Below are 177,222 nucleotides of genomic sequence, written 5' to 3' on the forward strand. Positions count from 1 at the left end.
CGCCCTTCATTAAGGTGGAAGCCACGAAATTCACCGAAGTCGGCTATGTCGGCCGCGATGTCGAGCAGATCATCCGCGATCTCGTCGAAGTCGCCATCGGCCTCGTGCGCGAAAAGAAGCGCGAGGAGGTGAAGGCGCGGGCGCATCTCAACGCCGAAGAACGGGTGCTCGATGCACTGGTGGGTAAGACGGCGAGCCCGGCGACGCGCGATTCCTTCCGCAAAAAGCTGCGCGACGGGCTGCTGGACGACAAGGAAATCGAGGTGGAAGTTACTGACACCGGCGGCGGCATGCCCAGCTTCGAAATTCCGGGCATGCCGGGCGCGAATATCGGCGTGCTGAACTTAAGCGACATGCTGGGGAAGGCGATGGGCGGGCGCACCAAGATGCGCAAGACGACGGTGAAGGAATCCTATGACCTGCTCATCAATGACGAATCCGACAAGCTGCTCGACCAGGAGCAGATCGTGCAGGAGGCGCTGAGGGCGACGGAGGATGACGGCATCGTCTTTCTTGACGAGATCGACAAGATCGCCGCGCGGGATGGCGGCATCGGCGCGGGTGTCTCGCGCGAAGGCGTGCAGCGTGACCTTCTTCCGTTGGTCGAGGGAACGACAGTGGCGACCAAATATGGGCCGGTTAAGACCGATCACATCCTGTTCATCGCGTCCGGCGCTTTCCACGTGTCGAAGCCATCGGACCTTCTGCCGGAACTGCAGGGCCGCCTGCCAATCCGGGTTGAGCTCAATGCACTGACGCGAGAGGATTTCCGCCGCATCCTGACCGAAACCGAGGCGAGCCTAATCAAGCAATATATCGCGCTGATGGCGACGGAGGAGGTGACGCTCGACATCACCGACGACGCCATCGACGCGCTCGCCGATATTGCTGTTGATCTGAACTCCAGCGTCGAAAATATCGGCGCGCGGCGGCTGCAGACGGTGATGGAGCGGGTGCTCGACGAAATCTCCTTCTCCGCCCCCGATAAATCAGGCACGACTTTCACCGTCGATGCCAAATATGTGCGGGAGACGGTGGGCGACCTTGCCAAGAATTCCGATCTGTCGCGGTTTATCCTGTAGCCCGCGGATGCCTGTGTGGCATTCCAGCATCGCCGTTAACTAATCGTAAAACCCCCTCGACTTCATCGAGGGGGTTTTCTATTTTCCGGCCCGACTTTCGAGAACGGGATGCTTGAATCCCCCCGGGGCTGACCGCATAGACATGAAAAGCCTGTTAACCCTTATCGCCGGCATGGGCCTCTTTGCCGCCAGCCTTCTCAGTGCCGGAGATGCCGATGCCGCCACGCTGGTTCCTCCCGGAAACCGCAATGCGGACCAGCCCGGCATTCCCGGCGCATCGGCCAAGCGCACACGCGAACTCAGGACGACCTATGAGGCGAAATACCGCAAGATCTATGATCTGCTAAAACGCGACGCGGGGCTGCGCGCGAAGATCAGAAGCACCGCTTCCGCCTATGGCATCGATCCCATCCATATCGCCGGGGCCATTGTCGGCGAGCATACATACAATGTCGATGTCTACGACCGGCTGCAGACCTACTACGTCAAGGCGATGTCCTATGTCCGGCAGGGGGTCAGCTTCGATTATAATGGCGAGACGATCGGCAACTTCGTGAAAAGGCCGGAATTTTCCACCTGCGCCCGCTTTACCGACAGCTATTCGCTCTGGGATTGCCGCGAGGATGTCTGGAACAGGACCTTTCGCGGGCGAACGGTGGATGGGCGATCCTATCCCAACAACCGTTTCAGCGCTGTATTCTTCCAGCCCTTCTATGCCGGACAGACCTTCGGGCTCGGCCAGATCAACCCGCTGACGGCCTTGCAGATGTCCGACATGGTCAACCGCATTTCCGGCCTGCCGAAACTCGATGCCGGGGACGGGAATGCCGTCTACAAGACGATCATGGACCCCGACCTGACGCTGCCCTATGTCGCGGCAACGCTGAAGCATTCCATCGATGCCTACCGGAAATTTGCCGATTTCGATATTTCGAAAAATCCCGGCATTACCGCCACGCTTTACAATGTCGGCGGGGCCGACGAGCGCGCCCGTGCGCTTGGCCGGGAAAATGCAAGACGCATGGCAGCGGGCCAGGACCTGCTGCTTCCGCAGGAAAATTATTATGGCTGGCTGGTGAACAGCAAGCTGGATGAACTGCGGGAGCTTTTTTAGAGCCCACGTCCGTCATTCTCGGGCTTGTCCCGAATCTGCGGCGAAGAAACGAAAAGCAATTACCGTCCTGACAGGCTAAGCCACGGCAGATTCTCGGGACAAGCCCGAGAATGACGTCGGGAGAGAAGCCTATTTACGTCGTTTGCGCGCCGCCTCGATTTCCCCGCTCAGGTTCTGAATCGTCTCGGGATCAATCAATCGGATGTTTTTAGCCAGCAGATTGGCGAGCTCGGTGGCTTCCGGCGATAGGCCCGCCGTGTCGATCACCACGCGCGGATGCGAAATCTTCGCCAGTTGCTGCAATTCCTCCGCCTCGTCCCAGATGATGTTGAAATAGGTGATGATGCGCTGGAGAAGGTCCCAGGTCGGCTGGCCGCGGCGTCCGTGCTCCAGCGCGGAAAGATAGGCGGCGGATACGCCGATCTTCGCGGCCATCTCCTTTTGCGAGACATTGCGCTCCTCGCGCAGTTCCCGGATGCGCTTGCCGAAGGGTGTCATAGGCTTTCCTCGATCATGTCGCAGCGCGGCGCAAGCGCACATAGAGCGCGCCATGGCCGCCATGCTTTCGCGCCGCATCCTCGTAGGCGCTGACCAGAATGCGGAAAGCAGGCGTGGAAAACCAATGCGGCACCGCCTGGCGCAATATGCCCTCGCTGCCGGAAGACGAGCCCTTGCCAGTGATGACCAGCACATGGCGCAGACCCCGCGCCCGCGCATCGAGCAGGAAGCCATAGAGCAGCCCGTGCGCCTCGCTCTGCGTCAGGCCATGCAGATCGATCCGCGCCTCGATATCGAGCCGGCCCTTGGCGATCTTGCGGTGCGTCGTCCGGTCGAGCGGATGGAGCGGATAGGATTCGCGCGGCGGCTGTTTCGGCTTCGATACAGGCAGGAGGGCAGGAGGGGCCTGTTCCGTTTGCGGTGGCGGAACGGGCTCCCGCCCGCCGATTTCCGCCTCCCATAGGTCGAAATCATCGGGTAATTTGGGGAGGCGGGGGGCGCGCGGTTTCAGGGGGCGGGTGGTGCGGGCGACGGTTTCCCAGAGAATACGGTCTTCCAGCCGCAACGGGGTTGGCGGCTGGTCGTCAGCATCTTTCGGTTTCTTGTCGCGGGGTGCCATAAATCACCCCTTTAGCAGGCTCCTCGGCACCAGTGCATAAAAATCAGCGTCATTGCGGATGACGCCGGCAATCTCGCCGGCAGCCGGACCGGAACCGGTGAAGAGGTCGCCGCGTGCCGGGCCGACAATGGCCGTTCCGGTGTCCTGCGCGATCATCAGACGGCGGAAACCATCGGTTCCGAATGCCTGCAAATCCGGCGCATCGATAAAGAAGGGCGTGCCGAAGGTATGGAGCAGCCGGTCGACGGCAATGGAGCGGCCCGGCGTCAGCGGCACCTTGGCGGCGGCGATGGGACCGAGCGCCGGGTCTTCCACAGGCGCCTCGCGGAAGAAGATATAGGAGCGGTTTTGCCAGAGGATTTCATCGATGCGGTGCGGATTATCGCGCAGCCAGGCGCGGATCGACTGCATGGTGACCTCAGCCTCGGGGATTTCGCCAAGGCCGATCAGCACCCGGCCGATGCTGGTGAAGGGATGGCCGGATTTCGCCGCATAGGTAATCCGCCGCCATGTGCCATCGGGCATATGCAGCCTTGCAGCGCCCTGAACATGGGCGAAAAACACATCGACCCGGTCCGCGGCATAGGCGATTTCGAGGTTGCGCCCTTCCAGCGCGCCCGACTCAATGGCGCGGCGGTCGTGATACTCGACGAGCTCTTCTCCCACCTTGCGCGCGAAGACGAAGGAGGGGTCGATATGGGGCGGGCGGTTCCCGTCATCGAGCTCGATGAGATCGTCAGGCTTTCGGTAAAATGGGACGCGGTATAGGCCGGTTTTCGTCGCGGAAGCCTCAATTTCCGGCTCGTAAAAGCCGGTAATCCTGGCTTTTTCTTGGATTAAACATGGCAAAAAATGGGCTTCGAAGAAGGCGCGGGGTGACTCGATATCTGCCTCACGAGCCGCCGCGAAAATGGGCGCCAGCGATTCGAAGCTGATGCCGAGCGCGCCGCTGCGGTAGGGCTTTTCCAATACACGGAAGGCCGAGCGCCGGAACGCGGCAAAGGCACTGGCATGATCGTTCTCACCCCAGCCGGGAACATCCGTAAATGATACGGGCGTGAAAAGCCGCGACAGCATGATGCAATTTCCATTCAGCCGCTATGCGCGGCGCAGGATCAATCCTCGGCTTCCGTCGCCACCAGCTTCCAGTTGGGATCGCGGGAGCGAGTGTCGCGGGCGAAGGTCCAGACGTCCTTGATTTCGACCACCGCATCCGGGTCGCCATCGACGACATTGCCATCCTTGTCCATGGTGGCGGAAATCATCTGGCTGACGATACGGACAGTGACATTGGCCTCGCTGCCCTTCATCCCGGCGCCCGATATATCGGCCTTGTTGATCCCGACGAAGGAGGATTTGATCGTCTCGCCTTTCTTCTCCCGCTCATCGATGGCCGCGACGAAGCCATCATAGACATCCTTGGCAAGAAGCGTCTTCAACGCCTTGCGGTCTCCTGAAGCAAAGGAGGTCACGATCATCTCATAGGCCATCTTGGCGCCATCGATGAAGCGCTTCGGCTCGAAGGACGGATCGGCGGCGCGGATGGCGCGCAAGCCATCGTTGAGCGCCGTGCCGGCGGGCGCGATGGCATCGATGTCGGAGAAATCCTTTTCCGCCGGCTCCGCCGCCCGGCGGGGCAGGGCGACGACATTGTCGCTGTTGCCATTGGCGGGCGCATTCTTCGCGGGATCGCCGGTGCGCGGAGAGTAGGGATCATAGGGCGGCCGCTCGTGGCCGGTGCGGCGGCCAAGGACATTGCGCAGTTGCAGGAAGATGATCACTGCCGCCACGAAGAAGAAAATCGTCCCGAAATCGAAAAATTCCATACCGCCTGCCGATCCTGATGATGCCGAGCATGGGAATCAGCGTCTAACGCGATTCACCCATCGGAAATTGCAATGAACTCCCAAAAACATATAGTCTGACACGTTGAATCATTCAAATGCCGATCCCAGTTCTAGAGCATCGCATAAAGAGGTTTCTCCTCGGTATACCAACGAAAGGTCAGCGACGCCGTGCCATTTTCTTTCATCGCGCTTCTCTTCCTGGCGCTGCCCTTTGTGGAAATCGCTGGCTTCGTCATCGTCGGCAGCCATATCGGCGTGCTGCCGACCCTTGCGCTGGTGGTGCTCTCAGGCGTGCTCGGGCTTTTCCTGTTGCGCGTCCAGGGCTTCAGCCTGCTGCAGCGAATCCGGACGGAAATCGCCGCTGGCCGGGTGCCCGACCGTGAGGTGGTGCATGGCGCGATGCTGGTCGTGGCGGCGATCCTGCTCATCATTCCCGGCTTTTTCACCGACATTTTCGGGCTGTTGCTGTTCATTCCGCCAGTGCGCGATCTCGTTTGGCGCTATCTGATCCGCAGCCGGGTCATCGTCACCATGAGCACGTCAGGCTTCGGCCGACGGAACCAGACATCTGGAGAGCCGCGCGACAGGGTTATCGACCTCACCCCTGAGGATTATGAGCGCAAGCCCGACCGCAACTCGCCATGGCGCGGCGACCGGGAATAGCCACAGCTTGCAAGCCCGGCGCCATTGCCTCAAAAGGACGCACATGTTAGGGCGAATCCTGAGTTAACAAGGCCATCATGGCCTTCTCCTTAAGAAAAAGGTCTTCCGACGATGGCAAAGACACCGAGCGCTGCGAATTCCAGCGAAGCGAAAAATGGCAATGGTTCCGGCGCCGGCTCCGAGCCGTCGCTGAACATTCTGGCGCAATATGTGAAGGATCTTTCCTTCGAAAGCCCCGGCGCGCCGCTCTCGCTGCGCCCGCGCGATAAGGCGCCGTCGATCAATATCAATGTCAATGTGAACGCCAATCCGATCGGCGAGAATGAATTCGACGTGGTGCTGACGCTTTCGGCCCGTGCCGGCGAGGGCAAGGACGTGCTCTTCAACGTCGAGCTCGTCTATGGCGGCGCTTTCCACATCCAGGGCTTCCCGCAGGAGCACATGCTGCCGCTGCTTTTCATCGAGTGCCCGCGGCTGCTCTTCCCCTTCGCCCGCCAGATCATCGCCGAGGCGACCCGCAATGGCGGTTTCCCGCCGCTGATGATCGACCCGATCGATTTCGCCGGCATGTTCCAGCAGCGCATGGCCGAAGAGCAGGCCAAGGCGGCGGTGAAGAGCTGAGGGTTTCGATTTCCGTCCAATAGAAAAAGCCCGGTTCGCACGAGCCGGGCTTTTTCTATTGGACGTTTCCTTCCGCCGCGCAGCCGGATAGAGGGAATGCTGAAATGCTTCAGAAGCCCTTATTACTCCCCCACTTCCGCCGTGTACTTCGCCCAGATCGCCTTCGAACCCATCTTGGCCACAAGCGCGGCGTGGGCTTCTTCCTCCAGCGCCGACAGCCGAGGGGGCAGGGGCTCCGGCCGGGCTCCAATGACGATGACGGTTTCGCTCTCGACCGTCCCGGCGCCGCGGTCGGTCTTTTCGATGGTCAGGCCAAGCGCGGCCTGCTTGCCGCCGATCAGTTCGATATAGACTTCCGCCAGGATTTCCGAATCGAGAAGCGCGCCGTGCAGGGTGCGGCGGCTGTTGTCGATTCCGTAGCGCTTGCAAAGTGCGTCGAGTGAGTTGGGGCCCATCGGATGGCGGCGACGGGCGAGCGCCAGCGTGTCGACCACCCGCTCCGTGGGGATAGGCGGCTGGCCGATGCGCTCCAGCTCGGCATTGATGAAGCCGATATCGAACATCGCATTGTGGGCGACGAGCCGCGCGCCATCGAAGAACTCGAGAAAATCATTGGCGATTTCCGGAAAGGTCGGCTTGTCGGCCAGCTGCTCGTTGCTGATGCCATGGACCGCCAGTGCTTCCGGATGAACGGCGCGGCCTTGCGGATTGATATAGACATGAAAGGTGCGGCCCGTGGGAAAACGGTTGATAAGCTCGACACCGCCGATTTCGATGACACGGTCCTCCAGTCTTTCGAGGCCCGTCGTTTCGGTGTCGAATACAATCTCCCGCATGGATGATATTCCTTTCAGTCGCTTCGCTGAAACAGACTCTCTCGCCAAACCGGCCTTTGCAAGGCTGACAAGCTCTTATCCAGCATTCTCTTGCCGCAAACGGCCAATGATTTCTGCGACGGCTTTCCGGGCGGCGTCCAGTCCGTGACCGGTATCGATGACAAAATCCGCACGAGCGCGCTTTTCCGCATCCGGTATCTGGCGGGCGAGGATCGCTTCAAATTTTTCGGCTGTCATGCCGGGGCGCGAAAGAACGCGCTGCCGCTGGATTTCAGGCGCGGCGGAAATAACGAGGATCTTGTCCACGTCCTTTTCGGCTCCGATCTCGAAGAGCAGCGGAATATCGACCAGCGCAATATCCGCGCCCGACGCCCGTGCTTCACTCAGAAAATCTTCTCTTTCCTTCCCCACAAGCGGATGGACGATAGCCTCCAGCTTCGCAATTTCCTGCGGTTTCCCGAGGACCGCGGCGGAGAGTTTTTCCCTGTCCACGCCGTTTTTGCCAGTCGTACCGGGGAAAGCCGCTTCGATCAGCGGCGCGGCGCGGCCGGCATAGAGCCGGTGCACCGCTTCATCAGCGCTATAGACGGGAATGCCGGCATCGGCGAACATTTGCGCCGTGGTCGATTTTCCCATGCCGATGGAACCTGTCAGACCGAGAATGATCATCTGGATTTTTCCATATCGGCGAGGATGTAGGCGCGCAGGTCGGGCGTGACTTGCGGGCGCAGGCCGAACCAATGTTCGAAGCCCGGCACCGCCTGATGCAGCAGCATCCCCAAGCCATCGACCGTCTTGAGCCCTGCTTCCCGCGCTGTGGAAAGAAAGGGTGTTTCCAAGGGTACATAGACGATATCGGTGATAATGGCTGCCGGGTCGGCCTTGGTCAGGTTCAGGGCCATCTCATGCCCGCCATGGCCTTCCATCCCCACAGGCGTCGTATTGACGATGAGGCCAGACATAGAAACCAGATCCTGGGCCTTATCGATGGGATGGGCGAAAACACCGGGCCCAAAATGGTCCGCCAATTCCGCCGCGCGGGAAAGCGTGCGGTTGACGACATGGATTTGGCTAAAACCCCGGCTTTTCAGTGCATGGATGATGGCGCGGCTGGCGCCGCCGGCGCCCAGAACCAGCGCAACGTCCGTGTCGTCCCACCCCTTAGCATACTCATCGAGATTGGCGGCGAAGCCATAGGCATCCGTATTGCCGCCATGGAGCCGGTCATTCTCGAACCAGAGCGTGTTGACCGCGCCAATGGCTTCCGCCGCCGCATCGCGCTTTTCGCACAGCGCAAAGGCCGTTTCCTTATGCGGGATCGTGACATTGCCCCCGGCATAGCCCTTTTCTCGCAGCGAAGAGACGAAGTGCGCGAATATGTCAGGCGAGGTCTCCACCGCCTCATAGCTGCCTTCGAGCCCATGCGCCTCCAGCCAAAAGCCATGGATAAGGGGCGAGCGGGAATGCCCGATCGGAAAGCCGGTGACGAAGGCTTTTGGCTCAGCCATCGATGGCTCCCAGCTCACGCAATTGGCCAAGGAGTGGCAGCATCGGCAGGCCGACAATGGTGAAATAATCGCCGTCGATCTTTTCGAAAAGCTGCAATCCTTCGCCTTCAATCTGGTAGGCGCCGACGCTCTTCAATGCGATGTCACCGACCCGTGCCAGATAGCGCCCGATGAATTCAGGACCGAGCGGGCGCATGGTCATTCGCGCCACCTCGACATGCCGCCAGATAGTCTCTCCACCGCGTGCGATGACCACGCCGCTGTTCAGCTCATGGGTTTTTCCCGAAAGCTTCAGGAGCTGCCGGCGCGCCGCATCCATATCCACCGGTTTGTGGAAAATCTCGCCTTCCAGCGACAGGGTCTGGTCACTGCCGATGACGAGGGCCTCCGGATGGTTGCTGCTGACATCGAGCGCCTTCGCCTCGGCCAGAACAGCTGCGACATCCTCTGATGTCGCGCCGCTGCCCTCAAGCGTCGCTTCCACAGCACGTTCGTCGATATCGGCTGCAACGGCCTCAAAGGCGATGCCGGCATTCTTCATAAGGGCGGCGCGAAACGGGCTTTTCGATGCCAGGATGATCCGTTCGGTCATGACATTATCTCCAAAGCTTTTTCGCCGCATAATCTTATCCAAAAAGTCAGCAACTTTTCGGGATCATGCGTGTCTGGTTACCGGCTTCGCGGGCGAAGGGCAAGAATGGCGGCGGCGGTTTCCTCGATCGAGCGGCGGGTCACATCGATGACCGGCCAGCCATGGCGCGCGCAGATGCCGCGGGCATAGGCCAGCTCCTCCGCAATATTGGCGCGGTCGGTGTAAATGTCCACGTCATAGCCGGGTGACGCGCCCAGAACCCGGTTCTGGCGGATCTGCGAAATGCGCTCTGCCGTCGCGACCAGGCCGACGATCAACGGCTTTGTCGCCGACACCACTACCTCTGGAATGGGAATGCCGAGAACGATGGGGATATTGGCTGTCTTTATCCCTCGATTGGCGAGGTAAATGCTGGTCGGCGTCTTCGATGTCCGGGAAATACCGATCAGAATGACATCCGCCTCGTTGATATCGGGCGGCAATTGCCCATCATCATGCTCCATGGTGAAATTGAGCGCATCGATGCGACGGAAATAATCGGCGTTGAGCACATGCTGCGCGCTGGCACGGCGATGAGCGGGAGCGCCGAGATAAGACTGGAAGGTGGTTAGCACCGGCTCCAGCACCGAAACGGAGGGCACGCCCATCGCGGCGCAGCTTTCATCGATGATCCGGGCGAGTTTCTGGTCCACCACCGTATAAAGAACGATGCCCGGCTCCGCGTCGATATCGGCAAGCACTTTTCGCAGCTGCTTCTCCGTTCGGATCGACGAATAGATGTGCTCGATCGCGCGGCTATTCCCATATTGCGCTGCCGCCGCGCGCCCCGCCGCCAGGAGAGTCTCTCCGGTCGCATCCGAAATCAGATGAAGATGGAAGTAGGAAAGCGGTTTTGTCACCAGTTTTCTGCCGTCCCTGTTGAAGACTGTGGGTAGACGCGGGCCTCACGCACAGAGAGATGGCAGCCCTCTGGAAACTTGGCAAGTCATCCACAACGGGACGGCCTGTGAGGAAGTCTCGGGCCCATGTGTGAATCGATCAATGAATGGCTCGTTCGGTTTGTGTTATTCGCAAAGTTTCCACAGGAAGGCTGGAGAGAATGTGAAGACCAAGCTTCTGACTCTATTCGATGAATCCCGATATCATTGCTTTTTAGGCAGTCATCGGCGATTTAATCCCATGGCTTTCGGCCAAACGCGCTTCCTGTGGGGAAAATCAAGGATTCTGCTAATCCACGGAACGAACAGACTCTAAGAATCAGAAGAATCCAAAATTCGAAAATTCTTTTTTGAGAAGGGCTGGGGAAACCAGCTTTCCAAGGACGGGATGATGGCACGCAAGGTAGTAAAAGTGATCCGTGGGGAAGCGATGTTTCCGCCACCGATCTGGATGATGCGGCAGGCGGGCCGTTACCTGCCGGAGTATCGGGAAACGCGGAAGGCAGCGGGAAGTTTCCTCGATCTCTGCTATTCGCCCGATCTGGCCGTGGAAGTGACCCTGCAGCCCATCCGCCGGTTCGGTTTCGATGCGGCGATCCTGTTCTCGGATATTCTGGTGGTTCCCCATGCGCTCGGCCGCAATCTGCGCTTCGAGGAGGGCAGGGGACCGTTGATGAATCCGATTGGCGCGGAAGACATCGCGCGGATTGAAACTGAGGGTGTCGCGGAACGGCTGGAGCCGGTCTATGAGACGGTGCGGCGCCTGCGGGCGGAACTCCCCGAGGAGACGACGCTGCTCGGCTTTTGCGGGGCGCCCTGGACGGTGGCGACCTATATGATCGCCGGACATGGCACGCCGGACCAGGCGCCGGCGCGGCTTTTCGCTTATCGCTACCCGCAGGCCTTCCGGAAACTGCTCGACGACCTCGCCGACGTCTCGGCGGATTATCTGATCCGGCAGATCGATGCGGGCGCCGATGCGGTGCAGATTTTCGATTCCTGGTCCGGCGTGCTGGACGAGCGCTCCTTTAAGGAATTCTGCGTGAAGCCGGTGGCGCGGATCGTCGGAAAAGTGCGTGCCGTGCATCCCGATGCGCTGATCATCGGTTTCCCAAAAGGCGCGGGGACGCTTTATTGCGGCTATCGCGAAAAGACCGGCGTCAACGCGCTCGGCCTTGACTGGACTGTGCCCCTGTCGTTTGCTGCGCAACTGCAAGGGCAGGGGGCCGTGCAGGGTAATCTCGATCCCCTACGGCTCGTCGCCGGCGGCGTGGCGCTGGATGAAGGGGTCGATACCATATTGGAAGCGCTGGGCAATGGGCCGCTGGTCTTCAATCTCGGGCATGGGATCACGCCGGAAGCGCCCGTCGCCCATGTGGAACGCATGATCGAACGGGTGAGGGCAAGGACATGAGCACAGGATCGAGCGGAAATTCGGCAGCCTCAGGCGGACGGGCGGCGGTGCGCGCCATTGCCGCCATCGTCATCGTGGCATTGGGGCTTCTTCTCATGTTTCACGTGAATCCGGGCACGGCCTATCCCTGGGTCAAGGCGATTCACGTCATCGCCGTCATCTCATGGATGGCGGGGATGCTCTATCTGCCGCGCCTTTTCGTTTATCACTGCGCGGCCGAGCCGGGCTCGGTACAGTCAGAAACCTTCAAGGCGATGGAGCAGCGGCTCCTGCGCTTCATCATCAATCCCGCCATGATCGTCACCTGGATTATGGGGCTATGGATGGCCTGGAAGATTTTCGATTTCACCGGCGGCTGGCTCCACGCCAAGCTGCTGGCGGTGGTGATCCTGTCCGGCGTCCATGGCTATTTTTCCAAAGCGGTACGGCTCTTCGCCGCGGACAAGAATACGAAACCGGCCAGTTTCTGGCGGATGATGAACGAGGTGCCGACGGTGCTGATGATCATCATCGTGATTCTGGTCATCGTGAAGCCGTTCTGACGCTTATCCTTGGTGCGGTTCCCGTCTAACCTTTGCCGGGAACCGCCTATTCAAGTTTTGTTTATCCCATTCAATGCAACGAAAAGTCGTTATACTTCGTTGCGAAATGCAATAAGAGCCAAACTTGGCACTTGTCCCCTCCCGCACAAAAGGGTATGGATAGGCCCCTCCCTATGGAAATGCAGACTGTCGATGCCGGCCATGACCTCCATGGCCAATCCTTCCGAACAACTGCCCCTTTCTTTCTCCCACTTAAATGAGCCTCGCACCTATGCAGGAAATGAAACTACAAGAACTAAAGAATAAGACGCCGGTCGATCTCCTGGCTTTCGCCGAAACGCTCGAAGTCGAAAATGCCAGCGTGATGCGCAAGCAGGAGCTGATGTTCGCGATCCTTAAGAAGCTCGCTTCGCAGGACGTGGAGATCATCGGTGAAGGCGTGGTGGAAGTGCTGCAGGACGGGTTCGGCTTCCTGCGCTCCGCCAATGCCAATTATCTGCCCGGCCCTGACGATATTTATATTTCTCCGTCGCAGATCCGGCGGTTCTCGCTCAAGACCGGCGATACGGTCGAGGGGCCGATTCGCGGGCCCAAGGAAGGGGAACGCTATTTCGCTCTCCTCAAGGTCAACACGATCAATTTCGAAGACCCCGAGAAAATCCGCCACAAGATCCATTTCGACAATCTGACGCCGCTTTATCCGGATGAGCGGCTGAAGATGGAGCTGGAGAACCCGACCGGCAAGGACCTCTCTCCCCGCGTGATCGATCTCGTCGCGCCGCTCGGCAAAGGCCAGCGCGGGCTGATCGTCGCGCCGCCGCGTACGGGTAAGACTGTCCTCCTCCAGAACATCGCCCATTCGATCACTGCAAACCATCCGGAATGCTATCTGATCGTTCTCCTAATCGATGAGCGCCCCGAGGAAGTCACCGACATGCAGCGCTCGGTGAAGGGTGAGGTGGTGTCCTCGACCTTCGATGAGCCGGCCTCGCGCCACGTGCAGGTGGCGGAAATGGTTATCGAGAAGGCAAAGCGCCTGGTCGAGCATGGCCGCGATGTGGTGATCCTGCTCGATTCGATCACGCGTCTTGGCCGTGCCTACAACACAGTGGTTCCGTCGTCAGGTAAGGTGCTGACCGGTGGTGTCGACGCGAACGCGCTGCAGCGGCCGAAGCGCTTCTTCGGCGCGGCGCGCAATATCGAGGAAGGCGGCTCGCTCACGATCATCGCGACGGCGCTGATCGATACCGGCAGCCGCATGGACGAAGTGATCTTTGAAGAGTTCAAGGGCACTGGTAATTCAGAAATCGTGCTCGACCGCAAGGTGGCCGACAAGCGCATCTTCCCGGCGATGGACATTTTGAAATCTGGCACGCGCAAGGAAGACCTGCTCGTTCCGCGCCAGGACCTACAGAAGATTTTTGTACTGCGCCGCATTCTCGCGCCGATGGGAACGACCGATGCAATCGAATTCCTGATCGACAAGCTCAAGCAGACGAAGACCAATGGCGAGTTCTTCGACTCGATGAATACGTAATCCTTATCGGGTCTCGCAAGATGCCAGCCCGCAGCTTATATAGCTGCGGGCTTTCTCATATCCGAAGGGCTATTCGAGATAGGGCAAATATCGCCTTTTATTCGATTCGCCTGCGCAACGAATAATGGTGCTGGCATGGAGCCGATCTTTCACGACACGATCTTTGCACTTTCCAGCGGCCGACTGCCTTCCGGTGTCGCGGTGATCCGTTTGTCAGGTTCGGAAACTCGATTCGTGGTCGAAACAATTTCCGAAACGGCTCCGGAACCACGTAGAGCGTCGTATCGGCCGTTCTATTCGCAACAGCGCGAATTGCTGGATCGCGGACTATTACTCTATTTTCCCGGCCCCTACAGTTTCACCGGCGAGGATTGCGCTGAATTCCATCTCCATGGCGGCTCCGCTGTTGTTGACCGCTTCCTTATGGAACTGTCGAGCTTCAAAAACTGCCGCATTGCAGAACCTGGCGAGTTCACCCGCCGAGCATTTGCCAATGGCAAGATGGATTTGACCGTCGCCGAAGGATTGGCCGACCTCATAGCGGCCGAAACCGAGAGCCAGCGCCGGCTGGCATTACAGGCCGCCACAGGTGCGCAGCGTGATCTCTATATGGGTTGGCGTCAGGAACTGCTACAGGCACGGGCGCTGATCGAGGCCGAGCTCGACTTTGCCGATGAGTCGGATGTGCCGGATTCGGTTGCCGATCAGATATGGCAGACGCTCGATGTGCTGGCGGAAAAGATCGACCGTCACCTCACTGATGGGAAAAGAGGGTCCATATTCCGTGACGGATTACATGTGGCCATCGTCGGCGCTCCCAACGCGGGAAAATCGAGCCTCCTCAATCAGCTTGCCGGCCGAGACGTCGCCATTATATCCGAGGAAGCTGGGACGACGCGCGATCTTCTCGAAGTCAAGCTCGATCTCGGCGGCATCCCGGTTTTTGTAACGGACACTGCCGGACTTAGGGAGACAGAAGGAGCCGTTGAGAAGATCGGCATTGAGCGCGCTCGCCTACGAGCCGCTACCGCTGATTTGGTTCTCCTCTTGGAAGATATTAACCAGACCGAACCTGTCGATTTGCCAGAACTCAAGGGTGAGCTATGGCGGGTCGGCAATAAATCCGATTTGACCGACGCGCATGATATAGGCGAATGGGCGTATCGAATATCGGCCCGCTCCGGAGAAGGTCTCGATGAATTGATTGCTGCCATCAGTCATTTCGCGCAGGTAAAGGCGGGTGATATAAGCGTCGTCATTCCCTCGCGGCGAAGGCACATAGACCTCTTGGGTATTACGCGCACCGAAATCATGGAAGCAGTACACGGGAAACACCTTCCGCCGGAATTGCGTGCCGAGAATCTCCGCCGCGCCACCCAGGCACTCGGGCGCATTACTGGAGATGTGGATGTGGAAGATATTTTGGATGTTATCTTTTCGCAATTCTGCATCGGTAAGTGATTCACGTGAAACATGTGCTCATCCAGCTAATCGTGTCTTTAGATTCACGTGAAACAATGGATAAGGAGCAATCAGCCTCACACTGAAACAACTGTGCCCCCCTTTGTGCTCCTCAGACGTTCCGTGCTAGTGCCTCACCAGACCAATTTGTTTCAAATGGAAGTAGCGAAGCTTGATCTTCGTTGTTGGTGGGTTCCTCTACGTCTCTATGAACAGACGTCTCAAAACGGAATTTATGTTTCCATGAAAAGTAGTCGCTGGCCATGTTCTAAGGTGCGAGCCTTTGGCTACGCCAGTATGAATGAAGCTACTCAAAAACACCCCATTAAAATATTGAGTTCTAAATACGCAGGTATGACTGGGCCAAATCGCCCTAGCGGAAGACTCCGCATATATCGCCCCTTGTTTCACGTGAAACATCTGTGGAATCTATAAACCGCACTTGACTCCCCAAAATCGTACACTCGCCACTATCTCTTCTGGACCAATCCAACGGTCAATTCTATGTTGGGCTCCTAAAAATCGTTTCCGCTTCGTGAGCGAATGCGATAGAGACCTGGCATGACACAAAAATTCGATGTTATCGTTGTTGGCGGCGGGCATGCCGGCTGTGAGGCTGCGGCTGCATCCGCTCGCTATGGTGCGCGCACCGCGCTTGTTACCCATCGTTTCGATACGATTGGGGTGATGTCCTGCAATCCTGCTATTGGCGGGTTGGGGAAGGGACATCTGGTACGCGAAATCGACGCGCTCGACGGGTTGATGGGCAGGGTCGCGGATGCCGCCGGCATCCAGTTCCGCCTTCTCAATCGCAGGAAGGGGCCAGCCGTCCGAGGGCCACGGACGCAAGCTGATCGTAAGCTCTATCGGCTCGCCATGCAGGAAGCCATCCGTGCGCAGGAGAGTCTCACCGTTGTCGAAGGCGGTGTGAACGATCTGATCATTGAGAACGACACTGTCGCTGGTGTGAAGCTCACAAGCGGAGAGTTGCTTCAGGCGGGTGCTGTGGTCCTCACGTCAGGGACTTTTCTGCGCGGCCTGATCCATATCGGTGAGAAAAAGATTCCGGCCGGTCGTATGGGAGAGCAACCGGCCTTGGGTCTTTCCGATACATTGAACGCGATTGGATTTGCGCTCGGTCGGTTAAAGACTGGAACGCCGCCGCGGCTCGATGGGCGCACCATTGATTGGGTCGGCCTCGACATGCAGAAGCCGGATGAGGATCCGGTGCCGTTTTCGCTGATGACAGACAGGATCACCACGTCGCAGATCGATTGCGGGATTACGCGTACGACGCCCGCGACCCATGCCATCATCAGGGAGAATCTGCATCGTTCCGCTATGTACTCCGGATCGATCGAGGGGGTGGGACCGCGTTACTGTCCTTCAGTCGAAGACAAGATCGTCAAGTTTGGCGACCGGGACGGACATCAGATTTTCCTCGAGCCGGAGGGGCTGGATGACGACACGGTTTATCCAAATGGCATTTCGACGTCCCTGCCGCAAGAGGTACAGCTCGCGCTGTTGAAGACGATTCCGGGGCTTGAGCGAGCAACGATGCTGCAGCCAGGTTATGCCATCGAATATGACTTCATCGACCCGCGTGAGCTTGAACGCAGTTTGGAGACGAGAAGGGTTCGGGGGCTTTTCCTGGCCGGGCAGATCAACGGCACGACCGGTTATGAGGAAGCGGCGGCACAGGGCTTGCTCGCCGGGCTTAATGCGGCACGGCGCGCTGGTGGTGCTGAGCCGACGGTGCTCTTGCGTACGGAGGCCTATATCGGCGTGATGGTCGATGATCTCACCTCCAGAGGTGTGAGCGAGCCATACCGTATGTTTACGTCGCGTGCCGAGTTCCGGCTTTCCTTGCGCGCTGACAACGCCGACCAGCGTTTAACGCCGCTGGCGGATAGGCTTGGCATTCTGGGCGAGGCGCGTCGCGCACGTTTTGCTGAGCGGCAAACGAAACTCGACACCGCGCGTGCTTTGGCCAAAACGCTGTCGGTCACGCCAAACATGGCGGCCAAACATGGCCTGCAATTGAATCAAGACGGCGTTCGCCGTACGGCTTATGATCTTCTTGCCTATCCTGAGATCGACCTTGTCCGGCTCGGTGAGATCTGGCCGGAACTACGGTCCCTAGACGAGGCAACGAAAGAAGCTCTCGAAGTGGAGGCGCAATATGCCGTTTATCTCGAACGCCAACAGGCGGATATCGCTATCATGGAGCGGGAGGAACAGCTTCTCATTCCCACTGGTCTTTCGTTCGATGCGGTTCCTGGACTTTCCAATGAGCTAAAGCAGAAGCTCCGCCAGCGGAAACCGAAGTCTATTGCGGAAGCGCAGCGCATTGAGGGCATGACGCCCGCCGCGTTGGCTTTAATTATTACGCAGGTGCGCCGTCAGGGAAAGCAGCCTGAGCCGGTTGGTGAAGAACGAGGCGTGGCGTGAACGAAAAACGATTCTCAGGCTTGCGAGACATCGTTCCGGTTGTTTCACGTGAAACGGCGGAAACGCTGGAAGCATTCGAAACACTGTTTCGAAAATGGAATGCCGCTATCAATCTCGCCGCCCCCTCTACGCTGCCGGAATTGTGGGAGCGGCACATTCTCGACAGCGCCCAATTGTTTCCTCTGGCGCCGCAGGCGATGAAATGGCTCGATATCGGTTCGGGCGGCGGCTTTCCCGGAGTCGTGCTGGCGATTTTGCTGAAAGAGCGGGATGGGGCCTCTATCGATCTGGTGGAGAGCAATAGCAAGAAGGCTGCGTTTCTGCGCACAGCCATCGCCGCGGCGAAAGCGCCGGGCCGCGTTCACGCTGAGCGTATCGAAACTGCTGGGGGGAAGATTGGGATACCCGACATCGTGACGGCGCGCGCGCTCGCCTCGTTGAAGGATCTTCTTCTCTTGGCTGAGCCTTGGTTGACGGGTGGCGCTACCGCGCTCTTTCAAAAAGGCCGGGGATACGTCCGCGAAATTGAGGAAAGCCGTGACGCTTGGGATTATGATCTGATAGAACATCCAAGTGCCATCGAGAACGGATCGGTCATCCTTCAAATCAGCAATATACGGAGGATTGGCCATGAGGACAGCCGTACAGTTGGACTGACGGTTCCGAAAGCGTAAGGCAGAAGCCGGGGTGACAGCGATGACGAACGAAACCCGTATCATAACGATTGCCAATCAGAAGGGCGGCGTGGGCAAGACGACGACGGCCATTAATCTGGCGACTGCGCTTGCCGCTATCGGCGAAATGGTGCTGATCGTCGATCTCGATCCGCAAGGCAATGCCAGCACCGGCCTCGGCATTGATCGCCGCAATCGCGACTATTCTTCCTATGACGTGTTAACCCAGGCTTCGACGGTGAGGGAGGCGGCGATTGCGACTGACGTCCCCAATCTGCATATCGTTCCCTCGACGCTGGACCTGCTTGGAATCGAGATGGAAATTGCGCAGGCACCGGATCGTACCCGTCGCCTGCGCGACGCGCTGCGTTTCGATTCCCATGTGCGGGAGATGTACAGCTACATTCTGGTCGACTGCCCTCCGTCGCTCAATCTGCTGACGCTCAACGCGATGGCGGCGGCGGATTCCGTTCTGGTGCCGCTGCAATGCGAATTCTTCGCGCTGGAAGGGTTGAGCCAGCTCTTGGAGACGGTCAATCAGGTGCGCAATTCGCTCAATCCGGAGCTGTCAATCCAAGGGATTGTGCTCACCATGTTCGACAGCCGCAATAATCTCGCCGCACAGGTGGTGGATGATGTGCGCTCCTTCATGGGCGAGAAGGTTTACCGCACCGTCATTCCGCGCAATGTCCGCGTTTCCGAGGCCCCTTCGCATGGCAAGCCAGCGATCCTTTACGATCTCAAATGCGCCGGCAGCCAAGCTTATCTCCAGCTCGCATCGGAAGTGATTCAGCGGGAACGGCAATTAAGGGCAGCCTAACGTCAGGTAGGCGTAAAACAGATCGATTCGAATACGTAACAAAGTGAGTTGCTTCAGATGAACGAGGATCCTTCCAAAAAACGTCTTGGCCGGGGGCTGGCGGCATTGATCGGCGAAATGGATCGTCCGGTGGAGAGCAAGGTTGCCGCCGCTCCTCAATATGAACGGCACATCCCGATCGAATTCATCTTCCGCAATCCACGAAACCCGCGCCGTACCTTCACCGAGGCGGAACTGGAGGATCTGGCGCAATCGATTCGTGAGCATGGCGTGGTGCAGCCAGTCGTGGTGCGGCCATCGCCAACGCAGCCGGACCGGTACTATGAGCTGATTGCCGGCGAGCGGCGCTGGCGCGCGGCTCAGAAGGCCGGCCTCGCCAACCTGCCGGTGATCCTGCGCGATGTGGATGACCGCACGGCTCTGGAACTGGCCATCATCGAAAACGTGCAGCGCTCCGACCTCAACCCGGTCGAAGAGGCGGCAGGATACCAGCAGTTGATCGAGAACCACGGCTATACACAGGCCGATCTGGCGAATGTGATCGGCAAGAGCCGCAGCCATGTCGCGAACACGCTGCGGCTGTTGAAACTGCCCCAGAGCGTGCAGGATATGATTACCGATGGTTCGCTCTCGGCTGGCCATGCCCGTACTCTGATCACTGCGGAAAATCCGGCGGAATTGGCTGAGAAGATCGTTCGGGAAGGACTTTCGGTGCGTCAGGCCGAGGCGTTGGCACAGGCACAAGCCCAAGGCAAAACTCTTCAGAAGCCAGAGAAGACCCAAGCCGAAAAAGACGCGGACACCAAGGCGCTCGAAAAGCTTCTTTCCGATGTGATGGGTATGAAGATCGCCATCAATCACAAGGAAAAGGGCGGCGAAGTGCGCATTCGCTATACCTCTCTGGAGCAACTCGACGAAGTCTGCCGGAGATTGCAGAGTTAGGGGCGGCAATGAGAAGAGGCGGGAAAGGCCATAGCCCTCCCGCTATTCAAACCGATTCGTACCCGGAATGATATCTTTCGTCTTATTGACCACGCCCCGCGCGGGCTGCTTCCACGGCGAGAGCGAGCAGGGACTGACGGATAACGGGCACGGCGAGGGATGCATTCTGCCGGCTTTCCAAAACGGTTCTTTGCAGGCGCTCCATGGCTCGTGAAAGCCGGTCACCGGTCCAGCGGGCAAGCGCGGTTTCAATGAGTTTGCGCCGGTTGAAAAATACGGGCGGCTTGGCGGAGGCCACGGTGGCAGCCGCATTCTTTCCCTCGGCGTCCATGACATGCCGCAGGAGCTGAATCTGCTGGAATTGCCGCGTGGCGGTGTTGAGGATGAGGAAGGGCGGCGAGCCGGTTTTGACCACCCGGTCGAAAGCGGTGCTGAACCGGAGGATGTCACCGATCAGGATGGCATCGGCAATCTCGTCATTGGAGAGAGCGCTGACATCGCCCACCGCCTCGCGCACATCATCAATGGTTATCCGTTCCCGGCCATGGGCATAGAGGCAGAGCTTCTCCAGTTCGCCGCGCGTGGCTAGGCGGTCGCCGCCGAGGCTGTCGCGCAGCAGTTGGCGGGCCTCGAGCGTGATCTGCATTTTTTCGCGCGAAAGCATATCGTCGATTACAGCGTCTACGCCACGCGAATCATCGCTGTAGCAGGGAAGCGCCATGGCCGATGAAGCGCCTTCCACAATGGTGCGCAGACTCGCGCCTTTCTTGAGATCGCCGGCTTCGATGAGAATGCGGGTGTCCGTAGGAGGTTCGGCCGCGAGAATCTTGACGGCCTCGGCCAGTCCCTTCTGGCCGGCTGCATTGCGCACCCAGATCAGCCGTTCGCCGCCAAACATGGAGATGGTGCGGGCTTCATCCGCGAGTCTGGCCGGATCGGCGTCGATGTCGTCGGCCTCTAGCCGAATCACGGCGAATGGATCATCGAGGGACAAGCCGGTCGAACTGGCGAATACGGCAGCGCGCTCGCTGACCAGTCCTTTGTCGGGGCCGTAAAGAAGCAGCACGGCGAACGACATCCGGCTCGGGCTTTTCAGAAAGCTATCGACTTCATGGGATTTTTTCTGCGCCATGGTCGGATTCAGTGAATGGTGAATCGTGAATAGTCAATAGTTGGATGGAAGCTATTGATGGCATGGAGCAGACGGCTCTCTCACCATTCACCGTTCACGATCAACCAATCAGCAATTCATCGTCGTCCAGATTCTGCCCGCGCACCCGCCGGAACATTTCGATGAGATCCTCGACGCCCAAGGTCTTCCTGTTGTCGCCGGTGACATCAAGCACGATGTTGCCGCCGTGAAGCATGATGGTGCGCGTGCCGAAATCGAGCGCCTGGCGCATCGAATGGGTCACCATCAGCGTGGTCAGCTTGTTTTCATTGACCAGCGACTGGGTCAGTTCCATGACATATTCAGCCATGCCTGGATCGAGCGCCGCCGTATGCTCGTCGAGAAGCAGCACTTCGGAGCCGGAAAGCGTCGCCATGACCAGCGATAGGGCCTGGCGCTGACCGCCGGAGAGCAATTCCATGCGATCATGCATCCGGTTTTCGAGCCCGAGATTGAGTGAGGCCACCCGCTCGCGGAAGTGGTCGCGGCGGTGCTTGCCGAGCGCTGGTGAGAGGCCGCGCGTCTTGCCGCGGGCGGCGGCGAGCGCCAGGTTTTCCTCAATGGTGAGCGCGCCGCAGCTGCCTGCCAGCGGGTCCTGGAAGACGCGGGCGACAAGGGCGGCACGATCAGCCGTGGGCTTGCGTGTCACGTCCTTGCCGCTGATGACGACCTTGCCTTCCGTCGGCAGCACATCGCCGGCCAGCACGCCGAGCAGAGTGGATTTGCCGGCGCCGTTGGAGCCGATGACGGTGACGAATGCGCCTTCGTCGATGGTGAGGTTGATGCCTGATAGTGCCTGCTTCTGCAGCGGCGTACCGCGCCCGAAGGTGACGCCGAGCTTAGAGAGTTCGATCATTTTGCGGCTCCTCCACGGCGCAGGCGCGGCAAGACAAGCGCGATGGTGACGAGAACGGCGGTGACGAGATTGAGGTCGGATGCCTGAAGCCCGAGGGAATCGCTCGACAGCGCGAACTGGATGGCGATGCGATAGATAATCGAGCCGCCGACGCAGCCGAGGATCGCGATGAGCAGCAGGCGGCTGCGGAACAACGTCTCCCCGATAATGACGGCGGCAAGGCCGACGACGATGGTGCCGACACCAGCTGTAACGTCTGCGAAGCCGTTGGTCTGCGCAAAGAGCGAGCCGCCGAGCGCGACGAGCGCATTAGAAAGCGCCATGCCGAGATAAATCTGACGGTCCGTCCTTACGCCTTGCGCGCGGGCCATGCGCGGGTTGGCGCCGGTCGCGCGCATGGCAAGGCCGATGTCGCTTTCGAGGAAGCGCCAGACCAGCAGCACCATGACGGCAACGAGCACGGCGAGGAAGAGCGGGCGCACGTAATAATCGGGCAGGCCCAAGCCATAGAAGGGCGATATCATCGTATCCTGATTGATCAGCGCCACATTCGGCCGGCCCATCACGCGGATATTGACCGAGAAGAGCGCCGTCATGGTCAGGATCGACGCGAGCAGATTGAGAATATGGAAGCGAAGGTTCAGAGCGGCAGTGACGAGCCCGCCCGCAGCACCCGCCAGCATGGCGGCGCCCGCGGCTGCCCAGGGATTGACGCCTGCAATGATGAGGACAGCCGTGACCGCCGCGCCGAGCGGAAATGTGCCGTCAACGGTCAAATCGGGAAAATCGAGCACGCGAAAGGCGAGGTATACGCCCACCGCGACAAAGGAAAAGACGAGGCCCAGCTCGACCGCACCCCAGAAGGCGATCTGGCTCACTGTGAACGATCCTTCAAAACATGTTCCATCGGAGCGGTTCTTGCATAACAGGGAGCCGGGCCCGCGCCCAAACTACCCGTCATTTGTCAAGAACCGGCGGCGGAAGGTCCGCCGCCGGTTCATTGGTCAATTATCGCAGAAAAGTCCAGAAGTTCTTTAGCCCCATGATCTTACCCAAAAAGTCTGCAACTTTTTGGGATCGAGCTCTACTTAATGACCTTGGTCGCACGGTCGATCACGGCTTGCGGAACCTCAACGCCCATTTTCTTGGCGGCGACGAGGTTGATGACCAGATCGGTGCCCTTGGCGACGGTGACGGGAATATCGCCCGGCTTCTCGCCGTTCAGAACCTTGGCGACGATCGCGCCGGTCTGCTTGCCGACATCGTGATAGTTGAAGCCCAGCGCGGCGAACGAACCGCGATTGACTGAATCCGTGTCTGCGGTGAAGAGCGGAAGCTTGTTTTCCTCGGCCACCGCGACCGCGCTTTCCAGTGCCGAAACGATGGTGTTGTCGGTCGGCACATAGATGATGTCGGCGCGGCCGACGAGCGCGCGCGCCGCGCCCTGCACATCGGCGGACTTGGTGGCGGCAGATTCAACGACAGTGATGCCGGCCTTCTCCGCCGCGCCCTTCAGCGCGGCGAGCAGCGAGACGGAGTTAGTTTCGCCGGGATTGTAGAGAAAGCCGATGGTTTTGACGTTAGGCAGGATTTCCTTGATCAGCGTCACATGGTCGGCCACCGGCGACATGTCGGAAAGGCCGGTGACGTTGCCGCCCGGCTTTTCCATATTCTTGACAAGCTGCGCGCCAAGCGGATCGGACACGGCAGTGAAAACGACAGGAATATCGCGCGTCGCGGACACCACGGCCTGCGCGGAAGGCGTCGAGATCGGCACGATCACATCCGGATTGTCGCCAACAAACTGGCGGGCGATCTGCGCCGCGGTGCCGGCATTGCCCTGCGCGGACTGATAGACAAACTTAAGATTCTCGCCTTCCTTGAAGCCGGCCTCGGCCAGCGCTTCCTTCACGCCATCGCGCGTGGCGTCGAGCGCCGGATGCTCGACGATGGCCGTGACAGCCACAGTCACGTCCTTCGCCATGGCCGGGGTTGCAAGAGCAGTGGCGGCGAGAAGCGCCATGATGATCGAACGCATGAATATCTCCCTGTTTTAGCGTCCTCTAAAGCATTGTTCCGGCAGGCTGAATTCAACGCGTCCCTTGAAAGACGCAGCCATTCATTGTTCCCCGGTTCTTGGACAATATCCTTACGCGAGGAGATTTCGTCATGCAAATGATACGAAGGGGGGAAGGAAGAAATGGCGAGAATGAAAATGGAATCTACCAAATGGCGCTTAAAAAGGCAGGTGCGTTTTGCCAACCACGAGGCTAAGCGCAAGATATTGCTTCCTTACTGGATGCCAGATGTCGCTTTTAAAGCCTCGGTAGCAAGCGACGTTACATTAATTTTCTCAATATCATCAGGAATCGCCGCCGCAGTGAAAATTCCTGCCAAAAAACAATAGCTCAGGTAATGGTGATCCCGACAGGATTCGAACCTGTGACCCTCAGATTAGGAATCTGATGCTCTATCCTACTGAGCTACGGGACCACTCTTTGCTATTCTCCGCATCCATGCGTCGTGTAGACACGCAGCATAAACGCATGAGCGACACATACTGTTTTTCTAGCCCCAAGCCAAGCCCGTAAGGCTCGGAACATTCAGCGCGACGCTTCGGCGAGCGCCACCCAGTAGCTGATGCCGTAAGGGAGGGCATCGTCGTTGAAATCATAGGCGGGATGGTGGAGACCTGATGTCTCGCCATTGCCAATGAAGATGAACGCGCCGGGGCGGGTTTCCAGCATATAGGAGAAATCCTCCCCCGCCATCATCGGCGCCACCGAGGCATTGACTTGGAGTTTGCCCGCGACATTCCGGGCGATATCTGCCGCGATGTCGGTCTCGTCGTCATGATTGAAGGTGACGGGGTACTTGCGCTGATAATCGACCGTGATCTCTGCGCCCGTGGCCGATGAAACAGCGGCTGCATAAGCCTTAATGCGGGTTTCGGCGAAGTCGCGCGTTTCGGGCTTCAAGGTGCGCACCGTTCCGGCGAGTTCTGCCGTCTCCGGGATGACGTTATAGGCCTCGCCCGCGTGAAACTTCGTCACGGTCAATACCAGCGAATCGAGCGGGTCCGCACCGCGCGAGACGATGCTTTGCAGGAAGGTGACGAGCTGCGATCCCGCGACGATGGGGTCGATGGTGCGGTGCGGCTGGGCCGCGTGGCCGCCACGCCCCTTGATATGGATGGTGAACTCATCGGTCGCCGCCATGATCGGGCCTTTGCACATGGCGAAGGAGCCGACCGGCAAGCCCGGCAGATTGTGCATGCCATAGACCGATTCGATGCCGAAACGGTCCATCATGCCGTCCTTCACCATGGCGAGGCCGCCAGCGCCGCCTTCTTCCGCTGGCTGGAAGATCACCGCGACGGAGCCCTTGAAATTGCGCGTTTCGCAAAGATATTGCGCCGCGCCGAGAAGCATCGCCATATGCCCGTCATGGCCGCAGGAATGGGCGCGGCCCGGATTTTTCGACATCCAGGGCTTTGCGGAGGTCTCAGTAATCGGCAGGGCGTCCATGTCCGATCGCAGGCCGATGGTGGGGCCATCGCCCTGCCGTCCGTGGATGAGGCCGACGACGCCGGTGCGGCCTATGCCGGTGACCACTTCGTCGCAGCCGAAGGTTTTGAGCTTTTCGGCGACGAACCGGGCCGTTTCGTGCACGTCGTAAAGCAGTTCCGGGTTCTGGTGGAGATGGCGGCGCCAACCCGACACTTCCTCCTGCATTTCGACGGCGCGGTTCAACAATGGCATTTACTGGCACTCCGGCTTGAACAGATCATGAGGTTTCGGTGAAGAGGAAACAATGGTTCTTTGCCTTTTCTCCGCCACATGGAATAAATAGGCCCATTGTTTCCTGACGTGAAGCCCTGAATGCTGCATGACATCCCCCACCCGCAGGCGAGGAGCAGGCTTGAATGGTTCTGACTTTTAAAGGCGCGCGTGAAATATCGAGATTTCTGGCCGTCTCCATGATGGCCGTCACGCTTGCGGCGGGAACTTCGGGTGTCTCCGCGCAGCCCGCCACTCCGGCCAGCCCCGCGGCGCCCGTGATTGCCACACCGTCCATCCTCGTCGATATCACAACCGGCAAGGTGCTGGCACATCAAAACGCCTTTGCGCGCTGGTATCCGGCCTCGCTGACCAAGCTGATGACGGCCTATGTGACGTTTCGGGCGCTTGCCAGCGGCCAGGTTGCGCTCAAATCTCCTGTCCGCATGACGGTCAATGCCGCCAAGGAGCCACCGAGTAAGATGGGCTACAAGCCCGGTTCGATAATGACGCTCGATACGGCGCTCACTATCATGCTGGTCAAATCGGCCAATGACGTGGCTGTAGCCATCGGCGAGGCGATCGGGGGAACCGAGGCGGGCTTCGTTCAGCGGATGAATGCCGAAGCGCAGCGTCTCGGCATGTTCGGTACGCATTTCGCTAACCCGAACGGGCTGCACGACCCCAACAATTATTCGACGGCGCGCGATCTCGCGGTGCTCGTGACGCATATCCGGCACGAGTTTCCACAATACGCACATTATTTCGCCACGGAAGCGATCGAAACGAATCCGGGCAGGAAGATCACGCCCAATTACAACATCCTGCTGGGCCGATTCGACGGCGCTGATGGCATGAAGACGGGCTTCGTCTGCGCCTCCGGCTTCAACCTCGCTGCCACCGCCACCCGCAATGGCCGCACGCTGCTGGCCGTAGTGCTGGGCGCGTCGAGCCAGCAGGCGCGGGCAATCGAGGCGGCGCGGCTTCTGGGCGAGGGGTTCAAGACGGACGAGGCAGGGGCGGAAACGCTGGCAACGCTGCGTCCTTATGGCGCGGATGTGGCGCAGGCGACGGACATGCGCGCCGTGCTGTGCAACCAGCAGGCGCTCGCCGACCGCTGGGACGGTCGCGATGTCGAAGGCAAGCTGAAGCTCGATTCGCCCTATATCCATGCCATGGCCGGTGAGCCCAAGGCCGTTCCGGTCGGTCTCGTTGTCACCGCTCCGCAGCCCAAGCCGGGTGCTATCGATATTTCGCAAGTTCCCGTGCCGCAACCCCGTCCCAACCGCATTCCGCGCGCTGCCCCTGCTGCCGCGAACCAAGGGGGCTAATCGATGAACCTTCCCGCCTACGCCATTCCAGTCTCGGTGCTCACAGGCTTTCTCGGCTCGGGCAAAACGACGCTTTTGAATCGGCTCCTGAAAGACCCGGCGCTTTCCGATACGGCTGTCATCATCAATGAGTTCGGCGATGTCGGTATCGATCATCTGCTGGTCGGGCAGGCGAGCGAAGGCATTATCGAGCTTTCCGATGGCTGCCTCTGCTGTACCGTGCGCGGCGAGTTGGTCGATACGCTCGCAGGACTGATCGACAGGCTGCAAACCGGGCGGATCAAGCGGTTGAAGCGCGTCATCATAGAAACGACTGGGCTTGCCGATCCGGCCCCCGTGCTTCACGCGGTCATGGGGCATCCGGTGCTGATGCAGGCTTTCCGGGTGGATGGCGTCATCACCACGGTCGATGCAGCCAACGGGATGGCGACGCTCGACGCGCATGAAGAGGCGGTGAAGCAGGCGGCGGTGGCCGACCGGATCGTCGTCACCAAGACGGACCTTGCCGAAGCGCGGGCAGGGCTTGGCGATTTGCGGCTGCGGCTTTCATGCCTCAATCCGGCAGCGGATGTGATCGATGCGAGCGACCAGCGCGCCGGTTACGCGGCGCTGTTCGAATGCGGGCTCTATAATCCCGAGACGAAAAGCGCGGATGTGCAGCGCTGGCTGCGGGCGGAAGCCTTCGAGCATGAGCATCACGATCACCATGATGGGCACGATCATGACGAGTCCCATGGTCACGGGCATCACCACCACCATCATCATGATGTGAACCGGCATGACGCCTCGATCCGCTCCTTCTCGCTGAAGCATGACAAGCCGGTACCGTTCTCGGCCTTCGAGATGTTCCTCGACCTGTTGCGCTCCGCCCATGGCGAGAAGCTGCTGCGGGTCAAGGGCATCATCGAAATCGCCGAGGATCCGGAGCGCCCGCTCGTCATCCACGGCGTCCAGCAAATCTTCCATCCGCCGGCGCGGCTTGCCTCCTGGCCGGACGGAAAGCATGAAACGCGGCTGGTGATGATCACCAAAGACCTGCCAGAGGCTTATGTGCGGCAATTGTTCGATGCGTTCTTAAGCCGCCCGCAGGTCGATATGCCTGACCGTGCGGCGCTGACAGACAATCCGCTGGCAATACCGGGCTATTCGGCAAAGGGCTAATCGGCCCGCTTACGAATAAGAAAGCGGTGGCCGGATTCGAGGGAAACGGTCTCGATGAGTTCGTGGCCGTTCTCAGCGCAGAAATGCGGGATGTCGATGGCCGCCAAGGGGTCGCTGGTCTCGACCCGGAGCCTGGCTCCGGGCGGCATATCGCGCAATTTACGCTGCGTTTTCAGAACGGGCAGGGGGCAGTTCAGGCCCCTCAAATCGTAAATCGCAACGGAATCATCCTGCCCGGCCATCATGGAAATCAACGGCCGAATTTCCACCATGGTTTCTTTTCCGGCGCGGCTTCGGCGGATTGCACCGTTTGCGGGGCTGGTTCCGCCGTCCCCGCAGGCAAGCCCGCCGGAGAGACAACATTGACTGTCCGCTCCGCCGGAACGGGCTGTGGAACCGGGGGCGTCATGACGGGAGCGGCCTCGGCAGTGGCGGTCGCCGTGGTCGAAGGCGCGGCGGAGGGCTGCGGCGTCACTGTTGCCACGGCGGTCGCAGGCGTTGCCGCCGGAACCGGCGTGCGGGCGAGCATGACCGGCTGCGCGGCGATATCGGGCGCGCCCGGTTTTTCCCTGGAGGCAGGGGTCAGCGAAGGCGGTTCGCGCGAAACCTTTTCGCCCCGCGCCCGCGCGGCGCTCCAGGCGGAAACGAGCTTTGCTTCTTCCAGCCCGGCAATCGACGGGGCCGGGTTCTTCTTGCTGGAACTGCTTTGCGCCGCCGAGAAGGCTGTCTCGAAGGTCTTCTGATAGCTTATATATGACATGCGCGCCGCGTCGGGCTGCCCGACGGGCGGGCAGGATGCGTCAGGCGCGATGCCTTCGGGCCCGATGGCGGTGTTGTTGAAGACATAGCGCTTCTCGCAGACGTCGACCTTCGGCGGAACCTTGTTGATCTCGAACAGGTCATAGCCTTCTTTCAACATCTTCCAGAACGGATAGTTCACGTCGTTGCGGTAGCGCGCCATATTCGCGGCGGTCATGCGGAAGGGAAAAGCCTGGATCTGAAACGCCGGCTGGCCACCGCGGAAAGCGTCGCGCGCGAAGGCATAGATCTCCGCCACCTGCTCGTCCGTCATCGAGTAACAGCCCGACGAGGAGCACGCGCCATGCACCATCAGATGCTGGCCGGTGCGGCCATTGACCCGGTCATAGGCGTTGGGAAAGCCGATATTAAAGGCGAGATAATAGCTCGATTTCGGGTTCATCTGCGCCGGGCGCACGTAATAGAAGCCCTCGGGGGCCTGACGGTCGCCTTCGATGAATTTCGGCCCGAGCTTACCCGACCATTTGCAGATGTCATAGGAGGCGATGAGGTCGTAGCGCCCGTTGTCCTTGCGCTTCCAGACCTCGAGCTGGCTTTCCTCCTTGAAAATGCGCAGCATGATCGGCGAAGTGGTGGTCATCCCCTTCGCCTTCATCTTCATCACGATCTTCTGCGGCAGCGGCTTTTCCGCCTTGGGCGATATATCTTCAAGGGACTTGCCCTGACAGCCGGCAAGCATCACCGACGCCATGAGTGAAGCAAGAATCGTGTATTTGAGCTTCATGTCCCTCTTTTCGCCCCTCAAGCATTAGACCGCTCCCCGCTTCCCAGGGACTCTAGACAGCAAAACCTTTCGGTAGTGTTCACGAATCCTTTATGTGGAGGAGCAGTCTCCCCGATCACAGTGATGTCACCGGAGCGAAGATTTTGTCAACTTATCTTGAGGGCGGTTTTATGGCGAGGGCTATGCGCTAAATATTGCGGCCCATTGCGAGATATTTCGCGCGCCGCTCCTTCTTCAGCGTTTCGCCATCCACATCGGCCATGGACTTCAATGCCGCCGCGATGGTGTCGCCGGTGGCGTCGATGGCCGCTTCCTTGCCGCGATGGGCGCCGCCGACAGGCTCGGAGATGATGCCGTCAATGATTTTCAGCTCATAGAGGTCCTGGGCAGTAATGCGCATGGAGGTGGCGGCATCCTTGGCGCGCGTCGAATCGTGCCACAAGATCGAGGCCGCGCCTTCCGGCGAAATCACCGAATAGATGGAATGCTCGAGCATAAAGACCTTGTTCGCCGCGGCGATGGCGATGGCGCCGCCGGAGCCGCCTTCGCCGATGATGACGGAGACCATGGGAACGGTGAGGTTGAGGCAGGCAGCGGTGGAGCGGGCAATCGCCTCCGCCTGGCCGCGCTCCTCGGCGCTTACGCCGGGATAGGCGCCCGCCGTATCGACCAACGTCACAACGGGCAGGCCGAAGCGGTCGGCCAGTTCCATGATGCGGACGGCCTTGCGGTAGCCTTCTGGCCGGGCCGAGCCGAAATTATGCTTCAGGCGCGATTTGGTGTCCGCGCCTTTTTCCTGGCCAATGACTGCCACCGCCTGGCCCCGGAAGCGGGCAAAACCAGCCTGAATCGCCTCATCCTCGGCAAATTTGCGGTCACCCGCAAGCGGCGTGAATTCGGTGAAGAGCCTTTTGACATAGTCGAGGCAATGCGGACGGTCCGGATGGCGCGCGATCTGTGCCTTCTGCCAGGGCGTCAGCTTGCGATAGAGATCCCTCAGCGCGTCGGCGGAGCGCTTTTCCAGGCGGGCGATTTCGTCGCCCATCTCGACGCTGCCGCTTTCCTGCGAAAGCTTCTTCAGCTCGAGGATCTGACCTTCGAGGTCGGCGACGGGTTTTTCGAAATCGAGGTAATTGTGCATATGGCCTGACTATTTGTACGCGCAAACGTGCTGGGTCTATGAGGATATTTCCTCGACGGCTATCCCTATATGCGTGCAATCACGCCTCGAAAGGCGCTCCGAGCCCGCGAACCGCGTTTCTCATAGCGGCACGAGGCTCAATCGGCAAGCGGATGATGTGCACTCACTAGCTGATGCAGCCTTTCCTCCAGCACATGGGTGTAGATTTGCGTGGTGGAAATGTCGGAATGGCCGAGCAATTGCTGGACGGCGCGCAAGTCCGCTCCGTTCTGTAGAAGATGACTGGCAAAAGCATGGCGCAGGACATGGGGCGAAATTGCGGCGGCGGAAATGCCGGCGCGCGCGGCGAGCGATTTCAATTCCCGCGCAAAGACCTGCCGCGCCAGGTGACCGCTTTCGGAGAAAGCCGGAAATAGCCATGGGTTCTCATCGGTGCCGGGCATCGCATCGCGTAGAGCGAGGTAGCGGCTCATCGCCTCGCGCGCTTTCAGCGAGAGGGGCACCATGCGCTCCTTGGCGCCCTTGCCGCGCACCAGCAGAAAGCGATGATCGGAGCGGGCGACACTGACAGGCAGGCCGACGAGTTCGGAAACGCGCATTCCCGTCGCATAGAGCGTCTCGATCAGGGCGTGGAGCCTGATGGCACGCAGGACATCCCCGCCCGGTGCGGCTTGCGAATCGTCCGCCTCCAGCTTCGCCCGGTCAAGCAGACGGGTGACGGCGTCCTCGCTCATGATCTTCGGCAGCGGGCGCTCCTTCTTCGGGGCATCGAGCACGCCGGTCGGGTCGTCCTGACGAAGGCCTTCCGAATAGAGGAAGCGAAAGAACTGCTTCAGCGCTGAAAGCCGTCGCGCCTGCGATGACGCGGCAAAGCCCAGCGTCGCCATTTCATTCAGATAGGCCCCGATATCATCAGGCGTGGCGTTCGGCAGTTGCACGCCCCGCGCGGCCATGAATTCGGCGACGGCTTCCAGATCGCGGGCATAGGAAAGGAGCGTGTTTTCTGCCGCTCCGCGCTCCGCGCTCATCATTTCAAGGAAATTTTCGATTGCCGCGGCTGATTTCATGACGATCCAGCTGGTTTTTCCAGCCTTCCCGGTTTGGGTGCGAGTTTTTCTGGCGGGATGCGGATAGACATTTCGCCGGTGGTGGGTTCGACGAATGTGACGAGCGCCAGCATCCCGCCATAAATGAGCAGGGCGACGAGAGCCAGCGAGAGAAGTAGGCGCGTCAGGGTCGGCATGGCCAGTCTTTATGCTGCGCTAAGGATGTGAATGCAAGAAGCGTGGTTTTTAGCTGCGCATGGTCTTGTCCGAAAAGTCTGCAACTTTTCAGGACCATGCGGATATTGACACCATATGCTTTACAAACCGCGCATTTTCATGTGGAAACGCTGCTCATGAGCATGAATGACGATCACGAGCCGAACCAGGTCGAGGCCGCCGCTATCCGGGAGCGGCTGGGCACGCGCGCCGTCGTGCTCGTCGGGCTGATGGGGGCGGGTAAATCCACCGTCGGCAAGAAGCTGGCGAGTCTCTTAGGGCTTCCCTTCCATGATGCGGACAATGAAATCGAAGCCGTGTCGCGGATGACCATCCCCGAGCTGTTCGAAGCCTATGGCGAGCCGGAGTTCCGCAATCTGGAGCGACGGGTGATCCAGCGCCTGCTCGAAGCCGGCCCGATGGTGCTGGCGACGGGCGGTGGCGCTTATATGAATGCACAGACGCGCGAAGCCATCGCCGCCTATGGGATTTCGGTCTGGCTCAAGGCCGATCTCGATCTCCTGATGGAGCGGGTATCGCGTCGGCAGAACCGGCCATTGCTCAAGAACCCCAATCCGCGCGGCGTCATGGAAACGCTGATGGCCGAGCGTTATCCGGTCTATGCCTTGGCCGACCTCACCGTTATCTCCCGCGACGAGAAAAAGGAAGTGATCGCGCAGGAAGTGATCGACGCGCTGTCACGCCATCTCGGCCTCTCCGGACAGGCCGCAACCGAAAGCACCGCATCATGAGCGCCGAAATCACCACCGTACCGGTTTCCCTTGGCGACCGCTCCTATGACATACTCATCGGAGCCGGTCTCATTGCGCGGGCGGGCGAGAAGATTTCCCGGCGTATAAAGGGCGTGCGGGCGGCCATCGTCACCGACGAGAATGTCGCTCATCATTATCTCGGCGCGCTCACGCAGAGTCTCGAGGGTGCGGGCATTGCCGCAACGCCTGTTGTTGTCGCGCCGGGCGAAAAGTCGAAGGGCTTTGCCACGCTCGAGACGGTGACGAATGCGGTTCTGGCGGCGAGGCTGGAGCGCGGCGATGTGGTGATCGCGCTTGGCGGCGGGGTCGTCGGCGATCTCGCGGGATTTGTCGCGGGTATCGTGCGGCGCGGCATGGGCTTCATCCAGATGCCGACCTCTTTGCTGGCGCAGGTGGATTCCTCTGTCGGCGGCAAGACCGGCATCAACACCGCCCATGGCAAGAACCTCGTCGGCGTCTTCTACCAACCACAACTGGTACTCGCCGATACGGACACGCTCGACACGCTGAGCCCGCGCGAATTCCGTGCCGGCTATGCGGAAGTTGTGAAATATGGGCTGATCGACCGGCCGGATTTCTTCGCCTGGCTGGAGAAGAACCGGGAAAAAATATTCGCGGGCGGCCCGGAGCGCGCCGAGGCCATCGCCACTTCCTGCCGCGCCAAGGCGGATGTGGTGGCGCGCGACGAGCGCGAAACCGGCGACCGGGCGCTGCTCAACCTGGGCCACACTTTCGGCCACGCGCTCGAAACGGCCACAGCTTACGATTCCAGCCGCCTTGTCCATGGAGAGGCGGTTTCCATCGGCATGGTGCTGGCGCATCGCTTTTCAGCCCACATGAATCTGGCAAGCCCCGATGATGCGACACGGGTCGAAGCGCATCTGAAGGAGGCCGGCTTGCCAGTGGCGATTTCGCAGATCCCCGGTTCGCTGCCATCAGCCGAAAAGCTGATGGACTATATCGCGCAGGACAAGAAAGTCTCGCGCGGCGCGCTGACCTTCATCCTGACGCGGGGCATTGGGCAGTCGTTTATTGCGAAGGATGTGCCTGCTTCGGCGGTGCTGGAGTTTTTGAAGGAAAAAGTCTAACAATCGTTCGATTGGACTCACGGGGAAACCGTGGTTTGCCTCAAGTCCGCCGCAAGGTGGCGAACCGAGAGGAAGTCAAGTTCGAATGGTTGACAGCCCTGCCTTCCGAGGCGGGGCTTTGTTTTGTGGTCGTATTAATCTATCTATAAGTATAATGTCTTAAAACTATAATATCTTCCATAAAATATCCGGTTAACTATTATGGGAAAACGAACAAAAACCGTAAATCAAAATAACATAAATTTGCGCGGTGCACCGGACTATGGCGTCACCGATACGGGCAATGGCTTTTTCAACAATCGCGAAATCCATCTTTTGCTGATCCGCGTTTATATAGGCCTCGATTTCATCCATCATTTCGCCGAGAAATTCGGCCTGCTCGGTACGAAGGCCTATGAGGACGTGCTGCATTACTTCGGCACTGTGACCTCCGATGCCTACCCAATGCTGATTCTGGCGGGACTATGCGAGTTCGGTGCGTTCGTCGGCTTTACCTTTGGACTCTTCACCCGCGTCGCTGCGGTGGGCACGGCGCTCTATCTGGTGATCGCGCTGTTCATGGGCCATCACAATTTGATGGGCTTCACTTGGGCCAATCCCGGCGGCGGTTGGGAATATCCGGCTTTTTGGGCGTTTATTTGCCTAAGCTATATTTTGACAGGCGGTGGCCGCTATTCAATCGATCACTGGCTCCGTCCGCGTCTGCCCAACGGGCTGAAATGGCTTAGCGCGTAAATTACCGCCGCTTCTGTTCTCCCGGAGCCGCCGGCTCCAGCGCCAGCGCGTGGACGCCGCCTTCGAGTTCTTCCTTCAGCAGCGCATTGATGGCGCGGTGGCGGGCGACGCGGTCCATGCCGGCAAAAGCCTCCGCGACGATGCGGACGCGGAAATGGGTTTCGCCCGTGCCGTCGAACGCGCCGTGGTGGTCGCTGCCGTGATGATGGTGGCCGGCGTGGAGGTGGCTTTCATTGATCACTTCGAGGAACTCAGGGGCGAAGGCACTCCGCAGTTTTGCCTCAATGATCGTTTGTCTGGTTTCGTGAATGGACATTTCGTTCTCCTCGCCCCATATAGCGGGCTCACTCCCCCTTTTGCGAAGCCATGACATCAAAGTCAAATTCGCGCGGCGAACGCGATTATTTCGCGACTCAGGCGCTATGGTGAGCAAGGGCGGAATGTCAATTCTTGTTTAGCAAACCGATCTTCCCATAATCCTGATTCGATGAACACGAACTCAAAATATTTCGATCGCATTCGCATCCGCCCGGAAAAGGGAGCGGAGAAGAAGCCGAGCGCGCCGAAGTGCCAATGGGATGGCTGTGAGGCCGCGGGCACGCATCGCGCGCCGGTCGGGCGTATGCGGGAAGGCGAATATTTTCACTTTTGCATCGACCATGTTCGCCAATACAACAAGAGCTTCAACTATTTCTCAGGCCTATCGGATAGCGATATCGCCCGGTTCCAGAAGGATGCCATTACGGGGCACCGCCCGACATGGTCCGCGGGCGTGAACGCAGCGGCGCGCGCGACGCCGGAATTTGCGCAGATGCGTTCGGGCCGTGCGGCCTATCACAACCGGATGGGCGATCCCTTCAATCTCTTCGGCGGCGCTAAGGCGCGCGAGGAAGCCCCGAAGGTGCGCAAGCCCAAGGCGCTGGAGGCGAAGGCGCTGCAAACGCTAGGACTTGACGCAAATTCGACTGGCGATCAGATCAAGTCGCGCTATAAGGAACTTGTGAAACTCCATCATCCGGATGCGAATGGTGGGGACCGGGGTTCCGAAGACCGGTTCCGCGACGTGATCCAGGCTTATCAATTGCTTAGACAAGCCGGGTTCTGCTGAAGCGGCGATTTGGCCGACAGAAGGGCTCGCCTCGCGAGTGCCCCCGGATGGCAGCGTATGGGCATGATCCCGGAAGGCGGCTAACCTTCCGGACGAGATCATCCGGCTTGGATAAGCGTAATGCGGCGGATATTCCGCTCTGGAGGCATGATGAACAAGGTTGAACGGGATATCGCCAATCTGCCGGACAAAACGGTTTCGGTTCGCGAAGTCTTTGGAATCGACACCGAAATGACGGCTCCGGCCTATAGCGCCGGCGATGCCTATGTGCCGGAAATCGATCCGGACTATCTCTTCGACCGGCAGACGACGCTTGCCATCCTGGCGGGCTTCGCCTTCAACCGGCGGGTCATGGTGTCCGGTTATCACGGCACCGGCAAATCAACGCATATCGAGCAGGTCGCCGCGCGGCTCAACTGGCCCTGCGTGCGCGTCAATCTCGACAGCCATGTCAGCCGTATCGATCTCGTCGGCAAGGATGCCATCGTCGTCAAGGACGGAATGCAGGTCACCGAGTTCAAGGACGGCATCCTGCCCTGGGCTTATCAGCACAATGTGGCGCTGGTGTTCGACGAATATGACGCGGGGCGTCCCGATGTGATGTTCGTCATCCAGCGCGTGCTGGAATCCGCCGGCCGCCTGACGCTGCTCGACCAAAGTCGCGTCATCCGCCCGCACCCGGCCTTTCGCCTGTTCGCGACCGCCAACACGGTTGGCCTCGGCGACACGACCGGCCTCTATCACGGCACGCAGCAGATCAACCAGGCGCAGATGGACCGCTGGTCCATCGTTACGACGCTCAATTATCTGCCGCATGACAATGAAGTGGCCATTATCCTGGCCAAGGCCAAGCATTACCAGAATGCCGAAGGCCGCGACATCGTCGGCAAGATGGTGCGGATCGCCGATATGACGCGCGCTGCCTTCATCAATGGCGATCTTTCCACGGTCATGAGCCCGCGCACGGTCATCACCTGGGCCGAGAATGCTGATATCTTCAAAGATGTCGGCCTCGCCTTCCGGCTGACCTTCCTCAACAAATGCGATGAGCTGGAGCGCCCGACCGTGGCGGAGTTCTACCAGCGCGTATTCGGCAAGGAATTGCCGGAGTCGGCGGCGAACGTGGTCCTCAGCTGATAGCCTATTTTCCAGGGATAAGACGATGCAATATCATGGCAGCTGCCATTGCGGCGAAGTGCGCTACAAGGTCGAGATCGACCTGTCGCGCCCGATCGTTTGCAACTGTTCCTATTGCGCGCGCCGGGGCAGCATCCTCGCCTTCACGCCAGCCGGGAATTTCGAGTTGGAGAAGGGTGCGGAGAAGCTGACCGAATACCGCTTCAACACGAAGAGAATCGAGCATCTGTTCTGTACGGATTGCGGCGTGGAGTCGTTTTCGCGCGGGGCTATGCCTGACGGCACGAAGATGGTGGCGATCAATCTACGCTGCCTTGAAGGCGTCGATGTGGATGATCTGAAACCCACCCCGTTCGACGGGCGTTCGCATTAAAGGTTAAAGGCGCAATCATGGCGAGCCAGTCGAACCGCAAGCCCGGACAAATGCAGGAAGCCTCGCTCGATTCGTTCAAGCGGGCACTCACCGGCTGTGTGCGGGCGCTGGCGGGCACGAACGAGATGGAAGTCGCCTTCAGCAATGACCGTCCGGCATTGACGGGAAGTCGCGCGCGCCTGCCCGATCTGCCGAAGCGCGCGACGGCTCATGATGTGGCGGTGACGCGCGGTCTTGGCGATTCGATGGCGCTGCGGCGCGCCTGCCACAATGCGCGCATCCACGCGACGCTCGCGCCCGATGGCAAGCAGGCGAGGGCCATCTTCGACGCGGTGGAGCAGGCGCGCGTGGAGGCCATCGGCACGCGGACGATGGAAGGCGTGGGGCAAAACATCGCCTCGATGCTTGCCGACAAATATGCCCGCGCCAATTTTCCAGCGATAACCGACCGCTCCGAAGCACCGCTGGAGGAGGCGGTGGCGCTGATGGTGCGCGAGAAGCTCACCGGCCGCGCCGCTCCGGCGGAAGCGGGCAATGTGCTGGAGCTATGGCGCGACTGGATCGAGCAGAAGGCCGGCGCCAAGCTGGCAAATTTGGGCGACAAGCTGGAGGATCAGCAGGCCTTTGCCCGCGCGGTGCGCGACATGCTCGCCGCCATGGATATGGCGGAGGAACTGGGCAAGCCCGAGGACGGGTCCGACGATAACGAGGAAAACGAGGAGACGCCCAAGCCCGAGGATAATGAGGATGGCGGCTCGGAGGAGCAGGAGGGTTCCGACGCCGCAGACAGCGAAGACGCCGAGAGTTCGACCGAAGAGGGCGAGCAGGGCGAAGCCGAAGCGGCGGATAGTTTTGCGGATGAAATGGACGGCGACGACGATGTCGACGCCGAAACGCCCGGCGAGGCGCGCCGCCCGAACCAGCCTTTCGCCAATTTCGCCGCCGAGATCGACTATCAGGTCTTCACGCAGGAATTCGACGAGACAGTCGAGGCGACCGATCTCTGCGACGAGGCGGAACTGGACCGGCTGCGCGCTTTTCTCGACAAGCAGCTTTCCAATCTGCAGGGCGTCGTCGGGCGGCTCGCCAACCGCCTGCAGCGCCGGCTGATGGCGCAGCAGAACCGTTCCTGGGATTTCGATCTGGAAGAGGGCTATCTCGATCCGGGCCGGCTGGTGCGCGTCGTCATCGACCCGACACAGCCGCTTTCCTACAAGCAGGAGCGGGACACGGATTTCCGCGATACGGTGGTGACGCTGCTCATCGACAATTCCGGCTCGATGCGCGGACGGCCGATCACGGTTGCCGCCACCTGCGCCGATATCCTCGCCCGTACGCTCGAGCGCTGCGGCGTCAAGGTGGAGATTCTGGGCTTCACCACCCGCGCGTGGAAAGGCGGGCAGGCGCGCGAGGCCTGGCTTAGCCGCGGCAAGCCCGCCAATCCGGGGCGGCTCAACGATCTCAGGCATATCATCTATAAAGCCGCCGATGCGCCTTGGCGGCGCGCGCGCCGCAATCTCGGGCTGATGATGCGCGAGGGGCTGCTCAAGGAGAATATCGACGGCGAGGCGCTGATCTGGGCGCACCAGCGACTGATCGGCAGGCCCGAGCAGCGCAAGATCCTGATGATGATTTCGGACGGCGCGCCGGTCGATGATTCGACGCTCTCGGTCAATCCCGGCAATTATCTGGAGCGTCACTTACGCGCTGTGATCGAGGAAATCGAAACGCGCTCCCCCGTCGAACTCATCGCCATCGGCATCGGCCATGACGTGACGCGCTATTATCGCCGGGCGGTGACGATTGTCGATGCGGAGGAACTGGCCGGCGCGATGACCGAGCAGCTGGCTTCGCTGTTTGATGAGGCGGGGCGGCGGGTTACGCGGCGCTGACCAAACAGATGTTACGCCTTCCCCGCCCGGCCCGCCGAATAGAGCGCCGGGTGGAAAATGGCGAGGATCGTGCCGTAAGGCACCAGCATCACGGTGCCCATCACCAGCTTCACCACGAAATCGCCGCAGGCGAGCGAAAGCCACAGCGGCAGCTCGGTTCCGAAGAACGACACGGGATTGGCCAGCGATGAATCCGGCATGCCGGTTAGGCGATCGATCCAGGCGAAATGCGCGGCAAAAGCGATGGAAAAGAAAAGAAGCGTGTCGAACACGGAGCCGAAAATGGCACCGGCCCAGGGCGCTTTCCACCATTGCTGCTTGCGCAACCGGTTGAAGACCGTGATGTCCATCAATTGCGCGAACAGAAAGGCGCTCGCCGAGGCGATGGCGATGCGGGGCGTCGCCAGCCAGGCCGACACAACAAGCCCGATCACGAAACCGGCATAGACCACTCTCCGCGCGGCTTCAGGGCCGTAACGACGGTTGGTCAGGTCGTTGACCAGGAAAGCGATGGGGTAAATGAACGCGCCCCAGGTCAAAATCTCATGCAGCCTGAAATGATTGAACGGATATTGCACGAGAATATTCGATGCGACGACAACGGCGCACATCGACAAGACGGACGGAACAAGCAAGCGGAGGTTCGGCATTTTTTTATCCTGGGTGATGGAACCAGCAGACAAAATAAAGAGCCGGCAAAAGCCGGCCCTCAATGTTCAGAAATGCGAGAGATTAGGCCGCAGCGGCGGTTTCGGCCAGCTTCTTGGCGATCTGGCGCTTCAGCAGACGGGCGCGCTGCGACAGTTCCTTCTCGTCCGCCTTCGTCAGGAAAGCGTCGAGGCCACCGCGATGCTCGACCGAGCGCAGCGCATGGGCCGAAACGCGCAGGCGGTAGCTTTGGCCGAGGGCTTCGGACATCAGCGTGACATCGCAGAGGTTCGGCAGGAAGCGGCGACGCGTCTTGTTGTTGGCGTGGCTGACATTGTTGCCGTACTGGACCGCTTTACCGGTCAAATCGCAAGCGCGGGACATGGGTCTCACCTTCAAATTCTGTTTTCAGGCTCCCATGTCCGATAACGTCTCGCATGAACGCATAGCGATGCGGGGCTTGCGGGCGCGCATTTTCGGACAGGCGGCCTTCTGGGAAAGTCGCGTTTCTATAGTGTGAGGTGCCGCCCGCGTCAAGCTCAATCGGAAAGTAAGGATTGCAAGCCGCGCAGCGGTGCTTATCTTACTGAAACAACGATGCGAGTTGAGGAAAAATGGCGGCTTTTAACAGGATTTTGCGCCCTTTGGGCGCCGGGGTGGCGGTTTGCGGCCTTTGTTTCGGATTTGCCGCGGGTCCGGCCGTCGCGGCGGACACCTATCGGACGGATTACGAAATCTCGATTTTCGGCTTGAGCATCGCGCGTTCCGGCTTCGAAACCAAGGTCAATAATGGCGCCTATGATCTCTCGGGGACGCTTGCGAGTTCGGGGATCGCGCGCGTTTTCGATGAGGTCGACGGAACGATCCATGTCACCGGCAGCGCTTCGGCTGAGGGCATCGTGCCTTCCTCCTATGAGGTGAAATACCGGATGTCGAAGAAGAACAAGCGCACGGCCATCGCCTTTTCGGGCGGCTCGGTCACTTCGGTGGAGAACACGCCGCCCGTCAAGAAACGCCAGCCCTGGGTCGAAACCGGGCCGAATGATCTGAAAGCGGTTGACGATCCCCTGAGCGGGCTGATGATCGAGGCGGCGAGCCCGCAGCAGGTTTGCGGGCGCACATTGCATATTTTCGACGGGCAGACCCGCGCCGATCTGCAATTGACCTATAGCGGGACGAAGCCCTTTTCCACCAAGGGATTCAAAGGCGAGGCGGTGACCTGCTCGGTCCGGTTCATTCCGATCTCGGGCTATCAGAAGGGCAAGAAGGCCATCGACTATCTGAGAAATAAAAGCCGGATCAGCATCGCCTTTGCTTCGCTCGGCAATTCCGGTATCTATGCGCCGGTCGCGGCAAGCGTGGGGACGCTGATCGGGACGGTTTCGGTCTATGCGACGCGGTTTGAGAAAATAAACTAAGCCGCGGGCTTTCGTCGGGAGGGGACAAATGGTCAGGCTGGCAACGCTTATCGGCTTTTCGGCCGTCGTTATGTGGGCGCTGCTGGCGCTGCTTACCGCTGCCTCGGGCACGGTGCCGCCATTCCAGCTGACCGCCATGACCTTCGCCATCGGGGCGAGCCTCGGCCTTGTTTCCTGGATCTGGCGGCCCGGTGCGATGCGGCATCTGAGACAGCCGGTCGCGGTCTGGTCTCTCGGGATTATCGGCCTTTTCGGCTATCATTTCCTTTATTTCACGGCGCTGCGTCACGCTCCGGCGGTGGAAGCAAGCCTTATCGCCTATCTCTGGCCGCTGCTGATCGTGGTCGGCTCGGCGCTGATGCCGGGCGAAAAGCTGAGATGGTATCATGTGGCCGGGACGCTGCTCGGCCTTGCCGGAACGGCGCTGATCGTCACCAAGGGCGGCGGGGTCGGCTTCGAGGCGAAATATCTCTTCGGCTATGCCATGGCCGGGCTATGCGCACTCACCTGGTCCGCCTATTCGCTGCTGTCGCGCCGCTTCGCCGCCGTGCCGACCGATGCGGTGACGGGATTTTGCATCGTCACGGCCATCCTTTCGCTGCTTTGTCATCTGGCCCTGGAACAGACCGTCTGGCCGGAAACGGCAGGGCAATGGCTCGCCATTTTGGGCCTGGGGCTCTTGCCTGTCGGTGCGGCCTTCTATGCGTGGGATTTCGGCGTCAAGCGCGGCAATATCCAGGTGCTGGGTGCGGCGAGCTATGCGGCGCCGCTGCTTTCGACGTTGGTGCTCATCATTGTGGGGTCGGCGGAGCCGAGCTTGCGCATCTTCGCCGCCTGCCTTCTCATCACTTGCGGCGCGGCTTTGGCGGCCAAGGATATGATCCTGTCACGCCGCAAAGAGCCGGTTCCGGCGGAGTAAACCGCTCTGTTTAATGAGTCCGGTGCAGGCATTCCTCATGATGGCCCAGCACCTCGATCACCCGGCACTGGTCGATCCGGCCATGGGCGGTGCATTCCAGCATACGCAGCAGTTCCGTTTTGAGCGACTGGAGTTTACGGATGCGCATTTCCACATCCTCGAGGCGGGCGCGGGCGATGGCATCGGCAGCTTCGCAGGACTGATCCGGATTGTCCTGCAGATCGAGCAGGGTGCGGATGGCTTCGATCTCGAAGCCCAGATCCCGCGCGTGGCGGATGAATACCAGCCGCTCGATATCACGCTTGTCGTAAAGGCGGCGGTTGCCTTCGGTGCGCGGCGGGGCGGGCAGGAGGCCGATCTGCTCATAATAGCGGATGGTCGGCACCTTCACGCCGCTCGCTTTCGATGCCTCGCCTATGGGAACGTCAGCCAGCATTTTTCCTGTTGCTCCTCTAGTCGCTAGAGGATGTAGGCCTTGTTGGTGACAATGCCAAGAGGGCCAAAATGATGAACCAGATTCGCATTCAGCCGCATGACCACAGTGAACATGGCTCTTGCTGCGGAGCGGACGGCCATGACCATGCCAAGCCGCATCATAATCACGCGCGCGACAACGCCGGCGCTCCGAAAGACCATGATTCGTGCTGCGGGGGCTCCCATGACCATCACCACGACCATGATCATGGCGAGGAGAGGGAAATCGCAGCGACGGCGCACAGTTTCCGGTTCACGGTTGAGGGCATGGACTGCGCCTCGTGCGCGGCCAAAATCGATACGGCGGTACGGCGGATATCGGGTATCAAGGATGTCTCGGTTTCGGTCACCCATGGCCGGATGACGGTCAATCACGACGGCACGGCAAAAGCCGAGGAAATTGCCGGCAAGGTCACCGAGCTTGGCTATAGGACCTCCCTTCACACTCCTGGGACAGCGGAGAAGCCGGTGAAAAAGGGCGCGACACCTCCGTGGTGGCGTAGCCAAAAGGGGGTGATGCTGTTCGCTTCGGGTGCTTCGCTCCTTGCCGCTTACGGTCTCAGCCATTTCTATCCCGCCCTCGAACTCTGGCTCTTCACGGCGGCGATGATCGTCAGCCTCGTGCCGATTGCCCGTCGCGCCGTCATGGCTGCGATCAACGGCACGCCGTTTTCCATCGAGATGTTGATGACCATCGCGGCCATCGGCGCCCTGTTCATCGGCGCGACCGAGGAGGCGGCGATGGTGGTCTTCCTGTTCCTCCTGGGCGAATTGCTGGAAGGCGTGGCGGCGGGGAGGGCGCGCGCCAGCATCCAGTCGCTGACCGCGCTGGTGCCGAAGACGGCTTTTCTTGAGCGCAATGGATCGACGAGGGAGATCCCGGCGGAGGATTTGCAGGTCGGCGATATTATTGCCGTGCGGCCCGGCGACCGGGTGCCCGCCGATGGCGAAGTCCTCTCCGGGATGAGCGCCATCGACGAAGCGCCGGTGACTGGCGAGAGCACGCCTGTGGCCAAGGAGGCGGGCGACAAGGTTTTCGCCGGCACCATCAACGGCGATGGCGTGCTGCGCGTCCAGGTGACCGCCGCGGCAAGCGACAACACCATCGCGCGTGTGGTGCGGCTGGTGGAGGACGCGCAGGACGCCAAGGCGCCGACCGAGCGCTTCATCAACCGCTTTTCCCTCTATTATACGCCTCTTGTGGTCGTGGTGGCGGCGCTGGTCGCGAGCCTTCCACCGCTCGTCATGGGCGCGAGCTGGAACGAATGGATCTATAAGGGCTTGGCCATCCTGCTGATCGGCTGCCCCTGCGCGCTGGTCATTTCCACTCCCGCGGCGATTGCGGCGGCGCTTTCTTCAGGCGCGCGGCGCGGCCTCTTGATGAAAGGCGGCGCGGTGCTGGAAACCATCGGCAAGATCAATGCCGCCTGCTTCGACAAGACCGGCACGCTCAGTGAGGGCAAGCCTCGGGTGACGGATGTGCTGACCGCCGCCAATAGCGAGGCGGAGGTGCTGCGCTACGCCGCCTCGCTCGGTGCGGGCTCCAGCCATCCGCTCTCGGTGGCGATCGTCGCGGCGGCGGAGGCGCGCGGATTGGAGCGCATGTCCGTCACGGATAACAAGGCGCATGGCGGCAAGGGCGTGTCGGGCTGGGCTGGCGCGGTGGAGCTGTTTCTCGGCTCGCCGCAGGCGGTGGCTGAGATGGCGGCGCTCCCCAACGATCTCGCCCGCCGCATTGCGGCCTACAATGACGAGGGTAAGACCGTCTCGGTGCTCGTCGCCGATGGCCGTATTGCCGGAGCCATCGCAATGCGGGACGAGCCGCGCGCCGATGCTGCGGCGGCCCTGAAGCGGCTGAAAGAGGCTGATATCCGCACGGTGATGCTGACCGGCGATAACAGGCGCACGGCGGAGGCCATCGGGCGAGAACTCGATATCGAAGCGCGGGCTGAGCTGCTGCCCGAAGACAAGCAGCGGATCGTCGGCGAATTGCGCCGCGAGGGTCTTGTTGTCGCCAAGGTCGGCGACGGCATCAATGACGCGCCCGCGCTCGCCGCTGCTGACATCGGCATCGCCATGGGCGGCGGCACGGATGTGGCGTTGGAGACGGCGGATGCGGCTGTCTTGCACGGGCGGGTGAGCGATGTGGCCGAAATGGTCGATCTCTCCAAGCGCACCATGCGCAATATTCACCAGAATATCACCATTGCGCTGGGCCTGAAGGTGGTGTTCTTCGGCACGACGATCATCGGAATCACCGGGCTCTGGCCGGCGATCCTTGCCGATACCGGCGCGACGGTGCTGGTGACGATGAATGCGCTGCGGCTGCTGCGGAAGTGAGTGGTGAAATAATGAATGGTGAATAGGGGCGCTTCGTCCTCTATTCACCATTCACTATTCACCAATAAGCTGCTGTATCCGCGCCTTGTATTGCTTCGCAAAGGCGAGGTGTTGAGGGTTGACGTCGCGCAGTTCATCGATCAGTTGCGGCTCATTTTCCGCTTCGGCGGCGGCGAGGCTGTCCATCAGTGCGAAATAGCCGACGATGTAATCGCGCGCTTTAACCCCATGCTTCGAGAGCACCGCCATCACATCGGGCCTTTTCTCGACACCTGCGGTGAGCGAATCGAGCGTTATGGGTCCTGTGGGCGCTTCTTCGTCCTGCGCTGCCAGATTGAGCGTCTGCAGTTCCGCCTGCACGGCTTCCATCCGGGTCAGGAAATCATCGGTGAGATGAAAGGCGTTTACCTCCTTCTGCGTCGCCAGCGAGGCCTGCGCTGCGGCAGGCGCAGCCATCAGGGGAGCGAGGACGAAGCTCAGGAGCAGCAGGCGCAGCACGGTCATCGATTGGTTCCGATCTTTGCCAAGTCATATTCGGTGGTCTGGTAGACCTGGTTGATCCAATTGCCGAAGAGAAGATGCGCATGGGAGCGCCAGCGATTGAGCGGGGGATGCAGGGGGTTGTCGCCGGGAAAATACCCGTGCGGCAGTTCAACCGGCACGCCGGCGGCGACATCGCGATCATACTCCTCCTTAAGTGAGGTGGAGTCGTATTCGATATGATTGAACATATAGAGCCGGTTGCCGGTGGGTTCGGTTATCAGGCAGGGGCCGGTCTCGTCCGATTCTATCAGCACATCGAGGCCCGATCCGAGCGGAATGTCTCCGGCGCGCACTTCGGTCCAGCGGGAGACAGGGATGGAGAAATCATCGGAAAACCCGGCGAGATAGGGGGAGGCGGGCGCATTGTTACGGTGCCGGAACACGCCGAAGGCCTTCCTCTCCAGCGTGTATTTCGGCAGGCGATGGAAATGCCAGGCGGCAGCCATCGCGCCCCAGCAGATGAAGAAGGCGGAATGGGTATTGGTTGTCGTCCAGTCGAAAATGCGTGTGAGTTCATCCCAATAAGCGACGTCCTCGAAGGGGAGAAGCTCGATAGGTGCGCCGGTGACGATGAAGCCGTCGAATTTGCGGTCCGCGATCTCCTCCCAGGTCTGGTAGAAGGCGATGAGATGTTCTTCCGGCGTGTTCTTGGCTTTGTGATTGCCGATGCGCACCAGCGTCAACTCCACCTGCAGCGGTGAAGCGCCGATCAGCCGTGCAAACTGCGTTTCCGCACGGATCTTATTCGGCATGAGATTCAAGAGCCCGATCTGCAGGGGGCGGATGTCCTGGCGCAGCGCGGTGCGCTCGTCCATTACGGCAACACCCTCGCGCACCAGCACTTCGCGGGCGGGAAGCTCATTGGGTATCTTGATCGGCATCACATTACTCCAAACAAAAAGACCGGCGGGCATAAGCGCCGGCCGGTCCCCAATGGATTCATGTATCCATCGGCCACTTTAGCAAGTTGTTTAACGTGGCTGCAAGCCGGCCGGCCAAATCACCACAAATTCCGCTAGCGGCATGATTTTACCCGGACGCGTGCGACGTCCCGGAATCATGCTAAGAGCGCTTTTTACGCTCCCTGCCCCTTTGCGTCAATGGAAGCGATGGGCTAAAGCATGATCCGAAAAGTTGCAGGCTTTTCGAATAAGATTATGTGCCGAATAAAAATTGTGGCGCGCTATTTTTCAGGATCGTTCACATGACTTTGCTCGACCGTCCCACTCCGAAAGCCGGTGTCCTCGATATCGCGGCTTATGTTCCCGGCAAGGCAGGCACACCCGGCGCGGCGAAGGTCTATAAGCTCTCGGCCAATGAATCGCCGCTGGGACCGAGCCCTTATGCCATCGAGGCCTACCGGTCGGTCGAGCCCGGCCTCGGCATCTATCCGGACGGGCAATCGAAAGTCCTGAAGACGGCCATCGCCGAAGCGAACGGCCTCAACCCCGCCAACATCCTGTGCGGCAATGGATCGGGTGAGCTTTTGGGCTATCTCGCGGAAGCCTATCTCGCGCCCGGCGACGAAGCCATCATCACCGAGCATGGTTTCCTGCTTTATAAAGTGCAGACGCTCGCGGCGGGCGCAACGCCTGTCACGGTGAAAGAAAAGGACGCGAGAGTGGACGTCGACGCGGTTCTCGCCGCCGTCACGCCCCGGACCAAGGCCGTCTTCATCGCCAATCCCAACAATCCGACCGGCACCTATCTGCCTTTCGAAGAAGTGCGGCGCCTTCATGCCGGACTGCCGAAACATGTGCTGCTGGTGCTCGACGCGGCCTACTGCGAATATGTCCGCCGCAATGATTACGAGGCGGGGGTGGAGCTGGTATCGGCCAGCGAGAATGTCGTGATGATCCGTACCTTCTCAAAGGTCTATGGCTTGCCGGGCCTCCGCATCGGCTGGATGTACGCGCCTGTTCACATCATCGATGCGATCGACCGGCTGCGCGCGCCGTTCAATCTGAACAGCGCCGCCATCGCGGCGGGTGTCGCCGCTATCAAGGATAAGGCGCATATGGAAAAAGCGGTCGCTTATAATGAGCAATGGCTGACCTGGCTCCATGAAGAACTGACCGGGCTGGGCGTCAAGGTCACGCCCTCGGTCGCCAATTTCCTGCTCATCCATTTCCCTGACGAAAATCCCGAGAAATCGGCTGAGAAGGCGGACGCTTATCTGACCGAGCGGGGTTATATTCTGCGCCGGGTCACCTCCTATGGGTTTCCCAATGCGCTGCGTCTCACCGTCGGCCCGGAGGAGGCCAATCGCGGCGTTGTTGCCGCTCTTGCCGAATTTTTGAAGTGAAACCATGCCGGACATTCATTTTGACAAAATAGCGCTTGTCGGCATCGGCCTGATCGGCTCCTCGCTGGCGCGGGTGATCCGGCGCGAGGGGCTGGCGGCTCATATCGCCATTGCGACCCGTAGCGCGGAAACGCTTGGCCGCGCGGAGGAGCTGGGCCTCGGTGACAGCTACACGACAGACAATGCGGAAGCCGGGAAAGACGCCGATCTGGTGATCGTTTCGGTGCCGGTCGGATCGTCCGGGCTGGTGGCGAAGCAGATTGCCGGTAGCCTCAAGGAGGGCGCCATCGTCAGCGATGTCGGCTCCACCAAAGGCTCCGTCATCGCGCAGATGCAGCCGGAACTGCCTGAGAATGTCCACTTCATTCCCGGCCATCCGATTGCCGGCACGGAATATTCGGGGCCGGACGCGGGCTTCGCCGAGCTTTTCACCGGGCGCTGGTGCATCCTGACGCCGCTGCCTAATACCGACGAGAACGCCGTCGCCAGGCTCTCCGCCTTCTGGGAGGCGTGCGGCTCACGGGTGGACCGGATGGACCCGCAGCATCACGACCAGGTGCTCGCCATCGTTTCGCACCTGCCGCACCTCATCGCCTACAATATCGTCGGCACGGCCAGCGATGTCGAAAAGGTGACGAAGTCGGAAGTGATCAAATATTCCGCTTCCGGCTTTCGCGATTTCACCCGCCTTGCCTCGTCCGACCCAACGATGTGGCGCGATATCTGCCTTCATAACAAGGATGCGATCCTTGAGATGCTGGGCCGCTTCTCGGAAGACCTCGCCTCGTTGCAGCGCATGATCCGCTGGGGCGATGCGGACGGCCTGTTCGATCTTTTCACGCGCACCCGCGCCGTGCGCCGCGGCATTATCGAGGCGGGACAGGAAGTGGACGCGCCAGATTTCGGGCGTCAGGCGGCTGCGTCAAAGGGCCGGGATCGTACCTAGCGGGATGAAGCCTGCCGTCGCCTTGCCGTCCTTCACATTGACGGTGAGGGTCGGCGCGCCGTTTTCATCCTTGGGCATGGCCGAGAGCGCGAAAAGCAGCGTCGAGATGTTGCGCCGCTGATCGGGGAAAATCTCTTGCGCTGTCGTACCCAGCGCCTGCGGATTGATGAGGCTGAGACGGAACGTGCCGTTGAGCAGCCCTTCTTCGTCGACCGAGAACGGGCCGGAAATCGTGAGCGATCCGCCCGAGGGAAGCGAAATCACGGCTTTCCTGATTTCTCCCGACTGACCGCGCAGTCTGTCTTCGACCGGCCCCGGCCTCGGGGCGAGGATGGCTGCGGCATCGGCAAAGACCATATCGGCGGAGCCTGCAAGCGGCGGCAAGGCGGTGTCGCCGATGGCCGCTTCGGAGAGCGTCAGCCCATCGAAGGTCGCCTTCGCCTGTAACGGGCCGTCAAAGCCGTTGGCCTCGAAATGCAAATTGGCGATCTGCGCCAGCGGCGTGGTGCTCGTTGCCTCGTTGCGGATGCTGACGCTCAAATCCTTGGCATCGGTGGCGACGCGCGACGGGATCGGGCGGATGAGCTCGGCGCTAGAGGTGAGGCTGGTCCAGCGCAGCTCGAGCGGCATCAGACCTGGGAGGCTCACAAAAGCAGGGCCCGTGATTTCGCTTGTCAGGCTGCGCGGCGCGTAGATCGGCGAGCCGGATTGGATGCGTCCGGCGAGGAAGGAAATGCCCGCGGTGGGGCGCTGCCAGGAAATACTGTCACAGACGACATCGAGGCGGAATGGGTAGCCTGATATATGCAGATCCTCGCAATTGGCGGAAACGCCCCTGGCGGAAAGTCTGGCAAGGTCGGCCTTGGCGCGGGCCTCGATCTGTCCGGCGGCATAGAACCAGCCTGCCGTATAACCGGCGGCGCCGATGAACAGCGCGCCCGCCAGCAGCAGCCAGCCCTTGCCTTTTCTTGTTTGCGAAACGCTTGACGGCATAAAGAAAGCCTCATTATTCATTTAATGACTTCAGCATTCGCCGGACGCCGAGCATAAGAATGGATATGAGCGATTTTTGGGTGTTTGGCTATGGCTCCCTGATGTGGAAGCCGGGTTTTGCCCATGTTGAAACGGCGCGCGCCCATCTTCGCGGCTATCGAAGGGCGCTCTGCATCCGCTCCCACACCCATCGCGGCACGCCGGAGCGGCCGGGCCTCGTGCTCGGGCTCGACCGGGGCGGATCGTGCCTTGGCCTTGCCTTCCGCGTGCCGGGCGAACTGGCCGATGAGGTGCTCGCTTATTTGCGCGTCCGCGAGCTTATCAGCCATGTCTATTTCGAAAAGCGCCTGCCGGTGCGCCTGAACGACGGGCGCGTTGTGGAGGCGCTGACCTATGTGGCCGACCGGCGCCACCGCCAATATGCAGGCGCGCTTCTGGCGGGGGAAGCGGCCGAGATCATCGCCGGGGCCTCGGGCCAATCAGGGGCCAATGTCGATTATGTCGTGAGCACGGTCGATCATTTGCGCAAGATGGGCATCCGCGATCATGGCCTTGAGAGCGTGGCGGCGCTGCTTCCCAGCCCGGTTTCTTACTGATTTTTCGGCGGTTCGACGCCCAATTCCTTCAAGCGCTGGATGGCCGTGGGCGGCATCGGCGGCGGGTTCTTATCGTTCGCCGCTTCGACCAGGAGCTCGTCGCAGGCGGTTTCCGTCACTTCGATCAGGCGCTTCAGGAAGGTTTCCTTGTCGAGCCCCGGCTCGATCGGCGGCAAGACGCGGCAGCGGATCGTGCCGGGATAGCGCAGAAGCTTGCGGCGCGGCCAGTAAAGCCCGGCATTGTGCGCGATGGGCACTACAGGCAAGCCGAGATCGGCATAAAGATGGGTGATGCCGTGCTTGTATTGCGGCGGCGCGCCGGGCGCGCGGCGGGTGCCCTCAGGATAAATCAGGATCTGCCGCCTTTCGGCAACGGCCTTGCGCGTGCCAAGCGTGATCGAGCGCAGCGCGGCGGCGCGGCTGCCTCTGTCGATGGGAATCATCCGCATCTTGGCGACATACCAGCCGAAAAGCGGAATCCACATCAGCTCCCGCTTCAGGATCAGCGTGGGATCGTCGAGTTCGGGCAGGAAGGCGTAGGTGTCCCAGAAGGACTGGTGCTTGGGCGCGCAGATATAGGCCCCTTCGGGAATATTCTCCAACCCTTCGATGACATAATCGGTTCCAGCAATTGTCTTCTGCAGCCAGAGATTGACCCGCGCCCAGTTTTTCGGGACGATCCATGCCTTCTTGCGCGGCATGAGAAAATAGATGGGCGCCAGAACGATCATCTGGATGATCATGCTGAGATAGAGCGCCGCATTGAACAGCAATGAACGGATAATGGTGGTCACGCGCCGATTCCGACTGAGGGGAATGTAGGGCGCATCGATACCGCAGGAGACTCTCGAATTCCAGAGAGTTTAAGCGCCGTGTGGCTCCATGAAGAAACCGCGCGCCATGGAGCGGAGATATTTCACATATTCGATCAGGAGCAGGCGCAGCGCATCGCCCTGCTTGATCCAGCTATTCCCGTTGAGATCGTTCTTGATGACCGGATAAGGAATAAAATCGACATCGGGCATAGCGCGCGTCAGTTCGGCCAGGCTGCGCGGCATATGATAATTGCTGGTGACGATGATGACGTGGCGGTAATCATGGGCCTTGATCCATTTGGCGCTTTCGGTGGCGTTGCCAACCGTATCGAGCGCCGAACGGTCGAGATCGATGCAGCAGTTGAACAGGCTGTCATCGGCATGGGTGACGCGCTTCAGCGCATCCCTCTTCGTCGCCGGATGCACGCCGCTAATCAAAAGCCGCTTGCCCTTGCCGTTTTTCAGGAGATCAACCGCCGTTTCGATGCGCGCCTGCCCGCCGGTCAGGACGATGATGCCCTCGGCGGCCTCCAGCGTCTCCGGCTCGCGCATATCGGTGACCATCTCGCTGAAGGCGAAAAACCCGACCGCGAAGGCGAGCACGATCAGCGACAGCAGGATCGTCACGGGCTGGAAGAATTTGCGCAAGCGGGTGAACAGGCGGCTCATGAGACGGATCAACAGACGGCGCTCGCCATCGGAAGCCCGCGTTGTGGTGGCGCGGCCTTCAGCTTGATGCGCGCGGTGGGTTTCTTCCACCGGAGCGACCGAGGCGAATTGCGTTTCCATTGCGATAGCATACAAGGCAAATGAGTCCGGGAATAGCGGTGAATGGCCGGAGGCCGCAAATTTTCTCTCCTTCCCCTTGGAAAACGGGTGATTCAGGGCATCAAACAGCCTCGGAGCCGTGATTGTCCATTTCCTTGAGCTGGGTGATGACGGTCAGGCGCGTCGTGATCATGGTCAAGAAACTGACGAGCAGGATGATGATTCCGACACCCAGATAGCCGCCGGTGCCGATGGCGAAATTGCCGAACAGCGCTGCCGCCTGGTCCGCTTCCGGCGTTGCCAGATTGCGCGACGACCACCATGAAATGACGAGGAACACCAATATCGCCACGCCGCCGCCGCAGAGCGCGCCCTTGAGCGCGGTGCGGAAGAAATGGCGCTCGAACTCGCGGGCGACGAATTTTCCTTCCGCCCCGATGAAATGCAGCACTTCGATAATATGATCATTGCCGGCCATGGCGCCCCTGGTGGCGAAGATGACGGTCAGCACCGTCGCAGCGATGACGAGGGCGAGCACGCTCATTCCGATGAGGACGGTGGTGCGCGCCATGGCGACGAGACGGTCCACCCAGGTGCGGTGATCGTCGAAGCTCGCGCCCGGCACGCTGCGAACCAGCTCTGCGCGCAAGGTGCCGAAATCGGGCGGAGATTCTTCATCGATGGAGACAACGACCAGCCGCGGCACGGGCAGTTCATCGATGTTGAGACCGGTGCCGAGCCATGGCTCCAGCAGGCGGGCGGTGGCGGCGCGGTCGACGATGCGGGTCGACGTGACCCCGGCGAAGCCTTGTGCGATCTTGGCGGCCTGCGCCAGCAGCGCCTCCATGTCCTGGCCTTCGACCGGCTTGATCTGGATCGTCGCTTCCTTCGAAATCTGGCTCTGCCAGGCTGCTGCCGAATCACGCACAAGGCTGACGCCGCCAAGCGTCAGGCAGGCGAGAAAAGTCATGATGGCGATGACGATGATGAGCGCGGTGCCAGCGACATTGCCCTGCGGCACGATGGGTGTCTGAGCCGGCCCGGCGCCTATCCGGCTGACAAGGCGGAAAAAGGCTTCGCGAACGATGTCGAGGCGCTCGAGCACTTCATGCATAGATATCGAGCCTCCCTTGATCGAGGATCATGCGGCGGGCATTGACCTGATCCATCAATGTCAGATCGTGGGTGGCGATGATGACGGCGGTGCCGGAGCGGTTGAGCTCGGCGAAAAGCCGAAGCAGGCGGCGGGCGAGCGGCGGATCGACATTGCCGGTCGGCTCGTCGGCGAGCAGCACTTCCGGCTGGTCGATCAGCGCCCGGGCAATTGCCGCGCGCTGCTTCTCGCCGCCCGAGAGCACCGGCGGCAGCACATGCATGCGGTCGCCAAGCCCGACCCAATGCAGAAGTTCCTGAACCTCGGCGCGGTAGGTTGCCTCCTCCTTGCCGCGAACGCGCAAGGGGAGGGCGACATTCTCATAGGTCGTCATATGGTCGAGCAGGCGGAAATCCTGAAACACAACGCCGATGCGGCGGCGCAGGAGCGGCAATTCGCTGCGGTCGAGGGTGGCGATGTCCTTGCCGAAAATATTGATGAGGCCGCGCGTCGGTTTCAGCGCCATGAACAGCAGGCGCAAGAGCGAGGTCTTGCCCGCGCCGGAAGGACCGGTCAGGAACTGGAAAGAGCGCGCGGGGATATGAAAGCTGACGTCGCGCAGCACTTCGGGCCCCATGCCATAGCGCAGTCCGACATTCTCGAAGCGAATCACGTGTGCCTTGTCCCGGACTTCATTGAATTCCCCATCTGCTCATAAGCCGGAATGACCATTGAATGCGATGGTTAATCGACAGTTAAAATGCGGTAACGAAAGGCCCAGATTATAGCGATCATCTTGTTTTCCGTGCGGCAGTCCGCATAAAGACGGGACGAAAAACGTAAAAAGCGAGATCATCCGATGCCAGAAGTGGGCGGCAAATCGATAGAAGTCCTGTTCAGCGTGGAAGAGATCGCGGCGCGCAACCGCGAACTGGCGCGGCAGATCGCAGAGCGGAATTTTTCCGATCTGCTGGTGATCTCGATCCTGAAGGGCTCCTTCATCTTCGCGGCGGACCTGATCCGCGCCATGCATGACGAGGGCGTCGAGCCGCATGTGGAGTTCATCACCGTGTCGAGCTACGGCACGGGCACGACCGGCGGCGAGGTTCGGCTGCTGCGCGACATTGAGAGCGATGTGACCGGACGCGACGTGCTTCTCATCGATGACATTCTCGAATCCGGCCGGACGCTGGAATTCGTGCGCGACCTGATGCTGAAGCGCGGCGCGCGGCGCGTCTCGATTGCGGTGCTGCTGGACAAGTCGATGCGACGCAAGACGGCCATCGAGGCGGATTTCACGGGGTTCGATTGCCCGGACCATTTTGTGGTGGGGTACGGCATGGATGTCGCCCATGCGTTTCGCCAATTGCCGTATGTTGGGTGGGTGAAGGGGTAATCAGGGTTCGCGTCCTCCCTCCCCGTTGCGGGGAGGGTGGCCCGTGTGTGCCCCGTTTTCAGCAAAAAGCGCAAACGTCACCACCCCCATCCGCCCGCTCCGCGGGCACCTCCCCCGCAAGGGGAAGGAGGGCGCAAGCCGTATAATCTCAATCGAACTTCAGCAGCCGCTCCAGATATTCCTTTTCCATCTGCGGGCTTAACGAATCACCGAGGCGGCGGCGGATTTCTTCCAGAATCTGGCGCGCGCGCTGGATATCGCTCTCTTCGGGGATTTTGACATTGCTGTCGTCGATCGGGCCTGGGCCGGTCGGGCGGCCGAGCGGATCGCGGCTACCGGGCGATGGCTGGCCGCCGGGGCCGTTTTCGCCCATCGCTTGCTGCATCTGCTGCATCATGTCGCGCGCGCCGCGCCGCAGGGCGTCGAGCGCATTGGCCTGCTCGTCGGTGGCGGTTTCGCCTTCGGCGCGGCCAAGCGCGTCGCCGGCGCGGCCCATCGATTCGCCCGCCTCGCCCATTTCCTTGCCGGGCTCCAGGCCCATATCCTTCAGGCCCTTCATCATCTCGTTAAGCTCGGATTGCAGCTGCGCCTGACCCTGCTGCAATTTGCGCATGGCCTCCTCCAGCTCCTGAGATTTCCCGGCATCGGGAACTTCGGCGTTTTCCTGCTCCTGCATCTGCCTGTTCAGGCGGGAGGTCTCATCCATCATCTGCTGCTGGCGGCGCATCAGCTCGCCGAGCTTGTTCATCTGCTGGCGCATCGGGTTCTGCTGGGCCTGGCCGCGCTGCGGTTGCCTGCCCATCTGCAGATTGTTCATCATGTTTTCGAGCTGGGACAGAAGCTGCTGCGCCGAATCGCGCGAGCCCTGCTTCGCCAGATTCTCGATCTGGTTCATCATCCGGTCGAGGTCTTTCTGCGTCAGCACCCGCGCGTTCGGGTCCATCTCGCCGGAATAGGGACTCTGCTGCTGGCGCTCCGCATATTCCTTCAGGAAATGCTGCATGGCTTCGCGCAGTTCGGCCATCAGTTTTTCGATTTCCTCGGGGCTCGCGCCGTTCTCAATCGCCCGTTTCAGCGCTTCCTGGGCCTGCCGCAGACGCTTTTCCGCGTCGGATAGCTGTCCATCCTCGATGCCGCGCGCCACCTGCCACATATAGGCCACGACATCGCGCAGCTGGTCATCATTGCCGGCAAGGCGCAGCCGTGACTGGACGCTGCGCAGCGCCAGATAATGGGTCGTGTTCTTGATGGTGTCTTCCGGACGCAGCGTGATGGCGGCGAGCATGTCGAGCACGCGGTCGCGCTTGTTAGCGTCGAGGGCAAGGATGCGGCGCTGTTCGGCCACGGCGCGGGCGAGCGGGTTAGAGAAGGGGCGCTCCGGAAGCGTGAGGATTTTGGTTTCGCTGCGTCCAATCTGCCCGGCATCGTCTTCCGCCACCAGTGTCAGGCGGACCTGCGAGCCCGCCCAGGGATGCTCGGTGATATCGATGGAGGTCGTCGCCTCCTTGGCGCCACGGCGCGGCAGGACGAGCGGGGCATCGGGCGCGGGGAAAAGCGGGCGCGCATTGGCGGACGGCTTTTCCGCCTCGACGATCTCGGCATGGCCCTTGGTGGCGCCGTAATCGTCATCGACCGAGTAGGCAAGCTCCAGCGTGCCGTTGAGCGCATGGCCCGGCTCCTTGGTGAAGCGGATGAGCGGCGCGCGGTCCGGGATGATATTGAAGGTCCACTCGGCATTCGCACCGCCGGAAAGGCTGACTTCGGTCTTTCCCTGCAAGGGCAGCTGGAAATTCCTGCTGTTGTCGGGAGCCGAATCATCCTTGGCAGCGGGGGCGATCTCCTGCGTTTTCCCATCCGGTCCGGTGGCGGTCAGGCTCTCCTGCCCGTTGCCGCCATTCACGCGGATGGCGAGGATGCTGCCTTGCGGGACGGTAAAGCCCGCTTCGCCGCTGTTCTCCTGCGCGGTGAGGAAAATCGGCGCGCGGCCGGTATAGCGCGGCGGCGTCACCCAGGCGTCGATTCGCGCCGATGGGCCGCTCGCGCCGAAACGCACGCGGAACGCGTCGGAAAGCGCGCCGCCATCCGGGCCGCTGGCATAGGCGAAGGCGGTGACGAAGAGAAGCGCAACGGCGGCGCGGACGCCGAGCGGGTCCCATTCGGGAACGCGCGGACGCGGTGTGCCGCCCTGCAGGTTCTTGAGCTTCTCCGCCATGCGGCGGCGGTGTTCTTCCCAAAGCGCGCGAGCGAAGGGGTCGTCATCGCCCGTGGCGATCGTATCGGCCTGAACGGAAATCGGGCCATGTTCAAGCAGGCTGGCGGTTTCCAGCCGGCGGTCGATTTCCGCAGGCAGCGGCAATTTGAGCCGCGTCGGGAGATAAAGGGAAACGGCACCGGCGATGGCGAGTATGCCAAGGACGGCGATATGCAGCCAGCCGGGCATATATTGGAACAGGCCGAACCAGGCGATGGCGGCAAAAAGCGCAGCAAGCGTGATGAGCGGCAGGATGAGCGGCCACAGGCGCTCGAAGGTAAGCGTCAGAAAGGCGGCACGGCGCGCGACAGCAAGCCTTGCCGCCGTGGTTTTCTTCATCCCCGGGCTGTCATCGAGCCGATCCGCCATGCGCGCCTCTCTAAAGTAAGCCTCAAGAATAGATGCTTATCGTGGCAAAGACGAGGCCTTTCCTCTCATTGTCTCCGCGGCTTGTTCCGAGAATCTACCATAATGACGGCTTTCGCGCGTCAAAGCCAATCCGGCACCGAATCGAGGCCGATCAGGTCCTCATAGCTCGTGCGGGGGCGCACCACATGATAGCGGTCGCCGTCGACAAGCACTTCGGGCACCAGGAGGCGGGTGTTGTAAGTGCCTGATTGCACCGCGCCATAGGCCCCCGCCGTCATGATGGCCAAGAGGTCGCCGGGTTTTGGATAGGGCAGGTCGCGGTCGTGGCCCAGATAATCGCCGGTCTCGCAGACCGGGCCGACAATATCGGCGCGGATGCGGCGCTGACCGTCCGTGGGCGCCAAAACGGGGCGGATATCGTGGAAGGCGTCGTAGAGCGTCGGGCGGATCAGGTCGTTCATCGCGCTATCGACGATGATGAAGTTCCTTGCGTCGCCTTCCTTCACGAAGATGACTTCGGTGACGAGAATACCGGCGTTGCCGACGATCAGCCGCCCCGGCTCGAAGATCGTCTTCAGACCCAGCGGGCGGATATGCTTGGCGACAATGGCGGCATAGGCGTCGGGCAGGGGAGGCGGATTGTTGTCGGTGCGGTAGGGAATCCCCAGGCCGCCGCCCACGTCGACATGGTCGATGGCGTGGCCGTCCGCCTTCAACTCAGCGACCAGCTGAGCCAACAGCGCGAAGGCATCGTCGAACGGCTCAAGGTCGGTGATCTGGCTGCCGATATGCATGTCGATACCGGTGACGCGGATGCCGGGCAGATTTGCCGCTCGGGCATAGACGTCACGCGCCCGGGCATGAGAGATGCCGAACTTGTTCTCCGCCTTGCCGGTGGAAATCTTGGCGTGGGTGCGTGCGTCGACATCCGGGTTGATGCGCAGCGAAACCGGCGCGGTCCTGCCCGCCGCAACGGCGCGGGCGGATAGAATCTCCAGTTCCGGCTCAGACTCGACATTGAAGCAATGGATGCCGGCGGCGAGGGCAAAATCCATCTCGCTCGCCTTCTTGCCGACGCCGGAGAAGACGATCTTGTCCGCCGGGATGCCCGCGGCGAGCGCGCGGCGCAATTCGCCTTCCGAGACGACATCGGCGCCGGAGCCGAGCTTTGCCAGCGTTTTCAGCACCGCCTGGTTGGAATTGGCCTTCAGTGCATAGCAGACCAGCGCGTCCATATCGGCGAAGGCCTCTGCGAAAACGCGGAAATGGCGCGTCAGCGTGGCGGTGGAATAGCAATAGAACGGCGTGCCGACTGCGCGCGCGATGTCGGCAATGCTGACATTCTCGGCGTGGAGCACGCCGTCCCGGTACTCGAAATGGTTCAAGAGAGAAAAGCCTTATCTAGCCGCATTTAATGCGACGCCGAATGGTCCATCCGGCGGCAAAATGCTCAATTACTGAATGAGCTTGTCGAGGATGAACGGCTTGTCCTCTTTCGGTTTCGGCTTCGTATGGCCGTTCTCATCAGTAACGACAGCCGTGGGCGGCGGCTCGAGAGGGCCGCGCCGGCCGCAGGCGGACAGCACGCTTGCCACGCCTATGGCGATGATGAGGGTCGAAATGGAGAAACGGCTGATCATGCGGTTGGTCCTGAACCCGTTGATTTGCCTTTTTGTAGCCGAAAAGCGGGGTCGTTGCACCCCGCTTTTGCCTTACTTCACGCCTTGATAATGCGCTTTTTCCAATAACGGATCTGGCGGCGCACCTCTTCCGGCGCGGTGCCGCCATAGGAATTGCGGCTGCGCACGGATTTGTCCACGGTGAGGAAGCCGAAGACCGCCTCGGCGATGCCGGGATGGATGGATTGAAGGTCTTCGAGCGAGAGCTTGGCGAGATCGCATTTTTTGCTCTCCGCCAGCGCCACGGCACGGCCCGTAACGTGGTGCGCCTCGCGGAAGGGGATGCCCAGTTCGCGCACCAGCCAGTCGGCAAGGTCGGTGGCGGTGGAATAGCCGGAGCCGGCGGCTTTCTTCATCGCTGCGCTGTTTACCGAGAGGTCACGGACCATGCCGGTCATGGCGGCGAGCGCCAGTTCCAGCGTTTCGGCGGCGTCGAAGACGGCTTCCTTATCTTCCTGCATGTCCTTGGAATAGGAAAGCGGCAGGCCCTTCATGACGGTCAGGAGCCCGACAAGCGAGCCGGTGATGCGGCCTGTCTTGGCGCGGACGAGCTCCGCCGCATCCGGGTTCTTCTTCTGCGGCATGATCGAAGAACCGGTAGAGAAGGCATCGGAAAGGCGGATGAAATTGAATTGCGGCGTCGACCAGATCACGATCTCCTCGGCAAGGCGCGAGAGATGCGTGGCGCAGATGGCGGAGATGGAGAGGAACTCCAGCGCGTAATCGCGGTCGGACACGCTGTCGAGCGAGTTGCGCGTCGGCTCGCGGAAGCCGAGTTCCTTCGCGGTCATCTGGCGGTCGATGGGAAAGCCGGTGCCGGCGAGCGCTGCCGCCCCCAAGGGTGATTCGTCCATGCGCTCCATGGCATCGCGGACGCGGGAGAGGTCGCGCCCGAACATCTCGACATAGGCCATTGCGTGGTGGCCGAAGGTGACGGGCTGCGCCGTCTGGAGATGGGTAAAGCCGGGCATCACGGTCGCCGCATGTTCCTCGGCACGCTCCAGGAAGGCTTCGATCAGCTTTTTCAGCGCCGTGGCGGTTTTGTTGAACTCGTCCTTGACCCAGAGGCGGAAATCCAGCGCCACCTGGTCGTTGCGCGAGCGGGCGGTGTGGAGCCGTCCGGCGGCGGGGCCGATGAGTTCAGCCAGCCGCGCCTCGACATTCATGTGGATGTCTTCGAGCTTGCGCGAGAAGACGAACTTCCCGCTCTCGATTTCGGCCAGGATGGTCTTGAGGCCCTCGGTGATTTTGTCGCAGTCCTCAGCCGTAATAATGCCGGTCTTGGCAAGCATGGCGGCATGGGCGAGCGAGCCGCGAATATCTTGTGCGTAGAGCTTGCGGTCAAAGCCGATGGAGGCATTGATCTCTTCCATGATCGCGTCGGGACCGGATGCGAAGCGTCCGCCCCACATTTCATTGCTGGACTTTTGTTCGGTCATGGTTGAATGCCTCGAATGGAAACACGAGAAGGGTTGCAAGGAACATGGCAACGGGCAACGAGAATGCCGGAAAACCGAGGAAGGGAAGGGTTCTTCTGCTCTCAGGCTTAGCGGGACTTATCGCCGGTGCCGTGGGGGTATACGTGATGGAACGGCCCTCTGGCAATGTGGCAGCGGCGGTCGATGGCAGGCAATGCGCGCTGAAGGCGGAGGCGGCAAAGGCGCTGGACAGCGCGGCGACCGGCTCGGTGGCGGCGATGCGGCCTGCCGAAGCGCCCCAGCCCGTTGGAAACCTAGGCTTCACCGGGCCGGATGGGGCCAAGATGACGCTTGCCGATTTCAAGGGCAAGACGCTGCTCGTCAATCTCTGGGCCACCTGGTGCGCGCCCTGCCGCGAGGAGATGCCGGCGCTCGACAAATTGCAGGCGGAGAAAGGCGGCGATGATTTTGAGGTCGTCGCCATCAACATCGATACGGGCGACGATGCCAAGCCGAAGAAATTTCTGACGGAAACCGGCGTGCATTCATTGAAGCTCTATCGCGACCCGACCATGGGCGTCTTCAACGAGCTGAAAAGGAAGAACCTCGCCTTCGGTCTGCCGGTGACGATGCTGGTGGACAAGGATGGCTGCCAGATCGCAGCCATGAACGGCCCGGCGGACTGGGCGGGCGAGGATGCGAAGAAGCTGATCGATGCGGCGCGGGAAAGATTCCGGTGAGGGCGGGCTGCAAATGGCGTCTTTCTGCGCTTCCGGTGCTCACGTACTAAAGTACGCTGCGCTCCGGTTCTCGAAAGCCACCATTTTCGCCTCGCCCTGACCGGAATCTCGGCTCCCTAGCTGGTAAACCCAGCGCGCTTCAGCCGGACGATGGCGAGGTCGAGCGCGGAAAGAAAGGCCGAGCGGTCGCGGGCGGCGAAGGGCGGTGGGCCGCCGGTGATCTGTCCGGCGGAACGCAAGCCCTCCATCAGATTGCGGGTAGCAAGCACATTGCCGATGGAGTCTGGCGTAAAGGCGCGGCCATTGGGCGCGATTGCCGCCGCGCCCGCATTGATCGCCCGGCTCGCCAGCGGAATGTCTGATGTGACGACGATGGCACCCGGCCCGGCGCGCTCGGCAATCCAGTCATCGGCGACGTCGAGACCAGCAGCCACGATCACGCGCTCGATCAGCGGATCGCGCGGAACCGCGATGAAGGAATTGGCGACGACATAGACCTTGACGCCATGGCGCTCCGCGACGCGGTAAACCTCCGTCTTCACGGGGCAGGCATCGGCGTCGACATAGATGGTGATTGGGCGCTGATCGTTCATGCTGTCATTCGATGGCATGAGGCGATGGGGGATTGCAAGGCGGGGTATATATTCTCCGGCTGAATGCTGCGATCAAAATAATGAACTGGCCCGCGCCGCCAGCGAGGATTAAGGCGGGGGCGAATCGTTTTCAGCCGCATTTATTGCGAGGCCAGACGGAGCGTTTGGCTGCAAAATGCTTGAGGTCGCCACCCATGCCCGTCAAATATTTCCCCGCGCTTTTCGTTATCCTCTGGGCCACCGGCTTCATCGGCGCGGGCTATGCCATGCCCTATTCCGAGCCGTTCGGCTTCATGACGGTGCGGTTCTTTCTCGCGGCCGCGATCCTGGGCGTATGGGCGCTCGCAAGCGGAAGTCCGTGGCCGAACCGGCGCGGCGCGCTCCATGCGGCAATTGCAGGATGCCTCATCCACGGCACCTATCTCTCCGGCGTGTTCTGGGCGGTGCATCAGGGCTTGCCCGCCGGCATGTCGGCGCTGGTGGTCGGCCTGCAGCCGCTCATCACCACGCTCATCGCAGGGGTGACGCTGAAGGAGAAGATCGAGGCGCGGCATTGGGCCGGGCTCGCCATCGGCTTCGTCGGCGTCGTCATGGTGCTCAGCCCGAAATTCTCGTTCCATTCCGGCGGGATCAATGCTGTGACCATCGGGGTGATGTTCCTCGCCGTGCTCGCCATCAGCATCGGCACCGTGTGGCAGAAGCGCTTCGTCGGGCAGGTGGATGTGAAAACCGGCACGACAGTGCAATATCTCGCCGCCGCCATTCTCACCGGCATTTGCTCGCTCGCCTTCGAGAGCCATCAGGTGATCTGGTCGCCCTGGCTCCTCTTCGCCATGGCGTGGCTGGTGATCGTGCTTTCCATCGGCGCGGTGCTGCTGTTGATGGTGCTGATCCGCGAGGGCGCGGTGTCGAAGGTCGCTTCGCTCTTCTACCTCGTGCCCGGAACCACGGCGCTGATGGCCTATTTCCTCTTCGGCGAGACGCTGAATCTCATCCAGCTTGTCGGCATGGCTATCACGACTTTCGGCGTGGCGCTGGCAACGGTCCGCGGCCTTAGCCGTCAGTCACCCCGTCTCGCGCCGCGATAGTGGAGGATGGCGGCGTTGATTTCAGCGCCGAGAATGAAGATTGCCGCGACGATGTAGAGAAAGACGATCGCCACCATGATCGAGGCGAGGCCCGCATAGGTCGAGACGTAATTGGCGAAGGTCTCCAGATATTTGGCGAAGACGATCGAGCCGACCAGCCAGGCGAGCAGCGTCACGCCGATGCCCGGAAGAATATCCAAAAATCCGCGCCGTCCGGCCGGCAGCCAGAGATGGACGACGAGAAGGCCCAGTATCAGAACGGCGATGGCGATGGCGTAGCGCCAGATGGTGAGGCTTCCCGTATAGGGCGCGATGGCCGGAAACCAATGTTCCGCGATGCGGACGCCGAGCGGGGCAAGAACGAGGAGGATGCTGATCGCCGTCAGAACCAATGTGGCGACGATGACGAAGCCGAGGCTCTGCAGGCGGCAGAAGATGACGGAGCGGGTATCGGTGACGCGATAGGCGCGGTTCAAGGCGATCCGCAGCGCCTCGATGCCATTGGAGGCGAAATAGGCAGCGGCGAGCACGCTGACCGTCAGAAGGCCGCCGCGCCGCACGCTCAGCACGTTTCGCACCTCATCCGCGATGGGCCGGGCGATGGTCGAAGGCCATGTATCGAAAATCACATGAACCGCCGTGTCGGCAAACGCGTTAGCCCCCAGGAAGCTTGCGAGCGAGGTGGCGAAGATCAGAAAGGGGAACAGCGCCATCAACCCCGAAAGGGTGATGTGGCTGGCGAAAGCCCAACCGTCATCGGAATAGAAATGGCCGAACGCATCGCGTAAAACCTGCCAAAGGAACGTTCGGGTCAAATGCATCGGCAGGCGTTACCTCGAGTCTTGAATAGCCGTTGAGAACATCCAGTTTGCAACGTGCGCCGTGATATGGGAAGCCTGAACAAAATTCCAGCGCATGATCTTATCCGGGAAGTCTGCAATTTTTCGGGATAAAAAGGACCCAGGGATATGGACGTTTTCTTCAAGATAGCCGCGATGGTGATGATTCTTGCCGTCGCCTGTGTGCTCTTCATCGGCTTGCGCAACATGGTGCGCGGCGGCGATGGTAATTTCTCCAACAAGATGATGCAATTGCGTGTGCTGTTGCAATTCATTGCGGTGGCGCTGATCGTGGCTGCCATTTACTTTGCCCGCCACGCTTCATGATTTGGAGGATTGCATGGTCCGGCTCAACAAGATCTACACGCGCACCGGCGATGACGGCACGACCGGGCTCGGCAATGGCGAGCGGCGGCTGAAAAGCGATCTGCGCGTCGAGGCCTATGGCACGGTGGACGAGGCGAATGCCTGTATCGGGCTGGCGCGGCTGCATACGGGCGAAAGCCTACCCCCTCTCGACGCGATGCTCGCCCGCATCCAGAACGATCTTTTCGACCTTGGCGCCGATCTTTCGACGCCGGACACCGGCGAGCCGCTCAAATATGAGCCATTGCGCATCGTCGAGGCGCAGGTCCTGCGGGTCGAGGCGGAGATCGACGAACTCAATGCGGCGCTCAATCCCTTGCGCTCCTTCGTTCTGCCGGGGGGAACGCCCGCATCCGCTGCGCTGCATCTGGCGCGAACGGTGGCGCGGCGGGCCGAGCGGATCATGGTCGCGCTTTCCCAAACGCCGGGCGAGCGGGTGACCGAAGCGGCGCTACAATATATAAACCGCGTCTCGGATTTCCTGTTCGTCGCTGCCCGTGCCGCCAATGATAATGGCGCGCTGGATGTGCTGTGGGTGCCGGGCAAGAACCGATGAGGAAAATGCATGAAGTGCCACGATTGACGTAAACGTCAATCGCAATTACGGTCTCGCCCCGGTTCCTTCATTTTTGTCGGCTTCATGCCGGTTTCCGGCAAGTGGGTATTGGTTCTCAGGCGGTATATCCGCGGTATAAGTTCATTCGAAAGGGTCAGCGCATGAAAGTGCTCGTCGCTGTTAAGCGTGTCGTCGATTACAACGTCAAGATCAGGGTGAAGGGCGACGGTTCGGGTGTCGAGCTCGCCAATGTGAAGATGTCGATGAACCCGTTCGACGAGATTGCCGTGGAAGAGGCGATCCGCCTGAAGGAAGCCGGCAAGGTCGAGGAGATCGTCGCGGTGTCCATCGGGCCGGCCCAGTCGCAGGAGACGCTGCGCACGGCGCTTGCCATGGGCGCGGACCGCGCCATCCTCGTCAAGGTCGATGATTTGGTCGAGCCGCTCGCCGTGGCGAAGATTTTGAAGGGCGTGGTCGAGGCGGAGCAGCCGCAGCTCGTTTTCCTCGGCAAGCAGGCGATCGACGACGACTCCAACCAGACGGGCCAGATGCTTTCTGCGCTGCTTGGCTGGAGCCAGGGTACTTTCGCGTCGAAGGTCGAGCTTGCCGATGGCGCGGCCAAGGTGACGCGTGAAGTCGATGGCGGCCTGCAGACGGTTGAGATCAAGCTGCCGGCCATCGTCACCACCGATCTGCGCCTCAACCAGCCGCGCTATGCCTCGCTGCCCAACATCATGAAGGCGAAGAAGAAGCCGCTCGATGAAAAGACGGCGGCCGATTATGGCGTCGATACTGCGCCGCGCCTGAAAGTGCTCAAGACCGAGGAGCCGGGCGGCCGCAAGGCTGGCGTGAAAGTGGCTTCCGTCGCCGAACTGGTCGAGAAGCTCAAGAACGAAGCCGGCGTGCTCTGATTTAAGGAAGGGGATTTTCACATGGCTATTCTTCTTGTTGCCGAACACGACAACGCAACCCTTTCCGACCAGACCGCAAAGGCGCTGACGGCGGCCTCCCAGATCGGCGGGGATATCGACATTCTCATCGCGGGCAAGGGGGCGAAGCCTGCCGCCGACGCGGCTGCGGCGCTCAAGGGCGTGCGCAAGGTGCTGCTCGCCGACAGCGCGGAACTGGAAAACCAGCTGGCGGAGCCGACCGCGGCGCTCGTCGTCTCGCTCGCGGGCGATTACGACACGATCATCGCCCCGGCGACCACTTCGGGCAAGAACATTCTGCCGCGCGTCGCGGCCCTCCTCGACGTGATGCAGGTTTCCGACATCATCGAAGTGGTTTCGCCTGACACATTCAAGCGCCCGATCTATGCCGGGAACGCCATCCAGACGGTGCAGACGAGCGATGCCAAGAAGGTCATCACCGTGCGCACCGCTTCGTTCCAGGCGGCGGGCGCGGGCGGCTCGGCCCCGGTCGAGACGGTCAATGCCGCCGGCGATCCGGGCCTGTCGAAATTCGTGGAGGCGAAGCTCTCCGGCGGCGACCGTCCGGAACTGACCTCGGCCAAGATCATCATTTCGGGCGGCCGCGCGCTCGGCTCTTCTGAGAAGTTCAGGGAAGTCATCCTGCCCGTCGCCGACAAGCTCGGCGCGGCGGTCGGCGCTTCGCGCGCGGCGGTCGATGCGGGCTATGCACCCAATGACTGGCAGGTGGGCCAGACGGGCAAGGTGGTCGCGCCCGATCTCTACATCGCCTGCGGCATTTCCGGCGCGATCCAGCATCTGGCGGGCATGAAGGACTCAAAGGTCATCGTCGCCATCAACAAGGATGAGGAAGCGCCGATCTTCCAAGTCGCCGATTACGGGCTTGTCGGCGATCTCTTCGAGATCCTGCCGCAGCTCGAAAAGGCGCTTTAGGAGGCTGGGCCAGCCCGACGGAAAATTTTGTTCCTTTTCGGGCCCGGCATTGAGCCTTTTATAATCGACCGATTGAATTATGATGGCCGGGGTGGACGAACTCTACTCCGGCCATTTACTTTGCAATTTATCGCACAAGAAAACACTAGGGTGGACTATGGGCGCGACAATCAGGAAGATCGGGGTTATCGGGGCGGGACAGATGGGCAGCGGCATAGCTCATGTCTGCGCCATCGCCGGCTACGATGTGGCGCTGCACGACGCGTCCCTGGAGCGGATGGAGAACGGCATCGCCACGATCAACGGCAATATGTCGCGGCAGGTGGCCTCCGGCAAGCTCGATGAGACGGCCCATCGCGAGGCGATGGCGCGCATCGGCATGGCGGACCGGATGGAGGGCCTCGCCGACGCGGATCTGGTGATCGAAGCGGCAACAGAAGACGAGACCGTCAAGCGCAAGATCTACCAGCAGCTTTGCCCGATTCTCAATCCGCAGGCGCTGCTTGCCACCAACACCTCCTCCATTTCCATCACCCGCCTTGCCTCCACGACCGACCGGCCGGAGCGCTTCATCGGTATCCATTTTATGAACCCGGTGCCGGTCATGAAGCTGGTGGAACTGGTGCGCGGCATCGCCACCGAGGATGCGACCTTCAACGCCGCCCGCGCCTTCGTGGAAAGCCTCGACAAGACCGTAACGGTGGCGGAGGATTTTCCGGCCTTTATCGTCAATCGCATCCTGCTCCCGATGATTAACGAGGCGATCTATACGCTCTATGAGGGCGTCGGCACGGTCGATGCCATCGATACGGCCATGCGCATGGGCGCGAACCACCCGATGGGGCCCTTGCAGCTTGCCGATTTCATCGGGCTCGATACCTGCCTGTCGATCATGCAGGTGCTTTATGAAGGGCTGGCGGATTCCAAGTACCGGCCATGCCCGCTGCTGGTCAAATATGTCGAGGCCGGCTGGCTGGGGCGCAAGTCGGGACGCGGCTTCTATGACTATCGCGGGGAGCATCCGGTGCCGACGCGGTAGGCGGTGTTTACGTCTCGTTAACCCTCATCGTTCACTCCGAATTCACCTTTAACCGTTAAATTTGTCTTTAATGGCAATCGCGGAGCGCGCTCCTGCGGAGAATGCCAATTCAAACCAACAGGTTACAGGACAGGGCGATGAGCATCCTCATTCAATTGCGTCATAGCGCAACCGTTATTCGTGAATTCCTGGCGCCGTCCTACCGGCCCGAGCGCCACTATATGCGCGGACCTGGACCGGCCTGCGCCGCGCGCACGCGGCACTAAGAAGGCTTGGCACCCTCCTTCCCCCCTGCGGGGATTGAGGAGCGTTCGGCCGAAGGCCGAGGAAAAGCCAACGATTTGGCTTTTCCAGCGACGAACCCCGCGTTAGCGGGCGGATGGGGGTGGTGATGATAGAGGTGATCTGGAAACGTTAAGCACCTGACGCGCACTTGGATGTGCGATCAAATAATGCGTCTTTGATAACAATCGTAGCGCGCTGCCTTTACCACCCCCACCCGGCCCTACGGGCCACCCTCCCCGCAAGGGGGAGGGAGACAACCTCAACTCTCAGCTCTCCAGCCCCTCGAACAGCACCGTCGAGAGATAGCGCTCGGCAAAGGAGGGGATGATGATGACGATGTTCTTGCCCTTGTTTTCCGGCCGCTTGCCGATTTCCACCGCCGCCGTCAGCGCGGCGCCGGAGGAAATGCCGACGGGAATTCCCTCCAGGCGGGCGATGAGGCGGGCATTGGCGAAGGCGTCTTCGTTGGAGACCTGCACGACTTCATCGTAAATCGTCGTATCGAGAATCTTCGGCGCGAAGCCCGCGCCGATGCCCTGAATCTTGTGCGGGCCGGGATTGCCGCCGGAGAGGACGGGTGAATCCTTCGGCTCCACCGCAACCACGCGGAAGGAAGGCTTACGCGCCTTGATCATCTGGCCGACGCCGGTGATCGTGCCGCCGGTGCCGATGCCGGAAATCAGGATATCCGCCTCGCCATTGGTGTCATTCCAAATCTCCTCCGCCGTGGTGCGGCGGTGGATTTCCGGGTTGGCCGGGTTCTCGAACTGTTGCGGGATGATGGCATCAGGGTTTTCCGCAACCAGCTCCTCCGCCTTGGCGATGGCGCCCTTCATGCCCTTGGCGCCCTCGGTCAGCACCAGCTCGGCACCCAGCAGTTTCAGGAGCTTGCGGCGCTCGACCGACATGGTCTCCGGCATGGTCAGGATCAGGCGATAGCCCTTGGCGGCGGCGGCGAAGGCGAGCGCGATGCCGGTATTGCCCGAGGTCGGCTCGATAAACACCGTCTTGCCGGGAACCGCCTTGCCCGCTTCTTCCAGTGCCTCGATCATCGCAAGGCCGATGCGGTCCTTGACGCTCGCCAGCGGATTGAAGAACTCGAGCTTGGCGAGGAGATTGGCCTCGACGCCGTTTTCCTTGGCAAACTTGTCGATGCGGACGAGCGGCGTGTTGCCGATCGTCTCGATGATGGAGCTATATACGCGACCGCGGCCCGGCGCGTTCGCTTCCCCTGATGTGACGGGCTTGTTCATGAGATCATCTCCCTGAGGTGCATTTTCCCGATAGTATGGCGAATAATAGGAAAAACCTAGTTCCTGCTGTTCGCAAGAGTATGGCGATTTGGAATAAAAATCCAAAAGATGGCGATTTTTGAAAAAGAAACAACGAGACCGGCTGCCAAGGAACGGCCATCCAGGTGAACGATCCTGAAACGGATTTTGAGGGATATGCCAGGGAGCGGTTGGTGGAGCTGAGGGGGATCGAACCCCTGACCTCGTCATTGCGAACGACGCGCTCTCCCAGCTGAGCTACAGCCCCGTCCACCAGCGCTTGGAAAATGCCGGAGACATCCCGGCAAAATCATGCGGCTAAAAGATTTAGCGAGCGGCATTTAGGGGAGCGTAGGGGGAGATGTCAAGGGAAAGTGAGCGGCGAAAACATGTCCGGGAAGGAAATCGGAGGAGCGGCGGACATCATTCGGTAAGCCTGCCATCCGATTGATCTTGTTCTCGCAATCGGCAACCGTTACAAGTCGGGGACTTGAAGGAGATATCCATGCTTGCGCTGCTTCGCACCATCGACCTCGCGCTCGACATCTATACCTGGATCATCATCGCCTCGGCGGTGTTTTCCTGGCTCTATGCCTTCAATGTCATCAATTCCAGCAACCGTTTCGTGGCCTCGGTCGGCGATTTCCTCTACCGAGTGACCGAGCCGGCGCTGCGACCGATCCGCCGTATCCTGCCCGATCTCGGCGGGATCGACATTTCCCCCATCATTCTGCTTTTGATCATCTTCTTTATCCGCCAGCTGCTGTGGACCACCATCGCGCCCATGCTGCTGTGACCGACGGCTTCTTTCGCCCCGAGAAGGACGGTGTCACGCTTTTCGTGCGGCTGACGCCTAAAGCCTCCAAGGATGCGGTCGAAGGCATTGGCGAGCAATCGGACGGGCGTCGCTATCTCAACGCTCGTGTGCGCGCCGTGCCGGAAGACGGCAAGGCCAACAAGGCACTCGAAAAGCTCCTGGCAAAGACGCTTGATGTCCCCGGCGCCCACGTGGCTGTCGTCGCGGGTGCGACATCCCGGCTGAAGCAGGTGAAGATCGAGGGCGATCCCGCCCTGTTGGTTGAAAAGCTGCAGGCCTTGGCGATCGATAAAGCCTGAAAAGCAAAAAGCCCGTCGCGGGGGACGGGCTTTGTCAATTTCGGCTAAGTCTTTGTTTAGCCGCATGATCTTATCTGAAAAGTCTGCAACCTTTCGGGATCATGCTTTAATCAGGCCGCCTTCATCTTCTTGGCACGCTCGATCGCCTCGGTGATGAACTGGCGGGCATAATCCTCATCGCCCCAGTCGCCGATCTTCACCCATTTGCCGGGCTCCAGATCCTTGTAGTGCTCGAAGAAATGGGCGATCTGCTGGAGGGTGATTTCCGGCAGGTCGGTGTAATTGTGCACCTTTTCATAGCGGCGCGTCAGGTGCGGCGAGGGGACGGCGATGATCTTCTCGTCCTTGCCGGAATTGTCTTCCATGATCAGCACGCCGATGGGGCGCACATTGATGACGCAGCCCGGCACCAGCTGGCGCGTGTTGCAGACAAGAACGTCGATGGGGTCGCCATCCTCGGAAAGCGTGTGCGGCACGAAGCCGTAATTTCCGGGATAGGTCATCGGCGTATAAAGGAAACGGTCGACAATGAGCGCGCCCGCTTCCTTATCCATCTCGTACTTGATCGGCTGGCCGCCGACCGGCACTTCGACTATGACGTTGATATCTTCGGGGGGATTGGAGCCGATTGAGATAGCATCGATATTCATGGAGGCACCCTTTCGTTTCGCGCCCTGATAACGGGTTTCATAACGCGGCGCAACAAAAACGAAACGGGCGGGAATGAGAGAAGGGAGTAGGGGAATAAGGGAGCAGGGGAGTATGTTGCGAGCAAAAACATGCTCCCTTATTCGCCTATTCCCTTATCCCCCTAATTCCAGACGAAGGCGACCTTTTTCAGCGTCTTTCCTTCGAAGCACTCTATGCCTTCGGCGATGTCGTGGCCGCCGGCGCTGCGATAGAAGGAGAGGGCGAGCGTGTTGTCCTCGAGGGCCCAGACGACGGTGCCGTTAAGTCCGAGATCGGCAAGGCAGCGGCGGGCGGTGCGCAGCAGGCGTCCGCCAAGGCCGATGCCCTGATATTCCGGCTTGATGTAGAGCTCGTAGATCTCGCCTTTCTGCGCCAGCTGGTGTGCCCGGTTGGGGCCGAGCGTGGCATAGCCGACGATGTTTCCGCCTGCTTCGGCCACCAGAATCTGTGTGGAAAGCCGGATGGCGCGCGCCCACCATTCCGCGCGGCGGCGCTCCAGCATGGCGTTGAGCGACTTGTGCGGGATGATCCCGGCATAAGCGCCCTGCCAGGCTTCATGGTGCACATCCGCGATCGCAGTCGCATCATCGAGGACGGCACGTCTTATATCGATGGTCAGCGTCGTCATGAGGCCAAGCATGCCGCAGGAGGCGATTGGCGGCAAGTGGAGAGACGAGGGCAATCCCCAGATGTGATGAAATGCCGATTAAGATGAAAGGATGAATTGCCGGAATGAAAACGGCGCCCGCGGGCGCCGTTTGGAATTGTCTAGGTATCACGCCGCGCCGGGATTGCGGCTCTTCTCAAAACGCTTCCGCTCGTTCGGGTCGAGATACATCTTGCGCAGGCGGATTGATTTCGGCGTCACTTCCATCAGCTCGTCGTCCTGAATCCAGGAAAGCGCGCGGTCGAGCGTCATGCGGATCGGCGGGGTCAGCTTCACCGCCTCATCCTTGCCGGCGGCGCGGATATTGGTGAGCTGCTTGCCCTTGAGCACATTGACCTCGAGGTCGTTGTCGCGCGAGTGGATGCCGATGATCATGCCCTGATAGACCTTGTCGCCCGGCTCGATAATCATCGGGCCGCGATCTTCCAGATTGAACATGGCATAGGCCACCGCTTCACCAGCGCCGTTGGAGAGCAGCACGCCGTTGATGCGCCCGCCAATCGGACCCTTATAGGGCTGGTAGTCGTGGAACAGGCGGTTCATGATTGCCGTGCCGCGCGTATCGGTCAGAAGCTCCGACTGATAGCCGATGAGACCGCGGGTCGGGGCATAAAAGCGCAGGCGGACGCGGTTGCCGCCGGAGGGGCGCAGTTCCACCATCTCGCCCTTGCGTTCGGACATCTTCTGCACAACGACGCCGGAATGCTCCTCGTCGACGTCGATCACGACCTCTTCGATGGGTTCCATCAGCGTGCCGTTCTCGTCCTTATGCATGACGACGCGCGGACGCGAGACGGCAAGCTCGAAACCTTCGCGGCGCATGGTCTCGATCAAGACGGCGAGCTGCAATTCGCCGCGTCCGGAGACGTAGAAGGAATCCTTGCCCTCGGCTTCCTCGATCTTGAGCGCGACATTGCCCTCGGCCTCCTTGAACAGGCGGTCGCGGATGACGCGGCTCGTCACCTTGTCGCCTTCCGTGCCCGCCAGCGGCGAGTCATTGACCAGGAAGGACATGGTGACCGTCGGCGGATCGATGGGCTGCGCGTGCAGCGCTTCGGTGACGGAGGGGTCGCAGAACGTATCGGCGACAGTGCCCTTGGAAAGGCCGGCAATGGCTACGATATCGCCCGCATGGGCTTCCTCGATTGGCGTGCGCTCGATGCCGCGGAAGGCGAGAATCTTGGAAATACGGCCCTGCTCGATGAGCTTGCCGTCCTGACCAAGCACCTTGACAGGCTGGTTTGGCTTGATCGAACCGGAATGGATGCGGCCGGTGATGATGCGGCCGAGGAAGGGGTTGGCTTCCAGGATCGTGCCGATCATGCGGAAGGCGCCGTCTTCCTCGCCGACGCTGGGCTCCGGAACATGTTTCAGCACGAGGTCCAGCAGCGGCGCGAGACCCTGATCCTTCGGTCCCTCGGGATTGAAATTCATCCAGCCATCGCGACCCGAGCCGTAGAGGATCGGGAAGTCGAGCTGCTCGTCGGTGGCGTCGAGATTGGCAAAGAGGTCGAACACCTCGTTGATAACTTCCTCGTGCCGGCCATCCGGGCGGTCGATCTTGTTGATGGCGACGATGGGCTTGAGGCCGACCTTCAACGCCTTGCCGACCACGAATTTGGTCTGCGGCATCGGGCCTTCGGAGGCGTCCACCAGCACGATCGCGCCATCCACCATCGAGAGGATGCGCTCGACCTCGCCGCCGAAATCGGCGTGGCCCGGCGTATCGACGATGTTGATGCGAACGCCCTTCCACTCGACCGAGGTGGCCTTGGCGAGAATGGTGATGCCGCGTTCCTTTTCCAGATCGTTGGAATCCATGACGCGCTCGGCGACGCGCTGGTTCTCACGGAACGAGCCGGACTGTTTCAGAAGCTCGTCGACGAGGGTGGTCTTCCCATGGTCGACGTGAGCGATGATCGCGATATTGCGCAACTGCATGTGGGGTCACTTCTTAATGATTGAAAGTTGAGACGCCCGCTTCAAGCGATCGCCGTTTGCGGCGCTGCATACAGGTTTTTCCGCGCTTGCGAAAGGGGGGGCGCATTATTGCGCCCCTCCCGATTTAAAGCAAGGTGCCGGAGAGGATAACCATCGCAACCGAAAAATAGATGACAAGCCCTGTGACATCCACCAGCGTGGCGACAAAGGGCGCTGATGCGCTCGCCGGGTCGAAGCCGAGCTTCTGGAGAATGAAGGGCAGCATAGAACCGGCAAGGGAGCCGAAGGTGACGATGGCGACCAGGGCGGTGGCGACGGCGGCGGCGATCAGCATCCAGTGCGGCCCATAATCGTAGAAGCCAAGCTCTTGCCAGGCGGCGATGCGGATGAGGCAGATGACGCCCAGGAGCGCGCCGAGCGCGACGCCCGTGGGCAGCTCCCGCAGCGCCACCTTCCACCAGTCGCGCAATTTCACGTCCTGCAGCGCCAGGGCGCGGATCAGGAGCGACGTCGCCTGCGAGCCGGAATTACCGCCCGAGCTCATCACCAGCGGGATGAACAGCGACAGCACCACGGCCTTCGCGATCTCGCCCTCGAAATGCTGCATGGCGCTCGCCGTCAGCATCTCGCTCAGGAATAGGACCGAGAGCCAGCCGCCGCGCTTCTTGATCATCTCGCGGAAGCCGATTTCCATATAGGGCTTGTCGATGGCTTCCAGGCCGCCGAACTTATAGGCATCCTCGGTCGCCTCATGGGTCATGGCGTCGAGCACGTCATCGACGGTCACGATGCCGATGACGCGGTTGCCCTCGTCCACAACAGGCACGGCGAGCAGATCGTGCTTGCGAAATAGCCGCGCCAGGTCCTCGCGGTCGGTGAGCGGCGATATGGCGACCGGATTGCCGTCGCGGCTGATGGAGGCGATGGAGGCGTCCGGTTCGCTGGTGATGAGGCGGCGCAGGGTGACGACATGCTCCAGCACTTTCGTGCGGGGATCGACGACATAGATGGCATAAATGGTTTCCCGCGAACGCTCCACTTCGCGGATATATTGCAGCGTCCGCGAAACGGTCCAGCTGGCGGGAACGGCGATGAACTCCGTCGTCATCAGGCTGCCGGCGGTATCAGGCGGGAAGCCTAGCAGCGTTTTCAGCGCGGCCCGGGTTTCCGGGGCCAGCACGGTGAAAAGCCGGGTGCGGAGGGGCTCGTCCAGTTCCTGGAAGATATCCGTGGCACGGTCCGCCGACATGGCGTCGAGCAGGCTGCCCGCCTTGTTGAGCGGCAAATTCTCGAATATCTCATCGGTCCGGCGCAGTTCGGGCCGGTCGAGCAGATCCACGGCTTGCTCTGGCCGCATATGCTCGATGGCGGCGATGGCGTCGTCAATGTCGAGGTCATTAAGGACTTCGATCGCGTCGCCCGGGTTCATCCTGGCCAGATGCTGGGCGATCGCCACCGCCGAAAGAGCGGCAATGTCGGGGATTTCCGGGGTGTTGACGTCCGGGGAGAAGCTCTTGGGGGTCATCGGTTTGCCTTTCCGTCGATCCGCCGTCATGGGCAGGATCGTGACAAACCGGTTTGCAAGCGGTCAGATCACGGCTGCCGATGACGGCTGGGACAATCGACTGTAACTGTCGCTTGGCATTGTGAGTTGAACTCCGTTACGAAACCGCCACTGCGGGAGAATGCAGCAACGCTGGCCATGATTTGCTGCCGCAGCCCGCAGAAGTCAAGGGCCGCTTCCCTTGTGGCGCTGCATTCAGCGGCTTAGATAAAAGCACCCGCCTTACTCTACCCATTGGAGTCCCAGCCCATGTCCAGCACGAAAGCCGCCGTCAATCCTGCCCTCGCCGAGTGGAGGGGGCCGCTCGGGCTTCCAGACTTCACCGCCTTTTCCGACGAGGATTTCGCCCCGGCCTTCGAGGCGGCATTGGCGCAGGACATGGCGGAGATTGAGGCGATCGCTTCAAACGGTGAGACGCCCGATATCGAAAATACGCTGAAGGCGCTGCAACTGGCCGGCAAGGCATTGCAGCACGTCTCCGCCATTTTCTGGCTGCGGGCAGGCGCGCATACCAATGAGACGATCCAGAAGCTGGAGCGGGAGATCGCGCCGAAACTATCGCGGCACTATTCGAAAATCATGATGGACGCTCGGCTGTTCGCTCGCATCGATGCGCTTTACGAGGCGCGCGATACGCTGGGTCTCGACGCCGAAACGCTACGGGTCCTTGAAAAAAGCTGGAAGCGCTTCGTGCGCAGCGGCGCGAAACTCGACGAGGCGGGCAAGGCGCGGCTTGCCGATATCAACGAGAAGCTAGCGGCGCTGGGCGCTCAGTTCGGCCAGAACGTGCTGAAGGACGAAGCCGATTGGGCGCTTGTCATCACCGATGAGGCGGATCTGGCGGGCCTGCCGGATTTCGTGCGCCAGACCATGCGCGGCGCGGCGGAGGAGCGCGGTCATCCGGATGCCTGGGCGGTGACGCTGGCGCGGGCGGTGATCGAACCGTTCCTGTCGTTCTCGCAAAATCGCGCCCTGCGTGAAAAGGCGTTCCTCGCCTGGGGCCGGCGGGGCGAGAATGGCGGCGCATCTGATAACCGCGCCATCGTGGCCGAAACGGTCGCCCTGCGCGCCGAAAAGGCGAAGCTGCTCGGATATGACAGCTTCGCCGCCTATAAGCTCGACGACTCCATGGCCAAGACGCCGGAAGCGGTGATGGGCCTGCTCGAGCCCGTCTGGGACAAGGCGCGGGCGCGCGCAGCGGAGGAAGAAGCCGAGCTTGAAAGGCTGATTGCCGCGGAAGGGGGCAATTACAAGGTCGCGCCATGGGACTGGCGTTATTACGCAGAGAAGCGCCGGGCGGAGCTTTTTGCTTTCGACGAGGCGGAACTGAAGCCCTATCTGCAACTGGAGAAGATCATTGAGGCGTCTTTTGCCGTCGCGACGCGGCTGTTCGGCCTGCAATTCGAGGAGAAGAAGGGCATTCCCACCTGGCATCCGGATGTGCGGGTATGGGAAGTGAAGAACCCGGATGGCAGCCGCCGCGGCTTGTTCCTGGGTGATTATTTCGCCCGGCAATCGAAGCGGTCGGGCGCGTGGATGAGTGCCTTGCAATCGCAGCACAGGCTCGACGGAGGGGCGGAGCCGATCATCTACAATGTGATGAATTTCGCCAAGCCGCCCAAAGGGGAACCGGCACTGCTCTCGCTCGAGGGCGCGCGTACGCTGTTCCATGAATTCGGCCATGCGCTGCATGGGCTGCTTTCCAATGTGACATGGCCGGCTGTCTCCGGCACCGCCGTGTCGCGCGATTTCGTGGAGCTACCCTCGCAGCTTTACGAGCACTGGCTGACCGTGCCGGAGGTGCTCGAGAAATATGCGCTGCACTACGCAACCAACGAGCCAATGCCGAAGGCGCTGCTCGATAAGATGCTGGCGGCGAAGACGTTCAATTCCGGTTTCGACACGGTGGAGTTTACGGCTTCCGCGCTGGTGGACATGGCGTTCCATGCGAGCGGCGACCCGGTTGCTGACCCGCTCGCCTTCGAGGCGGAGACGCTGAAGAAACTCAATATGCCCGATGCCATCATCATGCGCCACCGCACGCCGCATTTCACCCATGTGTTCTCCGGCGACGGCTATTCGGCGGGGTATTATTCCTACATGTGGTCGGAAGTGCTCGACGCCGACGCCTTCAGCGCCTTCGAAGAGACGGGCGATGCGTTCAATCCAGAACTCGCAGCGCGGCTGAAGCAATATATCTATTCGGCGGGCGGCTCCCGCGATCCGGAAGAACTCTACAAAGCCTTCCGCGGGAAGATGCCGACGCCAGACGCGATGATTGCCAAGAGAGGGTTGGGGTGAGCAACTGCCCTCACCCTTATGCTCCCGTGAAGAACTGGCAGAGGATAAGTGTGAGGGGCAACTGCTTATAAAATCAATAATCCCCCAGCTTGATGTCGGGCGTATAGTCCACGCCCTCCACTTCCTTCACCACCGGCTGGCCGCATTGCATGACGCCCGTGGCGGCATTGAAGGCGTAGGTGGGGGAACCGTAGAGCTGCCATCCCGTGTTCAAGGCGGCGGTGACGCGGTGGCAGAATTGGGCGTCGTCGGGCCCGGTGATGAAGCGGTAGAGTTTCATGTGTCACATCCCTTGGGTCGGGCGCGGGCGTTCTTTCCTGCTTTCACTCCGCGCCAAGCTGGTGTAAAGCGTTGCGGTTGGGAAGGAAAGGTGGAACCCTATGGATAAGTTTACCAAGCTCACCGGCGTTGCCGCTCCGCTGCCGATCATCAATGTCGACACGGATATGATCATTCCGAAGGATTATCTGAAGACGATCAAGCGCACCGGACTTGGCAAGGGGCTTTTCGCCGAGATGCGCTATCTCGAGGACGGGTCGGAAAATCCCGATTTCGTGCTCAATAAGGCCGCTTACCGCAATGCGCAGATTCTGATCGCGGGCGACAATTTCGGCTGCGGCTCCTCGCGCGAGCACGCGCCCTGGGCGCTGCTCGATTTCGGCATCCGCTGCGTGATCTCCACCTCGTTCGCCGACATTTTCTACAACAATTGCTTCAAGAACGGCATTCTGCCGATCACGGTTTCGTCCGAAGATTTGGAGAAGCTGATGGACGACGCCTCGCGCGGCGCCAATGCGACGCTGACGGTCGATCTGGAGACACAAGAAATCCACGGACCGGATGGCGGCTCGATCAAGTTCGACCTCGACGACTTCAAGCGGCATTGCCTGCTCAACGGGCTGGACGATATCGGCCTCACCATGGAGAAGGCCCCTGATATCGCCCGGTTCGAGGCGAAAAACGCCGAAGCGCGGCCGTGGGCTTGAGCTTACCCGGCGCGCTCGCATCCGGAATAGGGAAAGACATGGCCCGCACCGATCATTCCGGCGATTGGGCGCAGCGGTTCTCCCCCTCGCTTGACGAAATGGAATCGCTGGCCATCGAGGCCTTCGCCCATCTGCCCGCAGCGTTCCGCGATCTCTGCGGCGATATCATCATCCAGGTTTCGGATTTCCCCGACGACCAGATCGTCGACGATATGGGGCTGGAGACGCCGTTCGATCTGCTTGGCCTGTTCGAAGGGCGCGGCATCGGCGAGCGTTTTTCGGTCGCGACCGGCGAGGGGCCGAACCGGATCACCCTCTACCGCCGCGCCATTCTGGATTATTGGGCCGAAAACGAGGAAGCACTGGGCGATATCGTCACCCATGTGCTGATCCACGAAATCGGCCACCATTTCGGCCTCTCCGATGACGATATGGAGCGAATCGAGGCGAGCGCGGAGTAGATAATTCTCCTCCGCGTCATCCTCGGGCTTGTCCCGAGGATCTACTGTCCCTGCAATTTCAAAGCCATAGCCGCATCGGATGCGACTTTGCAGCGGCAACTCCGGCAGATCCTCGGGACAAGCCCGAGGATGACGGAGGCGTGTTTCAAGCCGCCAGTGCCTTCGGCTTCACCAATCCACGCGTGACCAGCAGTTCCGCGATCTGAATGGCGTTAAGCGCCGCGCCCTTGCGCAGATTGTCCGAGACCACCCACATGGAAAGGCCGTTCTCCACCGTGATATCCTCGCGGATGCGGGAGATATAGGTGGCATCTTCGCCGGCGGCCTCGTAGGGTGTGATGTAGCCGCCGTTTTCCAGCTTGTCGATGACTTGGCAGCCCGGCGCATCGCGCAGGATGTCACGGGCCTCTTCGGCCGAGAGCGGCTTTTCGAACTCGATATTGACGGCTTCCGAATGGCCGATGAAGACGGGCACGCGCACGGCGGTGGCCGTCAGCTTGATCTTCGGATCGAGGATCTTCTTGGTTTCGGCCACCATCTTCCATTCTTCCTTGGTGTAGCCGTCTTCCATGAAGACATCGATATGCGGGATGACGTTGAAGGCGATGCGCTTGGTGAACTTCTTCGCCGTGATCGGATCGGCGACGAAGACGGCGCGCGATTGCTCGAACAGCTCGTCCATGCCTTCCTTGCCCGCCCCCGACACCGACTGATAGGTGGCGACGACGACGCGCTTGACGGTCGCCGCATCATGCAGCGGCTTCAGCGCCACGACGAGCTGCGCCGTCGAGCAATTGGGATTGGCGATGATGTTGCGCTTGCGGAAACCGTCTATGGCATCGGGGTTCACTTCCGGCACGATCAGCGGCACGTCGGCATCGTAGCGCCAGGCGGAGGAGTTGTCGATGACGACGCAGCCTTGAGCGCCGATCTTCGGCGACCATTCCTTGGAAACCGTGCCGCCCGCCGACATCAGGCAGATATCCGTGTCGGAGAAATCGTAAGTGTCGAGCGCCTGTACCTTCAGCGTCCGGTCGCCATAGGACACTTCCGTGCCCTGGCTGCGGCGCGAGGCGAGCGCCACCACCTCATCGGCGGGAAAGCCGCGTTCCTCGAGGATATTGAGCATCTCGCGGCCCACATTCCCCGTGGCGCCGGCAACCGCAATCTTGAAACCCATTTGTCTTCTCCTGTCCCTCTCCGCTTTTCAGATAAAAACCCGGTGGCCATGCGGGTTTTTCTTCCCCGGGCCGGACCCGGGGAGGGGCGAGCAGGCCAAGGGAATCAGACCGTTTTCGTGGTCGTTTTCGTCAGTGTTTTGGCCGTGGATGTGGTGGAGAAAAAGCGCCCGCATCCGGCGATGAAGCCGGAACGGTAAGACAGTGCTGGCGCTGCTGGCACGCGATTCACGCGAGGTTCTCCTTGTCCGGCACTGTTTCTATCCCGTTTCTCTTAAGAGTCAATTGCGAACAGGTGCCCTTGCAACCGCTTTCTTAGACTAAAGAATACTGCCGCAATTGCGCGTTTAGAGGCATGATGCAGCGTTTATCGGCGAGACGTCCGGCTGGAGGAGCTTTGGGACGGCTTGCCTTAGCCAAGTCCGGGAAAAGCGTGAAGCGGTTTTCGTCGGGACTTGCAACCACTGAATGTCTGGGAGGACACATATCATGGCAATGACCGCAAGTGCCGATGCCGGCACGCAGAAAATGACGCGGGAGGAGAAGAAAGTCATCTTCGCCTCCTCGCTCGGCACCGTTTTCGAATGGTACGATTTCTATCTCTACGGCACGCTCGCCAGTTTCATCGGCGCGGCCTTTTTCAGCCAATATCCGGAGACGACGCGAAACATCTTCGTGCTGCTCGCCTTCGCGGCGGGCTTTCTGGTGCGCCCCTTCGGCGCGCTGGTGTTCGGTCGGCTCGGTGATCTCGTCGGGCGCAAATACACCTTCCTCGTCACTATCGTCATCATGGGCGCATCGACCTTCCTGGTCGGCCTTCTGCCCGGCTCGGCGACGCTGGGCATCCTTGCGCCGACCATCCTGATCGTGCTGCGCATGCTGCAGGGCCTGGCGCTCGGCGGTGAATATGGCGGCGCAGCGACCTATGTGGCGGAACACGCGCCCGACAACCGGCGCGGCTTCTTCACCTCGTGGATCCAGACCACCGCGACGCTCGGGCTTTTCCTGTCGCTGGTCGTCATCCTGTTGATCCAGAATATGATGAGCAAGGAAGATTTCGCCGCCTGGGGCTGGCGCATTCCATTCCTCGTCTCGGTGCTGCTGCTCGGCATCTCCGTCTGGATTCGCCTGCAGATGAATGAATCGCCCGCCTTCAAGCGCATGAAGGAAGAGGGCAAAGGCTCCAAGGCACCGCTGTCTGAAGCCTTCGGCCAGTGGAAGAACGCCAAGATCGCTCTCATCGCCCTGTTCGGCCTTACCGCCGGTCAGGCCGTGGTCTGGTATTGCGGCCAGTTCTACGCGCTGTTCTTCCTGCAGAATGTGCTGAAGGTGGAAAACGAGTCGGCCAATATCATGGTGGCCTTGTCCCTTCTTCTCGGCACCGGCTTCTTCGTCTTCTTCGGCTGGCTTTCCGACAAGATCGGCCGCAAGCCGATCATCATGGCGGGCCTGCTGCTGGCGGTGCTCACTTATTTCCCGCTGTTCAAGGCGCTGACCTATGCCGCGAACCCGGCATTGGCACAGGCCGAGCAGACGATCAAGGCGACGGTGACGGCGGCTCCCGGCGATTGCACCTTCCAGTTCAATCCGACCGGCACGTCCAAATTCACCAATTCCTGCGATATCGCCACGGCCTTCCTGTCGCGATCCTCGGTGCCTTACGAGATCGTTCCGGGCCCGGCGGGGTCGCCCGCCACGGTTAAGATCGGCGATATGACGGTTTCGTCCTATGACGCGGCCGCGGCCGGCACAGGCGCGGCGGCTGCGGCTTCCAAGTTCGGCCACGACATGAATGTCGCGCTGCAGAAGGCCGGTTTCCCGCTGGTGCGCGATCCCGCCAAGGTACCGGATTCCAAGCTCGACGCTTTCGCCGCCGCCAATCCGGAACTGAACCTCGACGTCAATGCCGTCAGGGCCGGCGAGAAAACCACCATGCCGGCGGCGGACCTCGTCAAGAACAAGCTCCTGACCCAGGCCGAGGCGGATGCGTCGGGCGGTGCGGAACAAGCCGTCTACACCATCCCGAATGGCGGCGCGTTCAAGATGGTCGCCGACCCCAGCGCCATCAACTGGCCGCTGACCATCGCCATCCTGACGCTGCTGGTGATCTATGTCACCATGGTCTATGGACCCATCGCCGCGATCCTCGTGGAGATGTTCCCCACCCGCATCCGCTATACCGGCATGTCGCTGCCTTATCACATCGGCAATGGCTGGTTCGGCGGCCTGCTTCCGGCGACCGTCTTCGCCCTCAGCGCCGCCAAGGGTGATATCTATTACGGCCTCTGGTACCCGATCATCATCGCCGCGATGAGCTTCATCGTCGGGATGCTGTTCGTGCGCGATCGGAAGAACGTGGATTTGAACTCGGTGGATTGATTGCTCCGCTCAAAACCCTCCCCCTTGCGGGGAGGGTGGCCCGTAGGGCCGGGTGGGGGTGGTGACGTTCGTGCAATGTTCGTCAGCAAAAGCGCTTTCGTCACCACCCCCCTCCGCCCGCTAACGCGGGCACCTTCCCCGCATGGGGGGAAGGAGGGCGGCAGCGTCACCCCCGATACTGCGCCTCGATCTCAATCAGCTTCTGTTTTCGCCACAACCCACCGCCATAGCCCGTGAGCGAGCCATCCGCGCCAATAACGCGGTGGCAGGGGATGATGATGGCGATCTGGTTGGCGCCGTTGGCTCGGGCCACTGCGCGCACGGCAAGCGGCTTTTCGATGGCTTGCGCAATTTCGCTGTAGCTGCGCGTTTCACCCGCGCCGATCTTTTGCAATTCGCGCCATACACCTTGCGTGAATGCACTGCCATGCAGCACGAGCGGCAGGTCGAATATCGCGGACCGGCCGGCGAAGAATTCGCTCATTTGGCCCTCGACCAGATCATGCGTTGCAAAGCGGCCGATGCCGATATCGCCATGGCAGACCGCATGGAGCTTCTTCAACTCCGTCGCCAGCGCCTTGCGGTCGGCGAATTCCAGCAAATGCAGGTGTTTCTCGTCGCAAACCGCGATCATGGTGCCGAGCGGCGTTCTGATCCAATCCGCCCGCAGCAAACCATCCTTGCGTAGCGTCGCGGGCGGGAGCCCCAGAATACGGGCAAAGGCGCTACGGAAGGCTTCGGGCGATTCAAAGCCCGCATCAATCTGAGCGTCGATGACACGCCCGCCGTCGGCGAGCGCCTGAAAGCCGTGGCGCAAGCGTTCCTGCCGCGCCATTTCCAGAAAGGTCATGCCGAAATGGCGGCGGAAGCTGCGGCGGACGGTCGAGGGATCGAGGCCCATCCGCGCCACATCCTCCTCGCTCCAGCGCCGTGCCGGATTGGCCTCCAGCGCGCCCAGAAGCTTTTTGACGGCAGGGTCCGCCTCCGCGGCGGGCTGAAGCGGATGGCATCGCTTGCAGGGCCGGAAGCCATCGGCCAGGCATTCGGCCACGGATGCGAAGAAGCGGCAATTCTCCCGCTTCGGCTTGCGTGCCGGACAAGTCAGGCGGCAGAAAATGCCGGTGGAGGTGACGCCGACATAGGCCCGCCCCTCGTAGGAGGCATCGCGGGCAAGAAGCGCGTCGTAGAGTTTGTCTTGGTCGGGAAGTGTGAACAGCATGCGGCTATATTTAGCCACATGGCAGGAAATTGCAGCCGGAAATCGGGCGGTTATTCTTTATATACAGAAAGCCCGCCAGCATACGCATGATGGGCTTTCCCTGGGCCCCTTCACCCTCGTGGTTCGAGGCTCATTCCGCTTCGCTTCATTCACACCTCACCATGAGGGTGAAGGGCGTCGCGCTCCGATAGCCCTCATCCTGAGGTGCGGAGTGGAGCGAAGCGGAACGAAGCCTCGAAGGACGAGGGCGCTTGGCAATGCCGTCGACGCAGTGGCTAAATCAAACCGAAAGCGCCTTGAACTTCGCCAGAATCGCGTCGCCCATTTCCGTGGTGCCGATCTTCTTTGTCCCTTCGGTCCAGATATCGGCGGTGCGCAGGCCGTCATCAAGAACGCCCGAAATGGCAGCTTCAAGCCGGTCAGCCTCGGCAATCAGGTTGAAGGAATAGCGCAGGCACATGGCCAGCGAAGCGATCATGGCGATGGGATTGGCGACACCCTTGCCGGCGATATCGGGGGCGGAGCCATGCACCGGCTCGTAGAGCGCCTTGCGGCTGCCGGTCTTGACATCGGGTGCGCCCAGCGAGGCCGAGGGCAGCATGCCGAGCGAGCCGGTGAGCATGGCCGCCACATCCGACAGCATGTCGCCGAAAAGATTGTCCGTGACGATGACATCGAACTGCTTCGGCCAGCGCACGAGCTGCATGCCGCCGGCGTCGGCCAGCATATGCTCGAGCTGCACGTCGGAATATTTCGCCTTGTGCGTCGCCGTCACCACCTCATTCCAGAGCACGCCCGACTTCATGACGTTGCGCTTTTCCATCGAGGTGACTTTGTTGCGGCGCGTGCGGGCCAGCTCGAAGGCGACGCCGACGATGCGCTCTATCTCGAATGTGTCATAGACCTGCGTGTCGATGCCGCGCTTCTGGCCATTGCCGAGATCGATGATCTCCTTCGGCTCGCCGAAATAGACGCCGCCGGTGAGCTCTCGAACGATGAGAATATCGAGGCCTTCGACGACTTCGGGCTTCAGCGAGGACGAGCTCGCCAGTGCGGGGTAGCAGATCGCGGGGCGCAAGTTTGCGAACAGCTCCATGTCCTTGCGTAAGCGCAGAAGACCTGCTTCCGGGCGGACATCATAGGGCACGCCATCCCATTTCGGCCCGCCGACCGCGCCGAACAGCACGGCATCGGCGGCGAGTGCCTTCTGCATGTCCTCTTCCGAGATTGCCTTGCCACAGGCGTCATAGGCCGCGCCGCCGACCAGCCCCTCGTCGAGCTCGAAGCCCAAGCTAAAATCCTCATTGAGAGAGGCAATGATCTTGCGGACTTCGGCCATCGCTTCCGGGCCGATCCCGTCGCCGGGGAGGAGGAGGAGTTTTCTGGATGCCATGATGCCACGCCTTCGCTGGAAATGATGGCCTGTGTCATAGACCAGTCGAAGGCGGCATTTCAACCGCAAGAGAGGGAATAGTGAGGGATGAGATGATGAGCAAAGAAATCGGTCTTGTCACCTTTTCCAGTCTCGTTCGCTCCCGAGACATTACTCATTCAACACCCGGCTGAACGTCAGCACATCCACCGCCGCCGCGTCGGCCCGCAGCAGCGCTCGCGTTGCCGCTTTCACGGTCGCGCCGGTCGTGTAGACGTCGTCGATCAGCAGGATTTTCCGGCCCCGGACCTTGATCTCGTATTCCTGCGGGACGCGGAACGCGCCGCTCACATTGCGCTGGCGCTCAGCGGCGGGGAGGCCGACCTGCTGACGGGCGCGCTTGACGCGGCGGAGTGCTTCCGGCTCGAATGGCTTCTGGCTGAGATGGGCCAGCGCGCGGGCGAGTTCAGCCGCCTGGTTGAAGCGCCGCGACCAGAAGCGGAAGCGATGGAGCGGGACCGGTATGATGACATCGCAATCCGCGACGAGCTCGCTCCCGGTCCGCAACATCCAGCGCGCCATCCAAGGCGCGAGATTTGTCTGATCGTGATATTTGAGGCCGACGACCATTCGCTGCGGCACGCCGTCATGCATCACCGCCGCCCGCGCTCTTCGAAACGGCGGCGGATCGGCAATGGCCTCTGCTGAAAGGAAATTATCGCCGAGGTCGTGCGAAAAAGGCGTTCCCATTACCGCGCAATAGGGCCGCTCGATGAAGCGCAAGCGCGGCCAGCACCGCCCGCACAGGGTGGCGGGATTGGCCACCGCGCGCCCGCAACCGGCGCATTGCGCGGGAAAGAGCACGCTCGCTGTCGCCTGACCCAGCCATTTTGTGATCGCGCGCATCCCGGCAGCAGGCCTTTGCCCCTCTTCGTCCATTGCAATTGCCCCCGTTCGGACGCATTTAGGCTTCGCAAAGCATCATGCCGGAACAGGCAAGGAAGGAAAAGGCGATCCATGCAGGAAAACGGCCTGTTCGACCGCAAGCTCATCCAGAAGCACCGCAGGCGCGCCATGGCGAAATTCGTGCCGGGCAGTGATTTTCTGCTGGCGCGGGCGGCGGATGACCTGGAAGACCGTCTGGCCACCGTGGAGCGTAGATTTCCTGTGGCTGTCGATCTCGGGGGGCATACCGGCCTCGGCGCACAAGCCATTGAGCGCTCGGGCAAGGCCGATATGGTGCTCCGCATCGAGCAGGACAGAAGCTTTCTGCGCACGCCCTATCCCGGCATCGTCGCCGACGACGAAGCCCTGCCGCTCGGCTACGCCAGCGCCGACCTGATCGTCTCGCTCTTGTCGCTGCAATTGACCAACGACACGCCCGGCGCGCTGTTCCAGATTCGCCATGCGCTGAAGCCGGACGGGCTATTCCTCGGCGCGATGGCGGGCGGCGGTACGCTCGGCGAATTGCGCGAAAGCCTGCTGGCGGCGGAAGCGGAACTGACCGGCGGCGCATCGCCCCGCGTCGCGCCTTTCGCTGATGTGCGCGATGTGGGCGCGCTTCTGCAGCGGGCGGGATTCGCGCTGCCCGTCACCGACGTCGAAAGCTTCACGGTGCGCTACGATCATATGTTCGCGCTGATAAGGGATTTGCGCGCCATGGGGATGCAGAACAGCCTCGCCGGGCGCTCGCGCAAGCCGCTCACCCGCCGCTTTTTCGCCCGCGCGGCTGAGATTTATGCCGAGCGCTTCAGCGACCCCGACGGCCGTATCCGCGCCACCTTCTCATTGATCTGGATGTCCGGCTGGGCCCCGCACGCCTCGCAGCAGCAGCCTTTGAAACCCGGCTCCGCCAAGGCCTCGCTAGCTGAAGCGCTAAAAGCGGCGGAGAAAAAGTCCTAGAGTGTGATGCCCGTGGGCATCACACTCTAACTCTTTATTTTTCCGCATGATCTTCTCCGAAAAGTCTGCAACTTTTCGGGATCGTGCTTTAGCAAGCCCCCTTCTTTGTTCCATCCTGATGAATAATACACACTGCATCCGGCGCCGGCTGGAGCACGCTTCTGCGCACCGTGTAGCCCTGCGAATTCCGGATCGAACCGGTCGCCATCGTATCGACCCCGGTGGGGAACAGCGATTGGGTCACAACATCATTGTTGGGGCGGTTGTTGAGGACCGGCACCAGAATCAGCGCCAGCGCGATCACCGCCGAGCCGAATAGCAGCGCAACGCGCAATGCACCTGAGCGTGCTTCCGCCATAGGCTTGGAATAATAGCCGCTATAATTCTTTTTGAAGGAACGATCGTCAAAACTCATCTGAAAACTCCGGTCCCGCCCGGTTTCAGAATTGCCAGACCGAGGTGAAGGATCGCTTAAATCGTTGGGTTAACGCATCATAAAAGGTCGATAAGGAAGGGGATAAGCGGCTCGTCTGCCGGCGGCATTGGATAATCGCGCAGGTTCCGTGGGCGCACCCATTTAAGCTGCTGGCCTTCGAGCGGACGCGGAATGCCTTCATAACGCCGGCAGACATAAAGCGGCATCAACAGATGGAAATTCTCATAGGCGTGGCTTGCGAAGGTGAGGGGCGCGAGGCAGGCGGGCTTGGTCACGATGCCGATCTCTTCGGCAAGCTCCCGGATCAGCGTTTCCTCCGGCGTCTCGCTCGGTTCGACCTTGCCGCCGGGAAACTCCCACAGCCCGGCGAGCGGCTTGCCCTCCGGGCGCTGCGTCAGAAGCACCCGGCCATCGGGATCGATGAGCGCGCAGGCGGCGACGAGAAGAATGGGGCGCGTCGGGTTCTCGTCTTTCATATATCCGGGCTTTCGCGATAGACATAGCGGTAGATTTCCCTGAAGCCGAAGCCCTCATAGAGCGCCCGCCCGGGGGGATTGTCCGCCTCGACCTGCAGCCAGGCTGTCCTGGCGCCATTCTTGCGCGCCCATTTGAAGGCGGAGGCGACGATGGCGCGGGCATGGCCGCGGCGGCGACTTGTCTCGGCGGTGGCGACATCGAAGATACCCGCCATCGTCCCGTCCTGCACGCAAAGCGCTGTCGCAAGCGGGCGGCCCTCCTCCTCGATCACGAACATGCCTCGGTTCGGCTTGATCTCGCCGAGAACCTGCAAAAATCCCGGCTGCAGATTGCCCTCGCGGCCATGGACTCTCAGCGAGGCGTCGGCATAGCGCCCGATATCGCGCAAGGGCAGTTGGTCGATGGCTCCTTCGAGATGCATCGCCGCGAGATCCGCAATCATCACCGATATCTCGTTGCTGGACCCCCAGCCTTCTGCGTCGAGGTAGCTGATAAGCTCCGGCGGTGTCAGCGGCGTTTGCCGAAAGACCGGACGCCGGCCATGGGTGCTCAGATGCCGCGAAGCGCGTTCGACGCGGGCGGGAATGTCGCTGATATCGGCGGGATCGAGCGGGTTGACCGAGTTGAGCCGCTTCGAGGGGAAGCCGGGTGTCACGCGGATCGCCCAGGTGCCATCATAGTGCACATTGGCTGCCGGCCAGGCGCGAAAGCCCACGGCCTCGATCTGCCGCACAAGCGCCAGCCCCGGCATCAGGCGACCCCTTTAACGCAGGTCTTATTCCCAAAACCGGTCCCCACTTTTGGGAGACGTGCTTTAGCTTCGGTAATCGCCATTGATCGCCACATATTCCTTGGTGAGGTCGCAGGTCCACACTGTCGCCTCGCCGTCGCCCAGGCCCAGATCGGCGCGGATGACGATGTCTTCCTGCTTCATATAGGCGGATGTCTCGGCTTCCGAATAGGCCGGATCGCGCTCGCCCTGATGCGCGACGCGGATATCGCCGAACCAGATGGAAAGCCGGTCGCGGTCCGCCGGCTCCCCGGCCTTGCCGACCGCCATGACGACGCGGCCCCAATTGGCATCCTCGCCTGCGACCGCCGTCTTCACCAGCGGCGAATTGGCGATGGAAAGCGCGACGCGCTTGGCGGACGCAGCCGTTTCGGCGCCTGTCACACGCACCTCGATCATCTTGCGCGCGCCCTCGCCATCCCGCACCACCTGCAAGGCTAGGGATTGCAGGACGCGGTCGAGCGCTTTAGCGAAATCGGCAAGGCGCTCGTCCTCGAGTCCGGTCACATCAGGCGCGCCGCGCTCAGCCGCCTTGCCGGTCGAGAACAGCATCAGCGTGTCAGAGGTCGAGGTGTCGCTATCAACAGTCACCGAATTGAACGTCCCGCCCACGCTGCGCTCCAGCAGCGCCTGCAGGACGGGAGCCTTGATCGGCGCGTCGGTCACCACGAAGGAGAGCATGGTCGCCATGTCGGGCGCGATCATGCCCGCGCCCTTGGCGATCCCGTTGATCGTCACAGGCACGCCGCCGAGCAGCACCGTCTCGGTCGCCACTTTCGGATACGTGTCGGTGGTCATGATGGCTTTGGCCGCATCGAGCCAGCGATCGGCCTTAGCGTCACGCGCCATGCCGGTGAGGAGATGCGAGAATTTTCCCGCGTCGAGCGGCTCGCCGATGACGCCGGTAGAAGCGAGGAAAACCTCAGCCGAGGTGCAGCCGACCGCCGCGGAGGCAGCGGCAGCCGTCATCTCCGTCGCGTCGCGGCCTTTCCGTCCGGTGAAGGCATTGGCATTGCCCGAATTGACGACAACCGCGCGCGCCTTGCCGCCCGGCAGATTCCGCCGGGAGAAATCGACCGGCGCCGAAGGACATTTCGAGCGGGTGAACACGCCCGCCGCTTCCGCTTCCCTGTCGAAGACGAGGAGCAGCACATCCGTGCGCCCCTTATATTTGATCCCAGCCTCGGCGGTGGCGATGCGCACTCCCTCGATGATAGGCATCGCGGGATAATGTTTCGGAGCAAGTGGAGATACGGATGCCGACATGGGTCCCCTCGGGATAGTGAAGCGGTTGTTCCAGTTCGCCCCTCCCTCCCCCTTGCGGGGAGGGTGGCCCGAAGGGTCGGGTGGGGGTGGTGACGCGTACGCTGCATTCTTCGAAGCAAGCGCAAACGTCACCACCCCCATCCGCCCGCTAACGCGGGCACCTTCCCCGCAAGGGGGAAGGAGGGCGCGAGCCCGACCGCAAATTTACTTCTTCGGCGTCTCCGCAGCCGGGGCCGGTTCCTCGCCGCTCGCCTGCTTCATCGCCTTTTCGATCTCCGGATCGGCATAGCTGACCTTCATGTCGCTGCGCAGCTTCTTCATGAGGTCGACATAGCGCTCGCGCATCAGGATCGAGCGCACCTGTTCCTTGACCTGGTCGAATGCCGGCGGCTGCTGGGCGCGCTTGTCTTCCAGCTTGATCACATGGAAGCCGAACTGGGTCTGCACCGGCTCCTTGGTATAGGCGCCCGGCTCCAGCGCGAAGGCGGCCTTCTCGAACTCCGGCACCATCTGGCCTTGGGCAAAATAGCCGAGGTCGCCGCCATTCTGGGCCGAACCGTCGGTGGAGCTTTCCTTGGCCAGATCCTCGAACTTCGCCCCGGCATCGAGCTTCTTGATGATGGCCTCCGCCTCTTCCTTGGTCTTGACTAGGATGTGGCGGGCGCGCACTTCGTTCTGCGGCGGAGTCGCGGCGATTTCCTTGTCGTAGCGGGCGCGGATATCGGCGTCGGAAATCTTGTTGACGATTTCCTTCTCGAAATATTCGTTATGGAGCGCCCGGTCCTTGAGGAAATCCATGCGCTGCGCGAATTCCTTGGTCTGGTCGAGCTTGGCGGCCTTGGCCTGGGTGGCGAGCGCCTTGATGTCGATGAGCGCGGCAAGCGCGGCAAGGCGGCGCTGCTCTTCGGGCAGGCGCGAGAACTGCGGGTCGAGATCAGCCGAAGCCTGGTCCACCTCTCCCTGCGTGATCTTCTGGCCATTGACGGTTGCGAGCACCTTGGCCGGGTCCGCGGCAGGCGCCTTTTCCTGGGCCGACGCGCCATAGGTCGCCGTCGCGATCAGCACCGTCGCGGCAAGGGCGGAAAGGGCTTTATTATAGTAGCTCATGCGGGTCACTCCTTCGAAGGCCTTTCGGCTTCATGAATGCGGCGGAATTTTGGGCAACGGATGGGAGCGGCCCAGGCTCTCCCTATAACGTTGACATCATTCGGCACCCCTCTTATCTGTCCTTCGGCTTTGCGTCCAGAGCTTGCCGGAAGAAGTACGTGTGGTTCAGGAGAACGACGACGCGACTTTTCTTGCAAATCCTTCTATGAGAATAAATAAAGCCTACGGTAGCGCCGGATCACCGGCTGAACGGATAAGAAAGGACCAGTGATGGTCAGCTTCGGCGGTCTAGCCCGCAAGATTTTCGGTTCCTCCAACGACCGCCGCGTCAAGGGGCTACGCCCGCGCGCCAATGAGATCACCGCGCTCGAAAAGACCTACGAGGCTCTGACGGACGATCAGCTGAGGGGCAAGACCGCCGAGTTCCGCGCCGCTTTGGCCAATGGAAGCAAGGTCGACGACCTCCTGCCCCACGCCTTCGCCACCGTGCGCGAAGCCGCCAAGCGCGTGCTCGGCATGCGCCCCTTCGACGTGCAGCTGATCGGCGGCATGGTGCTGCATAATCGCGGCATTGCCGAAATGCGCACCGGCGAAGGCAAGACGCTGATGGCGACGCTGCCGGTCTATTTGAACGCGCTCGAAGGCAAGGGCGTCCATGTCGTTACCGTCAACGATTACCTGGCGAGCCGCGATGCGGAATGGATGGGCAAGCTCTATGGCTTCCTCGGTCTTTCCACCGGCGTCATCGTCCATGGCCTCGACGACGACCAGCGCCGCGAGGCCTATGCCTGCGACATCACCTACGGCACCAACAACGAATTCGGCTTCGATTACTTACGCGACAATATGAAATATGACCGCGCGCAGATGGTGCAGCGCGGCCATCACTACGCCATCGTCGACGAAGTCGATTCGATCCTCATCGACGAGGCGCGCACGCCGCTCATCATCTCCGGCCCGCTCGAGGACCGCTCCGATTTCTACAATCTGATCGACACTTTCATTCCGCGGCTCGATCCGTCCGATTACGAAATCGACGAGAAGCAGAAGACGGCCACCTTCACCGAGGAAGGCACCGAGAAGCTTGAGAATATGCTCAAGGAAGCCGGCCACCTCAAGGGCGAGGGGCTCTACGATGTCGAGAACGTCGCCATCGTCCACCATGTCAACAATGCGCTGCGCGCCCACAAGCTGTTCCAGCGCGACAAGGACTATATCGTCCGCAATGACGAGATCGTCATCATCGACGAGTTCACCGGCCGCATGATGCCGGGACGGCGTTACTCCGAAGGGCTGCACCAGGCGCTGGAAGCCAAGGAGCACGTCACCATCCAGCCGGAAAACCAGACGCTCGCCTCGATCACCTTCCAGAACTATTTCCGCATGTACACGAAGCTGGCCGGCATGACCGGTACGGCTTCCACAGAAGCGGAAGAATTCGGCAATATCTACGGCCTCGAAGTCACCGAGGTGCCGACCAACCTCCCCGTCCGCCGCATCGACGAGGACGACGAGGTCTACCGGACGGTCGAGGAGAAATACCGCGCCATCGTCAAGGACATCCGCGAGGCTCATGCCAAGGGGCAGCCGGTTCTTGTCGGCACGACCTCCATTGAGAAATCTGAGCAATTGGCCGAGCGGCTGCGCAAGGAAGGCATCAAGGACTTCCAGGTGCTGAACGCCCGTTATCACGAGCAGGAAGCCTATATCGTCGCGCAGGCGGGCGTTCCCGGCGCCATCACCATCGCAACCAACATGGCGGGCCGCGGCACCGACATCCAGCTCGGCGGCAATCTCGAAATGCGCGTTCGCCAGGAACTCGCCGATATGCCTGGGGGGCCGGAGCGCGAGGCCGCCATCGCCGCCATCAAGGCCGACATCGCCAAGCTGAAGGAACAGGCGCTCGCCGCGGGCGGCCTCTACGTGCTCGCCACCGAGCGTCATGAAAGCCGCCGCATCGACAATCAGCTGCGCGGCCGTTCAGGCCGTCAGGGCGATCCGGGCCGCTCGAAATTCTTCCTGTCGCTGCAGGACGATTTGATGCGCATTTTTGGCTCCGACCGCATGGACGGAATGCTACAGAAGCTGGGCCTCAAGGAAGACGAGGCCATCGTCCATCCGTGGATCAACAAGGCGCTGGAAAAGGCGCAGAAGAAGGTCGAGGCGCGCAACTTCGAAATCCGCAAGAACCTGCTCAAATATGACGACGTGATGAATGATCAGCGCAAGGTGATCTTCGAGCAGCGTCTGGAGCTGATGGACGGCGAAAACCTGAGCGAGACCGTCGCGGAGATGCGCGAGGAAGTGATCGAGGATCTGGTCCGCACGCATATCCCGGAAAACGCCTATGCCGAGCAATGGGATATCGACGGGCTGAAGCAGGGTGTGCAGGAATATCTCAATCTCGACCTGCCGGTCCATGAATGGGCGGCGGAAGAGGGCATCGCCGAAGAGGAAATCCTCACCCGCATCAAGGCCGCCGCCGATGAGGCCGCTGCCGAGCGGGCGGAGCGCTTCGGCCCGCAGGTCATGGCCTATGTCGAGAAATCCATCGTCCTGCAGTCGCTCGATCATCTCTGGCGCGAGCATTTGGTCAATCTCGACCACTTACGCTCTGTCGTCGGCTTCCGCGGCTATGCTCAGCGTGACCCGCTGAACGAGTACAAGACCGAGGCTTTCGAGCTATTCCAGGCCATGCTCGGCAATCTGCGGCAGGCTGTGACGGCCCAGTTGATGCGCGTCGAGATCGTCCGCGAGGCAGCCGCCGCGCCGGAGCCGACCCCGCCGCCCATGTATGGCGAGCATATTGACGGCACCACTGGCGACAATGATTTCGGCGAGGGCGACCTCCTCGTCCGGCACGACGAGACGCGGGTGGTCGCTCCCGAGGAGCGCGACCCGAACGATCCCACCACCTGGGGCAAGGTCGGGCGCAACGAGGCCTGCCCGTGCGGCTCGGGCAAGAAATACAAGCACTGCCACGGTGCGTTTGGCTGATCACGGCGCATTGTTCGTAATGCCCTTGCACTGACACAAAAACCGCGCATGAGATGCGCGGTTTTTTCGTTATGGCGCGGGGCATAACGAGAAGCGGACGAACGCTTTTTTTAAAATTCTGCCCTATTTTGGCGCCTTGGGTTGACAGGTGGAGAATCGGTTTTGCGTTTTTCAGCGGCCACTGCAGCGGACCGGCTTCTGCCGGAAAGGTTTTCGTTGCGCCTTCGTCCGCTGACGGAGCGCATCGATACGCTGCTGACCGCCTCCAACCCGCAGGCCGGCGCGCAGCGCTCCTCGCTCGCCGCTTTCGCCATCCGCATTATCAGCGCCGCCATCGCACTTGTCTCCCAGATCGTGCTGGCGCGCTGGATGGGCGAGTTCGAATATGGTATCTATGTGCTGGTGTGGATCAGCGCCATCATCGTCGGCAACCTCTCCTGCCTCGGCTTCCACACCACCATTATCCGCTATGTGCCCGAATATTTCGAGCGTAATGAACTGAATGCAATCCGCGGGCTCTTGCGCACCGGATGGCTGTTCGGCATCATTGCCTCCACCTTCGTCGCCATTCTGGCCGGTGTCGGCGTCCATCTCTTCGCGCAGCACATCGAAAACTACTACATCCTGCCTTTCTATCTCGGCTTCGTCTGTGTTCCCATGATCGCGCTCGGCGACATGCTCGATGGCACGGCGCGCTCGCGCTCATGGGTGGTGACGGCGCTGACGCCCACCTACATCGTCCGCCCGCTTCTCGCGCTTCTCTTCATGATCGCGGCGGTGCTGGCCGGCTTCGCACCGACGGCGGCGACCGGGTTGATGGCCGCGATCCTCGCCACCTATGTGACGACCCTGAGCCAGCTCCTGCGCATCAGGGGCAGCCTTGCCCGCATCATTCCGGCGGGGCCGCGTCATCTCCATTTGCGCGAATGGTTCGCGGTCTCCGTGCCGATCTTCCTCGTCGAGGGTTTCTTCTTCCTGCTCATCAATGTCGATGTGCTGATGGTCGGCCATTTCATGGACCCGGACCATGTCGCCATCTATTTCGCCACGGTGAAAATCCTTGCGCTGGCGCATTTCGTCTATTTCGCCGTCAAGGCGGGCGTCGCGCAGCGCTATTCGCAATTGCTCCACAGCGGCGACCGTGAGCGCTTCGCCAGCTTCGTCGGCGCTTCGGTGCGCTGGACCTTCTGGCCGACGCTGGCGCTCGGTCTCGTCCTGCTCCTGCTGGGTCAGCCGCTGCTCTCGCTCTTCGGTCCGTCCTTCACGCAAGGCTATCCGCTGCTCTTCGTGCTGATCGTTGGTGTCATCGCCCGCGCCAGCGTCGGCCCGACGGAAAGCCTTCTCAACATGTCGGGCAATCAGAATGTCTGTGCCGCGCTTTATGCTGTCGCGCTCTGCATCAATGTCGTGCTCAATATTCTTCTCATCCCGCGTTTCGGCCTCATCGGCGCTGCGGTCGCCACCGCCATCGCCATGGTGTTCGAGGCGTCCTCGCTTTCGCTGATGGTCTATCGCCGCCTCGGCATCCCCATGTTCATCCTCGCCGCCCAAGCGAAATTCTCCCGTCCGGAGGAGCTATACTGATGGTCGCCATTCCCCTTCTCGAAGAAGCCGCGGGTGGATCCGCCGCGCGCGTCGTTTCGGAGATCGCAGAAAGCGATGCCATGGAGGATGTCGCCAAGAAGCTGGAAGAGAGCCTCGGGCATCGCGATATTCCGCGCAAGCTGGCGATCTATGGCGCTGCGGCGGGCTTCGAGCTTCTGGAGGAGCTGGATCATCTGACCTTCCGCTCCATCGAGCCCAACATCTTCGTCAATCCGCGCTTCCTTGCGCCCGCCATGCCGCGCCTCGACGATAGGCAGGTGCGCTTTATGGTGATGCGCGATGAGAATGAGACGCGCAGCCGTCTGCGCTTTCTCATGCCCTATACGATCGAGCGCCCGGGCCTTGCCGTTTCCGCGCCGATCATCCGCGCCTGGGCGACACCGTTCGGCCCGCAGGGCACGCCGCTCATCGACCGCGACGATCCCATCGGCGTACTCGAGGATCTTTTCGACATCTTGTCGCGCAAGCATCTGAAAATGCCCGAGGTGCTCGTCCTGCCCGATATGCGCGCTAATGGCCCGGTCGCGCAGCTGATCCGCGCCATCGCGCTTGGCCGCAATTTGCCGATCACGTCAATCGAGCGCGCCGAGCGCCCGTTCCTGGAAAGCCAGATGGAGGGCGACGCTTATCTGCGTCACGCCATCGGCTCGCATCATCGCCGGGATTATGCGCGGCTGTGGCGCAAGCTCGCCGGGCAGGGCACCTTGACCTACAGCGTCGCGCGCAGCCCGGAGGAAGTCCGCCGCCGCTGCGAGGATTTTCTGGCTTTGGAAGCTAGCGGCTGGAAGGGCAAGCGGGGCACCGCCATGGCCGTGGACCGCTACCGCGCCGCCTTCGCCCGCGAGGCGGTCAACCGGCTGGCGGAGCGGGACTTGACCCGCATTCATACGCTCGAACTCGACGGCCGCGTCATCGCCATCCTCATCGTCTTCGTCGAATCGGGCGAGGCGTGGACGTGGAAAACTGCCTATGACGAATCCTTAAGCGCCTATTCGCCCGGCACCTTGCTGATGATCGAGGTGGTGAAGAACCATCTCGAAGACCCCAACATCGCCCGCACCGATTCCTGTGCCGTTCCAGACCATCCGGTCATGTCGCGGCTCTTCAGCGAGCGGGAAGCGATCGAAACGCTGGTGATCGGTCTCAACCCCGGTGCCACCCGCGCCACCCAGCAGGCGGCCGCGCAGATCCACCTGTACCGGCGCACCCGTGACATCGCCCGCATCGTCCGCAACCGCCTGCGCTCGCTGACGGGACGGCATTAGAGGCGCCACAATCGTTTCCAGATGAAGAACGCGGCAAGGAAGAAAACATGTGGCGCTATCATGCATAGCAAGAGCGCATCGTTGCCGGCGACGTCGCCGAGGCGCGCCATTAACGGACCCGGCTGGGCTAGCAGGATCTTGCCGTTGACGAGGGTATGGGAACAGATATCCCACATGCCGTGCATCCCGATGGGAACATAGATATTCCTATAAGTGAGATAGAGATAGCCGAATAAGGCGCCGCCGATGGTGGCGTAGACGAAGCCAGGCCAACTATATTGGGCGATATGCCCCATGCCGAATATGAGCGAGACAAGCGCGACGCTCGCATGCTTGTTGTAAACGCCCGCCAGGCGGCGCAGCAGATAGCCGCGGAAAACGAGCTCCTCCTGAACGGCGTTGAAGGCTTGCGCGACGAACCACGCCAGAAAGAGGGCGGCAATTTTCGCGTGGTCGGGTATGAAGCCCTGGATGTCGAGCAGCCCGGTCAGTTGAAACAGCGCCAGAGCGCCGAAGACGAGCAGCAGTGCAAATGCCGCGCCCTTCCATAAACCCTTCAGCGAATCCCGCAGGAAGAATGCGTCCTTCCAGTTTTCCCGCTCCCACAAAACGGCAAAAAGCAGATAAAGCACAACAGCAAAAAGGAAATGAAGGATTCGGCTTTCCAGCGACGGAAAGCCCGTCAGTTCATCGATATAATCGAACGCCGGAAAGCGCCAATTCGGCAGCAAATGCCTGAGAAATGGATAGACGTAACTGTATGATGTCAAGAACAAGGCAGCATGAATGAGAACTTTCATTTTGGAAGTCATGCTTTTACTCCGGAAACGCTTCAGGTCATCATGAGGCAAACCTGCTTTATGATTGATTGCACCGGGCAGTTTCGCTGCCGCAACCAATCGCATTCATGAATGTCCAATATAGCACCATGCGGATTACGGCGGGTAATCCTGACAGGGGCGTCCTGTTAAAGTCCTGATATCGAAGCCATCCGGACCGCTCCAGCCGGTCGCATGGCTCGGTTCGAATGTCTTTTCAAATCGCCATCCCGGACAATCGGCAGGCCTTTCGGATCGTTCCCGCGGGGAACAATGCCTGTCCGCGAGCCGGCGCTCTGGCGGCCCTTAAGGAAGCCGATATGAAAACAATTGGATTTGCCTGCACGGCGGTCGATGAGCCGCATGGTTTTCGAGCGGCGCGCGCCGCGCCCCAACGACGTTGTGATGGAGATCCTCTATTGCGGTGTCTGCCACTCCGACCTTCACTGGTCACGGAACGATTGGGGCTGGACGGTTTTTCCTGCCGTTCCTGGCCATGAGATCATCGGCCGCGTGACCGAGACCGGCTCGCAGGTGACGCGCTACAAGGTGGGCCATCATGTCGCTGTCGGTTGCATGGTCGACAGCTGCCAGCAATGCGACCAGTGCCGCAAGGGCGAGGAGCAATATTGCCGTGAAGGCATGACCGGCACCTATGGCGGCATCGACCGTGTCACGGGCGAGCAGACCTATGGCGGATATTCCAAGCACCTGACCGTTCGCGAGGAATTCGCGCTTCGGGTGCCCGAAGGGCTGGATATTTCCCGCGCTGCGCCGCTGCTCTGCGCCGGCATCACGACCTATTCGCCGCTGCGCACCTGGAATGCGGGTCCCGGCAGCCGTGTCGGCGTGATCGGCCTCGGCGGTCTCGGCCATATGGCCGTCAAGCTGGCGGCGGCGATGGGCGCGGAGGTGACGGTCATCAGCCGCACGAAGGATAAGGAAGCGGATGCGCTGGCCCTCGGCACCGACTGTCTGCTTCTCTCGACCGATCCGGCCGCCATGGAAAAGGCTGCATCGAGCTTCGACCTCATCATCGACACTGTGCCGGTGGAGCATGACGTCACGCCCTATATGCCGCTGCTCGACATCGACGGCACGCTTGCCATCGTCGGACAGGTGGGCCCGATGGCAGGAATGAACACGGTTCCGTTCGTCATGGGCAGGCGGCGCGTTGCCGGTTCCATGATCGGCGGCATCAGCCAGACGCAGGAAATGCTCGATTTCTGCGCCCGGATGAACATTTCTGCCCGATGTCGAGATGATCCGCATGGATGAGATCAACGACGCATTCAAGCGCATGGAAAAAGCGGATGTGCGCTATCGCTTCGTCATCGACATGGCCTCGCTGCCTGCGGTCGAGGCGGCCTGACGCCGTGACAGCAGCCGCGCCGCCATCATCCGGCGCGGCTTTTACACCGGTTCAGCTCTTCGCCGGGCGAAAGCGTAAATGTATGAGGGGATAGGGTCGCCCTTGGCCGTCAAGCGCGGAACGTCCGATACGCTCGAAACCGATTCGCTCATAGAACGCCGTCGCTTGTGCGTTTTGCTCATTGACATCGGTTGTCAGCCGGGGATGCAGTTGAAGCGCGCAGCGGACGAGCGCCTTGCCAACGCCTTTTCCATGATGGTCCGGATCGATGAAAAGCGCTTCCATATGGCCTTCATGAAGGAACATGAAGCCAATGGGACGGTCTTCGGCATCCGCGGCGAGCGTCAGCTCGACCCGCGGGAGAAATGCCGATACCTCCTGCTCGATGGCGATACGGTCCGCCCGGCTTAGAAAATGATGCGTGGCGTCGACGGCTTTGCGCCAGATTTCGATAAGCCGCGCGGCATCCTCCGCACGGGACGGGCGCAGTCTGAACATCGCCCGCTATCTCCGCGGCGGCATCAGATTCAGCGCCGCATATTGCAGCAGCATGATGGTCTTGGCGTCCTGGATTGCGCCCGATTCGATCATGGCCAGGGCCTCATCGATCTTCAGTTCGAGCACCTCGATATCCTCGCCCTCGCCGGCGATCCCGCCGCCATCGCCTTTGCGCATGGTGGGATCATATTCAGCAACGAAGAAATGCAGGCGTTCCGTGACTGAGCCGGGGCTCATGAAACAGCTGAAGATCTGCCGTGTCTCGCCAAGGACGAGGCCGAGTTCCTCCTCAACCTCCTTGCGGATGCGCTCCTCGGGAGAAGCTTCGTCGAGCAAGCCCGCCGCCGCTTCGATCAGGAGGTCGTCATGGCCGTTGACATAGGCGGGATAGCGGAACTGCCGTGTCAGCAAGACGGTGCCGCGCACGGGATCGTAGGGAAGCAGCGTTGCGCCGTTGCCGCGATCATAGGTCTCGCGGCTCATCGTCTGCCAGCTGCCATCGGAGCGCTGCCAGTCGAATGTTGTCTTCTTGAGGAGATACCAATCGTCTGAGAGCGTCGTGACGTCGCGAATGCGGATGCGGTTCTGGATTGACATGCAAAGCCCCGACCGGATGGCGCGTAAGAACAGGCACCCGAAGGGTGCTGATTTATGGTATTGAAATTTAAGAGAAACTGGAGCGGGCGAAGGGATTCGAACCCTCGACCCCAACCTTGGCAAGGTTGTGCTCTACCCCTGAGCTACACCCGCTCGCGCCAGCGCGTCGCTGAAGACGAGGGCTATATGGCCCAACCGAATGAGGAATGCAACAGAAAATCGACGGAAATTTTTCAATTGTTTTTCGCCTGTGGAATTCCGGGCTTTCGGCCGTTGGAAAACCAGGCGAAGCGCACAGTGACATGAGAAGCCGGAAAATGTTTTCCGTTCGGCTTAAGGTGCGGTAGACCGTTTCCATCCAGAATTTGTGTGAGACCCGAACGATTTGCCATGCCGAAAACCCCTGACGAGCTTTTTGCCTTCCTCGACGAATTGGGAATCAGCGTGAAGACGGTGACCCATCCGCCGCTTTACACCGTCGCCGATTCGCAATCGCTTCGCGGCGAGATTCCCGGCGGGCATACCAAGAATCTTTTCCTCAAGGACAAGAAGGACAATTTCTTCCTTCTGACCGTGGAGGAGGATGCGGTGGTGGATCTGAAATCGGTGCATACGCTGATCGGCGCGGCCAGCCGCGTCTCCTTCGGCAAGCCGGAAAAGCTGATGGAATATCTGGGCCTCCTGCCCGGCTCGGTCAGCGCGCTCGGTGCGATCAACGACACTGGGAACCGCGTGAAGATCATTCTCGACGCGAATCTCATGCGGCATGACATCATCAATGCGCATCCGCTTACCAATGATGCGACCACCTCCATCGGACGGGACGATCTTGTGCACTTCCTGCGTGCCACCGGGCATGAGCCCGAGATATTGCCCGTGGCGGCATCACCGGACACGCCCGGGGAATAAAGCTGCCGGACAGGCCTTGAAACGCCCGTTCCAAGACACAAACTGACCATAATCCGAGAAATGCAGCGTAAAGGACGGACCATGAGCACCGATAGCAGCCAGACAGGCGCGGACATTTCCTTGCAATCGAAGCCCGCAAATGGCGCTGCGAATGCCGGCGCGCTCATCAAGGAAACCACCACCGCCGCATTCTCCGCCGATGTCATCGCCGAATCGCGCAAGCAGCCGGTGCTGGTCGATTTCTGGGCGCCCTGGTGCGGGCCCTGCAAGCAGCTGACGCCGGTTCTGGAAAAGGCGGTCAAGGAGGCAGGCGGCAGCGTCAAGCTGGTCAAGATGAATATCGAGGATCACCCCGCCATTGCCGGCCAGCTCGGCATCCAGAATATCCCCGCCGTGATCGCCTTCGTCAACGGTCAGCCGGTCGACGGCTTCATGGGCGCGCTGCCCGAATCGAAGGTGAAGGAATTTATCAGCAAGGTCGGCGGTCCCGGCGGCAAGGACGCGGCGATCGAAGAGGCGCTGGCCGCTGCAGCGGAACTTGTCACCCATGCGGATTATGACGAGGCCGCCCAGCTCTATTCGGCGATCCTGCAGGAAGCGCCCGGCAATATCACCGCGATTGCGGGCCTGGCGAACTGCCTCATCGAAATGGGCGACAGGGAGCGGGCGCGTAAGGTGCTCGACGATGTGCCCGGCGACAAGAAGAACGACGCGGCCATCCGCGCCGTGGAGGCCCGGCTGGCGCTGGCGGAGCAGGCGGCGAAGCTCGGTGATCCGAAAGAGCTTGAAGCGAGGATCGCCAAGGATCCAAAGGACTATCAGGCGCGTTTCGATCTCGCCATGATTCACAATGCGCAAGGTCGCCGCATGGAAGCCGCCGACGAGCTTCTGGCGATCATGCGGGCCGACCGCAACTGGAACGACGACGGTGCGCGCAAGGAATTGCTGCAGCTGTTCGAGGCATGGGGACCGGCCGACGCGGCAACACTGGCGGCGCGGCGCAAACTGTCCTCGCTGCTTTTCTCCTAGGGGCGGAAAGGCGGAAAGGGACGAAATCAACAGCTGCCGCAGGCGGCAGGGAGAGAGTGTTTCGATGCAGGCGGGCAATGCGCATTACCGCACTATAAAGGATGTTCCGGATGTCATTCCGGTCTTCCCGCTGAGGGCTGCGCTGCTCTTGCCGAACGGGCAGCTGCCGCTCAACATCTTCGAGCCGCGCTATATCGAAATGCTGGACGCCGCCATGGCGGGCAGGCGCATCATAGGCATGATCCAGCCCTGCCTCGAGGGTGACACGGGCGCGGCCGCGCGCGCAGTCCCCGATCTCTGCGAGGTCGGCTGCATGGGCCGGGTCACAACCTATGCCGAAACCGGCGACGGTCGTGTCCTGATCACGCTTCAGGGCATTTGCCGCTTCCGCGTTCTGGACGAAATCTCCAGCCGCCTGCCGTTCCGCCAATGCCGCGTCGCGCCTTTCCTGGCCGACCTCGACGAAGCCGCAGGCACGATGGATATCGACCGCCAGGCGCTGCTCAAGACCTTCCGCGATTATCTCGAGGCCAACAGTCTCACCGCGGATTGGGACAGTATCTCGCGGGCCGGCAATGAGATGCTGGTGAATGCGCTTTCGATGATGTCGCCCTTCGGCGCGGCGGAAAAACAAGCTCTTCTCGAAGCCCCTGATCTCAAGGCGCGCGCCGAGACCCTGATCGCCATCACCGAAATCGCGCTCGCCAAGGAGCGGGACGATTTCGGTTCCAGCCTGCAATAATCGAAAGGCTCCGCTATGAGCGAAGAGACAAAATCATCGGCCATCGATCCGAAGCTTCTGGAACTCCTCGTCTGCCCGCTGACCAAAAGCCGGCTGGTCTATGACGCGGAGCATGAAGAGTTGATTTCGGAAAAGGCAGGCCTCGCCTATCCGGTGCGCGACGGCATTCCCATCATGCTGCCTTCGGAGGCGAGGACCATTGGTGAGTGAAGGTTAAGCGAAGGCACGCTCATTCGCTTAACCTTTTATTCTTTTAGAAATGATCCTTCCGCTTGCGGATTTCCGCAAAAATCTCCTCATTGCCGGCATTTTGCATCCCGAGTCTCACGCGGATGCCCTGGTCGTGCCAGCGCAGGAAGGGGTTGGTGGCCATTTCGAGGGCGATGGTGGTGGGGAGGGTCGGCTTGCCGGCTTCGCGCAGGCGGGTGATTTCCTTTGCGCGTTCCTTCAAGGCCGGGTTTTCCGGATCGATGGTGAGCGCAAAGCGGGCGTTGCTCTCGGTGTATTCATGGCCGCAATAGATCGCCGTGTCGCCCGGCAGCGCGACGAGGCGTTCGAGCGAGCGGAACATGGTCGCAGGCGTGCCTTCGAACAGCCTGCCGCAGCCCAGCGCGAACAGCGTGTCGCCCGTGAAGGCCACCTTGGCCTGGGGAAGATAATAAGAAACCTCACCCGCCGTATGGCCGGGGGTTTCGATCACGTCCACATCGAAGCGGCCGAATTTGAAACGGTCGCCATGGGAGACCGTGCGGTCGATACCGGGGATCTTGTCCTTTTCCGCTTCCGGGCCGGTGATCGTCAGGCCGAACCTGGCTTTCAGCGCAAGATTGGCTTCGACGTGGTCGATATGATGATGGGTCGTGAAAATCTCGTCCAGCGTCCAGCCGCGCCGTTTCAGGGCAGCCAGAACAGCCGTTTCCTCCGGCGCGTCGATGGCGGCGGTGAGGCCGCTTTCGGGATCGTGGATCAGGACGCCGAAATTATCGCTTCGGCACATGAATTGCTCGATTTCGATCGGCGGCAGCGGGGCCATGGCCATGGTTTCTTCTCCCATTGATGGTGCGTGATCTTATCCTGGAAGCCTGTGACTCCTAGGGATCACGCTTTGGGTTCCAGCGAGTGTTTCATGATGAGGGGCATCTGGGACAGCGTGAAGATCACGGTGATCGGCATGATGCCCCACACCTTGAAGGCGACCCAGGTGTCGGTCGAAAAGTTGCGCCAGACGATCTCGTTGAGGACGGCGAGCAACAGGAAGAACAGCCCCCAGCGAAAGGTGAGCTTGCGCCAGCCTTCCGCGTCGAGCTTGAACGCCTGATCGAAGACATAGCCGAGCAGCGATTTGCCGAAGACGAGGCCGCCGAGGAGGACCACGCCGAAGAGACCGTTGATGATGGTCGGCTTCATCTTGATGAAAGTGTCGTTGTGAAGCCATAGTGTCAGCGTGCCGAAGACGAGGACGACTAGCCCCGAGACGAGCGGCATGATCGGCAGGGTGCGCGTCATCGCCCATGAGACGGCGAGCGCGATCACCGTCGCGGCCATGAAGAGCGCGGTGGCGAGGAAGATCGGCCCGCCGAAAACGCCCAGGGCCGGGAAATGCTCAAGCAGCGATTCCCCGCGCGAGTTGGCGAAGAAGAAGACGAGCAGTGGCCCCAGCTCCAGCGCCAGTTTCAGAAGCGGCGGTACTTCCTTGCGGATTGGGTCCGACGCGGCTGCCGGGTCGGAGGGATCGCGTTCGAATATCTGGTGATCCATTATGCCACTCCTGCGATTGCTCGGGCGAAATCATTCGCGGCGAAGGGTTCGAGGTCGTCTATGCCTTCGCCGACGCCGATGAAATAGACCGGCAGCTTGTGACGGGCGGCGATGGCGACGAGGATGCCGCCGCGCGCCGTGCCGTCGAGCTTGGTCATGACGAGGCCATTGACGCCAGCGATATTCTTGAAAATCTCCACCTGGTTCATGGCGTTCTGCCCGGTGGTGGCGTCGAGGGTCTGGAGCACCGTATGCGGCGCTTCCGGGTCGTTCTTGCCGAGAACGCGGACGATCTTGGCAAGTTCATCCATCAGCTCGGTTTTGTTCTGCAGGCGCCCGGCGGTGTCGATGATGAGCACGTCGCTGCCCGCCGCCTTTGCCTTTTCCCAGGCGTCATAGGCAAGGCCCGCGGCATCGGCCCCAAGCTTGGAAGAGACGACCGGCGCGCCGGTGCGCTCGCCCCAGATGTGGAGCTGCTCGATCGCGGCGGCGCGGAAGGTGTCGCCAGCAGCCAGCATCACCTTGAGGCCGCCGGCCGTCAACTTTGCCGCCAGCTTGCCGATGGTGGTGGTCTTGCCGGTGCCGTTGACGCCCACCACCAGAATCACATGGGGCTTGTGAGAGAGGTCGAGTTCCAGGGGCTTGGCGACCGGGGCGAGGACCTTTTCGATCTCCGCGCTCATGATGGCGCGCACTTCGTCCGTGGCGATATCCTTGCCGTAGCGTCCCGAGGCGAGGGCGTCGGTGATGCGCGTCGCGGTCTCTAAGCCGAGGTCGGCCTGGATCAGCACGTCTTCAAGGTCCTGCAGTGTGTCTTCGTCGAGCTTGCGTTTGGTGAAGATGCCGCCAATGGAGTCGCCCAATTGCTGCGAGGAGCGCGACAGGCCCTTGCGCAGGCGCTCAAACCAAGTGCCCTTCTTTTCCGGCGCGGGGGCGGGCGCTTCTTCCTCGTCGCGCGCCTCGACAGCCTTGCCGACCGCGACCTTTTTCGCTTGCGGCTTTTGCGGGGCGGGCTCGAGGATGAATTCCTCTTCGGCGGGTTGCGACTCCGGCGCGGGCGCGGCCGGCGGCGGCTCGACGGCAGGGGGCGCGTCGATGGTGATTTCGAATTCGGTAACCGGCGCGTCTTCGGCTTCGGCTAGAGGCGGTTGAATTTCCTCCTCGAATGCTTCCTGCGGCGCTATATCCTCGGCAGCCTGCGCCGTTGCAGCGTCTTCGGGCGTATCCGCCTCCGGCACCTCTTCGACCGGCGTTTCCTCGACCTCTTTTTTGCCGAAGGAAAATATCTTCTTGATGAATCCGATAGCCATCTAAGGTTTGGACCTGTTCAATCTATCAAGCCGCTTGGGCGTTTGCAGGCATAGCGATCAGTTTTTCGCCGTCATGTCCGGCGATGCGGCGTTCGACGATAGTGCCCGGCTCGCCGCCATCGAGCGCGGTCAAGGTGAAGCCCTCGGTGCGGCCCAGCCCTTCGCGCTCCACCAATATTTTCTGCACGGTGCCCTGTAGCTTATCGAGGTGCGCGGCATAGGCGCGGTCGCCTTCGGCGCGCAGCCGCGCGGCACGTTCCTTGACGGTCTGGCGCGCCACCTGCGGCATCCGCGCGGCGGGCGTGCCCTCGCGAGGCGAGAAGGGGAAGACGTGCAGATGCGTCAGCCCGCATTCTTTCACGATTTTAAGCGAGTTCTCGAACATTTCCTCGGTTTCGGTCGGGAAACCGGCGATGATGTCGGCGCCGAAGACGATGTCGGGGCGGATCTGCCGCACCGTCTCGCAGAAGTGGATGGAATCGTCGCGCAAATGCCGGCGCTTCATGCGCTTCAGGATCATGTTGTCGCCCGATTGCAGCGACAGGTGCAGATGCGGCATCAGGCGCTTTTCGCTCGCCAGCGCTTCCATCAAGTCGTCGTCGGCCTCGATGGAGTCGATGGAGGAAAGGCGCAGGCGCTGGAGGTCGGGTATCTGGGCAAGGATCGTCTTCACCAGCTTGCCGAGGCGCGGAGTGCCGGGCAAATCGGCACCATAGCTCGTCATGTCGACGCCGGTCAGCACCACTTCCAGATAGCCATTGCCGACAAGGCGCTTCACCTGCTCCACCACCGCGCCCATCGGCACGGAGCGGGAATTGCCCCTGCCATAGGGGATGATGCAGAAGGTGCAGCGATGGTCACAGCCATTCTGCACCTGCACGAAGGCGCGGGCGCGGCCCTCTATGGCATCGACCATATGGCTCGCGGTCTCGCGCACCTCGAAGATATCGTTGACGCGGACCTTCTCGAACTGATTGACGCCGAAATCCGGCAGCATGCGGTATGAGTTGGCTTTCAGCTTCTCTTCATTGCCGAGGACGAGATCCACTTCGTCCATGGCGGCGAAATCGTCCGCGCCGGTCTGCGCGGCGCAGCCGGTGACGATGATGCGCGCGTTCGGATTTTCACGCCGTGCCTTGCGGATCGCCTGCCGTGCCTGCCGCACCGCCTCGCTGGTGACGGCGCAGGTGTTGAAGACAATGGCGCCGCCCTCGACCTGTCCGAGGCCCGCAGCGTCGGCCTCCCGCTTCATCACCTCGGATTCGTAAGTGTTGAGGCGGCAGCCGAATGTGACGATCTCGACGGCCATTATGCGATACCCCGCTCGGCCGGCTGGAGGGGGGCGTTGGAAGTCCATTCGCCCGTGGCAGGGTCGAAGCGTCCCGAAAACTCGAATTCCGCCGGGCCGGTCATCAGGACGTGATCATCCTCTCGCCATTCGATGAGCAGCGGCCCGCCGGGGACGGTGACGGTGACGGTGCGGCCCGTCCGCCCGGTGCGCGCAGCACTCACGGCGGCGGCGCAGGCGGCGGAACCGCAGGCAAGGGTAAGGCCCGCGCCGCGCTCCCAGGTGCGCAAGGTCAATGCATCGTCCGCGGTGACATGGGCGATGGAGATATTGGCGCGCTCGGGAAAGATCGGGTGGTTTTCCAAGAGCGGGCCGAATTTATCCAGCTCATAGGACCAGACGTCGCGGTCAACCCAGAAGACAGCGTGCGGATTGCCCATGGAGGCGACGGAGGGCGAATGCAGCACCGGCGCGTCGATGGGGCCGACCTGCAATTCGATCCGGCGCGTATCGGCGAATTCCTCGGCAAGCGGGATGTCCCGCCAGCCGAAGCGCGGGCGGCCCATATCGACGGTGATGAGCCCGTCGGAGCGTTCCTCCGCTGTCAGAATACCGGCCAGCGTCTCGAAGGTGAAGCGGTCGCGTCCGGTCTCGACCCCAAGCGCCTGCACCACGCAGCGCATGCCATTGCCGCAGGCCTGGGCGAGCGTGCCGTCGCAATTGATGATCTCAATGTAGTAATCGGTATCCGGGGTGCGCGGATCATGAATGGCCATGATCTGGTCGAACTTCGTCGCCGGGTGACGCGCGAGCGCTATGGCCGCCGCCGGAGCGATACGGTCGCCGCGCCCGCGCATGTCGGCAACGATGATCGCGTTGCCCAGTCCGTTCATCCTGGCAAAAGCCGCCTGTACGCCCATGGCCTCGCTATAGTCCCACTTTGCCGCAAAGTGAGGCTAGTCTCACTTTGCCAATAAGTGGGACTATATGGCGGAATTGGCAAGAAATTGCCAGACACTCATTCCGGACATGGTTTCAGCCGCCGTCAGCGCGGGATGAAGCCGCCGAAGAGGACCGCGAGCAGCAGCAGGATAAGGCCGACGAAAATCAGCAGCCTGACGCCCGTTGCGGCGACCCCGGCGATTCCATGAAAACCCAAAAAGCTGGCGATGACCGCCACGATGAAAAGTACGATAATCCAATGCAGCATAATCAGTCCCCTTAACGGTTTAATCGGAAGTACAGTTCTTCAATGATTTGAAGCCCGTTCCGGTTCCGTTGTTGCCGGTCCGCTTCGTAGAGAAGGGTGTGGCATCCATGCCCCAGTCATGGAGTTTTTTCGGCTGAAATGCGGGGCCGGGGTGGCTATGGCGGCTAAAAACTGTGCGCCCGGTTGCATTTTCGCCAACATCGCCATTTTATCACCATGGCTTTAGTCGCATGGTCTTTCCTGAGAAGTCTCCTACTTTTCGGGACATGCTCTGGAATATTGATTGACCAAAGGCAGTGCCGGGAATACGAGGCTCGGCTCTCGCAGAGGAGATAGTGATGGAGATTTCAAGGACGAGGGGCATTTCGAAGGCGGGGCTGATGAGCCTTGCAGCGGTCGCCATCCTTGCTGCTGGCTGCCAGAGCGAGCGGATGGGTAATCTCGACACCGTATCGCCTCCCCCTCCGCCGCCGCCCTTGCGGGCTGCGCCCACCGGCAATGTGCAAGCGAGCGCGCTGCCTGCGCCCGGCGCATCGCAATTTCCGGCTCCGCCCTCCGGGCCGCAAGGCACGGCTCCGGGCGAGGGCACGCAGATGGCCAGCCTGCCGCCCGAAACCGCGGCGGAGCTGACGCCCGGCAAGGTCGCCGGGGTCTGGACGGCTTCGATCGCGGGGCAGACCTGCAAGATCGCGACGCCGCAGACGAAATTCGGCCAGGGCTATCGCGCCGGTCCGCTGAAATGCCCTGCGGAACTCGCCAATCTCGGTTCCTGGACGGTCAACGGCAAGCAGCTCGCCCTCTATGACAAATCCGGCGGCACGGTGGCGACGCTCTATTCGTCCAGCGAAGGCCGTTTCGACGGGCAGACCTCCAGCGGCCAGGCCATCAGCCTCTCGCGTTAAAGCACAATTGGCGGAACGGAAATGTCCTTTGACCAGAAGCTGAAGGCGTTTCCGTCTGTCCGCGAGCGTTACGATGCGCTGGCTGCCGCCGGAGAAATCAATCCGGACGCGGAACAGCGCGCGCTTGCGGACCGGTTCGACCGGCTGATCGAGGAGATCGGCGAAAAGCGCCTTTCCAAGAAGACGAGCGCGCTTGGCTGGCTGTTCGCGCGCAAGGCGGCGAATCGCGCGCCGGTCAAGGGCCTTTACGTCTATGGCGAGGTCGGGCGCGGCAAGACCATGCTCATGGATATGTTCTATGGGCTGGTGCCGGTTAAGCGGAAGCGCCGGGCGCATTTCAACGATTTCATGGCTGATGTGCATGAGCGCATTCACGCCCACCGGCAGGCCTTCAAGCGCGGTGAGACGAAGCAGGAAGACCCGATCCCGCCGGTTGCGGAAGCTCTAGCGGAGGCAGCGTGGGTCCTGTGCTTCGACGAGTTCACGGTGACCGATATTGCCGACGCGATGATCCTGTCGCGGCTCTTCGGCGCACTGTTCGAGCGCGGCGTGGTGCTGGTGGCGACGTCGAATGTCGCGCCTGATAATCTCTACCGTGACGGGCTCAACCGCCAGCTCTTCCTGCCCTTTATCGATCTGCTGAAGACCCATGTGGATGTCGTCAATCTCGATGCGCGCACGGATTACCGGCTTGAGAAGCTCAACCGCCAGCCGGTCTATGTGACGCCGCTGGGGGAGGAGGCGAAGCGCCAGATGGACGCGGCGTGGGCCGTGGCGACTGACGGCGCGAAGGAACATTCAGACGTTCTGGTCGTGAAAGGCCATGAGGTGGCTGTCCCGCGCGCGGCGGGCAAGGCAGCGCGTTTCTCCTTCGGCGACCTCTGCACCAAACCGCTCGGCGCGTCGGATTACATGGCGGTCGTCCGCCGCTATCACACGATTTTTATCGACGACGTGCCGGTACTTGATTATTCGCGGCGCAACGAGGCCAAGCGGTTTATCCTGCTGATTGATACGCTCTACGACCATCACGCCCGGCTGGTGATGTCCGCCGAGGCGACACCGGACAAGCTCTATTCGGCGCCGTCGGGTACGGAGGCATTCGAGTTCGAGCGCACGGCGTCACGATTGTTCGAGATGCAATCGCAGGAATATCTCGAAGCGGCGGAGGCGGGCGATCCGCGGGTGGTTGCGGAAGATGCGGCTGGCGTTTAAGGGCACAGCGCCGCCGCGTCGTCATCCTCGGGCTTGTCTCGAGGATCTGCCGAGGGTGCACAAAATCGTAAGTCAATAAAGCCCGTAGCGACGGATGGAGACGTTGGCAGATCCTCGGGACAAGCCCGAGGATGACGATCATGAGACCACTCCGCCATTGATCCGCCAAAATTAATTGACGTTTACGTAAGACATTATATTTCTAACCGATTGAAAATATTGATCACAAAAGAATCGGTTGAGTTCTTTTTCAAACAGGCCTATCGACTTGCCCAGCTGCTTGGGACTTTCGGGGAGGCTGCCTCAGGTTTTCCAAGCGTTTCTTGGCACCACAGTTCAGGGAAGAAAACCAGCATGGCACGCAACAAGATCGCCCTTATCGGCGCTGGCATGATCGGCGGCACGCTCGCCCATCTGGCCGGGCTCAAGGAACTCGGGGACGTTGTCCTGTTCGATATCGCCGAAGGCACGCCGCAGGGCAAGGGCCTCGACATTGCCGAATCCTCGCCGGTCGATGGTTTCGACGCGAAGTTCACGGGTGCGAACGACTATGCAGCCATCGCGGGCGCGGATGTGGTGATCGTCACCGCCGGCGTGCCGCGCAAGCCGGGCATGAGCCGCGACGACCTTCTGGGCATCAACCTCAAGGTCATGGAGCAGGTGGGCGCGGGCATCAAGCAATATGCGCCCAACGCATTCGTCATCTGCATCACCAATCCGCTCGACGCCATGGTCTGGGCGCTGCAGAAATTCTCCGGCCTCCCGCAGAACAAGGTCGTCGGCATGGCGGGCGTGCTCGACTCGGCCCGCTTCCGCTATTTCCTCGCCGAAGAATTCGGCGTGTCGGTGGAAGACGTGACGGCCTTCGTGCTCGGCGGTCACGGCGACTCGATGGTGCCGCTGGCGCGCTATTCGACGGTCGCGGGCATTCCGCTGCCGGACCTCGTCAAGATGGGTTGGACGACACAGCAGAACCTCGACAACATCATCCAGCGCACGCGCGACGGCGGCGCGGAGATCGTCGGCCTGCTGAAGACCGGCTCGGCCTATTATGCGCCCGCCGCCTCGGCCATCCAGATGGCGGAAGCCTATCTGAAGGACAAGAAGCGCGTGCTTCCGGTCGCCGCGCATCTTTCCGGCCAGTATGGCGTTAGCGATATGTATGTCGGCGTGCCGGTCGTGATCGGCGCCAACGGCGTGGAACGCATCATCGAGATTTCGCTCGACGCGGACGAGAAGGCGCAGTTCGACAAGTCGGTCGCGGCGGTCAAGGGCCTCTGCGACGCCTGCGAAACCATCGCGCCGAACTTGAAATAAAAAGTTCAACCGAACGTGATTTAGCCATCACGTTCGGTTCACCATCATCTGGATATGTTCCGTGAGTTTTTTGCTCGCATGATCTTATCCGAAAAGTCTGCAACTTTTCGGGATCATGCTAAATTCGCGGCTAGCCATCCGACAAAGGACATTCCCGCATGAACATTCATGAATATCAGGCCAAGCGCCTGCTCCACTCCTACGGCGCGCCGATCGCCAATGGCGTGGCCGTCTATTCCGTCGAGCAGGCGGAAGAGTGGGCGAAGTCGCTTCCGGGCCCGCTCTATGTGGTCAAGAGCCAGATCCACGCCGGCGGTCGCGGCAAGGGCAAGTTCAAGGAGCTCGGCCCCGATGCCAAGGGCGGCGTGCGCCTCGCCAAGTCGGTCGACGAAGTGGTCGCCAACGTCAAGGAAATGCTTGGCAATACGCTCGTCACCAAGCAGACCGGCCCCGCCGGCAAGCAGGTGAACCGCCTCTATATCGAGGACGGCGCGGATATCGATCGCGAGCTCTATCTCTCGATCCTGATCGACCGCACGGTCGGCCGTCCGGCCTTTGTCGTCTCGACGGAAGGCGGCATGGATATCGAGGCGGTGGCCGAAGAGACGCCTGAAAAGATCGTGACGCTCGCCATCGACCCGGAGACGGGCGTGACGGACGCCGACTCGAACAAGCTCGCCGATGCGCTGAAGCTGGAAGGCGCGGCGCGTGAAGACGGTTTGAAGCTGTTCCCGATCCTCTACAAGGCCTTCACCGAGAAGGATATGAGCCTGCTCGAGGTCAATCCGCTGATCGTGATGAAGGACGGCCATCTTCGTGTTCTCGACGCCAAGGTGTCGTTCGACAACAACGCCCTGTTCCGTCACCCGGATGTTGTCGAGCTGCGCGACACGACCGAGGAAGACGACAAGGAAATCGAAGCGTCCAAGTATGACCTCGCCTATGTCGCGCTCGACGGCAATATCGGCTGCATGGTCAATGGCGCCGGCCTTGCCATGGCGACGATGGACATCATCAAGCTCTACGGCGCGGAGCCTGCGAACTTCCTCGATGTCGGCGGCGGCGCTTCCAAGGAGAAGGTGACGGCGGCGTTCAAGATCATCACCGCTGACCCGGCGGTCGAGGGCATCCTCGTCAACATCTTCGGCGGCATCATGAAGTGCGACGTCATCGCCGAAGGCGTGATCGCGGCGGTGAAGGAAGTGGGCCTCAAGGTTCCGCTGGTCGTGCGCCTCGAAGGCACCAATGTCGAACTCGGCAAGAAGATCATCAACGAGAGCGGCCTCAATGTCATTTCGGCCGACGATCTCGACGATGCGGCGCAGAAGATCGTCGCTGCGGTGAAGGGGAACTAAGATATGTCCATTCTCGTCAACAAAGACACCAAAGTTCTCGTTCAAGGCCTGACCGGCAAGACCGGCACTTTCCATACCGAGCAGGCGCTGGCCTATTACGGCACGCAGATGGTCGGCGGCATCAACCCGAAGAAGGGCGGAGAGACCTGGGAAGGCTCCAAGGGCGAAAAGCTCCCGATCTTCGCGACCGTCGCCGAAGGCAAGGAAGCGACCGGCGCGAATGCATCGGTCATCTATGTGCCGCCCGCAGGCGCGGCTGCCGCGATCATCGAGGCCATCGATGCGGAAATTCCGCTGATCGTCTGCATCACCGAGGGCATTCCTGTGATGGACATGGTCAAGGTGAAGGCACGGCTCGACCGGTCGAATTCGCGTCTTCTCGGACCGAACTGTCCGGGCGTTCTGACGCCCGAGGAATGCAAGATCGGCATCATGCCGGGCAATATCTTCAAGAAGGGCTCCGTGGGTGTTGTTTCGCGCTCGGGCACGCTTACCTATGAAGCTGTGTTCCAGACGTCGAACGAAGGCCTCGGCCAGACCACAGCTGTCGGCATCGGCGGCGATCCGGTCAAGGGCACGGAATTCATCGACATCCTCGAGATGTTCCTGGCCGATGACGAGACCAAGTCGATCGTGATGATTGGCGAGATCGGCGGTTCTGCCGAAGAGGACGCGGCGCAGTTCCTCAAGGACGAAGCCAAGAAGGGCCGCAAGAAGCCGATGGTCGGCTTCATCGCCGGCCGGACGGCTCCTCCGGGACGCACCATGGGCCATGCCGGTGCGGTCATTTCCGGCGGCAAGGGCGGCGCGGAAGACAAGATCGCGGCGATGGAATCGGCGGGCATCCGCGTTTCCCCGTCGCCGGCACAGCTCGGCAAGACGCTTGTCGAGGTGCTGAAGGGTTAAGGGAGTAAGGGAATAGGGGAATAAGGCAGTAAGGGATTATTAATCTTGCTGCCTGTTGCCTTATCGCCCTAGTCCCTTTCGAAGTATTGAGAGAGTAAGCAATAGATTAGGCAAGGAAATATTGGCGTCATACTGCCTTATTACCTTGCTTGCTATTCAACTCTAAAGGAGACGGAGCGGACACTCCGGCAAATATGATGGCAAGGCAAGAGCAAGCCAACGACGTTTTCGCCCTTACTTCGTTTCTCTATGGCGGCAATGCCGACTATATCGAGAAACTCTACGCAAAATATGAGGCGGACCCCGCTTCGGTCGATCCCGAATGGCGCGATTTCTTCGCCACGCTCAAGGACGATGCGAAGGATGTAAGGAAGAACGCCGAAGGCGCGTCATGGGCCAAGCCGGACTGGCCGGTCGTCGCCAATGGCGAGCTCGTTTCCGCCCTCGACGGCAATTGGGCGCAAGTCGAGACGCACATCACCGACAAGCTTAAGGCGAAGTCGGGTAAGGCTGCGGCCAATGGCGCCGCCGCTCCGGCTCTGACCGAAGCGGAAATCACCAATGCGGCGCGCGATTCCGTCCGCGCGATCATGATGATCCGCGCCTACCGCATGCGCGGCCATCTGCATGCCAAGCTCGACCCGCTGGGCCTTGCCGAGCCGCCGGAGGATTACAAGGAACTGGCGCCGGAGACTTATGGTTTCACGCCTGCCGATTACGACCGCAAGATCTTCATCGACAATGTGCTGGGTCTCGAATACGCGACGATCCCGCAAATGCTCGAGATCCTCAAGCGCACCTATTGCTCGACCATCGGCGTCGAGTTCATGCATATTTCCGATCCCGCTGAGAAGGCTTGGATTCAGGAGCGCATCGAAGGGCCGGACAAGGGCATCGCGTTCTCGCCCGAGGGTAAGAAGGCGATCCTGTCTAAGCTGATCGAGGCTGAGGGCTTTGAGCAGTTCCTCGACGTCAAGTATAAGGGCACCAAGCGCTTCGGTCTCGACGGCGGCGAATCGCTGATCCCGGCGCTGGAGCAGATCGTCAAGCGCGGCGGCCAGATGGGTCTGAAAGAAGTCGTGCTCGGCATGGCGCATCGCGGCCGTCTCAACGTGCTCTCCCAAGTCATGGCGAAGCCGCACCGCGCGATCTTCCACGAGTTCAAGGGCGGTTCCGCCGCGCCTGACGATGTGGAAGGCTCGGGCGACGTGAAGTACCATCTGGGCGCTTCCTCCGACCGCGAGTTCGACGGCAACAAGGTTCACCTGTCGCTGACGGCGAACCCGTCGCATCTTGAAATCGTCAACCCTGTCGTGATGGGCAAGGCCCGCGCCAAGCAGGACCAGCTCGCCGGACGCGGCACACGCGACGAGGTGGTGCCGCTTTCCGAGCGCGCTAAGGTGATGCCGCTGCTGATCCATGGCGACGCGGCCTTTGCCGGTCAGGGCGTGGTGGCGGAGTGCTTCGGGCTTTCGGGCCTCAAGGGTTACCGGGTCGGCGGCACGGTCCATGTCATCATCAACAACCAGATCGGTTTCACGACCAATCCGGCCTTCTCGCGCTCCTCGCCCTATCCGTCGGATGTGGCGAAGATGGTGGAAGCGCCGATTTTCCACGTCAATGGTGACGACCCGGAAGCGGTGGTGTTCGCGGCGAAAGTCGCGACCGAATTCCGCATGATCTTCCACAAGCCCGTTGTCATCGACATGTTCTGCTATCGCCGCTTCGGCCATAACGAAGGCGACGAGCCGGCGTTCACGCAGCCCTTGATGTACAAGGAGATCCGCGCCCACAAGACCGTGGTGCAGGTCTATAGCGACAAGCTCATCGCCGAAGGTCTCATCACTGCCGACGAAGTGGAGAAGATGAAGGCCGACTGGCGTGCCAAGCTCGAAAGCGAGTTCGAGGCCGGGCAGAGCTATAAGCCAAACAAGGCCGATTGGCTTGACGGCGCGTGGTCTGGCCTGCGCAAGGCCGACAATGAGGACGAGCAGCGCCGCGGCAAGACCGCCGTGCCTGTCAAGACGCTAAAGGAAATCGGCAAGAAGCTGGTGGAAGTGCCCGAAGGCTTCCATGTCCACCGCACGATCCAGCGCTTCCTCGACAACCGCGCCAAGATGATCGAAACGGGCGAAGGCATCGACTGGGCGACCGCCGAGGCGCTGGCCTTCGGTTCGCTTGCCATCGAAGGCCATCCGATCCGTCTTTCGGGGCAGGATGTGGAGCGCGGCACCTTCTCGCAGCGCCATTCGGTGCTCTACGATCAGGAGACCGAGCAGCGCTATATCCCGCTCAACAATCTGCAGAAGGGGCAGGCACTCTACGAGGTCATCAACTCGATGCTCTCGGAAGAGGCGGTGCTGGGCTTCGACTATGGTTACTCGCTGGCCGAGCCTCAAGGCCTGACGCTCTGGGAAGCGCAGTTCGGCGATTTCGCCAATGGCGCGCAGGTGGTGTTCGACCAGTTCATCTCCTCGGGCGAGCGCAAATGGCTGCGCATGTCGGGCCTCGTCTGCCTGCTGCCGCATGGCTATGAGGGTCAGGGGCCGGAGCATTCGTCGGCGCGCCTGGAGCGTTTCCTCCAGCTTTGCGCGGAAGACAACATGCAGGTGGCGAACGTCACGACGCCGGCTAACTACTTCCACATCCTGCGCCGGCAGATGAAACGCGACTTCCGCAAGCCGCTGATCCTGATGACGCCCAAGTCGCTGCTGCGCCACAAGCGCGCGGTCTCGACGCTGGCCGAGATGTCGGGCGAGAGTGCGTTCCATCGCCTTCTCTGGGACGATGCGCAATATCTCAAGGACCAGCCGATCAAGCTTGCCAAGGATTCGAAGATCCGCCGCGTAGTCATGTGCTCGGGCAAGGTCTATTACGACCTCTACGAGGAACGCGAGAAGCGCGGCATCGACGATGTCTACCTGCTTCGCATCGAGCAGCTCTATCCGTTCCCGGCCAAGGCGCTGATCACGGAGCTTTCACGCTTCCGCGGCGCGGAGATGGTGTGGTGCCAGGAAGAGCCGAAGAACATGGGCGCCTGGTCGTTCATCGATCCGTATCTGGAATGGGTGCTCGCCCATATCGACGCCAAGCATCAGCGGGTGCGCTATGCCGGCCGTCCGGCGGCGGCCTCTCCGGCCACGGGCCTGATGTCCAAGCATCTGTCGCAGCTCGAAGCGCTTCTGGAAGACGCGCTCGGCTCCTGAAAACCATAAAGCGAAACGACTTACACCGAAACGGAAGAACAAGATCATGGCGACCGAAATCCGCGTTCCCACCCTCGGGGAATCCGTCAGTGAGGCAACCATCGGAAAGTGGTTCAAGAAGGCAGGCGACACCGTGAACGCCGACGAGCCGCTGGTCGAGCTCGAAACCGACAAGGTCACCGTGGAAGTTCCTGCCCCCGCGGCCGGAACGCTCGGCGAGATCGTGGCCAAGGAAGGCGATACGGTCGAGCCCGGCGCACTCTTGGGAATGATCGAGGCCGGCGGCGCCGCTGCTGCTCCGGCTGCGAAGAAGGAAGAGCCGAAGCCCGCGGCGGAAGCGCCGAAGACCTCGGCTCCTGTCTCCGCACCCGCGCCTTCCGCTTCCGGCCCTGCCATGGCTCCGGCTCCCTCCGCCGCCAAGCTTCTGTCCGAAGCCGGCGTTTCCGCCGACCAGGTGGAAGGCTCGGGCAAGCGCGGCCAGGTGCTGAAGGGCGATGTGCTGGAAGCGCTCGCCAAGGGCGTCTCGGCACAGGCTCCGGCAGCGCCGCAGGCGGCGCGCCCAGCATCGGCTCCCGACGATGCGGCGCGCGAGGAGCGGGTGAAGATGACGCGCCTGCGCCAGACCATCGCGCGGCGCCTGAAGGACGCGCAAAACACGGCGGCGATGCTGACCACCTTCAACGAGGTGGACATGAAGCCGGTCATGGATCTGCGCAACCGCTACAAGGAGCTTTTCGAGAAGAAGCATGGCGTGAAGCTGGGCTTCATGGGCTTCTTCACCAAGGCGGTGACCCATGCCCTGAAGGAAATCCCGGCGGTCAATGCCGAGATCGACGGCACCGACATCATCTACAAGAACTATTGCAATATCGCCGTGGCCGTGGGCACCGACAAGGGCCTGGTGGTTCCGGTGGTGCGCAATGCCGACGAGATGACGATCGCGGAGATCGAAAAGGAAATCGGCCGGCTCGGCAAGGCCGCGCGCGACGGCCAGCTTTCCGTGGCGGATATGCAGGGCGGCACGTTCACCATCTCGAATGGCGGCGTCTATGGCTCGCTGATGTCGACGCCGATCCTCAACGCGCCGCAGTCCGGCATTCTCGGCATGCACAAGATCCAGGAGCGTCCGGTGGTTGTCGGCGGGCAGATCGTCATCCGCCCGATGATGTATCTGGCGCTATCCTATGATCATCGTATCGTGGACGGCAAGGAAGCCGTAACGTTCCTCGTGCGCGTGAAGGAGACACTGGAGGATCCGGAGCGGCTGGTGCTGGATTTGTAAGGCCGGCTTATGCTCGATGGAAACGCTCGTTCCTGATCTCACCCTTCTACAGTCGTCATCCTCGGGCTTGACCCGAGGATCCACGGCAAGGTGGCAGGAACGGTGTTGTCATTCGCTACGGGATCGTAAAGACGTCACGTGGTATACCGCGCAGTTCCTGCTTACTGGAACGCGTCGATGCGGTGGAAGTGTTAGTGCTCCCTTGTCGTGGATCCTCGGGTCAAGCCCGAGGATGACGAGGGGAGGGGCGGAGAGACCATGACCCATTACCTCATCGAATTTGCCGGGCTGATGGCGGTGTGGTCGATCATGATCATCTCACCGGGGGCGGATTTTGCGCTTGTCGTGCGGCAGAGCATCGTGCATGGACGCCGCGCGGCGATCATCACCAGCGTCGGCATCGGCTGCTCGATCCTGTTTCATATCAGCTATACGATCCTTGGCCTCGGGCTGATCGTATCGCAATCGCTTCTGCTCTTCTCCGTCCTCAAATGGGCCGGCGCGGCCTATCTCATCTATCTCGGCATCAAGGCGCTGAGAGAGAAGGACGCAGGGACGCCCGATGTCTCCGCCGATCTCGGCGAGGAAGCCATCGCTGCGAAGCGGATTTCGGCAACGCGCTGCTTCCTGATGGGGTTCGTCACCAACGCGCTCAATCCCAAGGCGGTGCTGTTCTTCCTGTCGCTGTTCTCCTCGCTGGTCAGCCATGAAACGCCCATCGCCATTCAGGGCGTCTACGGGCTCATCATGGCGACGACGCTGATCGCCTGGTTCGTCGGTGTGTCCACCTTCTTCACGCTCGCCGCGGTGCGCGAGCGCTTTACCGCCTGGGGCCGGTGGTTCAACCGCGTGACCGGCTTGGTCTTTATAGGCCTCGGTATCCGGCTCGCCGCGCAGCAGGCGAATTGAACGGGAGGCGGAAGGATGGGCGTGATCCGAAAAATCGCGGTGATGGCAATGGCCGGCGCGAGCTTGTCCGCGCCGCTTTCCGCCTATGCCGCCTGCACGCAGGACCGCGCTGTCTATAGCGACCGCGACGACCATTATGTGCTGGCCTTCAAGCCCGCGCCGAAAGACGCGCCTGTCACCACCTCCAACGAATTCACCATCACGCAGAAGGACGGCGCGGCGGACGGCCGGAAAAGCGCCTTCAAGCTTGACGGCGTGGTGATGTGGACCGATGGCGTGGCGCGGCCGAGCGGCATGATCATGTATAATTGCCCCACCGGCGATGTGACGGGCGATGAGATCGAGGCCTGCACCCTGTGGCAGGGCGTCATCTATGCGCTGAAGGAGGGGGCGGAGGCTGATCTCTTGCCAAAGGCGGATGAACCGGCGGCGCAGGCGCTGCTGTTCCCCGATCTTGTCGGCGCGCTCGATTCGTTCGATTTCGGCGCGGCCAAGCCGGCCCAGCCGCTATCTTGGGAAGTTTTTCGTTTCAAGGAATGCGCGCCTGCTGAGTAAAGGGCGCAAGAAAGGATAGCTCAATGTCTTACGATGTCGTCGTCATCGGAACGGGACCCGGAGGTTATGTCGCGGCCATCAAGGCGGCGCAGCTTGGTCTGAAGGTCGCGGTCGTGGAAAAGCGCAAGACCTTCGGCGGCACCTGCCTCAATATCGGCTGCATCCCCTCCAAGGCGCTGCTCCACGCCTCGGAAGTCTTTGCCGAGGCGGGCCACTCCTTCGATGCGCTGGGTGTCGAGGTTTCGCCAAAGCTGAACCTTGCGAAGATGCTGGCGCATAAGGACGCTACGGTGAAGGCCAATGTCAACGGCGTCGAGTTCCTGTTCAAGAAGAATAAGATCGACACCTTCATCGGCACCGGCAAAGTGGTCGCGCCGGGCAAGGTCTCGGTGACGGCGGAAGACGGCTCCGTGCAGGAGATCGAGACGAAGAACATCATCATCGCCACCGGCTCCGACGTTGCCGGCATTCCAGGCGTGGATGTCGCCTTCGATGAGAAGGTGATCGTCTCCTCCACCGGCGCGCTTTCCTTCGACAAGGTGCCCGGCCGTCTCGTCGTGGTCGGCGGCGGCGTCATCGGGCTGGAGCTCGGCTCGGTCTGGGCGCGTCTCGGCGCAAAAGTCACGGTGGTCGAATATCTCGACAAGATCCTCGGCTCCATGGACGGCGAGGTGTCGCGTCAGTTCCAGCGCCTGCTGGAGAAGCAGGGCATCGAATTCAAGCTCGGTGCAAAGGTGACCGGCGTCGAGAAGCTCAAGAAGGGCGCGAAGGTTACGTTCGAGCCGGTCAAGGGCGGCGATGCCGAGATCATCGAGGCGGATGCGGTGCTGGTGGCGACCGGGCGCAAGCCTTACACCGAAGGGCTGGATCTCGAAGCGGCCGGCGTTACGCTCGATGAACGCGGCCGTGTGGCGATCGACGATCACTGGCGCACCAATGTGCCTGGCATCTATGCCATCGGCGACGTGGTGAAAGGCCCGATGCTGGCGCACAAGGCGGAAGACGAAGGTGTTGCCGTGGCGGAGATCATCGCCGGCCAGGCCGGTCATGTGAATTACGACGTCATCCCCAGCGTCGTCTATACCCAGCCGGAAGTGGCTACCGTCGGCAAGACCGAGGAAGAGCTGAAGGCCGCCGGCATCGACTATAAGGTCGGCAAGTTCCCCTTCACCGCCAACGGCCGCGCCCGCGCCATGCTGCACACGGATGGCTTCGTTAAGATCCTCGCCGACAAGGCGACGGACAAGGTGCTCGGCGCGCATATTCTGGGGTTCGGCGCCGGCGAAATGATCCATGAACTCGCCGTGCTGATGGAATTCGGCGGCTCGTCGGAGGACCTTGCCCGCACCTGCCACGCGCATCCGACCATGTCGGAAGCCGTGCGCGAAGCGGCCCTCGCGACCTTCTTCAAGCCTATTCATATTTAAGGCTTTGGCCTTATTGACCAAAATCAAAAGCCCGGAGCGATCCGGGCTTTTGATTTAGGGAGCCGGTGCTGTCGGCGTAGCCGGTTGCGGCGGCGGCGGGGCGCTGGCCCTATCGCTCCCTGAATAGATATAATACACCGCGCCCACGACAATAACGAGCAGGACGACAGCCCAGATATAGGTGCTGCTGGACACGCCCGGACGGGCCGCGCCGCTATCCATCGGGCGCGGACGGTTTACGACAGGGTCATTGACCGTGCTTTGCCTGCCTGGCTGCAGGTTGGGGTCGAGTGGGTCAACCATTGCGCTCTCCTCCATCGATTGAGCAACGCCCCCACCATGAAAGTAAAACGCCAAAGGTTTGGATTCGTTCCGATGAAGACTACGCCCTTGGATGAGCCTTGTCGTAAATCTCTAGCAGCCGTGCGGTGTCTACGCCCGTATAGATCTGTGTCGTCGACAGGCTGGCGTGGCCGAGCAGTTCCTGGATGGCGCGCAGATCGCCGCCAGCGGCGAGCAGATGCGTGGCGAAGGAGTGGCGCAGGGCGTGCGGGGTCGCCGTGTCGGGCAGGTTCAGGGCGCTGCGCAGCTTCTGCATTTCGCGCTGGATGATCGCAGGCTGCAACGGGCCGCCGCGCGCGCCGCGAAAGAGGGGCGTGCCGGGCGCGAGATCATAGGGGCAGAGGCGGCGATAGGCGTCCACGGCGCGGTGAACCACCGGCAGCAGCGGCACGAGCCGGGTCTTGCCGCCCTTGCCCTTGATCGGGATGGAGCGGGCGGTGGCATCGAGGAGATCGCCACCGTCTAGGCCAAGCGCCTCGGAAATGCGCAGGCCGCAGCCATAAAGCAGGGTGAGCACGGCGGCATTGCGCGCGGCGATCCATGGCTCCTCGGCAAGCTGTTCGCCCGCCTCCACGACACGCTTCGCCTCCGCCGCGGCGAGGGGCTTCGGCAAGGATTTGGGCTGGCGCGGCGCGCGGATGGCGCATGCCCCGGCGGCATTGGCGAGGCCCTGCCTTTCCAGATGGCGCAGCAGTGAGCGGATGCCGGCCAGCCCGCGCCCGAGCGTGCGCGCGCCCGCGCCGCCATTGCGCCGGTTCGCCAGGAATGAGCGCAGATCGGCAACACGCAGCGCGCTCACATCCTTCAGCGAGGGCGGGCCGCCCAGATGGCCGGTCAGGAATTGCAGGAACTGCCGCGTATCGCGCTCATAGGCATCCAGCGTGTTCTGGGACAGGCGGCGCGTGTTCTTCAGCGCGTTCAGCCATTCCATCCGCGCGGCGATGAGATCGTCTTGCGCGGGGACGAGGAATTCGGTCTGGGCGGGTTTGGCGGTCATGATCTATCCCCGGTCGTGCCCCGACCATGCCACCCATATATTACAGAGTGGTTGCTTGTTTTTCCGGACTTCTGGTAAGCCGCAAGCGACAAATGATTGGCGCGGATAAGGAACCCCATGCCCAAACCAGAAAATCCGGTGCTGATGGCCATTGTCGGCGCGGCGCATGGCACACGCGGCGAAGTGCGAGTGAAGACCTTTACCGGTGATCCCCTCGCGCTCGCTGATTACGGCCTGCTCTATGACAATACGGGCCGCAGCTTCGAAATCCTTGAAATCCGGCCGTCCAAGACGGTCGTTGTCGTACGGTTCAAGGGTGTCAATGACCGCACGGCGGCGGAAGGACTGAACGGAACGGAGCTGTTCATCGACCGGGCGCAATTACCGGAGGAACTCGAGGAAGACGAATTTTACCACGAAGACCTGATCGGCCTCGAAGCGGTGGATCTCGACGGCGCGCCCATCGGCGAGGTGACGGCGGTGTTCGATTTCGGCGGCGGCGATCTGCTTGAGCTGTCGATGCAGGGTCGCAAGCCCTATCTCATCCCCTTTACCCAAAGCGCGGTTCCGGAAATCGACCTTAAAGGTGGGCGTCTGGTGGTTGACCCTGTAGCTGCCGGGCTCGTCGCCGACGATGATACGGATGGGCCTGACAAATGAGTTTTCGCGCGACGGTTCTGACCCTTTATCCCGAAATGTTCCCCGGGCCGCTCGGTATTTCCCTGGCGGGCAAGGCGCTGGCGGAAGAAAAATGGCGGCTGGAGACGGTGCAGATCCGTGATTTCGCGCAAGGCAAGCACCGCATGGTGGACGACACTCCGGCGGGCGGCGGCGCGGGCATGGTGATGAAGCCCGATGTGGTGGCGCGCGCCATCGACCATGTGGCTGACGACCGGCCCAGATTGCTGATGAGCCCGCGCGGCGAGCCGTTGACCCAGAAGCGGGTGCGCGCATTGGCGGAAGGACCCGGCGCGATCCTCCTGTGCGGACGCTTCGAGGGCGTCGACGAGCGCGTGATCGAAGGGCGTCAGCTCGAAGAGATTTCCATCGGCGACTATATCCTCTCGGGCGGTGAGACGGCGGCCTTCGTGCTGCTCGATGCGGTGGTGCGGCTGCTACCCGGCGTGATGGGCAATGAGGAATCGGGCGAGACGGAAAGCTTCGAAACCGGGCTTCTGGAGCACCCGCAATATACGCGGCCTCAGATTTGGGAGGGACGGGCGATTCCGGAAATCCTCACCTCAGGCAATCATGGCGCCATCGACAAATGGCGGCGCGCGGAGGCGGAGCGCATCACACGGGAAAGGCGGCCGGACCTTTGGGAAGCGTACCGGAAGGCGAAGGGCAAATAGGTTTTAAGCAGCTCTCTTAGGCGTATATGGGACGATACGAAACGATACGCGCGATACCTGCGTATTGATTCATTGGCGGCAATGGTGTATCAGCCACGCAAACTCGGGGGAAAATCCCGAAATCCAGCAACCAATGAATGGTGAACCCGCTCCTGCCGCAAGGCATAGCTGCCCGGCCACGAGACTGTGCAGCAAGCGTCGAGCGCTCTGACCGTTCGAGAAGAACGAGAGGATTAGACGCATGGACATTATTCGTCAGCTCGAAGCCGAGCAGGCCGCCAAGATCGCCGAAAAGCGCACGCTCCCCGATTTCAAGCCGGGCGACACGGTTCGCGTGCAGGTGCGCGTCACCGAGGGCACCCGTACTCGCGTGCAGGCCTATGAGGGCGTCTGCATTGCCCGTTCCGGCTCCGGTCTCCATGAGAACTTCACCGTCCGCAAGATTTCCTATGGCGAAGGCGTCGAGCGCGTGTTCCCGGTCTACTCCCCGGCGGTGGAAGCCGTGGAAGTGGTTCGCCGCGGCAAGGTGCGCCGCGCCAAGCTCTACTACCTGCGCGGTCTGACCGGCAAGGCCGCCCGCATTGTCGAGAAGAAAGACAATCGCAAGGGCAAGGTGGCCGTGGAAGAGACCGCGGCACCCGAGGCTGCCGCTCCCGCGGCGGAATAAATTCGAAAGAATTGAAAGTGTTTAAAAGGCGGCCTCCGGGTCGCCTTTTATTTTCTTGCAACGGGCCTAGGTTTCCGGCAGCCTCATAAAGGATGGGCGCTTGACGAAGCATTCAGAGAACCCCAATGAGGTCGCCCGAACTCGACATCCTTGAGAGAATAGAAGCTCTGCGCGCCGGGCTGGCGCGTCCGGTTGTCATGGCACTTGACGGAGGAAGCGGCTCCGGCAAGTCCACTATTTCGAAAAGATTGGCGAAACTGACGCATATCACCTTGGTTCCGCTTGATGATTTTTATCAAACGCGCATTCCTGAGTCCGATTGGCCCGAATGACCGTGGTGGAGCGTTTAAACGGCGTTTTCGAGTGGAGCCGCGTTCGCTGTGAGGCTGTTGAGCCTCTTATTAGGCGGAAGACCGCGCGGTGGCGGGCATTCGATTTTGGGCGAGGTCTAGGCAAAGATGGTACTTACAGCCTCAAGGACGAATTTACAGTAGCCGAGCCTGCGTCTATAATTTTGCTCGAGGGAGCTTATTCAGCGTCACCGTTTTTAAGAGATTTAATAGATCTTGCCGGGATTGTAGATGTGCCGCCCAAAGTCCGACATGCACGAGCCGCTGCGCGCGAACAAGGCGGAGAGGACACTTTAGCGGCGTGGCACGCAATTTGGGATGACGTAGAGAGCTACTATTTCGAATGCGTCTGTCCGCCGAAGTCTTTCGACCTCGTGATCCGGAATTAGTGTCGTTGCGATCCATGCGACGTCAGCGAGACCGGCGTTAGAACAATTCTATTTCAATTGCCCGAGGCGGCAAAGGTTGGTACAACAGCCGCATGAATTCGAGAAACGAATGGAACGGGCATAAAGTGTTCGTGCTGCAGGACCGCAAGCGGCTGCCGCAACGCTTTTCCGCGCGCGTTTCCGGGGCGCTCACCAGCCGACTTAGCTAAGGCTGCCCAGGCTTGCCAGGCCTTCTTCTGGCATACCCAATTTTCCCCTTTGCTTTGATTTCAGGAACGGACAAGAGCCATGAGCGCACCCCGCACTCTCTATGACAAAATCTGGGACGACCATCTGGTGGATCGTCAGGACGACGGCACCTGCCTCATCTATATCGACCGCCATCTCGTGCATGAGGTGACGAGCCCGCAGGCCTTCGAAGGCTTGCGCATGGCCGGGCGCAAGGTGCGTCATCCCGAGAAGACGCTCGCCGTGGTCGATCACAATGTTCCAACCTCCCCCGACCGCAAGAACGGCATCAAGAACGAGGAAAGCCGCATCCAGGTCGAGGCGCTGGCGAAGAATGCCGCCGATTTCGGTGTCGAATATTACTCGGAAAACGATATCCGCCAAGGCATCGTCCATATTGTCGGGCCGGAGCAGGGCTTCACGCTGCCGGGCATGACGATTGTTTGCGGCGACAGCCACACCTCCACCCATGGCGCGTTCGGCGCGCTGGCGCATGGCATCGGCACGTCAGAGGTGGAGCATGTGCTCGCCACCCAGACGCTGATCCAGAAGAAGGCCAAGAACATGCTGGTGCGGGTCGATGGCAAGCTCCCCGAGGGCGTGACGGCGAAGGACATCATCCTCGCCATCATCGGCGAGATCGGCACGGCGGGCGGCACCGGCTATGTCATTGAATATGCGGGCGAGGCGATCCGCTCGCTGTCGATGGAAGGCCGCATGACGATCTGCAATATGTCGATTGAGGGCGGCGCAAGGGCCGGGCTGATTGCGCCGGACGAAACCACCTTCGACTATATCAAGGGCAAGCCGCGCGCACCCAAGGGCGAGGCGCTGGAACAGGCCATCGCCTATTGGCGGACGCTGAAATCGGATGAAGGCGCGCATTTCGACAAGGTCGTCACGCTTGACGCTGCCAATCTGCCGCCCATCGTCTCGTGGGGTTCATCGCCCGAGGATGTGGTGGCTGTGACCGGCGAGGTGCCGAACCCTGACGAAATCGCGGACGAGACCAAGCGGGCGTCGAAGTGGCGCGCGCTTGACTATATGGGCCTGAAGCCGGGCACGAAGATCACCGATATCGCGCTTGACCGCGTATTCATCGGCTCCTGCACCAATGGCCGCATCGAGGATCTGCGCGCCGTGGCGAAGGTGGTGGAAGGCCGCAAGGTTGCCCCGACGGTGAGCGCGATGATCGTGCCGGGCTCGGGCCTCGTCAAGCAGCAGGCGGAAGCCGAGGGGCTGCACAAGATCTTCATCGAGGCTGGATTCGACTGGCGTGAGCCGGGCTGCTCCATGTGTCTCGCCATGAACGACGACCGATTGAAGCCGGGCGAGCGCTGCGCCTCCACCTCGAACCGCAATTTCGAAGGCCGCCAGGGCTTCAAGGGACGCACCCATCTCGTCTCGCCCGCCATGGCGGCGGCCGCCGCGATATCAGGGCATTTCGTCGATATTCGCGAGTGGAAGTAGCGGGTTAGATTCGGCTGATCTCGCGGACGGAGCGTCAAAGCGCTCCGTCCGCCTTTTTATTAACCATATTACAAGCGATTCGGGTTTTCCGAATAAATTTCGTTCCGCAAGCGTGGCGATTTACGCTTCCTTGTACTCGCCTGATTAAGCGTTTCGCCAAGCGGGGGCAAAATATGAGATGAGTGGCGCCAATTTCGTTCTCACCATCAATATGGTTGTCGCGGGGCTGTTTGCGGTCGCGTTTCTCGGCATTGCCGTTTACGAGAAGACCTATATTTCCGCCCGCTTGTTCGCCCTTGCCTTCGTCTTCGCGATGATGAATTTCGGGGCGGAATTGCTGGTGCCGTCGATCGGCAATCCGATGCTCGGCTATATGCTGGCATTCAGCACTTTCCTTGGTACGCTCATCTGCGTCACCGTCGGCATGGCCGACAAATATGGGGTGCGTGTGCCCTGGCTGCTGCTTGCGGTCCTGTCGGTGGGCTCGCTCGTGATGGTCTACTCCATCTATGACATCGCGCGCGTGACGCTTCTGGGCATGCTTCTCTACCAGACGCCTTACTTCGTCCTTCTCTGCCTCAACAATTATATCATTCTGAAGTCGCGGGCGCGCGGGCTCATGGACATGCTGCTCTTCGCGCTTCTTCTCACAAGCGCGGCGCATTTCCTGCTGAAGCCTTATCTCGCCATCGCCGCGGGCGGGATGGGCCTGACGCCGCAGGATTATATCCATACGCGATACGCGCTGTTCTCGCAGACGATCGGGGCGGCGCTTTCGGTCGCCAACGGCCTTCTCATGCTGGTGATCCTGACGCGCGACCTGATGGCGGATATGTCGGCGCGCTCGGAAACCGACGTCTTGTCACGGCTTCTGAACCGGCGCGGCTTCGAGGTCAAAAGCGAGGCGGCGGTGGCGCAAGCGAAGCGCGCGAACGCGCCCCTCTCCCTCATCATCTGCGACCTCGACAGTTTCAAGATGATCAACGACACCTATGGGCATGGGCTCGGCGATTCCGTGATCTCGGCCTTTGCCGCGGGCCTCAAGGAGATCGCTGGGGAACAGGATGTGCTGGCGCGCATCGGCGGCGAGGAATTCGCCATATTGCTGCCGGGGAGGGGCCTGCAAACGGCGCGTCTCTTCGCCGAGAAGGCGCGCACCAACTTCGCCAACCGGCGGGTGCGGGACCTGCCGGAAGACAGCCGTTTCACCGCGAGCTTCGGCGTGGCGGAACTGCAGGACGGCGATGCGCTCTCCGACCTTATGCGCCGCGCCGACAATGCGCTTTATGACGCCAAGAAAGCCGGCCGCAACTGCGTGCGCCTGGCTTTGCCCTTCGTGGACCAGCAAAAGATCGTGGAACTGCGCCCCCCCGGAGGCGGGCGGACGGCATGATTGACATCCGAATGAGGTTTTATCGGGCACTGTCCGCGCTCAAAAAGCTGTTTGAATAATTCCGATAGGATGACACTATTCCTGATGGAAAGGATTCTGCCCCATGTCCGAAAGCCAAGCCACCCACGCCGTCGATATCTCGCTTCTGCATTTGCGCGATGCGCATGAATTCGCGCCGCTGCTGGCCAGCTACGCTCAGGCGCTGAAGCGCGGCGCACCAAGGCGGCCGGACGAGTATTATGCCGAGAAGCTGTTGCAGGACCGCGCGGCGGAGATTGCGGGGGCGCGGCTCGATGGGGTGCTTGTCGGCTTCGTGATTTTCTACGACCTGCCGGAACCGGTTTCCGGAATGCGCTGCGGACAGGTCGATCACATCTATGTCCATCACGACCATCGCGGCAAAGGCATTGCCAAGGCGCTGATCGACGTGCTCGCCGACAAGGCGGAGGAGCGCAGCTGGTCGAAGCTCATCCTCAACGCGCCGCGCCAGCCCGAGGACGGGCGCAAGCTCTATGAACAGGTGGCAGCGCCCGCCGACTGGACGAGCTTCGTGATTCACTTCGGTGGGTGATCGGGTCGCCGTCGTCATTCTCGGGCTTGTCCCGAGAATCTGCGACAAGGAAAGTGACGGACGGGTAGGAGTGAAGCAATTACGCGAGAATGACGGTGGGGAGAGCGGGGCGGTAAACCTTTCGTGAGCATGTCCCCTTTCAACCGATTGAAGTCGATCCGCCTTCGCAGGTGCGGCAAATTGCGGCCAGATGCTTAGGTCCAAACGTTTAAGTACCTTTGACGCCAAGCAAAAACAGCAGTAGATAACGCCGCAACAAGCCGATCACGATCCGGGTCGCGCGCCATTGCAGGCAGGGTTTTCGTACGTCCTCGCCCGAATCCGTGCCGATGAGTTGGGAATCATTTCTGGGGCAGCCATGACGAAACCGATAGCCACCCGCCAACGCCCGCTTTCTCCGCATTTGACCATTTACAGATGGCCGATCACGATGACGATGTCGATCCTGCATCGCGCCACGGGCATCGCGCTTTATGCCGGCACGCTGCTGGTTGCGCTCTGGCTCATCACGGCGGCGACGAGCGAGGATGCTTTCAACATCGTCAACGGCTTCTTCGGCTCCTGGTTCGGCCGGCTCGTCCTCTTCGGCTACACCTGGGTGCTGCTACATCATATGCTGGGCGGCATCCGCCATCTGATCTGGGATACGATCACCGGCCTTGAAAAGCACACGGCCTCGAAGATGGCTTGGGCGACCGTGATCGGCTCCGTCGCGCTGACGCTGCTCATCTGGATCGTCGCGCTTCTGTAAGTTTTGCGCAGGTCTGCGCGGGGCGCCGCTTTGCGCTTTGCCGGATCTGGCTTCAAGGGAACAAGCTCATGAAAGACATGCGCACGCCTCTCAACCGCGTTCGGGGCCTCGGCTCCGCCAAGGAAGGAACCGGGCATTTCTGGCGCCAGCGCCTGACCGCCGTCGCCAATGTGCCGCTGATGCTGTTCTTCGTCGGCCTTATCGCCTCGCTGAACGGCGCCGATTTTGCGACGGTGCGCGCGGCCCTGTCGCATCCGCTGACGGCGCTGGTGATGATCCTGATGCTGCTCTCCGGGCTTTATCACATGCGTATCGGGATGCAGGTCATCATTGAAGACTATGTGCATGGCGAAGGCGCGAAAGTGATTTTCCTGATGCTGAACACGTTCTTCACGATCGTGATCGGCGTCGCCTGCATTTTCTCCATCCTCAAGCTCAGCTTCGGAGGTTGATCGCCATTATGGCTAAAACGACAAAGCGCGCGCCTCAGGCCGCGGACGGAAAATCCTATCAGTTCGTCGATCATAAATTCGATGTAGTGGTCGTTGGCGCGGGCGGCGCGGGCCTCCGCGCAACGCTGGGCATGGCCGAACAGGGCCTGAAAACCGCCTGCATCACCAAGGTGTTCCCCACCCGCTCGCACACGGTCGCGGCGCAGGGCGGCATTGCCGCTTCGCTTGGCAATATGGGGCCGGATTCCTGGCAGTGGCATATGTACGATACCGTCAAGGGATCGGACTGGCTGGGCGATACGGACGCGATGGAATATCTGGCGCGCGAGGCGCCTGCCGCTGTCTATGAGCTGGAGCATTACGGCGTGCCATTCTCGCGCACCGAGGAAGGCAAGATCTACCAGCGGCCCTTCGGCGGCCACATGCAGAATTTCGGCGACGGCCCCCCGGTGCAGCGCACCTGCGCGGCGGCGGACCGCACCGGTCACGCCATCCTGCACACGCTCTACGGTCAGAGCCTGAAGAACAATGCGCAGTTCTTCGTCGAATATTTCGCGCTCGACCTCATCATGACCGATGGGGTCTGCACCGGCGTCGTCGCGTGGAACCTCGATGACGGCACGATCCATCGCTTCGCCGCCAAGATGGTGGTGCTGGCGACGGGCGGCTACGGACGCGCCTATTTCTCGGCGACGTCAGCGCATACCTGCACGGGCGACGGCGGCGGTATGGCCGTGCGCGCGGGCCTGCCGCTGCAGGACATGGAATTCGTGCAGTTCCATCCCACCGGCATCTATGGCGCGGGCTGCCTCATCACCGAGGGCGCACGCGGCGAGGGCGGCTATCTCGTCAATTCCGAGGGCGAACGCTTCATGGAGCGCTATGCGCCTTCCGCCAAGGACCTTGCCTCGCGCGACGTGGTTTCCCGCTGCATGACGCTGGAAATCCGCGAGGGACGCGGCGTCGGCAAGAACAAGGACCACATCTATCTGCATCTCGATCATCTCGATCCGGCGGTGCTGCATGAGCGGCTTCCGGGCATTTCGGAATCGGCGAAGATTTTCGCCGGCGTCGATCTGACCAAGGAGCCGATCCCCGTGCTGCCGACCGTCCACTACAATATGGGCGGCATCCCCACCAATTATTGGGGCGAGGTGCTGAACCCGACGCCTGAGGATCCTGACCGCGTCCAGCCCGGCCTGATGGCCGTGGGCGAGGCGGGCTGCGCCTCGGTGCATGGGGCGAACCGTCTCGGCTCCAACTCGCTCATCGACCTCGTGGTGTTCGGGCGCGCGGCGGCGATCCGCGCCGGGCAGGTCATCGACCGCGACGCGAAGATCCCCGATATCAACGAGGAAGCGGTCGACAAGATCATGGACCGCTTCAACCGCATCCGCTTCGCCGATGGCCATACGCCGACCGCGAAGCTGCGCGAGAAAATGCAGCGCACCATGCAGGAAGACGCCGCCGTGTTCCGCACGTCGGAATCGCTTAAATCAGGCGTCGAGCGCATGGAAAAGCTCTGGCACGAGCTGCCCGATATCAAGGTTTCCGACCGCTCGATGATCTGGAACTCCGATCTGGTGGAGACGCTGGAGCTGGAAAACCTGATGATCAACGCGATGGCGACCGTCGTTTCGGCGGAAGCCCGCAAGGAAAGCCGTGGCGCGCATGCGCATGAGGATTTCCCCGAGCGCGACGACGTCAACTGGCGCAAGCATACGCTGGCCTGGGTGGAGCCGGATGGCCTGGTCAAGCTCGGCTACCGGCCGGTCCATATCGATCCGCTGACGACGGAATCGGAAGGCGGCATCAGCTTGGCGAAGATCGCGCCCAAGAAGCGCGTTTATTAGTTTTAGTTACGCAAGTCCGGACGGAAAATCGCTTCACACTTTTCCTGGACTTGCTCTGAAGGATCCAGAGCAATGGCTGAATTCTCACTTCCTCAGAATTCGAAGATCAAGCCGGGCCATGTCTGGCCCCGGCCCGCGGGCGCGAACAACCTGACGGAATTCAAGATCTATCGCTGGTCGCCGGATGACGACGAAAACCCGCGCATGGACACCTATTATGTCGACCGCGACGATTGCGGGCCGATGGTGCTGGACGGGCTGCTCTGGATCAAGAACAATGTCGACCCGACGCTGACGCTGCGCCGCTCCTGCCGCGAGGGCATTTGCGGCTCCTGCGCGATGAACATCGACGGCGCCAACACGCTCGCCTGCACCAAGGGCATGGATGAGATCGACGGCACGGTGAAGGTCTATCCGCTGCCGCATATGCCCGTCATCAAGGATCTGGTGCCGGACCTGACGGTGCCCTATGCGCAGCTCGCCTCGATCGATCCCTATCTCAAGACCGTCTCGCCGGAGCCGGCCAAGGAGTGGCTGCAGAGCCATGAGGACCGGGCGAAGCTCGACGGGCTCTATGAATGCATCCTCTGCTTCTGCTGCCAGACTTCGTGCCCGAGCTATTGGTGGAACGGCGAACGCTATCTCGGCCCTGCTGTGCTCCTGCAGGCCTATCGCTGGCTCATCGACTCGCGCGATGAGGCGACGGGCGAGCGGCTCGACAATCTGGAAGACCCGTTCCGGCTCTATCGCTGCCACACGATCATGAATTGCGCGCAGACCTGCCCGAAGGGTCTCAATCCGGCCAAGGCAATTGCCGAGATCAAGAAGATGCTGGTGGAACGGCGGGTGTAGCAGCATCCTGCAGCGGGATTGAAAACCGGTGGCACTGGTAATACCTTCAGGAACCGAAGGTGTTGCCAGGAGGCGATCATGGTTACGACGGTTACCGCAAAAGGACAGGTCACTATACCGAAACCCGTGCGCGATCTCCTGGGGATCGGGCCGGGCAGCAAGGTCGATTTCCGGCAAGCGTCCGATGGCAGCGTGGTGCTGACGCGGGCGGATGAAGCCCGCCCGGTGAGCCGTTTCGAGAAATTTCTCGGTCACGCCGGCCCAGGGCCGAGCACTGACGAGATCATGGCATTGACGCGTGGCGAAGAGTGACGCTCGTCGATACCAACGTTTTGCTGGATATTGTTACCAACGACCCGAAATGGGCGCGTTGGTCGATGGCGCGGCTGGAGGCGGTGAGTTCCGCCGGACCATTGATCATCAATGACGTCATCTATGCCGAGCTTGCGGTTCGCTATGAGAGTATCGAAGCGCTCGACACTTTCCTTGGTGAAAACGAAGTTGACAGGGTAGCAATCCCGAAGCCCGCGTTATTTGTGGCTGGAAAAATATTTGCACGATATCGCAAGGCAGGGGGAACGCGAACGGGTGTTCTGCCTGATTTCTTCATAGGCGCCCATGCGTCGATTGCCGGAATTCCGTTGCTGACGCGAGACATTAGACGCTACCCGGACTTACTTTCCGGCAGTGCAATTGATCGCGCCGGATTCCGATTAAAATCGCGAGGTAATGTTCCATGCTCGATCATATCGGTTTCAACATTTCCGACATGCAGAAATCGCGGGCGTTTTATGACGCGGTGCTTGGACCTCTTGGGATCGAGTCGGTGATGGAATTCGGCCATTGGGTCGGCTATGGCCGCCATGGCAAGCCGGAATTCTGGATCGGGGCGCAAAAAGGGGCGCAGCTGCAAGGGGTGTTGCACATCGCCTTCTCCGCCGGCACGCGCGCGGAGGTGAACCGCTTTTACGAGGCGGCGCTTGCGGCAGGCGGGCAGGACAATGGCGCGCCGGGCATTCGCGCGCATTATCATCCGGATTATTATTCGGCTTTTGTCCTCGATCCCGACGGGCACAATATCGAGGCCGTCTGCCATTTGCCGGAGTAGGTCTGGCTCCCTCCCCGCGAGGGGGAGGGAGGGCGTTTTAATCAGCCAAGCTTCGCGTCGAGCGTCACCTCGATGGCGCCGAGCGCCTTGGACAGCGGGCAGGCTTCCTTTGCCTGCTCGGCGAATTTGCGGAAGTCGGCGTCGCTGATGTTGGGCACGGTGCCGACGAGCGTAATGGCGCTTCGGGTGATTTCAAACCCGCCGCCTGCGGCAGGATTGACGCTGACCGTTGCTGTCGCGTCCAGCTTCTCAGCCGGGGTGCCGTTTTCAGCCAGGAAATGGGAAAGCTGCATGGCGAAGCAGCCGGCATGGGCCGCGGCGAGCAGTTCTTCCGGGTTGGTTCCGGCCTTGCCGCTTTCATCCTCGAAGCGGGCCTTGAAATTATAGGGAAGTCCCTTTAGCGCGCCGCTTTGTGTGTCGAGCGTGCCCGTTCCATCCTTGAGGCCGCCTTTCCAGACCGCCGTTGCTTTCCTGTCCATCTGCTGTCTCCTTGTTGTTCGGGCATGATCTCATCCAAAAAGTCTGCGACTTCTCGAGATCATGCTTATGAGAAGCGTTTGCATGATTGCAGTTGACAATATAGAGGAGCGTACCATTGCTGGCCAGTGCAACGATACGAGCCTTTTACTCTTGGGTAATCATAATATCGCGAGCATTTCTCCGTCATTCTCGGGCTTATCCCGAGAATCTACAACGCTCCGCCCTGTCAGGACGGCGATTTATTATTCTCTAAATCGCCTCGCCTTGCAAAAGGCGCGGGGTACCGCCCGTCAATCCTGCTGCCTGACGGATGAAAAAACGCTTCATGCCGGGCATGCGATCGACGAGGCCGAGGCCGATGTCCCTGAAGGCGCGGACAGGCGCAATGTCGTTGGAGAAGAGGCGATTGAGCAGATCGGTCGTCACGCCCATTTGCACCGTGTCGAAGCGCCGCCAGGACTGGTAGCGCTCCAGTGCTGCAAGCGAGCCGATGTCGAGGCCGAGCCGGTCGGTGCCGACGATGATTTCGGCAAGGGCGGCGGCATCGCGGAAGCCCAGATTGAGGCCCTGTCCGGCGATGGGGTGGATGCCATGGGCGGCGTCGCCGACGAGCGCGAAGCGCGGGCGGACATATTCACGCACCAGCATCAGGCCGAGTGGGAAGGCCCGGCGCGGGCTTTCGACGTGGATGGCGCCCAGCTTGTGGCCGAAGCGCTGCTCCAGCTCCGCTTCGAAGCGGAAATCGTCGAGACCCACGATGCGCTCCGCATCGCGGGTGCGTTCGGTCCAGACGAGGGACGAGCGGTTGCCCTTGAGCGGCAAAGTGGCGAAGGGGCCGGCCGGCAGGAAATGCTCTTCGGCGCGGCCATTATGCGGGCGCTCGTGATGGACGGTGCAGACGATGCCGGACTGGCCGTAATCCCATTGCACGGTCTTGATGCCGGCGCGCTCGCGCAGGCGGGAGCGCACGCCGTCGGCGGCGATGAGCAGCCGCGCCGTGAGCACGCGCCCGTCGCTTAAGGTAACGGTGACGCTGTTGGTATTCGTCGTGAATCCCTCGACGCCGATGCCTTCGACGATCTCGACGCCCAGCTCTTCCGCCTTGGCATGGAGCGCGGCGTTCAGATTGCGGTTCTCGACCATATGGGCGAAGGGCTCGCCCGGCGTCACATCGCCATCGAAGGTGAGGAAAACGGGACGCACGGGATCGGATGTGCGGGAATCGGTGACGATCATTTCGGTAATCGGCTGCGCCTCGGGCAGGATCGGCTGCCAGCAGCCGAGCCGGTTCAGCATGCGCGAGGCGGCGGCGGCGATGGCCGAGGCGCGCGGATCCTTCGTCCAGCTTCCGGGAGGTGCGGCATCGATGACGAGGACACGCAGGTGCGTCGCAGCGGCCTTCACCGCCACCGCCGTGGCGAGCCCAACATAGCCGCCGCCGGCAATCAGAACGTCGACCGGGGCGGTCTGGGTAGAGGTCTCAACGGTCATCGCTTCTTCCTTCCGTCACGTATTGCCATATTCGGCCGCATGACCTTATCCGAGACGTCTGCAACTTCTCGGGGGCATGCTCCTGTGCATGGGCCTATCCTTGACGCCTGTCAACGTTCCTGATTTCCATCGTACCGAACACAATATAGGCACCCCCAAGCGCAAGGCGAATCCCGATGTCCGCAGCCATGGAAGAACTGCTCTCCATCCTCGATCTCGAGACGCTGGAACACGATCTGTTCCGCGGCCGCAGCCCGCAGGTGGGATGGCAACGGGTGTTCGGTGGGCAGGTGATCGGGCAGGCGCTAGTGGCGGCGCAGCGCACGGTGGGCAAGGACCGGCATGTGCATTCGCTCCACGCCTATTTCGTGCGCCCCGGCGATCCGGCGGTGCCCATCATCTACGAGGTGGACCGCATCCGTGACGGGTCGAGCTTCTCGACGAGGCGCGTCCTCGCCATCCAGCACGGCAAGGCGATCTTTTCGCTGTCGGCCTCGTTCCAGGTGGATGAGGACGGACTCTCGCACCAGAAGGCAATGCCGCAGGATGTGCCGCCGCCCGAAAAGCTCATCAGCGACCGGGAACTCAAGGACCAATATTTAAAGCTCGCGCCGGAAAATGTGCGCAAATATTGGGGCAGCGAGCGCCCCATCGAGATGAAGCCGGTTTCGCTCACCCATTATTTTTCGCGCGAGAAGCTGCCGCCGGAACAGCATGTCTGGATAAGAACCACCGGCCCGGTGCCCGGCGACCGCGCATTGCAGGCGGCGGTGCTCGCCTATATCTCCGACATGACGCTGCTCGACACCTCGCTCTATGCCCATGGCCGCTCGATCTTCGACCGCGACCTGCAGGTGGCGAGCCTCGACCATGCCATGTGGTTCCACCATCCCTGCAAGCTCGACGACTGGCTGCTCTATACGCAGGACAGCCCGAACGCCTCCGGCGCGCGCGGCTTCAATCGCGGCTCCATCTACACCCGCGACGGCCTGCTCATCGCCTCCGTGGCGCAGGAGGGGCTGATCCGGGTGCGGGAAGATGATTAAAATCGCGCCATCTCGCGCAGGTTGAATTTATTCCGGCTATTTATTAGGCATTTTATGCGTGCGCCATTGGTCGCGCACGCAGATTTCTATGTGAAATCAACACCGTAATCCATTTGGCACGAAGCTTGTATCGAACCCTGCAGTCACCGGTGCGGCGTTGCCAAGCCTGTGCCTTCAACCGCGGGAAACCGCAATTTTTCGCCGCATGATCTGGAGGCTGCGACTTCTAGGATCATGCTAAAGCAGGGGTAGATGCAGATGAAAATCGTGATGGCGATCATCAAGCCATTCAAGCTGGACGAGGTGCGCGAAGCGCTCACCGCTATCGGCATCCAGGGCCTGACCGTAACCGAGGTCAAGGGATACGGGCGGCAGAAGGGCCATACGGAAATCTATCGCGGCGCGGAATATGCCGTGAGCTTCCTGCCGAAGATCAAGGTCGAAGTCGCCGTGCCGGCTGATCTCGTGGAAAAGACCGTCGAGACGATCACCGCCGCGGCCAAGACCGGCCAGATCGGCGACGGCAAGATTTTCGTGATCCCCCTCGACCAGGCGGTGCGCATCCGCACCGGCGAGACCGACGGCGACGCGCTCTAGAAGCGACGGGGGATTGTCATGGCTTCCCAGGGTCGAATGCACAAACAAGCGGCACTATTGGGTGAATTGTCTGCTTTTTGTGCAATGCGCGCAAGCGCAGCGAGCGGTCCTGTCGAGGGGAAACAAAATAATCAGCCTTTATAGCCGGTTAGGCGCCAGGACGGGAATTGGCACGGAATTTGGTTATGGGGCATTGGGCCGGGACTTGGGACGCGGAAATCGCGCGTTTGGGCCGGTGTACGACGGAGATTTTTGATGTTCACACTGAATAGACATGCGCGGACCGCTTTGGGTTCGCTCGCTCTTCTGGGCGCTTTTGCCGGAACGGCCATGGCGCAGGACGCGCCCGCCGCTGCCGCCGCCACGCCTGAATTCAACACCGGCGACACGGCATGGATGCTGACATCGACAGCGCTGGTGCTGATGATGACCATCCCCGGGCTGGCGCTCTTCTATGGCGGCATGGTCCGCCAGAAGAACGTGCTCTCTACGGTCATGCAGAGCTTCGCCATCTGCTGCCTTGTCAGCATATTGTGGATGGTGTTCGGCTATTCGCTGGTCTTCACCGATGGCGGCTCGCTCAACGCCTATCTCGGCGGCTTCAGCAAGACCTTCCTCTCCGGCGTCAGCATGACCACCGCCCACCCGCTGGCGGGCACGATCCCGGAATATCTGTTCATCATGTTCCAGATGACCTTCGCGATCATCACGCCCGCGCTGATCTGCGGCGCGTTCGCGGAGCGTATGAAATTTTCGTCCATGCTGCTGTTCATGGCGCTCTGGCTGCTCATCGTCTATGTGCCGGTGGCGCATTGGGTCTGGGGCGGCGGCTTCCTCGGCTCGGACGGCGTTCTCGATTTCGCGGGCGGCACGGTGGTTCACATCAATGCCGGTATTGCCGGTCTCGTCGCGGCGCTCGTCATCGGCAAGCGTGAGGGCTACGGCCAGGTCAATATGGCGCCGCACAATCTCGTGCTTTCGGTTGTCGGCGCTTCGCTGCTGTGGGTCGGCTGGTTCGGCTTCAACGCCGGTTCGGCGGCTGGCTCCAACGCGCTCGCGGCTGTCGCCATGCTGAACACGCAGGTCGCCACAGCGGGCGCAGCGCTTGCCTGGATGTTTGCTGAATGGATCATCGCCAAGAAGCCCAGCGTGCTAGGCATCATCTCCGGCGCGGTCGCGGGCCTCGTCGCGGTCACTCCGGCGGCGGGCTTCGTCAACCCCACCGGCGCGCTCATCATCGGCCTCGTGGCGGGCGTCATCTGCTACATCGCCGCCGTCAAGGTAAAGCATGCGCTCGGCTATGACGACTCGCTCGATGCCTTCGGCGTCCATGGCGTGGGCGGCATCGTCGGCGCTGTTCTGACCGGCGTGTTCGCCGACCCCGCGATCAACAGCTTGAGCGCCGGCGCTTCGGTGGGCACGCAGATCTATGGCGTGATCTTCACCATCATCTACGCGGCCATCGCCACGGCGATCATCCTCTATATCGTCAAGGCCATCACCGGCCTGCGCCCGACCAAGCAGGAAGAGATCGAGGGACTCGACATCAACCTGCATGGCGAGACGGTGCATTAAGTTCGCATCCCACCCCTCCCCGCAAGGGGGAAGGAGGGGAGCCAGCATTGCGAAGGCCCGGTTCTGCCGGGCCTTCTTTTTAGGGCGCTGCACTTCGGCATGGTTAATGCGGCCTTAACCTTCCCTGCCTTAGGGTTGGACCCGAATCCGCCTCGATAAGGGGTTATCAGGCGCGGACAGGCGACCATTTTACAGGCACTCGGGAAAAGCTTTATGCGGCAAGGATACTCGCCCTCATATGCCGTTCGGGACGAGAGAACGCGGAACGCTCGTCTGGAACTGGCGGGGATTTTCCGGCGGCAGATCGACATTCTGCTGGGGTTGCTCATTCTCGCCGGCGTGGCGCTCGCGGCGGGTGCGCTGGCGACGTGGAATGTCGCCGATCCGAGCTTCAGCCATGCCACGTCCAATCCGGTCACCAATGCGCTCGGCTATCCGGGCGCGGTGTTTTCCGATATCGCCATGCAGTTCCTGGGCCTGTCGAGCGTCGCCGCGCTGCTTCCCGCCATCTTCTGGGGCATGCTCTTGATCGCCCATGGTCATATCGGGCGTCTGCCGAAGCGCATTCTCGCCTGGGTCGGCGCTGCCCTGCTTTTCGCCGCCATCGCCAGCTGCTTTTCCGTGCCCGAGAGCTGGCCGATGCCCATCGGGCTTGGCGGCGTGCTGGGCGATCTGGTGCTGAAACTTCCGAGCCTCTTCCTCGGCGAATTTCCGCGCGGTCCCGCGGCGTCGATCATTATCGCGGTGCTCGCCGTTCCCGCGCTGTTTCTGTGCGCTTTCGCCAGCGGTTTGACCGGGCGGGTGCAGCCGCTGGCCAGCCCGGCGCGGCCCAAGGCCCGCACGCCGCAGGAGCTGGACGAAGAGGATGAAGACGACGAGGAAGACGATAGCGGCTCGCTTGCGCTCGGCGCGGTGACGCATTGGTACTACAGCGCGCGGGCGATGCTGCATCGCCTTACCTCCCGCGTGCCGAAGCCGCGCGGGCGGCAGGATGAGGACGATCCGTTCGCCGCGGTTCCGGCCCGCTCGGGCGCGCGGCGTGAACCCGGTTTCGACGCCGGGCGCGAGCGGCTCGATGTCGCGCCTTTTGACGACGAGGATGACGATGACCTGGCCGCACCGGCCGGCGTGGCAGCTGCCGACCGTCCTCTGGCGACCGGGCGCGTCGAGGTGCCGCCGCGTTCGGTGAAGCCGGGCGCGCGGGCGCAGGAGGCGGTGAAGCCACAGCGCAGGATCAGCGGCGTTTTCGAATTGCCGTCGCTGAAGCTGCTCGCGGAGCCGAAGGCTGTGGTGCGCGATCCCAGCCTTTCCAAGGAGGCGCTGGAGCAGAATGCGCGGCTTCTGGAAGGCGTTCTGGAAGATTTCGGCGTCAAGGGCGACATCATCCATGTGCGTCCCGGACCTGTCGTCACGCTCTATGAGCTGGAACCCGCGCCCGGCATCAAATCCTCGCGTGTCATCGGTCTTGCCGACGATATCGCCCGCTCGATGAGCGCCATTGCCGCGCGTGTCGCTGTTGTGCCGGGGCGCAATGCCATCGGCATCGAGCTGCCCAACCAGAAGCGCGAAATGGTCTATTTGCGCGAGATGCTGGCGAGCCGCGATTTCAGCGAAACCAAGACCAAGCTGGCGCTGGCGCTCGGCAAGACGATCAATGGCGAGCCCGTCATCGCCGACATCACCAAATTCCCGCATCTGCTCGTTGCGGGCACCACCGGCTCGGGCAAGTCGGTCGCCATCAACACGATGATCCTATCGCTGCTCTACCGCATGACGCCACAGCAATGCCGTCTCATCATGATTGACCCTAAGATGCTAGAACTCTCCGTCTATGACGGTATCCCGCATCTGCTGACGCCTGTGGTGACCGATCCGAAGAAGGCCGTCGTCGCGCTCAAATGGACCGTGCGCGAGATGGAGGACCGCTATCGCAAGATGTCGAAGGTGGGCGTGCGCAATATCGACGGTTTCAACGCCCGCGTCGGACAGGCGCAGATGAAGGGCGAGCGCATCGCCCGCACGGTGCAGACCGGCTTCGACCGCGACACGGGCGAAGCGGTCTACGAGACGGAGGAACTCGATCTCGAGCCGATGCCCTATATCGTCGTCATCATCGACGAGATGGCCGATCTGATGATGGTCGCGGGCAAGGATATCGAAGGCGCGGTGCAGCGGCTGGCGCAGATGGCGCGCGCGGCGGGCATCCACGTCATCATGGCGACGCAGCGGCCTTCGGTCGACGTCATCACCGGCACGATCAAGGCCAATTTCCCGACGCGCATCTCCTTCCAGGTCACCTCGAAGATTGACAGCCGCACCATTCTTGGCGAGCAGGGCGCGGAGCAATTGCTCGGGCAGGGCGACATGCTGTTCATGGCAGGCGGCGGGCGCATCCAGCGCGTTCACGGGCCGTTCGTCGGCGACGACGAGGTGGAGAAGGTCGTGCAGCATCTGAAGCGCCAGGGCGCGCCGGAATATCTCGACGCCATCACCCAGGAAGACGACGAGGATGGCGAAGGCGGCGGCGGTCCGGCAGGCACCTCCAATCTCGACGATTCCGACGATCCCTACGATCAGGCTGTGGCGGTGGTGCTGCGCGACAAGAAGGCCTCGACCTCCTATATCCAGCGCCGCCTCGGCATCGGCTACAACCGCGCCGCCTCGATCATCGAGCGCATGGAGCGGGAAGGCATCGTCGGCCCCGCAAACCATGCGGGCAAGCGCGAAATCCTCGTGCCGGGCGAGGGGGATGAGTATTAGACAAACGATAGCAGCAAGCGCCCACATCCGACCGGATGAGGAGCATGTAAGTTCCAAGATGTATCGATAAAAGCGGAACGAACCATGAGCATCGACCGTTGAGACGCCACACTCGCGTCAAACTATTGATCCAATCTGGGAAGAATAACGAGAGACAGGTTTTTGATGAAAACGGAAAAGATGCGGCTTGTTGCGGTTCTGCGTGGTGCCATGCTCGGCCTCACCGTCATGGGCGCTTCGATGGCGGCGCCGCTTGGGCTGTCCGTTTCTCCAGCGCTTGCGCAGGTCAACCAGCAGCAGATGGCGGCGGCGCAGCAGATTGCCGATCATTTTTCCGCCGTGCGCACCATGACCGGCGAGTTCGTGCAGTTCGGCCCGCGCGGCGAGCAGAGCGGCGGCACCTTCTATATCGAGCGCCCGGGCAAGATCCGCTTCAATTACAACAATTCACCGATCCGGGTGATCTCGGATGGCGAATCCGTGGTCGTGAACAACCGCAAGCTCGACACCTGGGACCTCTATCCGCTGACGAAGACGCCGCTGAAGCTGCTGCTGGGTGACCGTATCGATCTTGGCGGCGGACGGCTGAAGTCGGTCCGCCAGGAGCCTGATATGACGACCATCGTGCTCGGCGATGAATCGATCTTCGGCAATTCGAAAATCACCATGATGTTCGATCCGAAGACCTATGCCTTGAAGCAGTGGACGATCACCGACGCGCAGAACCTCGATACGACAGTCATGATCTTCAATGTTCGCGAGGGCGTGCGCTTTGCGCCTGACATGTTCAAGATCGACTACCAGCGCATCGCGATGAAGCGGAAGGGGCAGTGACGCCTCCTCCTTCCCCCTTGCGGGGATTGAGGAGCGTTCGGCCGAAGGCCGAGGAAAAAGCCAACGATTTGGCTTTTCCAGCGACGAACCCCGCTTTAGCGGGCGGATGGGGGTGGCGAGGTCTGCGCGTTTGCTGACGACCGTAGCGCAAACGTCACCACCCCCACCCGACCCTCCGGACGGTGCGAGCAGGGCGACGTAGGGCGCCAGCATTTTCCCAACAAGCTGCGCCAATTTCAGGCTGGCACCGCTGCCGCGATGCTGTAAGTTCGCCCGCGATTCATCCCCCGCGAGCGAGCCAATTCCATGCCCTTTTCGATCGCCACCTGGAACATCAATTCCGTGCGCCTGCGTTTGCCGCTGGTCGAGCGCTTTCTGAGGGAGTATCAGCCCGATGTGCTCTGCCTGCAGGAGATCAAATGCACGGACGATCTCTTTCCCTATGAAGCGTTCCAGGCGCTCGGCTATCAGCATATCGCGGTCAGCGGCCAGAAGGGCTATCACGGCGTTGCCACCCTCTCGCGCCGTCCGCTTGAGGGGATCGAGCGCAAAGGTTTCTGCAACATCGTCGATTGCCGCCATGTGAGCAGCGTGGTGACGGCTGGGGGCAAGCGCCTGCGCATCCATAATTTCTATGTCCCCGCCGGCGGCGACGAGCCGGACCCTGATATCAACCCGAAATTTGCGCACAAGCTCGGCTTCATCGAGGAGATGAAAGCCATCCTCGCCAATACAGGCGACGGCTGTTCGTCCATCCTCGTGGGCGACCTCAACATCGCGCCGCTCGAAACCGATGTCTGGTCGCACAAGCAGCTTCTGAATGTGGTCAGCCACACGCCGGTCGAGACCGAGGGGCTGGAGCTGGCGCGCCGCCTCGGCGGCTGGAGCGACCTCGTGCGCCATCACATTGCGCCGGAGCAGAAGGTGTTCACCTGGTGGAGCTACCGTGCGCGCGACTGGGAGGCGTCGGACCGTGGCCGCCGTCTCGACCATATCTGGGGCTCGCCCGATCTCGAAACCGATCTCGCCTCGGTGACGATCCTGCGCGAAGCGCGCGGCTGGGACCGGCCTTCGGACCATGTGCCCGTCATCGCCATTTTCGGTCTGGATTAAGCGGCGCGCCGAACCTATAATGGATGGTGTTGAATAGAGGAGCAAAAGCGATGGATCGGATTTCACTGTTTCTGACGACCAGTGTTTCCAACGATTCCATGGCTTGCAATGACTGCTCTTCTGACGCTTCAGGACATATCCTGCACCACGGCTGATGGCCGTCTTCTTTTCAGCTCCGTCAATCTCAGTGTTACGGCGGGCCGCATAGGCATTGTCGGGCGCAATGGCGTGGGGAAGTCCACGCTGCTGCGGATCATGAGCGGCGCATTGCCGCCAACCGCCGGAACCGTTTCTATAAACGGCAAGATCGGCGTGGTCGGGCAGAATACCGGCGGGGATTCACATGAAACGCTGGCAGATCTTTTCCGCATCCGCTCCGGTCTCGACATCCTCGCGCGCATCGAGGCCGGCTCTGCTGGGGATGCCGATCTTGCCGAGGCGGACTGGCTGCTGCCGCAGCGGTTCGCCCAGGTTTTACAGAAATTCGGTCTGCCTGACCTCGATCCCAGCGCGCCTGTCTCTTCTTTAAGCGGCGGGCAGCAGACGCGCGCCGCGCTGGCCGCTCTCCTGTTTCACGAACCCGATCTCATCTTGCTGGACGAGCCGACCAACAATCTCGACCGCGAGGGACGGGAGGCGGTGATGGCGCTTCTGTCCGGCTGGCGCGGCGCTGCCGTGGTGGTCAGCCATGATCGTGAGCTCTTGCGGGCCATGGATGCCATAGCGGAGCTATCGCAGGACGGGCTCCATCTTTATGGCGGGAACTGGGATTTTTACCGCGAGCAGAAAGCGCGGGAGCGTGAAGGCGCCGCGCGCGATCTCCTCCTGGCGCAGCGGGAGGCCAAAGCCGTGCAGCGCAAGGCGCAGGCGGCTGCGGAGCGGCAGGCGCGCAGCGATGCCAGGGGGCGCAAATCCCGCGCCGATGCCGGGATGAGCAAACTGCTGCTCGATGCGCGAGAGGACCGCGCCCAGAAAACCGGCGGGCGGGGAACCGCTCTCGCCCAGCGCCAGGCGGCGGAAGCCGAGGCGCAATTGCGCGCAGCCGAGGCGAAGGTGGAGCGGGTCACGCCGTTGCGCTTCGCGGCGGAGGGAGCGTCCGCGCCTTCCGGCAGGATATTGCTGAGCATGGAGAATGTCTCGGGCGGTCCCGTGCCGGACGCGCCGGTCATCCAAGATTTCTCGCTCAAGATCGTCGGGCCGGAGCGCATAGCCGTGACGGGGCGCAATGGCGCGGGCAAGACCAGCCTGCTTCGCCTCATAACCGGGGAGCTTCAGCCTGTGGCCGGCAAAGTGAGCCGGTTTGCCCGCACCGTGATGTTCGACCAGCAGATGAGCCTCATGGACCGCACGGCGACGCTCCATGCGAATTTCCGCCGGCTCAATCCCGGGGCGAACGACAATGACGCCCATGCGGCGCTGGCGCGGTTTTCATTTCGAGGGACAAGCGCTTCGCGTCTTGCGGGGACATTGAGCGGTGGAGAGTTGCTGCGCGCAGCGCTTGCCTGCGTGCTCGACGGCACGCAGAAGCCGGAGCTGCTCATCCTCGACGAGCCGACCAATCATCTCGATCTCGATTCCATCGAGGCGCTGGAGGCGGCGCTCAACGGCTATGACGGCGCATTGCTGGTGGTGAGCCATGATCGGGTTTTTCTCGATGCGATCGGCATCGAGCGGACGGTTGAATTATAGCCGAACTCAATCCTCCGGGGCGAGGCGCGGCGCGACCTTCTCGATCTCGCTTACCAGCTGAAGCAGATTGCGGCTGACATGGGAATGAAGCGCTACGGCGACCTCGGGGAATTCTTCGAGGATGCGGTGGAAGATGGCGCGGGAAAGCCGCAGGACTTCCGTCTCGCTCTCGGCGAAGGCGCCGGTCAGCCGCGAGGTCTGGGCGATGAGCGCCATCTCGCCCAGCACCGCGCCGGGACCGACGGAGCGGATCGTCACGCGGCTGCCGCGCTCGTCTTCCTGGAAAAGGCATATGCTGCCGGAGACGATGACATAGGCGCAATCGGCGCTCTGTCCCTCGCGGAACAATTCGCGGCCCGCCCGCAGCACCAGCCGCTCCGCGCCGAACGCAAGCAGCCGCAGCTGTTCGGGCGTAAGCGAGCCGAACAGATCTACGGTGCCAAGAATGCGGATGTCATCGTCGAGCGCCATATTACCGTCAATACACCGCTCCGACCGACGGGGCTATCAGGGAACGAGCTTGTATCCCCCGCTTTCTGTCACGAGAATCGCCGCATTGGAGGGATCTTTCTCGATTTTCTGGCGCAGGCGATAGACGTGCGTTTCGAGCGTATGGGTGGTGACCCCTGAATTATAGCCCCACACTTCCTCAAGGAGCATGTCGCGCCCGATGACCTTGTCGCCGGCGCGGTAGAGATATTTAATGATCGCCGCTTCCTTCTCGGTCAGGCGGATCTTGCCGCCCTTCTCGTCGATCAGCAGCTTCTGGCCCGGCTTGAAGGTGTAGGGGCCGACGGTGAAGGTGGCGTCCTCGCTCTGTTCGTGCTGGCGCAGCTGGGCGCGGATGCGGGCGAGCAGCACGGCGAAGCGGAACGGCTTGGTCACATAATCGTTGGCGCCGGATTCAAGCCCGAGAATGGTGTCGGAATCGGTGTCGTGGCCGGTCAGCATGATCACGGGCGGCTTGAACCCGCCCTTGCGCAACAGCTTCACCGCCTCGCGGCCATCCATGTCCGGCAGGCCGACATCCATGACCAGCAGGTCGACCATTTCGTTGCGCGCCGTCTGAATACCTTTCGTGGCGGTATCCTCCTGCAGGATGTGGAATTCCTCGCAGAGCGCGAGCTGCTCCACCAGAATGGAGCGGAGGTCCTCATCATCGTCCACAATCAGAATTGTACGGCCAGTCATGCGTATCCTCGTCTATTGTGTTCAATCGGCATTGACGTTTTATCGCATTTAGAGCGAGATGAGGCCAGAAGGAAACCAATTAGCGGTTAATCCGGCGGCAATAACCCATCCGCGGGGGCGGGGACATGAAAAGAGCTGACAGCAAGGCCGTGCGCCGGATCGATATTCGGTCCCGCCCGGGAAATCCTTCGCAGGGGCTTCTCATTATCCGTAATCTGGTGTTGCCTTGTGCGCTCGGCAAGAGGGGGATCAGCGCTTTCAAGCGGGAGGGGGATAGCGCAACGCCGCTCGGGGCGATGCGCTTGCTTTACGGATGGCGCAGGCGGCGGATGAATTTTGCGCCCGTTTCGCTGCTGCCCTTCCGCACCATCCGCCGTGATGACGGCTGGTGCGACGCGCCTATTGACCGCAATTACAACAAGCGCGTCCCCCTGCCTTACGGACCGAGCCACGAGAATCTCTGGCGGGACGATGGGCTTTACGACATATGCATCGTGCTCGATTGGAACATCCGTCCGCGGAAGCGCGGACGGGGCAGCGCGATCTTCTTTCATCTCGCCCGGCCGGGCTATCTGCCGACCGAGGGGTGCATTGCCTTGAAGCGCAGGAATATGGCGCGGCTGCTGCCATACCTCAATAGCGGGACGACGATCCGCGTGCGGCGTTAGTATTGCGCAAGTCCGGACGGAAAACCGCTTCGCACTTTTCCTGGACTTGCTTGGAGCATCGCATCGTGCAGCACTTCGAAGATGCGGGGCTGGGCGGATTGGGCCACGTTGAAGCGCAGATAGTTGGCGGCGTTGCGGGAGAGGCTGAAGACATTGCCCGGCGCGAACACCACGCCGCGCTCTAGGGCATGACGGGCGATGAGCGCCGAATCCATGCCTGCCGGAAGCCGCGCCCAGAGGAAGAGACCGCCCTGCGGCTCGGTCCATAATTCCAGCCCTGCCGCCTTCAGCCGGTTCGAGGCGAGCGTCATCGCCGCAGCGAGTTTCTGGCGCAGGGCTTCTATATGACGGCGATAGGTGCCGTCGATGAGCAATGTATGGACGAGCTGGGCGGAGAGCTGGCTCGATCCGAAACTCGTTGCGAGCTTCATATCGGTGAGGGCGTCGATCCAGTCGCCGCGAGCGGCGATATAACCGACGCGCGCGGCGGCGGTGAGCGTCTTCGAAAAGCTGCCGATATGGACGATCCGTTCCAGCCCGTCGAGCTCGGCCAGCAGTGGCGAGGGCGAGGCGTAGAAGTCGGCGAAGATGTTGTCCTCGATGACGATCATGCCATGTTGTTCGACGAGCTTCAGCAGACGGTGCGCGATAGCAGGGGTCATCATGCTGCCGGTTGGATTATGGATGCCGGCATTGGCGATGTAGAGCTTCGGGCGATGCTCCTCCGCCGCGCGGGCGAAGGCGTCGAGGTCGGGTCCGCCCGGCGTATAGGGAACGCCGATGGCGCGCACGCGGTGCATCTGCAGCAGCGCGAGGAAATTGAAATAGCAGGGGTCGTCCACCAGCACCGTGTCGCCGGGCTGGAGGAAGAAGCGGCAGAGCAGGTCGAGCGCCTGCGTGCCTGAATCGACCAGCAGCACCTGGTCGGGCGGCGCATCCACGCCCTGCTCGGCGAGGCGGCGCGAGAGGTGAAGGCGCAGCGGCGCATAGCCCTGGGGGTCACCGTAATCGGTGAAGATCGCCGCCTCGTCGCGGGCGAGCGAGCGCATGGCGCGGCGGATGCCTTCCTGCGGCAGCCAGTCATCCGGCAGCCAGCCGCAGCCGGGCTTCAGCGTCGCGCCATCGGTTTCGAGCGACTGGCGCATGATCCAGAGCGGATCGATTTCCCGGTCGAGGCGAGGGGCGGCGGGCGTGAGCGCGAAGGCCTGCGCACGGCCCGCGACGAAGAAGCCCGCGCCCCGGCGGGACTGGATGACGCCCTCGGCGACGAGCCGGTCATAGGCCTCCACGACGGTCGATTTGGAGACGTCCATGGTCGCGGCGAGCCGCCGGATCGAAGGCAGCCGTGCGCCGGGGGAGAGGCTCAAGGCGGCGATGCGGCCGCGAATGATGCCCATCACTTTTTCGACGAGAGTCTGCTCGTCCTGGGGGATGTCCTCATGGGGCATATCGGGCGCCGCAGTTTCATGGGCAGCGGGTTGATGCAACATCTGTACTGTTCCTCGTTCCGGTACAGTCCGGTGAAATTGTACTGCTACTGTCTCTCCCATCCCGACGCAATGCCGACGATTGTCCCGGCGAAGAGACTACAGATTCTGCAATGGGTTGGATAGGCGTCATGGACAGAACAGCGGGCTGGATCAACGGGTTTTTGGGCGTACTCATCTTCAGCGGGTCGCTGCCAGCCACCAAAATTGCCGTACTGGACATCGATCCGACATTCCTCACAGTCGCGCGGGCGGCCATTGCCGGCGTGCTGGCGGCCATGCTGCTTGTCCTGTTCCGACAGCGGCTGCCCGACCGGCGGGAGCTTTTGTCGCTGTGCGTGGTCGCCCTTGGAGTGGTGGTCGGCTTCCCGCTGCTGACGGCGCTGGCGCTGACCGCCATGACATCGGCACACGCGATTGTCTTTGTCGGGCTGCTGCCTTTGGCCACCGCGATCTTTGCCGTGGTACGGGGCGGGGAGCGGCCGCGCGCATTGTTCTGGGCGTTCTCGATCACCGGCAGCGCCATCGTCGCCGCCTATGCGCTCGGACAGGGGAGCGCCGCCTCGGTGATGGGCGATGGTTTGATGCTGGCGGCGATTATTCTGTGCGGGCTCGGCTATGCGGAGGGCGCGCGCCTGTCCCGCAGGCTGGGCGGGTGGCAGGTGATCTCCTGGGCGCTCGTCCTGTCCCTGCCGCTGATGCTGCCGCTGGCGCTTCTCACCCAACCTGCGTCATGGGACGGCATCGGCTGGCCGGCGCTCGGCGGTCTCGCCTATGTGTCGCTCTTCAGCATGCTCATTGGGTTCGTGTTCTGGTATCGCGGCCTGGCGCAGGGCGGCACGGCGGCGGTGGGACAGCTGCAATTGCTGCAGCCCTTCTTCGGACTGGCGCTGGCGGCTGTCGTGGCGCATGAGACGGTCGGCTGGGGGATGGTGGCGACCGCCGCGGCGGTGGTGGTGTGCGTGGCGGGGGCGAAGCGGTTCGCGTGAGCCTGACGGGCTCGTCGCTGGCGCCGGAAATCATCACCACGCCCGCTTCCGCGTCTGGCCATTGAGAAAGATCACCCCAAACCGGGAATTGGGAAGACGGGCGGTCATGCGAACGCTCATCTAATTTATTTTTAAACTGCGGTCACAGGACCGCCCGTCCGGCGATTTCGACACAGGCCCGTTCCGCTTCGGTCAGGCTGGGGATCGTCGCGGGGCCTCTCACACCCCGCGTCCCGTCTCTGCCTTCGTCCCTAGTGCTCGTCCAGCACACGCCGGTCGTATTGCCGGTGAGGGAACCCTTGGGCGGTGCCCCCCAGATTCGCCCGCTCGTCAGCGGTGAATCGGAGGCGCCGGTTCCTCCCCGCGAGACCCGCCGTCGCGAGCCGCGTTCCCGCGGGAGGAACTGACGGGAAGGATAGAGCGGGCGGGGGAGTGTGGGATAAGTTTTTGGGCGGGTTCGCGCCCCTCCTTCCCCCTTGCGGGGAAGGTGCCCGCGTTAGCGGGCGGATAGGGGTGGTGACGTTTGTGCTTGCTTCGAAGACCGTCGCGCAAACGTCACCACCCCCACCCGGCCCTTCGGGCCGTTCGTCGCTGGAAAAGCCAAATCGTTGGCTTTCCCTCGGCCTTCGGCCGACCGCTCCTCACTCCCGCAAGGGGGAGGGAGGGCGCCCGCGCTATCTCACGGCGCCGGATCGAGCCCGCCCATGCGGCAGACTTCTTTCCACTCGTCCTCCGTCACGGGCTGGACGGAGAGGCGCATGGAGGTGACGAGGGACATTTTGGCGAGGGCCGGGTTGGCTTTCACGTCCTTCAGCGTCACCGGCTTCGGGATGTCGCAGAAGGCGCGGATGTCGACGCATTCCCAGCGCGGATCGTCCGTCGTGGTGTCGTGATGGGCGAGGGCGCAGACTTCGGCGATGCCGACGATCTCGAGGCCTTCATTCGAATGATAGAAGAAGCCCTTGTCGCCAAGCTGCATGGCGCGCATGTTGTTGCGGGCCAGATAATTGCGCACACCGTCCCATTGCGTGCCCTTTTCCCCCGCCGCCTTCTGCATCTCCCAGGACCATTTGTGCGGCTCGGATTTGAACAGCCAGTAAGCCATGGTCGCTCTCTTTAGGAGTTGGCGGGATTGTTGATCGCCCAGTTCCACGGGCGCACCTCGACGGAGGCGAAGAGTCCGGCGCGGGCGTAGGGGTCCTTGGCGGCAATCGCTTTGGCGGCGTCGATATGGTCGGCCTCGACAACGATCAGGCTGCCATTCGGCTTGCCGTCATCATCGAGGAAAGGGCCGGCGAATTTCAGCCGCTCACCCAGATTGGCGAGATAATCAAGATGCGTCGGGCGCGTGTCGAGGCGCAGTTGCAGATGGTCGGGCTTGTCATTGCAGAGAATGGCGAAAAGCATGTGGTGTCCCCTTGCAGATAAAATTAGTCCTCGGTTTTGAGCGGGCGGTTGAGCAATGCTTCGACCGCTTCGCCGACTGTCAGATGACGTGCGAGAAGCGCGGCAATTGTGGTGATGATGGGCGCATCGATATGGCGGCTCGCGCAGAGCTCCGCGGCGATGGGCGCGGTGGCGACACCCTCGGCGAGCGGACGGCCTTCGAGCTTCTCACCCGCGCCCAGCGCGATGCCATAGGAGAAGTTGCGCGACTGCGGCGAGGAGCAGGTGAGCATCAGATCGCCCAATCCCGACAGGCCCATCACCGTCTCGGGCCGCGCGCCCATCGCCTCGGCGATGCGGCGCAATTCGACGAAGCCGCGCGTGACGAGGGCCGCCTGCGCGCTCGCGCCAAGACCGCGCCCGACCGCCGTACCCGCGGCAAGCGCCAGCACATTCTTCAACGCGCCGCCGATCTCGACGCCGGTGAGATCATCGGTCGAGTAGCAGCGGAAGGCGGGGCCTGAAAGGAGCAGGGCGAGCCGTTCCGCCGTGGCTTGATTTTCCGCCGCGATGGTGACGGCGGTGGGCAGGCCGCGCGCCACGTCGATGGCGAAGCTCGGGCCGGACAGCGCCGCGATTTCATGAGTGGGCAGAACGTCGGAAACGATTTGCGACATCAGCCGTCCCGTGGCGCGCTCGATGCCCTTTGCGCAGAGAACGACCGGCACGTCCCGCGGCACATGCGGGGCGATTTCTTCCAGTGCGTCGCGCATGGCCTGCGCGGGAAATACCGCAAGGACGATGGCGGCGCCGTCGAGCACTTCGGCGGCGTCAACGCTCGCCTCGATGCCCTCCGGCAGCACGATGCCGGGCAAATAGCGTTCGTTGCGATGGTTGCCGTTGATGTCCTCCACCGTCGCGGAATCACGCGCGTAGAGGCCGGCGCGGTGGCCGGTGCGCGCGGCCATGGCGGCCAGCGCCGTGCCCCACGCGCCGCCGCCGAGGACGGCAATTTTCAAGCGATGGTCGTTCATGCCTTCGCTCCCCGGCGTCCTGCGCCGATCAGGGGCGCTGCCGCCTCGTCCAGCGGCCAGCGCGAGCGCGGCGCGATGGCGAGAGAATCACCCGCGCCTTGCTGCGCCGCGTGTTCCGCGCCCGCCCAGGCGATCATGGCGGCATTGTCGGTGCAAAGCGCATGCGGCGGCGCGAGGAAGCGGAAACCATTCTCCGCGCAGAGCTTCGTCAGCACCGTCCGCAGCGCCTTGTTGGCCGCAACGCCGCCTGCCACCACAAGCGCGGGTTCGGCGATGTCAGGAAACTCCTGACGGAAGCGGGCGAGGGAGCGCGACACGCGGTCATCAAGCGTATCGGCCACCGCCGCCTGGAACGAAGCGCAGATGTCGGCGATGTCCTGATCGCCCAGAGGCGCCACCTCGGTCGCGAGCTGCCGCACGGCTGTCTTGAGGCCTGAGAAGGAGAAATCGAGCCGCGCCTCGCCCTTCAGTGGACGGGGCAGCAGAAAGCGTGAGGGGTCGCCGACCAGCGCGGCCTCTTCCACGGCGGGGCCGCCGGGATAGGGCAGGCCGAGAAGCTTAGCCGTCTTATCGAAGGCTTCGCCGAGCGCGTCGTCGATCGTCGTGCCGAGCCGCTCGTATTTCCCGAGACCCCGAACGAGGATCATCTGCGTATGGCCGCCGGAGACGAGCAGCAGCAGATAGGGGAAGGCGAGGTTGTCGGTGAGCCGCGCGGTCAGCGCATGGCCCTCCAGATGGTTGATTGCGTGGAAGGGCTTCTTCGCCGCCATCGCCATTGCCTTCGCCGTCATCAGCCCGACGATGAGCCCGCCGATGAGGCCGGGGCCTGCCGTGGCGGCGATGGCGTCGACTTCGTCGAGGGATATATCGGCTTCGGCCAGCGCGCGGGCGATGAGCCGGTCCAGCGCCTCGACATGGGCGCGCGCGGCGATCTCCGGCACGACGCCGCCATAGGGCTCGTGCTCGGCGGTTTGGCTCAGCACGACATTGGACAGGATGCGGCCACGGCCCGCTTCGTCGCGCTCGACGATAGCAGCGGCGGTTTCGTCGCAGCTTGTCTCTATTCCCAATACGCGCATGCGGTCCTAAAGCCTTTCATTCATTGCCGTCAGAGACAAAGATGGCTAGAGCATTTGATTTCGCACATAGTTTTGCCGGAAAAGTTGATCAACTTTCCGGGACTATGCGCAGTTTTCGCCGCATGATCGCAGCCGGAAAGCTTAACTTTTCGGGATCATGCTGAGAATCCCGGTATCATGGACGACGCCATATGCAAACACCAAGCTTGAAGATCGGCACGCGAGGCAGCACCCTGGCTCTGGTGCAGGCGCGCGAGGTGCGCCGGCGGCTGATGGAGGCGCATGGGCTTCCGGACGAGGCCATCGAGATCGTGCCGATGTCGACGGCGGGCGATCGTATCCAGGACCGCGCGCTTTCCGAGGTGGGCGGCAAGGGGCTGTTCACGAAGGAGATCGAGGAGGGGCTCGCCGAAGGGCGCATCGACCTCGCCGTGCACTCAAGCAAGGACATGCCGACCGTACTGCCGGAGGGGCTCTATCTCTCCGCCTTTCTCAAGCGTGAAGATCCGCGCGACGCCTTCATCGGCAGAGCGGGCGCGCGCCTGTCCGACCTGCCCATGGGGGCGACGGTTGGCTCCTCTTCGCTGCGGCGGCAGGCGCTGATCCGGCGGATGCGGCCTGATATCAAGGTGGTGAATTTTCGCGGCAATGTCGAGACGCGGCTGCGCAAGCTCGACGAGGGGCAGGCGGATGGAACCTTCCTTGCCTACGCCGCGCTGAAGCGTCTCGGTATGGAGCATGTGGCGAGCGAATTGATGGACCCGGCGCTTTTCCCGCCCGCGCCGGGACAGGGGGCCATCGCCATCGAAAGCCGTGTCGGCGATGCGCGGATCGATGCGCTGCTGGCCCCGCTCGATGACCGCGATACCCATGTTGCGCTCGATTGCGAGCGGTCCTTTCTGGCGCGGCTCGACGGCTCCTGCCGTACGCCCATTGCAGGGCTGGCCAGGGTGACGGGCGATCGGCTCAGCTTCTCCGGCATGATCCTGACCCCCGATGGCGCGCAGGCGCATGAGGTGAAGGCGGAGGGCGCCGTTGCCGATGCGGCGGCCATAGGGCGCGATGCGGCGGAGCGGGTGCTGGCGCAGGCGGGGCCTGACTTCTTCGACTGGAAATGACGGGATGGTGGAGGCGCGGCGTATATTGGTGACACGGCCCGAGCCGGGCGCTTCACGCACTGCGCGGCGGCTTGACGAGATGGGCTATGCGCCTGTCGTCCTGCCATTGAGCGAGACGGTGCCGATCGCGGCAAAGCTGCCGCCGGGACGTTACGATGCGGTGGCGGTCACCAGCGTCAACGCGTTGCGCCACGCCGATCCGGCATCGATACAAAAGCTGCTTCATCTGCCGGTTTTTGCGGTGGGGGAAAAGACGGCGGGCGCGGCGCGGGCTGCCGGGTTCAGCAATGTGACAGCCGCGGGCGGCGATGGCGCGGCGCTGGCGCAAACGCTTGCGGTCACGCTCAAAGGCCAAGCAAATGTGCTCTATCTTGCGGGCCGGGTGCGCCGTTCCGACTTCGAGGAAAAAGCTGTCGCCGCCGGTCTGCTGCTTGCTGTTTGCGAGACTTACGACACCGCGCCCATCGATTATGGCGACCTGCGTCAGCGGCTGGGCGATGCGCCTTTCGACGCAGCGCTCGTCTATTCTATTTTCGCGGCGGAGGCGCTGGCCGCGCTGGCGGAGCGCGCTGAATTGCCAGAGAATTTCCTGCGGCAGACGCAGTTCCTTTGCCTCTCTCCACGCATCAGTGAAAGTCTTCCCGCGCAATGGCAGGCACGCGCCCTTGTCGCGGCAAGACCTGACGAGCAAGCGCTTTTTAATCTCCTTGCGGCACTTTGAGCGGCAGCAAGCCTTCATCTGCAGATATTATCTGTTAAGTTCCTTCTCGGCCGCCCTATCTATTCATTTTCAAGACGAGAGGCACCATGGCGAAATCCGGAATATCGCGTCACTCGAAACCGGCCCGCAAGCCGGTCACGATCGATCTCGATCCAACGCAGGTGAAGCGCGTGGAAGAGCCGGCAGTAGCAAAGCAGGCCGCCCCCAAACGGGATGTGCCTCCCGCGGAGCCGGTCGGCGATATCGCCTTCACCACGCGGCAGGCGGATGCCGGTACCACGCCGCGGACAAGCGCCGGAAAAGAGGACATGGCAGCGAAGAAATCGGACGAGGTAAAGGCAGAGCAGGTGAAAGCGGAAAAGGTTTCGCGCCCCGCCGCCGCTGCTGCCAGCCCGGCGAAACCGGAGCAGAAGCAGAATGCCTGGCTCACCCATGTCGCGGCGGGCCTGGCTGGAGGTGCGGCCGCGCTTGGCCTTATGAGCGCGCTGCAATGGAGCGATGGCGGCAATTCCAGCGCCGGATTCAGCGAGGCCCAGCAGACCGCGCGGCAGGCGCTGGCCCGGGCGGAAGCCACGGAAGCGCAAGTTTTGAAGCTGCGCGAGGAGATCGCAAAGCCGGCTAATAATGCCAGGGAGTCGGCGCAGGAAATGCAGGCGCTGACAAGCCGGCTCGCGGCGCTGGAACAGAAGGTCGCTTCCACCGAGGCGCAGGCCAGGGCGGCGGCGCAGGACACCGGCAATATCGAGGGGATGGAGTCGAAGCTCTCCGCGCTGGAAAGCCAGGTCGCCGAACAATCGCGCCAGCCCGCCCTTGCCGCCACCGTCGCGGCGGTGGCGCTGAAATCGGCCATCGACCGTGGCGGCTCCTTCGCGACGGAACTCGACGCCTACAGGACGCTCGCGCCGCAAGCGGCCGACATCGACGCGCTCAACCAGTTCGCAGCCAAGGGCGTTCCCACCATCGCTGACCTGAACAGCCGTTTCGGGGCGGTGGCGGACCGTATCGTCGCGACGAAGCGCAATGTGAATCCGAATGCGGGCATTCTCGACCAGCTGATGGAGAGCGCCAAGAGCCTCGTAAAGGTGCGCCCCGTTGGCGAGGTGCCCGGCGACAGCGCGGGCGCGATCACGGCGCGCATCGAAGCGGCCTTGCAGGCGGGCGATCTCAACCGCGCCATCGCGGAATGGGAAACGCTGCCGCAGGAGGCGAAATCCGTGTCGGCGGATTTCGCCGATCAGATGAAGGCGCGCCGCGATACGGATGCGCTCGTCTCGCGCGCGCTCGCCAGCGCGCTCAAGCCGGCCGCCGCCGCCACAGCGCCTGCTGCACCATCTGCGCCGAAATAGGGAAGAATCGATGCTGCGTATCCTGTTCTTTGTCCTCATCATCCTGGCGCTCGGCGGCGGCTTCGCATGGCTGGCCGACAGGCCCGGCGATCTGACCGTCACCTTCGGGGGCATGCGCTATGAGATGACGCTGATGGTCGCGGCCTCGGCGCTGGTGGCGTTCGTTGCGGCGGTTATGCTTCTGTGGTGGTTCGTCAAAAGCATCATCCGTTCGCCCTATCTCCTGCAACGGCATTTCCGCGCCCGCAAGCGCGACCGGGGTTACCAGTCGCTGTCCACCGGGCTCATCGCAGCGGGCGCCGGAGACGCCGCAACCGCCCGGCGCATGGCGACGCAGGCGCATCGGCTGCTCGATGTCGACCGGGAGCCGCTGATCCGCCTTCTCGAAGCGCAGAGCGCGATGCTGGAAGGGCGCGGTGACGAAGCGCGGGCAACCTTCGAAGCGATGCTCGAGGATCCCGAAACGCGGCTTCTCGGCCTGCGCGGCCTTTACCTCGAAGCGCAGCGCGCGGGCGAGCAGGAGGCGGCGCAGCATTACGCAGCGGAGGCCTCGAAGCTCGCGCCGCATGTGGAGTGGGCGCGCAGCGCGGTGCTCGGAAGGCTGAGCGTCGAGGGCGATTGGGATGGCGCGCTCCAGCTTCTCGATGCGCGGAAGATCGCCCGCGGGAAGGACAAGATGGCGGTGAAACGCGAGCGCGCGGCGCTGCTCACCGCCAAGGCGATGTCGGTGTTCGATTCCGATCCTGTCAACGCGAAGACGGTGGCGCTCGAGGCGCACAAGCTCGCGCCCGACCTCATCCCCGCCGTTGTCATTGCCGGGCGGGCGCTCATCCGCCAGGGCGATTTGCGCAAGGGCGCGAAGATACTCGAAGCGGCGTGGAAAAAGAGCCCGCATCCCGATATCGCCGCCGCCTATATCCATGCGCGGCCCGGCGATTCGACGCTTGACCGCCTGAAGCGCGCGCGCCATCTCTTCTCGCTCCGGCCCAACAATCCGGAAGCGAGCATGGCGCTCGCCCATGCCGCGCTCGACGCCGGCAACTACAAGCTCGCGCGCGAGAATGCCGAGGCGGTGCTGCGCATGAGCCCGCGCGAGAGCGCCTATCTGCTGCTGGCCGATATCGAGGAGGCGGAGACGGGTGACCAAGGCCGCGTGCGGCAATGGCTGTCGCAAGCGGTGAAGGCGCCGCGCGATCCGGCATGGACGGCTGACGGCTATGTCAGCGCGCAATGGGCGCCGGTGTCTCCGCTTACGGGGCGGCTCAATGCATTCGAATGGAAGGTGCCTGTTGAGCAACTCGCGCCGATGATCGAGGTCGCCCCTGAGGTGCGCGGCGAGGAGCCGGAGACGCCTGATGTGCCCGCCGTGATCGAGGAGAAGCCGGTCGCGATCGCCGTTCCGCACGAGACGCCGCCTCCACCCGCTAAACCCAAGATCATCAGGCATCAACAGGCGGACGATACGCCCGATGACGAAGAGGTGAAGATGCTGGTTGTTGACGATCCCGGCGTACTGCCCGAAGAGCAGGCGCAGGACAAGCAGGCCCGCTACCGCCTATTCTGAGCACGTTCCAACTTGGCGGCATGATCTTACCTGGAAGTCTGCAACTTTGCGGGATCATGCCTAATTAATCCGGATACAAAGATGTTCGACCGTCTTCAGGCATTTTTGAAAGAGCTTCCGTTCGGGGAAGGCAAGGGCGAGAAGACCTTCGGCCGGGACGATCCCCGGCTGGCGGTAGCAGCGCTGATGTTTCACATCATCGATGCCGATGGCGAGCGTCACGAGCAGGAACGAAAGCGTATCGCCGAGACGCTTGCCGACGCCTACCAGCTTGAGGACAGCGAATTGAAGGCGCTCCTGCAGCAGGCGGAAGCGGCGGACCAGGAAGCCATCGACCTCTACAGCTTCACCAGCGTCATCAAGCGTCATCTCGGCGAGCAGGAGCGCATCCACTTCATCGAGCTGATGTGGGAAATCGCCTATGCAGATGGCGAGGCGGGCGAGATGGAGGACAATGTCATCTGGCGCGTGGCCGAACTCATCGGCGTCTCCTCCCGTGACCGCGTGACGCTGAAGCATATCGTGGCGGAACGGGTTGGCGGGGATAAGGCGAAGGCGTGAGGCCTTGTTAGAGCGGTTCATGTTTTGATGGAATCGTGAGGCGCCCCCCTCTTTCCCGCCAGCGTTTCCGATTAAACGTGAAGCGCTTTAGCGCGTAAATGTCCGCTGCAATACTGCCAATCTGGAAACAAAAAAAGACCGGCCTTTCAGCCGGTCTTTGTCGTTTGTGAATAATTGGCTCAGTCCCGACCGATCAGCGCCTTCCAGAAGATGGCGCCGATGGCGGCGCCGATGAGCGGGGCGACCCAGAACAGCCAGAGCTGGCTCAGCGCTGCCGTTTCGGCGAAGAGGGCCGTGGCGGTCGAGCGGGCGGGGTTGACCGAGGTGTTGGTGACCGGGATCGAGATCAGATGGATCAACGTCAGGCAGAGGCCGATGGCGAGGCCCGCGAAGCCCGCCGGGGCGGTCGAAGAGGTCGAGCCGAGGATGACGATCAGGAAGAAGGCCGTCAGCACGATCTCGATGAGCAGGGCTGCGGTCAGGCTGTAGCCGCCGGGCGAAAGCTCGCCGAAGCCGTTGGAGGCGAATCCACCCGGCATATAGCCGGCGCGGCCGGACGCGATGAGGTAGAGAATGGCCGCCGCCGCGATGCCGCCCAGAACCTGCGCGATCCAGTAGGGGATCAGTTCCTTCCAGTCGAAGCGGCCTGCGACGGCGAGGCCGAGCGAAACGGCGGGATTGAAGTGACCGCCGGAAATGCCGCCGACCGCATAGGCCATGGTCAGCACGGTCAAGCCAAAGGCGAGCGCGACGCCCAGGAAGCCAATACCGAGATCAGGAAAAGCCGCGGCGAGAACAGCGCTGCCGCAACCGCCAAAGACGAGCCAGAATGTGCCGAAAAACTCGGCAGCCAGTTTATTCATAGTGAGTTTCCCCCAACGACGCATGGAATCAGGATGATTAACCATATTCCCGGTCGCCACTGGCAGCAACAAGCGATTGATCTATGTCAAATCCTTGGGATTCACTTAGTGTTTCGGCGGGAAACAGGACAATCGACGTGAAATCGCGCACCTGATATGCCATAGTAAATAACACGTTAATTTCCGGAGGACCTCATGGCGGAAATGTCGGCTGGACACGCGCATATGCGAAAACTCATGGGCGTCACCGCGCTCCCCCTGCTGCTCGGGCTTGCGGGGTGCACCACGTCTGCGACCGCGTGGTCGGAGAAATTCACTGTCGAGAAAGTGGAGCTGCCGAAGGAATGCGCCGGCTGGCAGAAGATCGAGCTCAAGCAGCGCACCATGCTCGCGCTGATGCGGCTCGATCCGCGCCTGGTGGTGGATATCGATTCCCACAATCTCAGAGGCAGGAATCTCGGCTGCTGGCAGTGATCCAGCTTTAGCCGGGGCGCGGGGTTCCATGCATCTCGACATCATCGAATTGCGCTCCTTCTATGCCTCCCATCTTGGGCATCTGGCCGAACGCTCGATCAACGCGGCTTTGACGCCGCTCTGGGCGAAGCTGCCGCAGGAGCGGCTGGTGGGCCTCGGCTATGCGGTGCCCTATCTCGACCTATTGAGCGCCGGCACGGAACGGACCTTCGCCTTCATGCCGGCGGGGCAGGGGGCGATCAGCTGGCCTTCGGCGGACACATGCGCCACCGCGCTCGTCTTCGACGAGGAACTTCCCCTGCCGGATTCCTCCGTCGACCGCATCCTGCTTATCCATGCGCTGGAGCATTCGGAAAATCCGAGCGAGACGCTGAAGGAGATGTGGCGGGTGCTCGCACCCAACGGGCGGCTGGTCATCGTCGTCCCCAACCGCCGCGGCGTCTGGGCGCGGTTCGAGCATACGCCTTTCGGCAGCGGGCGTCCCTATAGCCGGGGCCAGCTCATCCGTGTGCTGCGCGAGGCCAATTTCACCGCCGGCGCGGTGGCGGGCGCATTGCATTTTCCGCCCGTGACGCCGCGCTGGATGCAAGGTCCGTCGCGACTCATGGAGCGGGTCGGCAGCAGGCTGTGGCCGATCTTCGGGGGCGTGCTTGTTGTCGAGGCCTATAAGCGGCTCTATCAGGGGTTGCCGGTTTCGCAGCGTTCGTCGCGTCGTGTCTTCGTGCCGGTGCTGGCGCCCCAGGGTTCCGCCATGCACCGCAAGCGCGAGGGAAAATAATTTTTTAACCAACGTGGTGTTGACTGAGAGGTCTGCAACTTTTTGGTTTATGCAGGGTCTTTTTACAGCGGAGCTCAGTGCATATATGAGATTCCTGAAACAAAGGGAGGACCCCCATGGTTGATGTAACGATCTATACCCGTCAGGGATGCGGATATTGCACGGCGGCCAAGCGGCTGCTCGATGGCAAGGGCGTGACGTATACCGAGCATGATGCGACCGTGAATCCGGATTTCCGTCAGGAGATGATAAGCCGGTCCGGGCGGATGACTTTTCCGCAGATCTTTATCGGCAAGACCCATGTCGGCGGCAGCGACGATCTTCATGCGCTGGAGCGCGAGGGCCGTCTCGACGGGCTGCTCAAAACAGGGGAACTGGTTTAAGCCTTCTTATCGTCATTCTTGGGCTTGTCCCGAGAATCTACCATAAGAAGAAAGAATGATGATGACCGTCCTGACTGATTGGGCCGCGGCAGATTCTCGGGACAAGCCCAAGAATGACGGAGAGAGGGGCGCTGTCTCAATTGGTTCTAACGGACTCTGGGAAGATAGGATGACCACATTTCGTGCTGCCGCCATCCAGATGCGTTCGGGCACCGACCCGCAAGCCAATGCCGTGACGCTGGAACGTCTCGTGGGCGAGGCGGCGGGGAAAGGCGCGCAATATGTGCAGACGCCGGAGATGACGGGCGCGCTGCAGCGCAAGCGTGAGGCGCTCGACGCTATCCTGCGCGATGAGGAAAACGATCCGATCGCGGCGGCGGCATCGCGGCTGGCAAAGCAGCACGGCATCCATCTACATATCGGCTCGACCGCCATCAAGCTTCCTGATGGCAAGATCGCTAATCGCGCCTTCCTGTTCGGACCTGACGGCGGGAAGATCGTCTCCTACGACAAGGTGCATATGTTCGACGTCGATCTCGACAATGGCGAGAGCTGGCGCGAATCGGCGACCTATGCGCCGGGCGCCGACACGGTGCTGGCCGATCTGCCGTTCGGGCGGATGGGGTTTGCGATCTGCTACGACATCCGCTTCCCGCAGCTCTTCCGCGCGCAGGCGGAGGCGGGGGCTTCGCTCCTCACCGCGCCGGCGGCCTTCACCCGGCAGACGGGCGAGGCGCATTGGCATGTGCTGCAGCGCGCCCGCGCCATCGAAAACGGTGCATTCGTCATCTCCGCCGCGCAGGGCGGGCGGCATGAGGACGGGCGCGAAACCTATGGCCATTCGATCATCGTTTCGCCCTGGGGCAAAATCCTTGCCGAGGCGGATCATGACGAGCCGGCGGTGATCGTCGCCGATATCGATACGGCGGAGAGCGCGGCGGCACGGCGGCAGGTGCCGAACCTCAAGAACGCGCGCCCGTTCGGCGTTCGTATCGCGGAGGCGGCATCATGATTCGCTTCAGCCTGCACTGCGACCATGAGCATGAATTCGAGGGCTGGTTCCGCAATAATGAGGACTTCGAGCGCCAGGCCGCGCGCGGGCTTGTAGAGTGCCCGGCCTGCGGCTCGTCGCACGTGGAGAAGGCGCTGATGACGCCTTCGGTTTCCACCTCGCGAAAGAAAGAAAAGATCGCGCTGGCGATGAGCGAGGCGCAGCGCGCACTCATCGACCAGATGCGCGAACTGAGCCGGAAGCTGCGCGAGAACGCGGACTATGTCGGCGACAAATTCGCCGAGGAGGCGCGCAAGATGCATTTCGGCGAGACTGACCCGCGCGGCATCTATGGCGAGGCTTCGCGTGAGGAAGTGACATCACTTCTGGAAGATGGCGTCGAGATCATGCCGCTGCCGGTGTTTCCGGAAGACAGGAATTGACAGCGCGGCACGGCTGAACGGCGGTCCGCTGTTTCCGCTTGAGACTATCCCGATGTTGCGGTCAAGGCGGCGCCGATGGAGGCAAGGGATATCGCTATGATGCCCATCCACTGCAGCGTCGGCAGAGCCTCGTGAAGCAGCACGAGTCCGACCAGCGCCCCAACGGCGGGCTCCATGCTTGTCAGCGTACCGAATGTCTTTCGCGGCAAATGGCGAAGGGCGAACATTTCGAGCGTGTAGGGTATCGCGCTTGACAGGATCGCGACGAGTAAACCCAGCGCCAGCATGGAGGGGGTGAAGAGCGAGAGCCCGGCCTTCGCGATCCCGATGGGCAGGATGACCGCGGCTGCGATAATCATCCCGAGCGATGTGACCGCACTTCCATAAAGACGGCCTGCAATACCGCCATAGATTATGTACACCCCCCAGCACACGCCGGCGGTGAGCGCCAAGGCAATCCCGACAGGATCGAGATTGGCGTTCACCGAATGAAGCGGAAGCAGAAGCCCCAGTCCGATCATGGCGAGGCCAACCCAGAGAAAATCGGTGAACCGGCGCGACGCGGCGATAGCCACAGCCAGTGGTCCCATGAACTCGATTGCTATCGCAACGCCAAGCGGGAGTGTCTGGATCGACAGGTAGAAGAAAAAATTCATTCCGCCCAGCATAAGGCCGTAAATGAGGACGGACTGCCAGGCATCCCGCCGAAGCCGGATTCGCCAGGGGCGGAAAATGGGGAGAAGCAGAAGCGCCGCAATTGTGAGGCGGATCGCGGTCGCGCCTTCCGCCCCTACCGCCGGAAAGAGGGCTTTTGCGAAGGATGCGCCTGAGGTGATCGACACCGCACCGAGAACAAGCGCAAGCGGCGGCAGGACACGGGGCGGAGCGATATCGTCCGCCGCAGAAGAATTATGCATTATTTCCTCTTTGCCGGCTTATTTTCGCGCCAGCACCATGTAATTGACATCCATATCGCGGGAGCGGTTCCAGCTGTCGGCGAGGGGATTGTAGGTGACGCCCTGGCGGTCGACGATGGTGAGGCCGGCGGCGCTCAGCGCTTTTTCCAGCTCTTCCGGGCGGACCAGTTTTTCATACTGGTGCGTGCCGCGCGGCAGCCAGCGCAGGACATATTCCGCGCCGATAATGGCAAGCCCTAGCGCCTTCAGCGTGCGGTTGATGGTGGCGACGAACATCAGGCCGCCGGGCTTCACCATATGGCCGCAGGCGGAAAGGAAGAGGTCGACATCGGCGACATGCTCAACGACTTCCATGTTGAGCACCACGTCGAATTTTTCGCCTGCTTCGGCGAGGGCCTCCGCGGTGGTGGCCCGGTAGTCTATGGCAAGGCCGGTTTCCGCGGCGTGGATCTTTGCGACTTCGATGTTCGTTTCGGACGCATCTGCGCCAATGACGGTTGCGCCGAGCTTCGCCATCGGCTCGCAGAGGAGACCGCCGCCGCAGCCTATGTCCAGCAGGCGCAAGCCTTCCAGCGGGCGGGGGACGAGCGGGTCGCGCCCGAAGGCGGCGCAGATCTCTTCCTTGATGTAAGCAAGCCGGGTGGGATTGAATTTATGCAGCGGGCGGAACTTGCCTTGCGGATTCCACCATTCGGCGGCGATGCGCGAAAAGCGCTCGACTTCGGCAGAATCGATGGTGGTTCGGGCGGTCTCGGCCATGGCGGTTTCCTTCCTGTGATTCTGGAGTCGGCCTAGTAAGCGTCAAAGTCAAGGCCTGCTTGCGGTGCGCTCATAATTTGGTTATGTGAGCGCGTTTTCCTTGCCGGGTATTCCGACAGAGAACGTCGATCGTATTGTTTTAGCCGCATGATCTTACCTGGAAGTCTGCAACTTTTTGGGATCATGCTCTAGCTATCAGGGGACAGTTTCTCAAATGGCGCGCATCGTGATGAAATTCGGCGGCACTTCGGTGGCCGATATAGACCGCATCCGGAATGTGGCGCGCCATGTCAAACGCGAAGTTGATGCCGGCCATGAGGTGGCGGTGGTCGTCTCGGCGATGGCGGGAAAGACCAATGAACTCGTGGCCTGGACCCGTGCGGCATCGCCGATGCACGACGCGCGCGAATATGACGCCGTGGTGGCCTCGGGCGAGCAGGTGACGGCGGGGCTTCTCGCCATCGTGCTGCAGTCGATGGGCGTTCATGCCCGCTCCTGGCAGGGCTGGCAGATACCCATCCGCACCGACAACGCGCATGGCGCGGCCCGCATCACCGACATTGACGGCTCCTTCCTCATCAAGCGCTTCGGCGAGGGTCAGGTGGCCGTCATCGCCGGCTTCCAGGGGCTGGGGCCGGACAATCGCATCTCGACGCTCGGTCGCGGCGGCTCGGACACCAGCGCGGTGGCAATCGCCGCGGCGGTCAAGGCTGACCGCTGCGACATCTATACGGATGTGGACGGCGTCTACACCACCGATCCGCGCGTCGAGCCGAAAGCGCGTCGGCTGAGTAAAATTTCCTTCGAGGAAATGCTGGAGATGGCCTCGCTCGGCGCAAAGGTATTGCAGGTTCGCTCGGTCGAGCTCGCGATGGTACACAAGGTGCGCACCTTCGTGCGCTCCAGTTTCGAGGACCCCGATGCGCCGGGCATGGGTGATCCGATCAATCCGCCCGGAACGCTCATTTGCGACGAGGAGGAAATCGTGGAACAGCAGGTCGTCACCGGTATCGCCTATGCCAAGGACGAAGCGCAAATCTCATTGCGCCGTGTCGCCGACAGGCCGGGCGTTTCCGCCGCGATTTTCGGCCCGCTCGCTGAGACGCACATCAATGTGGACATGATCGTGCAGAACGTCTCGGAGGACGGCTCGAAGACGGACATGACCTTCACCGTGCCATCAGGCGATCTCGACAAGGCCGTGGCGGTGCTTGAAAAGGCGAAGGCGGAAGTCGGCTTCGATGCGATCCAGTCGGAGGCGGGGCTGGTCAAGGTTTCCGTCATCGGCATCGGCATGCGCAGCCATGCGGGCGTTGCCGCGACGGCCTTCAAGGCGCTGGCCGAGAAAGGCATCAATATTCGCGCGATCACCACATCGGAGATCAAGATTTCGATCTTGATCGATGGGCCCTATGCGGAGCTGGCGGTGCGGACGCTGCACTCGGTTTATGGGTTGGATAAGTCGTAAGAAGGACGCTCAGCTTGGTGCTGTCGGGGCGGCGCGCTCTTTCCCTCCCCCTTGCGGGGAGGGTGGCCCGAAGGGTCGGGTGGGGGTGGTGACGCATATGCCACTGTCTCCAGCAAAAGCGCAAACGTCACCACCCCCATCCGCCCGCTAACGCGGGCACCTTCCCCGCAAGGGGGAAGGAGGGCGCGGGCCTGTCGCCGCCAGGACAGAAGGGGTGACGACCTAGAGCTCGGATGGTTCCGTTTCAACGCCACCCACAAATTGCTCTGGACGCGCGCGTCAAAAATGCCCACAAAGAACAGGCCGGAACTCGTCCGGTTGTATCGTGGCGAATCGTCGGGTGCCGGTTGCGGGCGCCGGCAGGATGAAGGAGCAAACGACCGTCCATGCGTGAGCTGACCACCGGTCCCCGTGTCCTGCTCAGACGCTTGCGCGAGCTGATGGCGGAGCCGCTTGAGCCGCAGGAGCGGCTCGACCGGATCGTGCGCGAGATCGCGCAGAACATGGTGGCGGAAGTCTGCTCCTTCTATGTGCTGCGCTCCGACGGCGTGCTCGAACTTTATGCCACCGAGGGCCTCAACCCGCAGGCGGTGCATCTGGCGCAATTGCGTCTCGGCCAGGGCCTTGTCGGCACCATCGCGGCGAGCGCGCGGCCGCTGAACCTTACCGACGCGCAGACACATCCGGCCTTCACCTACCTGCCCGAGACGGGCGAGGAGATCTACAATTCCTTCCTCGGCGTGCCTATCTTGCGCGCGGGCCGCACGCTCGGCGTGCTCGTCGTGCAGAACCGCACCAAGCGGGCCTACCGCGAGGACGAATTGGAGGTGCTGGAAACCACCGCCATGGTTCTGGCAGAAATGATCGCCACCGGAGACCTGACCAGGCTTGCCCGGCCTGGCGTGGAACTTGATCTTGGCAGGCCGATGAGTTTTTCCGGAGTCTCGTTCAACGAAGGCGTCGGTCTCGGCCATGTGGTGCTGCACGAGCCGCGCATCGTCGTCACGAACCTGTTCAATGAAGATTCGCAGCGCGAGCTGGAGCGCCTCGGGGAAGCCATCGGCTCGTTGCGCATTTCCATCGACGACATGCTGTCGCGCCGTGATGTGGCGGCAGAGGGCGAGCATCGGGCGGTGCTCGAAGCCTATCGCATGTTCGCGCATGATCGCGGCTGGGTGCGGCGGCTGGAGGAAGCGATCCGCAACGGCCTGACGGCGGAAGCGGCCGTGGAGAAGGTGCAGAGCGACACACGTGCGCGCATGATGCACCTGACCGATCCCTATATGCGCGAGCGCCTCAGCGATTTCGACGATCTCGCCAACCGGCTGCTGCGCCAGCTGATGGGGCGCGACATCAAGACGGTCGCCGAATCGCTGGTCAAGGATGCGATCATCTTCGCCCGCTCGATGGGCGCGGCGGAATTGCTCGACTATCCGCGCGAGCGGGTGCGGGGCCTGGTGCTGGAGGACGGAGCGCCGACGAGCCATGTGGTGATCGTCGCGCGTGCCATGGGCATTCCGGTCGTCGGGCAGGTCAAGGGCGTCGTCTCCATGGCGGAGAACAATGACGCGGCCATCGTCGATGGCGATGATGGCAAGGTTCACTTACGCCCGCAATCGGATATCGAATCGGCCTATGCCGAGAAGGTGCGCTTCCGGGCGAAGCGGCAGGCGCTTTACCGGGAATTGCGCGACAAGCCCTCGATTACCAAAGACGGGGTCGAGGTTTCGCTCCTGATGAATGCGGGGCTGTTGGTCGACCTGCCGCAGCTGATGGAATCGGGCGCCGCGGGCATCGGCCTCTTCCGCACCGAACTGCAGTTCATGATCGCCTCGACCTTCCCGCGCGCGGAGCAGCAGGAGCGGCTCTACCGCTCGGTGCTGGATGCGGCGGAGAGCCGTCCCGTCACCTTCCGCACGCTCGATATCGGCGGCGACAAGGTGCTCCCCTATTTCCAGAACCAGGGGCCGGAGGAGAACCCGGCGATGGGCTGGCGCGCCATCCGGCTGACGCTTGACCGTCCGGGCTTGCTTCGCACCCAGTTGCGCGCGCTTCTGAAGGCGGCGGGCGGGCGCGAATTGCGGCTGATGCTGCCGATGGTGACCGAGGTCGCCGAGGTGCGCGCCGCGCGCGACATCATCGAGCGCGAAGTGCGGCATCTGTCGCGCTTCGCCTACAGCCTGCCGACGCGCCTGCGGCTCGGCGCGATGATCGAGGTGCCGTCGCTGCTCTGGCAACTCGATGAATTGATGGCGGCGGTGGATTTCGTTTCGGTCGGGTCGAACGATCTCTTCCAGTTCGTCATGGCGGCGGATCGCGGCAATTCGGCTATTTCCAAGCGCTTCGACCAGCTGTCGCCGACTTTCCTGCGCGTGCTGCGGCAGATCGTAGAGGCTGGAGAGCGTGCGGGCAAGCCCGTGACGCTGTGCGGCGAGATGGCCGGCAAGCCGCTCACCGCCATGACGTTGATCGGTCTCGGTTTCCGGCATATATCGATGTCGCCAGCCGCGATCGGCCCCGTCAAGGCGATGCTCGGCGCGCTCGATGCCGCTAAGCTCAACGTGCTTCTCCTTGAGGCGATCCGCAAGCCGAACGGCAGCCGCTCTCTGCGCGAGATGCTGATTGGGTTTGCGGAAGAGAGCGGGATTCCGTTGTAGCCCCCGCGGCGTCATTCTCGGGCTTGCCCCGAGAATCTACGACGAGAAAAAGAGAAGCAATTACCGTCCTGACAGATATGCCGTCGCAGATTCTCGGGACAAGCCCGAGAATAACGACAGAGGAAATTGAATGATCGCATTGCCGCAGGATCGGATGGACCAGCTTCTGAAGCGTTTCTCGATGATCGAGACGCAGATGGCCGGGAACCCGGATTCCGAAATCTATGTGAAGCTCGCTTCCGAATATGCGGAGCTGGAGGAGGTCGTCGCGAAAATTCGCGCGCTCGTCGGCGCGCGGCGCGAGGCGGAGGACCTTCTCGCCATGCGCGACGATTCATCCGTCGATGCGGAGATGCGGGCGCTTGCGACAGCGGAACTGCCTGAGGTGAACGAGCGCATCGAGACGCTGGAGCGCGAGGTGCAGATCCTGCTGCTGCCGAAGGACGCGGCGGACGAGAAAAGCGCGATCCTCGAAATCCGCGCCGGAACGGGCGGCTCGGAAGCGGCGCTTTTCGCCGGTGATCTCTTCCGCATGTATGAGCGCTATGCGTCGCTGAAGGGCTGGCGGGTCGAAATCGTCTCGGCGAGCGAGGGCGAGGCTGGCGGCTACAAGGAAATCATCGCTACCGTATCCGGCAAGGGCGTGTTCTCGAAGCTCAAATTCGAATCGGGCGTTCACCGCGTCCAGCGTGTGCCGGAGACGGAGGCGAGCGGGCGCATCCATACCTCGGCGGCCACCGTCGCGGTGCTGCCGGAGGCGGAGGATATCGACATCGACATCCGCGCCGAGGATATTCGCATCGACACCATGCGCGCTTCCGGCTCCGGCGGCCAGCATGTCAACACCACCGATTCGGCGGTGCGCATTACCCATATCCCCACCGGCATCATGGTGGTGCAGGCGGAAAAATCGCAGCATCAGAACCGGGCGCGGGCGATGCAGATTTTGCGCGCGCGGCTCTTCGACATGGAGCGTCAGCGGGCCGAGAGCGAGCGATCGGCGGCGCGCAAGAGCCAGGTCGGCTCGGGCGACCGGTCGGAGCGCATCCGCACCTATAATTTCCCGCAAGGGCGCGTCACGGATCACCGAATCAATCTGACGCTCTATAAGCTCGACCGGATCGTGGAAGGCGAACTCGACGAGCTGGTCGATGCGCTGATTTCCGATCATCAGGCGGCGCTGCTTGCCGAAATGGGCGAGAACGCCTGATGGTTGCGGAGCTGACGGCCGCGGAAACGCTCGCCGCGCTGCATGGCAAGGCGCGTGAAAAACTGCGCGCAGTCGATATAGCCACGCCTGAACTGGACGCGCGGCTGCTGGTCGAATGGGCGACGGGGACAAGCCGGCTCGATATGCTCACCGCGCCGGAGCGCATCATCGGTAGCGAGGCGGTGACGGCGCTGGAGGCGGCGCTCGAGCGGCGGCTCAGGGGCGAGCCGGTACACCGGATCATGGGAGAGCGCGCGTTCTACGGGCTCGGGTTTCGGCTTTCGCCGGAGACGCTGGAGCCGCGCCCTGACACCGAGACGCTGGTCGATCTGGTGCTACCCTTCTTGAAAGCGCGAATCGCGGAGAACGGCGCTGCCGATCTCATCGATATGGGGACCGGGACCGGCGCCATCGCCATCGCCCTTCTCGCGCAGCTCGAGGAATTGACCGCCGTCGGCGTCGATATCGCGCCGGGCGCGCTTTTGACGGCGCGGGAGAATGCGAAGCTGGCGGGGGTGTCCAAGCGGTTTGCGGCGCTGAAGAGCGACTGGTTCGCGGAAGTGCCCGGCCTATTCGATCTCATCGTCTCGAACCCGCCCTATATTCCACGCGCCGCCATCGCCGCGCTTCAGCGGGAGGTGCGGGAGCACGACCCGCTCATTGCGCTCGACGGCGGGGAGGATGGGCTCGATTTTTACCGGGCCCTTGCCAGCGGGGGGAGAGAGCGCCTATATAAGGGGGGTGCTGTCGGTGTCGAAATCGGCGCGGGACAGCGAGCGGATGTGGAGGATATCTTCGCCGGGCATGGTTTCCGGCTGATGGAAAGCCTCCCGGATCTCGGTGGGAACGACCGCGCTCTTCTTTTCCGGCTTTGATCGTTCCCTTACCAAAGGTGCTAAAAAAAGCTTGGAATTTCCGGAGAACGCGTTTAGGTTCCACTCACCGTATAAGGCCAAGGCAGGCTTTTGTTCCGCGTATCGCCAAAGCGGTAATTCTGCTTTGTGGTGTTTCACACCGTTACTCCTGACCGGAGTGGTTCATACGGCAGCACGCAACTTTTAGAGATCTTTTATGCGATGGTAGTGCGGGGCGCGCGCCAGTTCGTCACATAACAAACGAGACCCAAAGGCTGTTCACGGCCGGCGGGGATTTGCGCCCCTTAATCTGAAAAGAGAAGAAGTATGAGGCCAGGACAGCAGAACAGGCGCATGCGTGGACGGGGGAACAACAACCGCAAGGGGCCTAACCCGCTATCGCGCAATTATGAAAGCAATGGACCGGATGTGAAGATCCGGGGCAATGCCCAGCACATAGCGGAGAAATATGCGGCGCTCGCACGTGACGCCCAAGCCTCCGGTGACCGCGTCATGGCGGAAAACTATCTCCAGCACGCCGAGCATTATAACCGCATCATCATGGCGGCGCAGGCCAGCGCGCCGGTGCCGTTCCAGCGCGACGAATCCTTCGACGACGAGATGGACGACGAGGATGAGGGCTTCGAACAGCAGCCGGTAGCCGCGGCGCCTGCGCCCGCGCCGAAGCCGATCAATGGCAGCGGTCCGCAGCCGGTGATCGAAGGCACGCCTGCCGAAGTGGTCTTCGGCGAGGATGGCCCCGAGGTGCAGAAGCAGCCCACGGAGCGCCGCGGCCCAGGCCGGCAACGCCGTCCGCGTCCCGAGCGCCCGGAACGGCCCGTGGAGGCCGAGCGCGCGCCGGTGGAAGCGAAAGCCGAAGCCGAGCAGCCGGCGGTCAATGGCGATGCGCCCCATGCGGTGAACGGCGCTGCAAACGGCAGCGCGGCCAATGGAGCCACGGAAGAGGCCGCACCCGTCGAGACGCGCCGTCCGCGCCGCGCCCCGCGCCCACGCCGCACTGCTGCTGTGGAGGCCAATGGCGAAGGCGAAAGCCCGAAGAAGGCGGAAGCCTTCAGCGAGGCCGGCTCCGACGCCTGAGGATGGCTCGGGTTCCCCGGGCGGTTCTATTCAATAGAATTGACAGCATTGCACGGCCTCCCCATGATCGGGGAGGCCGTTTTTGCGAGCGGGTGGGGGAACTTTAAAATGGCGATCGCTTTTGATACACTTGGCTACAGTGCCAGACTGCGCAAAGATGGCTTTACGCAAGACAGGCAGATGCGCTCTCATTTGCAGCGAGGGATTACATCATGCCGGAACTCGTTACGAAATCTGATTTGCAGGCGGCTATGACCACGCTTCAAGGCGAATTTCGAAACGATTTGCAGGTTGCTACATCCACGCTGCGAAGCGAATTGCAGGTTATGGCTTCCGATTTGAGAAGCGAATTTCGAAATGATTTGCAGGGGACGAGATCGGAGTTGCGGGCCGCGATCGATGGCCTGGCGCTCAAAATGACGCTTTTGGTGGGTGGGGCGATCACCGCCGCCGTAGGCATTATACTGGCTGCAATCCCGGTCATTATAAAATAAGCTTTAGCCATACCATTGGATTATTCTTTAGAGTCACGGACATACATCCCGGCGTTCGCTTTTTATTATTTTATTTCTGTTTCCCTTTCAGTCGAATTATTCGCAACATTCTTCATGCGTTTTGACCGGCGTGTGAGGGCTGCTGCGCCTTGCCGGGTCCGGCCCGCTTTCCCATATGAATTGGGGCGCCGGGTGGATCAGAGTCGCCAGCGCCTTCGCCGGTGCCTAAAGGGGCCGGGAAGAAAAAGGAGACGGTCATGAATATCGAAAAATATAGCGAGCGCGTGCGCGGTTTCATCCAATCGGCTCAGTCCTTTGCGCTCTCCCAGAACAACCAGCAATTCATGCCGGAACATTTGCTCAAGGTCCTCGTCGATGACGATGAGGGGCTGGCGAGCTCGCTGATCGAACGGGCAGGCGGCAAGATCGCCGATGTGCGTCTCGGGTTGCAGGCGGCACTCGACGCGCTGCCCAAGGTTACCGGCGGCAACGATCAGCTTTACCTGTCGCAGCCGCTGGCAAAGGTGTTCACTACCGCCGAGGAACTGGCGAAGAAGGCGGGGGACAGCTTCGTCACCGTCGAGCGGCTTCTGACCGCGCTTGCCATCGAGAAATCGGCGAAGACCTCCGAGATACTTTCGCGCGCCGGGGTGACGCCGGCACGGCTCAACCAGGCGATCAACGACATCCGCAAGGGGCGCACTGCCGATTCGGCATCCGCTGAAAGCAGCTATGACGCGCTCAAGAAATATGCACGCGACCTGACTGCCGACGCCCGCGCGGGCAAGCTCGATCCGGTCATCGGGCGCGACGACGAAATCCGCCGTACGATCCAGGTGCTGTCGCGCCGCACCAAGAATAATCCCGTGCTGATCGGTGAGCCGGGCGTCGGCAAGACCGCGATCGCCGAAGGGCTGGCGCTCAGGATCGTCAATGGCGATGTCCCTGAATCGCTGAAAGACAAGCAACTGATGGCGCTCGACATGGGCGCGCTCATCGCCGGCGCGAAATATCGCGGCGAGTTCGAGGAGCGCCTCAAGGCGGTGCTTTCGGAAGTGCAGTCGGCGGCGGGGCAGATCATCCTTTTCATCGACGAGATGCACACGCTGGTCGGCGCGGGCAAGGCGGATGGCGCAATGGATGCGTCCAATCTCCTGAAGCCCGCTCTGGCGCGCGGCGAACTCCACTGCATCGGCGCAACGACGCTCGACGAATACCGTAAATATGTGGAGAAGGACGCCGCGCTCGCCCGCCGGTTCCAGCCGGTCTTCGTCAACGAGCCGACGGTGGACGATACGATCTCGATCCTGCGCGGTCTCAAGGAGAAATATGAGCAGCACCATAAGGTGCGCGTTTCCGACTCGGCTCTGGTGGCGGCGGCTTCGCTGTCGAACCGCTATATCCCCGACCGCTTCCTGCCTGATAAGGCAATCGACCTCGTGGACGAGGCCGCGTCGCGCCTGCGCATGCAGGTCGATTCGAAGCCCGAGGAACTGGACGAGATCGACCGCCGCATCATGCAGTTGAAGATCGAACGCGAGGCGCTCAAGAATGAGAAGGATGCGGCCTCGAAGGACCGGCTCGAAAAGCTCGAGAAGGAGCTGGCCGGTCTCGAAGAGGAATCGGCGCGGCTCACCTCCGTCTGGCAGGCGGAGAAGCAGAAGCTGGGCCTCGCCGCTGACCTGAAAAAGCAACTGGACGAAGCACGCAACGCGCTCGCCATTGCGCAGCGCAGCGGCGAATTCCAGAAGGCGGGCGAGCTTGCCTATGGCAAGATTCCGCAGCTCGAAAAGCAATTGGCCGAGGCCGAAAGCAGCGAGAACAAAGGCTCGATGCTGGAAGAAACCGTTTCGTCCGATCACGTGGCGCAGGTCGTCTCGCGCTGGACCGGCGTTCCCGTCGACCGGATGCTGGAAGGCGAACGCGAGAAGCTTCTGCGCATGGAGGACGAGCTTGCCAAGCGCGTCGTCGGCCAGGGCGAAGCAGTGCAGGCGGTTTCGAAGGCCGTGCGCCGTGCCCGCGCCGGATTGCAGGACCCGAACCGGCCCATCGGCTCGTTCATCTTCCTCGGCCCCACCGGCGTCGGCAAGACGGAGCTCGCCAAATCGCTCGCGGCCTTCCTCTTTTCCGATGAGACGGCGCTTTTGCGCATCGATATGTCGGAATATATGGAGAAGCACGCGGTCGCCCGGCTCATCGGCGCGCCTCCCGGCTATGTCGGCTATGACGAGGGCGGTGTGCTGACCGAAGCGGTGCGGCGGCGCCCCTATCAGGTGATCCTGTTTGACGAGATCGAAAAGGCGCATCCCGACGTCTTTAATGTGCTGCTGCAGGTGCTCGATGACGGGCGGCTCACCGACGGGCAGGGCCGCACGGTCGATTTCCGCAACACGGTCATCATCATGACCTCCAATCTTGGGGCCGAGTATCTGGTTGGTCTTGGCGAGGACCAGGATGTGGAAACGGTGCGCGACGAGGTGATGGCGGTGGTGCGGGCGGCGTTCCGTCCGGAATTCCTCAACCGCGTCGACGAGATCATCCTCTTCCACCGGCTGAAGCGCAAGGACATGGACAAGATCGTCGATATCCAGCTCGAGCGGCTGCAGAAGCTCCTCACGGACCGCAAGATCACCATCGAGATCAACGACGAAGCCCGCAACTGGCTGGCGCAGAGGGGCTACGATCCCGCCTATGGCGCGCGTCCCCTGAAGCGCGTCATCCAGAAGGAAGTGCAGGACCCGCTCGCCGAGCATATTTTGCTGGGCGACATTCTCGACGGCTCGACGGTGAAGATCACCAACGGTTCCGACCGGCTGAATTTCCGCGCGAAAGCGCCGGCCAAAGCGGCGGAAGCAGCCTGATTCGATAGGGAGTAGGGAATAAGGAGTCGGGGGATGTGCTCCCTTACTTCCTTATTTCCCTACCGCCAATTTTCCTTTCCCTCGCGCCGCCATTTTCATGTCCAGTTCATCCTCCATGGGAAAAATTCAGATAGGATCGCAGCCTCGCGATTCGTTGGGGACTTTCTGGTATATTCATGCAGCGCGTTTCTTCCCTCTTTCAGCTTGCCTTGCTCGCCTCCGCAACCGGCACGATGTTTTCAAGCGCCGCCGAGGCGGGGCCATTCGAGGGAAAACGCGGAGCGGGCGGCGAGGGCACGATCCAGCTCGCGCAGCTTTACGACCCCGGCGAGGAAGTCTATCGCGACGGCCGCATTCGCATTTACCTCGACCCGATGGGGCGCCGCATCACCATGGACCGCCGCGGCCGCATCCTGTCGGTCGAAGAGCCGGACCGGCGCGTTCGCCGCGCGCCTCCGCCTGAAGACAATTGGACATTGGACGGCCCCGGCGGTGGCGGCGATCCCTATGACGGGTTCAGCGATGCGCCTGACGATGCCTATGCGCGCTATCCCGACGCGCCGCCGGTCGATCCCTATTACGAGCCGATCCCGCGGGGCACCTATCGGGGGAACATGGACGGGCAGGTCGAGCGCTCGGATCTGCCGCCGCCCGACGCCTCCGCATCGCTTGGAGACGATTCGCGCCAGCCAGCCATCGAGGCTCCGCGCGGCGTGCCCGCGCCCGATGAGATGACCCCGGCCATAGAGATGCCGAAAGGCGAGGGCGCGAAGGCGAAGATCGCGGCCTACCAGGTGCTGCTCGACCGGGCCGGCGCCTCGCCCGGCGCCATCGACGGGCGCGCGGGCAGCAATGTCGACAAGGCCATCGCCGCCTATGGCGAACTGACCGGCAAGTTCCTCGACCCCTCGGATGAGGCGGCCATCAATGCGGAGTTGGAAGCGACGGGTGGTCCGGCCTTCGTGGAATACACCATCACCAATGAGGATGTGGGCCGGCAATATGTGGCGTCGATCCCGGAAGACTATGCGCACAAGGCGCAGCTTCCGGCGATGGCATATACGTCCGTAACCGAGATGCTGGGCGAGCGTTTCCATATCGACGAGGCCTATTTGAAGGAAATCAATCCGGGCGTGAATTTCAACCAGCCCGGCTCGGTTGTGCGCGTCCCCAATATCGGCCAGCCCGTCAAAGCCAAGGTGGCGCGGATCGTCGCCGACAAGATCCGCAAGCAGGTGCGCGGCTATGACGAGACGGGCAGGCTGGTGGTCGCCTATCCCTCGACCATCGGTTCCTCCGATACGCCCTCGCCCTCCGGCATCGTGCAGGTCGAGCGCATCGCAATCAATCCGAATTACACCTACAATCCGAAGATCAATTTCAAGCAGGGCAATAATGACAAGATACTAACCATCCCGCCCGGCCCGAACGGCCCGGTGGGGACGGTTTGGATCGCGCTGTCGAAGCCGACCTACGGCATCCACGGCACGCCCGAGCCGTCCAAAATCGGCAAGACATCCAGCCATGGCTGCGTCCGCCTGACGAACTGGGATGCGGAGGAGTTGGTCAAGCTGGTGAAACCGGGCGTGACGGTGGAGTTTTTGGATTAAAGTTGGTTGCAGTTAGATTGGAAACGCTGGCGGGACAGTACCCCCCTCTGTCCTGCCGGACATCTCCCCCTCAAGGGGGGAGATTGGATGCGACATCCGCTTTCGCCAGTCGCTGACGCTGCAGAATAGAGCGCCGCCGTCAATGACGGCTAGAGCGGGATGATTTCAAGTTCGTTCATATCCCGCTTCCTTGAAGTAATTTTGGCATTCCGTAGGGGAAACGGTTTGGAGGATGGCTGCGAGGGCCTGATAGATTGCGTCGCGGCTTCTGGCCTGGGCCTCGCGTAGCCAGTGCTTGATCTTGGCGAAGAGCTTTTCGATGGGATTGAGATCGGGGGAGTATTTGGGCAGGAAGAACAGTTTGGCTCCGGCCTTGCGGATCGCGGCGCGAATAGCTTTTGCCTTGTGTGAGCCC

174 protein-coding genes, 3 tRNA genes, 3 pseudogenes and 1 riboswitch (1 of these 181 cut by a window edge) are annotated in these 177,222 nt (G+C 61.6%); of the genes and pseudogenes, 102 read left to right on the top strand and 78 right to left on the bottom strand.

From position 1 onward, the window contains the following. Nucleotides 1–1,082, top strand: partial view of an ATP-dependent protease ATPase subunit HslU gene (gene hslU, locus ACOWVG_RS05655; RefSeq protein WP_420960529.1) — the 3' portion only. The gene continues 226 nt to the left of window position 1, outside the view; only the last 1,082 of its 1,308 coding nucleotides appear in the window; its start codon lies beyond the left edge, outside the window; the stop codon is at nucleotides 1,080–1,082. A gap of 172 nt (nucleotides 1,083–1,254) precedes the next feature. Continuing rightward, the gene (locus tag ACOWVG_RS05660) at nucleotides 1,255–2,196 is read left to right on the top strand and encodes a DUF1402 family protein (protein WP_420960803.1); all 942 of its coding nucleotides are present in this window, start codon (nucleotides 1,255–1,257) and stop codon (nucleotides 2,194–2,196) included. A gap of 129 nt (nucleotides 2,197–2,325) precedes the next feature. On the opposite strand, the gene ACOWVG_RS05665 is transcribed toward ACOWVG_RS05660, so the two are convergent. The 4 genes from ACOWVG_RS05665 to ACOWVG_RS05680 are packed head-to-tail and all read right to left on the bottom strand — an operon-like array spanning nucleotide 2,326 to nucleotide 5,139. Then, nucleotides 2,326–2,694, bottom strand: coding sequence for a helix-turn-helix domain-containing protein (locus ACOWVG_RS05665; protein WP_420960531.1), 369 nt, complete (start codon nucleotides 2,692–2,694; stop codon nucleotides 2,326–2,328). 13 nt (nucleotides 2,695–2,707) lie between these two features. Further along, on the bottom strand, nucleotides 2,708–3,313 hold the full coding sequence (locus tag ACOWVG_RS05670; protein ID WP_420960532.1) for a Smr/MutS family protein: 606 nt from the start codon (nucleotides 3,311–3,313) through the stop codon (nucleotides 2,708–2,710). 3 nt (nucleotides 3,314–3,316) lie between these two features. After that, nucleotides 3,317–4,390 carry a murein transglycosylase A gene (locus ACOWVG_RS05675; protein WP_420960533.1) on the bottom strand — a complete coding sequence of 358 codons (1,074 nt, stop codon included), beginning with the start codon at nucleotides 4,388–4,390 and terminating at the stop codon, nucleotides 3,317–3,319. 38 nt (nucleotides 4,391–4,428) lie between these two features. Then, complete coding sequence (locus tag ACOWVG_RS05680; RefSeq protein WP_420960534.1) at nucleotides 4,429–5,139, bottom strand: Tim44/TimA family putative adaptor protein; 711 nt, start codon at nucleotides 5,137–5,139, stop codon at nucleotides 4,429–4,431. Between the two features lie 189 nt (nucleotides 5,140–5,328). Here ACOWVG_RS05680 and ACOWVG_RS05685 point away from each other — a divergent pair, with 189 nt between their 5' ends. Continuing rightward, nucleotides 5,329–5,823 (top strand): FxsA family protein, encoded by a 495-nt coding sequence (locus ACOWVG_RS05685; RefSeq protein WP_420960535.1) that lies wholly within the window; start codon nucleotides 5,329–5,331, stop codon nucleotides 5,821–5,823. A 111-nt stretch (nucleotides 5,824–5,934) separates the two neighbouring features. Beyond that, entirely contained in the window at nucleotides 5,935–6,444 is a 510-nt protein-coding gene (secB, locus tag ACOWVG_RS05690; protein ID WP_420960536.1) for a protein-export chaperone SecB, read from the top strand. A 122-nt stretch (nucleotides 6,445–6,566) separates the two neighbouring features. On the opposite strand, the gene dnaQ is transcribed toward secB, so the two are convergent. From dnaQ to ACOWVG_RS05715, 5 genes are all read right to left on the bottom strand, one after another. Then, a complete protein-coding gene (gene dnaQ, locus ACOWVG_RS05695; RefSeq protein ID WP_420960537.1) occupies nucleotides 6,567–7,280 on the bottom strand; it encodes a DNA polymerase III subunit epsilon in 714 nt (237 codons plus the stop codon). Between the two features lie 75 nt (nucleotides 7,281–7,355). Beyond that, entirely contained in the window at nucleotides 7,356–7,949 is a 594-nt protein-coding gene (coaE, locus tag ACOWVG_RS05700) for a dephospho-CoA kinase (protein ID WP_420960538.1), read from the bottom strand. Continuing rightward, a complete protein-coding gene (locus ACOWVG_RS05705) occupies nucleotides 7,946–8,788 on the bottom strand; it encodes a shikimate dehydrogenase (protein ID WP_420960539.1) in 843 nt (280 codons plus the stop codon). The genes coaE and ACOWVG_RS05705 overlap by 4 nt, the downstream gene beginning before the upstream one ends. Beyond that, complete coding sequence (locus ACOWVG_RS05710; protein ID WP_420960540.1) at nucleotides 8,781–9,380, bottom strand: Maf-like protein; 600 nt, start codon at nucleotides 9,378–9,380, stop codon at nucleotides 8,781–8,783. Before ACOWVG_RS05710 ends, ACOWVG_RS05705 begins: the two co-directional genes overlap by 8 nt. Before the next feature lie 77 nt (nucleotides 9,381–9,457). After that, the gene (locus ACOWVG_RS05715) at nucleotides 9,458–10,279 is read right to left on the bottom strand and encodes a pyruvate, water dikinase regulatory protein (RefSeq protein ID WP_420960541.1); all 822 of its coding nucleotides are present in this window, start codon (nucleotides 10,277–10,279) and stop codon (nucleotides 9,458–9,460) included. 430 nt (nucleotides 10,280–10,709) lie between these two features. Between ACOWVG_RS05715 and hemE the strand changes: the two genes are divergently transcribed. The 8 genes from hemE (at nucleotide 10,710) to ACOWVG_RS05755 (ending at nucleotide 20,159) form a co-directional block, all read left to right on the top strand. Continuing rightward, complete coding sequence (hemE, locus tag ACOWVG_RS05720; protein WP_420960542.1) at nucleotides 10,710–11,732, top strand: uroporphyrinogen decarboxylase; 1,023 nt, start codon at nucleotides 10,710–10,712, stop codon at nucleotides 11,730–11,732. A 95-nt stretch (nucleotides 11,733–11,827) separates the two neighbouring features. Then, entirely contained in the window at nucleotides 11,828–12,274 is a 447-nt protein-coding gene (hemJ, locus tag ACOWVG_RS05725; RefSeq protein ID WP_420960804.1) for a protoporphyrinogen oxidase HemJ, read from the top strand. A gap of 271 nt (nucleotides 12,275–12,545) precedes the next feature. Further along, the gene (gene rho / locus ACOWVG_RS05730; protein ID WP_420960544.1) at nucleotides 12,546–13,811 is read left to right on the top strand and encodes a transcription termination factor Rho; all 1,266 of its coding nucleotides are present in this window, start codon (nucleotides 12,546–12,548) and stop codon (nucleotides 13,809–13,811) included. Nucleotides 13,812–13,946: 135 nt separating this feature from the next. Continuing rightward, nucleotides 13,947–15,272 (top strand): tRNA uridine-5-carboxymethylaminomethyl(34) synthesis GTPase MnmE, encoded by a 1,326-nt coding sequence (mnmE, locus tag ACOWVG_RS05735; RefSeq protein WP_420960545.1) that lies wholly within the window; start codon nucleotides 13,947–13,949, stop codon nucleotides 15,270–15,272. Between the two features lie 561 nt (nucleotides 15,273–15,833). Next, nucleotides 15,834–17,723, top strand: coding sequence for a tRNA uridine-5-carboxymethylaminomethyl(34) synthesis enzyme MnmG (gene mnmG / locus ACOWVG_RS05740; protein ID WP_420960546.1), 1,890 nt, complete (start codon nucleotides 15,834–15,836; stop codon nucleotides 17,721–17,723). Beyond that, entirely contained in the window at nucleotides 17,720–18,397 is a 678-nt protein-coding gene (rsmG, locus tag ACOWVG_RS05745; RefSeq protein WP_420960547.1) for a 16S rRNA (guanine(527)-N(7))-methyltransferase RsmG, read from the top strand. The genes mnmG and rsmG overlap by 4 nt, the downstream gene beginning before the upstream one ends. A gap of 22 nt (nucleotides 18,398–18,419) precedes the next feature. Continuing rightward, nucleotides 18,420–19,217 carry a ParA family protein gene (locus ACOWVG_RS05750; protein WP_420960548.1) on the top strand — a complete coding sequence of 266 codons (798 nt, stop codon included), beginning with the start codon at nucleotides 18,420–18,422 and terminating at the stop codon, nucleotides 19,215–19,217. Between the two features lie 57 nt (nucleotides 19,218–19,274). Next, the gene (locus ACOWVG_RS05755; protein WP_420960549.1) at nucleotides 19,275–20,159 is read left to right on the top strand and encodes a ParB/RepB/Spo0J family partition protein; all 885 of its coding nucleotides are present in this window, start codon (nucleotides 19,275–19,277) and stop codon (nucleotides 20,157–20,159) included. Nucleotides 20,160–20,241: 82 nt separating this feature from the next. Here the strand turns inward: ACOWVG_RS05755 and holA are convergent, their stop codons facing one another. The 4 genes from holA to ACOWVG_RS05775 all read right to left on the bottom strand — a co-directional run bounded on the left by holA (nucleotide 20,242) and on the right by ACOWVG_RS05775 (nucleotide 24,224). Continuing rightward, the gene (gene holA, locus ACOWVG_RS05760) at nucleotides 20,242–21,291 is read right to left on the bottom strand and encodes a DNA polymerase III subunit delta (protein ID WP_420960550.1); all 1,050 of its coding nucleotides are present in this window, start codon (nucleotides 21,289–21,291) and stop codon (nucleotides 20,242–20,244) included. A gap of 100 nt (nucleotides 21,292–21,391) precedes the next feature. Beyond that, the gene (locus tag ACOWVG_RS05765) at nucleotides 21,392–22,186 is read right to left on the bottom strand and encodes an ABC transporter ATP-binding protein (protein ID WP_420960551.1); all 795 of its coding nucleotides are present in this window, start codon (nucleotides 22,184–22,186) and stop codon (nucleotides 21,392–21,394) included. Beyond that, nucleotides 22,183–23,064: an ABC transporter permease gene (locus ACOWVG_RS05770; RefSeq protein ID WP_420960552.1), complete on the bottom strand. Its 882-nt coding sequence runs from the start codon at nucleotides 23,062–23,064 to the stop codon at nucleotides 22,183–22,185. The genes ACOWVG_RS05765 and ACOWVG_RS05770 overlap by 4 nt, the downstream gene beginning before the upstream one ends. A 206-nt stretch (nucleotides 23,065–23,270) precedes the next feature. Next, complete coding sequence (locus tag ACOWVG_RS05775; protein WP_420960553.1) at nucleotides 23,271–24,224, bottom strand: ABC transporter substrate-binding protein; 954 nt, start codon at nucleotides 24,222–24,224, stop codon at nucleotides 23,271–23,273. Between the two features lie 171 nt (nucleotides 24,225–24,395). Between ACOWVG_RS05775 and ACOWVG_RS05780 the strand changes: the two genes are divergently transcribed. Then, nucleotides 24,396–24,593: a hypothetical protein gene (locus ACOWVG_RS05780; protein WP_420960554.1), complete on the top strand. Its 198-nt coding sequence runs from the start codon at nucleotides 24,396–24,398 to the stop codon at nucleotides 24,591–24,593. Between the two features lie 9 nt (nucleotides 24,594–24,602). On the opposite strand, the gene ACOWVG_RS05785 is transcribed toward ACOWVG_RS05780, so the two are convergent. Both ACOWVG_RS05785 and ACOWVG_RS05790 read right to left on the bottom strand, forming a co-directional pair. Further along, nucleotides 24,603–24,679 (bottom strand) — tRNA-Arg (locus ACOWVG_RS05785). A 110-nt stretch (nucleotides 24,680–24,789) separates the two neighbouring features. After that, entirely contained in the window at nucleotides 24,790–25,947 is a 1,158-nt protein-coding gene (locus ACOWVG_RS05790) for a M20 aminoacylase family protein (protein WP_420960555.1), read from the bottom strand. Nucleotides 25,948–26,168: 221 nt separating this feature from the next. Between ACOWVG_RS05790 and ACOWVG_RS05795 the strand changes: the two genes are divergently transcribed. Beyond that, the gene (locus ACOWVG_RS05795) at nucleotides 26,169–27,296 is read left to right on the top strand and encodes a D-alanyl-D-alanine carboxypeptidase family protein (protein ID WP_420960805.1); all 1,128 of its coding nucleotides are present in this window, start codon (nucleotides 26,169–26,171) and stop codon (nucleotides 27,294–27,296) included. Between the two features lie 3 nt (nucleotides 27,297–27,299). After that, nucleotides 27,300–28,457, top strand: a complete 1,158-nt coding sequence (locus ACOWVG_RS05800; protein WP_420960556.1) for a CobW family GTP-binding protein — start codon at nucleotides 27,300–27,302, stop codon at nucleotides 28,455–28,457. On the opposite strand, the gene ACOWVG_RS05805 is transcribed toward ACOWVG_RS05800, so the two are convergent. From ACOWVG_RS05805 to ACOWVG_RS05825, 5 genes are all read right to left on the bottom strand, one after another. Beyond that, nucleotides 28,454–28,729 carry a sulfurtransferase TusA family protein gene (locus tag ACOWVG_RS05805; protein ID WP_420960557.1) on the bottom strand — a complete coding sequence of 92 codons (276 nt, stop codon included), beginning with the start codon at nucleotides 28,727–28,729 and terminating at the stop codon, nucleotides 28,454–28,456. The genes ACOWVG_RS05800 and ACOWVG_RS05805 overlap by 4 nt on opposite strands. After that, nucleotides 28,708–30,000 carry a L,D-transpeptidase family protein gene (locus tag ACOWVG_RS05810; RefSeq protein WP_420960558.1) on the bottom strand — a complete coding sequence of 431 codons (1,293 nt, stop codon included), beginning with the start codon at nucleotides 29,998–30,000 and terminating at the stop codon, nucleotides 28,708–28,710. Before ACOWVG_RS05810 ends, ACOWVG_RS05805 begins: the two co-directional genes overlap by 22 nt. A 187-nt stretch (nucleotides 30,001–30,187) precedes the next feature. Then, complete coding sequence (locus ACOWVG_RS05815) at nucleotides 30,188–31,141, bottom strand: acetyl-CoA carboxylase carboxyltransferase subunit alpha (RefSeq protein ID WP_420960559.1); 954 nt, start codon at nucleotides 31,139–31,141, stop codon at nucleotides 30,188–30,190. Nucleotides 31,142–31,278: 137 nt separating this feature from the next. After that, nucleotides 31,279–32,208 carry a site-specific tyrosine recombinase XerD gene (xerD, locus tag ACOWVG_RS05820; protein ID WP_420960560.1) on the bottom strand — a complete coding sequence of 310 codons (930 nt, stop codon included), beginning with the start codon at nucleotides 32,206–32,208 and terminating at the stop codon, nucleotides 31,279–31,281. Continuing rightward, entirely contained in the window at nucleotides 32,205–32,384 is a 180-nt protein-coding gene (locus ACOWVG_RS05825; protein WP_420960561.1) for a histidine kinase, read from the bottom strand. Before ACOWVG_RS05825 ends, xerD begins: the two co-directional genes overlap by 4 nt. A gap of 162 nt (nucleotides 32,385–32,546) precedes the next feature. On the opposite strand from ACOWVG_RS05825, the gene ACOWVG_RS05830 reads away from it, so the two are divergent. The 3 genes from ACOWVG_RS05830 (at nucleotide 32,547) to ACOWVG_RS05840 (ending at nucleotide 34,999) form a co-directional block, all read left to right on the top strand. Next, nucleotides 32,547–33,155 (top strand): shikimate kinase, encoded by a 609-nt coding sequence (locus ACOWVG_RS05830; protein ID WP_420960807.1) that lies wholly within the window; start codon nucleotides 32,547–32,549, stop codon nucleotides 33,153–33,155. After that, nucleotides 33,152–34,264 carry a 3-dehydroquinate synthase gene (gene aroB / locus ACOWVG_RS05835; RefSeq protein WP_420960562.1) on the top strand — a complete coding sequence of 371 codons (1,113 nt, stop codon included), beginning with the start codon at nucleotides 33,152–33,154 and terminating at the stop codon, nucleotides 34,262–34,264. The genes ACOWVG_RS05830 and aroB overlap by 4 nt, the downstream gene beginning before the upstream one ends. A 243-nt stretch (nucleotides 34,265–34,507) precedes the next feature. Continuing rightward, on the top strand, nucleotides 34,508–34,999 hold the full coding sequence (locus ACOWVG_RS05840; protein ID WP_420960563.1) for a DoxX family protein: 492 nt from the start codon (nucleotides 34,508–34,510) through the stop codon (nucleotides 34,997–34,999). A gap of 1 nt (nucleotide 35,000) precedes the next feature. On the opposite strand, the gene ACOWVG_RS05845 is transcribed toward ACOWVG_RS05840, so the two are convergent. Then, nucleotides 35,001–35,315, bottom strand: coding sequence for a BolA family protein (locus tag ACOWVG_RS05845; protein WP_420960564.1), 315 nt, complete (start codon nucleotides 35,313–35,315; stop codon nucleotides 35,001–35,003). A 171-nt stretch (nucleotides 35,316–35,486) separates the two neighbouring features. Here ACOWVG_RS05845 and ACOWVG_RS05850 point away from each other — a divergent pair, with 171 nt between their 5' ends. From ACOWVG_RS05850 to cobT, 4 genes are all read left to right on the top strand, one after another. After that, nucleotides 35,487–36,107: a J domain-containing protein gene (locus ACOWVG_RS05850; RefSeq protein ID WP_420960565.1), complete on the top strand. Its 621-nt coding sequence runs from the start codon at nucleotides 35,487–35,489 to the stop codon at nucleotides 36,105–36,107. 150 nt (nucleotides 36,108–36,257) lie between these two features. Continuing rightward, entirely contained in the window at nucleotides 36,258–37,244 is a 987-nt protein-coding gene (cobS, locus tag ACOWVG_RS05855) for a cobaltochelatase subunit CobS (RefSeq protein WP_420960567.1), read from the top strand. Between the two features lie 25 nt (nucleotides 37,245–37,269). After that, nucleotides 37,270–37,617, top strand: a complete 348-nt coding sequence (locus ACOWVG_RS05860) for a GFA family protein (protein ID WP_420960568.1) — start codon at nucleotides 37,270–37,272, stop codon at nucleotides 37,615–37,617. Between the two features lie 17 nt (nucleotides 37,618–37,634). After that, nucleotides 37,635–39,509, top strand: coding sequence for a cobaltochelatase subunit CobT (gene cobT, locus ACOWVG_RS05865; protein ID WP_420960569.1), 1,875 nt, complete (start codon nucleotides 37,635–37,637; stop codon nucleotides 39,507–39,509). Between the two features lie 11 nt (nucleotides 39,510–39,520). Here cobT and ACOWVG_RS05870 read toward each other — a convergent pair whose 3' ends face one another. Beyond that, nucleotides 39,521–40,159, bottom strand: coding sequence for a queuosine precursor transporter (locus ACOWVG_RS05870; protein WP_420960570.1), 639 nt, complete (start codon nucleotides 40,157–40,159; stop codon nucleotides 39,521–39,523). Between the two features lie 82 nt (nucleotides 40,160–40,241). Further along, nucleotides 40,242–40,541, bottom strand: coding sequence for a 50S ribosomal protein L28 (gene rpmB, locus ACOWVG_RS05875; protein WP_420960571.1), 300 nt, complete (start codon nucleotides 40,539–40,541; stop codon nucleotides 40,242–40,244). A 230-nt stretch (nucleotides 40,542–40,771) separates the two neighbouring features. On the opposite strand from rpmB, the gene ACOWVG_RS05880 reads away from it, so the two are divergent. Together ACOWVG_RS05880 and ACOWVG_RS05885 are read left to right on the top strand one after the other, a co-directional pair. Next, nucleotides 40,772–41,575 (top strand): DUF3108 domain-containing protein, encoded by an 804-nt coding sequence (locus ACOWVG_RS05880; RefSeq protein ID WP_420960572.1) that lies wholly within the window; start codon nucleotides 40,772–40,774, stop codon nucleotides 41,573–41,575. A 28-nt stretch (nucleotides 41,576–41,603) separates the two neighbouring features. Continuing rightward, nucleotides 41,604–42,494: a DMT family transporter gene (locus ACOWVG_RS05885; protein WP_420960573.1), complete on the top strand. Its 891-nt coding sequence runs from the start codon at nucleotides 41,604–41,606 to the stop codon at nucleotides 42,492–42,494. Between the two features lie 10 nt (nucleotides 42,495–42,504). On the opposite strand, the gene ACOWVG_RS05890 is transcribed toward ACOWVG_RS05885, so the two are convergent. After that, a complete protein-coding gene (locus ACOWVG_RS05890) occupies nucleotides 42,505–42,927 on the bottom strand; it encodes a MerR family transcriptional regulator (RefSeq protein ID WP_420960809.1) in 423 nt (140 codons plus the stop codon). A 221-nt stretch (nucleotides 42,928–43,148) separates the two neighbouring features. On the opposite strand from ACOWVG_RS05890, the pseudogene ACOWVG_RS05895 reads away from it, so the two are divergent. Further along, a pseudogene (locus ACOWVG_RS05895) lies at nucleotides 43,149–45,308 on the top strand (heavy metal translocating P-type ATPase); the annotation flags it as partial. A gap of 54 nt (nucleotides 45,309–45,362) precedes the next feature. Here the strand turns inward: ACOWVG_RS05895 and ACOWVG_RS05900 are convergent. Both ACOWVG_RS05900 and ACOWVG_RS05905 read right to left on the bottom strand, forming a co-directional pair. After that, the gene (locus tag ACOWVG_RS05900; protein ID WP_420960574.1) at nucleotides 45,363–45,812 is read right to left on the bottom strand and encodes a hypothetical protein; all 450 of its coding nucleotides are present in this window, start codon (nucleotides 45,810–45,812) and stop codon (nucleotides 45,363–45,365) included. Next, the gene (locus ACOWVG_RS05905) at nucleotides 45,809–46,732 is read right to left on the bottom strand and encodes a homoserine O-succinyltransferase (protein ID WP_420960575.1); all 924 of its coding nucleotides are present in this window, start codon (nucleotides 46,730–46,732) and stop codon (nucleotides 45,809–45,811) included. The genes ACOWVG_RS05900 and ACOWVG_RS05905 overlap by 4 nt, the downstream gene beginning before the upstream one ends. A 57-nt stretch (nucleotides 46,733–46,789) precedes the next feature. Further along, a riboswitch (SAM riboswitch) is annotated at nucleotides 46,790–46,868 on the bottom strand. Between the two features lie 187 nt (nucleotides 46,869–47,055). Here ACOWVG_RS05905 and hisC point away from each other — a divergent pair. Further along, nucleotides 47,056–48,156 carry a histidinol-phosphate transaminase gene (gene hisC / locus ACOWVG_RS05910; protein ID WP_420960576.1) on the top strand — a complete coding sequence of 367 codons (1,101 nt, stop codon included), beginning with the start codon at nucleotides 47,056–47,058 and terminating at the stop codon, nucleotides 48,154–48,156. Between the two features lie 4 nt (nucleotides 48,157–48,160). Beyond that, complete coding sequence (locus ACOWVG_RS05915; protein ID WP_420960577.1) at nucleotides 48,161–49,102, top strand: prephenate/arogenate dehydrogenase family protein; 942 nt, start codon at nucleotides 48,161–48,163, stop codon at nucleotides 49,100–49,102. Here ACOWVG_RS05915 and ACOWVG_RS05920 read toward each other — a convergent pair. Continuing rightward, a complete protein-coding gene (locus ACOWVG_RS05920) occupies nucleotides 49,079–50,095 on the bottom strand; it encodes a DUF2125 domain-containing protein (protein ID WP_420960579.1) in 1,017 nt (338 codons plus the stop codon). The genes ACOWVG_RS05915 and ACOWVG_RS05920 overlap by 24 nt on opposite strands. Before the next feature lie 65 nt (nucleotides 50,096–50,160). Between ACOWVG_RS05920 and ACOWVG_RS05925 the strand changes: the two genes are divergently transcribed. Then, complete coding sequence (locus ACOWVG_RS05925) at nucleotides 50,161–50,691, top strand: gamma-glutamylcyclotransferase (RefSeq protein WP_420960580.1); 531 nt, start codon at nucleotides 50,161–50,163, stop codon at nucleotides 50,689–50,691. On the opposite strand, the gene ACOWVG_RS05930 is transcribed toward ACOWVG_RS05925, so the two are convergent. The 4 genes from ACOWVG_RS05930 to ftsE all read right to left on the bottom strand — a co-directional run bounded on the left by ACOWVG_RS05930 (nucleotide 50,685) and on the right by ftsE (nucleotide 54,040). Next, complete coding sequence (locus ACOWVG_RS05930) at nucleotides 50,685–51,434, bottom strand: lysophospholipid acyltransferase family protein (protein ID WP_420960812.1); 750 nt, start codon at nucleotides 51,432–51,434, stop codon at nucleotides 50,685–50,687. The two genes, ACOWVG_RS05925 and ACOWVG_RS05930, sit on opposite strands and share 7 nt — an antisense overlap. A gap of 120 nt (nucleotides 51,435–51,554) precedes the next feature. Further along, nucleotides 51,555–52,295 carry a YdcF family protein gene (locus ACOWVG_RS05935; protein ID WP_420960581.1) on the bottom strand — a complete coding sequence of 247 codons (741 nt, stop codon included), beginning with the start codon at nucleotides 52,293–52,295 and terminating at the stop codon, nucleotides 51,555–51,557. 100 nt (nucleotides 52,296–52,395) lie between these two features. Next, nucleotides 52,396–53,388, bottom strand: a complete 993-nt coding sequence (locus ACOWVG_RS05940; RefSeq protein ID WP_420960582.1) for a cell division protein FtsX — start codon at nucleotides 53,386–53,388, stop codon at nucleotides 52,396–52,398. After that, nucleotides 53,381–54,040, bottom strand: a complete 660-nt coding sequence (gene ftsE / locus ACOWVG_RS05945) for a cell division ATP-binding protein FtsE (protein WP_420960583.1) — start codon at nucleotides 54,038–54,040, stop codon at nucleotides 53,381–53,383. Before ftsE ends, ACOWVG_RS05940 begins: the two co-directional genes overlap by 8 nt. A gap of 186 nt (nucleotides 54,041–54,226) precedes the next feature. Here ftsE and hpt point away from each other — a divergent pair, with 186 nt between their 5' ends. After that, a complete protein-coding gene (gene hpt, locus ACOWVG_RS05950) occupies nucleotides 54,227–54,763 on the top strand; it encodes a hypoxanthine phosphoribosyltransferase (protein WP_420960584.1) in 537 nt (178 codons plus the stop codon). A gap of 148 nt (nucleotides 54,764–54,911) precedes the next feature. Here the strand turns inward: hpt and ACOWVG_RS05955 are convergent, their stop codons facing one another. The 4 genes from ACOWVG_RS05955 to argH all read right to left on the bottom strand — a co-directional run bounded on the left by ACOWVG_RS05955 (nucleotide 54,912) and on the right by argH (nucleotide 60,501). Next, nucleotides 54,912–57,353: a TIGR02302 family protein gene (locus ACOWVG_RS05955; protein ID WP_420960815.1), complete on the bottom strand. Its 2,442-nt coding sequence runs from the start codon at nucleotides 57,351–57,353 to the stop codon at nucleotides 54,912–54,914. 149 nt (nucleotides 57,354–57,502) lie between these two features. Next, complete coding sequence (lysA, locus tag ACOWVG_RS05960; RefSeq protein WP_420960585.1) at nucleotides 57,503–58,768, bottom strand: diaminopimelate decarboxylase; 1,266 nt, start codon at nucleotides 58,766–58,768, stop codon at nucleotides 57,503–57,505. A gap of 69 nt (nucleotides 58,769–58,837) precedes the next feature. Beyond that, a complete protein-coding gene (gene lptM, locus ACOWVG_RS05965; RefSeq protein ID WP_188823735.1) occupies nucleotides 58,838–59,023 on the bottom strand; it encodes an LPS translocon maturation chaperone LptM in 186 nt (61 codons plus the stop codon). Between the two features lie 77 nt (nucleotides 59,024–59,100). Continuing rightward, the gene (gene argH, locus ACOWVG_RS05970; RefSeq protein WP_420960586.1) at nucleotides 59,101–60,501 is read right to left on the bottom strand and encodes an argininosuccinate lyase; all 1,401 of its coding nucleotides are present in this window, start codon (nucleotides 60,499–60,501) and stop codon (nucleotides 59,101–59,103) included. A 44-nt stretch (nucleotides 60,502–60,545) separates the two neighbouring features. Here argH and tlpA point away from each other — a divergent pair, with 44 nt between their 5' ends. After that, a complete protein-coding gene (gene tlpA, locus ACOWVG_RS05975; RefSeq protein ID WP_420960587.1) occupies nucleotides 60,546–61,220 on the top strand; it encodes a thiol:disulfide interchange protein TlpA in 675 nt (224 codons plus the stop codon). 116 nt (nucleotides 61,221–61,336) lie between these two features. Here tlpA and ACOWVG_RS05980 read toward each other — a convergent pair whose 3' ends face one another. Then, complete coding sequence (locus tag ACOWVG_RS05980) at nucleotides 61,337–61,813, bottom strand: YaiI/YqxD family protein (protein ID WP_420960588.1); 477 nt, start codon at nucleotides 61,811–61,813, stop codon at nucleotides 61,337–61,339. Nucleotides 61,814–62,007: 194 nt separating this feature from the next. Here ACOWVG_RS05980 and ACOWVG_RS05985 point away from each other — a divergent pair, with 194 nt between their 5' ends. Beyond that, nucleotides 62,008–62,901 carry a DMT family transporter gene (locus ACOWVG_RS05985; RefSeq protein WP_420960589.1) on the top strand — a complete coding sequence of 298 codons (894 nt, stop codon included), beginning with the start codon at nucleotides 62,008–62,010 and terminating at the stop codon, nucleotides 62,899–62,901. On the opposite strand, the gene ACOWVG_RS05990 is transcribed toward ACOWVG_RS05985, so the two are convergent. Next, complete coding sequence (locus ACOWVG_RS05990) at nucleotides 62,874–63,722, bottom strand: YihY/virulence factor BrkB family protein (protein WP_420960590.1); 849 nt, start codon at nucleotides 63,720–63,722, stop codon at nucleotides 62,874–62,876. The two genes, ACOWVG_RS05985 and ACOWVG_RS05990, sit on opposite strands and share 28 nt — an antisense overlap. Nucleotides 63,723–63,869: 147 nt before the next feature. Here ACOWVG_RS05990 and ACOWVG_RS05995 point away from each other — a divergent pair, with 147 nt between their 5' ends. The 5 genes from ACOWVG_RS05995 to ACOWVG_RS06015 all read left to right on the top strand — a co-directional run bounded on the left by ACOWVG_RS05995 (nucleotide 63,870) and on the right by ACOWVG_RS06015 (nucleotide 67,563). After that, entirely contained in the window at nucleotides 63,870–64,067 is a 198-nt protein-coding gene (locus tag ACOWVG_RS05995) for a twin transmembrane helix small protein (protein WP_420960591.1), read from the top strand. A 13-nt stretch (nucleotides 64,068–64,080) separates the two neighbouring features. Then, nucleotides 64,081–64,662: a cob(I)yrinic acid a,c-diamide adenosyltransferase gene (locus tag ACOWVG_RS06000; RefSeq protein WP_420960592.1), complete on the top strand. Its 582-nt coding sequence runs from the start codon at nucleotides 64,081–64,083 to the stop codon at nucleotides 64,660–64,662. Nucleotides 64,663–64,823: 161 nt separating this feature from the next. Then, on the top strand, nucleotides 64,824–65,573 hold the full coding sequence (locus ACOWVG_RS06005; RefSeq protein WP_420960593.1) for an electron transfer flavoprotein subunit beta/FixA family protein: 750 nt from the start codon (nucleotides 64,824–64,826) through the stop codon (nucleotides 65,571–65,573). Nucleotides 65,574–65,594: 21 nt separating this feature from the next. Further along, complete coding sequence (locus ACOWVG_RS06010) at nucleotides 65,595–66,524, top strand: electron transfer flavoprotein subunit alpha/FixB family protein (protein ID WP_420960595.1); 930 nt, start codon at nucleotides 65,595–65,597, stop codon at nucleotides 66,522–66,524. A gap of 157 nt (nucleotides 66,525–66,681) precedes the next feature. Next, the gene (locus ACOWVG_RS06015; protein ID WP_420960596.1) at nucleotides 66,682–67,563 is read left to right on the top strand and encodes a 3-hydroxybutyryl-CoA dehydrogenase; all 882 of its coding nucleotides are present in this window, start codon (nucleotides 66,682–66,684) and stop codon (nucleotides 67,561–67,563) included. A 551-nt stretch (nucleotides 67,564–68,114) separates the two neighbouring features. On the opposite strand, the gene cysK is transcribed toward ACOWVG_RS06015, so the two are convergent. Both cysK and ACOWVG_RS06025 read right to left on the bottom strand, forming a co-directional pair. Further along, nucleotides 68,115–69,101, bottom strand: coding sequence for a cysteine synthase A (gene cysK, locus ACOWVG_RS06020; protein ID WP_420960597.1), 987 nt, complete (start codon nucleotides 69,099–69,101; stop codon nucleotides 68,115–68,117). A gap of 210 nt (nucleotides 69,102–69,311) precedes the next feature. Further along, nucleotides 69,312–69,387, bottom strand: a tRNA-Ala gene (locus tag ACOWVG_RS06025). Between the two features lie 237 nt (nucleotides 69,388–69,624). Here ACOWVG_RS06025 and ACOWVG_RS06030 point away from each other — a divergent pair. Both ACOWVG_RS06030 and ACOWVG_RS06035 read left to right on the top strand, forming a co-directional pair. Next, the gene (locus tag ACOWVG_RS06030) at nucleotides 69,625–69,915 is read left to right on the top strand and encodes a YggT family protein (protein WP_420960598.1); all 291 of its coding nucleotides are present in this window, start codon (nucleotides 69,625–69,627) and stop codon (nucleotides 69,913–69,915) included. Further along, on the top strand, nucleotides 69,912–70,235 hold the full coding sequence (locus ACOWVG_RS06035) for a DUF167 family protein (protein WP_420960599.1): 324 nt from the start codon (nucleotides 69,912–69,914) through the stop codon (nucleotides 70,233–70,235). The genes ACOWVG_RS06030 and ACOWVG_RS06035 overlap by 4 nt, the downstream gene beginning before the upstream one ends. A gap of 110 nt (nucleotides 70,236–70,345) precedes the next feature. Here the strand turns inward: ACOWVG_RS06035 and ppa are convergent, their stop codons facing one another. From ppa to mgtE, 4 genes are all read right to left on the bottom strand, one after another. Then, the gene (ppa, locus tag ACOWVG_RS06040; RefSeq protein WP_420960601.1) at nucleotides 70,346–70,885 is read right to left on the bottom strand and encodes an inorganic diphosphatase; all 540 of its coding nucleotides are present in this window, start codon (nucleotides 70,883–70,885) and stop codon (nucleotides 70,346–70,348) included. A gap of 161 nt (nucleotides 70,886–71,046) precedes the next feature. After that, nucleotides 71,047–71,553, bottom strand: coding sequence for a GNAT family N-acetyltransferase (locus tag ACOWVG_RS06045; RefSeq protein ID WP_420960602.1), 507 nt, complete (start codon nucleotides 71,551–71,553; stop codon nucleotides 71,047–71,049). Nucleotides 71,554–71,700: 147 nt separating this feature from the next. Continuing rightward, nucleotides 71,701–73,533 carry a translational GTPase TypA gene (typA, locus tag ACOWVG_RS06050; RefSeq protein ID WP_420960603.1) on the bottom strand — a complete coding sequence of 611 codons (1,833 nt, stop codon included), beginning with the start codon at nucleotides 73,531–73,533 and terminating at the stop codon, nucleotides 71,701–71,703. 124 nt (nucleotides 73,534–73,657) lie between these two features. Further along, entirely contained in the window at nucleotides 73,658–75,058 is a 1,401-nt protein-coding gene (gene mgtE / locus ACOWVG_RS06055) for a magnesium transporter (RefSeq protein WP_420960604.1), read from the bottom strand. 288 nt (nucleotides 75,059–75,346) lie between these two features. On the opposite strand from mgtE, the gene ACOWVG_RS06060 reads away from it, so the two are divergent. Next, on the top strand, nucleotides 75,347–77,398 hold the full coding sequence (locus ACOWVG_RS06060) for a M3 family metallopeptidase (RefSeq protein WP_420960606.1): 2,052 nt from the start codon (nucleotides 75,347–75,349) through the stop codon (nucleotides 77,396–77,398). A gap of 73 nt (nucleotides 77,399–77,471) precedes the next feature. On the opposite strand, the gene ACOWVG_RS06065 is transcribed toward ACOWVG_RS06060, so the two are convergent. Next, nucleotides 77,472–77,678 carry a DUF1737 domain-containing protein gene (locus ACOWVG_RS06065; RefSeq protein WP_420960607.1) on the bottom strand — a complete coding sequence of 69 codons (207 nt, stop codon included), beginning with the start codon at nucleotides 77,676–77,678 and terminating at the stop codon, nucleotides 77,472–77,474. A gap of 100 nt (nucleotides 77,679–77,778) precedes the next feature. Between ACOWVG_RS06065 and leuD the strand changes: the two genes are divergently transcribed. Continuing rightward, nucleotides 77,779–78,384, top strand: coding sequence for a 3-isopropylmalate dehydratase small subunit (gene leuD, locus ACOWVG_RS06070; protein WP_420960608.1), 606 nt, complete (start codon nucleotides 77,779–77,781; stop codon nucleotides 78,382–78,384). A gap of 38 nt (nucleotides 78,385–78,422) precedes the next feature. Continuing rightward, a complete protein-coding gene (locus ACOWVG_RS06075; protein WP_420960609.1) occupies nucleotides 78,423–78,845 on the top strand; it encodes a metallopeptidase family protein in 423 nt (140 codons plus the stop codon). A gap of 145 nt (nucleotides 78,846–78,990) precedes the next feature. On the opposite strand, the gene ACOWVG_RS06080 is transcribed toward ACOWVG_RS06075, so the two are convergent. Further along, complete coding sequence (locus tag ACOWVG_RS06080; RefSeq protein ID WP_420960610.1) at nucleotides 78,991–80,025, bottom strand: aspartate-semialdehyde dehydrogenase; 1,035 nt, start codon at nucleotides 80,023–80,025, stop codon at nucleotides 78,991–78,993. 487 nt (nucleotides 80,026–80,512) lie between these two features. Here ACOWVG_RS06080 and ACOWVG_RS06085 point away from each other — a divergent pair, with 487 nt between their 5' ends. After that, nucleotides 80,513–82,402 carry an MFS transporter gene (locus ACOWVG_RS06085; RefSeq protein WP_420960611.1) on the top strand — a complete coding sequence of 630 codons (1,890 nt, stop codon included), beginning with the start codon at nucleotides 80,513–80,515 and terminating at the stop codon, nucleotides 82,400–82,402. Between the two features lie 166 nt (nucleotides 82,403–82,568). On the opposite strand, the gene ACOWVG_RS06090 is transcribed toward ACOWVG_RS06085, so the two are convergent. The 3 genes from ACOWVG_RS06090 to ACOWVG_RS06100 all read right to left on the bottom strand — a co-directional run bounded on the left by ACOWVG_RS06090 (nucleotide 82,569) and on the right by ACOWVG_RS06100 (nucleotide 85,899). Next, nucleotides 82,569–83,621: a bifunctional transcriptional activator/DNA repair enzyme AdaA gene (locus ACOWVG_RS06090; RefSeq protein ID WP_420960612.1), complete on the bottom strand. Its 1,053-nt coding sequence runs from the start codon at nucleotides 83,619–83,621 to the stop codon at nucleotides 82,569–82,571. 280 nt (nucleotides 83,622–83,901) lie between these two features. After that, nucleotides 83,902–85,014, bottom strand: coding sequence for a 3-isopropylmalate dehydrogenase (leuB, locus tag ACOWVG_RS06095; RefSeq protein WP_420960614.1), 1,113 nt, complete (start codon nucleotides 85,012–85,014; stop codon nucleotides 83,902–83,904). Between the two features lie 150 nt (nucleotides 85,015–85,164). Continuing rightward, nucleotides 85,165–85,899 (bottom strand): ComF family protein, encoded by a 735-nt coding sequence (locus ACOWVG_RS06100; RefSeq protein ID WP_420960615.1) that lies wholly within the window; start codon nucleotides 85,897–85,899, stop codon nucleotides 85,165–85,167. 111 nt (nucleotides 85,900–86,010) lie between these two features. Between ACOWVG_RS06100 and ACOWVG_RS06105 the strand changes: the two genes are divergently transcribed. Continuing rightward, nucleotides 86,011–86,895, top strand: a complete 885-nt coding sequence (locus ACOWVG_RS06105) for a methyltransferase domain-containing protein (RefSeq protein ID WP_420960616.1) — start codon at nucleotides 86,011–86,013, stop codon at nucleotides 86,893–86,895. An 88-nt stretch (nucleotides 86,896–86,983) separates the two neighbouring features. Here ACOWVG_RS06105 and ACOWVG_RS06110 read toward each other — a convergent pair whose 3' ends face one another. The 5 genes from ACOWVG_RS06110 to ACOWVG_RS06130 form a co-directional block, all read right to left on the bottom strand. Beyond that, complete coding sequence (locus ACOWVG_RS06110; RefSeq protein WP_420960617.1) at nucleotides 86,984–87,310, bottom strand: hypothetical protein; 327 nt, start codon at nucleotides 87,308–87,310, stop codon at nucleotides 86,984–86,986. A 77-nt stretch (nucleotides 87,311–87,387) separates the two neighbouring features. Beyond that, entirely contained in the window at nucleotides 87,388–87,807 is a 420-nt protein-coding gene (locus ACOWVG_RS06115) for a (deoxy)nucleoside triphosphate pyrophosphohydrolase (RefSeq protein WP_420960618.1), read from the bottom strand. Then, on the bottom strand, nucleotides 87,804–88,562 hold the full coding sequence (locus tag ACOWVG_RS06120; protein ID WP_420960817.1) for a GNAT family N-acetyltransferase: 759 nt from the start codon (nucleotides 88,560–88,562) through the stop codon (nucleotides 87,804–87,806). Before ACOWVG_RS06120 ends, ACOWVG_RS06115 begins: the two co-directional genes overlap by 4 nt. 60 nt (nucleotides 88,563–88,622) lie before the next feature. Then, nucleotides 88,623–89,864 (bottom strand): bifunctional glutamate N-acetyltransferase/amino-acid acetyltransferase ArgJ, encoded by a 1,242-nt coding sequence (argJ, locus tag ACOWVG_RS06125; RefSeq protein WP_420960619.1) that lies wholly within the window; start codon nucleotides 89,862–89,864, stop codon nucleotides 88,623–88,625. Nucleotides 89,865–90,068: 204 nt separating this feature from the next. Further along, a complete protein-coding gene (locus ACOWVG_RS06130; RefSeq protein ID WP_420960620.1) occupies nucleotides 90,069–90,971 on the bottom strand; it encodes a peptidylprolyl isomerase in 903 nt (300 codons plus the stop codon). Between the two features lie 270 nt (nucleotides 90,972–91,241). Here ACOWVG_RS06130 and secA point away from each other — a divergent pair, with 270 nt between their 5' ends. From secA to bspF, 3 genes are all read left to right on the top strand, one after another. After that, the gene (secA, locus tag ACOWVG_RS06135) at nucleotides 91,242–93,968 is read left to right on the top strand and encodes a preprotein translocase subunit SecA (protein WP_420960621.1); all 2,727 of its coding nucleotides are present in this window, start codon (nucleotides 91,242–91,244) and stop codon (nucleotides 93,966–93,968) included. A gap of 162 nt (nucleotides 93,969–94,130) precedes the next feature. Continuing rightward, nucleotides 94,131–95,552 carry a lipopolysaccharide biosynthesis protein gene (locus tag ACOWVG_RS06140; RefSeq protein ID WP_420960622.1) on the top strand — a complete coding sequence of 474 codons (1,422 nt, stop codon included), beginning with the start codon at nucleotides 94,131–94,133 and terminating at the stop codon, nucleotides 95,550–95,552. Beyond that, nucleotides 95,552–96,838 (top strand): type IV secretion system effector crotonyl transferase BspF, encoded by a 1,287-nt coding sequence (gene bspF, locus ACOWVG_RS06145; protein ID WP_420960623.1) that lies wholly within the window; start codon nucleotides 95,552–95,554, stop codon nucleotides 96,836–96,838. The genes ACOWVG_RS06140 and bspF overlap by 1 nt, the downstream gene beginning before the upstream one ends. Here the strand turns inward: bspF and ACOWVG_RS06150 are convergent. After that, nucleotides 96,835–97,743 (bottom strand): CPBP family intramembrane glutamic endopeptidase, encoded by a 909-nt coding sequence (locus ACOWVG_RS06150; protein ID WP_420960624.1) that lies wholly within the window; start codon nucleotides 97,741–97,743, stop codon nucleotides 96,835–96,837. The genes bspF and ACOWVG_RS06150 overlap by 4 nt on opposite strands. Before the next feature lie 267 nt (nucleotides 97,744–98,010). Between ACOWVG_RS06150 and ACOWVG_RS06155 the strand changes: the two are divergent. Next, a pseudogene (locus tag ACOWVG_RS06155) lies at nucleotides 98,011–99,028 on the top strand (NAD(P)-dependent alcohol dehydrogenase). A 51-nt stretch (nucleotides 99,029–99,079) separates the two neighbouring features. Here ACOWVG_RS06155 and ACOWVG_RS06160 read toward each other — a convergent pair. From ACOWVG_RS06160 to ACOWVG_RS06170, 3 genes are all read right to left on the bottom strand, one after another. Next, complete coding sequence (locus ACOWVG_RS06160) at nucleotides 99,080–99,526, bottom strand: acetyltransferase (RefSeq protein WP_420960625.1); 447 nt, start codon at nucleotides 99,524–99,526, stop codon at nucleotides 99,080–99,082. Between the two features lie 6 nt (nucleotides 99,527–99,532). Continuing rightward, entirely contained in the window at nucleotides 99,533–100,123 is a 591-nt protein-coding gene (locus ACOWVG_RS06165; protein ID WP_420960626.1) for an NUDIX domain-containing protein, read from the bottom strand. Between the two features lie 78 nt (nucleotides 100,124–100,201). After that, a tRNA-Gly gene (locus tag ACOWVG_RS06170) sits at nucleotides 100,202–100,276 on the bottom strand. A 237-nt stretch (nucleotides 100,277–100,513) separates the two neighbouring features. On the opposite strand from ACOWVG_RS06170, the gene ACOWVG_RS06175 reads away from it, so the two are divergent. The 4 genes from ACOWVG_RS06175 (at nucleotide 100,514) to ACOWVG_RS06190 (ending at nucleotide 103,013) form a co-directional block, all read left to right on the top strand. Beyond that, complete coding sequence (locus ACOWVG_RS06175; RefSeq protein WP_420960627.1) at nucleotides 100,514–101,032, top strand: prolyl-tRNA synthetase associated domain-containing protein; 519 nt, start codon at nucleotides 100,514–100,516, stop codon at nucleotides 101,030–101,032. 81 nt (nucleotides 101,033–101,113) lie between these two features. Further along, entirely contained in the window at nucleotides 101,114–102,061 is a 948-nt protein-coding gene (trxA, locus tag ACOWVG_RS06180) for a thioredoxin (RefSeq protein ID WP_420960629.1), read from the top strand. A gap of 64 nt (nucleotides 102,062–102,125) precedes the next feature. Continuing rightward, nucleotides 102,126–102,803 carry an LON peptidase substrate-binding domain-containing protein gene (locus ACOWVG_RS06185; protein ID WP_420960630.1) on the top strand — a complete coding sequence of 226 codons (678 nt, stop codon included), beginning with the start codon at nucleotides 102,126–102,128 and terminating at the stop codon, nucleotides 102,801–102,803. Nucleotides 102,804–102,818: 15 nt separating this feature from the next. After that, the gene (locus ACOWVG_RS06190) at nucleotides 102,819–103,013 is read left to right on the top strand and encodes a Trm112 family protein (RefSeq protein ID WP_420960631.1); all 195 of its coding nucleotides are present in this window, start codon (nucleotides 102,819–102,821) and stop codon (nucleotides 103,011–103,013) included. 43 nt (nucleotides 103,014–103,056) lie between these two features. Here ACOWVG_RS06190 and gloB read toward each other — a convergent pair whose 3' ends face one another. The 6 genes from gloB to ACOWVG_RS06220 all read right to left on the bottom strand — a co-directional run bounded on the left by gloB (nucleotide 103,057) and on the right by ACOWVG_RS06220 (nucleotide 108,369). Next, nucleotides 103,057–103,836 carry a hydroxyacylglutathione hydrolase gene (gene gloB, locus ACOWVG_RS06195; RefSeq protein WP_420960818.1) on the bottom strand — a complete coding sequence of 260 codons (780 nt, stop codon included), beginning with the start codon at nucleotides 103,834–103,836 and terminating at the stop codon, nucleotides 103,057–103,059. A gap of 65 nt (nucleotides 103,837–103,901) precedes the next feature. Further along, nucleotides 103,902–104,561 carry a septation protein A gene (locus ACOWVG_RS06200; RefSeq protein ID WP_420960632.1) on the bottom strand — a complete coding sequence of 220 codons (660 nt, stop codon included), beginning with the start codon at nucleotides 104,559–104,561 and terminating at the stop codon, nucleotides 103,902–103,904. Continuing rightward, nucleotides 104,561–105,871, bottom strand: a complete 1,311-nt coding sequence (ftsY, locus tag ACOWVG_RS06205; protein ID WP_420960633.1) for a signal recognition particle-docking protein FtsY — start codon at nucleotides 105,869–105,871, stop codon at nucleotides 104,561–104,563. The genes ACOWVG_RS06200 and ftsY overlap by 1 nt, the downstream gene beginning before the upstream one ends. Before the next feature lie 25 nt (nucleotides 105,872–105,896). Then, nucleotides 105,897–107,180 carry a tRNA (N(6)-L-threonylcarbamoyladenosine(37)-C(2))-methylthiotransferase MtaB gene (mtaB, locus tag ACOWVG_RS06210; RefSeq protein ID WP_420960634.1) on the bottom strand — a complete coding sequence of 428 codons (1,284 nt, stop codon included), beginning with the start codon at nucleotides 107,178–107,180 and terminating at the stop codon, nucleotides 105,897–105,899. Next, complete coding sequence (gene dapF, locus ACOWVG_RS06215) at nucleotides 107,180–108,079, bottom strand: diaminopimelate epimerase (protein WP_420960635.1); 900 nt, start codon at nucleotides 108,077–108,079, stop codon at nucleotides 107,180–107,182. The genes mtaB and dapF overlap by 1 nt, the downstream gene beginning before the upstream one ends. Nucleotides 108,080–108,204: 125 nt before the next feature. Beyond that, on the bottom strand, nucleotides 108,205–108,369 hold the full coding sequence (locus tag ACOWVG_RS06220) for a DUF1328 domain-containing protein (RefSeq protein WP_420960636.1): 165 nt from the start codon (nucleotides 108,367–108,369) through the stop codon (nucleotides 108,205–108,207). Between the two features lie 338 nt (nucleotides 108,370–108,707). Here ACOWVG_RS06220 and ACOWVG_RS06225 point away from each other — a divergent pair, with 338 nt between their 5' ends. The 10 genes from ACOWVG_RS06225 (at nucleotide 108,708) to lpdA (ending at nucleotide 121,443) form a co-directional block, all read left to right on the top strand. After that, a complete protein-coding gene (locus ACOWVG_RS06225) occupies nucleotides 108,708–109,271 on the top strand; it encodes a protease inhibitor Inh/omp19 family protein (protein WP_420960637.1) in 564 nt (187 codons plus the stop codon). 21 nt (nucleotides 109,272–109,292) lie between these two features. Next, on the top strand, nucleotides 109,293–110,486 hold the full coding sequence (zapE, locus tag ACOWVG_RS06230) for a cell division protein ZapE (protein WP_420960638.1): 1,194 nt from the start codon (nucleotides 109,293–109,295) through the stop codon (nucleotides 110,484–110,486). 354 nt (nucleotides 110,487–110,840) lie between these two features. Next, nucleotides 110,841–111,803 carry a malate dehydrogenase gene (gene mdh, locus ACOWVG_RS06235; protein WP_420960639.1) on the top strand — a complete coding sequence of 321 codons (963 nt, stop codon included), beginning with the start codon at nucleotides 110,841–110,843 and terminating at the stop codon, nucleotides 111,801–111,803. 158 nt (nucleotides 111,804–111,961) lie between these two features. Then, complete coding sequence (gene sucC, locus ACOWVG_RS06240; RefSeq protein ID WP_420960640.1) at nucleotides 111,962–113,158, top strand: ADP-forming succinate--CoA ligase subunit beta; 1,197 nt, start codon at nucleotides 111,962–111,964, stop codon at nucleotides 113,156–113,158. A 3-nt stretch (nucleotides 113,159–113,161) separates the two neighbouring features. Further along, nucleotides 113,162–114,064, top strand: a complete 903-nt coding sequence (gene sucD, locus ACOWVG_RS06245) for a succinate--CoA ligase subunit alpha (RefSeq protein ID WP_420960642.1) — start codon at nucleotides 113,162–113,164, stop codon at nucleotides 114,062–114,064. 197 nt (nucleotides 114,065–114,261) lie between these two features. Beyond that, on the top strand, nucleotides 114,262–117,270 hold the full coding sequence (locus ACOWVG_RS06250; protein ID WP_420960643.1) for a 2-oxoglutarate dehydrogenase E1 component: 3,009 nt from the start codon (nucleotides 114,262–114,264) through the stop codon (nucleotides 117,268–117,270). A gap of 46 nt (nucleotides 117,271–117,316) precedes the next feature. Further along, the gene (gene odhB, locus ACOWVG_RS06255; RefSeq protein ID WP_420960644.1) at nucleotides 117,317–118,552 is read left to right on the top strand and encodes a 2-oxoglutarate dehydrogenase complex dihydrolipoyllysine-residue succinyltransferase; all 1,236 of its coding nucleotides are present in this window, start codon (nucleotides 117,317–117,319) and stop codon (nucleotides 118,550–118,552) included. Between the two features lie 258 nt (nucleotides 118,553–118,810). After that, the gene (locus ACOWVG_RS06260) at nucleotides 118,811–119,461 is read left to right on the top strand and encodes a LysE family translocator (RefSeq protein ID WP_420960646.1); all 651 of its coding nucleotides are present in this window, start codon (nucleotides 118,811–118,813) and stop codon (nucleotides 119,459–119,461) included. Between the two features lie 15 nt (nucleotides 119,462–119,476). After that, complete coding sequence (locus ACOWVG_RS06265) at nucleotides 119,477–120,016, top strand: hypothetical protein (protein WP_420960648.1); 540 nt, start codon at nucleotides 119,477–119,479, stop codon at nucleotides 120,014–120,016. A 23-nt stretch (nucleotides 120,017–120,039) separates the two neighbouring features. After that, a complete protein-coding gene (gene lpdA, locus ACOWVG_RS06270) occupies nucleotides 120,040–121,443 on the top strand; it encodes a dihydrolipoyl dehydrogenase (protein WP_420960650.1) in 1,404 nt (467 codons plus the stop codon). Between the two features lie 54 nt (nucleotides 121,444–121,497). On the opposite strand, the gene ACOWVG_RS06275 is transcribed toward lpdA, so the two are convergent. Then, complete coding sequence (locus ACOWVG_RS06275) at nucleotides 121,498–121,746, bottom strand: hypothetical protein (RefSeq protein ID WP_420960652.1); 249 nt, start codon at nucleotides 121,744–121,746, stop codon at nucleotides 121,498–121,500. 79 nt (nucleotides 121,747–121,825) lie between these two features. Further along, on the bottom strand, nucleotides 121,826–122,782 hold the full coding sequence (locus ACOWVG_RS06280) for a tyrosine recombinase XerC (protein WP_420960654.1): 957 nt from the start codon (nucleotides 122,780–122,782) through the stop codon (nucleotides 121,826–121,828). A 117-nt stretch (nucleotides 122,783–122,899) separates the two neighbouring features. Between ACOWVG_RS06280 and rimM the strand changes: the two genes are divergently transcribed. From rimM to ACOWVG_RS06350, 14 genes and pseudogenes are all read left to right on the top strand, one after another. Next, the gene (rimM, locus tag ACOWVG_RS06285) at nucleotides 122,900–123,442 is read left to right on the top strand and encodes a ribosome maturation factor RimM (protein ID WP_420960656.1); all 543 of its coding nucleotides are present in this window, start codon (nucleotides 122,900–122,902) and stop codon (nucleotides 123,440–123,442) included. Further along, nucleotides 123,439–124,134 carry a tRNA (guanosine(37)-N1)-methyltransferase TrmD gene (gene trmD / locus ACOWVG_RS06290; RefSeq protein WP_420960658.1) on the top strand — a complete coding sequence of 232 codons (696 nt, stop codon included), beginning with the start codon at nucleotides 123,439–123,441 and terminating at the stop codon, nucleotides 124,132–124,134. Before rimM ends, trmD begins: the two co-directional genes overlap by 4 nt. Nucleotides 124,135–124,375: 241 nt before the next feature. Next, nucleotides 124,376–124,801 (top strand): 50S ribosomal protein L19, encoded by a 426-nt coding sequence (gene rplS / locus ACOWVG_RS06295; RefSeq protein WP_420960660.1) that lies wholly within the window; start codon nucleotides 124,376–124,378, stop codon nucleotides 124,799–124,801. Between the two features lie 125 nt (nucleotides 124,802–124,926). Further along, a complete protein-coding gene (locus tag ACOWVG_RS06300; protein WP_420960663.1) occupies nucleotides 124,927–125,133 on the top strand; it encodes a hypothetical protein in 207 nt (68 codons plus the stop codon). 695 nt (nucleotides 125,134–125,828) lie between these two features. Beyond that, nucleotides 125,829–127,238, top strand: coding sequence for a 3-isopropylmalate dehydratase large subunit (gene leuC, locus ACOWVG_RS06305; RefSeq protein ID WP_420960665.1), 1,410 nt, complete (start codon nucleotides 125,829–125,831; stop codon nucleotides 127,236–127,238). A gap of 178 nt (nucleotides 127,239–127,416) precedes the next feature. Then, nucleotides 127,417–128,631, top strand: coding sequence for a GGDEF domain-containing protein (locus ACOWVG_RS06310; protein WP_420960667.1), 1,215 nt, complete (start codon nucleotides 127,417–127,419; stop codon nucleotides 128,629–128,631). 103 nt (nucleotides 128,632–128,734) lie between these two features. Continuing rightward, a complete protein-coding gene (locus tag ACOWVG_RS06315) occupies nucleotides 128,735–129,202 on the top strand; it encodes a GNAT family N-acetyltransferase (RefSeq protein WP_420960669.1) in 468 nt (155 codons plus the stop codon). Nucleotides 129,203–129,560: 358 nt separating this feature from the next. Further along, nucleotides 129,561–129,953 (top strand): succinate dehydrogenase, cytochrome b556 subunit, encoded by a 393-nt coding sequence (gene sdhC, locus ACOWVG_RS06320; protein WP_420960671.1) that lies wholly within the window; start codon nucleotides 129,561–129,563, stop codon nucleotides 129,951–129,953. A gap of 68 nt (nucleotides 129,954–130,021) precedes the next feature. After that, nucleotides 130,022–130,405: a succinate dehydrogenase, hydrophobic membrane anchor protein gene (sdhD, locus tag ACOWVG_RS06325; RefSeq protein WP_420960673.1), complete on the top strand. Its 384-nt coding sequence runs from the start codon at nucleotides 130,022–130,024 to the stop codon at nucleotides 130,403–130,405. 8 nt (nucleotides 130,406–130,413) lie between these two features. Continuing rightward, complete coding sequence (gene sdhA / locus ACOWVG_RS06330; RefSeq protein WP_420960675.1) at nucleotides 130,414–132,258, top strand: succinate dehydrogenase flavoprotein subunit; 1,845 nt, start codon at nucleotides 130,414–130,416, stop codon at nucleotides 132,256–132,258. A 72-nt stretch (nucleotides 132,259–132,330) separates the two neighbouring features. Beyond that, nucleotides 132,331–133,110 carry a succinate dehydrogenase iron-sulfur subunit gene (locus ACOWVG_RS06335; protein WP_420960677.1) on the top strand — a complete coding sequence of 260 codons (780 nt, stop codon included), beginning with the start codon at nucleotides 132,331–132,333 and terminating at the stop codon, nucleotides 133,108–133,110. Between the two features lie 78 nt (nucleotides 133,111–133,188). Then, on the top strand, nucleotides 133,189–133,422 hold the full coding sequence (locus ACOWVG_RS06340) for an AbrB/MazE/SpoVT family DNA-binding domain-containing protein (RefSeq protein WP_420960679.1): 234 nt from the start codon (nucleotides 133,189–133,191) through the stop codon (nucleotides 133,420–133,422). Beyond that, nucleotides 133,419–133,827 (top strand): annotated as a pseudogene (locus ACOWVG_RS06345) (type II toxin-antitoxin system VapC family toxin). The gene ACOWVG_RS06340 and the pseudogene ACOWVG_RS06345 overlap by 4 nt, the downstream one beginning before the upstream one ends. 19 nt (nucleotides 133,828–133,846) lie before the next feature. Beyond that, nucleotides 133,847–134,218 carry a VOC family protein gene (locus ACOWVG_RS06350; protein ID WP_420960681.1) on the top strand — a complete coding sequence of 124 codons (372 nt, stop codon included), beginning with the start codon at nucleotides 133,847–133,849 and terminating at the stop codon, nucleotides 134,216–134,218. Nucleotides 134,219–134,259: 41 nt separating this feature from the next. Here the strand turns inward: ACOWVG_RS06350 and ACOWVG_RS06355 are convergent, their stop codons facing one another. Next, entirely contained in the window at nucleotides 134,260–134,697 is a 438-nt protein-coding gene (locus ACOWVG_RS06355; RefSeq protein WP_420960683.1) for an OsmC family protein, read from the bottom strand. A gap of 250 nt (nucleotides 134,698–134,947) precedes the next feature. Further along, nucleotides 134,948–136,189: a ubiquinone biosynthesis hydroxylase gene (locus ACOWVG_RS06360; RefSeq protein ID WP_420960685.1), complete on the bottom strand. Its 1,242-nt coding sequence runs from the start codon at nucleotides 136,187–136,189 to the stop codon at nucleotides 134,948–134,950. Between the two features lie 176 nt (nucleotides 136,190–136,365). On the opposite strand from ACOWVG_RS06360, the gene tesB reads away from it, so the two are divergent. The 7 genes from tesB (at nucleotide 136,366) to ACOWVG_RS06395 (ending at nucleotide 145,803) form a co-directional block, all read left to right on the top strand. After that, nucleotides 136,366–137,235 carry an acyl-CoA thioesterase II gene (tesB, locus tag ACOWVG_RS06365; RefSeq protein ID WP_420960687.1) on the top strand — a complete coding sequence of 290 codons (870 nt, stop codon included), beginning with the start codon at nucleotides 136,366–136,368 and terminating at the stop codon, nucleotides 137,233–137,235. Nucleotides 137,236–137,493: 258 nt separating this feature from the next. Next, nucleotides 137,494–137,832, top strand: a complete 339-nt coding sequence (locus ACOWVG_RS06370) for a P-II family nitrogen regulator (protein WP_420960820.1) — start codon at nucleotides 137,494–137,496, stop codon at nucleotides 137,830–137,832. A 255-nt stretch (nucleotides 137,833–138,087) separates the two neighbouring features. Then, complete coding sequence (locus ACOWVG_RS06375; protein WP_420960689.1) at nucleotides 138,088–139,407, top strand: ammonium transporter; 1,320 nt, start codon at nucleotides 138,088–138,090, stop codon at nucleotides 139,405–139,407. Nucleotides 139,408–139,620: 213 nt separating this feature from the next. Beyond that, a complete protein-coding gene (locus ACOWVG_RS06380; protein ID WP_420960691.1) occupies nucleotides 139,621–142,167 on the top strand; it encodes a DNA translocase FtsK 4TM domain-containing protein in 2,547 nt (848 codons plus the stop codon). A 165-nt stretch (nucleotides 142,168–142,332) separates the two neighbouring features. After that, nucleotides 142,333–143,001: an outer-membrane lipoprotein carrier protein LolA gene (locus tag ACOWVG_RS06385; RefSeq protein ID WP_420960693.1), complete on the top strand. Its 669-nt coding sequence runs from the start codon at nucleotides 142,333–142,335 to the stop codon at nucleotides 142,999–143,001. A 306-nt stretch (nucleotides 143,002–143,307) separates the two neighbouring features. After that, nucleotides 143,308–144,114 carry an exodeoxyribonuclease III gene (locus ACOWVG_RS06390; RefSeq protein ID WP_420960695.1) on the top strand — a complete coding sequence of 269 codons (807 nt, stop codon included), beginning with the start codon at nucleotides 143,308–143,310 and terminating at the stop codon, nucleotides 144,112–144,114. Between the two features lie 108 nt (nucleotides 144,115–144,222). Beyond that, nucleotides 144,223–145,803, top strand: a complete 1,581-nt coding sequence (locus ACOWVG_RS06395) for an ABC-F family ATP-binding cassette domain-containing protein (RefSeq protein ID WP_420960698.1) — start codon at nucleotides 144,223–144,225, stop codon at nucleotides 145,801–145,803. Nucleotides 145,804–145,809: 6 nt separating this feature from the next. On the opposite strand, the gene ACOWVG_RS06400 is transcribed toward ACOWVG_RS06395, so the two are convergent. Then, nucleotides 145,810–146,274 (bottom strand): cyclic nucleotide-binding domain-containing protein, encoded by a 465-nt coding sequence (locus tag ACOWVG_RS06400; protein WP_420960700.1) that lies wholly within the window; start codon nucleotides 146,272–146,274, stop codon nucleotides 145,810–145,812. A 36-nt stretch (nucleotides 146,275–146,310) separates the two neighbouring features. Next, complete coding sequence (locus ACOWVG_RS06405; protein WP_420960701.1) at nucleotides 146,311–146,994, bottom strand: response regulator transcription factor; 684 nt, start codon at nucleotides 146,992–146,994, stop codon at nucleotides 146,311–146,313. A 125-nt stretch (nucleotides 146,995–147,119) separates the two neighbouring features. On the opposite strand from ACOWVG_RS06405, the gene ACOWVG_RS06410 reads away from it, so the two are divergent. Next, the gene (locus ACOWVG_RS06410; RefSeq protein ID WP_420960703.1) at nucleotides 147,120–147,662 is read left to right on the top strand and encodes a L,D-transpeptidase family protein; all 543 of its coding nucleotides are present in this window, start codon (nucleotides 147,120–147,122) and stop codon (nucleotides 147,660–147,662) included. Here the strand turns inward: ACOWVG_RS06410 and ACOWVG_RS06415 are convergent. Further along, nucleotides 147,659–149,110 carry a PLP-dependent aminotransferase family protein gene (locus ACOWVG_RS06415; RefSeq protein ID WP_420960822.1) on the bottom strand — a complete coding sequence of 484 codons (1,452 nt, stop codon included), beginning with the start codon at nucleotides 149,108–149,110 and terminating at the stop codon, nucleotides 147,659–147,661. The two genes, ACOWVG_RS06410 and ACOWVG_RS06415, sit on opposite strands and share 4 nt — an antisense overlap. 170 nt (nucleotides 149,111–149,280) lie before the next feature. On the opposite strand from ACOWVG_RS06415, the gene ACOWVG_RS06420 reads away from it, so the two are divergent. Continuing rightward, nucleotides 149,281–150,138, top strand: a complete 858-nt coding sequence (locus ACOWVG_RS06420; protein WP_420960705.1) for a DMT family transporter — start codon at nucleotides 149,281–149,283, stop codon at nucleotides 150,136–150,138. Nucleotides 150,139–150,817: 679 nt separating this feature from the next. Here ACOWVG_RS06420 and ACOWVG_RS06425 read toward each other — a convergent pair. From ACOWVG_RS06425 to tsaD, 4 genes are read right to left on the bottom strand one after another with little or no spacing between them, the layout of a single operon-like run. Then, nucleotides 150,818–151,243, bottom strand: a complete 426-nt coding sequence (locus tag ACOWVG_RS06425) for an EVE domain-containing protein (protein ID WP_420960706.1) — start codon at nucleotides 151,241–151,243, stop codon at nucleotides 150,818–150,820. An 11-nt stretch (nucleotides 151,244–151,254) separates the two neighbouring features. Further along, nucleotides 151,255–151,545: a YciI-like protein gene (locus ACOWVG_RS06430; RefSeq protein WP_420960709.1), complete on the bottom strand. Its 291-nt coding sequence runs from the start codon at nucleotides 151,543–151,545 to the stop codon at nucleotides 151,255–151,257. Between the two features lie 23 nt (nucleotides 151,546–151,568). Next, nucleotides 151,569–152,558, bottom strand: a complete 990-nt coding sequence (locus ACOWVG_RS06435) for an NAD(P)H-dependent glycerol-3-phosphate dehydrogenase (protein WP_420960711.1) — start codon at nucleotides 152,556–152,558, stop codon at nucleotides 151,569–151,571. Beyond that, nucleotides 152,555–153,637, bottom strand: coding sequence for a tRNA (adenosine(37)-N6)-threonylcarbamoyltransferase complex transferase subunit TsaD (gene tsaD / locus ACOWVG_RS06440; protein WP_420960713.1), 1,083 nt, complete (start codon nucleotides 153,635–153,637; stop codon nucleotides 152,555–152,557). The genes ACOWVG_RS06435 and tsaD overlap by 4 nt, the downstream gene beginning before the upstream one ends. Nucleotides 153,638–153,828: 191 nt before the next feature. On the opposite strand from tsaD, the gene hemC reads away from it, so the two are divergent. The 5 genes from hemC (at nucleotide 153,829) to ACOWVG_RS06465 (ending at nucleotide 158,947) form a co-directional block, all read left to right on the top strand. Then, on the top strand, nucleotides 153,829–154,755 hold the full coding sequence (gene hemC, locus ACOWVG_RS06445) for a hydroxymethylbilane synthase (protein WP_420960715.1): 927 nt from the start codon (nucleotides 153,829–153,831) through the stop codon (nucleotides 154,753–154,755). 4 nt (nucleotides 154,756–154,759) lie between these two features. Next, a complete protein-coding gene (locus ACOWVG_RS06450; RefSeq protein ID WP_420960717.1) occupies nucleotides 154,760–155,476 on the top strand; it encodes a uroporphyrinogen-III synthase in 717 nt (238 codons plus the stop codon). A gap of 86 nt (nucleotides 155,477–155,562) precedes the next feature. After that, complete coding sequence (locus ACOWVG_RS06455) at nucleotides 155,563–156,822, top strand: COG4223 family protein (RefSeq protein WP_420960719.1); 1,260 nt, start codon at nucleotides 155,563–155,565, stop codon at nucleotides 156,820–156,822. Between the two features lie 10 nt (nucleotides 156,823–156,832). Next, nucleotides 156,833–158,386, top strand: a complete 1,554-nt coding sequence (locus tag ACOWVG_RS06460) for a heme biosynthesis protein HemY (protein WP_420960721.1) — start codon at nucleotides 156,833–156,835, stop codon at nucleotides 158,384–158,386. 81 nt (nucleotides 158,387–158,467) lie between these two features. Next, on the top strand, nucleotides 158,468–158,947 hold the full coding sequence (locus ACOWVG_RS06465) for a TerB family tellurite resistance protein (protein WP_420960723.1): 480 nt from the start codon (nucleotides 158,468–158,470) through the stop codon (nucleotides 158,945–158,947). Nucleotides 158,948–159,126: 179 nt separating this feature from the next. Here ACOWVG_RS06465 and aqpZ read toward each other — a convergent pair whose 3' ends face one another. After that, entirely contained in the window at nucleotides 159,127–159,810 is a 684-nt protein-coding gene (gene aqpZ, locus ACOWVG_RS06470; RefSeq protein WP_420960725.1) for an aquaporin Z, read from the bottom strand. Nucleotides 159,811–160,035: 225 nt separating this feature from the next. Here aqpZ and ACOWVG_RS06475 point away from each other — a divergent pair, with 225 nt between their 5' ends. The 5 genes from ACOWVG_RS06475 to ACOWVG_RS06495 all read left to right on the top strand — a co-directional run bounded on the left by ACOWVG_RS06475 (nucleotide 160,036) and on the right by ACOWVG_RS06495 (nucleotide 162,879). After that, complete coding sequence (locus ACOWVG_RS06475) at nucleotides 160,036–160,284, top strand: hypothetical protein (protein WP_420960727.1); 249 nt, start codon at nucleotides 160,036–160,038, stop codon at nucleotides 160,282–160,284. A 28-nt stretch (nucleotides 160,285–160,312) separates the two neighbouring features. Beyond that, entirely contained in the window at nucleotides 160,313–161,062 is a 750-nt protein-coding gene (locus ACOWVG_RS06480; protein WP_420960729.1) for a class I SAM-dependent methyltransferase, read from the top strand. Nucleotides 161,063–161,178: 116 nt separating this feature from the next. Beyond that, the gene (gene grxC / locus ACOWVG_RS06485) at nucleotides 161,179–161,445 is read left to right on the top strand and encodes a glutaredoxin 3 (RefSeq protein ID WP_420960731.1); all 267 of its coding nucleotides are present in this window, start codon (nucleotides 161,179–161,181) and stop codon (nucleotides 161,443–161,445) included. A 169-nt stretch (nucleotides 161,446–161,614) separates the two neighbouring features. Then, nucleotides 161,615–162,457 (top strand): carbon-nitrogen hydrolase family protein, encoded by an 843-nt coding sequence (locus tag ACOWVG_RS06490; protein WP_420960734.1) that lies wholly within the window; start codon nucleotides 161,615–161,617, stop codon nucleotides 162,455–162,457. Beyond that, nucleotides 162,454–162,879 carry a DUF1178 family protein gene (locus ACOWVG_RS06495; RefSeq protein ID WP_420960736.1) on the top strand — a complete coding sequence of 142 codons (426 nt, stop codon included), beginning with the start codon at nucleotides 162,454–162,456 and terminating at the stop codon, nucleotides 162,877–162,879. The genes ACOWVG_RS06490 and ACOWVG_RS06495 overlap by 4 nt, the downstream gene beginning before the upstream one ends. Before the next feature lie 44 nt (nucleotides 162,880–162,923). On the opposite strand, the gene ACOWVG_RS06500 is transcribed toward ACOWVG_RS06495, so the two are convergent. Together ACOWVG_RS06500 and ubiG are read right to left on the bottom strand one after the other, a co-directional pair. Further along, on the bottom strand, nucleotides 162,924–163,796 hold the full coding sequence (locus ACOWVG_RS06500) for an EamA family transporter (RefSeq protein WP_420960738.1): 873 nt from the start codon (nucleotides 163,794–163,796) through the stop codon (nucleotides 162,924–162,926). Nucleotides 163,797–163,814: 18 nt separating this feature from the next. Further along, a complete protein-coding gene (ubiG, locus tag ACOWVG_RS06505) occupies nucleotides 163,815–164,555 on the bottom strand; it encodes a bifunctional 2-polyprenyl-6-hydroxyphenol methylase/3-demethylubiquinol 3-O-methyltransferase UbiG (protein WP_420960741.1) in 741 nt (246 codons plus the stop codon). Between the two features lie 214 nt (nucleotides 164,556–164,769). Between ubiG and ACOWVG_RS06510 the strand changes: the two genes are divergently transcribed. From ACOWVG_RS06510 to ACOWVG_RS06545, 8 genes are all read left to right on the top strand, one after another. Then, nucleotides 164,770–166,023 carry an aspartate kinase gene (locus ACOWVG_RS06510; RefSeq protein WP_420960743.1) on the top strand — a complete coding sequence of 418 codons (1,254 nt, stop codon included), beginning with the start codon at nucleotides 164,770–164,772 and terminating at the stop codon, nucleotides 166,021–166,023. A 386-nt stretch (nucleotides 166,024–166,409) separates the two neighbouring features. Continuing rightward, complete coding sequence (ptsP, locus tag ACOWVG_RS06515) at nucleotides 166,410–168,680, top strand: phosphoenolpyruvate--protein phosphotransferase (protein ID WP_420960745.1); 2,271 nt, start codon at nucleotides 166,410–166,412, stop codon at nucleotides 168,678–168,680. A 130-nt stretch (nucleotides 168,681–168,810) separates the two neighbouring features. After that, nucleotides 168,811–169,890, top strand: a complete 1,080-nt coding sequence (gene prfA, locus ACOWVG_RS06520) for a peptide chain release factor 1 (RefSeq protein WP_420960746.1) — start codon at nucleotides 168,811–168,813, stop codon at nucleotides 169,888–169,890. After that, nucleotides 169,890–170,765 (top strand): peptide chain release factor N(5)-glutamine methyltransferase, encoded by an 876-nt coding sequence (gene prmC, locus ACOWVG_RS06525; protein WP_420960748.1) that lies wholly within the window; start codon nucleotides 169,890–169,892, stop codon nucleotides 170,763–170,765. The genes prfA and prmC overlap by 1 nt, the downstream gene beginning before the upstream one ends. A 306-nt stretch (nucleotides 170,766–171,071) precedes the next feature. Continuing rightward, nucleotides 171,072–171,842, top strand: a complete 771-nt coding sequence (locus ACOWVG_RS06530) for a DUF4167 domain-containing protein (protein ID WP_420960749.1) — start codon at nucleotides 171,072–171,074, stop codon at nucleotides 171,840–171,842. Nucleotides 171,843–172,054: 212 nt separating this feature from the next. After that, entirely contained in the window at nucleotides 172,055–172,336 is a 282-nt protein-coding gene (locus ACOWVG_RS06535) for a hypothetical protein (RefSeq protein ID WP_420960751.1), read from the top strand. A 257-nt stretch (nucleotides 172,337–172,593) separates the two neighbouring features. Then, nucleotides 172,594–175,197 (top strand): ATP-dependent chaperone ClpB, encoded by a 2,604-nt coding sequence (gene clpB / locus ACOWVG_RS06540; protein ID WP_420960753.1) that lies wholly within the window; start codon nucleotides 172,594–172,596, stop codon nucleotides 175,195–175,197. 176 nt (nucleotides 175,198–175,373) lie between these two features. Then, nucleotides 175,374–176,807 carry a L,D-transpeptidase gene (locus ACOWVG_RS06545; protein WP_420960755.1) on the top strand — a complete coding sequence of 478 codons (1,434 nt, stop codon included), beginning with the start codon at nucleotides 175,374–175,376 and terminating at the stop codon, nucleotides 176,805–176,807. 165 nt (nucleotides 176,808–176,972) lie between these two features. Here the strand turns inward: ACOWVG_RS06545 and ACOWVG_RS06550 are convergent. Beyond that, on the bottom strand, nucleotides 176,973–177,222 hold a 250-nt coding region (locus ACOWVG_RS06550), incomplete at its 5' end, for a transposase (protein WP_420960757.1).

Source organism: Brucella sp. IR073, assembly GCF_049065735.1.
In the GTDB taxonomy this organism is placed as follows: Bacteria; Pseudomonadota; Alphaproteobacteria; order Rhizobiales; family Rhizobiaceae; genus Paramesorhizobium.

Excerpts from the sequence above, each read along its gene's own strand:
- ACOWVG_RS05660 (WP_420960803.1), top strand. The coding sequence starts at position 1,255 with ATGGGCCTCTTTGCCGCCAGCCTTCTCAGTGCCGGAGATGCCGATGCC.
- ACOWVG_RS05665 (WP_420960531.1), bottom strand. The coding sequence starts at position 2,694 with ATGACACCCTTCGGCAAGCGCATCCGGGAACTGCGCGAGGAGCGCAAT.
- ACOWVG_RS05670 (WP_420960532.1), bottom strand. The coding sequence starts at position 3,313 with ATGGCACCCCGCGACAAGAAACCGAAAGATGCTGACGACCAGCCGCCA.
- ACOWVG_RS05675 (WP_420960533.1), bottom strand. The coding sequence starts at position 4,390 with ATGCTGTCGCGGCTTTTCACGCCCGTATCATTTACGGATGTTCCCGGC.
- ACOWVG_RS05680 (WP_420960534.1), bottom strand. The coding sequence starts at position 5,139 with ATGGAATTTTTCGATTTCGGGACGATTTTCTTCTTCGTGGCGGCAGTG.
- secB (WP_420960536.1), top strand. The coding sequence starts at position 5,935 with ATGGCAAAGACACCGAGCGCTGCGAATTCCAGCGAAGCGAAAAATGGC.
- dnaQ (WP_420960537.1), bottom strand. The coding sequence starts at position 7,280 with ATGCGGGAGATTGTATTCGACACCGAAACGACGGGCCTCGAAAGACTG.
- coaE (WP_420960538.1), bottom strand. The coding sequence starts at position 7,949 with ATGATCATTCTCGGTCTGACAGGTTCCATCGGCATGGGAAAATCGACC.
- ACOWVG_RS05705 (WP_420960539.1), bottom strand. The coding sequence starts at position 8,788 with ATGGCTGAGCCAAAAGCCTTCGTCACCGGCTTTCCGATCGGGCATTCC.
- ACOWVG_RS05710 (WP_420960540.1), bottom strand. The coding sequence starts at position 9,380 with ATGACCGAACGGATCATCCTGGCATCGAAAAGCCCGTTTCGCGCCGCC.
- hemE (WP_420960542.1), top strand. The coding sequence starts at position 10,710 with ATGGCACGCAAGGTAGTAAAAGTGATCCGTGGGGAAGCGATGTTTCCG.
- hemJ (WP_420960804.1), top strand. The coding sequence starts at position 11,828 with ATGTTTCACGTGAATCCGGGCACGGCCTATCCCTGGGTCAAGGCGATT.
- rho (WP_420960544.1), top strand. The coding sequence starts at position 12,546 with ATGCAGGAAATGAAACTACAAGAACTAAAGAATAAGACGCCGGTCGAT.
- mnmE (WP_420960545.1), top strand. The coding sequence starts at position 13,947 with ATGGAGCCGATCTTTCACGACACGATCTTTGCACTTTCCAGCGGCCGA.
- mnmG (WP_420960546.1), top strand. The coding sequence starts at position 15,834 with ATGACACAAAAATTCGATGTTATCGTTGTTGGCGGCGGGCATGCCGGC.
- ACOWVG_RS05750 (WP_420960548.1), top strand. The coding sequence starts at position 18,420 with ATGACGAACGAAACCCGTATCATAACGATTGCCAATCAGAAGGGCGGC.
- ACOWVG_RS05755 (WP_420960549.1), top strand. The coding sequence starts at position 19,275 with ATGAACGAGGATCCTTCCAAAAAACGTCTTGGCCGGGGGCTGGCGGCA.
- holA (WP_420960550.1), bottom strand. The coding sequence starts at position 21,291 with ATGGCGCAGAAAAAATCCCATGAAGTCGATAGCTTTCTGAAAAGCCCG.
- ACOWVG_RS05765 (WP_420960551.1), bottom strand. The coding sequence starts at position 22,186 with ATGATCGAACTCTCTAAGCTCGGCGTCACCTTCGGGCGCGGTACGCCG.
- ACOWVG_RS05775 (WP_420960553.1), bottom strand. The coding sequence starts at position 24,224 with ATGCGTTCGATCATCATGGCGCTTCTCGCCGCCACTGCTCTTGCAACC.
- ACOWVG_RS05780 (WP_420960554.1), top strand. The coding sequence starts at position 24,396 with ATGAAAATGGAATCTACCAAATGGCGCTTAAAAAGGCAGGTGCGTTTT.
- ACOWVG_RS05790 (WP_420960555.1), bottom strand. The coding sequence starts at position 25,947 with ATGCCATTGTTGAACCGCGCCGTCGAAATGCAGGAGGAAGTGTCGGGT.
- ACOWVG_RS05795 (WP_420960805.1), top strand. The coding sequence starts at position 26,169 with ATGGCCGTCACGCTTGCGGCGGGAACTTCGGGTGTCTCCGCGCAGCCC.
- ACOWVG_RS05800 (WP_420960556.1), top strand. The coding sequence starts at position 27,300 with ATGAACCTTCCCGCCTACGCCATTCCAGTCTCGGTGCTCACAGGCTTT.
- ACOWVG_RS05805 (WP_420960557.1), bottom strand. The coding sequence starts at position 28,729 with ATGGTGGAAATTCGGCCGTTGATTTCCATGATGGCCGGGCAGGATGAT.
- ACOWVG_RS05810 (WP_420960558.1), bottom strand. The coding sequence starts at position 30,000 with ATGAAGCTCAAATACACGATTCTTGCTTCACTCATGGCGTCGGTGATG.
- ACOWVG_RS05815 (WP_420960559.1), bottom strand. The coding sequence starts at position 31,141 with ATGCACAATTACCTCGATTTCGAAAAACCCGTCGCCGACCTCGAAGGT.
- xerD (WP_420960560.1), bottom strand. The coding sequence starts at position 32,208 with ATGAAATCAGCCGCGGCAATCGAAAATTTCCTTGAAATGATGAGCGCG.
- ACOWVG_RS05825 (WP_420960561.1), bottom strand. The coding sequence starts at position 32,384 with ATGCCGACCCTGACGCGCCTACTTCTCTCGCTGGCTCTCGTCGCCCTG.
- ACOWVG_RS05830 (WP_420960807.1), top strand. The coding sequence starts at position 32,547 with ATGAATGACGATCACGAGCCGAACCAGGTCGAGGCCGCCGCTATCCGG.
- aroB (WP_420960562.1), top strand. The coding sequence starts at position 33,152 with ATGAGCGCCGAAATCACCACCGTACCGGTTTCCCTTGGCGACCGCTCC.
- ACOWVG_RS05845 (WP_420960564.1), bottom strand. The coding sequence starts at position 35,315 with ATGTCCATTCACGAAACCAGACAAACGATCATTGAGGCAAAACTGCGG.
- ACOWVG_RS05850 (WP_420960565.1), top strand. The coding sequence starts at position 35,487 with ATGAACACGAACTCAAAATATTTCGATCGCATTCGCATCCGCCCGGAA.
- cobS (WP_420960567.1), top strand. The coding sequence starts at position 36,258 with ATGAACAAGGTTGAACGGGATATCGCCAATCTGCCGGACAAAACGGTT.
- ACOWVG_RS05860 (WP_420960568.1), top strand. The coding sequence starts at position 37,270 with ATGCAATATCATGGCAGCTGCCATTGCGGCGAAGTGCGCTACAAGGTC.
- cobT (WP_420960569.1), top strand. The coding sequence starts at position 37,635 with ATGGCGAGCCAGTCGAACCGCAAGCCCGGACAAATGCAGGAAGCCTCG.
- ACOWVG_RS05870 (WP_420960570.1), bottom strand. The coding sequence starts at position 40,159 with ATGCCGAACCTCCGCTTGCTTGTTCCGTCCGTCTTGTCGATGTGCGCC.
- rpmB (WP_420960571.1), bottom strand. The coding sequence starts at position 40,541 with ATGTCCCGCGCTTGCGATTTGACCGGTAAAGCGGTCCAGTACGGCAAC.
- ACOWVG_RS05880 (WP_420960572.1), top strand. The coding sequence starts at position 40,772 with ATGGCGGCTTTTAACAGGATTTTGCGCCCTTTGGGCGCCGGGGTGGCG.
- ACOWVG_RS05885 (WP_420960573.1), top strand. The coding sequence starts at position 41,604 with ATGGTCAGGCTGGCAACGCTTATCGGCTTTTCGGCCGTCGTTATGTGG.
- ACOWVG_RS05900 (WP_420960574.1), bottom strand. The coding sequence starts at position 45,812 with ATGACCGTGCTGCGCCTGCTGCTCCTGAGCTTCGTCCTCGCTCCCCTG.
- ACOWVG_RS05905 (WP_420960575.1), bottom strand. The coding sequence starts at position 46,732 with ATGCCGATCAAGATACCCAATGAGCTTCCCGCCCGCGAAGTGCTGGTG.
- hisC (WP_420960576.1), top strand. The coding sequence starts at position 47,056 with ATGACTTTGCTCGACCGTCCCACTCCGAAAGCCGGTGTCCTCGATATC.
- ACOWVG_RS05915 (WP_420960577.1), top strand. The coding sequence starts at position 48,161 with ATGCCGGACATTCATTTTGACAAAATAGCGCTTGTCGGCATCGGCCTG.
- ACOWVG_RS05920 (WP_420960579.1), bottom strand. The coding sequence starts at position 50,095 with ATGCCGTCAAGCGTTTCGCAAACAAGAAAAGGCAAGGGCTGGCTGCTG.
- ACOWVG_RS05925 (WP_420960580.1), top strand. The coding sequence starts at position 50,161 with ATGAGCGATTTTTGGGTGTTTGGCTATGGCTCCCTGATGTGGAAGCCG.
- ACOWVG_RS05930 (WP_420960812.1), bottom strand. The coding sequence starts at position 51,434 with ATGATCATCCAGATGATCGTTCTGGCGCCCATCTATTTTCTCATGCCG.
- ACOWVG_RS05935 (WP_420960581.1), bottom strand. The coding sequence starts at position 52,295 with ATGGAAACGCAATTCGCCTCGGTCGCTCCGGTGGAAGAAACCCACCGC.
- ACOWVG_RS05940 (WP_420960582.1), bottom strand. The coding sequence starts at position 53,388 with ATGCATGAAGTGCTCGAGCGCCTCGACATCGTTCGCGAAGCCTTTTTC.
- hpt (WP_420960584.1), top strand. The coding sequence starts at position 54,227 with ATGCCAGAAGTGGGCGGCAAATCGATAGAAGTCCTGTTCAGCGTGGAA.
- ACOWVG_RS05955 (WP_420960815.1), bottom strand. The coding sequence starts at position 57,353 with ATGAAGAAAACCACGGCGGCAAGGCTTGCTGTCGCGCGCCGTGCCGCC.
- lptM (WP_188823735.1), bottom strand. The coding sequence starts at position 59,023 with ATGATCAGCCGTTTCTCCATTTCGACCCTCATCATCGCCATAGGCGTG.
- argH (WP_420960586.1), bottom strand. The coding sequence starts at position 60,501 with ATGACCGAACAAAAGTCCAGCAATGAAATGTGGGGCGGACGCTTCGCA.
- tlpA (WP_420960587.1), top strand. The coding sequence starts at position 60,546 with ATGGCAACGGGCAACGAGAATGCCGGAAAACCGAGGAAGGGAAGGGTT.
- ACOWVG_RS05980 (WP_420960588.1), bottom strand. The coding sequence starts at position 61,813 with ATGAACGATCAGCGCCCAATCACCATCTATGTCGACGCCGATGCCTGC.
- ACOWVG_RS05985 (WP_420960589.1), top strand. The coding sequence starts at position 62,008 with ATGCCCGTCAAATATTTCCCCGCGCTTTTCGTTATCCTCTGGGCCACC.
- ACOWVG_RS05990 (WP_420960590.1), bottom strand. The coding sequence starts at position 63,722 with ATGCATTTGACCCGAACGTTCCTTTGGCAGGTTTTACGCGATGCGTTC.
- ACOWVG_RS05995 (WP_420960591.1), top strand. The coding sequence starts at position 63,870 with ATGGACGTTTTCTTCAAGATAGCCGCGATGGTGATGATTCTTGCCGTC.
- ACOWVG_RS06000 (WP_420960592.1), top strand. The coding sequence starts at position 64,081 with ATGGTCCGGCTCAACAAGATCTACACGCGCACCGGCGATGACGGCACG.
- ACOWVG_RS06005 (WP_420960593.1), top strand. The coding sequence starts at position 64,824 with ATGAAAGTGCTCGTCGCTGTTAAGCGTGTCGTCGATTACAACGTCAAG.
- ACOWVG_RS06010 (WP_420960595.1), top strand. The coding sequence starts at position 65,595 with ATGGCTATTCTTCTTGTTGCCGAACACGACAACGCAACCCTTTCCGAC.
- ACOWVG_RS06015 (WP_420960596.1), top strand. The coding sequence starts at position 66,682 with ATGGGCGCGACAATCAGGAAGATCGGGGTTATCGGGGCGGGACAGATG.
- cysK (WP_420960597.1), bottom strand. The coding sequence starts at position 69,101 with ATGAACAAGCCCGTCACATCAGGGGAAGCGAACGCGCCGGGCCGCGGT.
- ACOWVG_RS06030 (WP_420960598.1), top strand. The coding sequence starts at position 69,625 with ATGCTTGCGCTGCTTCGCACCATCGACCTCGCGCTCGACATCTATACC.
- ppa (WP_420960601.1), bottom strand. The coding sequence starts at position 70,885 with ATGAATATCGATGCTATCTCAATCGGCTCCAATCCCCCCGAAGATATC.
- ACOWVG_RS06045 (WP_420960602.1), bottom strand. The coding sequence starts at position 71,553 with ATGACGACGCTGACCATCGATATAAGACGTGCCGTCCTCGATGATGCG.
- typA (WP_420960603.1), bottom strand. The coding sequence starts at position 73,533 with ATGCAGTTGCGCAATATCGCGATCATCGCTCACGTCGACCATGGGAAG.
- mgtE (WP_420960604.1), bottom strand. The coding sequence starts at position 75,058 with ATGACCCCCAAGAGCTTCTCCCCGGACGTCAACACCCCGGAAATCCCC.
- ACOWVG_RS06060 (WP_420960606.1), top strand. The coding sequence starts at position 75,347 with ATGTCCAGCACGAAAGCCGCCGTCAATCCTGCCCTCGCCGAGTGGAGG.
- ACOWVG_RS06065 (WP_420960607.1), bottom strand. The coding sequence starts at position 77,678 with ATGAAACTCTACCGCTTCATCACCGGGCCCGACGACGCCCAATTCTGC.
- leuD (WP_420960608.1), top strand. The coding sequence starts at position 77,779 with ATGGATAAGTTTACCAAGCTCACCGGCGTTGCCGCTCCGCTGCCGATC.
- ACOWVG_RS06075 (WP_420960609.1), top strand. The coding sequence starts at position 78,423 with ATGGCCCGCACCGATCATTCCGGCGATTGGGCGCAGCGGTTCTCCCCC.
- ACOWVG_RS06080 (WP_420960610.1), bottom strand. The coding sequence starts at position 80,025 with ATGGGTTTCAAGATTGCGGTTGCCGGCGCCACGGGGAATGTGGGCCGC.
- ACOWVG_RS06085 (WP_420960611.1), top strand. The coding sequence starts at position 80,513 with ATGGCAATGACCGCAAGTGCCGATGCCGGCACGCAGAAAATGACGCGG.
- ACOWVG_RS06090 (WP_420960612.1), bottom strand. The coding sequence starts at position 83,621 with ATGCTGTTCACACTTCCCGACCAAGACAAACTCTACGACGCGCTTCTT.
- leuB (WP_420960614.1), bottom strand. The coding sequence starts at position 85,014 with ATGGCATCCAGAAAACTCCTCCTCCTCCCCGGCGACGGGATCGGCCCG.
- ACOWVG_RS06100 (WP_420960615.1), bottom strand. The coding sequence starts at position 85,899 with ATGCGCGCGATCACAAAATGGCTGGGTCAGGCGACAGCGAGCGTGCTC.
- ACOWVG_RS06105 (WP_420960616.1), top strand. The coding sequence starts at position 86,011 with ATGCAGGAAAACGGCCTGTTCGACCGCAAGCTCATCCAGAAGCACCGC.
- ACOWVG_RS06110 (WP_420960617.1), bottom strand. The coding sequence starts at position 87,310 with ATGAGTTTTGACGATCGTTCCTTCAAAAAGAATTATAGCGGCTATTAT.
- ACOWVG_RS06115 (WP_420960618.1), bottom strand. The coding sequence starts at position 87,807 with ATGAAAGACGAGAACCCGACGCGCCCCATTCTTCTCGTCGCCGCCTGC.
- argJ (WP_420960619.1), bottom strand. The coding sequence starts at position 89,864 with ATGTCGGCATCCGTATCTCCACTTGCTCCGAAACATTATCCCGCGATG.
- ACOWVG_RS06130 (WP_420960620.1), bottom strand. The coding sequence starts at position 90,971 with ATGAGCTACTATAATAAAGCCCTTTCCGCCCTTGCCGCGACGGTGCTG.
- secA (WP_420960621.1), top strand. The coding sequence starts at position 91,242 with ATGGTCAGCTTCGGCGGTCTAGCCCGCAAGATTTTCGGTTCCTCCAAC.
- bspF (WP_420960623.1), top strand. The coding sequence starts at position 95,552 with ATGGTCGCCATTCCCCTTCTCGAAGAAGCCGCGGGTGGATCCGCCGCG.
- ACOWVG_RS06150 (WP_420960624.1), bottom strand. The coding sequence starts at position 97,743 with ATGCGATTGGTTGCGGCAGCGAAACTGCCCGGTGCAATCAATCATAAA.
- ACOWVG_RS06160 (WP_420960625.1), bottom strand. The coding sequence starts at position 99,526 with ATGTTCAGACTGCGCCCGTCCCGTGCGGAGGATGCCGCGCGGCTTATC.
- ACOWVG_RS06165 (WP_420960626.1), bottom strand. The coding sequence starts at position 100,123 with ATGTCAATCCAGAACCGCATCCGCATTCGCGACGTCACGACGCTCTCA.
- ACOWVG_RS06175 (WP_420960627.1), top strand. The coding sequence starts at position 100,514 with ATGCCGAAAACCCCTGACGAGCTTTTTGCCTTCCTCGACGAATTGGGA.
- trxA (WP_420960629.1), top strand. The coding sequence starts at position 101,114 with ATGAGCACCGATAGCAGCCAGACAGGCGCGGACATTTCCTTGCAATCG.
- ACOWVG_RS06185 (WP_420960630.1), top strand. The coding sequence starts at position 102,126 with ATGCAGGCGGGCAATGCGCATTACCGCACTATAAAGGATGTTCCGGAT.
- ACOWVG_RS06190 (WP_420960631.1), top strand. The coding sequence starts at position 102,819 with ATGAGCGAAGAGACAAAATCATCGGCCATCGATCCGAAGCTTCTGGAA.
- gloB (WP_420960818.1), bottom strand. The coding sequence starts at position 103,836 with ATGGCCCCGCTGCCGCCGATCGAAATCGAGCAATTCATGTGCCGAAGC.
- ACOWVG_RS06200 (WP_420960632.1), bottom strand. The coding sequence starts at position 104,561 with ATGGATCACCAGATATTCGAACGCGATCCCTCCGACCCGGCAGCCGCG.
- ftsY (WP_420960633.1), bottom strand. The coding sequence starts at position 105,871 with ATGGCTATCGGATTCATCAAGAAGATATTTTCCTTCGGCAAAAAAGAG.
- mtaB (WP_420960634.1), bottom strand. The coding sequence starts at position 107,180 with ATGGCCGTCGAGATCGTCACATTCGGCTGCCGCCTCAACACTTACGAA.
- dapF (WP_420960635.1), bottom strand. The coding sequence starts at position 108,079 with ATGGGCGTACAGGCGGCTTTTGCCAGGATGAACGGACTGGGCAACGCG.
- ACOWVG_RS06220 (WP_420960636.1), bottom strand. The coding sequence starts at position 108,369 with ATGCTGCATTGGATTATCGTACTTTTCATCGTGGCGGTCATCGCCAGC.
- ACOWVG_RS06225 (WP_420960637.1), top strand. The coding sequence starts at position 108,708 with ATGGAGATTTCAAGGACGAGGGGCATTTCGAAGGCGGGGCTGATGAGC.
- zapE (WP_420960638.1), top strand. The coding sequence starts at position 109,293 with ATGTCCTTTGACCAGAAGCTGAAGGCGTTTCCGTCTGTCCGCGAGCGT.
- mdh (WP_420960639.1), top strand. The coding sequence starts at position 110,841 with ATGGCACGCAACAAGATCGCCCTTATCGGCGCTGGCATGATCGGCGGC.
- sucC (WP_420960640.1), top strand. The coding sequence starts at position 111,962 with ATGAACATTCATGAATATCAGGCCAAGCGCCTGCTCCACTCCTACGGC.
- sucD (WP_420960642.1), top strand. The coding sequence starts at position 113,162 with ATGTCCATTCTCGTCAACAAAGACACCAAAGTTCTCGTTCAAGGCCTG.
- ACOWVG_RS06250 (WP_420960643.1), top strand. The coding sequence starts at position 114,262 with ATGGCAAGGCAAGAGCAAGCCAACGACGTTTTCGCCCTTACTTCGTTT.
- odhB (WP_420960644.1), top strand. The coding sequence starts at position 117,317 with ATGGCGACCGAAATCCGCGTTCCCACCCTCGGGGAATCCGTCAGTGAG.
- ACOWVG_RS06260 (WP_420960646.1), top strand. The coding sequence starts at position 118,811 with ATGACCCATTACCTCATCGAATTTGCCGGGCTGATGGCGGTGTGGTCG.
- ACOWVG_RS06265 (WP_420960648.1), top strand. The coding sequence starts at position 119,477 with ATGGGCGTGATCCGAAAAATCGCGGTGATGGCAATGGCCGGCGCGAGC.
- lpdA (WP_420960650.1), top strand. The coding sequence starts at position 120,040 with ATGTCTTACGATGTCGTCGTCATCGGAACGGGACCCGGAGGTTATGTC.
- ACOWVG_RS06275 (WP_420960652.1), bottom strand. The coding sequence starts at position 121,746 with ATGGTTGACCCACTCGACCCCAACCTGCAGCCAGGCAGGCAAAGCACG.
- ACOWVG_RS06280 (WP_420960654.1), bottom strand. The coding sequence starts at position 122,782 with ATGACCGCCAAACCCGCCCAGACCGAATTCCTCGTCCCCGCGCAAGAC.
- rimM (WP_420960656.1), top strand. The coding sequence starts at position 122,900 with ATGCCCAAACCAGAAAATCCGGTGCTGATGGCCATTGTCGGCGCGGCG.
- trmD (WP_420960658.1), top strand. The coding sequence starts at position 123,439 with ATGAGTTTTCGCGCGACGGTTCTGACCCTTTATCCCGAAATGTTCCCC.
- rplS (WP_420960660.1), top strand. The coding sequence starts at position 124,376 with ATGGACATTATTCGTCAGCTCGAAGCCGAGCAGGCCGCCAAGATCGCC.
- ACOWVG_RS06300 (WP_420960663.1), top strand. The coding sequence starts at position 124,927 with ATGAGGTCGCCCGAACTCGACATCCTTGAGAGAATAGAAGCTCTGCGC.
- leuC (WP_420960665.1), top strand. The coding sequence starts at position 125,829 with ATGAGCGCACCCCGCACTCTCTATGACAAAATCTGGGACGACCATCTG.
- ACOWVG_RS06310 (WP_420960667.1), top strand. The coding sequence starts at position 127,417 with ATGAGTGGCGCCAATTTCGTTCTCACCATCAATATGGTTGTCGCGGGG.
- ACOWVG_RS06315 (WP_420960669.1), top strand. The coding sequence starts at position 128,735 with ATGTCCGAAAGCCAAGCCACCCACGCCGTCGATATCTCGCTTCTGCAT.
- sdhC (WP_420960671.1), top strand. The coding sequence starts at position 129,561 with ATGACGAAACCGATAGCCACCCGCCAACGCCCGCTTTCTCCGCATTTG.
- sdhD (WP_420960673.1), top strand. The coding sequence starts at position 130,022 with ATGAAAGACATGCGCACGCCTCTCAACCGCGTTCGGGGCCTCGGCTCC.
- sdhA (WP_420960675.1), top strand. The coding sequence starts at position 130,414 with ATGGCTAAAACGACAAAGCGCGCGCCTCAGGCCGCGGACGGAAAATCC.
- ACOWVG_RS06335 (WP_420960677.1), top strand. The coding sequence starts at position 132,331 with ATGGCTGAATTCTCACTTCCTCAGAATTCGAAGATCAAGCCGGGCCAT.
- ACOWVG_RS06340 (WP_420960679.1), top strand. The coding sequence starts at position 133,189 with ATGGTTACGACGGTTACCGCAAAAGGACAGGTCACTATACCGAAACCC.
- ACOWVG_RS06350 (WP_420960681.1), top strand. The coding sequence starts at position 133,847 with ATGCTCGATCATATCGGTTTCAACATTTCCGACATGCAGAAATCGCGG.
- ACOWVG_RS06355 (WP_420960683.1), bottom strand. The coding sequence starts at position 134,697 with ATGGACAGGAAAGCAACGGCGGTCTGGAAAGGCGGCCTCAAGGATGGA.
- ACOWVG_RS06360 (WP_420960685.1), bottom strand. The coding sequence starts at position 136,189 with ATGACCGTTGAGACCTCTACCCAGACCGCCCCGGTCGACGTTCTGATT.
- tesB (WP_420960687.1), top strand. The coding sequence starts at position 136,366 with ATGTCCGCAGCCATGGAAGAACTGCTCTCCATCCTCGATCTCGAGACG.
- ACOWVG_RS06370 (WP_420960820.1), top strand. The coding sequence starts at position 137,494 with ATGAAAATCGTGATGGCGATCATCAAGCCATTCAAGCTGGACGAGGTG.
- ACOWVG_RS06375 (WP_420960689.1), top strand. The coding sequence starts at position 138,088 with ATGTTCACACTGAATAGACATGCGCGGACCGCTTTGGGTTCGCTCGCT.
- ACOWVG_RS06380 (WP_420960691.1), top strand. The coding sequence starts at position 139,621 with ATGCGGCAAGGATACTCGCCCTCATATGCCGTTCGGGACGAGAGAACG.
- ACOWVG_RS06385 (WP_420960693.1), top strand. The coding sequence starts at position 142,333 with ATGAAAACGGAAAAGATGCGGCTTGTTGCGGTTCTGCGTGGTGCCATG.
- ACOWVG_RS06390 (WP_420960695.1), top strand. The coding sequence starts at position 143,308 with ATGCCCTTTTCGATCGCCACCTGGAACATCAATTCCGTGCGCCTGCGT.
- ACOWVG_RS06395 (WP_420960698.1), top strand. The coding sequence starts at position 144,223 with ATGACTGCTCTTCTGACGCTTCAGGACATATCCTGCACCACGGCTGAT.
- ACOWVG_RS06400 (WP_420960700.1), bottom strand. The coding sequence starts at position 146,274 with ATGGCGCTCGACGATGACATCCGCATTCTTGGCACCGTAGATCTGTTC.
- ACOWVG_RS06405 (WP_420960701.1), bottom strand. The coding sequence starts at position 146,994 with ATGACTGGCCGTACAATTCTGATTGTGGACGATGATGAGGACCTCCGC.
- ACOWVG_RS06410 (WP_420960703.1), top strand. The coding sequence starts at position 147,120 with ATGAAAAGAGCTGACAGCAAGGCCGTGCGCCGGATCGATATTCGGTCC.
- ACOWVG_RS06415 (WP_420960822.1), bottom strand. The coding sequence starts at position 149,110 with ATGCCCCATGAGGACATCCCCCAGGACGAGCAGACTCTCGTCGAAAAA.
- ACOWVG_RS06420 (WP_420960705.1), top strand. The coding sequence starts at position 149,281 with ATGGACAGAACAGCGGGCTGGATCAACGGGTTTTTGGGCGTACTCATC.
- ACOWVG_RS06425 (WP_420960706.1), bottom strand. The coding sequence starts at position 151,243 with ATGGCTTACTGGCTGTTCAAATCCGAGCCGCACAAATGGTCCTGGGAG.
- ACOWVG_RS06430 (WP_420960709.1), bottom strand. The coding sequence starts at position 151,545 with ATGCTTTTCGCCATTCTCTGCAATGACAAGCCCGACCATCTGCAACTG.
- ACOWVG_RS06435 (WP_420960711.1), bottom strand. The coding sequence starts at position 152,558 with ATGAACGACCATCGCTTGAAAATTGCCGTCCTCGGCGGCGGCGCGTGG.
- tsaD (WP_420960713.1), bottom strand. The coding sequence starts at position 153,637 with ATGCGCGTATTGGGAATAGAGACAAGCTGCGACGAAACCGCCGCTGCT.
- hemC (WP_420960715.1), top strand. The coding sequence starts at position 153,829 with ATGCAAACACCAAGCTTGAAGATCGGCACGCGAGGCAGCACCCTGGCT.
- ACOWVG_RS06450 (WP_420960717.1), top strand. The coding sequence starts at position 154,760 with ATGGTGGAGGCGCGGCGTATATTGGTGACACGGCCCGAGCCGGGCGCT.
- ACOWVG_RS06455 (WP_420960719.1), top strand. The coding sequence starts at position 155,563 with ATGGCGAAATCCGGAATATCGCGTCACTCGAAACCGGCCCGCAAGCCG.
- ACOWVG_RS06460 (WP_420960721.1), top strand. The coding sequence starts at position 156,833 with ATGCTGCGTATCCTGTTCTTTGTCCTCATCATCCTGGCGCTCGGCGGC.
- ACOWVG_RS06465 (WP_420960723.1), top strand. The coding sequence starts at position 158,468 with ATGTTCGACCGTCTTCAGGCATTTTTGAAAGAGCTTCCGTTCGGGGAA.
- aqpZ (WP_420960725.1), bottom strand. The coding sequence starts at position 159,810 with ATGAATAAACTGGCTGCCGAGTTTTTCGGCACATTCTGGCTCGTCTTT.
- ACOWVG_RS06475 (WP_420960727.1), top strand. The coding sequence starts at position 160,036 with ATGCGAAAACTCATGGGCGTCACCGCGCTCCCCCTGCTGCTCGGGCTT.
- ACOWVG_RS06480 (WP_420960729.1), top strand. The coding sequence starts at position 160,313 with ATGCATCTCGACATCATCGAATTGCGCTCCTTCTATGCCTCCCATCTT.
- grxC (WP_420960731.1), top strand. The coding sequence starts at position 161,179 with ATGGTTGATGTAACGATCTATACCCGTCAGGGATGCGGATATTGCACG.
- ACOWVG_RS06490 (WP_420960734.1), top strand. The coding sequence starts at position 161,615 with ATGACCACATTTCGTGCTGCCGCCATCCAGATGCGTTCGGGCACCGAC.
- ACOWVG_RS06495 (WP_420960736.1), top strand. The coding sequence starts at position 162,454 with ATGATTCGCTTCAGCCTGCACTGCGACCATGAGCATGAATTCGAGGGC.
- ACOWVG_RS06500 (WP_420960738.1), bottom strand. The coding sequence starts at position 163,796 with ATGCATAATTCTTCTGCGGCGGACGATATCGCTCCGCCCCGTGTCCTG.
- ubiG (WP_420960741.1), bottom strand. The coding sequence starts at position 164,555 with ATGGCCGAGACCGCCCGAACCACCATCGATTCTGCCGAAGTCGAGCGC.
- ACOWVG_RS06510 (WP_420960743.1), top strand. The coding sequence starts at position 164,770 with ATGGCGCGCATCGTGATGAAATTCGGCGGCACTTCGGTGGCCGATATA.
- ptsP (WP_420960745.1), top strand. The coding sequence starts at position 166,410 with ATGCGTGAGCTGACCACCGGTCCCCGTGTCCTGCTCAGACGCTTGCGC.
- prfA (WP_420960746.1), top strand. The coding sequence starts at position 168,811 with ATGATCGCATTGCCGCAGGATCGGATGGACCAGCTTCTGAAGCGTTTC.
- prmC (WP_420960748.1), top strand. The coding sequence starts at position 169,890 with ATGGTTGCGGAGCTGACGGCCGCGGAAACGCTCGCCGCGCTGCATGGC.
- ACOWVG_RS06530 (WP_420960749.1), top strand. The coding sequence starts at position 171,072 with ATGAGGCCAGGACAGCAGAACAGGCGCATGCGTGGACGGGGGAACAAC.
- ACOWVG_RS06535 (WP_420960751.1), top strand. The coding sequence starts at position 172,055 with ATGCCGGAACTCGTTACGAAATCTGATTTGCAGGCGGCTATGACCACG.
- clpB (WP_420960753.1), top strand. The coding sequence starts at position 172,594 with ATGAATATCGAAAAATATAGCGAGCGCGTGCGCGGTTTCATCCAATCG.
- ACOWVG_RS06545 (WP_420960755.1), top strand. The coding sequence starts at position 175,374 with ATGCAGCGCGTTTCTTCCCTCTTTCAGCTTGCCTTGCTCGCCTCCGCA.